This window comes from Treponema denticola (assembly GCF_024400535.1).
Lineage (GTDB): Bacteria > Spirochaetota > Spirochaetia > Treponematales > Treponemataceae > Treponema_B > Treponema_B denticola_C.
In genome coordinates this window covers 1,038,085-1,268,770 of record NZ_CP038800.1, presented here as the reverse complement: position 1 = coordinate 1,268,770, position 230,686 = coordinate 1,038,085, and the positions used below count along the sequence as shown (strand labels likewise).

At 36.7% G+C, this 230,686-nt stretch carries 222 protein-coding genes, 5 tRNA genes, 3 rRNA genes and 7 pseudogenes (1 of these 237 cut by a window edge); 52 read left to right on the top strand and 185 right to left on the bottom strand.

The features are described 5' to 3' along the window. Positions 1 to 842 precede the first annotated feature (842 nt). From E4N78_RS05915 to E4N78_RS05605, 64 genes and pseudogenes are all read right to left on the bottom strand, one after another. Positions 843 to 1,712 carry a hypothetical protein gene (locus tag E4N78_RS05915; RefSeq protein WP_255812104.1) on the bottom strand — a complete coding sequence of 290 codons (870 nt, stop codon included), beginning with the start codon at positions 1,710 to 1,712 and terminating at the stop codon, positions 843 to 845. Between the two features lie 109 nt (positions 1,713 to 1,821). Then, the gene (locus E4N78_RS05910; protein ID WP_255812103.1) at positions 1,822 to 3,015 is read right to left on the bottom strand and encodes a hypothetical protein; all 1,194 of its coding nucleotides are present in this window, start codon (positions 3,013 to 3,015) and stop codon (positions 1,822 to 1,824) included. Positions 3,016 to 3,317: 302 nt separating this feature from the next. Further along, the gene (locus E4N78_RS13815) at positions 3,318 to 3,500 is read right to left on the bottom strand and encodes a BrnT family toxin (RefSeq protein ID WP_370645012.1); all 183 of its coding nucleotides are present in this window, start codon (positions 3,498 to 3,500) and stop codon (positions 3,318 to 3,320) included. 227 nt (positions 3,501 to 3,727) lie between these two features. Beyond that, positions 3,728 to 4,288, bottom strand: coding sequence for a histidine phosphatase family protein (locus E4N78_RS05900; protein ID WP_255812102.1), 561 nt, complete (start codon positions 4,286 to 4,288; stop codon positions 3,728 to 3,730). Between the two features lie 364 nt (positions 4,289 to 4,652). Further along, positions 4,653 to 5,840: a hypothetical protein gene (locus E4N78_RS05895; RefSeq protein ID WP_255812101.1), complete on the bottom strand. Its 1,188-nt coding sequence runs from the start codon at positions 5,838 to 5,840 to the stop codon at positions 4,653 to 4,655. A 220-nt stretch (positions 5,841 to 6,060) separates the two neighbouring features. Beyond that, positions 6,061 to 6,996 (bottom strand): vWA domain-containing protein, encoded by a 936-nt coding sequence (locus E4N78_RS05890; RefSeq protein WP_255812100.1) that lies wholly within the window; start codon positions 6,994 to 6,996, stop codon positions 6,061 to 6,063. Between the two features lie 3 nt (positions 6,997 to 6,999). Continuing rightward, on the bottom strand, positions 7,000 to 8,499 hold the full coding sequence (locus tag E4N78_RS05885; protein ID WP_255812099.1) for a DnaJ domain-containing protein: 1,500 nt from the start codon (positions 8,497 to 8,499) through the stop codon (positions 7,000 to 7,002). Between the two features lie 114 nt (positions 8,500 to 8,613). Then, positions 8,614 to 10,347: an AIPR family protein gene (locus E4N78_RS05880; protein WP_255812098.1), complete on the bottom strand. Its 1,734-nt coding sequence runs from the start codon at positions 10,345 to 10,347 to the stop codon at positions 8,614 to 8,616. Positions 10,348 to 10,461: 114 nt separating this feature from the next. Next, positions 10,462 to 10,881 carry a type II toxin-antitoxin system VapC family toxin gene (locus E4N78_RS05875; protein ID WP_255812097.1) on the bottom strand — a complete coding sequence of 140 codons (420 nt, stop codon included), beginning with the start codon at positions 10,879 to 10,881 and terminating at the stop codon, positions 10,462 to 10,464. Then, positions 10,865 to 11,101 carry a hypothetical protein gene (locus E4N78_RS05870; RefSeq protein WP_255812096.1) on the bottom strand — a complete coding sequence of 79 codons (237 nt, stop codon included), beginning with the start codon at positions 11,099 to 11,101 and terminating at the stop codon, positions 10,865 to 10,867. Before E4N78_RS05870 ends, E4N78_RS05875 begins: the two co-directional genes overlap by 17 nt. 186 nt (positions 11,102 to 11,287) lie before the next feature. Further along, a complete protein-coding gene (locus tag E4N78_RS05865; protein ID WP_255804498.1) occupies positions 11,288 to 11,605 on the bottom strand; it encodes a hypothetical protein in 318 nt (105 codons plus the stop codon). A gap of 368 nt (positions 11,606 to 11,973) precedes the next feature. Further along, positions 11,974 to 12,276 (bottom strand): hypothetical protein, encoded by a 303-nt coding sequence (locus E4N78_RS05860; RefSeq protein WP_255812094.1) that lies wholly within the window; start codon positions 12,274 to 12,276, stop codon positions 11,974 to 11,976. A gap of 160 nt (positions 12,277 to 12,436) precedes the next feature. Further along, positions 12,437 to 13,297 carry a hypothetical protein gene (locus E4N78_RS05855; RefSeq protein WP_255812093.1) on the bottom strand — a complete coding sequence of 287 codons (861 nt, stop codon included), beginning with the start codon at positions 13,295 to 13,297 and terminating at the stop codon, positions 12,437 to 12,439. Continuing rightward, positions 13,267 to 13,728 carry a hypothetical protein gene (locus E4N78_RS05850; protein WP_255812092.1) on the bottom strand — a complete coding sequence of 154 codons (462 nt, stop codon included), beginning with the start codon at positions 13,726 to 13,728 and terminating at the stop codon, positions 13,267 to 13,269. The genes E4N78_RS05855 and E4N78_RS05850 overlap by 31 nt, the downstream gene beginning before the upstream one ends. A 106-nt stretch (positions 13,729 to 13,834) precedes the next feature. Next, positions 13,835 to 14,092 (bottom strand): hypothetical protein, encoded by a 258-nt coding sequence (locus tag E4N78_RS05845; RefSeq protein ID WP_002672992.1) that lies wholly within the window; start codon positions 14,090 to 14,092, stop codon positions 13,835 to 13,837. Continuing rightward, positions 14,089 to 14,367, bottom strand: a complete 279-nt coding sequence (locus tag E4N78_RS05840) for a hypothetical protein (RefSeq protein WP_002694401.1) — start codon at positions 14,365 to 14,367, stop codon at positions 14,089 to 14,091. The genes E4N78_RS05845 and E4N78_RS05840 overlap by 4 nt, the downstream gene beginning before the upstream one ends. Positions 14,368 to 15,494: 1,127 nt before the next feature. Continuing rightward, a complete protein-coding gene (locus E4N78_RS05835) occupies positions 15,495 to 15,884 on the bottom strand; it encodes a hypothetical protein (protein WP_255812091.1) in 390 nt (129 codons plus the stop codon). Positions 15,885 to 16,078: 194 nt separating this feature from the next. Beyond that, on the bottom strand, positions 16,079 to 16,246 hold the full coding sequence (locus tag E4N78_RS05830) for a hypothetical protein (protein WP_010957040.1): 168 nt from the start codon (positions 16,244 to 16,246) through the stop codon (positions 16,079 to 16,081). Continuing rightward, on the bottom strand, positions 16,222 to 17,064 hold the full coding sequence (locus tag E4N78_RS05825; protein ID WP_255812090.1) for an AraC family transcriptional regulator: 843 nt from the start codon (positions 17,062 to 17,064) through the stop codon (positions 16,222 to 16,224). Before E4N78_RS05825 ends, E4N78_RS05830 begins: the two co-directional genes overlap by 25 nt. A 496-nt stretch (positions 17,065 to 17,560) precedes the next feature. Next, positions 17,561 to 18,133: an SAP domain-containing protein gene (locus tag E4N78_RS05820; RefSeq protein ID WP_255812089.1), complete on the bottom strand. Its 573-nt coding sequence runs from the start codon at positions 18,131 to 18,133 to the stop codon at positions 17,561 to 17,563. Positions 18,134 to 18,224: 91 nt separating this feature from the next. Next, entirely contained in the window at positions 18,225 to 18,668 is a 444-nt protein-coding gene (locus tag E4N78_RS05815) for a plasmid fertility inhibition factor family protein (RefSeq protein WP_255812088.1), read from the bottom strand. A 323-nt stretch (positions 18,669 to 18,991) separates the two neighbouring features. Further along, the gene (locus tag E4N78_RS05810) at positions 18,992 to 19,795 is read right to left on the bottom strand and encodes a hypothetical protein (RefSeq protein WP_255812087.1); all 804 of its coding nucleotides are present in this window, start codon (positions 19,793 to 19,795) and stop codon (positions 18,992 to 18,994) included. 85 nt (positions 19,796 to 19,880) lie between these two features. Beyond that, the gene (locus tag E4N78_RS05805) at positions 19,881 to 20,333 is read right to left on the bottom strand and encodes a DUF488 domain-containing protein (RefSeq protein WP_255812082.1); all 453 of its coding nucleotides are present in this window, start codon (positions 20,331 to 20,333) and stop codon (positions 19,881 to 19,883) included. Beyond that, on the bottom strand, positions 20,311 to 20,913 hold the full coding sequence (locus tag E4N78_RS05800) for a DUF488 domain-containing protein (protein ID WP_255812085.1): 603 nt from the start codon (positions 20,911 to 20,913) through the stop codon (positions 20,311 to 20,313). Before E4N78_RS05800 ends, E4N78_RS05805 begins: the two co-directional genes overlap by 23 nt. Beyond that, positions 20,910 to 21,575 carry a dual OB domain-containing protein gene (locus E4N78_RS05795; protein WP_255812084.1) on the bottom strand — a complete coding sequence of 222 codons (666 nt, stop codon included), beginning with the start codon at positions 21,573 to 21,575 and terminating at the stop codon, positions 20,910 to 20,912. Before E4N78_RS05795 ends, E4N78_RS05800 begins: the two co-directional genes overlap by 4 nt. Before the next feature lie 100 nt (positions 21,576 to 21,675). After that, complete coding sequence (locus E4N78_RS05790) at positions 21,676 to 22,080, bottom strand: type II toxin-antitoxin system HicB family antitoxin (protein ID WP_002669522.1); 405 nt, start codon at positions 22,078 to 22,080, stop codon at positions 21,676 to 21,678. 21 nt (positions 22,081 to 22,101) lie between these two features. Further along, a complete protein-coding gene (locus E4N78_RS05785; RefSeq protein ID WP_002669524.1) occupies positions 22,102 to 22,284 on the bottom strand; it encodes a type II toxin-antitoxin system HicA family toxin in 183 nt (60 codons plus the stop codon). Between the two features lie 984 nt (positions 22,285 to 23,268). Next, a complete protein-coding gene (locus E4N78_RS05780; RefSeq protein ID WP_255812082.1) occupies positions 23,269 to 23,721 on the bottom strand; it encodes a DUF488 domain-containing protein in 453 nt (150 codons plus the stop codon). Beyond that, entirely contained in the window at positions 23,699 to 24,301 is a 603-nt protein-coding gene (locus E4N78_RS05775) for a DUF488 domain-containing protein (RefSeq protein ID WP_255812081.1), read from the bottom strand. Before E4N78_RS05775 ends, E4N78_RS05780 begins: the two co-directional genes overlap by 23 nt. After that, positions 24,298 to 24,578: pseudogene (locus tag E4N78_RS13915) on the bottom strand (dual OB domain-containing protein). The gene E4N78_RS05775 and the pseudogene E4N78_RS13915 overlap by 4 nt, the downstream one beginning before the upstream one ends. 20 nt (positions 24,579 to 24,598) lie before the next feature. Next, positions 24,599 to 24,961, bottom strand: coding sequence for a dual OB domain-containing protein (locus E4N78_RS05770; RefSeq protein WP_255812079.1), 363 nt, complete (start codon positions 24,959 to 24,961; stop codon positions 24,599 to 24,601). An 88-nt stretch (positions 24,962 to 25,049) separates the two neighbouring features. After that, positions 25,050 to 25,409: a hypothetical protein gene (locus E4N78_RS05765; protein WP_255812078.1), complete on the bottom strand. Its 360-nt coding sequence runs from the start codon at positions 25,407 to 25,409 to the stop codon at positions 25,050 to 25,052. Beyond that, positions 25,409 to 25,840, bottom strand: a complete 432-nt coding sequence (locus tag E4N78_RS05760; RefSeq protein ID WP_255812077.1) for a hypothetical protein — start codon at positions 25,838 to 25,840, stop codon at positions 25,409 to 25,411. Before E4N78_RS05760 ends, E4N78_RS05765 begins: the two co-directional genes overlap by 1 nt. A gap of 187 nt (positions 25,841 to 26,027) precedes the next feature. After that, on the bottom strand, positions 26,028 to 26,369 hold the full coding sequence (locus E4N78_RS05755; protein ID WP_255812076.1) for a type II toxin-antitoxin system RelE family toxin: 342 nt from the start codon (positions 26,367 to 26,369) through the stop codon (positions 26,028 to 26,030). Continuing rightward, positions 26,369 to 26,575, bottom strand: a complete 207-nt coding sequence (gene relB, locus E4N78_RS05750; protein ID WP_255812075.1) for a type II toxin-antitoxin system RelB family antitoxin — start codon at positions 26,573 to 26,575, stop codon at positions 26,369 to 26,371. Before relB ends, E4N78_RS05755 begins: the two co-directional genes overlap by 1 nt. 266 nt (positions 26,576 to 26,841) lie before the next feature. Beyond that, positions 26,842 to 27,231, bottom strand: a complete 390-nt coding sequence (locus tag E4N78_RS05745) for a hypothetical protein (RefSeq protein WP_255812074.1) — start codon at positions 27,229 to 27,231, stop codon at positions 26,842 to 26,844. A gap of 209 nt (positions 27,232 to 27,440) precedes the next feature. Next, a complete protein-coding gene (locus E4N78_RS05740; RefSeq protein ID WP_002672992.1) occupies positions 27,441 to 27,698 on the bottom strand; it encodes a hypothetical protein in 258 nt (85 codons plus the stop codon). Beyond that, positions 27,691 to 27,978: a hypothetical protein gene (locus tag E4N78_RS05735; protein ID WP_010957044.1), complete on the bottom strand. Its 288-nt coding sequence runs from the start codon at positions 27,976 to 27,978 to the stop codon at positions 27,691 to 27,693. The genes E4N78_RS05740 and E4N78_RS05735 overlap by 8 nt, the downstream gene beginning before the upstream one ends. 439 nt (positions 27,979 to 28,417) lie before the next feature. Next, on the bottom strand, positions 28,418 to 29,134 hold the full coding sequence (locus tag E4N78_RS05730) for an HNH endonuclease (RefSeq protein WP_255812073.1): 717 nt from the start codon (positions 29,132 to 29,134) through the stop codon (positions 28,418 to 28,420). A gap of 567 nt (positions 29,135 to 29,701) precedes the next feature. Beyond that, positions 29,702 to 29,824, bottom strand: coding sequence for a hypothetical protein (locus E4N78_RS05725; RefSeq protein ID WP_255812072.1), 123 nt, complete (start codon positions 29,822 to 29,824; stop codon positions 29,702 to 29,704). Positions 29,825 to 29,987: 163 nt separating this feature from the next. Next, positions 29,988 to 31,520, bottom strand: a complete 1,533-nt coding sequence (locus E4N78_RS05720) for a protein kinase domain-containing protein (protein ID WP_255812071.1) — start codon at positions 31,518 to 31,520, stop codon at positions 29,988 to 29,990. Between the two features lie 109 nt (positions 31,521 to 31,629). Continuing rightward, positions 31,630 to 31,950 (bottom strand): type II toxin-antitoxin system RelE/ParE family toxin, encoded by a 321-nt coding sequence (locus E4N78_RS05715; protein WP_255812069.1) that lies wholly within the window; start codon positions 31,948 to 31,950, stop codon positions 31,630 to 31,632. Then, entirely contained in the window at positions 31,950 to 32,195 is a 246-nt protein-coding gene (locus E4N78_RS05710) for a type II toxin-antitoxin system prevent-host-death family antitoxin (RefSeq protein WP_255804468.1), read from the bottom strand. The genes E4N78_RS05715 and E4N78_RS05710 overlap by 1 nt, the downstream gene beginning before the upstream one ends. Positions 32,196 to 32,595: 400 nt before the next feature. Beyond that, a complete protein-coding gene (locus E4N78_RS05705) occupies positions 32,596 to 33,333 on the bottom strand; it encodes a PmeII family type II restriction endonuclease (protein WP_255812068.1) in 738 nt (245 codons plus the stop codon). After that, on the bottom strand, positions 33,326 to 34,168 hold the full coding sequence (locus E4N78_RS05700) for a DNA-methyltransferase (protein ID WP_255812067.1): 843 nt from the start codon (positions 34,166 to 34,168) through the stop codon (positions 33,326 to 33,328). The genes E4N78_RS05705 and E4N78_RS05700 overlap by 8 nt, the downstream gene beginning before the upstream one ends. A 396-nt stretch (positions 34,169 to 34,564) precedes the next feature. Continuing rightward, positions 34,565 to 34,993 carry a HEPN domain-containing protein gene (locus E4N78_RS05695; RefSeq protein ID WP_255812066.1) on the bottom strand — a complete coding sequence of 143 codons (429 nt, stop codon included), beginning with the start codon at positions 34,991 to 34,993 and terminating at the stop codon, positions 34,565 to 34,567. Beyond that, positions 34,986 to 35,309 (bottom strand): nucleotidyltransferase domain-containing protein, encoded by a 324-nt coding sequence (locus tag E4N78_RS05690; RefSeq protein WP_255812065.1) that lies wholly within the window; start codon positions 35,307 to 35,309, stop codon positions 34,986 to 34,988. Before E4N78_RS05690 ends, E4N78_RS05695 begins: the two co-directional genes overlap by 8 nt. 436 nt (positions 35,310 to 35,745) lie before the next feature. Beyond that, on the bottom strand, positions 35,746 to 35,895 hold the full coding sequence (locus E4N78_RS05685) for a hypothetical protein (RefSeq protein ID WP_203232444.1): 150 nt from the start codon (positions 35,893 to 35,895) through the stop codon (positions 35,746 to 35,748). Positions 35,896 to 35,909: 14 nt separating this feature from the next. Next, positions 35,910 to 36,479, bottom strand: a complete 570-nt coding sequence (locus tag E4N78_RS05680) for a hypothetical protein (RefSeq protein ID WP_255812064.1) — start codon at positions 36,477 to 36,479, stop codon at positions 35,910 to 35,912. Positions 36,480 to 36,641: 162 nt separating this feature from the next. Beyond that, a complete protein-coding gene (locus E4N78_RS05675) occupies positions 36,642 to 37,448 on the bottom strand; it encodes a hypothetical protein (RefSeq protein ID WP_002681206.1) in 807 nt (268 codons plus the stop codon). 206 nt (positions 37,449 to 37,654) lie between these two features. Next, positions 37,655 to 38,920, bottom strand: a complete 1,266-nt coding sequence (locus tag E4N78_RS05670; RefSeq protein ID WP_255812063.1) for an integron integrase — start codon at positions 38,918 to 38,920, stop codon at positions 37,655 to 37,657. A 563-nt stretch (positions 38,921 to 39,483) separates the two neighbouring features. After that, on the bottom strand, positions 39,484 to 40,941 hold the full coding sequence (locus E4N78_RS05665; protein WP_255812062.1) for a hypothetical protein: 1,458 nt from the start codon (positions 40,939 to 40,941) through the stop codon (positions 39,484 to 39,486). Position 40,942: 1 nt separating this feature from the next. Next, positions 40,943 to 41,710 carry an outer membrane lipoprotein-sorting protein gene (locus tag E4N78_RS05660; protein ID WP_253703476.1) on the bottom strand — a complete coding sequence of 256 codons (768 nt, stop codon included), beginning with the start codon at positions 41,708 to 41,710 and terminating at the stop codon, positions 40,943 to 40,945. 103 nt (positions 41,711 to 41,813) lie between these two features. Beyond that, positions 41,814 to 43,148: an ABC transporter permease gene (locus tag E4N78_RS05655; protein WP_002669609.1), complete on the bottom strand. Its 1,335-nt coding sequence runs from the start codon at positions 43,146 to 43,148 to the stop codon at positions 41,814 to 41,816. Between the two features lie 15 nt (positions 43,149 to 43,163). After that, a complete protein-coding gene (locus E4N78_RS05650) occupies positions 43,164 to 44,684 on the bottom strand; it encodes an ABC transporter permease (protein ID WP_255812061.1) in 1,521 nt (506 codons plus the stop codon). Positions 44,685 to 44,700: 16 nt separating this feature from the next. Further along, entirely contained in the window at positions 44,701 to 45,453 is a 753-nt protein-coding gene (locus E4N78_RS05645; RefSeq protein ID WP_255812058.1) for an ABC transporter ATP-binding protein, read from the bottom strand. Positions 45,454 to 45,901: 448 nt separating this feature from the next. After that, the gene (locus E4N78_RS05640) at positions 45,902 to 46,198 is read right to left on the bottom strand and encodes a type II toxin-antitoxin system RelB/DinJ family antitoxin (RefSeq protein ID WP_255812057.1); all 297 of its coding nucleotides are present in this window, start codon (positions 46,196 to 46,198) and stop codon (positions 45,902 to 45,904) included. 355 nt (positions 46,199 to 46,553) lie between these two features. Then, positions 46,554 to 46,760, bottom strand: coding sequence for a type II toxin-antitoxin system antitoxin (locus E4N78_RS05635; RefSeq protein ID WP_010697560.1), 207 nt, complete (start codon positions 46,758 to 46,760; stop codon positions 46,554 to 46,556). Next, entirely contained in the window at positions 46,760 to 47,689 is a 930-nt protein-coding gene (locus tag E4N78_RS05630; protein ID WP_255812056.1) for an SPFH domain-containing protein, read from the bottom strand. The genes E4N78_RS05635 and E4N78_RS05630 overlap by 1 nt, the downstream gene beginning before the upstream one ends. A 108-nt stretch (positions 47,690 to 47,797) precedes the next feature. After that, the gene (locus tag E4N78_RS05625; protein ID WP_255812055.1) at positions 47,798 to 48,025 is read right to left on the bottom strand and encodes a Txe/YoeB family addiction module toxin; all 228 of its coding nucleotides are present in this window, start codon (positions 48,023 to 48,025) and stop codon (positions 47,798 to 47,800) included. A gap of 126 nt (positions 48,026 to 48,151) precedes the next feature. Continuing rightward, positions 48,152 to 48,493, bottom strand: a complete 342-nt coding sequence (locus E4N78_RS05620) for a HepT-like ribonuclease domain-containing protein (RefSeq protein WP_255812054.1) — start codon at positions 48,491 to 48,493, stop codon at positions 48,152 to 48,154. After that, positions 48,483 to 48,807: pseudogene (locus E4N78_RS05615) on the bottom strand (nucleotidyltransferase family protein). Before E4N78_RS05615 ends, E4N78_RS05620 begins: the two are co-directional and overlap by 11 nt. A gap of 86 nt (positions 48,808 to 48,893) precedes the next feature. Next, positions 48,894 to 49,240 (bottom strand): annotated as a pseudogene (locus E4N78_RS05610) (HepT-like ribonuclease domain-containing protein). Beyond that, on the bottom strand, positions 49,224 to 49,532 hold the full coding sequence (locus tag E4N78_RS05605; protein WP_255812052.1) for a nucleotidyltransferase family protein: 309 nt from the start codon (positions 49,530 to 49,532) through the stop codon (positions 49,224 to 49,226). Before E4N78_RS05605 ends, E4N78_RS05610 begins: the two are co-directional and overlap by 17 nt. 165 nt (positions 49,533 to 49,697) lie before the next feature. Between E4N78_RS05605 and nrdD the strand changes: the two genes are divergently transcribed. Beyond that, on the top strand, positions 49,698 to 49,985 hold the full coding sequence (gene nrdD, locus E4N78_RS05600) for an anaerobic ribonucleoside-triphosphate reductase (RefSeq protein ID WP_147625270.1): 288 nt from the start codon (positions 49,698 to 49,700) through the stop codon (positions 49,983 to 49,985). Next, positions 49,985 to 50,728, top strand: coding sequence for an anaerobic ribonucleoside-triphosphate reductase activating protein (locus tag E4N78_RS05595; protein WP_255812051.1), 744 nt, complete (start codon positions 49,985 to 49,987; stop codon positions 50,726 to 50,728). The genes nrdD and E4N78_RS05595 overlap by 1 nt, the downstream gene beginning before the upstream one ends. Before the next feature lie 2 nt (positions 50,729 to 50,730). On the opposite strand, the gene E4N78_RS05590 is transcribed toward E4N78_RS05595, so the two are convergent. From E4N78_RS05590 to E4N78_RS05580, 3 genes are read right to left on the bottom strand one after another with little or no spacing between them, the layout of a single operon-like run. Then, the gene (locus E4N78_RS05590; protein WP_255812050.1) at positions 50,731 to 51,252 is read right to left on the bottom strand and encodes a DUF2147 domain-containing protein; all 522 of its coding nucleotides are present in this window, start codon (positions 51,250 to 51,252) and stop codon (positions 50,731 to 50,733) included. Positions 51,253 to 51,278: 26 nt separating this feature from the next. Beyond that, complete coding sequence (locus E4N78_RS05585; RefSeq protein WP_255812049.1) at positions 51,279 to 52,118, bottom strand: Na+/H+ antiporter NhaC family protein; 840 nt, start codon at positions 52,116 to 52,118, stop codon at positions 51,279 to 51,281. A gap of 28 nt (positions 52,119 to 52,146) precedes the next feature. Then, positions 52,147 to 52,584 carry a transporter permease gene (locus E4N78_RS05580; protein ID WP_255812048.1) on the bottom strand — a complete coding sequence of 146 codons (438 nt, stop codon included), beginning with the start codon at positions 52,582 to 52,584 and terminating at the stop codon, positions 52,147 to 52,149. Between the two features lie 184 nt (positions 52,585 to 52,768). On the opposite strand from E4N78_RS05580, the pseudogene E4N78_RS05575 reads away from it, so the two are divergent. From E4N78_RS05575 to E4N78_RS05555, 5 genes and pseudogenes are all read left to right on the top strand, one after another. Then, positions 52,769 to 53,084, top strand: a pseudogene (locus tag E4N78_RS05575) (PadR family transcriptional regulator). 10 nt (positions 53,085 to 53,094) lie between these two features. After that, positions 53,095 to 54,288 carry a DUF4097 family beta strand repeat-containing protein gene (locus tag E4N78_RS05570; RefSeq protein WP_255812047.1) on the top strand — a complete coding sequence of 398 codons (1,194 nt, stop codon included), beginning with the start codon at positions 53,095 to 53,097 and terminating at the stop codon, positions 54,286 to 54,288. A gap of 1 nt (position 54,289) precedes the next feature. Then, entirely contained in the window at positions 54,290 to 54,820 is a 531-nt protein-coding gene (locus E4N78_RS05565; protein WP_010690371.1) for a DUF1700 domain-containing protein, read from the top strand. A gap of 97 nt (positions 54,821 to 54,917) precedes the next feature. After that, positions 54,918 to 55,106, top strand: a complete 189-nt coding sequence (locus E4N78_RS05560; protein WP_002675061.1) for a hypothetical protein — start codon at positions 54,918 to 54,920, stop codon at positions 55,104 to 55,106. A gap of 41 nt (positions 55,107 to 55,147) precedes the next feature. Continuing rightward, complete coding sequence (locus E4N78_RS05555) at positions 55,148 to 56,119, top strand: DUF4097 family beta strand repeat-containing protein (protein WP_255812046.1); 972 nt, start codon at positions 55,148 to 55,150, stop codon at positions 56,117 to 56,119. 238 nt (positions 56,120 to 56,357) lie between these two features. On the opposite strand, the gene E4N78_RS05550 is transcribed toward E4N78_RS05555, so the two are convergent. The 9 genes and pseudogenes from E4N78_RS05550 to E4N78_RS05505 all read right to left on the bottom strand — a co-directional run bounded on the left by E4N78_RS05550 (position 56,358) and on the right by E4N78_RS05505 (position 66,147). Beyond that, positions 56,358 to 57,266, bottom strand: coding sequence for an Rpn family recombination-promoting nuclease/putative transposase (locus E4N78_RS05550; protein ID WP_255812045.1), 909 nt, complete (start codon positions 57,264 to 57,266; stop codon positions 56,358 to 56,360). Positions 57,267 to 57,348: 82 nt separating this feature from the next. Next, positions 57,349 to 57,954, bottom strand: coding sequence for a Holliday junction branch migration protein RuvA (gene ruvA, locus E4N78_RS05545; protein WP_255812044.1), 606 nt, complete (start codon positions 57,952 to 57,954; stop codon positions 57,349 to 57,351). Further along, positions 57,947 to 58,483 (bottom strand): crossover junction endodeoxyribonuclease RuvC, encoded by a 537-nt coding sequence (gene ruvC, locus E4N78_RS05540; protein WP_255812042.1) that lies wholly within the window; start codon positions 58,481 to 58,483, stop codon positions 57,947 to 57,949. The genes ruvA and ruvC overlap by 8 nt, the downstream gene beginning before the upstream one ends. Before the next feature lie 32 nt (positions 58,484 to 58,515). Continuing rightward, positions 58,516 to 61,569, bottom strand: coding sequence for an insulinase family protein (locus E4N78_RS05535; RefSeq protein ID WP_255812041.1), 3,054 nt, complete (start codon positions 61,567 to 61,569; stop codon positions 58,516 to 58,518). 75 nt (positions 61,570 to 61,644) lie between these two features. After that, complete coding sequence (locus tag E4N78_RS05530; protein ID WP_255812039.1) at positions 61,645 to 61,917, bottom strand: BrnT family toxin; 273 nt, start codon at positions 61,915 to 61,917, stop codon at positions 61,645 to 61,647. Positions 61,918 to 62,015: 98 nt separating this feature from the next. After that, positions 62,016 to 63,143, bottom strand: a pseudogene (locus E4N78_RS05520) (hypothetical protein). A gap of 13 nt (positions 63,144 to 63,156) precedes the next feature. Then, positions 63,157 to 63,897, bottom strand: a complete 741-nt coding sequence (locus E4N78_RS05515; protein WP_255812036.1) for a WecB/TagA/CpsF family glycosyltransferase — start codon at positions 63,895 to 63,897, stop codon at positions 63,157 to 63,159. Next, the gene (locus E4N78_RS05510) at positions 63,878 to 64,651 is read right to left on the bottom strand and encodes a 16S rRNA (uracil(1498)-N(3))-methyltransferase (RefSeq protein ID WP_255812035.1); all 774 of its coding nucleotides are present in this window, start codon (positions 64,649 to 64,651) and stop codon (positions 63,878 to 63,880) included. Before E4N78_RS05510 ends, E4N78_RS05515 begins: the two co-directional genes overlap by 20 nt. After that, the gene (locus tag E4N78_RS05505) at positions 64,651 to 66,147 is read right to left on the bottom strand and encodes a S41 family peptidase (protein ID WP_255812034.1); all 1,497 of its coding nucleotides are present in this window, start codon (positions 66,145 to 66,147) and stop codon (positions 64,651 to 64,653) included. The genes E4N78_RS05510 and E4N78_RS05505 overlap by 1 nt, the downstream gene beginning before the upstream one ends. A 132-nt stretch (positions 66,148 to 66,279) precedes the next feature. Here E4N78_RS05505 and pheT point away from each other — a divergent pair, with 132 nt between their 5' ends. Together pheT and E4N78_RS05495 are read left to right on the top strand one after the other, a co-directional pair. After that, positions 66,280 to 68,034: a phenylalanine--tRNA ligase subunit beta gene (gene pheT, locus E4N78_RS05500; protein WP_255812033.1), complete on the top strand. Its 1,755-nt coding sequence runs from the start codon at positions 66,280 to 66,282 to the stop codon at positions 68,032 to 68,034. A gap of 9 nt (positions 68,035 to 68,043) precedes the next feature. After that, positions 68,044 to 68,799: a sugar phosphate isomerase/epimerase family protein gene (locus tag E4N78_RS05495; protein WP_255812032.1), complete on the top strand. Its 756-nt coding sequence runs from the start codon at positions 68,044 to 68,046 to the stop codon at positions 68,797 to 68,799. Between the two features lie 36 nt (positions 68,800 to 68,835). Here the strand turns inward: E4N78_RS05495 and E4N78_RS05490 are convergent, their stop codons facing one another. Then, the gene (locus E4N78_RS05490; protein ID WP_255812031.1) at positions 68,836 to 69,699 is read right to left on the bottom strand and encodes a M23 family metallopeptidase; all 864 of its coding nucleotides are present in this window, start codon (positions 69,697 to 69,699) and stop codon (positions 68,836 to 68,838) included. Next, positions 69,700 to 70,824: a hypothetical protein gene (locus tag E4N78_RS05485; RefSeq protein ID WP_255812030.1), complete on the bottom strand. Its 1,125-nt coding sequence runs from the start codon at positions 70,822 to 70,824 to the stop codon at positions 69,700 to 69,702. A 23-nt stretch (positions 70,825 to 70,847) separates the two neighbouring features. Here E4N78_RS05485 and E4N78_RS05480 point away from each other — a divergent pair, with 23 nt between their 5' ends. After that, the gene (locus E4N78_RS05480; RefSeq protein ID WP_255812029.1) at positions 70,848 to 71,264 is read left to right on the top strand and encodes a cytidine deaminase; all 417 of its coding nucleotides are present in this window, start codon (positions 70,848 to 70,850) and stop codon (positions 71,262 to 71,264) included. Here the strand turns inward: E4N78_RS05480 and E4N78_RS05475 are convergent. The 12 genes from E4N78_RS05475 to E4N78_RS05420 form a co-directional block, all read right to left on the bottom strand. Then, a tRNA-Arg gene (locus tag E4N78_RS05475) sits at positions 71,255 to 71,328 on the bottom strand. The two genes, E4N78_RS05480 and E4N78_RS05475, sit on opposite strands and share 10 nt — an antisense overlap. Positions 71,329 to 71,589: 261 nt before the next feature. Beyond that, entirely contained in the window at positions 71,590 to 71,814 is a 225-nt protein-coding gene (locus tag E4N78_RS05470; protein WP_255812028.1) for a hypothetical protein, read from the bottom strand. Next, positions 71,807 to 72,283: a PIN domain-containing protein gene (locus E4N78_RS05465; protein WP_255812027.1), complete on the bottom strand. Its 477-nt coding sequence runs from the start codon at positions 72,281 to 72,283 to the stop codon at positions 71,807 to 71,809. Before E4N78_RS05465 ends, E4N78_RS05470 begins: the two co-directional genes overlap by 8 nt. Positions 72,284 to 72,395: 112 nt before the next feature. Next, entirely contained in the window at positions 72,396 to 72,530 is a 135-nt protein-coding gene (locus E4N78_RS05460; RefSeq protein ID WP_255812026.1) for a hypothetical protein, read from the bottom strand. Between the two features lie 171 nt (positions 72,531 to 72,701). Further along, the gene (locus E4N78_RS05455) at positions 72,702 to 72,968 is read right to left on the bottom strand and encodes a Txe/YoeB family addiction module toxin (protein WP_255812025.1); all 267 of its coding nucleotides are present in this window, start codon (positions 72,966 to 72,968) and stop codon (positions 72,702 to 72,704) included. Then, entirely contained in the window at positions 72,968 to 73,228 is a 261-nt protein-coding gene (locus tag E4N78_RS05450; RefSeq protein ID WP_255812024.1) for a type II toxin-antitoxin system RelB/DinJ family antitoxin, read from the bottom strand. The genes E4N78_RS05455 and E4N78_RS05450 overlap by 1 nt, the downstream gene beginning before the upstream one ends. Positions 73,229 to 73,486: 258 nt before the next feature. Beyond that, a complete protein-coding gene (locus E4N78_RS05445; RefSeq protein ID WP_255812023.1) occupies positions 73,487 to 73,867 on the bottom strand; it encodes a leucine-rich repeat domain-containing protein in 381 nt (126 codons plus the stop codon). Positions 73,868 to 74,039: 172 nt separating this feature from the next. Then, positions 74,040 to 74,297, bottom strand: coding sequence for a type II toxin-antitoxin system RelE family toxin (locus E4N78_RS05440; protein WP_002688831.1), 258 nt, complete (start codon positions 74,295 to 74,297; stop codon positions 74,040 to 74,042). Between the two features lie 6 nt (positions 74,298 to 74,303). Continuing rightward, a complete protein-coding gene (locus E4N78_RS05435) occupies positions 74,304 to 74,534 on the bottom strand; it encodes a hypothetical protein (RefSeq protein ID WP_002688827.1) in 231 nt (76 codons plus the stop codon). A gap of 42 nt (positions 74,535 to 74,576) precedes the next feature. After that, positions 74,577 to 74,798, bottom strand: a complete 222-nt coding sequence (locus tag E4N78_RS05430) for a hypothetical protein (RefSeq protein WP_255812022.1) — start codon at positions 74,796 to 74,798, stop codon at positions 74,577 to 74,579. Between the two features lie 248 nt (positions 74,799 to 75,046). Next, complete coding sequence (locus E4N78_RS05425; RefSeq protein WP_255812325.1) at positions 75,047 to 75,769, bottom strand: DNA-binding domain-containing protein; 723 nt, start codon at positions 75,767 to 75,769, stop codon at positions 75,047 to 75,049. A 56-nt stretch (positions 75,770 to 75,825) separates the two neighbouring features. After that, the gene (locus E4N78_RS05420; protein ID WP_255812021.1) at positions 75,826 to 79,116 is read right to left on the bottom strand and encodes an InlB B-repeat-containing protein; all 3,291 of its coding nucleotides are present in this window, start codon (positions 79,114 to 79,116) and stop codon (positions 75,826 to 75,828) included. A 493-nt stretch (positions 79,117 to 79,609) separates the two neighbouring features. Here E4N78_RS05420 and E4N78_RS13810 point away from each other — a divergent pair. Together E4N78_RS13810 and E4N78_RS05405 are read left to right on the top strand one after the other, a co-directional pair. Beyond that, a pseudogene (locus E4N78_RS13810) lies at positions 79,610 to 80,311 on the top strand (hypothetical protein). Positions 80,312 to 80,415: 104 nt separating this feature from the next. Next, a complete protein-coding gene (locus tag E4N78_RS05405) occupies positions 80,416 to 81,174 on the top strand; it encodes a hypothetical protein (RefSeq protein ID WP_255812020.1) in 759 nt (252 codons plus the stop codon). 68 nt (positions 81,175 to 81,242) lie between these two features. Here the strand turns inward: E4N78_RS05405 and E4N78_RS05400 are convergent, their stop codons facing one another. The 5 genes from E4N78_RS05400 to E4N78_RS05380 all read right to left on the bottom strand — a co-directional run bounded on the left by E4N78_RS05400 (position 81,243) and on the right by E4N78_RS05380 (position 86,116). After that, positions 81,243 to 82,307, bottom strand: coding sequence for a tetratricopeptide repeat protein (locus E4N78_RS05400; RefSeq protein WP_255812019.1), 1,065 nt, complete (start codon positions 82,305 to 82,307; stop codon positions 81,243 to 81,245). After that, positions 82,304 to 85,069 (bottom strand): FG-GAP repeat domain-containing protein, encoded by a 2,766-nt coding sequence (locus E4N78_RS05395; protein ID WP_255812018.1) that lies wholly within the window; start codon positions 85,067 to 85,069, stop codon positions 82,304 to 82,306. The genes E4N78_RS05400 and E4N78_RS05395 overlap by 4 nt, the downstream gene beginning before the upstream one ends. Before the next feature lie 142 nt (positions 85,070 to 85,211). Beyond that, positions 85,212 to 85,832 carry a 30S ribosomal protein S4 gene (gene rpsD / locus E4N78_RS05390; RefSeq protein WP_255812017.1) on the bottom strand — a complete coding sequence of 207 codons (621 nt, stop codon included), beginning with the start codon at positions 85,830 to 85,832 and terminating at the stop codon, positions 85,212 to 85,214. Between the two features lie 106 nt (positions 85,833 to 85,938). After that, positions 85,939 to 86,012, bottom strand: a tRNA-Arg gene (locus E4N78_RS05385). Positions 86,013 to 86,044: 32 nt separating this feature from the next. Further along, positions 86,045 to 86,116 (bottom strand) — tRNA-His (locus E4N78_RS05380). 144 nt (positions 86,117 to 86,260) lie between these two features. Between E4N78_RS05380 and E4N78_RS05375 the strand changes: the two genes are divergently transcribed. Further along, the gene (locus E4N78_RS05375; protein ID WP_255812016.1) at positions 86,261 to 86,818 is read left to right on the top strand and encodes a hypothetical protein; all 558 of its coding nucleotides are present in this window, start codon (positions 86,261 to 86,263) and stop codon (positions 86,816 to 86,818) included. Between the two features lie 79 nt (positions 86,819 to 86,897). Here E4N78_RS05375 and E4N78_RS05370 read toward each other — a convergent pair whose 3' ends face one another. From E4N78_RS05370 to E4N78_RS05320, 11 genes are all read right to left on the bottom strand, one after another. After that, positions 86,898 to 87,224 (bottom strand): DsrE family protein, encoded by a 327-nt coding sequence (locus E4N78_RS05370; RefSeq protein ID WP_255812015.1) that lies wholly within the window; start codon positions 87,222 to 87,224, stop codon positions 86,898 to 86,900. A 14-nt stretch (positions 87,225 to 87,238) separates the two neighbouring features. Continuing rightward, entirely contained in the window at positions 87,239 to 88,315 is a 1,077-nt protein-coding gene (locus tag E4N78_RS05365) for a hypothetical protein (RefSeq protein WP_255812014.1), read from the bottom strand. Between the two features lie 21 nt (positions 88,316 to 88,336). Beyond that, positions 88,337 to 89,269, bottom strand: coding sequence for an ABC transporter permease (locus E4N78_RS05360; RefSeq protein WP_255812013.1), 933 nt, complete (start codon positions 89,267 to 89,269; stop codon positions 88,337 to 88,339). Between the two features lie 2 nt (positions 89,270 to 89,271). After that, positions 89,272 to 90,369 carry an ABC transporter permease gene (locus tag E4N78_RS05355; RefSeq protein WP_255812012.1) on the bottom strand — a complete coding sequence of 366 codons (1,098 nt, stop codon included), beginning with the start codon at positions 90,367 to 90,369 and terminating at the stop codon, positions 89,272 to 89,274. Continuing rightward, the gene (locus E4N78_RS05350) at positions 90,362 to 91,885 is read right to left on the bottom strand and encodes an ABC transporter ATP-binding protein (RefSeq protein WP_304665935.1); all 1,524 of its coding nucleotides are present in this window, start codon (positions 91,883 to 91,885) and stop codon (positions 90,362 to 90,364) included. Before E4N78_RS05350 ends, E4N78_RS05355 begins: the two co-directional genes overlap by 8 nt. Before the next feature lie 87 nt (positions 91,886 to 91,972). After that, positions 91,973 to 93,046 carry a BMP family lipoprotein gene (locus E4N78_RS05345; protein ID WP_255812011.1) on the bottom strand — a complete coding sequence of 358 codons (1,074 nt, stop codon included), beginning with the start codon at positions 93,044 to 93,046 and terminating at the stop codon, positions 91,973 to 91,975. A 201-nt stretch (positions 93,047 to 93,247) separates the two neighbouring features. Beyond that, complete coding sequence (locus E4N78_RS05340) at positions 93,248 to 94,648, bottom strand: aspartate ammonia-lyase (RefSeq protein WP_255812010.1); 1,401 nt, start codon at positions 94,646 to 94,648, stop codon at positions 93,248 to 93,250. A 73-nt stretch (positions 94,649 to 94,721) separates the two neighbouring features. Then, positions 94,722 to 96,290, bottom strand: a complete 1,569-nt coding sequence (locus E4N78_RS05335; protein ID WP_255812009.1) for a BCCT family transporter — start codon at positions 96,288 to 96,290, stop codon at positions 94,722 to 94,724. A 163-nt stretch (positions 96,291 to 96,453) separates the two neighbouring features. Further along, entirely contained in the window at positions 96,454 to 96,852 is a 399-nt protein-coding gene (locus tag E4N78_RS05330) for a phosphotransferase family protein (RefSeq protein ID WP_255812008.1), read from the bottom strand. A 22-nt stretch (positions 96,853 to 96,874) separates the two neighbouring features. Then, positions 96,875 to 97,576, bottom strand: a complete 702-nt coding sequence (locus E4N78_RS05325) for a hypothetical protein (RefSeq protein ID WP_255812007.1) — start codon at positions 97,574 to 97,576, stop codon at positions 96,875 to 96,877. A gap of 196 nt (positions 97,577 to 97,772) precedes the next feature. Then, entirely contained in the window at positions 97,773 to 98,231 is a 459-nt protein-coding gene (locus E4N78_RS05320) for an NTP transferase domain-containing protein (RefSeq protein ID WP_255812006.1), read from the bottom strand. Positions 98,232 to 98,420: 189 nt separating this feature from the next. On the opposite strand from E4N78_RS05320, the gene E4N78_RS05315 reads away from it, so the two are divergent. Next, positions 98,421 to 99,845, top strand: coding sequence for an alanine/glycine:cation symporter family protein (locus tag E4N78_RS05315; protein WP_255812004.1), 1,425 nt, complete (start codon positions 98,421 to 98,423; stop codon positions 99,843 to 99,845). A 61-nt stretch (positions 99,846 to 99,906) separates the two neighbouring features. Continuing rightward, positions 99,907 to 100,302: a GrdX family protein gene (locus E4N78_RS05310; protein ID WP_002668535.1), complete on the top strand. Its 396-nt coding sequence runs from the start codon at positions 99,907 to 99,909 to the stop codon at positions 100,300 to 100,302. A 41-nt stretch (positions 100,303 to 100,343) separates the two neighbouring features. Here E4N78_RS05310 and E4N78_RS05305 read toward each other — a convergent pair whose 3' ends face one another. Beyond that, positions 100,344 to 101,156 (bottom strand): hypothetical protein, encoded by an 813-nt coding sequence (locus E4N78_RS05305; RefSeq protein WP_255812001.1) that lies wholly within the window; start codon positions 101,154 to 101,156, stop codon positions 100,344 to 100,346. 52 nt (positions 101,157 to 101,208) lie between these two features. Here E4N78_RS05305 and E4N78_RS05300 point away from each other — a divergent pair, with 52 nt between their 5' ends. Next, positions 101,209 to 102,393: an HD-GYP domain-containing protein gene (locus tag E4N78_RS05300; protein ID WP_255811999.1), complete on the top strand. Its 1,185-nt coding sequence runs from the start codon at positions 101,209 to 101,211 to the stop codon at positions 102,391 to 102,393. A gap of 2 nt (positions 102,394 to 102,395) precedes the next feature. On the opposite strand, the gene E4N78_RS05295 is transcribed toward E4N78_RS05300, so the two are convergent. The 7 genes from E4N78_RS05295 to E4N78_RS05265 are packed head-to-tail and all read right to left on the bottom strand — an operon-like array spanning position 102,396 to position 108,766. Beyond that, positions 102,396 to 102,908, bottom strand: coding sequence for a Smr/MutS family protein (locus E4N78_RS05295; RefSeq protein ID WP_255811997.1), 513 nt, complete (start codon positions 102,906 to 102,908; stop codon positions 102,396 to 102,398). Positions 102,909 to 102,917: 9 nt separating this feature from the next. Continuing rightward, a complete protein-coding gene (locus E4N78_RS05290) occupies positions 102,918 to 104,351 on the bottom strand; it encodes a hypothetical protein (RefSeq protein WP_255811995.1) in 1,434 nt (477 codons plus the stop codon). Then, entirely contained in the window at positions 104,300 to 104,914 is a 615-nt protein-coding gene (locus tag E4N78_RS05285; RefSeq protein ID WP_255811994.1) for a tetratricopeptide repeat protein, read from the bottom strand. Before E4N78_RS05285 ends, E4N78_RS05290 begins: the two co-directional genes overlap by 52 nt. Further along, positions 104,898 to 105,860 (bottom strand): vWA domain-containing protein, encoded by a 963-nt coding sequence (locus E4N78_RS05280; protein WP_255811993.1) that lies wholly within the window; start codon positions 105,858 to 105,860, stop codon positions 104,898 to 104,900. Before E4N78_RS05280 ends, E4N78_RS05285 begins: the two co-directional genes overlap by 17 nt. Further along, complete coding sequence (locus tag E4N78_RS05275) at positions 105,857 to 106,855, bottom strand: VWA domain-containing protein (RefSeq protein ID WP_255811992.1); 999 nt, start codon at positions 106,853 to 106,855, stop codon at positions 105,857 to 105,859. The genes E4N78_RS05280 and E4N78_RS05275 overlap by 4 nt, the downstream gene beginning before the upstream one ends. Next, positions 106,842 to 107,837 (bottom strand): hypothetical protein, encoded by a 996-nt coding sequence (locus E4N78_RS05270; RefSeq protein ID WP_255811991.1) that lies wholly within the window; start codon positions 107,835 to 107,837, stop codon positions 106,842 to 106,844. Before E4N78_RS05270 ends, E4N78_RS05275 begins: the two co-directional genes overlap by 14 nt. Next, complete coding sequence (locus E4N78_RS05265) at positions 107,822 to 108,766, bottom strand: DUF58 domain-containing protein (RefSeq protein WP_255811990.1); 945 nt, start codon at positions 108,764 to 108,766, stop codon at positions 107,822 to 107,824. The genes E4N78_RS05270 and E4N78_RS05265 overlap by 16 nt, the downstream gene beginning before the upstream one ends. A gap of 122 nt (positions 108,767 to 108,888) precedes the next feature. On the opposite strand from E4N78_RS05265, the gene E4N78_RS05260 reads away from it, so the two are divergent. Beyond that, positions 108,889 to 109,845: a tetratricopeptide repeat protein gene (locus E4N78_RS05260; RefSeq protein ID WP_255811989.1), complete on the top strand. Its 957-nt coding sequence runs from the start codon at positions 108,889 to 108,891 to the stop codon at positions 109,843 to 109,845. Here the strand turns inward: E4N78_RS05260 and E4N78_RS05255 are convergent. The 8 genes from E4N78_RS05255 to tpiA form a co-directional block, all read right to left on the bottom strand. Then, complete coding sequence (locus E4N78_RS05255; protein ID WP_255811988.1) at positions 109,822 to 111,798, bottom strand: tetratricopeptide repeat protein; 1,977 nt, start codon at positions 111,796 to 111,798, stop codon at positions 109,822 to 109,824. The two genes, E4N78_RS05260 and E4N78_RS05255, sit on opposite strands and share 24 nt — an antisense overlap. A gap of 99 nt (positions 111,799 to 111,897) precedes the next feature. Next, positions 111,898 to 112,674 carry a hemolysin family protein gene (locus tag E4N78_RS05250; RefSeq protein ID WP_255811987.1) on the bottom strand — a complete coding sequence of 259 codons (777 nt, stop codon included), beginning with the start codon at positions 112,672 to 112,674 and terminating at the stop codon, positions 111,898 to 111,900. A 1-nt stretch (position 112,675) separates the two neighbouring features. Beyond that, positions 112,676 to 113,143: an rRNA maturation RNase YbeY gene (gene ybeY, locus E4N78_RS05245; RefSeq protein ID WP_255811986.1), complete on the bottom strand. Its 468-nt coding sequence runs from the start codon at positions 113,141 to 113,143 to the stop codon at positions 112,676 to 112,678. Beyond that, positions 113,136 to 115,388: an HD family phosphohydrolase gene (locus E4N78_RS05240; protein WP_255811985.1), complete on the bottom strand. Its 2,253-nt coding sequence runs from the start codon at positions 115,386 to 115,388 to the stop codon at positions 113,136 to 113,138. The genes ybeY and E4N78_RS05240 overlap by 8 nt, the downstream gene beginning before the upstream one ends. Then, entirely contained in the window at positions 115,375 to 116,316 is a 942-nt protein-coding gene (locus E4N78_RS05235; protein ID WP_255811984.1) for a PhoH family protein, read from the bottom strand. The genes E4N78_RS05240 and E4N78_RS05235 overlap by 14 nt, the downstream gene beginning before the upstream one ends. A 201-nt stretch (positions 116,317 to 116,517) precedes the next feature. Then, positions 116,518 to 116,868: a preprotein translocase subunit SecG gene (gene secG, locus E4N78_RS05230; RefSeq protein ID WP_255811983.1), complete on the bottom strand. Its 351-nt coding sequence runs from the start codon at positions 116,866 to 116,868 to the stop codon at positions 116,518 to 116,520. Between the two features lie 78 nt (positions 116,869 to 116,946). Next, on the bottom strand, positions 116,947 to 117,315 hold the full coding sequence (locus E4N78_RS05225) for a hypothetical protein (RefSeq protein ID WP_255811982.1): 369 nt from the start codon (positions 117,313 to 117,315) through the stop codon (positions 116,947 to 116,949). A 136-nt stretch (positions 117,316 to 117,451) separates the two neighbouring features. Further along, entirely contained in the window at positions 117,452 to 118,201 is a 750-nt protein-coding gene (gene tpiA / locus E4N78_RS05220) for a triose-phosphate isomerase (RefSeq protein WP_255811981.1), read from the bottom strand. Positions 118,202 to 118,389: 188 nt separating this feature from the next. Between tpiA and E4N78_RS05215 the strand changes: the two genes are divergently transcribed. The 6 genes from E4N78_RS05215 to E4N78_RS05190 all read left to right on the top strand — a co-directional run bounded on the left by E4N78_RS05215 (position 118,390) and on the right by E4N78_RS05190 (position 126,051). Continuing rightward, entirely contained in the window at positions 118,390 to 118,884 is a 495-nt protein-coding gene (locus E4N78_RS05215; RefSeq protein ID WP_255811980.1) for a hypothetical protein, read from the top strand. Between the two features lie 87 nt (positions 118,885 to 118,971). After that, positions 118,972 to 120,075, top strand: a complete 1,104-nt coding sequence (locus E4N78_RS05210; RefSeq protein WP_255811979.1) for a hypothetical protein — start codon at positions 118,972 to 118,974, stop codon at positions 120,073 to 120,075. A gap of 95 nt (positions 120,076 to 120,170) precedes the next feature. Next, positions 120,171 to 121,304, top strand: a complete 1,134-nt coding sequence (locus E4N78_RS05205) for a glycosyltransferase (RefSeq protein WP_255811978.1) — start codon at positions 120,171 to 120,173, stop codon at positions 121,302 to 121,304. 189 nt (positions 121,305 to 121,493) lie between these two features. Beyond that, positions 121,494 to 122,636, top strand: a complete 1,143-nt coding sequence (locus E4N78_RS05200) for a glycosyltransferase (RefSeq protein ID WP_255811977.1) — start codon at positions 121,494 to 121,496, stop codon at positions 122,634 to 122,636. A gap of 31 nt (positions 122,637 to 122,667) precedes the next feature. After that, positions 122,668 to 124,278 carry a hypothetical protein gene (locus tag E4N78_RS05195; protein ID WP_255811976.1) on the top strand — a complete coding sequence of 537 codons (1,611 nt, stop codon included), beginning with the start codon at positions 122,668 to 122,670 and terminating at the stop codon, positions 124,276 to 124,278. A gap of 36 nt (positions 124,279 to 124,314) precedes the next feature. After that, positions 124,315 to 126,051 carry a capsule assembly Wzi family protein gene (locus tag E4N78_RS05190; RefSeq protein ID WP_255811975.1) on the top strand — a complete coding sequence of 579 codons (1,737 nt, stop codon included), beginning with the start codon at positions 124,315 to 124,317 and terminating at the stop codon, positions 126,049 to 126,051. Between the two features lie 3 nt (positions 126,052 to 126,054). Here the strand turns inward: E4N78_RS05190 and E4N78_RS05185 are convergent, their stop codons facing one another. The 4 genes and pseudogenes from E4N78_RS05185 to E4N78_RS05170 all read right to left on the bottom strand — a co-directional run bounded on the left by E4N78_RS05185 (position 126,055) and on the right by E4N78_RS05170 (position 128,895). Next, the gene (locus E4N78_RS05185) at positions 126,055 to 126,477 is read right to left on the bottom strand and encodes a hypothetical protein (RefSeq protein WP_255811974.1); all 423 of its coding nucleotides are present in this window, start codon (positions 126,475 to 126,477) and stop codon (positions 126,055 to 126,057) included. A gap of 2 nt (positions 126,478 to 126,479) precedes the next feature. Then, positions 126,480 to 127,058 (bottom strand): MBL fold metallo-hydrolase, encoded by a 579-nt coding sequence (locus tag E4N78_RS05180; RefSeq protein ID WP_255811973.1) that lies wholly within the window; start codon positions 127,056 to 127,058, stop codon positions 126,480 to 126,482. Further along, on the bottom strand, positions 127,055 to 127,582 hold the full coding sequence (locus E4N78_RS05175) for a pentapeptide repeat-containing protein (protein ID WP_255811972.1): 528 nt from the start codon (positions 127,580 to 127,582) through the stop codon (positions 127,055 to 127,057). Before E4N78_RS05175 ends, E4N78_RS05180 begins: the two co-directional genes overlap by 4 nt. Positions 127,583 to 127,638: 56 nt before the next feature. Next, positions 127,639 to 128,895, bottom strand: a pseudogene (locus tag E4N78_RS05170) (beta-propeller fold lactonase family protein). 144 nt (positions 128,896 to 129,039) lie between these two features. On the opposite strand from E4N78_RS05170, the gene E4N78_RS05155 reads away from it, so the two are divergent. The 5 genes from E4N78_RS05155 to E4N78_RS05135 are packed head-to-tail and all read left to right on the top strand — an operon-like array spanning position 129,040 to position 133,474. After that, positions 129,040 to 129,987: a metal ABC transporter solute-binding protein, Zn/Mn family gene (locus tag E4N78_RS05155; RefSeq protein WP_255811968.1), complete on the top strand. Its 948-nt coding sequence runs from the start codon at positions 129,040 to 129,042 to the stop codon at positions 129,985 to 129,987. Positions 129,988 to 130,013: 26 nt separating this feature from the next. Then, positions 130,014 to 130,781, top strand: coding sequence for a metal ABC transporter ATP-binding protein (locus tag E4N78_RS05150; protein ID WP_255811967.1), 768 nt, complete (start codon positions 130,014 to 130,016; stop codon positions 130,779 to 130,781). Beyond that, positions 130,778 to 131,686: a transition metal ABC transporter permease subunit TroC gene (gene troC / locus E4N78_RS05145; protein ID WP_255811966.1), complete on the top strand. Its 909-nt coding sequence runs from the start codon at positions 130,778 to 130,780 to the stop codon at positions 131,684 to 131,686. The genes E4N78_RS05150 and troC overlap by 4 nt, the downstream gene beginning before the upstream one ends. Further along, complete coding sequence (locus tag E4N78_RS05140; protein ID WP_255811962.1) at positions 131,683 to 132,783, top strand: metal ABC transporter permease; 1,101 nt, start codon at positions 131,683 to 131,685, stop codon at positions 132,781 to 132,783. The genes troC and E4N78_RS05140 overlap by 4 nt, the downstream gene beginning before the upstream one ends. Before the next feature lie 22 nt (positions 132,784 to 132,805). After that, complete coding sequence (locus E4N78_RS05135) at positions 132,806 to 133,474, top strand: metal-dependent transcriptional regulator (RefSeq protein WP_255811961.1); 669 nt, start codon at positions 132,806 to 132,808, stop codon at positions 133,472 to 133,474. Here the strand turns inward: E4N78_RS05135 and E4N78_RS05130 are convergent. The 25 genes from E4N78_RS05130 to mraZ form a co-directional block, all read right to left on the bottom strand. Next, the gene (locus tag E4N78_RS05130) at positions 133,467 to 134,663 is read right to left on the bottom strand and encodes a glycoside hydrolase family 3 N-terminal domain-containing protein (RefSeq protein WP_255811959.1); all 1,197 of its coding nucleotides are present in this window, start codon (positions 134,661 to 134,663) and stop codon (positions 133,467 to 133,469) included. The two genes, E4N78_RS05135 and E4N78_RS05130, sit on opposite strands and share 8 nt — an antisense overlap. A 13-nt stretch (positions 134,664 to 134,676) precedes the next feature. Continuing rightward, positions 134,677 to 137,103, bottom strand: coding sequence for a tetratricopeptide repeat protein (locus tag E4N78_RS05125; RefSeq protein ID WP_255811958.1), 2,427 nt, complete (start codon positions 137,101 to 137,103; stop codon positions 134,677 to 134,679). Positions 137,104 to 137,113: 10 nt separating this feature from the next. Then, complete coding sequence (gene fliJ / locus E4N78_RS05120) at positions 137,114 to 137,581, bottom strand: flagellar export protein FliJ (RefSeq protein ID WP_255811957.1); 468 nt, start codon at positions 137,579 to 137,581, stop codon at positions 137,114 to 137,116. Then, positions 137,581 to 139,005, bottom strand: coding sequence for a flagellar protein export ATPase FliI (gene fliI / locus E4N78_RS05115; RefSeq protein WP_255811956.1), 1,425 nt, complete (start codon positions 139,003 to 139,005; stop codon positions 137,581 to 137,583). The genes fliJ and fliI overlap by 1 nt, the downstream gene beginning before the upstream one ends. Positions 139,006 to 139,016: 11 nt before the next feature. Further along, positions 139,017 to 139,943, bottom strand: a complete 927-nt coding sequence (gene fliH / locus E4N78_RS05110) for a flagellar assembly protein FliH (RefSeq protein WP_255811955.1) — start codon at positions 139,941 to 139,943, stop codon at positions 139,017 to 139,019. A 20-nt stretch (positions 139,944 to 139,963) separates the two neighbouring features. After that, positions 139,964 to 141,013 carry a flagellar motor switch protein FliG gene (gene fliG / locus E4N78_RS05105; RefSeq protein ID WP_255811954.1) on the bottom strand — a complete coding sequence of 350 codons (1,050 nt, stop codon included), beginning with the start codon at positions 141,011 to 141,013 and terminating at the stop codon, positions 139,964 to 139,966. 1 nt (position 141,014) lies between these two features. Next, on the bottom strand, positions 141,015 to 142,718 hold the full coding sequence (gene fliF / locus E4N78_RS05100) for a flagellar basal-body MS-ring/collar protein FliF (protein WP_255811953.1): 1,704 nt from the start codon (positions 142,716 to 142,718) through the stop codon (positions 141,015 to 141,017). A gap of 65 nt (positions 142,719 to 142,783) precedes the next feature. Then, the gene (gene fliE / locus E4N78_RS05095) at positions 142,784 to 143,149 is read right to left on the bottom strand and encodes a flagellar hook-basal body complex protein FliE (protein WP_010696781.1); all 366 of its coding nucleotides are present in this window, start codon (positions 143,147 to 143,149) and stop codon (positions 142,784 to 142,786) included. 34 nt (positions 143,150 to 143,183) lie between these two features. After that, the gene (gene flgC / locus E4N78_RS05090; protein ID WP_255811952.1) at positions 143,184 to 143,639 is read right to left on the bottom strand and encodes a flagellar basal body rod protein FlgC; all 456 of its coding nucleotides are present in this window, start codon (positions 143,637 to 143,639) and stop codon (positions 143,184 to 143,186) included. A gap of 23 nt (positions 143,640 to 143,662) precedes the next feature. After that, complete coding sequence (gene flgB, locus E4N78_RS05085; RefSeq protein ID WP_002668460.1) at positions 143,663 to 144,082, bottom strand: flagellar basal body rod protein FlgB; 420 nt, start codon at positions 144,080 to 144,082, stop codon at positions 143,663 to 143,665. A gap of 51 nt (positions 144,083 to 144,133) precedes the next feature. Then, the gene (gene hslU, locus E4N78_RS05080; RefSeq protein WP_255811951.1) at positions 144,134 to 145,591 is read right to left on the bottom strand and encodes an ATP-dependent protease ATPase subunit HslU; all 1,458 of its coding nucleotides are present in this window, start codon (positions 145,589 to 145,591) and stop codon (positions 144,134 to 144,136) included. Then, positions 145,591 to 146,127, bottom strand: coding sequence for an ATP-dependent protease subunit HslV (hslV, locus tag E4N78_RS05075; protein WP_253697546.1), 537 nt, complete (start codon positions 146,125 to 146,127; stop codon positions 145,591 to 145,593). Before hslV ends, hslU begins: the two co-directional genes overlap by 1 nt. A gap of 66 nt (positions 146,128 to 146,193) precedes the next feature. Next, positions 146,194 to 147,111 carry a tyrosine recombinase XerC gene (locus E4N78_RS05070; RefSeq protein WP_255811950.1) on the bottom strand — a complete coding sequence of 306 codons (918 nt, stop codon included), beginning with the start codon at positions 147,109 to 147,111 and terminating at the stop codon, positions 146,194 to 146,196. Further along, a complete protein-coding gene (gene topA, locus E4N78_RS05065; RefSeq protein WP_255811949.1) occupies positions 147,104 to 149,269 on the bottom strand; it encodes a type I DNA topoisomerase in 2,166 nt (721 codons plus the stop codon). Before topA ends, E4N78_RS05070 begins: the two co-directional genes overlap by 8 nt. Positions 149,270 to 149,287: 18 nt before the next feature. Next, positions 149,288 to 150,220: a DNA-processing protein DprA gene (dprA, locus tag E4N78_RS05060; RefSeq protein WP_255811948.1), complete on the bottom strand. Its 933-nt coding sequence runs from the start codon at positions 150,218 to 150,220 to the stop codon at positions 149,288 to 149,290. A gap of 3 nt (positions 150,221 to 150,223) precedes the next feature. Then, entirely contained in the window at positions 150,224 to 150,946 is a 723-nt protein-coding gene (locus E4N78_RS05055; protein WP_255811947.1) for a tetratricopeptide repeat protein, read from the bottom strand. Further along, positions 150,943 to 151,857, bottom strand: coding sequence for a site-specific tyrosine recombinase (locus tag E4N78_RS05050; RefSeq protein ID WP_255812323.1), 915 nt, complete (start codon positions 151,855 to 151,857; stop codon positions 150,943 to 150,945). Before E4N78_RS05050 ends, E4N78_RS05055 begins: the two co-directional genes overlap by 4 nt. 14 nt (positions 151,858 to 151,871) lie before the next feature. Next, positions 151,872 to 153,155: a cell division protein FtsZ gene (ftsZ, locus tag E4N78_RS05045; RefSeq protein WP_255812322.1), complete on the bottom strand. Its 1,284-nt coding sequence runs from the start codon at positions 153,153 to 153,155 to the stop codon at positions 151,872 to 151,874. A 26-nt stretch (positions 153,156 to 153,181) separates the two neighbouring features. Then, the gene (gene ftsA / locus E4N78_RS05040) at positions 153,182 to 154,426 is read right to left on the bottom strand and encodes a cell division protein FtsA (protein WP_255811946.1); all 1,245 of its coding nucleotides are present in this window, start codon (positions 154,424 to 154,426) and stop codon (positions 153,182 to 153,184) included. Next, complete coding sequence (locus E4N78_RS05035; protein ID WP_255811945.1) at positions 154,419 to 155,276, bottom strand: cell division protein FtsQ/DivIB; 858 nt, start codon at positions 155,274 to 155,276, stop codon at positions 154,419 to 154,421. The genes ftsA and E4N78_RS05035 overlap by 8 nt, the downstream gene beginning before the upstream one ends. Then, on the bottom strand, positions 155,269 to 156,411 hold the full coding sequence (gene ftsW / locus E4N78_RS05030) for a putative lipid II flippase FtsW (protein ID WP_255811944.1): 1,143 nt from the start codon (positions 156,409 to 156,411) through the stop codon (positions 155,269 to 155,271). Before ftsW ends, E4N78_RS05035 begins: the two co-directional genes overlap by 8 nt. Further along, positions 156,412 to 157,842 (bottom strand): UDP-N-acetylmuramoyl-tripeptide--D-alanyl-D-alanine ligase, encoded by a 1,431-nt coding sequence (locus E4N78_RS05025; protein WP_255811943.1) that lies wholly within the window; start codon positions 157,840 to 157,842, stop codon positions 156,412 to 156,414. Next, on the bottom strand, positions 157,835 to 158,119 hold the full coding sequence (locus tag E4N78_RS05020; RefSeq protein ID WP_255811942.1) for an FtsB/FtsL family cell division protein: 285 nt from the start codon (positions 158,117 to 158,119) through the stop codon (positions 157,835 to 157,837). The genes E4N78_RS05025 and E4N78_RS05020 overlap by 8 nt, the downstream gene beginning before the upstream one ends. Beyond that, a complete protein-coding gene (gene rsmH, locus E4N78_RS05015) occupies positions 158,116 to 159,069 on the bottom strand; it encodes a 16S rRNA (cytosine(1402)-N(4))-methyltransferase RsmH (RefSeq protein ID WP_255811941.1) in 954 nt (317 codons plus the stop codon). The genes E4N78_RS05020 and rsmH overlap by 4 nt, the downstream gene beginning before the upstream one ends. A gap of 5 nt (positions 159,070 to 159,074) precedes the next feature. Continuing rightward, positions 159,075 to 159,509 (bottom strand): division/cell wall cluster transcriptional repressor MraZ, encoded by a 435-nt coding sequence (gene mraZ, locus E4N78_RS05010; protein ID WP_255812321.1) that lies wholly within the window; start codon positions 159,507 to 159,509, stop codon positions 159,075 to 159,077. A gap of 182 nt (positions 159,510 to 159,691) precedes the next feature. On the opposite strand from mraZ, the gene E4N78_RS05005 reads away from it, so the two are divergent. Next, positions 159,692 to 161,749 (top strand): prolyl oligopeptidase family serine peptidase, encoded by a 2,058-nt coding sequence (locus E4N78_RS05005; protein WP_255811940.1) that lies wholly within the window; start codon positions 159,692 to 159,694, stop codon positions 161,747 to 161,749. Between the two features lie 42 nt (positions 161,750 to 161,791). Here the strand turns inward: E4N78_RS05005 and E4N78_RS05000 are convergent, their stop codons facing one another. The 7 genes from E4N78_RS05000 to E4N78_RS04970 form a co-directional block, all read right to left on the bottom strand. Beyond that, positions 161,792 to 164,371: a DUF2339 domain-containing protein gene (locus E4N78_RS05000; protein ID WP_255811939.1), complete on the bottom strand. Its 2,580-nt coding sequence runs from the start codon at positions 164,369 to 164,371 to the stop codon at positions 161,792 to 161,794. Between the two features lie 95 nt (positions 164,372 to 164,466). After that, positions 164,467 to 164,578: ribosomal RNA gene (gene rrf, locus E4N78_RS04995) — 5S ribosomal RNA — on the bottom strand. A 112-nt stretch (positions 164,579 to 164,690) separates the two neighbouring features. Next, a 23S ribosomal RNA gene (locus tag E4N78_RS04990) occupies positions 164,691 to 167,653 on the bottom strand. 186 nt (positions 167,654 to 167,839) lie between these two features. Further along, a tRNA-Ile gene (locus E4N78_RS04985) sits at positions 167,840 to 167,913 on the bottom strand. Between the two features lie 132 nt (positions 167,914 to 168,045). After that, positions 168,046 to 169,586: ribosomal RNA gene (locus E4N78_RS04980) — 16S ribosomal RNA — on the bottom strand. Together the 16S, 23S and 5S rRNA genes with 1 tRNA gene alongside form the textbook arrangement of a ribosomal RNA operon. A gap of 513 nt (positions 169,587 to 170,099) precedes the next feature. Continuing rightward, positions 170,100 to 170,525, bottom strand: coding sequence for a hypothetical protein (locus tag E4N78_RS04975; RefSeq protein WP_255811938.1), 426 nt, complete (start codon positions 170,523 to 170,525; stop codon positions 170,100 to 170,102). Positions 170,526 to 170,561: 36 nt separating this feature from the next. Next, a complete protein-coding gene (locus E4N78_RS04970) occupies positions 170,562 to 171,002 on the bottom strand; it encodes a Rossmann-fold NAD(P)-binding domain-containing protein (RefSeq protein WP_255811937.1) in 441 nt (146 codons plus the stop codon). Positions 171,003 to 171,194: 192 nt separating this feature from the next. On the opposite strand from E4N78_RS04970, the gene E4N78_RS04965 reads away from it, so the two are divergent. From E4N78_RS04965 to E4N78_RS04945, 5 genes are all read left to right on the top strand, one after another. Then, positions 171,195 to 172,352, top strand: a complete 1,158-nt coding sequence (locus tag E4N78_RS04965) for an NAD(P) transhydrogenase subunit alpha (RefSeq protein WP_255811936.1) — start codon at positions 171,195 to 171,197, stop codon at positions 172,350 to 172,352. Beyond that, positions 172,349 to 172,651, top strand: coding sequence for an NAD(P) transhydrogenase subunit alpha part 2 (locus E4N78_RS04960; RefSeq protein ID WP_044977251.1), 303 nt, complete (start codon positions 172,349 to 172,351; stop codon positions 172,649 to 172,651). The genes E4N78_RS04965 and E4N78_RS04960 overlap by 4 nt, the downstream gene beginning before the upstream one ends. Beyond that, a complete protein-coding gene (locus E4N78_RS04955) occupies positions 172,648 to 174,687 on the top strand; it encodes an NAD(P)(+) transhydrogenase (Re/Si-specific) subunit beta (protein WP_255811935.1) in 2,040 nt (679 codons plus the stop codon). The genes E4N78_RS04960 and E4N78_RS04955 overlap by 4 nt, the downstream gene beginning before the upstream one ends. Positions 174,688 to 174,773: 86 nt before the next feature. Further along, a complete protein-coding gene (locus E4N78_RS04950; protein ID WP_255811934.1) occupies positions 174,774 to 175,274 on the top strand; it encodes a hypothetical protein in 501 nt (166 codons plus the stop codon). An 11-nt stretch (positions 175,275 to 175,285) separates the two neighbouring features. Beyond that, the gene (locus tag E4N78_RS04945; RefSeq protein WP_255811933.1) at positions 175,286 to 176,737 is read left to right on the top strand and encodes an SPOR domain-containing protein; all 1,452 of its coding nucleotides are present in this window, start codon (positions 175,286 to 175,288) and stop codon (positions 176,735 to 176,737) included. Here the strand turns inward: E4N78_RS04945 and E4N78_RS04940 are convergent. Together E4N78_RS04940 and E4N78_RS04935 are read right to left on the bottom strand one after the other, a co-directional pair. Further along, positions 176,721 to 177,086 (bottom strand): ATP-binding cassette domain-containing protein, encoded by a 366-nt coding sequence (locus E4N78_RS04940; RefSeq protein ID WP_255812320.1) that lies wholly within the window; start codon positions 177,084 to 177,086, stop codon positions 176,721 to 176,723. The genes E4N78_RS04945 and E4N78_RS04940 overlap by 17 nt on opposite strands. A 208-nt stretch (positions 177,087 to 177,294) precedes the next feature. Next, entirely contained in the window at positions 177,295 to 178,017 is a 723-nt protein-coding gene (locus E4N78_RS04935; protein ID WP_255811932.1) for a methyltransferase, read from the bottom strand. 109 nt (positions 178,018 to 178,126) lie between these two features. On the opposite strand from E4N78_RS04935, the gene E4N78_RS04930 reads away from it, so the two are divergent. The 8 genes from E4N78_RS04930 (at position 178,127) to E4N78_RS04895 (ending at position 185,529) form a co-directional block, all read left to right on the top strand. Next, entirely contained in the window at positions 178,127 to 179,041 is a 915-nt protein-coding gene (locus tag E4N78_RS04930) for an ABC transporter substrate-binding protein (RefSeq protein ID WP_002671710.1), read from the top strand. Next, positions 179,042 to 180,031: a FecCD family ABC transporter permease gene (locus E4N78_RS04925; RefSeq protein WP_002670726.1), complete on the top strand. Its 990-nt coding sequence runs from the start codon at positions 179,042 to 179,044 to the stop codon at positions 180,029 to 180,031. 15 nt (positions 180,032 to 180,046) lie between these two features. Then, the gene (locus E4N78_RS04920; protein WP_255811931.1) at positions 180,047 to 180,835 is read left to right on the top strand and encodes an ABC transporter ATP-binding protein; all 789 of its coding nucleotides are present in this window, start codon (positions 180,047 to 180,049) and stop codon (positions 180,833 to 180,835) included. A gap of 27 nt (positions 180,836 to 180,862) precedes the next feature. Next, positions 180,863 to 181,366 carry a flavodoxin family protein gene (locus tag E4N78_RS04915; protein WP_002670723.1) on the top strand — a complete coding sequence of 168 codons (504 nt, stop codon included), beginning with the start codon at positions 180,863 to 180,865 and terminating at the stop codon, positions 181,364 to 181,366. A 43-nt stretch (positions 181,367 to 181,409) separates the two neighbouring features. Beyond that, positions 181,410 to 182,678 carry a coproporphyrinogen-III oxidase family protein gene (locus E4N78_RS04910; RefSeq protein ID WP_255811930.1) on the top strand — a complete coding sequence of 423 codons (1,269 nt, stop codon included), beginning with the start codon at positions 181,410 to 181,412 and terminating at the stop codon, positions 182,676 to 182,678. A gap of 130 nt (positions 182,679 to 182,808) precedes the next feature. Then, on the top strand, positions 182,809 to 184,443 hold the full coding sequence (groL, locus tag E4N78_RS04905; protein WP_255811929.1) for a chaperonin GroEL: 1,635 nt from the start codon (positions 182,809 to 182,811) through the stop codon (positions 184,441 to 184,443). A 214-nt stretch (positions 184,444 to 184,657) separates the two neighbouring features. After that, positions 184,658 to 185,407 (top strand): hypothetical protein, encoded by a 750-nt coding sequence (locus E4N78_RS04900; RefSeq protein ID WP_255811928.1) that lies wholly within the window; start codon positions 184,658 to 184,660, stop codon positions 185,405 to 185,407. Between the two features lie 49 nt (positions 185,408 to 185,456). Next, positions 185,457 to 185,529: transfer RNA gene (locus E4N78_RS04895), tRNA-Met, on the top strand. Positions 185,530 to 185,594: 65 nt separating this feature from the next. Here the strand turns inward: E4N78_RS04895 and aroC are convergent. From aroC to E4N78_RS04865, 6 genes are all read right to left on the bottom strand, one after another. Next, positions 185,595 to 186,680 carry a chorismate synthase gene (gene aroC, locus E4N78_RS04890; RefSeq protein WP_255811927.1) on the bottom strand — a complete coding sequence of 362 codons (1,086 nt, stop codon included), beginning with the start codon at positions 186,678 to 186,680 and terminating at the stop codon, positions 185,595 to 185,597. A gap of 26 nt (positions 186,681 to 186,706) precedes the next feature. After that, the gene (trmB, locus tag E4N78_RS04885; protein WP_255812319.1) at positions 186,707 to 187,330 is read right to left on the bottom strand and encodes a tRNA (guanosine(46)-N7)-methyltransferase TrmB; all 624 of its coding nucleotides are present in this window, start codon (positions 187,328 to 187,330) and stop codon (positions 186,707 to 186,709) included. A gap of 126 nt (positions 187,331 to 187,456) precedes the next feature. Further along, positions 187,457 to 188,170 (bottom strand): hypothetical protein, encoded by a 714-nt coding sequence (locus tag E4N78_RS04880; RefSeq protein ID WP_255811926.1) that lies wholly within the window; start codon positions 188,168 to 188,170, stop codon positions 187,457 to 187,459. A 35-nt stretch (positions 188,171 to 188,205) separates the two neighbouring features. Next, positions 188,206 to 189,375 carry a DUF8084 family protein gene (locus tag E4N78_RS04875; protein ID WP_255811925.1) on the bottom strand — a complete coding sequence of 390 codons (1,170 nt, stop codon included), beginning with the start codon at positions 189,373 to 189,375 and terminating at the stop codon, positions 188,206 to 188,208. 181 nt (positions 189,376 to 189,556) lie between these two features. Then, positions 189,557 to 191,692 (bottom strand): tetratricopeptide repeat protein, encoded by a 2,136-nt coding sequence (locus tag E4N78_RS04870; RefSeq protein ID WP_255811924.1) that lies wholly within the window; start codon positions 191,690 to 191,692, stop codon positions 189,557 to 189,559. After that, positions 191,685 to 192,425, bottom strand: a complete 741-nt coding sequence (locus E4N78_RS04865; RefSeq protein WP_255811923.1) for a tetratricopeptide repeat protein — start codon at positions 192,423 to 192,425, stop codon at positions 191,685 to 191,687. The genes E4N78_RS04870 and E4N78_RS04865 overlap by 8 nt, the downstream gene beginning before the upstream one ends. 37 nt (positions 192,426 to 192,462) lie before the next feature. Between E4N78_RS04865 and E4N78_RS04860 the strand changes: the two genes are divergently transcribed. The 5 genes from E4N78_RS04860 to E4N78_RS04840 all read left to right on the top strand — a co-directional run bounded on the left by E4N78_RS04860 (position 192,463) and on the right by E4N78_RS04840 (position 197,210). Next, on the top strand, positions 192,463 to 193,836 hold the full coding sequence (locus E4N78_RS04860; RefSeq protein WP_255811922.1) for a tetratricopeptide repeat protein: 1,374 nt from the start codon (positions 192,463 to 192,465) through the stop codon (positions 193,834 to 193,836). 7 nt (positions 193,837 to 193,843) lie between these two features. Next, positions 193,844 to 194,527: a metallophosphoesterase gene (locus E4N78_RS04855; RefSeq protein WP_255811921.1), complete on the top strand. Its 684-nt coding sequence runs from the start codon at positions 193,844 to 193,846 to the stop codon at positions 194,525 to 194,527. 77 nt (positions 194,528 to 194,604) lie between these two features. Next, a complete protein-coding gene (locus E4N78_RS04850) occupies positions 194,605 to 196,284 on the top strand; it encodes a GAF domain-containing SpoIIE family protein phosphatase (protein WP_255811920.1) in 1,680 nt (559 codons plus the stop codon). 28 nt (positions 196,285 to 196,312) lie between these two features. Next, entirely contained in the window at positions 196,313 to 196,651 is a 339-nt protein-coding gene (locus E4N78_RS04845) for an anti-sigma factor antagonist (protein WP_255811919.1), read from the top strand. A 16-nt stretch (positions 196,652 to 196,667) separates the two neighbouring features. After that, on the top strand, positions 196,668 to 197,210 hold the full coding sequence (locus tag E4N78_RS04840) for an ATP-binding protein (protein WP_255811918.1): 543 nt from the start codon (positions 196,668 to 196,670) through the stop codon (positions 197,208 to 197,210). A gap of 8 nt (positions 197,211 to 197,218) precedes the next feature. Here the strand turns inward: E4N78_RS04840 and E4N78_RS04835 are convergent, their stop codons facing one another. After that, entirely contained in the window at positions 197,219 to 198,043 is an 825-nt protein-coding gene (locus tag E4N78_RS04835) for a hypothetical protein (RefSeq protein WP_255811917.1), read from the bottom strand. Further along, complete coding sequence (locus E4N78_RS04830) at positions 198,036 to 198,656, bottom strand: hypothetical protein (protein WP_255811916.1); 621 nt, start codon at positions 198,654 to 198,656, stop codon at positions 198,036 to 198,038. The genes E4N78_RS04835 and E4N78_RS04830 overlap by 8 nt, the downstream gene beginning before the upstream one ends. Before the next feature lie 117 nt (positions 198,657 to 198,773). Here E4N78_RS04830 and E4N78_RS04825 point away from each other — a divergent pair, with 117 nt between their 5' ends. Then, positions 198,774 to 200,153: a tyrosine phenol-lyase gene (locus E4N78_RS04825; RefSeq protein ID WP_255811915.1), complete on the top strand. Its 1,380-nt coding sequence runs from the start codon at positions 198,774 to 198,776 to the stop codon at positions 200,151 to 200,153. 50 nt (positions 200,154 to 200,203) lie between these two features. Here the strand turns inward: E4N78_RS04825 and E4N78_RS04820 are convergent, their stop codons facing one another. The 5 genes from E4N78_RS04820 to E4N78_RS04800 all read right to left on the bottom strand — a co-directional run bounded on the left by E4N78_RS04820 (position 200,204) and on the right by E4N78_RS04800 (position 204,523). Further along, entirely contained in the window at positions 200,204 to 201,622 is a 1,419-nt protein-coding gene (locus E4N78_RS04820; RefSeq protein ID WP_255811914.1) for a PALP domain-containing protein, read from the bottom strand. 231 nt (positions 201,623 to 201,853) lie between these two features. After that, positions 201,854 to 202,339: a hypothetical protein gene (locus tag E4N78_RS04815; protein ID WP_255811913.1), complete on the bottom strand. Its 486-nt coding sequence runs from the start codon at positions 202,337 to 202,339 to the stop codon at positions 201,854 to 201,856. Between the two features lie 31 nt (positions 202,340 to 202,370). Continuing rightward, positions 202,371 to 202,964, bottom strand: coding sequence for a CbiM family transporter (locus tag E4N78_RS04810; RefSeq protein ID WP_255811912.1), 594 nt, complete (start codon positions 202,962 to 202,964; stop codon positions 202,371 to 202,373). A gap of 72 nt (positions 202,965 to 203,036) precedes the next feature. Then, positions 203,037 to 203,822 (bottom strand): energy-coupling factor ABC transporter ATP-binding protein, encoded by a 786-nt coding sequence (locus tag E4N78_RS04805; protein ID WP_002675584.1) that lies wholly within the window; start codon positions 203,820 to 203,822, stop codon positions 203,037 to 203,039. Then, entirely contained in the window at positions 203,810 to 204,523 is a 714-nt protein-coding gene (locus tag E4N78_RS04800) for an energy-coupling factor transporter transmembrane component T family protein (protein ID WP_255811911.1), read from the bottom strand. Before E4N78_RS04800 ends, E4N78_RS04805 begins: the two co-directional genes overlap by 13 nt. Positions 204,524 to 204,692: 169 nt before the next feature. Between E4N78_RS04800 and E4N78_RS04795 the strand changes: the two genes are divergently transcribed. From E4N78_RS04795 to E4N78_RS04780, 4 genes are read left to right on the top strand one after another with little or no spacing between them, the layout of a single operon-like run. Then, entirely contained in the window at positions 204,693 to 206,579 is a 1,887-nt protein-coding gene (locus E4N78_RS04795) for an adenylate/guanylate cyclase domain-containing protein (protein ID WP_255811910.1), read from the top strand. After that, positions 206,545 to 209,334, top strand: coding sequence for a FecR domain-containing protein (locus tag E4N78_RS04790; RefSeq protein ID WP_255811909.1), 2,790 nt, complete (start codon positions 206,545 to 206,547; stop codon positions 209,332 to 209,334). The genes E4N78_RS04795 and E4N78_RS04790 overlap by 35 nt, the downstream gene beginning before the upstream one ends. Beyond that, complete coding sequence (locus E4N78_RS04785) at positions 209,306 to 210,511, top strand: hypothetical protein (RefSeq protein ID WP_255811908.1); 1,206 nt, start codon at positions 209,306 to 209,308, stop codon at positions 210,509 to 210,511. The genes E4N78_RS04790 and E4N78_RS04785 overlap by 29 nt, the downstream gene beginning before the upstream one ends. Before the next feature lie 21 nt (positions 210,512 to 210,532). Beyond that, the gene (locus E4N78_RS04780; RefSeq protein WP_255811907.1) at positions 210,533 to 214,858 is read left to right on the top strand and encodes a hypothetical protein; all 4,326 of its coding nucleotides are present in this window, start codon (positions 210,533 to 210,535) and stop codon (positions 214,856 to 214,858) included. A gap of 437 nt (positions 214,859 to 215,295) precedes the next feature. Here the strand turns inward: E4N78_RS04780 and E4N78_RS04775 are convergent, their stop codons facing one another. From E4N78_RS04775 to rpoB, 12 genes are all read right to left on the bottom strand, one after another. Continuing rightward, positions 215,296 to 216,084, bottom strand: coding sequence for an Rpn family recombination-promoting nuclease/putative transposase (locus E4N78_RS04775; protein WP_255811906.1), 789 nt, complete (start codon positions 216,082 to 216,084; stop codon positions 215,296 to 215,298). A 117-nt stretch (positions 216,085 to 216,201) separates the two neighbouring features. Next, the gene (locus E4N78_RS04770; RefSeq protein WP_255811905.1) at positions 216,202 to 217,047 is read right to left on the bottom strand and encodes a cobyric acid synthase; all 846 of its coding nucleotides are present in this window, start codon (positions 217,045 to 217,047) and stop codon (positions 216,202 to 216,204) included. Between the two features lie 4 nt (positions 217,048 to 217,051). Next, positions 217,052 to 218,197, bottom strand: a complete 1,146-nt coding sequence (locus E4N78_RS04765; protein WP_255811904.1) for a CD0519/CD1768 family membrane protein — start codon at positions 218,195 to 218,197, stop codon at positions 217,052 to 217,054. Positions 218,198 to 218,302: 105 nt separating this feature from the next. Beyond that, positions 218,303 to 220,402 (bottom strand): methyl-accepting chemotaxis protein, encoded by a 2,100-nt coding sequence (locus tag E4N78_RS04760; RefSeq protein WP_255811903.1) that lies wholly within the window; start codon positions 220,400 to 220,402, stop codon positions 218,303 to 218,305. A 195-nt stretch (positions 220,403 to 220,597) separates the two neighbouring features. Next, positions 220,598 to 221,065 (bottom strand): GNAT family N-acetyltransferase, encoded by a 468-nt coding sequence (locus tag E4N78_RS04755; RefSeq protein WP_255811902.1) that lies wholly within the window; start codon positions 221,063 to 221,065, stop codon positions 220,598 to 220,600. A gap of 59 nt (positions 221,066 to 221,124) precedes the next feature. Then, positions 221,125 to 221,790: a hypothetical protein gene (locus tag E4N78_RS04750; protein ID WP_255811901.1), complete on the bottom strand. Its 666-nt coding sequence runs from the start codon at positions 221,788 to 221,790 to the stop codon at positions 221,125 to 221,127. Positions 221,791 to 221,849: 59 nt separating this feature from the next. Next, positions 221,850 to 222,293 carry a hypothetical protein gene (locus tag E4N78_RS04745; RefSeq protein WP_255811900.1) on the bottom strand — a complete coding sequence of 148 codons (444 nt, stop codon included), beginning with the start codon at positions 222,291 to 222,293 and terminating at the stop codon, positions 221,850 to 221,852. 12 nt (positions 222,294 to 222,305) lie between these two features. After that, the gene (locus E4N78_RS04740) at positions 222,306 to 222,782 is read right to left on the bottom strand and encodes a pyridoxamine 5'-phosphate oxidase family protein (protein ID WP_255811899.1); all 477 of its coding nucleotides are present in this window, start codon (positions 222,780 to 222,782) and stop codon (positions 222,306 to 222,308) included. 112 nt (positions 222,783 to 222,894) lie between these two features. Further along, positions 222,895 to 223,395, bottom strand: a complete 501-nt coding sequence (locus E4N78_RS04735; RefSeq protein ID WP_255811898.1) for a methyltransferase family protein — start codon at positions 223,393 to 223,395, stop codon at positions 222,895 to 222,897. 188 nt (positions 223,396 to 223,583) lie between these two features. Next, positions 223,584 to 224,336 (bottom strand): head GIN domain-containing protein, encoded by a 753-nt coding sequence (locus tag E4N78_RS04730; RefSeq protein WP_255811897.1) that lies wholly within the window; start codon positions 224,334 to 224,336, stop codon positions 223,584 to 223,586. A 283-nt stretch (positions 224,337 to 224,619) separates the two neighbouring features. After that, positions 224,620 to 228,894: a DNA-directed RNA polymerase subunit beta' gene (rpoC, locus tag E4N78_RS04725; protein ID WP_255811896.1), complete on the bottom strand. Its 4,275-nt coding sequence runs from the start codon at positions 228,892 to 228,894 to the stop codon at positions 224,620 to 224,622. A gap of 24 nt (positions 228,895 to 228,918) precedes the next feature. Further along, positions 228,919 to 230,686, bottom strand: the 3' portion of a protein-coding gene (rpoB, locus tag E4N78_RS04720) for a DNA-directed RNA polymerase subunit beta (protein ID WP_255811895.1). It continues 1,736 nt past the right edge of the window; the window shows 1,768 of its 3,504 coding nt (coding positions 1,737–3,504); the start codon falls outside the window, past its right edge — the gene reads right to left on this strand; the stop codon is at positions 228,919 to 228,921.

Here is a 230,686-nt window from a genome sequence, read left to right as displayed (position 1 = left end):
ATAGAAGTTTTGCACTAAAAATGTCCATCTAACATGCAGTTAAGCTGCAAAACGTACCGGCGTTTAGCCGGCCGCTCTTCAGAGCGGGTTTTGTCAGTCTTGAACTGCGTGTTAGACACTTTTATTTTATTTATATAACTTAATATTAACAATTACGCTTTTAATTTTACACTATTTAGCTTTTTATTACAATATTTAATAAATAAAAAACTTAAAATTTTAATACAAAGCTTTATTATTTGCATATCCAACTTTCATATTATTTAATGCATATATTAAAAACTATTAATTTAACTATAATTCTATATTATTTATAAAACAAACCTTTTATAAATAATATCATCTTAAAATTATAAACTTATTCTTAACAATAAAACTTTATTTTTTAACTATACAGCTTTTTAATTACTAAATCATTAAAATCAAAACTAAAACTTTATTTTCTTTAACAAGTTAATTATTATAATCACCATGACCGTCCGCAGGACTTTTATTTTGTTGATTTCCTTAGCTAGTTTAAAATACTTAGATAAAACTTTAGTTTTCCTTAACAAGTTAATTATTATAATCACCATGACCGTCCGAAGGACTTTTAACTCGTTGACTTCCTTAACAAGTTTTAAAATTCAAAGATTAAAGTTTTATTTTCCTTATACAAGTAGATATTATAATAAAACATAACTTTATCCAAAGAACATAAGCTATTAATTTTGGTTTTATGTTTTAATTTATAAAAAATACACCCTATTTTTCAAAGTTACAGTTTATCGTGCCGAAGGCATCGGTCTAACTTCCGCTTAACCTGCATTGCCGCAAAGGCAATGTCAGCGTTGAAGCGGGTGTTAGATAAATTTTTCATGAGCTATACAACAAAAAAAATTATACTTATTAATTGTAATTACTTCCAATCTTTCACTGTCATATTGATTACCAATAAAAAACGCATAAACATTCTTCGTGGTTTCTTCGTTATGTTCGTTGATAGCACTTTCAATCTGTCGTGTAATATACTCAATTTTATTTACTGACCATTTCTTTATATCTATTACTAGTTTATATAATTTTACAGATTTATTATTTTCCCATTTTCCTTGCAATAAATTAATTTCTAAAATATCGTCTGTTAATTTATATGGCTTTGGTAAATATATTTTTGAATATCTAATTTTTTTCGCCAAAAACTTAATTTCATTTGGCAAAGACCAAATAACCTCAGAATAATTTTCTCCAACAATTTCTGGTATACTTAATTGTAGAATTGAATGATATTCTTTTCGTGTACGCAAATACGTTTTTATAATTGGAAATAATGTATTTACACTATAGTTATGAGATGATGGTTTATGTTCTTTTTCATTTAAATTATTTCCAATTTTAGGTAAACCTTTTCCTGATATTGATGATAGTTTTTTTATCGTTTCATTTTTAATTACCATTTTATTTGGATATGAATTAGGATATCCCTCAATGTTTCTTCCTTCTGACTTGAAATGTTGATATTTATCTTCAACAATAAAACAGTCAGCGTCATGTACAATATTTTCATCAAATCTAAAGTAAGGTCTTTTTTTATTATGTTTTGCATATGAACATGGAGTTGCTTTTACAGAACATCCAATACAAGAATATCCTTGATTATCAACGTTCTGTAACAATAAAAGTTCATCAGAGGATACTATTTCACCTGTTTTTCTATCTCTAGCAACATCCATAACTACTAAATCCCCCCTCTTCGGCTCCGCAAAAGCGGAGTCAATCTAACATTCGCTTAACCTGCATTTGCGGCTTGCCCGCAATGTCAGGTTGAAGTGGGTGTTAGGTTTATTTCTCTATCGAAAAAAAATCCAGAGGTAACATCTTCCAATAGTTTTCACAAATTTTTAGTATTGTATTAAAATAATATTGCGAAACTATCGATTGTGGACACTCCTTATCTGGTCGATTATATTCCCAACGTTGAAACTGCCCTGCAATTATTTTATCTCTTTTTGATCGCATATTTTGAAGGATCGAATTATAAGCAATATATTTAGGGCATTGATTCGTTCTTGAATAAGCTGCAATATTTTTGCCTGATTGATAAATTATGCTATAAACAACTGCAAGAGGAAGTTGTTTTGTAACTGTCCAGAAAAACACCTCTGTTTCTTTGCCGATTTCATAACTTATATTAAAATAGTCAAGAATATAATTAAATAAAGACAATGCTTCCCAATATACAATTTCCTCCCATATAGTGGGATCATTTTTAGGGTAACTAAGCATCCAATCTTGGGGATTTAGAAACTCCCGAGTAATGGTAGGATTTTCATCAATTTCTTTTATATTTATTTGAAACTGCACATTTTTCCAATAGTATTGAAAGTTGTTATTTTCATAATCTGGTTCAAACCAGTTCAATTGTGATCTTGGTGAGAATTCTAATAAATGCTTTAATTTTAACTCATTCAAAACTGAATTCAATTCTTCATCGGATGGGAAAATTTGCATTGAACAGGCAGAAAAAGGCTTTAGAGTTTTGAAATCATCTTCTATACCAGCTTGAATAAGTGTTCCTAATAGAAATTTTTCTCTATATGTTAATTTTTTAAGTGAGATTGGAACAAAATTATCAAAATCTATTCGTTCATAAATGAATTTTCTTTTACGTTCTAACTCTATTTTTTTCAAATCTTTTCGAATTTCTGTACAAAAATTGCAATCACAAGATGAAGTTTCTTCATGATCACAAGCTTCACAAAATAATACATTATCATTAGAACTTCTTAAATCATCGCGTGGATTTTCTAACAAGAAAAGTTTTTCCCCACAATTAGGACAAATTTCTTTTGTTTCTTTTAATGGGAAAACATAATGACATTTTCCCAATGAAAACTTATATGAAGTAATTTTATATTTTTTTTTGAGTTCAGTACTTTTCATCGCTGAAAAATAATCTGTTCGCATAGATTGTATTTCATTATTTGAGAGGTGTGAGACTGTTTGTAATAATTCATCTCTAATTTTCTTAATCATTTTAATCTCCTCTTAAGTGCCGCATTGCGGCATCAACCTAACTGCCGCTTAACCTGCATTTGCGGCTCGTCCGCAATGTCAGGTTGAAGCGGGTGTTAGGTAATTTTATTTTGCAAAAGAAACCTGCAAATACTTTTTTTATTTACACAATTGAGTAAATAGTAATTTATAATATTTTGATATAGCATCCCTGTTTCTATGGACATATTCTTAAAATATTCAATTACGATATTATCAAGATTAATTGTTATCTGCTGTTTTGATAGACTTCCAATATATGGATTTTTATTGCATTTGAAAAATCATATTCTTCTTTCACTTTTCTTTTCTTCATATTGTTTCTTTTCATTAGTTATTGTTTCTCTCGCAGAAATTATTCTTATAACTTCATCACTCTCTCGATAACAATGACATACAACGAGCATTTTTGATTTATTACTTAATCTTAAAATAATAAACCTATCCTTTTCAGTCGAATGTTCCATATCTGATACTAAAAATGAATTTGGAGTGTAAAAAAACCTGAGCTTCTTCGAAAGAAACTTTATGCTTTTTTAGATTTGTTTCTACTTTTTTAGGAATCTCATTCAAATTTAAGTTCCATAATTATATTATAATTATTTTAAGCCATTTGTCAAACATAACTATTATTGATATAAAAAGATCTGATACCTTTTCTTATATTTTTACTTTATTAAATTTGATTGTATGTTTATATTTCGCTTATTTCTATTGCTTTATTATTCTCAAATGTTATTTTTACAATATGAGGCATTTTTCCAGCAATTTCTAAAAAATATTCATACCCATATTTTTTATCAAAATAATTCAAAATTGTACATAATGCTGTTCCATGCGTTCCGATCAAAACTGTCTTTCCAGTTTTTGTGTTTAATATATTAAATAATACATTTATATTTCTACGCTGTACTTCATTCAATGTTTCATTTTGATTCATACTATAATTAAAATCACTCCATTGCTTTTTTACATATTCTTGAAATTCTTCAATTCTATCAAACCAAACACTAGATTTTTTTTCTCGTAAATCCTCATATAATTCAATTTGAATATTTTTCATTTCTGATAGAGGCATTATCGTCTGAATACTTCTTACATACGGGCTTGAAATAATACTATTAATATTAATTTCTCTAAAAATATTTTTTAATTTATCAGCATCTTTTTTCCCTTTATTTGTTAAAGGTCGATTTCTATTCTCTTTTATACTGATATCAGACTGAGCATGACGAATAAAGTAAATAACTGTCAATTTTAACTCCTGGCGCGAAGCGTCCACCTAACATTCGCTTGACCTGCATTTGCGGCTTGTCCGCAATGTCAGGTTGAAGCGAGTGTTAGACTTTTGAGAATCAATAACTATTTTTCTAGGAATAGTTGTCTGCTTCCTTTTTATTTTGTAATAAGCATGAATAATACTATGAATATCTGTTCATATTTGATTTTTATCTTTAAATCAAAAATTTTGTGAGTTCTCTAATTATTGTCTTATAAGTTACTTATAATTTTAAATTTTTTCAAAATACTCAGTAATTAGTTCTTCAAATTCAAAATATGTATATAATATGTGTATCAAAAAATCAGTATCCTTATCTTTTAATAATGGTATACGGGAATTATCTATATTTGAATATTTTGTTTCTTTTCTTTATAGTTCCTTTTTGCTTTACATCATCCAACCTAGCGATATACTCATCTATAGAATAATATATCAGCTCATAATCTATGTGCTTTATAAAACAGCAATTCTCATTTTGAAAAAATACAAGATGGACCATCCTTGTAAAAACAATACTATCATCATGATAATACCGTTCTTTATTTGGCAACTCTTCAAAAATAATTTCATTATTTTCCTTTTTGACCCACAGCGTATCAAATTCCGTAGAATATAACTTTGACACGATATTTTCATTTAAATTAGATAATTCGATTTTCTTTCCAAATTCAAGTTCTTCCATAGAATAAGCACCATCTTCTTGATTTTCGCCTACTGAAAAGTAATTTGGTCTAAATGAAAAGTCAACAATTTCTTTAGTAGCAATACTGTTTTTTATTAATTTTAAAGACTCTAAATTCATATTTTTAGGATATATCAATGAATTAATTCGTTTATCATATATTCTAGGTGGATTAAGCTCCTTTATTGTCATATATTTCGGATTGAATGTTAACAAATTCCATTGGGAATACATTTTGTCGTTTTCAAATAAAGATATACCGTTATTTGAATAAATATTTTCTAGTTTATTGGGAGAAGTGTAATCAAGTTCAGGCTCTTTTTCCAATTTGTAGAGTCTATATAAGTTCTCAAAAATTCTATAATACGCATAGATATCAGCATCCTCATCACAGTATCCATTATTTTTAATTTTTTCAAAATAATTAGTATAGTATGTAATTATTTCAGTAACAGTATTAATTTTTTTAAGTTCGTTGAATATATCGATTTCCTCTTGATAAGGTTTAATTAATATGCCTAATCTTAAGTTATTATCTTTAAATTCAGATAAATTACTTTTGTAGTTTTCTTTCGTTTCTTTTATTTTTCGATTATTTTCATATATGCACTCATCTAAATATTTAAAAAAAGAATTTTTAATATCTTTCTCATATTCGGTCGTGTTTTCTCTAATATTAGGAATAATTTCCTGAATAAGAATGCTGTTTTTATCTGAAAAAAGCTTATATGAAAAACCAGGCAATTCACATGAACTAAAATCACCAGCTTCAATCCTATCTATATATTTTCTTTCTTCTATAAAATATTTATGAAAGTATTCCATTAGCTTTTTATTTAACATTCAATCTACCTTCTGCTTCTATATATTCAATATACATATCTTTTAGTACTTGCTTTATATTGCCATATATATTTTAACCCAAAAAGTCTAACATTCGCTTAACCTGCATTGCCGTAAAGGCAATGTCAGTGTTGAAGCGGGTGTTAGATATTTTTTCAATAACTATCTGATTTTTAATGAAAATTACTATAAAATACTTCTCATCTACTATAAACAGTATCTATTCCAATAGTTTTCTATTTTTGGTGTAAGATATTTTTCGGCTTTCAGCCTCTTTGGCGATTTTTATAAGATTGAGTTTTCTGGGTTCTGCTTTTACTTTTGCTTCCAAGTCAGCGAGTTTGCCTGCATCTTTAGCTGCCGAAGTAATAATGATATCAATTAAATCATCAACATTTTCAATATTTATTGCCATACCTCCAGTAACATTTGCAATCCATGAAAAAAATTGATTAGCAACTAAATATTCAATAGGCGTGTCAAAATCGCCAATCTCTATTGGATAGTTTTGCATTTTTCTACCATGACCACAAAACACACTGTTTATTGTTGTATTTGCATGATACAAGCTTTTTGTTAATTCCCAAAAATCGCGTTTTTTAGGGCAATTATACTGTTCATGAGGGCTCGCGTCACCAAACAAAACAACAGAACGATTATGCAATTCTTTCCAACGTATGTTTTGCAATAGATCATGTAAGGCTTCTTCAACTGCTTCATCATCAGTACTATTTCCACTGCGCAAAACAGGTGTTGTCTCTATAAAGTTAGCTAGTTTTTCAATATCTGAACAAGGTTGACATACTGATGTGATATAAGGTAACCCTTCGTCATAGTCCAAATAAAAAATTATTCCAATTCGCAAATTTTCTATCAGTTTAAACATTTCAATACACAACTCTTTAAATTTTCTTTTCAATAATTCGTGATAATTTGTCATTGATGTAGTTAAATCGCCAACTAAAATTAAATCTAAGCCTCTATTTTTATCTATCAACTCCTCTTGTAGTGTTGAGCCTTCTTCTTTCAAAATATTATCTACCGCCACTTTTTTCGATAGATTGAGCGAACTAATTTTTTTTACCCCACCACCTGATTGTTTTGCTATTCCCTTTTTACCAGTAAGTGCTGGTAAGTTTAATTTTTCTTTTGACATGTTTTACTCCTTATTTTTATGTTTTTTTCTTTCTTCATCAAATTTTTGTCGTTTATTTTTGTCCAATAAAACCTCTTGAGCTTCATTCAGTTCTTTCATCTTTTGTTCAGCCTCGGCTTTCTCTTCTTCAGTTTTACCATGCTGCTTATCGGGATGGTATTTTTTTGAAAGCTTATGATATGCCTTTTTTATTTCTTTTTCTGTTGCATTTTCATCCACTTCTAAAACCTCATAATAGTCTACAAAAGGCTTTTTACTTTCTTCACTTTCGGAATTTTCTTCGGCTCCACCGCTCCAACTATTTAAAATTGTTAAAAGTTGTTCATAATTTTTACATGATGCTAAACCAAAGAGAATATTTCTGTAGCCTTCCGAAAATTCCCACTTTTTTATTTCTTCATCTGCTTTAAGAATGCACTCTGCAATAAAATCAATCCAATCAGAAAGATCATCAATAAGTTCATTTTCTTCAGCATGTGCTTTTATTTGTTCAAATTGAGCTTTCAGTTCTTTAAACGAATTATCTATTTCTTCTATTGGAGTTGCAAATCCCTTGAAAGTACCTTCACAATATTTTTCGTTAAGTTCGGTAAATCGTTTTTCTATATCTTCCACAGATTTTAACGCTTGTCGAATTGCTTCTTTAACAACTATTTTGGCGGTTTTACCTTCTTCTGTTGAATCAAAATTTATGTCTTTAACTGCCTCACGAGCTATATCTAATTCAGCAATTTTTCGGTCGTATTCTGCAATTTTTTCGTTTAGGCTATCTTCTATTTCTTTTCGTTTACGTTCAAAATCTTCTTCTTTTTGTTTTATTTCATCATCAATTACTTTTGCTTTTTCATAAATTGCAGACGCTTCTGCTTCATATTCTTTAGCTTGCTTATTTAGCCTTTCGGTTTCTTCCTTTTCTCGTTTTATTTCTTCTTTATCTTTTTCTAATTCTTCTTTTAAATTTTCATATTTTTCTTTTGCTTTATCCGACTCTTTTTCTCGTTCTTTAATATCCTTGCGCTCTTGTTTTATATCTTCACGTTCTTGGTCTAAGTCTCTGTCTTTTTTATTTACTCTATCTTCATTTCTGCTTAAATCGCTTTTTCTACCTTCAATGAAAATTTCCTCTTTTCTTATTTGCGAAAAGCGTTCATCTGCTTCTTTGTGTTTACTCTCTAAATCTCTTTCACGATTATGTAATAAATTTTCTTTTTCTTTTAATAGAGCTTCACGCTTTTCGTATTCATCAATCATCATTTTCATTTGCTGATTAAGCTCATAATTTTTTGTGGCAAGATCGTGATTTTCTTTTGTTAATTCCACCAGATCTTTTTGAACATCAAGATTTTTCTTTTGAGTTCCAACCGACAATTCAATACTTTTATCTATTGTTTGTTCGCGAATTTTTTGCTCAAGCTTTTCTTGTTCTTTTTTTACTTTTTCTTCTTGAGCTAAGCGTTCTTTTTTTGTTGGTTTACCTTGTAATTTATTTATAAAATCAAACATCCTCAACCTCATAATTTTTAGTAATAACTATTATCATAAAAAATACATCTAACTACGCACTTAAACGGTGGCGGGCGTAGACCCGACATCCGATTTGAAGTGCATGTTATACGATTACCTTTTTAAGAATATTGCATTCTCATTAATTTCTCTCTGAGTAGTTTTTTTTCTGTCAAAGTCCTTTATAAAGTTAAGTAATATATTTTCTTGATATTTTTTATCTGTTTTAAAGAAATTGCTTACACTTGAACATTCATTTCTATTAGCACATTCAATATAATTTTCTGTTAAACATTGAACTATTATAGTAATTAAGTTTATAAATTTTTCATCTAAATCGTCTGCACAATAATTTGAAATAAATGAGTCATAAACAAAAGTTTGACTTCTTATAATAGAAATATCATTAATCAAATTTTGTGGAGTTAAATCGCTATTAATTATTCTATATAAAGCACCTAAAATTCCAAAGAGCATTTGCTTGGCATTTTTAAAAACTTCCTTTTCTCCTGGGTCAAGTCCTTCAATAATTTTATTTGAAAGTTGAATATATCTATAATTCATTTTTATGAGATCAATAATAAATTGTTTTCTATCTGGATCTTTGTCATAATTTTGCATAAAAATTTGATTATAATAAGCAGGATTTTCAAAAATTTCTTTTTTTCCAGATCTAGCTGTTCCAGGTTTTTGATAAACAAATGACATTATCAATTGAGCTAATTCATCATTTTTTATTTTATATTCATATTTCTTTTTTGAAGTGATTTTTCCACGTTTTATTTCTAAATATATATTATTATCATCAAGCATTGTTTGTAATCGTTTCATTTCATTTGAATTTGATTTAATATCTCGTTGAAAAATTGGTTTTTGGGAATTAGTTGCTTCTGCAATTTTGGAATAGAACTGAAGTGTATATTTTGGATCCTTTGAACAAACGATTTTACAAGGGATAAAAAACTCATTTGAATTTGCTCCTTTGTAGTTTCCTATTAAATATGTAGTTTGACCACCATTAACTATTGAAAATTTTTCAAGATTTATTGTATTACCATCAATGTCAAAAGAGTCACACGCAATAATAATACCATTATTTAAAAACCAAAATTCAGGACGATCTTTATCTAAAGTATTATTTATATATTTACGAATATTGAGATCAAACAAACCTTTTGCTGCATATTTGTTATATAAGCTAATTAGTGAAATAGATGACAAATTTACTAAAACACCTTTTGTTTTTTCTGTTTCATATCTAAGACAATTATTTGCATTATCAATCTTCATTTTCTCATAATTAACAGTTTGAATTTCAGTAATATTTTCTTCAATTTTTCTTTCAATTGATTCAACAGAAACAAGATTAATTCTATCATATATTCTTTCGTCAATATTATTTTTAATTTTTTTATAGATATTCTGTTCATTTATAGTTGAAGAAGTATATATGTAATAGTCAATATTTTCTGTAGAGTCATCAGGAAGTCTATCTAATGCATTTTGTAAAATTGTTTTCACTTTAGAATTATAATTACCAGTATGTCCTTTTTTGAAATTTTCGATAGTTGATGACATTTTATTGATTTCAGCAAGAACAGTATTTGCTTCTAATGAAGAAGTATACTTTGATTGACCGATTATTACTCTCTGATTTTCATCGTCAAAATAAACAAAATCAATACCTCCATCATCTTTTGAATCTGTTACAAAATCTTCAAAGTCAGATACTTGATCTTGTTCAAACCAAAAATTCTTTAATATTACATACGAAAAAATTCTATCATCAGGAAGAGTGTTAGTAATACTTTTTTTAATTTTTTCAATTTCATTTGTTAATAAACTCATTATTTTTTTCCTCTATAAGTGTATGATTCATCTAGCGCCACAGTGCGGGCGTCCGTATAACATTCGCTTAACCTGCATTTGCGGCTCGTCCGCAATGGCAGGTTGAAGCGGGTGTTAGGTCTTATATAATTTTAAAAATTCTTCAGGCGTTATTATTTTTACAGGAGAATCATTGAAGCCATTTTCTTTATCACGACTTATAATAAAATCTAATTTTTCTTTTTCTGCACATTTCATTTGCAAACCATCTTCTAAATCTTTCCAGTTCGGGTTGTTACATATTGAAATAAAATCATCTTTACCTTCTTGTATAACCGTAAAAAACATACACAAATTTAATATCAAAGATTTTCGTTCTTCAACAGATTTATACTTTCTTAAAATAAAAAATAAATCTGATAATGAATGTGCTGAAATAAAACCAGCAATTTTCTTTGTTACACAAGAATTAATAATTATCGAGGCATTGTATGTATGAGGTTCTCTATTCTGTATTAAATCAAGGATAATATTTGTATCAATTAATATTTTCATATTTTTCTTCCAATGCTCCAAATAATTCTTGATCAGCATTTATTTCGCTTTTTACAGAACCCTTTATTCCATTAAAAAATTTCAATCCTTCTTTTGATTGTTCTTCGCTTTTCGTTTTTTTTATATATATTAACGATTTTATTTTATCAGAAAGAATTTCTAAGTCTGATAAATCTAATGTTTCCAATTCATTATAATACATATAGGCAAGATTAGACATATTTTCCTCCTAATCTGATTATAAAGTATTTCTTATAAAGTTTATAGTACCCCCTAAAAATTCCAATTTTTAGAGGGCATCATTAGGTTTAATTTACGATACATTTTATAAATCATTAATAAATATTGATTTACAAATATCGACCAGTCATCTGAAAAAATATTACTTGTGTTTTTACAGATAACCTTATTTCTTGGAAAGTTCTTCTTTTAGCTTTCTATTCTCCTCTTCCAATTTCTTTCTATTTTTTACGGATTTCGCAATTCCGTATCCTGCTGCTCCTAGTCCAACAGCCGCCGCTACCGGAGCAGCAGCAACAATGGCAATTCCACCCAACATTGAACCACCAATAGCAGCTAATCCAGATGTTATTGCAGCAGCTCCAGCCCCAGTTCCTGCTGCTGTGATTGCAGCACCAGCTCCTGCTATCGCACCACCAGCACCTAATGCTGCACCAGTACCTGCTGCAACTTTTTCAGCAAGTTTATTGTCTTCATTCTCCATAAAATTTCTCCTATAAATTTATTTTAGATCGAATAAATGTTATAGGTCGGTTCCGCACCTGCCTGCCGTAGGCAGGTCAACCTAACTACCGCTTAACCTGCATTTATGCCTTTGCCGACGCGTATAGCGTAAGGCAAAGTTGGCGCGAAAGTTGCGTAAAAAAGGGAATTGCGCTAGCAATGACCGCCCTAAGCAACTTTCGTGACAAAACAAATGTCAGGTTGAAGCGGGTGTTAGATTTTATTTTTAATAGAATAACCTATTCGCTTTTTCTTTGTCTTCGCATTATTTTACAGAATAGTTTATTATAGTTCCACCATTAATATTTCAAAAATATATGAATCAATCTCCTTAATAAATATTAATTTTTAGCCAAACTCTTTTAATGCAAGTAATATATTCTCTATTTTCCCTATACTTGCATCCTTATTAACCATATCAAGTAATGTTAATAAAATATTTTTTGTCGTAAAATCAGGCTCTATAAACCATAACGGATTTCCCCCCTGATTAGGATAACCAACATGAGGATCATCACCATTCCATCTAACGCCAAGACATCGTGATGATTCTCCATCATAATATCCCCAAATCGCTGCGTACTTACCGTCATCGTAGAGGTCAATTACATCTGACCACTTATGTGGTCTTACATCTTTTCCAGCTGGCATGATCTTCTCCTATTAATCTTTCATTTATGCTAAACACAAATTAATTGAATACTATATTTATTATTATCCTCCGCCCCAAGGATCAATCTTGCGGATTACTTTAGCAGCGACCGCCCTAAGCAACTTTCGTGCCAAAACAAATGTAAGGTTGAAGCGGGTGTTAGGCTTTTTTTCTTAGTAATTTAAACAACTCTTCTTCTTTTTCTTCATTTGTTAAGATCTCTAAAAAATCCTTTTCAGTAAATGCTGAAGAAATCCTATTAGCAACAATAATCGCTAAATTTCGTAATCTTCGTAATTTGGTAGGTCTAGATATTTTATGTAGTAGTGCTTCATTAGTTTTAACGAATTCTACAAATAATAGGGACATTCTGTCATCAAATTGTTCAAACATAGATGGTATCATTGTTGCAGCAACATCTGCATACCAATCAGTCCTATTATACCTTGAAGAAGTACCAACAGTACCAATGTAGGTTAATGATATAGAGGATATATAAATCTCGAGAAGATCTTCTGGAATAAAGGAAGCATAAGGTTGTAACTCACGTATACAGTTGTTTTCGGCTGAAAAATTATATAGATTATCACTCAATTGTTGAATAATTGGCTGAACTTTATATCGTCTCGCTGTTATTGATAAATAACGATCTGAATCAACAAGTCTAATAAACTCAAAAGCTGCATCTGTTATCTGTTTATCTCCACGACCAATTTCTTGATCCACTCTTCGTGTTATTTGTATTTTATTTTCTTTAAGTAGATTCTTCCATAAAATAGGAACGACAAAAGCTATATTTGATTTTAGTGTGGAAGAGGTATCATTACGGATGTATATAGTATAGAGGCGATTTGCTAATTCTTTTTTATATACTTCTGGCAAATCTCCAAGGGCTATTTCAATAGAAACAAGGTTTCTATCAAAACCAGCTTCACCCATTGTTCCGATATATTCATCAATGTTTATTATTTGTGGTGGATACTCTACACTTAGGACATAACGAGTACAATCATCCAGCATTGCGAGTACTTTAATAATTGATGGATCGCTACTTTTAGGATGTCCATCAAAAATATGTCGAGTTTCCTTTGCATGTCGTAAAACTTTATTTGCTTCCCAGCTAATAACACCAATTTTATAAGCACTTCTATTAATTCGTCATCATTAACATAATCTTGAAAATCCTCATATGTTTTTACTTGACGTCTTAATGTTATTGATTTATTGAATAGATCAATACTTCTAAATATAATTTTATTTCGTAGATCATCAACAACAGCATTCCAAACACATCCAATTGCACTACGATATCCTTTTACTTGAAGCACACGTAATGCTTCAGTTATATATGGATTATCGCGCATTTCTTCACGAACATTAGAAATTGCACGGTCAAATAAAGAGACTATCTCTGATGTGGTGACCTTAAGACTTTTCTCATATTCTGACATTTATTTTCCTTTCGCGCCGTAGGCGTCCATCTAACATTCGCTTAACCTGCATTTGCGGCTTATCCGCAATGTCAGGTTGAAGCGGGTGTTAGACGCATTGAATTATTTATCTTTCTATCAGCTTTCCAGTTAAATATTTATGTAAAATACTTCCTGCAAAAACTTCATATTCCATACCTTCTTCAAAAGCTTTAGCCTTTAGGTTATTCATATCTTGCTTGACAAGCATTATATCTATCTTCTCGCTTTTCATAAGCATACTTTCGGCTGCTTTTTTAAAATCATTACTAAGATCATAAAAATTTTTTACCGATTTCCATTCATCATTTTCTATAGATTCATACAGCTCTTTTTCACTATTCATTTTCTTCTCCAATCAAGATATTTCGATGTATATTTTCTACTTGGAAAAATAGTTTTCAAAAAACAAACATCGTTTTCAAGTACACAAGGAACTACATATACATATCTATCAATTTCTACAAGAAGCAAAAGTTGATTTGGATATTTTTCTTTATTTGGATGCTCTAAAATATCCAATAAATTATCTTGCTCAATTGCCACAATAATCCGCTCAAACGATATATTTCTATCTCGTTTAAGCATCATATTTTTTTCATTATTCCAATCGAATATCATACTATAAATAATATATCACTTTTTCAATTTTTTAACAATAAACCTAATACTACAAATAAACTTTATTTTTATACTATTACATAACAATATTAAAACACAAAAACTAAAGTTTTGTTTTCCTTAACAAGTTAATTATTATAATCACCATGACCGTCCGAAGGACTTTTAACTCGTTGACTTCCTTAACAAGTTTTAAAATTCAAAGATTAAAGTTTTATTTTCCTTATACAAGTAGATATTATAATAAAACATAACTTTATCCAAAGAACATAAGCTATTAATTTTGGTTTTATGTTTTAATTTATAAAAAATACACCCTATTTTTCAAAGTTACAGTTTATCGTGCCGAAGGCATCGGTCTAACTGCCGCTTAACCTGCATTTGCGGCTTGTCCGCAATGTCAGGTTGAAGCGGGTGTTAGACACTTTTATTTATATCGCTTATATTAACAATTATACTTTTATTATTGCCTTATTTTGCTTTTTCTTACTATAATATTCATAAATAAAAAGCTTTAAATTTTACATAAAGCTTTATCATTTGCCATTACATTTCTTTTATAATAATTCATATATTTTAACTATAATTCTATATTATTTACAAGATCAATCTTTTATCAAAAATATTTATCTTAAAATCATAAAGGGGATGTCTCAAAAGTTGGTTACTTTTTCGGCATCCCCTCGAGTTTAAAATTAAGTCTTTATACAGTAATGACTTAATTTTAAACATCGCATCTAAATCTAAGGAAACTGTCCAAAAACTGAAGTTTTTGGACAGCCCCTTTATTTTTAAAACCTATACAGCTTTTGATTATTAAATCTAAAAATTAAAAACTTTACTATAAAACTAAAATTTTATGTAAATTAACTACGTTATATTATAAATACCAGACCATCTGAAGGGCTTATATTTCGTCGATTCCCTTAATAAATTTAAAATCCTTAGATAAAACTTTTGCATTCTCTCACTCAAATACTCATTATAGTAAAATATAAGTTTAGTAAAAACTAAGCTATTTATTTAGATTTTATAATTTAATTTATAAAATAAATGCTGTTGCTTAATAGTTATAATTCATTATTACAAAGATATTGTCAGTTTTTGAGATCTTGCTAGTTAATTTTTTATAACAATGACCTATCTATTACACCATGCTTTATCAAGTTTTTTTTATTCCTTGACTTTAAATTTGAAATTAAAATAATTACTTGACCGTCTTCACAATTAAATGGGAGCAATTCATTCTCTTTTATATAACTAAATTTCCATTTTTCACACCATATTTTTAAGTCTTTTTCTATTTTATTATCAAAATCATATAATTCCATCTCTATAACAAGAAAACCATCTTTATTTCTCCATACAGCTCCATGATCGAAACATTTTGGTAAATATTCCATTTTCATAAATACTATAGAGGAAAAAGCTTTTTCTTCATTAGTTATTTTTTGTTTGATTTTATATTTTTCTTTAAACTTTAACAATCTATCACTTTTATTTTGTCTAGTTAGCATAATAACCCTCTTTGATTTTTCTTTTCCTCATGCACCGAAGGTGTCGGTCTAACGCCCCGCTTAACCTGCATTTGCGGCTTTGCCGATGCGCATAGCAGCGGCAAAGTTGGCGCGAAAGTTGCATAAAAAAGGGAGCCGCAGGCGACCGTCCAAGCAACTTTCGTGACAAAACAAATGTCAGGTTGAAGCGGGTGTTAGACGCTTTTATCTATTTTATTAGCTTTTAAGATTGAAGGTATTATATCATTATTTTGATGCTGCACTCCCAATTCTTTTATATCCTCTGTAAACTTTTTATTATCTTCAATATTTTTATTAAAAGAATATACCTCCAGTTTCACTCTTTTGTAATCGGCACCCACAATTCCATATTGTAATTTTTATCGTACATATCTCCCTCTTTGTAAACTTCAACATCAGGAGTGCCGGCGTGCCGATAACCCTGTTCCGGGAAGAAAGTATCCATAACATATTTCCAGCCTTGATGAATACAGTCGGGCACTGGACCTTTTAATTGTACGACAGCGTACTCGGCTTCGGGAATGTGCATGACGGATAAACCGAATGTTTCGGCTTTTTGCTCGTCGGTACAATCATATCCTGCCATGTAATTAAAGGAATTGCAATCTTTTACCTCATAGCATGAACCGTAGCTTTGCCCGTTTCCCATAGTAATAAGTTCCTCATGAGAAGCCTTATTAAATAAATCATTCCACACTTTCGGGAAATCGGTTGTTTGATTAGACTGAATGCATAAGCCTGCAATCGAAAACGCTTTTTCCTTTTCAATTCTAATTTCCATAGTTTGTCCTCCATTAACGGTTAAAGATAATTTTACAGAAGAAAATAATTTAAAGCTTTTTCCGTTCCTCACTTCGCTCGGACTTACGCCGTGGAATTTTTTAAAAGCGGCAGCAAAAGAATCGGGCGATTCATAGCCATACCTAAATGCTATATCTATCACTTTCTCATTGCCGTTTCTTAAATCGGCGGCAGCGCGGCTCAGCTTTCGCAAACGGATATACTCATTTAAAGGATAACCGACCAGTATCGAAAATATCCTGCTGAACAAAGGATATGAATATCGGGATAGATTCATAATTTCTTTTTCATCCGGTTCAGCATCGAGAGTACTTTCGATGTAGTCTATTGTCCTGTTAAATGATTGAATACTGTTCATCTTTCCTCCTGTAATGTTATGGAAATTATATAAAAAAAATATCTTACCGTCCCAATATTTTTTGTACAAATTTTATAGGATTAAACAAGTTTTATAAGTTAATAATTCCAATAAAATTATTAGAACTTCTCTCAAAATCTGTTTTTCAGCCCCCATAATCATTTCAGTGGTTTTTTATAAATTGTCTTAGCAAGTAATTATTATAATCACCACGACCGTCCGAAGGACTTTTATTTTGTTGATTTACTTAGCAAATTTAAAATACTTAGATAAAAGTTTTATTTTCCTCATACAAGTAGATATTATAATAAAACATAACTTTATTCAAAGAATCTAAGCTATTAATTTGGGTTTTATGCTTTAATTTATAAAAAATACATTCTATTTTTCAAAGTTACTGTTTATCGTGCCGTAAGGCATCGGTCTAACTACCGCTTGACCTGCATTTGCGGCTTGTCCGCAATGTCAGGTTGAAGCGGGTGTTAGATGATTTTTTTTATGTATTTTTATTCTTTTTCCATGTTATATAATCTTTTTTTATCTTCATATCTTTTAGTTTTTTCCACGCTTCCAAAGCATCTTCTCTTGTTGCATTTTTTTCATTTGCCAGATAATCACTTATAAAGTTATTAAATTTACAGGACGGGATTTGCGGAAGTTTTCCTTCAGTTTTATTTAAACGAATATATTCACAAATGACATCATTATACGTTATTTTTTCGCCATGAGAAAGTTTATTTTCTATCCAGCGATTAAGCCAATATTTTGCTCCTGATTTTATTTTCAGACCAGGTGCTCGTTTATCCATTTCAGTATTTATAAATTTCCATGTTTCTTTTGTGTTTCTAAAATTGTCAACAAAACTATTTAAATCCAATATATCTACATTACAACTTTTAATCTTACTGCTATTTTTTTTACTCACAATTCCTGTTTGCAAAAATTGAGAAATCATTTCTTCAAGCTGATCCTTTCGAGTTTTTGAATCAAATGGAATTTTTAGCGATTTTGCCAACTCTTTAAGCTCACTCATATACCAATATTTATTCTCAAATTCTTTTATTGTCATAATCTGAAGCCCCTGATTATTTTTAGCACTGTTAGACAATGTTTTTTCATTACTTCAAAACATCTATCATATTTCCTAGCTAATTTTCATTTTATATTTCATCGTTTTTTATAAAAAAATATGAATCAGCATCATCTAATAATAATTTTTTAGATATACTGAAAACTAAATATTTTACATTATTAGCTAATAAGAAATTTGTTCTTGTTAAACCATTGCACAGTGTAGGTATGATATCGTTATTATTTTCTATTTTAATATCAATATTTACAACAGGAACAGGGTTATTCTCTCCATGAGCAAATCCTTCCTTCGCATCTTGATATTTACAATCATCTTTCTTATCTTTAATATTTGCTACTATTTTTTGTATTTTAAAATTAGTTTTTTTCCACTGTCTGTCGAAATAAGTAGCTTCAATAATTATAAATAATTTTTCACATGAACTCATATAATATTTTTTATTTCCAATAAGTTCAAAAATAATACGGCCATTTGTATTTCTATAAATATTTAAACCATCTATTTTTTTCATATTTTATTCGCACCGATAGGTGTCCATCTAACATTCGCTTAACCTGCATTGCCGTGCCCGTGCAGGGCTTGGCGTGGAAATTGCATAAAAGAAGCAGAGACACGTAAGTGGCGAAGCGATATAAGCAATTTCCATGACAAAGGCAATGTCAGGTTGAAGCGGGTGTTAGATTTTATTTCCTATGTATTTATATTCTTTTCCACATTATATATATTTTTTTTACTTTCGTATGTTTTATCTTATTTCATGATTTTAAAGTTTCTTCTCTTATGTATTACACAATCACTTATAAAGTTATTAGATTTGCATGATCGAATTGACTATCAGTTTAAATCATTATATTGCATTCTATCAAGAAGTTGATGAATTTTATTATCTAAAATTTTTTTTGCTTGTCTTCTCATTTCCTTTTGCAATTTTTTTGTTGATAATTCTTTATTTTCCATTATTATTTTATCCAATTCTGTTTCAATATTGATATAAATATTTTTCTTTGCAAATTTCTGTTTGACTTTTTTTATACCTAATTTCGATATATCATATATCGTAGAAGCAACAAGACTACTTATTATTGGTATAACTATCGTATTAATAAATTCTTCAGTACCTCCGGCTCCGAATTCTCTTCTTGGTGCAGAAACATACAGATCATTATAAAATACAATATCTTCCTTATCATATTCAGATATAATGGGAAGTAATACATCAACTACATCAAATATTGCCTCTCTATTGTTCCCTGCATTAATTATTGAAGATATTGTTTTGTAATCTAAATAACCTGCGGAATACTTTCCTATTAAAAGATTTACCTTAGAAAACAACAAATCTTGTGTTATATCGTAAATTATACCTCCAATGTAAATCTCTTTAAAAAACTCACGCTCTTCTTTGCAAATTAAGCAAATTTTTTTGTATTTTACAAAAATAGAATCAGTCCAATTAACAACTTTCTGTTTTTTTGTATATAAGTCATATATATATTCTTCTATATATTTTTTTAAATTTAATGTAAACGAGTCATCCAAAATGGATTCAAAATCTGTAATATATTTTTGATTTAATAAATCAAATGATATTTGCGTATCGAAGCAATATTTATTATGTTTACAAAAGCCACTTTTCATTTTCCCTCCTTTGCGCGAAGCGTCAATCTAACATTCGCTTAACCTGCATTTGCGGCTCGTCCGCAATGTCAGGTTGAAGCGGGTGTTAGATGTGTATTATTTCTATATTTGGATATAGTTTTTTAAAATATTCTGCTACAAGTCTACGATGACATTTATCTGCTGTTGGTTCACTGCACAATAAACAAGAATCCATGAGTATATCCAAGCCCATGCTATTTTCAGGTTTTCTTTTTTGCAAAAGTGCATTAAATTGTTGTTCATATTCTACCCAGCCAATAGCTCCTCTCTTATACCTTCTTAAGATATCCTCTGTAGGAGCTAATTCGCTTAAATGCAGGTATTCAATGTTACATATCTTCTTTAAAAAATATTGCAAATCACTCTTTTTTGTAAATCCAGCAAGTTGTGAAAAATTATTCAATCTAATATCAATCAGCCTAACTATTTTATTCTTGCTAAGAAGTGAGAAGAAAGTTTTAGCATCTTTTTTTGTAAAACCTATGGTATATATTTTAGCCTTCATATTCGTTATCATTATTACTCCTCTTATAAGCTATCTCTAAGCTTCTTCTGTCATAAGCACTCTCAATAACTTCTTCTTCCGTCATAAACATATCATTCTTATTCATCGAATATTCACTTACCAAACGTGTTTCCGCGGAGTCATTAGTCTCAATTCTTCCATTGTCTAAAATATGAGAAATATTGACATTGTATTTCCTAATTGAGCGACATACCAATATATTCCTATGGCATCGAAGCGGATCAATTTCAGCACACATTAATGCAATCGTATATTTCTCAAGTCCATTAATCAGTCTGTTAACTCCCTTCTTAAAATTATCTGTTTTAGAGATTCGTGAATAATCTGCCCTATCTCCAATGTAGCACGTATCGTCTTCCGATCTGGCACCCAATTCACTGCCTAAGAAAACATAGTAAATATTATTATCTAAAAGTTTTTGCTTAAGAGTCTCCTTATTATATTCAGGCTTATAGCGACTGTATGGTGAAGAACGAACGTCAACAATAGCATCTATGTGCATAGATTTTAAAATGTTTATAAAGACCTCAATATTATATGATGAATACCCAATGGAATAGAGAGTTTTCATAGTATTATTGCTGCTGCAAATAAGTAACAAAATCCATCTGCATGTGGTAATCCTAGGCTAATTGTAACATAGTGCTCTCTTGAAATGGTATACTCACCATTCTTACCACTCAAATATTGCCTTTCAATCTCTGGATGCGTAATTGGAAGTATATATTTCTTATTATCAAGCTCGAATTGTAATCTAACTTTCCTTTTAGCATTATTGAATTCAGCACCTTCAACACGTACAAGTATCTTGCTTTCATGAAGCTTTAATAAAACAAGCGAATGCGAAATATGCTTTGTATTTTCTGAACTTATTCTATCGTTAATTCCTTGATAAGACGAATTAAGATTTTTCCAGATATTACATGGATCATCACAAATTGTACTTAATTTATTAGCTACAAAACTACCAGTCTTTACCCAATAGGAAGCAGTATCTATGAGATTATTTTCACTTTGAAACTGATTTGGTTTTTGGGCTTTTATTTCTAAAGCTATTATATCTAGCAGTTTTGGCAATTCTCCATTTTCAAAACGCATCTCAATTTCTGATATTTCTTCTGTAGATCGATTGCTAATTGGCCTAATCCAATTGAAATTGTCAATTAATTTACCTGCAACACAATAACCAGAATTTTTTCGGCTATTAGCTAGACAAATAAACGTTTTTTTCATTACATTCTCCTTTTTTTGCCCGAAGGGTCAATCTAACTTCCGCTTAACCTGCATTTGCGGCTCGTCCGCAATGTCAGGTTGAAGCGGGTGTTAGACGCTTTTACATAACACCTACATATTTTTCTACTATCGTGTTCTGTAATAATTGTGAAAAATTTACATTATTTTTTTCTGCAAGCGTATTCACCCATTTTGGAAGCGTTATATTCTTTCTTACACATTTGCTTGAGTATTTTTCACTATACGAATCCATATCTAAAATAAGCATATTTATAAAACTTTTATTATCAGGTAGTTTTATTTTTGTAGGTTCACTTGCTTTTGGAACAGCATTTCCTTCCTCGATTTCTGTTAATATCCACCCTGATGCCGCATCTATTCCCATCTCTATCGCTTCTATAAGAGAAAATCCTCCGGAAACACAGCCTTGCAAATCGGGAAATTCTATACTATAACTATTATCTTCTTCACAATATGTTATTATTGCCGGATATGCTAATTTCATTTTATATTCCTCCATATATCCTTATTTCAATCCTGCCTGCTTTAGAATTGCTTTCACGGTTCCTATCGGTATATCTCCTTTATGATTTGGGACCGTAACTTTTCCGGATTTTACAGTATGTTTATATTGATTATGAGAACCTTTTGCTGTTACAAAATACCAACCATCCGCCTTTAGTATTTTTTCTATTTCTTTTGCTGTCATTTTATATCCAATCATATTATACGCATTATGCGTATAATTATCAAGCTGTTATTACAATAAAATACGGCATTTTTAGTAAAAATAAGCAATTAATTTGAGTTTTAAGCTTTAGTTTACAAAAACCATATCCTGTTTTTCAAAGTTACGGTTTATCGTGCCGAAGGCATCCGTCTAACATGCAGTTAAGCTGCAAAACGTACCGGCGTCTAGCCGGCCGCTCTTCAGAGCGGGTTTTGTCAGTCTTGAACTGCGTGTTAGACACTTTTATTTTATTTATATAACTTAATATTAACAATTACGCTTTTAATTTTACAATATTTTGCTTTTTACTACAATATTTAATAAATAAAAAACTTAAAATTTTAATACAAAGCTTTATTATTTGCATATCCAACTTTCATATTACTTAATGCATATATTAAAAACTATTAATTTAACTATAATTCTATATTATTTATAAAACAAACCTTTTATAAATAATATCATCTTAAAATTATAAACTTATTCTTAACAATAAAACTTTATTTTTAACTATACAGCTTTTAATTACTAAATCATTAAAATCAAAACTAAAACTTTATTTTCTTTAACAAGTTAATTATTATAATCACCATGACCGTCCGCAGGACTTTATTTTGTTGATTTCCTTAGCTAGTTTAAAATACTTAGATAAAACTTTAGTTTTCCTTAACAAGTTAATTATTATAATCACCATGACCGTCCGAAGGACTTTTAACTCGTTGACTTCCTTAACAAGTTTTAAAATTCAAAGATTAAAGTTTTATTTTCCTTATACAAGTAGATATTATAATAAAACATAACTTTATCCAAAGAACATAAGCTATTAATTTTGGTTTTATGTTTTAATTTATAAAAAATACACCCTATTTTTCAAAGTTACAGTTTATCGTGCCGAAGGCATCGGTCTAACTACCGCTTAACCTGCATTTGCGGCTCGTCCGCAATGTCAGGTTGAAGCGGGTGTTAGATGTGTATTATTTCTATATTTGGATATAGTTTTTTAAAATATTCTGCTACAAGTCTACGATGACATTTATCTGCTGTTGGTTCACTGCACAATAAACAAGAATCCATGAGTATATCCAAGCCCATGCTATTTTCAGGTTTTCTTTTTTGCAAAAGTGCATTAAATTGTTGTTCATATTCTACCCAGCCAATAGCTCCTCTCTTATACCTTCTTAAGATATCCTCTGTAGGAGCTAATTCGCTTAAATGCAGGTATTCAATGTTACATATCTTCTTTAAAAAATATTGCAAATCACTCTTTTTTGTAAATCCAGCAAGTTGTGAAAAATTATTCAATCTAATATCAATCAGCCTAACTATTTTATTCTTGCTAAGAAGTGAGAAGAAAGTTTTAGCATCTTTTTTTGTAAAACCTATGGTATATATTTTAGCCTTCATATTCGTTATCATTATTACTCCTCTTATAAGCTATCTCTAAGCTTCTTCTGTCATAAGCACTCTCAATAACTTCTTCTTCCGTCATAAACATATCATTCTTATTCATCGAATATTCACTTACCAAACGTGTTTCCATGGAGTCATTAGTCTCAATTCTTCCATTGTCTAAAATATGAGAAATATTGACATTGTATTTCCTAATTGAGCGACATACCAATATATTCCTATGGCATCGAAGCGGATCAATTTCAGCACACATTAATGCAATCGTATATTTCTCAAGTCCATTAATCAGTCTGTTAACTCCCTTCTTAAAATTATCTGTTTTAGAGATTCGTGAATAATCTGCCCTATCTCCAATGTAGCACGTATCGTCTTCCGATCTGGCACCCAATTCACTGCCTAAGAAAACATAGTAAATATTATTATCTAAAAGTTTTTGCTTAAGAGTCTCCTTATTATATTCAGGCTTATAGCGACTGTATGGTGAAGAACGAACGTCAACAATAGCATCTATGTGCATAGATTTTAAAATGTTTATAAAGACCTCAATATTATATGATGAATACCCAATGGAATAGAGAGTTTTCATAGTATTATTGCTGCTGCAAATAAGTAACAAAATCCATCTGCATGTGGTAATCCTAGGCTAATTGTAACATAGTGCTCTCTTGAAATGGTATACTCACCATTCTTACCACTCAAATATTGCCTTTCAATCTCTGGATGCGTAATTGAAGTATATATTTCTTATTATCAAGCTCGAATTGTAATCTAACTTTCCTTTTAGCATTATTGAATTCAGCACCTTCAACACGTACAAGTATCTTGCTTTCATGAAGCTTTAATAAAACAAGCGAATGCGAAATATGCTTTGTATTTTCTGAACTTATTCTATCGTTAATTCCTTGATAAGACGAATTAAGATTTTCCAGATATTACATGGATCATCACAAATTGTACTTAATTTATTAGCTACAAAACTACCAGTCTTTACCCAATAGGAAGCAGTATCTATGAGATTATTTTCACTTTGAAACTGATTTGGTTTTTGGGCTTTTATTTCTAAAGCTATTATATCTAGCAGTTTTGGCAATTCTCCATTTTCAAAACGCATCTCAATTTCTGATATTTCTTCTGTAGATCGATTGCTAATTGGCCTAATCCAATTGAAATTGTCAATTAATTTACCTGCAACACAATAACCAGAATTTTTTCGGCTATTAGCTAGACAAATAAACGTTTTTTTCATTACATTCTCCTTTTTTTGCCCGAAGGGTCAATCTAACTTCCGCTTAACCTGCATTGCCGCAAAGGCAATGTCAGCGTTGAAGCGGGTGTTAGATGTCTATTTTTTTTACCAAATAATCCTCAATGTTTACTAGAAGAGCACAATCCTTACTTTTATTCCAAACTGCAATGTCTAAATCCCAATAAAAAAAGTGACTTGTATTTCCACTTATATTTTTTTTAGAACGTTCAATACCTTGTTTTGAGTATAAGATGATCTTATCTCCTGCCTTGATTTTTTTATCAGGAAACCAGTAATTATGTCTCAATTTATTTGATATATAATTACCATCATAAGTTGTATCAAAAAGAATATAATCACCAATATCACAGTCATTATTTGCTTCTAGAACAATTCGTTCCGCTGACTTATTACCAGCATCTTTAACATAAAGAATTCTTATATCCATTATTTCTTACTCCATTTAGAGATAGTCGCACCTAAAATTAATATCAAACCAATTACAATAAATAGCCAGTTTTGTATTTCAAAAGGCTTTGAAAAATCAAAACTAGAAATTGCGATAATTATACCACCAATTGTATAAACAAAATCGGAAAGAATTTCTGAAGATTTTTTTTGCTTTAGTTTTTCAAGTGCTACAGATAATGATTTATCACATTCGTGAAACTTTTCTTCTATGTTTCGTAAAACCGAAAGCTCTTTAGTATATTTTTCATTATCGGATATCAACATTTTTACAACCGCAGGACTTTTTAAATCCTCTTCATTCAAACTACGAGCAATATTGGGATAAAAATCTATTGCTTTTTTAGATTCGACAGGAGTTTTTTTAGCACCCGTTTCTTCTTCCATGTCATCAATGTGTGCATCAGTCATTTAAACCACCTATATTATTCATCCAGCGCCGATAGGCGTCCATCTAACTGCCGCTTAACCTGCGTTTGTGTCTTTGCCGACGCACAAAGCGGCGGCAAAGTTGGCGCGAAAGTTGCATAAAAAAGGGAGCCGCAGGCGACCGTCAAGCAACTTTCGTGACAAAACAAATGTCAGGTTGAAGCGGGTGTTAGATTTTATTTTTCTTAAAAGCCCCTTTTCTTGCTTTCTTTGCTAACTCGTCTTTATTTTTATAAGAATCAGTTCTACCTTCCACTGCTAAAACTGTAATTATAAATTTGCTATCTTCTAAATACCCGATAATTCTATATTTTCTAAATTCCGGACTTTTAAATCTCCAAAGCCCTTTTAAATTTCCAACTAATTCTGTTCCGCCAACTTCATATAGCCCTTTTTTATCTTTTGCAGAAACAAGTTTATTCTTGAGATATGTTTTTATATTCTCTCTTTCAGTTGCTTCTAATTTTAAAATTTGCCGTTGAGCTTTTGGAGCAATCTCTACAACAAACATTATTTGAAGACCTCATCAAGAGCATAAGTCTTTTTACCATCTGCAATCCACTCATTATAAGACTGCTCTGCAAGATAATAATCTTCAATATCGTCAAGTTGCTGTTCAATAGCCTTTGTTGCATAAAAGGTTTTTGTCCTACCTGTTTTCAGAGCAAGTGCTGTAAGTCTGTCTTCTAATTCCGGTTTTAATCGTAATGCAAGCATAGTACTTCTCCTTATTTGCTATATATGTATAGCAAATAAAATAAAATTTGTCAATAAAGACGGACTATCTTTCTGTAAAAAATATATTTTCTTGAATTTCACGAATATAGAATTTTTGAACTGTTTTATTACTCGTTTGTCTTTGGTCAGTTAAGCTGTTTTAATTCATATAAAAAGTCCATATATCATAAGTACATATTTATGTTACTATTGTCTATATCATTAATATACAAAATAATATACGGACTTTCTGCTTCCAGTAATACTTACACAATAGGTGCTTTTTTAACTTTTTCAAGTGTATTTGGGTCTGTCACTCGTAGAAATTCTCTATTATTTATTTTTAGAATATTTCCTGATACACTAAATGATATTACCGTACCATCATATGATGTATAGTTATTACCTGAATAAGTACCAGCAAAAGATTTTTCCCACTTATTGGAATCTACGGCATAAACTTTTCCATCAAGAAAATAATAGCCGATATGATATCCGCTTTCAAACCATGCACTACCATTAAGGTTGTTGCTATTATCATTATCGCCGGAATTGACCTTATTACTATTCGGTTGCGGACAACCAGTAATTAATACCACTGCACCAATTATTAAAACTAATGCTCCAATCATTGAAACTACTTTTCTCTGTTTCATTTCGACCTTCCTTTCGCAATGCCCTTTTTCATTGCAATTATTTTATTTTTTTTGGTCGAAGGACTGTTTCGATTGGTTCCGCACCCGCCTGCCTTCAGGCAGGTCAATCTAACATGCAGTTAAGCTGCAAAACATACCGGCGTTTAGCCGGCCGCTCTTCAGAGCGGGTTTTGTCAGTCTTGAACTGCGTGTTAGACGCATTAAATTATTTATCTTTCTATCAGCTTTCCAGTTAAATATTTATGTAAAATACTTCCTGCAAAAACTTCATATTCCATACCTTCTTCAAAAGCTTTAGCCTTTAGGTTATTCATATCTTGCTTGACAAGCATTATATCTATCTTCTCGCTTTTCATAAGCATACTTTCAGCTGCTTTTTTAAAATCATTACTAAGATCATAAAAATTTTTTACCGATTTCCATTCATCATTTTCTATAGATTCATACAACTCTTTTTCACTATTCATTTTCTTCTCCTTTCCAATCAAGATATTTCGACGTATATTTTCTACTTGGAAAAATAGTTTTCAAAAAACAAACATCGTTTTCAAGTACACAAGGAACTACATATACATATCTATCAATTTCTACAAGAAGCAAAAGTTGATTTGGATATTTTTCTTTATTTGGATGCTCTAAAATATCCAATAAATTATCTTGCTCAATTGCCACAATAATCCGCTCAAACGATATATTTCTATCTCGTTTAAGCATCATATTTTTTTCATTATTCCAATCGAATATCATACTATAAATAATATATCACTTTTTCAATTTTTTAACAATAAACCTAATACTACAAATAAACTTTATTTTTATACTATTACATAACAATATTAAAACACAAAAACTAAAGTTTTGTTTTCCTTAACAAGTTAATTATTATAATCACCATGACCGTCCGAAGGACTTTTAACTCGTTGACTTCCTTAACAAGTTTTAAAATCCAAAGATTAAAGTTTTATTTTTCTTATACAAATAGATATTATAATAAAACATAACTTTATCCAAAGAACATAAGCTATTAATTCGGGTTTTAAGCTTTAATTTATAAAAATATACCCTATTTTTCAAAGTTACAGTTTATCGTGCCGAAGGCATCGGTCTAACTTCCGCTTAACCTGCATTGCCGTAAAGGCAATGTCAGGTTGAAGCGGGTGTTAGAAGAATTTTTCTTAAAGTCACACTACTTAATTATTTCTTTTAATTCTTCAATTGAATATGGCGGTACTCTTCTATGAATCATCGCATGGCAATTAGGACATACAGGTCTTAAATCAGTAATCGGATCAACAGTATATTCCTTTTTTATTGAGGACAATGCTTTAATATGATGAATATGTATAAAATCTCGACCTATTGCCCCATATTTATCTGAAAGTAACATTCCACAAACACAACATTTGTAACCGTAATATTCAATACATTTTTTTCGAGCATTTTGATCACGTTCATATATATTTACATAAACTTGTTTTGCTTTTCCCTCTTTATAAATATTTTCTTCTTCTTCTGGATAGAGTGTCAAATCAGCATCGCTAATTAATTTACTATATTGCTCATATATTCGCCTTATTCCATTTAATTTTCCATGTCCAAGTGATTCATAATAATCCAAATGACCGAATACTGATATTAATGCTTTCTTCAGTTCTGATTGACCATCTTCTTGATAAATACTATCCAAGAAATATTTTGTTGCTGCTTCATTCATTGTACGTGCGTACTTATGAGCAAGTCTCATATATTTATAATTATTTATATAATCTTTTGCAGACGTTTCCTTCATTGAGTATTTTGTTGATAATACTTTAACAGCATCATTGATTGAGATTTTTCCATTATAAACATCTTTCGCAAACTCATACGAGTACTTAATCATTTTATCCGTTATTTTAGACATAAATATTACTCCCAGTTTTCTGTCGCCCGCAGGGTCGTTCTAACTACCGCTTAACCTGCATTTGCGGCTCGTCCGCAATGTCAGGTTGAAGCGGGTGTTAGGTTTTACTTCTTTTCCCAAATTTTAACTTATCTTCTCAATGATCATCACCATTTTTTAATGCCTGTAATATATCTTGTGTACTTACAACTTTATTTTAAGTTCATTTTTATCGTTTCATAGAATTTATACAGTTCAAACATTTTTCCAAAGCATCCATTGCTTTATCACTATATGAGTAAAAAAATCATTATAATCAGATTGACTTAATAGTACGTTATTATCTTTTGAATTCACTTGAAATAAACATACATTATTTCTTATCTACATATCAAGTCGATTATGCCAATAGCATCACATATTATTTTTCCAATTAATATATTTCAATTCTAGACTTATTTTCAGTTAAATATCACTGTAATACTTCAAACAACCACTCAAAAATAGCTCCAGCTATAGAAACAAGCGACAAAGACTGTATGATTACACCCTACAATAGTATAATCATACAGTGATAAATAGACTCATCTATTCATTATCATCGTCATCTTTCTCTTTATCGTTATCGTTATCATCATAATGGATATGAAGTTTTCCAAATGGAGTGTCAAAATCGACATCTACGATAGCGTTATTTGCAATATCAGACATAAAACACCTCCTATAAATTTATTTTTAGATCGAATAAATGTTATAGGTCGGTTCCACACAAGTCTTTCCGCAAGCGGTTAGCTTGTCAACCTAACATTGTTTTAAACCGCAAACGGGATCAGTCCCGTTTGTCGGCTTTGAAAACAGTGTTATGTATTTTCTTCTAATTATACATCTTTAGAATTTCTGTTCGTTTCGCTTTTTTTAAAATCTCAAAAAAATATTGTTCATCAAGAGTATTGTCTTTTAGAAAATCTTTATGTATTTTTTCAAAAATTTCCATATTTTCTTGATATAAACCGCTTTGTGGTGAAATAAAGTACACAGTTTTTTTAAGAGTACGTATTTTTATACTAGTATCTCCATTGCTGATTTGTATTCGTTTTCCGTCAATCATAGCCCAACCATTATCATATTCGGATCTTGTTATAATTTTATTTTTATAGTAGCAAACTTCTTCATCCTCATATGTACTACCATTTTGTTCTAATACAGATTGTTGAGGTTTTGTAATAACCATAATAAGTGAACCTCCTGGATAAATACCTAGTCTAAAGATAATTAACTTTTCAATTTTCATTTCTTGCCATTCAAATGAATAAGTTTCATTTTGAGAATCAATATTAATTTCCTTTATATCTATATCTGAATATCCTTGTGAAATCCAAAGAGATAATTTATCACAATTTTTTTGAAGGAAAAGAATAATATCATCAATTTCATCTTTTCTTGCAATTGTTTTTATACAAGGTATTGACGAGCTAACTTCAAATGTATATTTAAAAATTATTTCATCAAACAAATTTGTTGTTCTAATAGCATGATAATGCCTTTCCTCCAGTTCCTTTTTTTCTAATTGTCTATTTTGATATGAAGAAATATGACTTTGAATTTCTTCAAAATTTTGAAATCTATCAATAGGATTTTGAGACAATAATTTTTCAATTATACTGTTGTAAATTGTTTGCTTAAAATGTAGGTCTATTGTTTGAAAGCCTCTAATGGTTTTCTGACAAACCAACCAATACATTATCTGTCCAAATGCATACCAATCTGCAGCAGGTGTAATTTCATCAATATTTTTATCAGCTTGTTCAGGTGCAGAGAAAGAATAATTACCAAGTCTATCAGAAGGTTTTGTATCCACTAATTTTATATAATAGTTTTTATCAAATGAAGCTATATCACAATCACCAATTAATAGTTTTTTATTTAACATAAATAAATTTTGAGGTTTTAAATCTCTATGAATAATATTTAATTGATGCATTATTTCTATCTTTTGACCTAACTCATTAAATAATTTTATCCATAATTCAAAATCAATTTCTTTTTCTCTTATAAATGAAGCAAGCGTATTTTCTGCTAAAGGCATAATTGTAAATGGTATGATTAATTCTTCCGTAATACGAAGTGAATGAAAATAAATTTGCGGTAAAAATATATTTGAATTCTGGACTAACTGAAGGTTAATATATGCTTGTTTAAATCTTTTATATGCTGAAGACTCCTTTTCCTTTATATTTTCTAAAAATAGTTTAATAGCAAATTTACAAGTTGAATTTTCAAGTACCGCTTCATGCACAATAGATGTACCACCTGAATTAATTCTTTTTCCAACATTTATTTTTGCAAGTGGTGTTACGATTTCTGGATGCCTTTTTATATAATCATTTACAATTGTATCGATATTCATTTTTTCCCTTTTTGTTTAATTTTGCTGCTCGAAGGGCAGTCCACATAACATTCGCTTAACCTGCATTTGCGGCTCGCCCGCAATGTCAGGTTGAAGCGGGTGTTAGACGTTATTTGCTATTCTCTCCAAACAAAATACGAACAAAATCTCTTCTTGAATACAAAATCCTTACAATTCTTATAACTTCGTCTTCAATTCTATAAAATATTGAATAATTATTTGAAAGCACGAACTTATAATCTGTAGGAAATGAAACATATTTTCCCACAGGAATCCCTACATTTGGAAAAACTGTCAAATTTTCATAAGTTTCTATAATTTTTGAAATGGTATTATGTGCAGCAATGGGATTTTGAAGTTCATTCTCTATATAATCTTTGATTTCAAGTAAATCTGCTGCCGCTTGCGGAGCAACCTTTATCTCAAACATCAAAGTCCCGCCATTTTTCTGACTTCAGTTGTATCCAGCCATCCATTTTGCAAAGCAGATTCTTCGCCCTTCTTCAATTCAGAAAAAAGAGTTTGCGTAGCCGTCAATTTTTCGTAATCTCTTATGGAAATCACAGCATAACACCCCCTACCATTTTTAGTAAGAAAAACCGGCGATTCATCAGCAACATCCTGCAAAACTTCATTATAATTACGCAAATCCGAAACAGGTTTTATAGCAATCATATACACCTCTAATATTCGTAATATTTTACTAAATAATTATCTTAAAATACTTATAAGATGTCAAGTGGATTAAACTCTCATATTTTTTACTAATTGTGAATAAAGAGCTCTCTATGACCATCCAAGGGACTTTTAGTTCGTTGATTTCCTTAATAAGTTAAAAAACACTTGGATAAAAGTTTACTTTTTCTTACTCAATTAGTCATTATGATAAAACATAACTTTAATCAAAAAACGAAGTTATTAATTTTGGTTTTAAGCCTTAATTTATAAAAATATATCACATTTTTCTAAGTTACAGTTTATCGTGCCGTTAGGCATCCGTCTAACATTCGCTTAACCTGCATTTGCGGCTCGTCCGCAATGTCAGGTTGAAGCGGGTGTTAGTTGATAACCATTTTTATGTTTCTTTTGCAGAATTAAATTTTATTATTTTATTCCAGTCGATTTCACCGGAAGATAAACAATAGTTTTGAATAAATTCTCCAGTGAATTTATTTATCATCTGTGTATATGACTGCATAAACTCATCACTCTTTTCTTTTGCTTTAAATCCTAACGGTTCAATGATATCAATATATAAATTTTCATCTCCTGAAATAAATTCCCAAAATTGTTGACCACAGTATTTAAAATAGTCACCCTTATCCCAGTTCTTTTCTTTACCGTAACAGCAACCATTCACGGCTACAATATGCAATTGAGAATTGCTTGTCCGTAATGTCTTTTTAGCTGTTTTAAAATCACCAATCATTTTCTTAATTTGGGAACTGTTCCCCCAATTTGGCCCTGATTTTATGCTGACAATATAACGCGTATTGTTATCATCAAACTCAAGATCAATACCTTGTATGCCTGATTTATAACCGCCATACACTTTGGAGTTAATAAAAAGTGCAAGACCTTCAAGCCAATCACCAAAGATTGTTTCTTCATTTGAAGAAATATGAGCATTTAAAAATCCGGATACAATCTGTTCAGCAGTTAAAATATTTTTTGCTTTAAAAAGATACGGGTTCTTTCTTTTTAATATTGTCGATAGTTTTAGATTATCCAAACTGCTGATTCTCTTTTTATGAAAGTTACCAATATTCTTTTCAACATACATTTTTACATCATCTATGCTTAAACTACCCATAGTTAACCTCACCTTCAAACAACATCATTTCTTGTTCATTAATTTTCTTTTGTACTTTTTTACAATATTCATCTACAATATCAATTCCTATCGCATGACGGTTCATACGGTTTGCAACAAAGACTGTCGTACCCGATCCCATAAAAGGATCTAAAACCGTGTCATATTCTTGAGTAAATAATTTAATAAACCATTCAGGCAAACTTTCAGGAAATGCAGCACTATGGTTTTTGTTACTGCATTCAGTGGCTAAATGAAGAACATTGGTTGGATATGCCATATCCCTTTCAAGCCAATTTGAAATATTTTTTCCAAAACCGCTTCCGACTTTTGAATTGTCCCGTATTTTATCGATTTCCGATAAATTTTTAAGCCTGTTTTTTGCCCAATCTCCCATAGGAACCATCACAGCTTCTTGATACATATTAAATTTTTTTATTTTATTGAATTGTAACAAACGCTCCCACGCATCCCTAAACCTATTCGGCCATTTTCCAGGATAACAGTTTTTTTTATGCCAAATAAATTCTTCTGTCCATAACCAACCTTGTTTTTTCATTTCCAAGATTAATTCAAGAACATACGTATTGCGTTCCCCGTTTTGTACCTTTTCTTTTATATTGAGAATAAAGGTGCCGTCATTTTTCAAAACTCTAAAAAGCTCCGCAGCAATCGGAAGAAACCATGATACATATTTCTCAGGTTTTATACCGCCATAAGTATTTTTCCGCTGATCGGCATAAGGAGGTGAGGTAACAATAAGGTCTACGGAAGAGTTAGGTAATTCTTTCAGTTTTTCCAGACAATCTCCCGATAATATATTTGTTGTTATCATAGTGTCTTATGAATAAATCCTTTTTGTAATTTTACACAAAAAACGATAATTAGTACAGTAATCCAAAAAATGCATTGTGTAAGCAATGTCCAACTAACTACCGCTTGACCTGCATTTGCGGCTTGTCCGCAATGTCAGGTTGAAGCGGGTGTTAGACACTTTTATTTTCACTATATTACTTGTATTAACAATTATATTTTTAATCTCACACTATTTTACTTTTTATTACTATACATTTTATTACTATACATTCGTAAATAAAAAGCTAAAATTTTATATACATTAACAGCTTTATATTATAAATACCAAACCATCCAGAGAACTTATATCCCGTTGATTTCCTTAGCAACTTTAAAATACTTAGATAACTTTCAAACTGAGTTAGATGCTGTCTTTTTATGAGATATTCTCTTCAGATATTTGATTATTTTCATCCGATTTGTAAATATTGTTTACAAATGCTTTGATCTTATTAGCATCATTTAATGCTTTTTTCATGTCTTCTTCTTCAATTTCCATTGCAAACGGATATCTTGAGTAAACTCCATAAGGTGTCAGTCGAGCACATTCCTGTTCAATAGTCTTAAACTCCTCTTTTGTCTGCATACATTCGTTTACAAGCAATTTTAAATCATGAGTTTTCGGAATGACTTTATTTTGATCTGCAATATATCCTTTTAAAAATTTTTCTGATGACTGTTGACAATGATAACAAACAATTTCAAGTGGAACAGGATAAAGAGTCTTGACAAGATGATTTGCACTAATTAAGTCCCGTTCTGCATAGGCATACCACTCTTTTGAAATTTCCGATGGATTATTCATATAGTTTTACTCCTTTTTTTGCAACTTCGCTTTCTATACAGGAAACAATGTTTTTCCTTTTATTAAAGGAACTACTGTTTGAAACAAGTAAATCCACCGGACGCTTTTGGTAGGATGAAATTGCAAATCCAAGCTGTTGCATAGCTATCAATGGGCGGACAGAATTATCAGGAATTACAACATAAATGTCAAAATCACTATATTTTGTCGGTTTCCCATATGCGTAAGATCCGAAGAGGTAAATTTCATTAACTTTCATATTGTTACATATCGCATTAACAAGAATATCCAATTCTTTCTTTATCTCTGCTTTCATAGCATCTCTCTCCCTCCATTATACCATATTTTGAATTTTTTGTCAGGAAATGAGGATAATAAAATCCTTAGATAAAAATATTATTTTTACTTATCCAAGTAGCTATTATAATAAAACATAGCTTTACTCAAAGAACCTAAGCTATTAATTTGCTCTTTAAGCTTTAATTTACAAAAAATACACCTTATTTTTCAAAGTTACAGTCCATCGTGCCGTAAGGCATCGGTCTAACATTCGCTTAACCTGCATTTGCGCCTTTGCCGTCGCGCAAAGCGGCGGCAAAGTTGGCGCGAAAGTTGCGGTGCCGTATAGGCACTTTAAGCAACTTTCGTGACAAAACAAATGTCAGCGTTGAAGCGGGTGTTAGATTCATTATTAACCAATAAATAAATAGTATATGTAATAATCCCGGAACTTATTACTACATATACTAAAATTACTTCCCTTTTTTATTTGGGTTAAGCTGTTCGCCACGATTACCTTGATTTTGGTCATACTGACGATTTGTACCGGCTGTACCCTTATTCGGATTTTGCATATTTGACGCATTATCCGAAGGTCTTATAGATTTATTTTCCGTACTCATAAACAGTAACATCTCTAATTGTATAAATCAATTTTAAAATAGTCTTTACCATAATACGTATCTTTCTCTACTTTTATATGAAATGTTCCTGTCGTATATTCTGCTTTTCTTACCTCGGGCTTGCTGAATAAACCTGATTTTACAGAACTGCTCTCGTTTCCACTGACAAATATAGTTTCACCTATATTCGAATCAAAGGACAGAAAAAATTCTCCTACCACTCCGTTCCTGTTACATGATGTTACTACATCTTTTATGACTATCTGTTTTTCTTCACCAGCCTTTAGTTCTGTTTTCGGACTAGCAGGCAAAGGAAACTCACTTGTAAAACTTCCATCTAAAGATGTTGCAGATATGCCTGTTTTCTCAACATCCCATTTTGTTTTTCCTTTTATTGTTACATAACAGGTTTCTGTAGAATCATTTTTGAATTTTAATGAAATGTCTCCTCTTATATATTCCGGCCCCTTGTTGTTTTCATTGGATTTTCCACTATTCGCCTGTGGACAACCGGTAATGAACGCTACTGCACTAATTATTAAAACCAATGCGCCAATCAGTGAAACTATCTTTTTTTGTTTCATTTCGACCTTCCTTTCGCAATGCCTTTTTTCATTGCAATTATTTTTTCGGTCGAAAGGATGTTTTCGATTGGTTCCGTTACCCGCCTGCCATAAGGCAGGTCAATCTAACATTCGCTTAACCTGCATTTGCGGCTTGTCCGCAATGTCAGGTTGAAGCGGGTGTTAGGTGTTTTCCTTTACATAATTCAAATAAAAATTTATAAAATCATCTTTATTATAAGTTTCAGTTTTATTCATAAACATTATATTAATAAATTCTAACTTTGCATTTCCTAGAATATATGTTTTTGTTTCAATGTGTTTATTATAATTTTTAATAAGCATATTCTTTTTAATTTTTTCAGCAAATGAATTTACACATCTACTTTTATCTCTTGTTAATTTTGATAAAATTTTGTATTTTAGTAATCCATCTCGACTAAAAAAAGGTACGACTAGACTATCTAAATATTCTAATAATGTAAGATTAGCAAATTCATTATTCAGATTTAAGATTTTTGAATAGAGATTTTTCCTAATTCTAATTTCATAAGCATATAACCACGTAAATTCCATTATATAATCATATAAAAGTAGCGGATCTTTTTCTATTACAAAAAGAAAATACTCTTCCAGTAGTTTTTTACATTTTATTCTATGAATATTTAAAGTATCACAGATTATAATCAATGCTTCTCTTCGTCTAGTATATGAAGAATCAAATAGCATTTTTTCACAAAATTTATAAATACAATCATTTTCATATTTTTTTAATATTAATTCTCGATATTTATGTGAATGAGTTACTGAATCACAAATAAATGAACAAGGACTTTTCCATTCATGAATAGCATCATTTTCATAACATTTTTCGAAGAAAAGATTTATATCTTTAATTTGTAACAAGTCCTTGCATACCTCTTCCAAATATTCATCTGTAAGATAATATGTATATTCTTTTACTTTTTGTATTAATTCATTCTCTTCCAATATTTTATCCTATTTTTACCATTATACACCTAACTTCTATACACCTAACTTCCCTTCGACCCTTCCTCACTATATCATAAAAACCAATAATTTGCAATCTAAACTGCTGTAAAACAAAAAAACACATCTTTCTACCATAAATACAAATCGGATAAATGAACCGCTGGCAGATTAGGCCTATCCTCACTAAACGGAGAAAAGAAAGATCACATCCTGTCGATAGGGCTTTGAATGCCTAGTCCGCCGCGGTTTAGGACATGGGTGTAAACCATAGTAGTTTTAACATCGCTGTGGCCGAGAAGCTCTTGGATGGTGCGGATATCGTAGCCGGCTTCAAGCAGGTGCGTTGCAAATGAGTGGCGGAAAGTGTGACAGCCGATTGGTTTAGGGATACCTGACCTTAAAACAGCTTCATGCAGAGTACGCTGAATAACCGAAGGATCGATATGGTGCCGCCCCTGCTCGCCAGTTTCTTTATTCCGCCATCGGCGTGCTTGGGGAAACACCCACTGCCATGCCCAAGTTTTGCCGGCATTGGGATACTTTTTTGCAAGAGCAAACGGAAGCGGCACCGAACCGAAACCGTCCTTGCAGTCTGCCTCATAAATACGCCGGACATTTTCCAAATGTTTTTGAAGCGGAAATTTAAGTGAAACAGGCAGAACGGTCTTACGGTCTTTCGCACCTTTTCCGCAGTGTACCGTAATTTCGTTTTTCCCAAAATCAATATCCTGAATTCTTAACCGCAAGGCTTCCATAAGCCGCATTCCGGTTCCGTAAAGCAAACGGATAAGAAGCCCGTAATCGTTTTCAGGCAAAAGAGAAAATATCTTTGCAGTTTCCTCACGAGTCATTACGGCAGGCAGCTTTTTGGGCTTTTTGGCACGGACTATATTTTCAGGAGTCTTTATAGTTAAGCCTAATATGTTTTTATATAGAAACAAAAGAGCCGCAAGAGCCTGATTTTGGCTTGAAGCGGCAGCCTTTTCCTTCACTGCAAGACGGCTCACAAAGGCATTTATTTCCGTATCGGAAAGAGTTTTAAGATTTTTATTCTTATTTTCACGAATGAAGCGGCTTATCCAATAGCTGTAAGCCTCCATTGTACGCTTACTGTAGTGTTTGGCAGTAATAACTTCTTCCAACTCATTTAAAATACACTGAATATCGGTTGCAGTATGATTATTCCTTTCTCCAATAATTTCGGTATTCAAAGACTCAGTATTATTAAGTTCAGAATTTTTAAAATCAAAGCAGGAATCAGCCCTGAAAATTCCTTCATTATAAAGGTTGTTTAATAAAATATCGCAAGAATTACGGTCGGCAGGTATAATCCAGAAACATCCGGCCGGAATCCAAGCTCTGTTAGATAGTTTTTTTATTGATTGCAGAATTTTAGAAAAATCTTCTCCCTCGGCTTTAAAACGCACCGATAAATGCTCTTTTTCATAAGGCCTAATTTCAATAAACATAAAAACCTCCTTAAAAAAGCACAATACACGTTTTTTATGGCATAGCTTACCCATGGTCTATTATGATGATTAATGTTTCCATCTTAATAAACCTGGATAAAACACCTATGCATGGCTGTTCAACTCCAACAGGATAAACAACCAAAACATAAAAAACATTGTAAGAAAAAGCCAGCCTTATATAGCCGCAACATATTATAAGCGGCAGTTTTCTTATGTATAAGCCAATTATCGCATATTTTTATGGAATATGCAAGTATTTAAGATTTTTTGGAGATTAGAGGAAGAGAAATATCTCTAACATACAGTATAAAATTTTACTGACTATTTTTCAATTGAAGAAAGCGATGAAACCACCCGCCATCCGTGGCGGGGGAGATTAATCCAATCCGGCAAGAGGCGAGCCAAGGACGCGAAGCGAATAAAAATTAACTACTGAAATCAAGCCGTAAATAGAGGGAGCAAATACAAGGCGCGAGGAAAAATGAAGCGGAGGCGTGCTTTGTGCACGTCGAGCATTCATTTTTTCGCAGCAACGCAGTAGATGCCCCTCTATTTACGGCTTAGAAGGTGCCGCCGCCTAGGCGGAACGAAAGACTATACCTCACCTCACCCTTCGTCTTTGAGCTGGAACTTAATGGATAGCTAAAAGAAGGGCCGGTGCTCATACTGGCAAATTTATATATTTTCCAGTTGAGGGTGAGCTTTGAAAAACCTTCAAGCTCCGATATAGCAAATTGCTGAAAAAGGTTTAGGCTCAACTTATCGGTACCTAGTTTATTTTGGCTTATATTAAGAGCTATATAGTGTTGGCCTATATTTCCCATAGCTAAAATATCACCTGAGGCAAGGACTGAACGATGAGTGTAATCCTTGTTTTTTATGTGCACAGCAGCCTCTGAAAGAATATCTTGAGCGGTATCAGTATTTGAGTATCCGAAGCCGTTATAAAAATATTGTAAAGCGATACTGGTATTGGTGTCGGCATTTGAATAAGAACCGCCGAGGGTTGCCTGAAAAAAGGGTTTACTTTTTTCGGTATAGGAACTCATATTGGCCTTATAATAGGTATAGTCGCTTCCCCAAGCAAAAACGCCCTCGCCGAAGACGGCAACCTTTCCTGCAATACTGCCCGAAACGGTAGTAATAAGACGGGGAGCTTTTTCGTATTTGTACCAGCCTCCAAATCCCAATTCCCAGTTGCCGACAACAAACTCGCCCTTTGCAGCTCCTGCCGTGTATTTGGGATCAAAGCCGTCTCTCTGTTCCGGAGGCAATAGGTAGAGCCAGATATTGTGCTGGGTTTTGGGAATTATTATATGGGTTCGTAACGAAATTCCCCCTTCCCTATCGGCCGTAGGATCTTGAGGATCGATTCTTGAAATATTTATAACATCGGCAGGACTATAAAAGTAACCGGTTCCCCATTTTACCGCATGTTTCCCAAAACGGAAAAAAGCAATATCCTTAGCGGAAAAATCCGTGTAAAGCTCTTGAATTTTAATATTTGGGACTCCGCTTACTTCTACAAAAGCAGGTAATTTTAAACCGTTTGGAGGAACAATCGACTTAGGCACAAAAGCAGCCCCTTGTCCGGATAAACTCTTCTCGAAAGGGAAGCCGAAAAGAAATTTTCCGTAAAGTTTTAAGTCGTCGCTGGGACGGGCATCAAAAAAAAGGCTTCCGTTTAAGGTTGTATTAAAGGTTCCCTTTCCGTCTTTAAAAGATTTCAGGTAATCATCCTTCTTTGAATAAGGGTCTACCCAAGCATAATTTATTCCCATTGAAGAACTTAAACTTCCGCCTATTCTCAATTTTTTTGACTCAAGGCTAAGGCTTGCCTTTTCAAGATCTGCCTTAAACTTTAAATTACTCTTACTGTCAGAACGGGCTTCTTCGGCAGATATAAGGGTATCTTCATCTCCGCCGAAAAGATCATTTTCCAAATCGGAAGAGTTTTCTTGTGCAAACACAAAAAAGGGAATAAATAAAACAAAAATAAAAATCGCAATTTTTTTCATATTAGTTTATCTTCTCCAAATAAGCCTTGGTAAAAACTACATCATCAATTTTTGCAGTGCTGAAGTCTTGAAATATCTGTGTTGTTTTTTCTCCCTTGATAAGCTCATTTATATATATTTGATGTACGGGAAGCGGCATACCTTCAACATTTGCGTATTTGGGTATAAGAGTAGTTCTCATGTGTTTTCCGCTCGCACCGTAACTTTCTATTTTTAAAAGGAGGTGTTCATCTTTTCGTACAAAGAATTTTTCTTGAGCATAAGCAGCATCCTTTTCCAAAGCCTTAGCAGTTACCGCATAAACCTCATATTTACCCAGTTTTGCTTCTTCAATTTTAAGAATTTCCCAAGCTTGCCTAAATTGCGACTTTTTATTTACATCGGATAATTTTGTATCGCTGTTTGCCAAATTCCTTTTAAGGGAAGAATGAGTAAACTGATGGGCAATAGGATCATAGAACCAAAGGTTCTCCTTTTCCTGTAAATAGCCGTTGCCCTTATCGGCTTCCGGAGCCAGCTGAATAAGACTTGTTTGGTCCTTAGTGTCGCGTCTAAAGAGTTTAAACTGAATGACTTCCTTAGGCTGATTAGGCTTTTCGACAATCAGTGTGAGCGTGCTTGTAAAATCTTTTTTAAAATTTCCTGTGTCGAAAACTTTATCCATAATCTTATACATTTCCTCCATTGAGGGAATCTCGGCGAATACCGCAATGCTTACAAAAAAAGCAATGAGTATAATCAATAATTTTTTGTTAATAAAATATTTCATACATTCTCCTATAACACGATATTTTGTGCAAAGCACAAAACTCGAAAGATAAACAGTAAGGCTGAATTTCTGCCGAACTGTTTATCGAATCTCCTATAAAAACTTATTTTCCTGACCTTAAGGCTTCGGCAGGAATCATATTAGCGGCTCTCGAAGCCGAGCCCCTTACAGTAAGCAGGGTTAAACCCAACATTATCACAAACTTTAAAAAAACTAAAAGCGCGGATAAGTTCCATGCAAAATATCCGTTTTTGGTAAAGACCGAAAAAGGTGAATCTACAGCTATCGGAATAAACGAGATAACCTGCATTACAAGAACAGCAAGGACAAAACCGCATACGGCTCCGAATAAGGATAAAAATGAAGCTTCTGCAAGAAAAAGACGCCTTATATGTTTTCTCATAACACCGCAAGAGCGCATGGTTCCGACCTCACCCCTTCTTTCATACACAATAATTTTAAAGGTATTTGAAATACCTATCATCGTAATAACCAAAAGCACAATCAAAATACCGAAACTTATACCGTTTAAGGTATTCATAAAGGTAATAACCTGCGGAGCAAAATCGTAAAAAGTAGCTATGCCGAATTTGGTTCCCTGCCACTTTCCTTCTTCAAGTTGCTTAAATACATTGCTTGCAGGCTGTGAAGGGCTTATAGTTCGGGCAAGATCCCTGCTTGTAATGGGATGAGTTTCTGCGATTTTTCTTTCAAGCTGTTGCGCATAAATTTCCTGCATATCGGGATTTTTTAAAAAAAGCGAATATACTTCTATACTGTCTTTTTCCAATTCCGTAATTTTTTGCAAATAATCAAAATTGATGTAATTTGTGATTCCGCCGAATGAAGAGCGATTTACTGCAATACCTTCTACTTGAAGTTCAATAACCGTAAGCTGACCTTGTGATGTCCTAGTTTCAAGTAAAACTATATCGTGCAAGTCTACATTTAAGGTTGCGGCTACCGATTCGGAAAGAAGAATTGCATTTTCTTTTTTCATGGCTTCCCAGCTTCCTTCCTTAAAAAGAATACTGTCATGTAAAATTTTTTCTTCATCGAATTTGCAGCCGTCAATTTGAGAGGTAACTTCTTTTCCTTCAAATATCAGCTTACCTGATGCACGACTTCTTTTTATGATGTACGTAGTTTCTATTCCTAATTCTTTTACGGTCTTTTCTATAAACTCAACATCGTTTTTGTCCATATAAATTTGAGCAGGATCATCCGCCGACTTATCGGGAGCCTTTTTTGAACCTATTATATAGACATGGCCTCCTACGATTTTTGAAATTTCTCCGGCCATACTGTTTACGGCACCGGAAGTCATGCCGTCCATAAAGATAACGACAAAGAAAGCAAAGGCTATCGCAAAAACCAAAAGAATACTTCGCCTTTTTTGTCTGTTTAAATTTCTAAATGCTATTTTTAATATATTCATAATCCATTTCCTTATTTAACGGTTAATTGCTTCAAGAGGACTTATCTTTAAAGCAAGCCTTACCGGATACCAGTTTGCTGCAAGACCGGCCAAAAGCATTGCAGCCATTGTCCAAATAGCAGAACCGATCGAAATACTTACCCTAATCTGTTTTCCGCCGAACATAGCTGCAAGTATATCTCCGACCCTGATGTCAAAAGCATTCACAACGGCTGCAGCGATAAGAGCAAGTACCAAGCCGATAAGAACACCTACGCAAGACATAAAAAAAGATTCCGCAAAAAATATCTTTCTTACAAAACCTTTTTTAGCTCCTATGGCCCTCATCGTTCCTATCTCGGAGCTTCTTTGCATAACGGCGACAACCAGTGTATTCATTATAACGATTAAAACTACTACGGAAAGAATAGCCAGCATTGTAATAAAAGGAATTCTTGTTCCTTCTATTGCACTGTAATACATTGCCATTCCGCGTTCCCAATTCACAGCTCGAGCATTTATTCCTTCTTCCTTAAACCAATCATTTAAGGTTCTTATTACGCTTTGAGTCTTTGAAGAGTCTTTCAGCTTTATTACGATATGATGCCAAGCTTCATTGTCGGCTAAGTTAAGCCGATCGCGCAGTTCGGTACTTCCTAAAATATTTTCATAATCAATCTTTGCATTTGAATTCTGTACGGTATCTATAATATCTGCACCCGAATCATCTGCAAAAAGTTCATCTTCTGATTTTTCGGAAAGACTTAAATCGACGGAATCGGGAATGGCTGCTGCAACTCTTGCGCCCATTGTCATATCGGCAAGTATACGGGTGGTATCTACATCAAAGTAGGCTATGCCGTCTATTGCCGTATCGGGATGAGCATAATCGAAAAAGCCCGTTATGATAACTTTTTGCTGTCTTGCCTTTCCTGCAAAGGCCGTTATCAAAATCTCGTCTCCCAAGTTTAAGGGCCTGTCATAATATTTTTCAAACTTTTCTTTTAAATCACGCGGAATCAGAGCAAACTTACCGTTTGATGTTTTAGGATATTCTCCTTCATAAATATTAATCGTATCAAAAAGATTTTTATAACTTTCAGGTTCAATTCCTAGAATCTGTGCATAAGGAAGAAAGGACCGGTTCTTGTCTTCGGCCTCCCATGAATCGGGTAAATCAAGAGCCTTGAGCATACCGCTTGCAAAAACGGAAGATGTAAAGCCTTTTACCTCAGGAAGGCTTTCAACCTTGGACTTAACTTTTCCAAAAGGAACCAGATAGGGCATCTTAGGTATATCCATGCTGACACTGACTGTCTGAAAAACTCCCAAGAGTTGTACCATTACAGTGTCTTTTTCAGGCTTGCCCGTAATTAAAACATCTCCCGAAAAATCGCTTATACACACTTCCTGAGTTTGCTGTAATGAAAAATTTAAGATACCGAAACCTAGGATAACCAAAAAAGTTCCTATTCCTATAAGTGATAAGGTAATAATCATTTTCGCTTTACTCGCAAAAAGATTTTTTACCGCCATTTTAAAAATTGTCTTATTCATAATATTTTTCCTAAGTTTAAGCTGAAGCCTTTATATCTTCGAGGATTTGCCCGTCCAAAATTTTAATGCGGTGGTTGGTCATATCTACGATCTTTGCATCATGTGTCGAAAAGATAAAGGTTGTTTTAAGTTCCCTGTTTACCTCTTTCATAAGTTCCAAAATTTGAATACCAGTCTTTGAGTCAAGGTTTGCAGTAGGCTCATCGGCTAAAACTATTTGAGGTTTAGTAGCTAAGGCTCTTGCGATGGCAACCCTCTGCCTTTGACCTCCTGAAAGCTCGTTAGACTTATGATGCTTCCATTCGTTCAAACCTACCTTATCGATTAAATAATTAATCCATTCGGTTTGTTTTGCTTTACTCTCTTTTGCTCTTCCAAACAAAAGAGGAAATTCTATATTTTCGTATACGTTTAAAACAGGAACAAGGTTAAAGGATTGAAAAATAAAGCCCAAATACTCGTGGCGGAGTACGGTCATTTTTTTATCCAGTCTGTTGGGAACCTTAACCTTTTTGTTTTGCTTTTTTAAAAGAGAAGCAAAATCCGATTCCTTATAAATACTCTCATTGTTTATGATTAGCTCCCCGCCCGAGGGCGTATCTATTAAACCTATCATATTAAGAATGGTCGATTTGCCGGAACCCGAAGGTCCAGAAATCGAAACGAATTCGCCTTGCTCGATGGCAAAATCGATGCCTTTTACGGCTTCAACTAAAACCTTTCCCAATGGATAGGTCTTCTTTAAGTTTTTAACCTGTACAATATTCATACAAAACCTCCAAAAAAAGTTGTACATATTAGGGAAAACATCGAAAAGCTGAAGTTTTTCGATGTTCATAATATCATAAAAAATTAAAACAAGCATTTACTATAGCTTACATTTTAACTTTTCGCCTTACATTTCTGTAAGTTTACATATTTTTTAACCGCTTTACCAGTGACAAAAGTCATATTTTAAGCGGTAAATAGTCATTTATTTGATTTAACCGCAAAGATCGCAAAGGGCACTAAGAATTTGTTAGGAATCTTTTTAAGATATTCATTAATTATCCTTGGCGCTCTTGGCGTACTTCGCGGTTTACTTTCGGTATTTGATTTAACCGCTGTTTAATTCTTTTTCAATATTTCTACCGCCATATATTACACGGATAATATAAACTTTTTTATCCGATTCGGACGGTATATAAAAAACCAAAAATTTATCAACCGGCATAATACTAATCCTCTTGAAGCTTATCAAAAACCTCGTTTGCCGTTTTTTTATTTCCCTCATTTATATCCGAATAGCCTTTCATCAGTTCCATATTCAGCTCTTCTTCAGTTAAATATCCTAGAACAAGAGGATGATTTACCGGAAGTTTTAAGTCGAAAGGAATACCTTTTTGCAAAATAATTTGTTTATAGAACATATTTATTGCATTAGATGCCGGAATACCAAGGGAATCTAAAATACTTTCAGCCTGTTCTTTTACATTAGGCTCAATTCTCGCATAAAGATTTGCTGTTTTTGCCATTTTTCCTCCAAAACATATGTATTATACACTAATGTACTTACAAAAGCAAGACATTTAACTGCTAAGACTGGCAAAAGTTGAGCTAGGCTCAATTCTGCAAATATTGCAAATGGTATAACGAGTTATCTAGCTAGATAGTTTACATAAATTCTAACTTTTGTCAATACACCTAGATAAAATTTTAATTTTTAAAAGCTATATTTATTTTAACCGCAAAGGCCGACAAGCGTTGAGCTTACGCTCAACTCCGCAAAGAATTTTAATGGAATCTTGATAAGCCAAATCCTCAATTAACCTTTGCGAAGCTCAAGCGCCGCTCGAGCGTTTTGCGTTCTCTGCGGTTCACTTTCTGTATTTATACAATCTCTCCCAAATCCGGCTCTTCATCTATTTCATCGCTTACATACTTACCCGTTTTTTTGCGCTGCTTAACACAGAGGCTTAAAAGATATTCTATCTGTCCGTTTATAGAACGGAAGTCGTCTTCAGCCCAAGAAGCAAGGTCCTGATATAGTTTTGCAGATACCCGTAAGGGTATCTGTTTTTTCTCATCCTTGTCCATCAATATAAGGAACCTGAATTTACTACGGGCTGAGCATCCTTATTTCCGCAAAGGACTACAAGGAGGTTTGATACCATGGCAGCCTTCCGCTCTTCATCGAGAATAACCTTTCCGCTTTCGTTTAACTTATCCAAGGCCATCTCGACCATACCTACGGCCCCGTCAACTATCATCTTTCGGGCTTCGATAATCTCTATACCGGCCTCATTAACCTTTGACTGAATTTCATTTTTGATTCTGTTTGCAACAATTTCGGAAGAACCTCTGAGCGAGCCCTCATCGGGAGTACCGTCCCCCGTTGTATCTACATTTTCTGCAATATCATAAGGATAGATTTTAACTATATTTCTTAAAGCAACATCGCATTGCAAAGATAAAAATTCTTTGTAGTTATCCACTGCAAAAACAGCCTTTGCCGTATCTACAACCCTCCAAATTACGGCAATGCCTATTTCGATGGGATTTCCAAGCCTATCGTTTATCTTTTGCTGGTTATTGTTTAATGTCATCTGCTTTAAAGAAATCTTTTTGTTTAATGCAAAATTAACACCTGCATTTTGAGCGTAAACCTTTTTGTTTACATCTCCGCTTTGACGCAAAACAGTTTCTGCAGCAGGATTAACAGCGATAGAAAAAGGATTGACAAAATACATCCCGCTCTTTTTTAAGGTACCTGTGTACTTTCCGAAAAGGGTTAGAACGAGAGCCTCCTGCGGTTTTAAGATTTTAATACCGAAAAAACAGGTAGAAACCGTTATTATTATTAAAACAAGAACCGCAATACAGGGAAAGCCTATATAAGGCGGAATTAAATCCTCACCTGTAAAATAGATACTGCAAACCAAGGCCGGCAAGGCAGCAAGTTCGATAAGTATAAAAAGACATAGCATCACAAACCCGTTTTTTGCTTTTAATTCTACTTCATTCATAAAATTCTCCTTATAGAAATTTATTTTGATATCATTATGATATCAAAAAGAAGAAAATTTGTCAAGAGGAAGTTAAAAAAAAATTATTTTTAAACATTTATATAAATTTCAACTGCAAAGACAATTGCAGACTTGATAAACAAATCGATTATGAATATTTATTCTACGGGAATATAAACCGGAAAGATTTCCAAGCAGGGCTTCAAATGGAGGATTTTTTTGAAAAGGGTCATTGCGTACAATTTCTATCAATTTTTTTGCTTTTATATCCAAGCCTGATGATTTTAAATTCTGAATATCCTTTACTGCTTGTTTTTCATAAACAATTCTGTACATTAGGCTGCCATATATAAATTAACTACCATTTAACTTCATTTTCGGATAGGCAGTCTTCCAAAGCTGCGTTTTTTCCCGAAATAAGCGATTCCGGCAAACCTGAAATAGAGTTAAGTTTTAAGAAACTCATATAAATTTTTTTGAATTTAGCAAATTAATTAGTTCCGGTATAGCTTTGGAAGCAATTAGCCATATTCTATCAGTCAAAATCTCTCCATAATCATGCACAATTTTATTTCTTAAACCAATAATTTTTGACCATGGAATATCATCATTTTTATTAATAACTTCTTCAGAAATATGATTTGCTGCTTCACCGATAATTTCTATAAGTCTTTCTACAGCTAAACGTTTCACTCTATTTGATAGAAATGAGGCATGATTTTCATCTTTTATAATATCAATAATCTCATTTGAATATGTCAACATATCGTATATATAGCTTTTATCTCTTTCATTAAGCTGCATATAGTATTTCCTTTGTTTTTAAAATATTCTCCCTACGATATGGATTACGCAATCCTTCCGGTTCAACAATATCAACAGGACGTTGTGTAATTTTTTCAAAATACTCTTGAATATCAATTATATCGTATAAAGAAATAGTTTCCGAATTATAAAATTCGATAAGTAAATCTATATCACTATCAGTGTCAAAGTCATCACGAATAGAAGAACCGAAAAACCGATATTTCTTTAATGGAATATTTAGCCGCAATAATTTTTATATCTTTTTCCGAAATATTTATTCCGTTTTTTCTAAGTTTTTCAAAAGCAGACATACTTCCTCCAAGGTACATCTAAAATATACCATACATTTTTATATACATCAATAGAAAAAAATTGTAAAAAGGTTTTACAACTTTGCTTATTTTTTTTCTGCATTCATAATTTTTATCAGCTGATCCTTAAATTCAGGAATGATATTTTTTGCAACATCCCACACAATTTCATAATCAACTGAAAAATAACCATGAATGAGTTTATCTCTCATACCGGCAATATTTCTCCATGGAACTTCTTTATATTTAATTATTACATCAGTTGAAATATTTTTAACGGCTTCTCCGATAATTTCAATACTTCGTGCAAAAGCTCGTTGCGTTTTTTCATCTTTTAAAAATACTTCTTTTGATATGGCCCTTGTTTCAGATTCTAAAAAAAAACAATTTCATCAAAAATATGCTTGAATAACTCTTCATTTGATCGATACATATTCAACCTCATTGAGTATTCTATTACCAATATAAGGACTTAAACTTTCTATGGTTAATAAATCTATTTTTGTATTCAAATTATCTTCCAAGTAATAAACTAAATTTATAAAGTTATTATAATTTTTTTTATCAGCATGGAATTCTACTAATATATCAATATCGCTATTTTTATTTTGTTGATCATGTACATAAGAACCAAAAAGACCTATTTTTTTTACGCCATAGGACTGGAGAATGTTTTTATTATATTCTAAGAAATTAAAAATCTCTTTTTTTTCTTTGGGTTTCATATTGATATTATAATACACATTTTTATATACATCAAGAGAAAAAATTCGCAAAAATTATCATTTTTTTAACTTTTTACTTGACAAACACTATATATAGTGTTAGAATGGCCGATATAAGGAATAGAACGCTAAATAACGCTTTATTCCGAAAGCTGGGAGGAAAAAATGAGAGACATTGAAAAAGTCAATGCAGAAATTGAAGAGGTAAAAAAAGAACTTGAAAATGTTCATGGTACGGGAACTGAGGTTTATGCCAGAATCGTAGGCTACTACCGGTCGGTCCGCAACTGGAACAAAGGAAAACGGGAAGAATATAACCATAGGCTTATGTTCTCTTCCGAAAACGAAAGGATTGGAAAAACTCTGTCCGGCTGTGATTGCCCGCCCATCAGCGGCTCCTTAAATTTTTCAAGTTCGGAAAACCTTTCAGAAAAAAAAGAACAAATAGCCTAATGCTTGCAGGTTTACAAAAAACCACCTTAGTTAATTTTCCCCGCCGCGTCGCAGCGGCGGTTTTTTTGCCCGGCTGCAATATGCGATGCCCCTACTGCCACAATGCAGAGCTCGCCCTAGCCTCGCCTTCTTCCTTTAATGCAAATCCTGAAAGCTCCAACGATTATTATGAGCTTAGCGAAATCTATACATTTTTAGAAAGAAGGAAAAACCTTATTTCAGGCCTTGTAATATCAGGGGGGGAGCCCTTCATGTCCCCGGCCTTGTTCGAGCTAATCGAAAGAGCAAAGTCCTTAAACCTTGCAGTCAAAATAGACACAAACGGCCTTTTTCCGGAACGCATAGAAGAGATTTTAAGCTCTCCCAATCTTAAACCTGACATGATAGCCATCGACCTAAAGACTTCACCTGAAAGGTACGGGGAACTTTTAGCCTCAAAAACCGCTTCAGCCGCAGAAAAAGCAAAAACAGCACTTCTAAAAACCCTAGATATTCTAAAATCAAATACCGAAAAAACGGAAGTAGAATATAGAACCGTTTTGGCTCCATCCCTCGTATCTGAAGATGAAATAAAAAAAATAGCCTCCATCCTGCCCAAAACTGCAAGATGGAGACTAGCCCAATTTGTACCGGGAGCCTGTCTAGCCCCTGAATGGAACTCGGTAGAGCCCTACCCTCTCTCCCAAGCTCAAGCCTTTACAGCCACTGCAAAAAGCCTTATCCCCGATACGGAATTACGCTAACACTAATTCTTAACTACATTGTTTTTGATCAATCCATCGGTTTCTGCCTTGTCGGTTCTAAGCCAATATTGGCTGCGTCCTATGCCGAGACCGATTTCTCCGCGCATTTCAAGGGTATCGGTTTTAAATTTTTTACCGTCAGCCTTGTGAAATTTTATTTTGCAATAGTAATACTTGCCATCACCCGGATCAATGATATAGCCCTTATGCCATGAACCGGCTTCTTTTTTTACAAGATTGTAAATAAAAGGCGTGCCTACGAGCGGCATTTCGTTTACCTTTCCGGCTTTAGGAAAACCTTTATAGGATTCTTTACAAGAAGACGCAAGCTCCTTAGGATCATGTCCTACTGTAACAAGCATTTCTCCAAACAATTTTCCGTCTTTTTCATAAATGTTCCAGACGCCGGTAACCTCATTGGTTTTTTCATCCACGCTTTTCCATAAACCGGTAGCCGGATCTTCGGAAAAGCCCATAGCCAAAATACACATAAAAAATAAAGTAATCAAAATTATTTTTTTCATATTTTACCTCCAAATATATTCAATTTTTATAGGATCAAAGCACCTATTAAGCCGCCAATCAATAATGGAATATTAAAGTGTAAAAATGTAGGAATACATGTATCCCAAATATGATTATGCTGACGGTCCGTAATCAGACCGCTTGTAGGGCCCAATGTAACATCAGAAGATGGAGAACCCGCATCGCCCAGAGCAGCGGCTGTTCCGACAAGACAGGCGATCGCAAGAGGACTGAAACCTAATTTTATGCCTAAAGGAACATATAAGGCGGCAATTATCGGAACACTGCCAAAACAGGTTCCTATTCCCATAGTAATGAGTAAGCCTATCAACAACATTAAAAGAGCCATAATAAATTTACCGGTTCCGAATACGGCAACAGTATCGGAAACAAGTGTTTCTATACTACCTGTTGCAATCATAATCTTTGAAAAACCTCCTGCAGCAAGCATTATAAAAGCAATACCGCCCATAATTCTCATACTATAGTGCATTCTTTCATTTGATCGGCGTACATCAGCTGTAGCGGTTCCAAGCAAAACCGTTATACTTGCTATGCAGCCCCATACCATTGAACCGGTAATTACCTGAACTACACATAAAATAATAATCGAAGCAAGAGATAACCATTCTTTTCTTCCAAATTTTACTTCAACTTCCATATCAAATTCAAAGCCTTGCTGATCATAGCTACGGGGTTTACGGTAAGAAATAAAAATAGAAACAAGCCAGCCTACTATAAGGAAGAATGCCGGTACGAGCATAGCCTTCCAAACATCGTTTACTTTAAAATTAAGGCCGTTTTGCACCATCGCATTAGCTATAATCGTATGAAAGACCAGACCGAAACCTATAGGAAAAATCAAATACGGCCATATTAAAGAAAAAGTCAAACTAAAAAGTCAAACTGCATGCCACGGCGCGTCTGTCAAGCCTCATACTGTTCATAATAACCAAAAGGAGAGGAAGGACTAGAGGTATCCAAGAAATATGTATCGGAATTAATGATTCAGACACAATACCGATTAGGGTTATCAAAAATAAAAGCAAAACCTTTTTACCTTTTAAATTCTTATAAAATTTTAAGGCAATAAAGTCAACAAGAAAGGTCTCATTAATTGCAGCAGCAATAATACCAAGTAAGGCGTAGGAAAGTACTATCTCGGCATTATCTCCCATTCCTAAAACCATAGCATTCATTATCTCGGAAGGGCTCAAACCGCCCACATATCCGCCCAATACGGCAGAAAGAATGATCGAGACTAAAATATTTACTTGGAATAAACATAAGACAATCATAGCAACAACAGAAAGGATCAAGGGATTTATCATTAATCAAACTCCATATAAGTAATTATGTGCACATACTATCATATATTTCAAAATTTGTCAAAATTTTTTATAAAAAAATTCATATTTATACTTGACATAATATTATATTTTATATAATATATAACCATAAATAATATACTAAACAGTATTATATAATATCGGATATAGCAAGGAGGTTAATGGGATGATTTTTTCGATAAATACGGGCTTGCTTGAAGCCTGCGTTCTAGCCCTTTTAAAAGACTCGGATTCTTACGGCTACAAATTAACGCAGGATGTCAAAAGCCTTCTTCCAATATCGGAATCTACCTTATACCCTGTTCTAAAAAAGACTGCAAACAAGCGGATATTTGGAAACCTACGATCAGCCTATCGACGGGCGGAACCGTAAGTACTATAAAATAACGCCTGCAGGATTAAGGCAGCATGAACTCTACATTGAAGAATGGAAGTCCTATAAGGAACTGATAGACAAAATTTTTAAGGGAACAGCCATTTAGGAGATTAAAGATGACAAAGGACCAATTTTTAACGGAACTTAATTCTTATCTTTCGGTTTTAAAACCTGAAGACAGAAAAAATACGATCGAGTTTTATGAAGAATACTTTGAAGATGCCGAAAACGAAGAAGCAGCAATTGAAGAACTTGGAGCACCTAAAAAACTTGCAGAGGAGATTATAGATTTTCATAAAACCTCATATAGGGGTGAAAACACTCAAGTCTCCCAGCAGTTTTCTCCCGATGAAAGCATTTCGGAAATTATTTTAAACATAACAGCCGCAAAAGTTTTAATAAATGCTTCTCAAGAAGAAAAAATTGAGTATACTACTCAAAATATTGCGGATGATGATTTTTCGGCAAAGATTGAAAACGGAAAACTTATAATAAAGGAAAAGCCCGTTTTCTTTTTCAGCAAAAAAGGCTTTGCTTCCTTTTTGGAAAATTTTAACATAAACACCTCTTTTAATGCAAGCAAAAGAGAAATCCTCATAAACATTCCCAAAGATACTCATATTGAAAAACTCGAATTTAATTCCCAGATGGGTTCTTTAAAAATAGAAGAAGTAAATGTAGAAGTTATTGAAGGCTACACAACATGCGGAAATTTTGTAGTAAAAAGCGGTCTACACAAAAAAATAGATTTCAATACTTCTGCAGGTGCTATAAATATAAGCGATATTGATATTGAAACTATGAAGCTTTCTTCTTCAGCAGGTGCTATAAAATTTGAAAACATAAAAGCCGGTAATATTTCCGCATCGACAGGGGCAGGAACAATTGACTTTATAAAAACCGAAAGCTCCTACATCAATGCAAATTCGGGAGCCGGAAATATAACGGGAAATGAATTAAAATCGGATAGAGGGAAATTCAATACGGGGGCGGGAACGAATAAATTCCAAAAATGTGATTTTAATGAAGTTATACTAAACACCGGAGCAGGAAGCATAATATTCCAAGGAAATCTGCATGACTATGCTAAAATTAATTCTGCCATAGGTTCAGTGGATCTTAATTTACCTGATAAAGTAGAAAATTACGATATAAATATTTTTTCCAAACAAGGCAGTGTAAAACTAAATGGGAAAAATATTGAAGGACGAGGAGATAGGCTTAACCTCGGAAGTACTGCTTCAGATACCAATATAAAGATCAGCACTGCTTTCGGAAAAATTAAAATAACCACTCGGGAAGGAGAATAAAATGAAAAGAAGAGAATTCATTGAAGAGCTTGAAGACAGGCTTCGGCATCTGCCCTATAAGGATAGAAAGGAAGCAATTAAATTCTATGAAGAATATTTTGATGAGGCTGGAAGTGAAAATGAGCAAACGGTAATAGACGAGCTTAGAAGCCCTGCCCACATTGCTTCAAAAATTCTTTCGGACTATGCAATAAAAGAAGCCGAAGGAGCAAGAAAATCTGCAAGGGGAGGTTTAAGAGCCTTATGGTTTACAATCCTCGGAATCTTTGCAGCTCCGATTGCAATACCCTTGGCCGTAATTCTTACCGTAGTAATAGTTCTTCTATGCGTAGGACTTTGCGTTGCCTCTATTGCCCTTGTTTTCGGCGGCGGTATATTGGCAGTATTCGCTTTCGGTATGCTTTTTGTAGACTTCGGTACGGGCATTCTTTTAATAGGAGCTATTTTAATAGCCATAGGTTTTACCAGACTTTTATACCTTTTTGTTACTGCGATTATAAGAAAAATATCGCAGCTGGTAAAAAAAATTTAATTTATGGAGGGGCGATAAATAGCTCGGCAGAAATTCTGCCTCACTATTTATCTTCGAGTTTTGTGCTTCGCACAAAACATACTTTATGGAGGGAAAAATGTTAATTGCTTTTTTAATTATTGTTTTTGTTTTCGGGATTATTGCTGCAGTCTTCGGGATTGTAGGGGGAATTTTAGCTCTTGCTTTTAAACTGGTCTTTTGGCTGATACCGGTTTTATTTGCAGGTGCAATCGTTCTGGGTATTCCGGCTTTAATAATACTTGCGATTATTAAATTATTAAGATAATCGATAAACGGTTCACACAAAACATCATTAAGGGGATTTATATGAATAAAATAGGAAAGACAATTTTAATTATTCTTTTGGGACTTATGCTTATCGGCATAGGTTATAGTTTAGGCGGAAGATTTTTTTATAAATCTAGACGTAAAATTCGTGAACGAAATTTTATTGACAGAACGTATAATAAAATTATGTCGGCGGCCGAGAGTATGGAAGACGGCATAGAAGATATGGAAAACGACCTGGAATCTTGGGGGGATGATATGAACGAGTATTTTGGAGATGAGTACGAAAAGGCTGAAACAATCAGCTTGGATGGAATTAAGAATTTTTTTCTTAAGGCAGAAGTCGGAGAGGTAAAAATAGAAATAAGCGATCGCGCTGATGAAGCCTCATATAAAATTCAACGGATTAATCCTAAGTATTTCGATGTAGAAAAAAAAGGAGACACAATCAGTTTTGAAGACAACACTCCTTCAAAGTTTTTTAAAAATCTTGGTTTTAATTTTAAAAATAATTCGCCTAAAATATATATCAGCCTGCCGCGGAATATTGTATTTAATAATTTTGAAATAAAGAGCGGAGTCGGAGAACTCGATATTCACGATATCAATGTAGAAAAATTTAATCTTTCAGCAGGAGTCGGTGAAGTAAATATTTATGATGCAAAGATTTCAAAGGATGCCGAAATCAAAGCCGGAGTCGGAGAAGTAAACTTTAAGGATTCGACAGTAACCAATATGGATATAAAATCCGGCGTCGGCTCATTTAGCTTTTCGGGTACGGCCCTGGGTAAGACCTCAGTCAAGGGTGGAATAGGCGAAGTTGATCTTAAAATAAATGGTTCCGAAAAAGATTATAATTTTGATGTAAGTGCAGGTTTAGGAGAGGTTATAATAAACGGTAAAAAATCAAAAACATTTTTAGCCGATAGGCAAAAAAGCGGTTCAATCGCCCAAAATTCAATTACCGTCAAAGGCGGAATAGGTTCGGTAAGAATCAGGTTTAAGGATTAAATCGTATATTGCTTTTCGTTCGAAGCTGTGCTGCGGTTACACTTCGCTGCAAAAGCATTTGTTTAAAACTTTATTCGTATTAAAGAACCTCTAAAAAGCTGAATTTTTTAGAGGTTCTCAATTCCTTCAGCAAAGACTATTTCACGCTCTTCAGCACGCTGTACAGCTATATCTGTTTCATAATCATATTCGGCTAATAACATATTCAATACCTCCTCTTTTACAAATATACGGGTATCTACTGCGTCGCGCGGATGGCGGTAGTTTCACAAATACTTTCGATTTCTTCTTTGGCAAGGCCTGTAGCTTCTGCTATATTCTCAATTGACAGTCCTAAGCGGAATAAATTCCTTGCTGTTTCGATGGCTTTTTGGTACGCCCCATCGGAAAAACCTTGTTGTATTCCTTGTTGTATGCCAATCCTTAGACTTTCTTCTCTTTGTACTGCAATATCCGTATCATAATCGTATTCGGCTACTAACATATTGATTACCTCCCGTGATTTTCTCTGTAAATATTCTTTTAAGATGTCTTTTTCTATACATATCTTTACCGCATTGGTAAAGCCGTTTTCTGGGTCGAGTTGTGTTTGATTTCTTACCTCTTCAACAAAGAGGCTGTATTCTTCAAGCGGCTTGCAGGTTGTTAGGATTTTGTTTGCCTTACCAGTATTGATGTTTAAAACCTGCACTGTTAATTCCAGCAGCACTTGTTCAGGTTTTGTGATGAACGCATCAGATAGCTTTAATGTTGTATTTTCAGGATAGTCTTCCTTACCATTGTAAAAAACATAGAATTCCGGTGTAGGTATTTTAGATAATTTTTTTAAATATCTGTCAGTAGGTGCTTGCAACTTTTCATAGAGCCTTGCTATGTATTCTAAAAAACGCAAAGGCATATTCTCGTTTATAGTGGATTGGTGTTCGGCAAGAACAATAATCTTATTGTCTACAAGGCAGGAAACATCATTTATTATGTTCATGTACATAACATTGTCAAGCCTTATATTTTCTACAGGGCAAGACAGTTGTAGATTTGTGCCGTGCAAGGCATTATAAAGCGATAAAAAGTTTTCTTTTGCCTTTTCATCTTCACTGAAAAGGTCAACGAATACTGAATCTTTATATTTTCTATTTAAAGTACTCATAACGCCCCCTTAGATAATTTTATTATACCATATATTAAAGGATTTTAAAAGCCTTAGCAACACTATAAAACTATTGTCTTTTTCAACTCAAAGCTACGATTGAGCGTCTAAAAAGTTCTTCTTCGTTTTTAAGAGGATCGGAACCTGCGGCCTTCATTTCTTCGGCTATTTTTTCGACTTGGAAGATTACGGATTTTCGTTCAAAGCCCATTTCGGTTAAAGCCGTAACGATGTCTTCATATTCGCAAGAAACGGAAGCCTGCCCCTTTGAGGAAACCTCGTTTAGATTGGTAAGTTTTCCTTTTAAGGCAAGAATCATTTTTTGGGCAGTCTTTTTGCCAACTCCGGGAGCTTTTTGAAGGGTGTCAAGGTCGCCTTCCTCCAAGGCTTTTTCAAGGGATGAGGAATTAAGCCCCGACATTATCTTTAAGGCTTGACGGGGCCCTACCCCCTCAACCTTTGTAAGATCCAAAAACAAGGAGCGTTCTGCCTGATTGGGAAAACCGAAAAGCCTCATCTGGTCTTCCCTGTGATAGAGCCATGTATAAACCTTTACCTCTTTTCCGACAGAGCCTAAGGCATCGAGAGCCAAGGCCGAAACAAAGATTTCCCACTCAATACCTGAATTTTCAACATAGACGGAATCGGTTGTTTTTCCGCTTAAAATTCCTGAAATGCTGTTAAACATAAGCCCGTACCTCCCCTACATCTCCTAAATTTATTTTTGTAATGGCAGCAGCCAAGGCATCGGCCGCATGGTCAGGTCTAGGAATTTCCTTTAGACCTAAAATCAATTTTACGGCTTCCTGTACCTGCCTTTTTTCGGCATGAGCAATACCCGTTACGGCTTTTTTAATGGAATTGGGAGCATACTCTCCTACCCTCACCCCCCCTTGAGCCAGAGCCAAAAGAACCACGCCGCGGGCTTCCGAAACGGACATTGCACTCGTTGCATTTTTTGCAAAATATAAGGTTTCGATTCCGGCCTCCTTAGGCCTGTATTTTTCAATAAGAGCCGAAACCCTATCGAAAATTTTTAAAAGCCTCATCCCTTGGCATAAATTAGGTTCGGTACTTATTGAGCCGTATTCTATACACTCAAAGCGGTTATTTGAAAAACTTATAATTCCATAGCCCGTATTTGCCAAACCCGGATCAATCCCTATAACACAGGGGCGGAGATTTTTTTTGCCTGAAGCTGCTTTTAAAATACCCATTTAAAATTCCTTAAAGCCATGTTTAAACTTCCTCAAACCCTCTCCGAAAGAAGGGGCTCGGGATAAAGTTCTTTTATCGTTTCCTTTTGAGAAAGAGCCGAATCGGAAGCCAAGACTACGGAAGAAAGGGAATCCCTTTGAACCGATAATTTTTTTGCACAATTACGCAAATCCTCAGCCGTAGTTTCCAGCATCTTTTCAACGACTTCTTTTTTTTCGGAATATGAAATACCCGAAAGAAGATCCCTAAAAGCTGCCGCCCCTCGTCCTGCAGGAGTCATCGGGATAATCTCCTTGCTGTATCTTCCCGTAATAAGCTTTTCTATCATCTCTTCCGAAAAGTCTTGGGTAAATGTCTCGTCTATCGAGTTTAAAAATTCGGAAAGAGAATTTATCGGGTTCGGATCCCTGTAGGAAACAAAGACTAAAAGTTCTTCCAAGGACATAGGAACGGTAAAGGCACCGTAGGCTCCTCCTATGCTTCTTATCTTTTCCCACATCGGGCCGCTTGAAAGCCATTTACACAGGATTAACTGTGAGGCTTGCTCCTTTGAACCGAAAGCTGCCGCCTTAAAAACCGAAACTGCAAAACCTACTTGAAGAGAAGCCGGAATAAGCTCCAACCTCTTTTTTTCAGAAGGCTTAAATTTAAAGGGATTTTCAAAGACAATCTTATCGGTTTTATCGGGAGCCTTAAAGCCTTTTAAGTTTTTTTCAAAGGCTGTTTTTAAAGCAGCCAGATTTTCTTTTGTACCGGTAACTTCAATAATCAAACCTGATTTTATAATCGATTTATATACGGCACTTAATTTGTTTGATAATTTATTCAATTCTAAATCAGCGTTTTCGGAGTCGGCTTTTTTAGAATTATCTTCCCTAACTTTTAAATAAAGCTCCCTCAAAAATTTAAGCTGACTTAATCCCGAAAGCATCTCCCTCCGTGCATTTTTTTCGGACAGGGGTGCACTGGCCCTAAGAAGAGCGAGGCTGTTTCCGTCAAGAGCGAGGAGACTTTCAAAATCGTTTTTCCTCTGGGTTACCAAATCGTTTAAGCGTTTTTTATCGTCAAAAGAAATTTCGTTTAAAAACTGCAAGACAAAGCAGACAGCTTCAGGAATCAATTCGCCGAGTACCTTTCCCGAAATAAAAAGCCAATCCCTTCCGGCTATATCGGAGAGCCTTATCTTATCCGCATTTTTATATAAAGAAAGATTTTTGTTTGCCGTAAAAACGCCGGCACTTGCCGAAAAGCCTCCAAGTAAATTTGCAAGCCTGGAAGAAACCTCGCTCCATACAAGGTTTTCAGTTCCCATGCCTGTAAGACAACTTGAAAGAAGGGGCAGATATTTATAATCTTCTTCGCTTAAACCGTCTACAGGAAAGGCTAATTGAAAATAACCTATCCCGTTTGTAGGCTGCTCATGCATAACAAGGGGAACATTTCCGATAAAGGCGATTTCTTCATCTATCGGAGGAGGAAGAGGAGGCAGGTCTTTCTTTGAAAGATGAGGAATAAGAGCAAGCATTTCAGGGGAATCGCTTTTTTGTTTAAACTCGTTCATCTTCTCCTGCTCTTTGAGCATGGCCCTGCGAGCATCCTCAGTTAAACCTGCATTAAAATTTTCAGCCCTTTTTTCCAGACTTTCGTCCAAGCGTTTACAAAAATCCGCATCGGGGTAAACTCTTACAAGGGCATGATGTTTATTCTTTATTAAATACTTTTCAATCAGTTTTTCGATGTACCTCTTATCGGAGGCAAGGTCTTTTTTTACCTTTTCAAAAACGGGAGTGTATTGAAGAGTTTTTTCGGGACTTACCCCGTATGTCCAGCCTGCCATAGCACGCTCCATCAGGTTAATGCCGAAGGGCCCGTAGTTTCTTCTTATTTCTCTGTTGCTAAAATCTATGGAATGAACAGCCGTTTCAATCTCTTTAGGGTCGATTCCTTTTTTTACAAGCTCTTCAAGAGCACTAAGAATCAGCTTTTTAAAATCCTCATGCGTTTCCTTTTTAATTCCCTTCATTCCTATTGTGAGGGTGATATTTCTAAGGCTCTTTCCTATGCCGTTATAAGGATAAAGGTCTTCCCCTATTCCCGATTCCAATAAAACCTTATTTAAGCAGGCTCCGCTGTGCCCGATTAAAACCTCTCCTATAAGATAGGCCTGCATAAGTTTTTCGGTATCCGAAGTTTCGGGGAGGAGCCAGTTAAGCATTACGGAATCCTTAGTCATCTCCTCGGCGGAAGCAGTATCACCGGCCGGGGCTGGACCGCCGGCGGGGGCTGGTACCGAAAAGAAGCGGGGCTCGGCATAGGGCTCAATCGGCGGCACAAAGGGAGGCTTTTCGGCAGCTTCAAATTTAGAAAGAAATTTTTCTTCTAAAAATTTCATCTGCTTTTCGGTCGGAATATTTCCCATTAAAAAAATTCGGCAGTTTACGGGATGATAGTATTTTTTGTGAAAGGCCTTATATTCTTCATAAGTTAAATCGGGAATCTCCAAGGGAGAGCCGCCCGAATCCTTGGCATAGATGCTTCCCTGGCAAATAGAAGCTGCTGCCCAATCATACATTACCCCGTCAAAGTCGGAATAATTAGCTCTCATCTCGTTTAAGACAACTCCCTGAACGCTCATCTTTCCGTTTTCATCCAGTTCAAAGCGGTGTCCTTCCTGCTTAAAAGCCCATTCGTCAAGATTGGGAAAGAAGACAGCATCTCCGTAAACCGACATAAGGTTAAAATAATCGGCCTCAACCAAGGAGCTTGCAGGATAGACTGTCTTATCGGGATAGGTCATGGCATTTAAAAAGGTATTAACGCTCTGCTTTGCCAAAACCATAAAGGGGTCTTTAAGCGGATAGTTTTTAGAGCCGCATAAAACCGTGTGCTCGATAATATGAGCTACCCCCGTCGAAGTGGGAGAGCTCGTCATAAAATTATATGAAAAAAAATTTTCATCGTCATCGTTTAAAATGTGATAAAGTTCAAGTCCCGTCTTTTTATGCCTTGCATAAATGCCTACGGCATTAAATTCGGGTAAAGGATTTTTGCTTATAATTTCAAAGCCGTGAATAAGAGTGCTCATAAGGTCTTCCTAAGTTAGATTAAAATCAGCCTTATTTTAAGGAAAAGAGGAGAAATTGTAAAGTATACCCGAATTTCAACCTTGTACTGCAACCGGATAGCCGTTTTGTCTGGCCCATCTCAAAATTCTGTTTACCGTATATTCGTTTGCAGAGCTTCCTATTTTTTTTAACCATGAAGCATTATCAATATCTATTGAAACCGATAAAGCCGATTGATTTTTAAAATGACCTTTTTCCCATTGTTCTTTTGTGATTTCAGGTATATCCGATAAATCAATACCGTGCTTTTTTATATTTATATTGTTTTTTTCGTTATCCCATTCGAAACGGCCTGAAGATTCTGTCATGCTCTACCCTTGATTGTATTTTACCTCCTTAAAAAGCATATGTCAAGGCATAATCTAGCTGTTCTCAATAATTACAAAGTTTCGCCGATCCCTAGATTTCAGTCACCTATTTTCGATTTTAAATTTTCAAGTTCTTTTTCTTTTGTTTGAGTTTCGGCATCAAGGGTTTGATTGCTATCTTCAAGTTCTAAGCGTTTTGCTTGTATTTCTTTTAATTCGGTTTCTATATACTCTTCCAATGACATAGTATCTCCGCCAAGGCCGGAATCAAACCTGATTTCTTTTTTTAAAGGGCTTAAAATAAGTTTTATAAAATTTTAGGCCAATTTTAAAACGGCATCATTCATAAAATTCGTTTCAAGGCCCTGACTTAAACGGGTTTGGTATTCTTGTTCACATAGATCTGCATATTGATTTGCCTTTTTTACCTCGGATTGGCCGTTTAAGATATTATATGTTTTAATATTGTTTTTTATATCAACCCGCCTTATTTCGGCAACTTCTTTTACATGCTTGTTTTTACTTGCTCCTAAAAATTTAGGCTGAATATCCTTTATCCAAAGAATATTCGGAAAATCCTTTGATACGGTAATTTTAATTTTTTTTAAATCGACACCGAATTTTGCATCGATATCGTGGCTTAAAATGACAAGCCCTTCATCATAGTATTGATCGGCCTTTAAACCCATTCCGGTCGAAATACTGCTTAACTGTTTTCGATACAAGGTGGTCTGTTTTAAATTTGCTTCCAATAATCCAAGCTCCAATATTTCCTTAAAACTTTGCATGTTCAGTTGAGTATTTTGTAAAACTCTTAAACTGTTTTCTAAGCCGCTTATTTCGATTGATTGTTTTTGCATGTTTATTTTATTGTCAAGAATTTCTTTTTCCTTTTCTTTTAATTCTTGATTTGCTGCAAGAAGTTTTATCTGAGCTTTGCGTGCCTCAATTTCGGCAAGTTGACTGTCAGTTACCTCGTTAACTACCTTTTTATTTACAAAAGAATTAAATGCCGTCATCAGCGGAATCATTAGAATACAGGATAAGGCAGTTGACAATACTATTGCAAGCACAGCATTTATTTTTCTTAATTTTGTACTTGCAAAAAAGAGCACAAGAACAATGCCGATGATACATGCCGCCATGACAAAAAAAGACATAGTCATGCTGACCTTATCCTGCACCCTATAAAAAAACATCGATACACTCATTAAAAAGTTTTCCATAAAGGTTACCTATCTAATCTTTTCTAAACAGTCTATAAAATAAGAGCAGAATATTATACCAAATATAACCGAAAAAAGTAAATATTCTAAAAGGATTTTTAAGCACGGGAATTATAAAATCCCACCCGGAATTAAAAAGTTTTTCGGAGGGGCGTTTTTTAAATTTGGAAAAAATATCGATTAGGTTTGCATAGCGGATAAAGATTCCGGAATTAAAATGCTCCTTATTGCGGTAAATCCACTTTCTCCCGCCGGGGACACCCTTTCCTATAATGACTACGGAAGGAGCTGCCTTTGAAATAGCCGAAATAATATGGGGCTCCATCGATTTATGATAGTAACCGGCAAAGCGTCCAACCAAGCGCAGCCCGGGAAATGTGCTTCTAACGTTTTTTTCGGCGATAAGAAGACTTTCCTGCCGGCCTCCGAAAAGATAGAGACTTTTATAATGGGAATCTATTACGTTTAGAAAATCTATAACTACCGAAAACTGCTGTCTTCTTACCGGAATATCTTTTTTTAAAAAGCGGGCACCGCGTATCAAGCTTTTTGAAACCGGTAAACAAAGAGCCGCTTCTTCAACCATATTTCTAAACTCTCCGTTGCGGCGTGCTCTAAGAACATCCCACAGAGTCATAAAGATAATCTGCTGCGGCCCTTCTTTATTTAAAAGAGACATCACGGTTTCTTCTATATCTTCTTCATGTAAAACATCAAGCGGAACATTTAAAAAATTAATTCTTTTTACAGCCACCTTTTTCCTCCATTATAACCTGAGCGGCCGCAATCGAATAAATTGCAGCCGTTTCGGCACGGAGCACATTTGTATTAAAATGCACTTCTTCAAATTTATGTTCTTTTAAAAATTCAATTTCTTTAGAACCTATGCCGCCCTCGCAGCCTATAGCGAGCACTATCACCTCGGTCTCGGCCGATAAGCAGTCAAAAAAGCTAAATGAGCCTACCTTTTTTTCGCTCAGCATTATAAAAGCGGTTTTCCTGTTTAACGTATACTCCAAAACCGAATCCAAAGCCGCCTTCAATTCTTGGGCAGGAAGAATCTTGGTATTTACAACGGAACCTGACTGCTGTCTTGCCTCCCTGATAATACGCTCGCGCCTTTCGGTTTGATTTATGTTTCCTTTTTTTATAACAGAGAATTCTCCCAAAACAGGAACAATGAGCGAACAGCCGGCTTCTGCAGCCTGCCTCACTGCAATATCCATGTGATTTCCCTTTATAAGCCATTGCATTAAAATAATTTCTGCACGGGGTTTATAAGGTTCGGCATCTAAGTCAACTTCTTCCTTTAAAAGCTTAAGCTCTATATATTTTTTTTCGGTATTAATTTTAAAAACTTCAGCCGAGGCAGGCTTAACTCCATTTAAAGAAACTTTTAAGACCTGCCCTTCTTTAATTCTCCGCACGGAAACAAGATAGTTATAATCTTTTTTATCGAGCCGGATTATATCCTTATCCGGCCCTGCGGAAACAATCAGCTGCTTCATTATTTTTTATCTTCGGTTTTTGCCTTTTCTTCAGTTCGAGCTTTTTCTTCTTCCTGCATCTCAAAAAGAGTCTTCGTAGTTTTACAAAGAGCATTTACATCCTTTGTTCTTAAAAGATTTATTGCTGCCTGCAGCTGCTCATCATCTTCATCTATAACGGGACTTTCGTGAGAGCGGTAGTATTCAACTTTTACAAGACTTAAAATCAGCTCATGTCTTACATTGTATTCTTTACCAAGCTTTTTAGAAAAATCTACCATTTTATTTTTTGAAATAGAAGGCTTGCCCCTTGTAAAGTTTGCAATCTTAGAAGTCTTTAAAAGCTCAAGCACGCTCTTTTCTTCATCAGGTGTAAAACTAGGCCTTGTAACTTCCAAGTCGGGAAGGATTCCCTGCTTATTTATATTTGCCCCGCTAGGAGAATAGTATCTTGCTATTGTAAGCTTCACAAGCTCCTTTTCACTAAGCTGAACGACGCTTTGCACCAAGCCCTTGCCGTAAGAGCGGGTTCCTACAAGATAGGCTCTCTTATGATCCTTTAAGGCTCCTGCCACAATTTCGGAAGCGCTTGCAGAGCCTTCATTTATGAGAACAACTATGGGCATATCTTTAGGAAGTTTTTTTACAAATCGGCGGACATTATAAGTTTCGCTTGTGTTGCGGGCTCTTCCCTTTGTAGAAACCACTACGCCAGATTCTAAAAATATACTCGCTACATCAATAGAGCTTGTAATCAAACCTCCGGGATTATTCTTTAAATCAAAGATCAGCTTTGTACAGCCTTCTTCTTGTAATTTTTCTATAGCCTCGGTTATGCGTTTTGCCGAATTAGGGTTAAATTCTATCAAACGGATATAGGCAATATCTTTTCCGATTTTTGTATACTTTATGGTAGGAACTTCAATTATGGCTCGTGTCAGCGTAAGATCAAACTTTAGGTTTTTTCCTCTAAGAACTTTTATTGTAACCTGAGTACCTTCTTTTCCACGAAGCATATTTAAAACATCTTCTTGGGTAATATCTTCGGTTTTTACTCCGTCTATTTCGATAATATAGTCTCCCGGTTGAAGTCCTGCCCTCCAGCCAGGAGTTCCTTCTATAGGGCTTGCAACTTCGACATAGGCAGGACGCTCAGGGGTAGACACATTTGCTTTTGTAATATGAACACCTATACCTCCAAAAACACCGGTTGTAGTATCCTCCAAATCATGACCTACCGTTGTATCTCTAAAAATATAAGATGTATAAGGGTCTTGAAGAGAATTAAGCATCCCTTCCATAGCTCCCTTATATAAAAGAGACGGATCTATTTCATCTACATAATTTTCTTGAAGAAGCTTGTACACGGATTCAAGATATCTTAAATTTACATCGGCGTTATTTGTATCGGATTCCGAATTCGATGTTGCAGGAGCCCTTTGCGGCATAAAAAATATAGCAGCCAACAAAAGAGCTAAAAAGATAATAGTATTTATCCAAGTTATTCTTTTATTCATCTTTCTATTTTGAACTATATTGTAGATTTGTCAATAGGGTAACAAATTTTTAATTTTAATTAATGTGCCTGTAGCACAAAGCCATAATTTATGATATAATCTCTTTCAGTTTTTTTAACTGCGGAGGATAAAATGCCTAAGATTGAAGTAAATGAATCCCTTTTTTTTAATATGCTCGGAGCAGAACTTGAAGCAGAGCTCGGCGCAAAGCAGAATTACGACAAACTTGAAGAAATTTTAACATCAGCCAAGGCAGAACTTGACGAAAAACCGGATACCTCGCTTCCTGAAAAAGAGCGCATAATTAAGATAGAATTAAACGATACAAATCGTCCCGACCTTTGGTCTACGGCAGGCCTTGCAAGGCTTTTACGCATCCATGCAGGAGGAAAATCAAATACAAAAAGCTATCAAAGCTTCCTTTCATCAAAGGAAAAAACGCAAGACTCAGACGAGCGCAGGCTTAAGGTCTCGCCGGAGCTTAAAGAAATCCGCCCCTTTGCGGCAGGCTTTGTAATTTCGGGTAAGCCTATAGACGAGCTCATGCTTGCCGATATAATCCAAACACAGGAAAAACTTTGCCGCAACTTCGGAAGAAAAGGAAAAACCGTTTCTATGGGCGTTTACCGCTCAAAGCTTATAAAATGGCCAATCGAATATACGGCAGTAGATCCCGACAAAACCGAGTTTACTCCGCTCGATATGGAAAAGCCTCTTTTATGCCGCAAAATCCTAAAGGAACACCCCAAGGGAATCGAGTATGCCTCATTGCTTGAAGACAAAAAGCTTTTCCCTCTTTTGAAGGATGCAAACGGAGAAGTCCTTTCGATGCCTCCCGTTATAAACAGTGCTAAGATAGGGGCAGTCCAAGCAGGAGACACCGATCTTTTTGTAGAATTTACCGGCACGGATATGACGAGCATTTTGCTTTCAGCAAATATAGTCGCATGCGACTTTGCCGACTGCGGATATACGATTCTACCCGTTAAAATAGAGCATCCTTATGAAACAGGATACGGAAAAACCGTTACTACCCCGTTTTATTTTCAAGAAAATGCAGAAACTTCAGTGGAAGCCGTCAACAAGCTTCTAGGATCCTCTTTTAAGGCGGAAGAAATTGCCGAGGCCCTAAAACGCATGGACTCGGAAACCGAAATTTCGGGAAATAAGATTAGGCTGAAACCATCCCCCTACCGCAACGATTTTCTTCATGAAGTGGACATAATCGAAGACGTAATGATGGGGAAAACCGTTAATTTCTTTACGCCCGAAACACCCAACGAATTTACAATCGGACGACTTTTGCCTGCAACAATGCTAAGCCGAAAAATAAAAGGGCTTATGACAGGCATGGGCTATCAGGAAATGATTTTTAACTATTTGGGCTCCAAAAAAGACTATATTGAAAGAATGTGTATAGATGAAGCTTCGGTTATCGAGATTTCAAACCCGATGTCCGAAAACTATCAGTTTGTACGCAACTCCATTCTCCCCTCTCTTTTAAATGCCGAGATGGGTTCTGCAAATGCAGTCTATCCCCACAAAATATTCGAGACCGGAAAGATAGCCTTTTTTGACGGCACCGACTCCACAGGCACAAGGACGGCCCAAAGCCTAGGCTTTTTAACTGCAGAACAAAATGCCAACTTTAACACGGCAGCAAGCGAGGCGGCAAACCTCTTATACTACCTCGGAATAGAATACAAGGTTTGCGAAACCGACGACCCCCGCTTTATTCCGGGCAGGCAGGCAGGCCTTCTTTACAATGGAGAACAAATAGGCATATTCGGGGAAGTGCATCCTCAGGTTTTGGAAAACTGGGATATAAACATTCCCTGCTTTGCAGGAGAATTAAATATCGAAAAAATTTTGAAGAGGCAAAACTAAAACCTTTTTATGAAAAATAAGCTGATTAAGGCCATTCGAACAATCGCTGATTTTGATCTTAATCTTTTTAATGAGCTTAATTTAGGACTTGAACTTCAAGATTTTACCGAGCCATGTTTAACCGACTCGGAGATATACTCCCTTTTAAACGAATACGAAAAAAAACTGCCCTATTTAAAAGGAATGAAATCCATGCACGGCAGCTTTATCGATTTAAATATAGCTTCTTTTAATAGGGACATAGCCGCTTACAGCAGAAAAATGTACAAGAGGGATTTATTTTTTGCAAAGCTCTTGAACCTTGATTTTATAATTTTTCATACCCAGATTATGCCTTGGTTTAAAGAAGATTTTAAATTCGATTTGTTCTTAAAAAGCAATGCGGAATTTTTTAACGAGGCCGTAGAAAATTCGGGCTTTAAGGGCTGTGTGGTTTTAGAAAACGTCTGCGAAAAGGACAGCCGCCTCACTGCAAAACTTATAGAAGCCGTCGCCCTGCCTCAGGTAAAATTAAACCTCGATTGGGGACATGCCCTAGTTTCAGGCGAAAAAATCGAAAGCTGGTTTTCCAATAATCAAAAACACATAGCCTACATGCATCTCCATTCCAATGACGGAAAAAGCGATCTACACAACCCCGTTTCAAAGGAAGACTTTATAAAGCTGTCTAATCTGTTAGAAAAATACGGGCTCAACTGTCCTATCTGTTTGGAATATTGGGACATCGATATAAAAAAAGAGATGGAAAGGATGGCCTTATTTTAAAATCAATAAATTTTAAAATAAACCGATTTTACAAATCTACTCTACCTGAAAAATAAAAGAAGCACTTTTTTCGTTTCCGCTCTTATCAAAGGCGGTAATTATAAGCTCAATCTTTCCTGAAGGCAAATTTATTTTTCCTAAATGTATACCTCCGTCTTTTTGATATAAAAGGGATAGAGAGGTCTTTTTATCTTTTATATAAAGATATTTTCCGTCGGAACTTAAAACTTCAAATGGAAGATCGGCTATGTTCATTCCATTTATAGAAACCGTAATCCGAAAAGGTGCAAGGCTGGGACCGTCTTTTTCTATAAAATCATAAACCGAAGAATAAATATCATAGGAACCTTGTTTTATTTTTTTTATATTTTCCAAATTTATCTGCTGATTATCGGCACTTACTAAAACCGTATTTTGAATTTGAGGCAATATTTTTTCTTCGATCTCAGGCATAAACAAAAGGGGGTTTATTAAAACATTATTGCGGACATCCACAACCTGAAAAATTAAAGAGTTTTCTTCCGTCCATGCCGAATTTCCGGTATGCCCGATTATTGAGCCTGATTCGGTTGCTTCTCTTGAGGTAAAAACATTTGTATCTTTAAGATTTCCATAAATAGTTTGAAGTCCTTCATCATCTATAAAGATAAGGGCATTTCCCAAAGTACTGGGAAAAAATCCGGAACCGTTTTTTTCTTCAATACTTATTAAGTGTTTACCATGACCCGCCGCCCTAACAATATCCGCATCAGTAAATACTACAGACTGAGAAAATACTTTACCATTGCTGTCTCTTTGACCGAATAAGCGCGAAAGAGATGGAATTTCGACGGGCCACTCAAAAGCGTAAGAATTAAAAAGCAGCACAAAAAAGAAAAATTTATATATATTTTTTTTCATTTAAAGCCCCCTTATTTCAAATGCGGCAATCTTATCATCCGTACCTATGTAAATTTTATTTTCTTTTTGAATTAAAAAAGCATTTTTAGAATTAAACTTCGTTTTTCCCAGCATAAAATCAGGCGGATCGATTAAAAGGAGAGAACATTCTCTTTCTTTTTGAACCAAAACTGTAAGAAGATTTTTTTTACTTTGAATTCCCATACCTATTATAAAGCCGTCTTCTTTGATAAGAGAAAGCTTTAGATTTTTACAGTCTATTATCCCTATACCGCCTGCAGACTCAAAAACGGCAAAATCCCCCGATTCATCAAATGAAGCAAAGGCCTGTCTTCTCAAATCTTTTTCAAAGGAAGAATGAAATACTATTTTATGCTGATGTGCCAGCACATTTATAAGTAGAACCCTTTGCTTGTTAAGCCCGCACAAACACAAAACCTGTTTTCCGTCTTCCGAGATTGCAGCCCCCATTATTGCCTGATAGGTACTGCCCCCGGGATAAAAACTAAAAAGGCTCTTACCGGCAGAGTCAAGGCAGACTAAAAGTCCGTCCGAATAACCTATAACGCAGCCTGCCTTAGATGATTGAAATGCCGTGATAGGAGAGGTATGTGTATAAGTCCAAAGCTTTTTACCGGTGTTGTCATATTGAGAAAGGGAAGAACCTTCAGGCTCAAACAAAAAGATTCTATCTTTATCAATGTAAACATATCCCGGCTCATTAATGCGCAAAAAAGGCTTCTTTAAATCGAATTCATCAGGTTTATAAATATCTGTAAAAAGGGCTTTTTGGGGATATAGTGTCCAAGCATAAAAAGAAGAACTGAATCTTTCATCCGCAGTTTCGGCCCTCAAAATTTTACCGTCTTCGGTAAAATATCCGAACGAGTTACCCAAAGAAAAAGGAATAGGAGTTTTTCCTTCAAATTTTTGTTTAAGAGCATCGGCAGAAACACTCTTCTCCTCTAAATAAATTTGATCATTTTGAGCCCTCGGTATTGGAGATGCCCACTCAGGCATAAGATAAACATTTTCCCTCATGGGAACAGCCGCTGCAAAAATATATATAACAAGAAGAATTATTACACCAATAAAAATAAATTTATTTTTTCCTTTAAATAACATAGAAAACATGATATACTACTTTTATGGAAATTTCAAGTCAGTTAGAAAATTTATTCAAAACAGCCCTTGAAGCTGCAAAAAATGCCTATGCACCCTACTCCAATTTTCATGTAGGTGCGGCTCTTTTATTGGAAGACGGTTCGATTGTAACGGGCGTAAACATAGAAAACCGATCTTATGGCCTTACAAACTGTGCAGAGCGTACTGCAATATTTAAAGCGGTTTCTGAAGGAAAAACAGATTTTAAGGCAATCGCCATCGCAACGCCCGATGCGGACTATCCCGTAAGCCCCTGCGGAGCCTGCAGGCAGGTTATTTCGGAATTTATGGGCGGAGATACGCCGGTAATCTTCGGCTCCTCGCTTGATAATGTAGTGCTGACGGATGTTAAAGGAATCTATCCCTTTGATGCCCTGCACGAATTAAAAAATGACCCGTAGACGATTCGAACGTCCGACCTGCTGCTTAGGAGGCAGCCGCTCTATCCAACTGAGCTAACGGATCAACTAAAGCGGATTATACTCAAAAAGCCCTAAAAGTTCAATACGGCAATTTAAAAATAATTATATTTTTTTTGCAATTCGGCAAGATAGCGGCTTAGAGCATTTTCCAAGAACAGAAGCTCCCATAATCCACAAAAATACCGGCACAAAGAGTACTGTTTTTACATAATTTTTCTTCATACATCAATTCTCCCGATAAGTAATTTTTAATTGGTAATTTGTAATGTGTAATTTTCTTAAATTACCAATTATCCATTACCAATTAATTAATCGCTTCCACTTCTTCTTTACTGAGGCCGGTCGCTTGCATTATCTTTATAAAATCACGCAGTGGAACATATTTCGCTTTTGGAAATGACCGTATTATATTCGCTACGGCATTTGTATCGGTGAATCCTTTACCGGACTTCATCATCGCATAATTCCATTCTCTAATATTATGAATGTCTTCTGCGGTAAAATTACCGCTTACGGTCGGTTTATTCATCGGCTCCTCCTATAAGCATTGACGGGCAGTATATTTTTATTTCAGGCAGATTTTTTATGTTTGTTATCCGCTTTATACCGTCAATTGTTTTATCATTGACAATGTGTTTAAAATTCCATGATACGATTATATTGCATTGAGCCATTATCGCCGTTGCTATATGTCGGCAATCGTCAAAACTTTTTTCTTTCAAAATGCCCGCATCGATAAATTCTTTTGACAGCTCATCAACATCATTTTCTATTTGGACAACCGTCATTTCAATTTTCCGCAGCTCATTTAACATATAAGTTCGTTTCGGTTCGGGGCACTGTTCTATTTCTTTGATTGTTAAATCGGAAATGATAACATCATAAGTGTTATTTTTTATATCGTCCCACAACAGCACCGTGTCGTGCATTTTTTCAGGTGAGTCTTCAGCTTTGAGAAAGCTGATCACTGATGTATCAAGGTATATCCGCTGCTTCATAGTTTATTATACCACAGGTTAAAGGATTTTAAAAGAGCAGTTTTTTTAATTTAACCGCAAGGGGCACTAAGAGCGCAAAGGAATTTAAGGAGAGCTTTGTTTGAAGTATTGTTTACTTTCCTCTTTGCGAACTTTGCGGCCTTAGCGGTTTTTTTAATTTAACCGCTTTTACCTCTTGGGCAAAAAGAACGGAAGCTCCCATAATCCATAAAAACACCGGCACACAGAGTACATACTTTTTCCTCATACATCAATTATACATTATCAATTAATCGAATTCGTCTTTATTCCACCGCACTTTATGGAGCTATGCCTCCGTACTGTCGGGAGCTATGTAGATAGACGGTCTATCATTCACTTAACCTGCAAAAAGGCTTGTCCTTGTTGTCAGCGTTGAAGCGGGTGTTAGTTTATTTTCTTATTTATGATAATGTGTGCCGCACTGAACAATATATAATTTATTATCTTCAACTTTATATACAAGCCGGTTTGCCATATCTATTCTTCTGCTCCAATACCCCGATAACTCATACTTTAATGGTTCAGGTTGTCCTTTTCCCTTATCAACTCCATTTCTTTCAATATCTTTAATTAAATCATGGGTAGCTTTTATCAATTTTTGTTGATGTTTATTAAAAAATTCGCAGTAATCGTTCCATGCAATATCAGACCAAACTTTTACCATCAACAAGATTCCTTCAATTCATGGATTTGACCTTTTCCACTTTCAATCTGATCTATACTATTACGCAAATATTTCATATTTTCTTCTGAATAAACATACGGATCATTAGACGCTTTCAAAGCAAAGGGCAGTCCATTTTCCCGAATGGTAGCCTTTACAAAAGAGTTTATCGCCGAAGAAATGTTAATGCCCATAGAATCGCATATCCGCTCAAAAGTTATTTTATCATCATGTGTAATTTTTGCTGATATTGTAGTCATTTTTAACACCTCTTACTACATTATACTGTATGAGCTTATAAAAATCAATTATCGCCTGCCTATTAAAAATTTAATTTATTATTTTTAATATCGGTTTCACTCTAAAACTCGATTCTTATCATTTTTTTAGAACTATACATATAAATTTTAATTATTTAATAGGTCGAATATCAACTGTTTTTCTTTTAATAATTTTAGCAGCCGTTTGCGGTGTTACACCGCGATTACCCATTACCAATTATCCATTACCCACTAGAATTAAATCTCAACCCCGGGCCAGCTTCCATTCCACTTATACATCTTCCACTTCTTGTTATTTTTAGCATTATTAAAGGCAGTTTTCAGTGCCTCAGGTGTGTTAAAGTCCGTGTGATTGCCTTCGCTAACGCCGGATTCTTCGGTGTAAAGAATACACTCCCCATTATCACTATCCTGCCGAACCGGTAAATCGGTAAAGAGCTTTTTAAATGCGTCTGCATTAAGCTGATTGTTGCAGCAGTCTAGCGTTCGCAAAGCGGTTAAGCCCTGTACATTAAGTGCGGTAAGTTGATTGTTAGAGCAGATCAGCCTTTGCAAAGCACTTAAGTCTTGTATGTCAAGAGCGGTAAGCTGATTCTCCCAGCAGTGCAGCTCTTTCAAAGCGATTAAGCCCTGCACGTTAAGAGCGGTAAGCTGATTGTGACTTTTTCATACATCAATTCTCCCGATAAGTAATTTTTAATTGGTAATTTGTAATGTGTAATTTTCTTAAATTACCCATTATCCATTACCAATTAATTAATCGCTTCCACTTCTTCTTTACTGAGGCCGGTCATCGGTATACCGTTGAGCGATGAGCAATTTCGATGACGGTAATAATCAGCTTATCGTCACGGATGCGGCACAAAATGCGGTAGTCTCCGACGCGGTATCGCCATAGACCTGAAAGATTTGAAGTAAGTGCTTTACCGCGGGAACGAGGATTATCAAGTAAGGCAATTTCACTCATATATTTTTTGATTCGGCTTTGTATCGGCTTATTAAGCCGTGAAAATTGTTTGCTCGCTGCCGGAGCATATTCTACTTTCATTTTAAGTTATAGTCCAAGTTCTTTATACAGAACGTCGGCAGGTATTGCAGCTTCCCCACTTTTTTCAAAGTCATTCCATGCTTTTTCGGCAAGCAGAGCATCTTCGGCATCTTCCTGCAATTCGGCAAGATAGCGGCTTAGGGCATTTTCCAAGACGGTATCTTTAGCCGCTCCGGTAATTTTTGCCGCCCGTTCCAATGCTTGATACACTTTATTTGTCATAGTCATTGTATACATAACAAGCCTCCTTAACTCTATTATACCATATCTTCAGTAGTTTTAAAAGAGCGTTTCTTTTAATTTAACCGCAAAGGGCACTAAGAGCGCAAAGAATTTTGATGGCGATTTGATAACACATTCTTTAATTTTACCTTGGCGTTCCTGCGGCCTTAGCGGTTTTTTTAATTTAACCGCTTTTACCTCTTGGGCAAAAAGAACGGAAGCTCCCATAATCCACAAAAACACCGGCACACAGAGTGCTGTTTTTACACAATTTTTCATACATCATTCTCCATTAACAATTTATTAATTATACTTTATAAATTACACTTTACCAATTATACTTTATCAATTAATCGAATTCGTCTTTATTCCCCCGCAGTTTATGGAACTATGCCTCCCTGCTGTGCGGAGCACTCCCTCCATACTGTCGGGAGCTATGCCTCCGTGTTGTGTGGAGTTATCCTTCCATACTGTCGGGAGCTATGCCTCCCTGCTACAGGGAGGGTTAATTTCCGTTTTTTTAGCGTTTACGGTGTAACTGTAAGCGGTTTACCGAAGGTGCCTTTTTTTACGGTTTTTAGTTTGGTACCGCCGCCTGAAAGTTTTGTTCTCACTTCTATATAGTACGTTCCTGCCGCAAGGTCTGCGGGGATGACGGCCATAAGGCGGGCGGGTTTGTTTTCGGCGATGACGGAGGCACTGACGGCGGCGCTCTCAGGTGCTCCCGTTTCAGGTACAAAGAAGATGCCTTGCTTTGAGTCTTTTGCATCGAACTTTAAGCGGCTTCCGGTAAGCTGTACAACGCCGCCTTTGGTGAGCACTTCGTTCACCTTGCCCGATACGATGTCGGTAACTTCGGTGATGTAGGGGCCGGTGCTTGTGCTTTCGGTTTTTTCGCATTTGATTTTGCTTACAGCGTCGCGCAAGAGTGTGCCTGCGCTCATGTTCAAGTTGACCGTGTGCCGTTTTTTGTCGAAGGTGTCGGCAGCCCCATTGAATACGCCCGATATGCTTAAAGAGGTGTTCATAAGCGGGGTGTTGACGGCAGAGCCGTCGGCGATGAGCGCTGCGCACACTTCGCCGTAGACTTGCAGGGTAGCAGCCACGTCGGCCCGCGTGAGCGTGGAGCCTTTTTGCATCATAAGGCCGATAATCTCGTCAAGGGTGTACGAGCGCACGTCCGCCGCCTGCGCCATGTAGTCATCCGGCGCAGGAGTGAGTAAGTTTTCCCGTAAACAATATTTTAACATAAAAACCTCCTTGAGTTTTAATTGGTAATTACACATTATCCATTGGAATTATCCCATTAATTAGACAGTATATAAAATTTGGCATCGTCTAAAACCTTGAACCGCTTCTGACTGGTAGTATTTTCAAGATGAAAATCACTACCATTGACATTGACGTTTCCGGTATCTAAATCAAATTTCGCGTCTCCATTTACCACTTTATTGTTCTCTTGCAGAACATCGGTCTCATAAGCTCTAAAGGTTTTGTAATTAAACTTAATATATCCTCCACCTGAGTTATTTACGTTGGTAACGTGCATAATGCCGTAATTAAAGTGACCGTTCCTCTTCGTCCTATAAAGTACCAGTTTGCCATACAATTCCGTGCGGTCAATTGTAGCATTCTCACCATAAATCATTGAAGAAGCTGCGGCGATTGCGGCGTCGATTGCGGCTTTTATCTGATCCTTCGTGATATTGTCAAAAACGTCAGTTTTATCCTTTGTCAAGCGACCGTTGCTGCCCACTGTCCAATGCTCGCTGTTGTTCGGCGTTACGGCGAATTTGCCGTGTTCCGAGCTTAAAAGTGCAGCATTGCCGTCAAGCACTTTGGTACTCGGCAGGTATTGGTTGTTCGGTACCGTAATGCGGGCGACGGAATCCTCAGCGGTCAAGGGGGCGGTCACGGTTATCCTTGCATTACTTGGGGACATTCCGTCCAAATACACATCATTGTCTACCGCAATTCGTGTGTTGTCTTTCATAATTACGTCTGCGTTATTTGCATATACGCCGCCGCCGCGCTGTGCTGTGTTGCCCTTAATTGTGCAGCCGGTAGAGCCGTTATTTTGCAGTATTACCTTGCAAAGGTTGCCGACATAGATGCCGCCGCCGTTACCGTCGGAGCCGGTTCCTGTTGCTTTGTTTGCCTTATCCGTATCCGTGCCGCCGATAGTGCCGCCTGAGATTGTTACCACGGGATAGGAGCTTGCCCCTATTATATAGATGCCGCCGCCGTTCTTTGCGGTGTTTCCCGTAAAGGTGCAGTTTGTGATGGTAGTAGGTGTGCCCTCAACATTTAAGCCGCCGCCGTTTGTACCTGCTTCGTTGCCCGTAATGATACAGTTTTCTATTTTGATCTCGCTTGCATCTCGTGCGAAGATTGCGCCGCCGCAGCCTGCATCGCCTGTCCCGGTTGCCTTTCCGCCTGTAAGCGTCAGGTTTTCGAGCGTGAGCACTTTGCCGCTTGCCACTTTGAAAATGCGGCTCATCGTGTTTGCGTTAAGTATGTCTCTGCCGGCTCCGGTTTTACCCTTTATCGTAAGGGTTTTGTCTATTAAGATTTCGCCCGAATTGCCGCTTGACGCCTCTATTTTACCGTCTATGGTGATGGTGGAGTTCGGATCAGCTACTTTGACAGCATTTTGTAACAACGTCCACGCTAGATTATTGGTGCCTTCTACGACTGTCACCTTTTTAAACTCGACCGTTACGGTTGCGTTGTCAGTTACGGTCAGCGTTGCCGTAGTGCCGGTGCCGCCGCCCGAAAGCGTGCCGGCAGAAGCCGTCCAGCCTTCAATTTCCCACGCGCTGGGGACGGAGCCGAGAGGTACAGCGTTAAAGGTTACCGTACTTCCATTCGAAACGTTCGTAAACTCTTGTTCGGAGCCGTCATTGTTGTAATTGGCTATTTTGGTCAGACCGCCGTAAGAGCCCTGCAAGCTTCCCCCTTTGCCGTCTACTACTCTGAAGGTTACGGTGTAAACCTTTTTAAACCTGACCGTTACGGTTGTATCGGCGCTTACGTTAGAAAGCGTTGCCTTTTTGTTGTTGGATGTGTCTACCGTAGCACCCGTCCAGCTATCCACAGCATAGCCGGTATTGGGCATTGCAGTAAAGGTTATGCTGCCGCCGTACTTTACCGTAACGGGGCTTGTACTGCCAGTACCTCCTATAACGTTTGTTGCACTGATACTGCCGTTTGAGCCGTCCACGCTGAATGTTACGTTGTATGTTTTGCGATTATAGTACAGTTTGACAACCGTGTTGCCGTCTGCGGCGATTGTTGCGGGGTCAGGATCCATGCTCACGTAATCAAAGCCCTGATACTCTTTCTTGATATCATTAGCATTGATAGCGCCACCCGTTGTGCCGTATTTAGTTTCCGTGCCGGCAAGCGTATAACTATTATTTTCAACATTCTGCTGATAATGCTCTACCATGTACGGCGTGCCGTTTCCCGGTACCCACTTTGCATAGAGCGTCATATTACCTGTTACCGTGTCTGTTGCAAAGTTCCATTCTTGTCCGTCGGAGCAGTCAGCGTTTTTATACCAGCCGCCGAAGGTATAGCCCGCTTGAGCCGGATTTGGCGGCTCTGTTACCTTACCGCCGTTTTCTATATATTGAGTATCGGGTTCGGGCGTTCCGTCTTTTGCATTAAATTCAACTTTAAATTTTTCTTTTAGCTCTGCAGTAAGACTGTCCGAAACGACGCCTTCCTTGTCGCTCAAAGTTATGGTGTACGATGTTTGCGGGTTGGAGCTTTCTACCTTTATATCGGTTTTAAAATACAATACCCACGCTCCGGACGGTACGTTGGGAGAAGATGAGGTTAATTTTTCTACCTCGCCGGACCCGATAAATGAACCTATCTCAAACGCTTCAACAGGTTTTTGAAAGTCTAAATTGTTATTGTTGTATAATAGACTGTAAGAGGAGCCGTTTATTGTGATCTTTGCAATATCCTTGTGTACCGGTACGGTGCCGGAGCCTGTCGTTACCGTCTTTGCCATTTCAGCAGAATCGAATTTAAAGCATAGCACGTACTTCGAAGGAGAAGTGTTTGTTTTTGCAAGCACAACTGCCGGTTTTGGCGGCGGGGTGTTCGATTTTATGCCGAAGGTATAGGTTTTCTTGAATACCCTGCCGTCTGCAGCTTTAAGGGTGATGGTCGGATTTAAGCCGCCTGAACCTTGTTCATATTTTTGTAAAAGAGAAGATTTATAGGTGAGCTCAAGCGTGCCGGGACCGGTTTGTTTCAGTTCATAGTACGTTCCTGCCTTAGGCTGCTCGGAAAGTTCTTTAAATTCGATAATGCCCTCAGGTTCCGAAGATGTCGGCATAACAAACGGAAAATTTTTTGGGTTGTACACTGTGAGCGTAATAAGAACATCGGCTGAAGAGCTGACACAAGGCACACCTACTCCATCCGGTCTATATACTGAACCGATGCTATGGCTTTTGACAAAGGTCTCGCTCGCCCAATAGCTGAAGAACTCTTCCGGATCTTCCATAAATTGTTTACAGGTTGTAAAAAGTAAAATTACAGCAAACGCCGCCGTTAAAATTTTTAAAAGTCTTTTCATCGCAATAGTATAATACTACGGTTGGAGTATTTTATCTATTTAAAACGGACTCATATAGTTAAAAAGAACCAAAGTTACCGAAAAAGAACTTTGGTTACTCGCTCAAAATCGGACATCCGTGTCCGATTTTGAGCTTCGAGTTTTGCCTTACGGCAAAACATCGACGTTTACAGTCCGCACAGGATGTGCGGTGGTTTCAATCGTACGACGTTTTAGGCAGAAAGCCTAAAACTCGTGGTAAGTAAATGTACAAGGATGTACATTTACTTACCGGACATCCATGCCGCTGAAGGATTGGACATCCGTGTACATTTTTCAGCTTCGACGGTATGGAATGTACGTAAGTATAAGGACAGTCTGTGTGACTTTTCCACTAACCGTAAAGTTAATGGATAATTGATAATTTAATTACCCATTACCCATTAAAAATTGAAAAGCGGGCTCTTTTAAAACTGCGGTAAGTATGGTATAATACAATCAATGAGGAATGGCTATGAGTATGTCAAACAGAAAATATAAAGATTCGGTTTTTGTCGATTTGTTCAGTGAGGACGAAAAAGCAAAAGAAAATTTCTTATCTCTTTATAACGCCTTGCACGGTACAAACCTTCCGCTTTCGTCTCCTGTCGAAAACATAAGGCTTGAAAATGTCATGTACATGAACATAATCAATGACGTCTCCTGTCTTGTAGATGGTAAAATTATCGTATTGGCTGAACATCAATCCACTATAAATGAAAACATGCCCAGTCAAGGAATATACTTCCGTGTACATTCCTTGACTTCGAGTTTTGAGCACAGCTCAAAACATCGTAAAGCTAAAACCACCGCCATCCGTGGCGGTACTGAAATGACTTTTGCAAATAGACGAGGTAGATACAAGGCACAAACAAAAAACACCCGCAGGCGTGCTTTTTGCACGTCGAGGACTGTTTTTTGTGAAGTAACGCAGTAGATACTCGTATATTTGTAAAAGAGGAGGTAATCAATAGTGTTAGTAGCCGAATACGATTATGATACAGACATCGCAGTGCAGAGATCTGAAGAAAGACAAATAGCTTTTGCCCAAGGTGAAGAAAAAGGCACATACCAAACAAAGCTTGAAACGGCAAAACTAATGAAAGAGGAAAATTGTGAGATTTCCTTTATACAAAAGATGACCGGTCTTTCTAAAGAAGAAATCGAAAAACTTTAGAAAGTGCAGTAATCAATTGCCAATTACCCATTACACATTACCAATTAAAAATTGAAAAGCGTCTACTTGCATTTTATACCGTATTTTTTTATACTATTTCTGTTATGAGAGAGTTTTTTACCGTAAACCGTATTATGTATGCATCCGCTTTTTTTGTGTTATGTGTTGCACTCGTGATGAATATTACCACGCAAGTCCCGCTTGCAGGCTTTATTCCTGTTGTGCGGTGGATTGATGTTGCCGTTAATGCGGTTGCTGCCGGTTTGTGTGTCTTTTTGTTTATAAAACCGGGCTGCAAAATGATTTCGTATCTATTGTTTTTTATTGAAGGCGGGGTTACCGCTCATATGGGTTTTGTCGGTATAGGAACCCTCCTTTTTACTGCAGGCTGCGTTATAGTTTTTGTAAACGGAGATTTTAAAACCCGCTATAAAGAAAAGATCGCAGCACTCTGTTTGTACTGGATACTCATTACGATAGGTCTTTATTTTTCGTTTAATATAAAAATGGCGGTCTTCGAAATTGCACTTACTTTTTTTCACTTCGGACTTCTGGTCTGTCTTTATAAAAAACTGGAATCGAAGCTGTCCTTTCTTTTGCCTGTTGAAGAAATTATTAGTCCTGAAATTCCGCTCCCTGCCAAGGGTTCAGCCTTATGCTTGTCGGACTACGGCATTTCGGATCGGCAAAAGTTTTTTATTCAAGGCACAGTCAACGGCGGAAAAACATACGAAGAGCTTGCTGCCGAATATCATGTAAGCACTTCGGTTGTAAAAAAAGATATGGCAGCAGCATGCCGTCTTTTCGGTGTAACAAACAAAGAAGATTTAAGAATTTTGCTGCTGCAGTATAAAATTGAGTAAAAATAATAGATGAACACCATCGGCAATTCGCAAACCGGCACTTGGCGCTCGCTTCGGGCTTGTTGATTTTATCTTAAACCGTCGGCTTTTTTCAGCCATTCATAAAAATCAAGACCGGAAACATCTCCGTCAGGTACAAAGAGCCGTCCGTCAATCAGTGGAATTACGTCTTCTTCTACCATGCCTATGATTGCATCAAAGAAAACTCCGTCTATAGCTACATCCTGTATGGGGCTCGATTTTCCGCTATAGACATATTGGCGGCTGTATCGAGTGAGGGCATCATTGTCATTACCTATAAGGAGGTGCCACAAAAAAAGAGCAGCATCCTTCCTTGTTGCCGTTCCTTTTGAAAGATTGACCGAATCGTCATACCAGCCTGCAGCCTTTAGCCTATCTGCAAGCATTGCAGGCCGCCAAAAGGCCGTACCCGTAATTGAATCAAGGGCATGGGTATTATCCTGAGTGAGGGTTGTCATATCTATTAAGCTTATCTTAGTTTGAGTTAAAATTTGAGCCGTAGACTTTTTAACACCTGAATCAACCTTATAGAATTTGCGGCAGTACTCCCTCTTTTCACCGTAAAGAAGACCGTACTCTTCGTTTAAAAAATCCAAGGAAGCATCAAAGGCAACAAGTGCCCTAGTATAATCTTCCAAAAGGTAATAGACAAAGCCCAGCTCCGATTGCAGCCTATATGCCTTAGGATTTAATTTAATCATCGAAATCAAATAATCTCTTTTGTCTTCAAGCCTTTCGGTTAAGCGCGATTTAATCAAGTGCACATATTCTTCATGAGGATTATAGTTTTCCGCAGTTTTAAGCATTTTTTTAGCAGAAAGCTTGTCCCTGTTTAGCAAAAAGTAATCGGCATAAAGGGCATATACCAAGGCAAGATAAGCTCTATCCGATGAAGGAATAGCTAAAAGAGCATTTAAATCCTTTTTTATCTCTTCAATCTTTTCCTGATTGTTTTCTCTATACTGCTTAACTATGTTAATTTCAATATTTTCTACATTCCGAATATTATCTTGAGATAATGTAGTAGAATAAATCGAATCTTTTTGCATTGTTGAACAAGATACAAAAACCATCAACACACAAAGCAGCAAAAGCAGAAATTTATTTTTCATTTTGAAACTCCCGTATAAGAATGAATGCTGTTGTCTATACCGCAGGTTATCAATTCCAGCCTTCCGTTTCCGTCCACATCGATTAGATAAGGAATTCCCGTGCCTGCAACAGGAAAACCGTTTATGGGAGAAAGGTTAGCATTATAAGCATATATGGAATTTCCTCCGCCTGAAACAAGCACATCATCATAACCGTCCGAATCAAGATCGATGAGCGTAATAAGATAATCGGATGCATTTTTTTGTTTTAAAGGAATTTTATCTATTATATTACATTCGGTATCTATCTTATATAAAAAGCCGTTATCGGTAATTAAAAAGAACATTTTTAGCTTTTCGGAATAAACGGGTTGAGTTTTACAAGAACTGTTAAGGTCTATGGAATAAACCTCTCCCTCTTTTCCCTGCATAAGTGAAGGTCTAAGAGAGAATAAGCCCTGCTCCGTTAAGACGGCTTCGTAAGTATTATTTTTATATAGAATAGGCTGAACCGCCGAAATACCGTCAAGCTCTTTAGGATAACCTGAAACAATTTTTCCCTTATCATCAAAAACATACATATAGCTGTCAAAGGAACGCGGTATAGCCGTAATAAAATTACCGTACACTGAAGGAGCAGCCTTTAATCGCGTATTCATCTCGTCTGAATGATAAAAGGAAGCTGAGCTGTCTACATATAAAAGAACGGGCTTATTTGCAACCGGAACAACTATCTTGTCCTGTATAATCGCCGGAGAAGAGCTTAATTTTTCTCCGGTTAAAATAGGAAAGCCTGAGGACACTTCCAGATTATAATCCGTTTTGTAGACGGTTCCTCGGGCAGATACGGCCCAAACGGAATCCACAATACCTTTTTTAATATCGAGGTTTAAATAAGCCTTATCATCGAGTTTAATCGACTTTAATTGTTTATCGGCTAAATTTAAGGCATACAGGTTTGTTCCGCTTACCCAATAAGCAAAGGGCACATTGTTTGATCCCTTTCCGCAATAGATGTATGAGCTCAACTTTGAATTAAATTCAAATGGAAAGGCGGAAAGTTCTCCTAAGGAATGAGCTTCGGTTTTTTGGGCATAGACTTCAAATTTAAGTTTTTTTTCTTTTTCAAACCTGATTGAGATCAGGCCCCGTCCAAAACCTTTTAAGACTGATTGTAAAACCTGATTTGTCCTTAAAAACGAGGGAACTTGATTTTCCAAATTATAATAGACAAAGACGGAAGTTTCGGGAGAAATAGACCTAGTTATGTTTTTCCAGTTTTCGGTTTTTACAAGCAAGTCGCCTCTTTTTACATCATTTAATGTAGAGGCTAGAGCTTCCGCACTCTGCGAAAGATAAAGATAACCTCCTTCAATAACATAAAAAGGAGTGGGAAGCTCAACCTTAAAGGCCCGTAAAAGAGCCGTTAAAATATCGGGGAATTCTATACGCGGTATTCTTATGCCGTCAACAAGGGCCGAGATATTTCTGTTTACAAAAAATGAGGTATAGATTAATTCGAAGGCTTGCCTGCATAGTTTTTCGTCTTTTAAGGAAACAAAAAAGATAGGAACATCGGATTGTTTTACTTCAAAAACACCTATCTCTTCGCCCATCCATGAAAAAAGCAAATCATCGATGCTCTTATTAAAAATAAATTTGGATGCCTTATTTGCAGAATTATAGGATTGTAATATAGATGAACCTAAAATATCTTTTCCGTTTTGGAATAAAAATTGGGGATCTCCCATGTTTATTAAACTGATATAGTCGGCGGATTTCGGGAGCCTGTTCAATATTCCCGGAATAAAGGCTTGCCTTTGAAGAATAGTATTTAAGCCCTCGGATTCGGTTTCCCACTTACAAAGTCCTGAAAGACTTATATCTTTATAATCCAAACTAAGATCTATTTTTGCTTTTTCCGGAAATTTAAGGGCACGCACAACATTATTGCTTATAGAATCGTCTTTGGGCGTATCCCTGGTAAAATAATTTACATCGCTCAATATGCTTAAAGAGCCGCCCTTCTTTTCTTTAATAAATTTACGCAAGGTTTTAATATGCTCATCTTCATGCTTTTTAGACAGGGCCGAAAAAAATAAATTCTTTGATGTAGAAGCAATTACGGAGTCCTTATAGTTTAAGAAATATATAGCTTGACCGCCGCCCAAATCATACTGCCAAAAACTTATACCGTTTTCGTCAAGCGGCTTAAGCCCTTTTAAGTCAGCCAACAAGTCAGGTTTAAATTTTAATATTAAAGGTAAAAGCCTTGTTCCTGCCGAACGGAAGCCCAATTTAACAAAAATCAAAAAATTATTTTCAGGATAGGCGGCTATGTCTAAGCTGATATTTGAGGCAGAGCCGAACCACCATGAGGACAGCATTGGAGAGGCTCTAAAAGAACGGATAGTTCCCTGTAATTGAGCTGTTTCAGTCGAGCTTAAAACCGAATCAAGGGTCTGCATTGAAAGGGTTTTTTGTAAAAGATCCCCTGCAGAATCTATGTTTATATAGGCATAATGTCCATCAGGTATATATTCTATAGGATTTATACCGTCAATTGCTGAATAAATAAGAAAACCTGCAATGGGTAAAACCAATACAAGCAAAATAACTAAAAAAGTCATCCCTATTTTAAAGAAAATACCGTGCTTTTTTTTGATTTTTACTTCTTTCTTTTCCGGTCTTTTCTTTTCTTCCAAGGAGGATTTGTTATCATTTTCTAAAACAACTGCTTCATCATTTTTTTGATCTAATATTGATTCTGGATTATCGCTCATTTAAATTCTCCAAATTTAATAGTGCATACTATTATAGAACTAAAGAACTAAAAAATCAAGCATGGTGAGTATAATAAAAAACGGCTCATTCAAAGGATGAGCCGTTTTGTGCAAGAGCTTAAAGCCAAGCTAAAACTTAAGTTTAAGCTTTTCTTGAATAGTATTCAACAACATTCTGAATGTTTCCTACGGGCTGAATATCCGTAGTAACAGGTAAAATATTTACAGTAGCAGAAAGTTTTTCGTCATCAATTGTGAGCCATGAACCTCTCGCACCTTGAGAAGTACTCATATTATGGCGGATAAGGTTTTGAATACCTTTCTTATTTTTTGTTGTAATAACATCGTTTACGCTTACGCACATCGAGGGAATGTTTACGGGCTTTCCGTTAATAAAGAAATAAGCATGCGAGACCATTTGTCTGGCCTGTGCACGGCTGATAGCAAAGCCCATTCGATAAATCGTATTATCCAAACGCTGTTCCATCAAGGAAATCATATTATCACCGGTAACACCGGGCATTCTGCTTGCTTTTTTATATAAATTCGTAAACTGCCGTTCCGAAATTCCATAAGCAAATCTGAATTTTTGTTTTTCCTTTAATTGTTCTCCATAAACAGAAGTCTTGCCCCGTTTTCTAGCGCCGCGTTCTTTTCCGGGACCGTTCGGCTTACGATCCAAAAGTTTGTCGTATTTCGGATTACCGTAAATATTAACGCCGAGTCGTCTAACTGTTTTTCCTTTAGGCTGTCTAGTCGCCATTCGTCACCTCTTATAAGAATAAAATAGATTTTTAAGCCTATCAAAATAAGACTGTTTTGTCAAGTAATTAAAAATTATGGAAACAGTAAAATAGGCGGCAAATCTATGCGCCCGACACGATTCGAACGTGCGACCTGCGGATTCGAAGTCCGATGCTCTATCCAGCTGAGCTACAGGCGCAAAATAAACGGAGCTTTATAAGCTCCGCAAAGGGTGGGTAGTGGGATTTGAACCCACGACAACCAGAACCACAATCTGGCGCTCTACCCCTGAACTATACCCACCACGTAAGATAGACATTATGCTAAAAAACGGAAAAAATGTCAAGGTCTTTTTTTATAAAATTATTGACAAAGTTCGGTTTTTAAGCCTTGAAGACTTAAAAAAAATAGTGTATAATTTTATCTATAAATCAAAAGGAGATTTTTATGTCAAATTTAAAAGCTATTGATCTTTTTGAAGCTTATGCTCAAAACAAACTTCCAATGGATCAAGGATACATCGTTTCATCTTTTTTTAAGGAAGAGTCGGCCTACAGTGTTTATGAAATAATTTCATATTCAACCGTAAAAGACATTTATATGACCGGTGACGGCTTAACTTTCCAAACAAACGGAAAAAAGCTTTTCCTCTTGGTAGAGCCCGCAAACTTCCCCCACAAGGCAACCGAACCTGTATTTAGAGATAAGAACTTTCAAGTACCTTTGAGATTTAAAGAATCCAATATTTATACTGCAAAAAATCAGTCCACCATTGTTTACAGTAAAACTCCTCAGGAAGCCATTTCGGCTTTTACGGTAGTAAAACCGGTGGGCATCAACTTTGCTTTTCTTTTTTATCCTCTTCCCGATACATTTAAGTCCATAGAACTTTTCTTTGAAAAAACCTTAAATCAAGAAGCGGTTATCCCTGTAAGCGATGCAAAAAAGGTAGCTAAGGACTTTGCAGCCCTTTGCGAAAAAGTGCTGACGTGGCCTAAAGACTAAGAAGCTCAAAATAACAAAAATTAAAGAGGTACCTATGATTAAAAAACTCCGGGTACCTCTTTAATTTTATAGTGCATCTTTATTCTATCGTATATTCGATAAACCCTTCAGCTTTCCGGCTTATAATTTCGCCTATTCCGGCCCTGACAGTTCTAATATTTTTATAGTTTATATCGGGCATGTTTTGTCCTGTAAGGGCATTGTGGCATAGGGCTATGTCGAGCCCCGAATCCGTAAAATCGTTTTCAAGATTTTCAAAGTATTTTACAACATCCCCGGCAAAAACAACTTCAATTTCGGCAGTATCGCCCATTTCTTCACAATATCTTTTATAATTAGTTATCTTGTGCTTTAACTTGTCTATTAAGTTAAACTTTTCAATCCTAAACAAAACCTTATAATGCATAATCTTTTTCCTTTTTATAAATCTTCACTCGGTATAGACGGCTCAGGCGGAGATCTTCGGTTTGCATTGTGTTTTTCGATTTCTGCATCCAAATCTTTAATATCGGATCTGATCAAAAATGGAGAGCCCATGGCAAAGACATTTCCCTCATCCATTATATAAAGAGGTAAATTTTCTAAAACCGAAAATTGAGCCTTGGGATAGGTATCGGGAACGGCATAAGTGCCGGGGCCTGCACCAAGAGGCTTAAAACTTAAAAACAAGCCTTGGGTATTTTCAGCATTTGAATCCGAAGAAATTGTGTATTTTCCCGTTTCATAATTGCGTAAAATGCTTCCGGTATTGGTAAGGCATGAATAAACAAGGTTTCCTCTTTTTAAAAGGCGGGGGAATTCATAGCTGACTCTGTCATTTCCCTTAACAATTACCTTTTTGCCATTATACTCAAGGTCATCAAGCCAATAGCGGAACCGGATATAATCGTCTCCGGTAAAAAAATAAGCATCGATTGAAGCAGGAGCCTCGTTGGGATAAAGAAGGATGCCGTCAGGACTGCCCTGCTCTATCCAAAAACCGTCCAAGAGATTCTTTTTATCGTCAAGGGAGCTTTCAGAGTTTTCATCTTTTGTTTCTAAAAGATTATCCGAGCTTTCTTTTTTTACCTCATAAGGGATTTTTTTATAAAATGAAGTAAAAAAGAAGTTTTTTTCTATACATAAGGGAAAAACAACGGCTTTTTTAACATAGGGATAGTTTACTCTTAAATAAAATTGACTTTTAGAATTTTCAATAGCTTCTATAGAGGAAGAAAAATTCCCCATTTTTTCGTATACAAAGCGGTAATAAGGCTTTAAAACAACCCTCATATCGAGAGAATCTTTTTCAATGTCTCGTGAAAATTCTATAAATCGGCCTCCATTCTCCCAGATTCCCTCTATACCAAGAGTCTTTTCGGACAAGGCAGTTTCGGTATTTTCTTGCCCAAATAGATTAAGGGCAGGCCCAAAAAAACTAAAGGCCGGCCCAAAGAAATTAAAGGCTATAAAAAAAGTGAATATAAGGCTGAACGGCCGAAAAAAGCGTTTTTTCATAGGCTCTCCCTTATTAAAAGTTTAATAAGGTTCCCCGTCAGCCTTGGGAGCCGCCGAATGTTTACTAAAAAGAACAAGGGCTATCAATGTTACCACATAAGGGAAAATTTTAAGCCAAACCGGAGGAATAATACTCAAGGAAGGGATAACCTGAGAAACATTTGCAACCGTACGGGCAAAGCCGAAAAAGAAGGTTGCACCCAAGATGCCTAAAGGCTTCCACTGACCGAAGATTAAAGCTGCAAGAGCTAAAAAGCCAAGGCCGTCAACACTCCCGTTAAATTCGCCGGAATAGGTTACAAGAATAACGGCGCCGCCTAAACCGGCTAAGGCGCCGCTCGCACATACGGCAAAGTAACGCATCTTATGCACATTTATGCCCGCACTGGCTACGGCCGAAGGATGCTCCCCGCAGGCCCGAAGCCTGAGGCCGAATGAGGTCTTATAAAGTAAAAACCAAGAAAAAACCAAAATAGCTAAAACAAGCCATGTACTCCAATAGCTTTGAGAAAAGAATAATGGCCCTAAAACGGGAATATTCGCCAAGCCGGGAATGTCTTTTCTGATTATGCTGTTTACACGGACATTTCCAGAGCCTAAGATGGCTCTCGCGGTATAGACTGTCAAGGCTGCAGCCAACATATTTATGGCGGTACCGCTTATAATCTGATCGGCCTTTAATGTAATTGAAGCAAAGGCATGTAAAAGAGAATATAAGATTCCCATAATTACGGCAGCTAAAAGGCCTATGGGTATAAGAAGGCCGGAGGGTATCAAGCCTTCCAAAAGATGGATGGTAATAGCTGCGGCAAAACTGCCTACAAGCATGAGGCCTTCAAGCCCTAAATTTACTACTCCACTCCTCTCGCTATAAAGACCGCCTAAAGAAGTAACTAAAAGCGGAATCGTATATGCTATAACATAGGGAAATATTGAAGTTAAAGTATACCACATAATTAGTTCGCCTCCTTGACGGTTTTTTCCTTATTTTTTTGGATTTTAGACCAAAATTTCTTTAACAATAAACTTGTCGCCGTAAAATAAATGATAACTGCAATGATGGTATCGGCTATTTCGGGCGGAACATTTGTGTTGGCGCTCATAAAGCCCTTCCCCACATGGAGAATACCGAAAAAGATGGAGCTTAAAGCAACACCTATCGAATTTCCGGCGCCTAGAAGAGCAACGGCTATTCCGTCAAAACCTTGAGAGGGTAAAACACCGATCTGCATGTTAAGGGAATAACCGGCATAATAGGTTAAACCTGCAAGACCTGAAAGAGCTCCGGCAATCATCATAGAAAAGATAATATTTCTGTTTACCTTGATGCCTGCATATTCCGCTCCGCTCTTATTATATCCTGCAGCCTTTAGCTCAAAGCCAAGAGTCGTTTTATCCAATATTATTTTTACAAGGATAATTCCTAAAATACCTAAAAATATGCCGTAATTTATATACTCGCTTCCGAATAGATTACTCAGCCACCCAGCCCTCAAGGTGTGTTCTACAGCGATGGAGCGGCTTTCGGTCTCGATAAATTCGGCCTTTAGATAACCTTGAACCGAATAATAAACTATCCAATAGGCTATCCAGTTCATCATTATAGTAGAAACGACCTCATGTACATTGAATACGGCTTTTAAAAGGCCGGGCAAAGCAGCCCAAAGGGCTCCTCCAATCATGGCGGCTATTATTAAAACAAGCAACAAAACAGGGCGAGGCATTGAACTGTTTAAGGCTATAAAGGTTGCAAAAAGGCCTCCAATGAGCATCTGTCCTGAGGCACCGATATTAAAAGGCCCCGTTTTAAAAGCAAAGCTGACCGAAAGTCCTACAAACAAGAGAATCGTAGCCGTTGCAAGGGTGTTTCCTATACGCTCTATATTCATTAGGCCGCCCCGGAAAAGGTAGGAAAAGGCCGAAAACGGATTTGTTCCTAAAACGGCTATAAAAACGGCACCGGCAATAAGACCGAGTAAAACAGCGGAAAAACTGATAATAAAATTGTTTTCGGCTATATTAAAGTCTTTAAATCGTATTTTAAGCTTACTCATTTTTTCCTCCCATGCCGGCCATCATAAGCCCTACTTCTTCGGCGGTGGTTTCTTCAGGGCGTACAATTCCGCTTAAAGCCCCCCTGTGCATTACTGCTATCCTATCTGAAAGGTTAAATATTTCGTCAAGTTCAAAAGAAATTAAAAGAACAGCCCTTCCGTTATCCCTGTGTTTTACGAGTTCCTTGTGGATAGATTCTATAGCTCCTACATCAAGTCCTCTCGTAGGGTTTACCGCTATTAAAAGAGGCGGATCAAGGGTAATTTCCCTTCCTAAAATCGCCTTTTGCTGATTACCGCCGCTCAAATTTCCCGCTTTGGATTCTATACCTGAACCGGAGCGGACATCGAAGACTTCGCTGATTTTTTGAGCAAAGAAGTTTATTTTTTCCTTATTTAAAAATCCGTGTTTTTGGAAGTTTTTTGTGTAATAGGATTTTATGACCATGTTTTCGGCAATAGAATACTGTAACACAAGGCCGTGTTTTTGCCTGTCTTCAGGAACATGGCCTAAGCCCGATTCTGCTCTTTTTCTTACGGAAAAGTTTGTAATATCTTTTCCGTCTAAAATTATACTGCCGGACTCGACCGGCATGAGCTCCGAAAGCGCATAGACCAGCTCGCTTTGACCGTTTCCGTCTACGCCGGCTATACCTACGATTTCTCCTGCCCTGACCTCAAGAGAAAAATTGCTTACTGCAGGCAGTTTTTTTTCTTTTAATACGTTTAAGTTTTTAATTTCAAGAATCGGCTTTCCCGGATTTGAAGGCCCTTTCGGAACCTTAAAGTCTACAGGACGGCCCACCATCTTGGAGGCAAGTTCATTTTTGGTTGTAGAAGCCACATCGACAACATCTATGAGTTTTCCCCGCCTTATAATCGTACACTTGTCGGCTGCATCCAAAATTTCCTGTAATTTATGGGTAATAAGAATTATGGCCTTACCTTCTGCGGCAAGGTTCCGCATAATCTGCATAAGTTCGTTTATTTCTTGAGGGGTTAAAACTGCCGTCGGCTCATCGAAGATTAGGATGTCGGCATTCCTATAAAGCATTTTTAATATTTCAACCCTTTGCTGCATACCGACAGTGATATTGCTTATAAGAGCATCAGGTTCAATAAAAAGACCGTATTTATCGCTTAACTCTTTTATCCGTTTTTCGGCTTCTTTTTTGTTTAGGATAAAACCGCCTTCTTTACCCAAAATAATATTTTCGGTTACGGTAAAATTATGGATGAGCTTAAAATGCTGATGCACCATTCCTATCCCTAGATCATTTGCATCATTTGGGCTGTTTATTTTTACCTTGTTTCCCTTTACATAGATTTCTCCTCTATCGGCATGGTAAAGCCCGAAGAGGATGCTCATCAGAGTCGACTTCCCCGCTCCGTTTTCTCCCAAAATCGCATGTATTTCTCCCTGTTTAACGCACAGGCTTATATCATCGTTTGCTACGATTCCGGGAAATTCCTTGCGGATATTTCTCATTTCAATCACATAATCAGAATGGGACAATTTGAACTCCTCAAAAAATAAGAAACGGCCCCCTTCCTTGGAAAAGCACTTTCTTTAGAAAGAGGGCTTTGTAAACTTCTTTAAGTTTTATTTAAATAAATCGCCTTGAGCTGCACTTACTACAATCTCACCCTTCTTTATTTTTTGATAAATTTCATTTACCTTTTTTTGAACATCATCGGAAAGGTTAGGATTTTTAGCAGGAATTCCAACACCGTTTTCTTTTACAGAGAACAATAATGAGCGTCCGCCTGTAAATGTTCCGTTTAATTCTTCCTTAACCATATCGTATGAAGCCTTATCAAGATACTTCATAGCAGATGTAAGAATTATAGAAGAACCGTCTCCTATAACTCCTTCTGCATATTGATCAACGTCGACACCTACTACCCAAACTTTTTTTCCTGCCTGAGTTCTGGTTTTAGCTTCGTTGATAACGCCTACACCTACACCTCCGGCTGCAGCATGAATTACGGTAACGCCCCTATCATACATAGAAGCGGCAATCTGCTGACCTGCTGCAATGTCGGAAAATCCGCCCTGATATATAAAGTTTTCAGGATAGATTTCAATTTTGGTACCGAGGTTTTCGTTTGCATATTTAATACCTTGCTGCCATCCCCAGTTAAATTTTTGTACAGCAGGGATTTCCATACCGCCGATAAAGCCGAAATTTCCTGTTTTTTGCTGTAAAGCAGCGGCAACACCTGCCAAGAAACCGGCTTCATTTTCTAAAAAGCTGATTCCGATTGTATTAGGTCCGTTTTGGGCATCATATGAATCGGCAGGATGAGCATTTCCGTCGATTATGATAAACTTGGCATCCTTGTACTTGGACTGAGCTTTAAATACGGCCGTCTCAAATTTAAATCCGGGACAAATAATAAATTTATATCCTGAATCATAGAGGTTTGAAATTTCTTTGATGTAGTCGGCTTCGGTTGTTCCGACAGGTTTTAGATATTTAACCTTTACACCAAGATCTTTTTCAGCTTTTTTAATACCTTCCCATGTTCCTTGGTTAAAGGATTTATCGTCTATAGTTCCGGCATCTGTAACCATACCGACCATCAAAGCCTTTTTGCCTTCTTCTTTGCTGCAAGAAGTCAGCACACCAAGAATTAGAAGACAACCGATGAAAATTTTAACAATATTTTTCATAGAAACTCCTTTTTTGTATGTTAATTGACAAAAAGTTAAAAATAAGTTTTTTATAGACAATTAACTAACAAAGTTAGTAAATTATACACTCTTTTTAGATTTATGTCAAATTGTAATTACGGCTTTTATAAAATAAGAAATTACTTTATTGAAATAAAAAAAGTGCGTCTAAAATAGACGCACTGAAATTAAGATTACAGATTAAGCTTTTACCATGTTCTTAGGCTTTGTCATGTTTTCGGGTTTTAGAACCTCATCCAATTTTTCTTTTGAAAGAAGGCCTCTTTCCAAAACAAGGTCATAAACGCTGCGGTTATCACGCAAGGCTGTCTTTGCAATATCGGAGGATGCCTCATAACCGATGACTGGATTTAAGGCGGTAACCAAGCCGATGCTTCGGTGAACACTCTCCTTACAATGAGCGTAGTTTCCTACAATGCCCGTAACGCATCTTTCTCTCAATGTCTTCATTGCATTTATAAGAAGTTTAATAGACTCAAAGATAGAATAAATCATAACGGGTTCAAAAACATTGAGCTCAAGCTGGCCCGATTCTGCAGCTAAAACAACAGCCGTATCGTTTCCGATAACCCTATAGCAAACTTGATTGACAACCTCAGGGATAACGGGGTTTACCTTTCCGGGCATGATAGAAGAACCGGGCTGCATCGGAGGAAGACTTATATCGTAAAGTCCTGTTCTGGGGCCCGAAGAAAGAAGGCGTAAATCGCTGCATATCTTTGAAAGCTTTGCAGAAAGGCGCTTTAACTCGGAAGAATATGTTACAAAGTCGGAGGTATCGTTCGTGGCGGCTATCATGTTCTTTGCAGCCTTTAGATCAAGCCCCGAAATCTTTGCCAAATGAGAGGTTACTTTCGGTGTATAGTTAGGATCCGAGTTGATACCTGTTCCGATTGCGGTAGCTCCCATATTTATGGTGTGAAGATTTTCCCTTGCAAACTGAATCTGAGGAATTTCGCTTTCCAAAGAAGCGGCATAGGATTCAAATTCTTGGCCGAGAGTCATGGGTACGGCATCTTGAAGCTGGGTTCTTCCCATCTTGATATTGTCTCCAAGTTCTTGGGCTTTTTTTCTAAAAGAAGAAATGAGGGATTTAAGCTCATCTATAAGAGCCGGTGTATTTAACGAGATGCCGAGCTTTGCAGCTGTAGGATAGGCATCGTTTGTAGACTGGGCAAAGTTTACATGATTATTGGGATGGCATGGCGAATAAGTTCCCTTAGCCTTTCCTAAAATTTCGTTTGCGCGGTTGGCTATAACTTCGTTTGCATTCATATTGGTAGAAGTTCCCGCTCCGCCCTGAATCATATCGACTACAAATTCTTTGTCGAATTTGCCTTCGGCAACCTCTTTACAAGCTTGAATCATAGCCTTGTAAACTTCATCGCTTAAATAGCCGAGTTCATGGTTAGCTTCGGCTGCTGCCTGCTTTGTATAAGCAAGCCCCTTAATAAAATCGGGAAAATCACAGAGCCTTAATCCTGTAATTTGAAAATTTTCAACACTTCGGAAAGTTTGAATACCGTAATAAGCATCTTCCGGAATATCCAACTCTCCGAGTAAGTCATGTTCCCTTCGCATAAAAAACTCCTATTTTATTGATAATTGCAAGCATTATAGTACTAAAACAAAAAAGGAACAAGGGGCGTAGAGCTTACCTATATCCTCCGTTATGTTTTAGTTCCTTAAAAAGACTTATAACTATCAATATTATTATAATTCCTAAAGGAAAGGCGGCTATAATCGAAAGACTTTGAAGCTGGTTTAAATTAGTTCCCACAAGGATTAAGGCTGCAGGAAGCATTACAAAAACTACAGCCCAAAATGCCCTTAAGCCCTTTTTAGGCTCCGAGTGTTTTTCAAGGTTCTTTTGAGAATAGGAAGCTATTACCAAAGTAATTGCATCAAAGGTACTCGAATAAAAGGCTATCATCGTAATTATCAAAACACCTAAAACTATTTTTGCATAAGGAAGGTTGTTAAGAATTTGCAAGATAACTTGAGAAGGATCCGTTTCCTTTAAAGCAGAAGCCGCATCAAATATTCCATGAGCCTGTAAATGAAGCCCGTAATTTCCAAGGATTATAAAAGAGCAATAAGTCCCCGCTATACCGCAGATAAGACCGCCGATTATGGTATTTTTTATTGTACGGCCTTCCGAAATTTTTCCTATAAAGAAAGGAGTTGCAACAAACCATGCTATCCAATAAGCCCAATAAAATATTGTCCAGTTTTGAGGGAAGCCCGCCCCGCCTTCTCCGGAAATACGCAATGGGTCCATCCATGTGGACATACCGAAAAAGTTTTGAATAACCTTTCCGATTCCCGTTATGCTTGTCTCAATTACATAGATTTTGGGTGAGGCTATAAAGACAAGACCTAGAAGAACACAAAAAGAAACAACCGAAATCTTTGCAAGCTGAGAAATCCCCTTTAAGCCCAATAAAACGGCAGCCGTGTAGACGGCAGCTATTATAAGAAGAATGGCAAGTGTCAAAATCTTCCCTTGAGGGATCCCAAAAATAGTAGAAACAGCCAAAGACAAAAGAGGAGTTGCAAGCGAAAATGTTGTAGCAGTTCCGGCCAATAATCCTATTACGGAAAAAACATCTATCATCTTTCCTATAGGACCGTCAATCTTATTCCCAAAAATAGGGCGACAGCTTTCGGACAGCTTTTGCTTTGTTCTTCCCCTTACATGGAGCATGTAGGCAAAGGCTACGGCAGGCACTATATGAAAAGCCCATGGTGTTATTCCCCAATGGAATAGAGGATAGGCAGCGGCCCAATCCTGCCTTTCCGCCAATGAAAGAGAAGACAGTCCGAAGGGACTTTCCCCAAAATAATATGCCCACTCTATAAGCGACCAGTAAAGAATATCGGCTGCCATAGTCGAGGTAAAAATCATAGAACCCCATGTAAAATTCCCGTAACGCGGTTTTTCAAGGTTTCCCAGCTTTACAGTTCCGAATCTTGAAACGGCTAAACCTATGGCGGTAAAAACAAGACCCAAGCCGAGCAAAATATAGAAAAACCCCAGTTTGTTTACAAAAACAGACCAAAGAGCATCAACTACCTTCATCGATTCTACAGGAAAAAAAAGAACCAATCCCGTCAAGCAGATTATTACTGCAAGGGGTAATACGGTTATAAGCCAGTCAATCTCATTTTTATCCTTTAATTCAAGTTCCTTTACACCCAATTCATCTTCAGTGTTCATCATTAATTACCTCCTACATATAAAAAAAATTTTGCAGGAAGCCTCAGCTTCCGAAAAGAGTTTTTTCAAGCAGTTTGTTTACAAACTGCATAAAATATAACGATGTTTTGTGCGCAGCACAAAACTCGAAGATAAACATGGAGGCTTGTATTTCAAGCCGTAATGTTTATCGTATTTCCTTTACCCTTTTATAATAATCCTTTGCATACCGGTACATCTTTAAACCGTAATCTCCAAAGTTAACGCCTAGCGCCTCTTTATAACAAGTCCAAAGGGCCCATAAAAAACCCGAAAGAGCGACATAGCAATAGATACGAAGCCTTTCATCTTTTTCAGGCTTTCTTTGAAAATAAAGCTCCATCAAATTTTCAAGTTCGGTATTGTCATAGTAGGCATAAATAGCAAACATTGCTATATCTATGAGAGGGTCACACATAGCCGCATATTCCCAGTCAATTAAATGCACATCATCGTCGCTAATTATAAAATTATCAGGCACAAGATCTATATGACATAAAACGTGAGGTTTTTCCATATTTTCAATCAATTCTAAAAGCTCATTCATTAAATTTCTAATCTCATTATAATCATGATATAAAATACCGTTTTTTTTCGTTTGCAATTTTTTCGTAATAATTTATCCGTTCACGAAGATCAAAGGAATGGGCAACATTTAAGCCGGACTCATGCAGGCGGCGGGCTACCTTCATACATTTTTTTAAGTCTTCAGGATTACGGGCATCCGCAGTATGGGAATTGGGAATAAACTTGGTAATTTTTACCCCCTTTTCAGGATCAAAGTAAATAATAGAATCGCTTAAATTTAAAGGAGAAATAGCCTTGTAGACTTCATATTCTTCCTTTCTATTTATAAGAGCTTCGGTCCCCTCTCCCGGTATTCTAAAAATATATTCTTCACCTTCAAATTCAAACAAAAAAGATTTGTTTGTCATCCCAAATTTAAGAGGCTTTAGATTTGTAATACTGTGCTCAGGACGTTTAAATACATCCGATATAAGTTCAAGCCATTTATCATGGGAGGAAATAAGATAAGATGAATCAAAGAGGCGAATTTCGTCAAGAGATTCAAATTCATATACCTGATGTTCACCCTGCTTGTTTGCAAACATGGTTAGCTCTTTTATATTCCTCATATAGACATCTTCCCAATACCAATCGTCCGTATCATCTCTTTTATAGGCTTCTTCAATCAAGGGACGTATCTTATCCGAAAACTCCTTTGAAAAATAGACGGGGCCGTACATAACCCAGCCGCTTCGGCCTCCCACTTTTTACGCTCATAATTTTATCGTGCAGACCTAGCTTTAATATCCACTCCTTTGTTTTGCCGGTTACCTTAACGGAAGAATACCATGAATCATATTCATGGGAATGATACATGTTCTCCCTAAGCCAATTATCGCTTGAAAGAATATAGGTGCTTTTAAGCTCATCTCTTACATGGTAAAGGGTCGAAAGATTGTTTTAATTTTTAAAGTCAGGATTATATACGAATTTTACACCGTACTTATCTATAAGATATTCAAAGGTTTCCTTTAAATAGCCTACGACTATAGTTATATCGTTAATGCCGGCAGTTTTCAGCTGTTCAATTTGCCTTTCGATCATTCTTTCACCGAATACTTCCAACAAGCCCTTAGGCGTTGCATAGGTTAAGGGTACAAAACGCGAGCCGAAACCGGCAGCCATAATAATTGCATTATCCACCTTACATTCCTCAAAAGCTTTTAAGGCATTTTCCGTAAGCCGCTTTTTCCCAAAAGGCGGAACTCCTTCGGTATACAAAAAACCGTCATGCTCCATATCAAATAAAATCTTATTCACATAGGCCAAGGATATTTTTAAGGTCTTAGCAATATTTCTTTGCGAAATATCCTTATCTTTTTGCATCAGTTTTATAATTTGAAAGTATCTTCTTTTCATACATCTACATTATACAAAAACAACGTTCAAAGTCAAGTTATTTTATATAAAAAAGTGAACATAATTATAAAAGTATTTTATTTTTACGTATCAATATCTTGACAACTTGTAATTTTGATTGTATAGTTAGTGTCGCTTGTCTTTAACAAGTCTATATCGCTATATGCGTAAAAGGAGTTTAATCGCACTATGGAACAATTTTTACAAAATCTTACAAGCCTTGTTTCGTCGGCTAACGGATTTATCTGGGGTGTTTACTTCCTCATTCCGCTTCTATGCGGTACCGGTTTGTTCTTTACAATCCGGTTAGGAGGAGTACAGTTTACAAAATTCGGAGCAGGCTGGAAACGCCTTTTCGGTAACTTTTCATTAAGCGGAAAAGAAGCCGGAAAGCACGGAATGAGCTCTTTCCAAGCTGTAGCTACAGCTATTGCAGCACAGGTAGGAACAGGAAACCTAGTAGGAGCCATGACAGCCCTCATCATGGGCGGTCCCGGAGCTATCTTCTGGATGTGGCTTGCAGCTCTTGCAGGTATGGCAACGAACTTTGCTGAAGCTTCTATTGCTCAAATTTACAAAACAAAGGATGATTCGGGGCAAACAGTAGGAGGTCCTGCATACTATATTTCTGCAGGTCTAAAAAATAAGGTAGGAGAAGGCTTTGCAAAATTCCTTGCAGGTTTCTTTGCCATAGCCATCATTCTTGCTCTCGGATTCATGGGTAACATGGTTCAGGCTAACTCAATTTCGGATGCCTTCCAGAATGCTTTCCATATTCCTACATGGATTACAGGTGCAGTTCTTGCAGTAATTGCCGGTATTATTTTCATGGGCGGTGTTAAGCGAATTGCTTCGGTTACGGAAAAAGTAGTTCCCATCATGGCTATTGTTTACATTGTGGTCGGTCTTATAGTCATTATCATCAATGCAGCTCAGATCCCCGAAATGTTTGCTATGATCTTTAAAGGTGCATTTAATCCCAAGGCTGTTTGGGGCGGAGCTCTCGGTTTCGGAATGGGAAGAGCAGTACGTTACGGTGTTGCACGAGGTCTTTTCTCTAACGAAGCAGGTATGGGTTCTACACCTCATGCCCACGCTGTTGCCGACGTAAAACACCCCGTAGAACAGGGTGTACTTGGTATCGTTGCCGTATTTATAGACACTTTCATCGTTTTAAACATTACTGTATTTACCGTTTTAAGCTCAGGCGTTGTACAATTTGAAGGAGGCGAAGCCACAATGAAGGGAATTAAGCTCGTTCAAGAAGCTTTCGCACAGCACTTGTTCGGATCCACATTCGGCTATCTTTTCATTGCCGTATGTCTTTTCTTCTTTGCTTTCTCAACCATCATCGGTTGGTACTACTTCGGAGAAACAAACATCAGATACTTATTCGGAACAAAGGGACTTATTCCCTATCAGCTTCTGGTAGTTATCTTCATCTTTGTCGGAAGCTTGCTTAAGATTGACTTGGTTTGGGAATTGACCGACTTCTTTAACGGAATCATGGTTATACCGAACCTTATAGCCTTGCTATTCTTAAGCGGAACCGTTGCTAAAGTCTTACGAGACTATAACAAGGGCCTCCCCTACGACGCAAGTCAGTACAAATAAGCACTAAAAAGGGCAGCTTAAGCTGCCCTTTATCTTTACTTTTATTTCCAAAACACAAGATATGCAAAAAGATTCACAAACTAATCAAAGACTTATTATTACAAATAACCCTAAAGTTAAGGCCTTCTATGAAGAAGATAGAACGGGCTTAAAAAACCGTTATGCCCTTAAATTTTTGGATTCCCGAGATGAAGTTTTTAAGACGGTAAGGGATTTAATACATTCCAACTGGAAGCTCTTAAACCATGCCATGGCAGGAAATATTCCGCTTCATAAGCACCCTTATAGAAGCATGGCCTTGGAACAGCAGGAAAAGCTTGATACAAATTCTCTTATTCTTTGGGAATCGGCAATGGAAAGGGTAAAAAGAGGCAAAACGCCGCCCTACCCCGATGATGTCTTGGAAGATTTCCAAGAATTAGACTATAACTTGTTTTCAGGTTCGGTAAAATTTTAAAAAATCTTATAAATTTATAGGACGAAAACAACTTGGTGAATTTAGAAGAAGAGCCACGAAGTAACATCATCTATTATTTTTGTTAAAATCATTACATGTATTTCCTGTTTTTCCGATTCTATATATTCTTTCCAGTCTTCATTAGTATAAAGCTTATTTATCTTTGAGCACAAAAGGAGCTCTTTTTCTTTTATTTCCTCAGGTGTAAGTTCTGAATAATTCTTGAGGACATTAACCGCAAAATATGTACTTAAGCTTTTTATTAAAGGATCCTTTACAGTTTCGGATACCTTATTAAACAATACGGTACTTTTTGGATAGTCTTTAAGCATTTGAAGGGCCAGTGCCGAATAAAAGGCCATCCATTCACTTACCCTTGTCTTTTCAACAGGCAAAGATGAAGTAAATTCAAAAAGGTCCTGATAATCTCCGGAAATCATCTTTGAAGAGGCAAATTTGGGAGCAAGTTTTGACAAATATTTAGGTTTATGTTCCTGCAAAAAAGAGCATAGCTTGTTCATGGAAGAAAAATCTCCTAAAAGAAGCAGGGCCTCAGCTAAGAGTTTTGAATTTTTATATGTAATTTTCTTTTTAGTAAAAATTTGCAATTCAAGATAAGAAGCCAATGATGACCAGTCTTCATTCTCAATATAATGTATCATAGGTCTATTTTTTAAAAACATAATATTTACAAAGATTATGAGAACAAAAAATATCGGCCCGAAAAACCAGTTTGCCTTCCAAAACTCTCTCATAAAAGAGCCGTCAGCATAAAATAAGGGCAGGAAGAAAACGGTAAACAATAATAAAATTAAGACGATATTAAATATAACAAATACTACTTTTAATTTCATATAAAATCCTTTATAATTATATATGTATATTGTACTACAGGAGAGCAAATAAGTGAATACCTATAATGCCGAACAGACAAAAGATTTATCATTTTTTAATAAAAATGTTTATTTAGACAAGAAATTTTTGCTTTTAATCCCAGAAACACCTCTTACAGCCGAGTTAAAAGCTATTTTAAGTGAATGGGATTTTTCTCTCCTATATTCTGACGGCGAACCATCAAGTTTTATGACTGTCAAAACAAATAAATCCGAAGCTTCAGACAAAGATGTATTGGATTCGACCAAAGAAAACGAACTTATTTCCGAAAAACTAAAAAAGCAAAAAGAAATGATGGAAGAAATCGAAAATAAATTCTGGGATTTTTTAAGATTTACGGATAAAATCTTTACCGATTATACAATGAAAAAAATCTTAGATCCGCGCATTGTTTTTGATAAAGTAAAAGAACTATGCGATTTTGTAAAAAACGATAAAAAGTTAATCCTTCTTATAGAAATGCAAAAATACTGCTCTCCTACAAACTATTTGGTAATGCACTCGCTTAGATCTTCAATTTTTGCAATTATTATAGGAGTTCAACTTAAAATGCCTCCTCACAGGCTAATAGAACTTGGAGCAGCCTGTCTTCTACATGAAATAGGCATGTTCAGACTTCCGCCTCAATACTATATGTATGATGCCCCCTTAAGCGAAGAAGGTAAAAAAGCCTTATTTACACATCCGGTTCTGTCTTATAACATCCTAAAAACATCATCATTTTCCCTGCCGATATGCTTAGGGGCATTAGAGCATCACGAAAGAGAAAACGGATTAGGTTATCCTAGAGGGCTTACAAAGGAAAAAATATCAATGTATGGAAAAATAATAGCCGTAGCCTGTTCCTATGAAGCCGCTACCTCGCCCCGCCCATACAAAGAAGCCCAAGATGCTTCTTCAGGTATTGTGGAAATGATAAAAAACACTAATAACCAATATGATGAAACTATCTTAAAAGCTCTTCTGTTCTCCTTATCATTTTATCCTGTAGGAATGTATGTACATCTTTCCAATGGTAAAATCGGGAAAGTCATAGATGTAAATCCTGATGATCCCCGCTTTCCTATTATACAGCTTTATGGACAAAGAAAATCTTCCGGAGATCCAGTAATTATACAGACAAAGGCGGACAGTACAATGATAAAGAGGCCTTTATCTAAAGAAGAACTAAAAAATATTGATCGAAACAGCGTATAAGCTTATTTTAATATAACCCAAGTTGAACCGGTTCCGCCGTCCGCACTTTTAGGATGACCTGTTTCACCGGCCCTTTTATGCTTTTCAAGATAAGAGCGCACAAATGGAGCCAAAACAGCCCCTCCTCCGGAATGGTTTCCCTTACCGTGGATGATTAAAATTTTTTTTAAGCCTCGGCGTATTGAATTCTCAAAAAATATATTTAAGGCTGCTTCCGCCTCATCACGGGTCATACCGTGTAAGTCGATCGCATCTTCGTGCCGCATATCCCGCAGCATTTTTCGCTCCATTGCATAGTCCCGGCAAGCCGAAGCTTCTCGAGCATCTTTGTCGTCAACGCCGTACCGCCTTAGCCAAAGCTCCATAGGATTAACCTTTTTTTTATTCTCTTCTTTTATAAGCCTATCTTGTACATCTTTATTAGACCGTTTATCTTTTTTGATTTGCTTTCTGCCGTATGGTTTTCCAGTAATTCTATCCCATTCATTTAAAATGTCTCCAAAATTTTTACTCATACAAGTCTCCTAATCGCTTATAATAAATTCGCTCTTTTTTTGCCATCCGCCCGTACCGTCATTCTTTTCAACAAAAAACCAATCTTTTGTCCTTTGCTTTATAATAAGGGTTTCACCTATTTGTAAAGAACTTACGATAGTCCCGCTTTTTTCAGGAATATGATAAACAACCGAGGCTTCATAATGGTTAGTAGGTATATAAACGGCTCTTTTATACCTGCCTGAGTAAAAAAATAAAATCAAACTAAGGACAGAGACCGCAATAAGCCCCCCTGCAAAAAACATAATCAGTAATATATTTTTTCTTTTATAAAAAACTATAAAATATACAGTCCCCAAAACAAGTATAAAAAATAAAACATATAATATTTTTTTTAATATTGAAGAGTGAACAGGAAATGTCTTTGAAAGGCCTAAACTTTTTTCATATTCAAGCCTTAGGCGTTTTATCTCTCCCGGGAAAAGCCGATTAGCTTCCTTTGAACGAAGCTCTGCTATCTGTAAAGCTTTTTCAGTTCTTTTTTCAAAGTCAGCCAAAATGTCTATTGAAGATTTTTGCATGGTAAGGTCTTTTTGAGACTGTAAAGCCGGTATTAAACTTGCATACGCCTCTTTTTCTTCCGGAGTTTCTTCTAAGCCTATAGCTTTGCCCTTATATACAAATACTTTTTTTTCGCTCATGTAAATTTTATGTATGTTTTTTTCGGAAGAGGAAATACTTATTTGAGGAACAGGAAGACTTCTTTCTCCCGCTTCAAGAGGAGTCCAGAAAAAAGAAGCTACGGCTCTCCATCCTGTTTCTGCCGGCTCATAAGTCTTTAAATCAATATTTTTAGCCGTTTCTAATATAGAATGTTCAGGAGCTTGACAATTAATCTCCAAACCGGATGTTTTACCGGAAGGCTGAAAATAGTCATAAAAAAGACCGGTAAGCACAATCAAATATTTTTCGCCCTGTATAATTTTATCTACAGAAGAATAATTACCGGCATCCAATATTTTCCATTTAAACAGAGTCTCAGTAGAAAGAGCCGGCGGCTCAACATGAATAGAAAAAGATTTAAGTTTTGTCTGGTGGTTTCCTGAAGATAAATATGGAATAAGCTCAAAGTAACCGATTTTTTTTAGCTTATATTTATTTGTGATCAAAACGCCTCCGTATAAAGAGCTGATACTTGAATCTACGAACTCAAGAACTTCTTCATCATCAAGAATAATCAGCCGCGGTGTATCGGATGACCTATAAGAGTATAATGACGATTCATCGAGTTTTATTTTAACCTCAAAAAATGAATCTATAAACAGCGGTCCTGAAGAAAAAGACATTTCGATATCATCTTCAATTTTTGCATAAATAAAAAAGAAATTAAAAAATAACAAAAAATATAAAATCAATAATCGAATGCCGGCGAGATTTTGTTTTCTTGATTCTTGTTGCGCCATTGCTCCTTCTCCTTTTTCCGTATTAAATTTAAAATAGCCCGATCGGAGGGATCATCTTCTTCATGCTCTGAAACCCCTGAATTTTCAGTACTTTGAGGTTTATCTTTTGGTTTTTTTAAATAACGCATACTGAGCTCAAAATTGATTTTAGCATCTATACTGTCAGGTTCGAGCTCAAGAGATTTTTTAAAAAGCATTACGGCATTTAAATAATCTTGGTTTTTAAAAGCAATAATTCCTTTTTGATAATAAATATTCGAATCTAATTGTTTATCCGATCCAAGCCGTATTCCATCAAAACGAGAAAGAGCAGAAACATCTTCATTTTGCATAAGATAAACAGAACCTATTGCAAAGTCTGCATACATTTTTATCTCTTCATCTTTAGTTCCTTGAGTTAAATCAATACAAGTAAAAAATTTTGAAGAGGCCTTGTTCCAATCATTTTGTTTCCATGCAATATATCCTGAAAGAAAATTAAGTTTAACATTGTCATTTTTTGTACAAGAAGATACAAAAAAAATAAAAAGCATAACACCGATTATTTTAGTTATTTTTGCCATAAAATGATAAACCGCCTAAGCATAAAAAAATAAAAGCTATAAAAAGCATTTCAAAATTCCTTTTTACCGGCTCTTGAATATACACCATTTTTTCGATACCGTCTGTCCCTGAACCTATCAACTTTACAATTTTTTCTATCGAGCCTGCGCTCAGGGCCTGAACATACATACTTTCACCGCCTGCTATTTGAATTACTTTTTTTAAATAATCTTCTTCAAGCCTTGAATCTTGCAGGCTTGAATTTCCATTTTCATCCAGAACATTGACCTTGCCTCCTTCTGAAGTTCCAAATCCCGCAATTATAAAAACAGCATCCGTCTTTTTAATTATTTCTGCAGCATGCAAAAGAGAACCTGAGGTCTCTCCGCCGTCAGTACATAAAATAATTATCTTTGAATTTCCTCTGTTCTCCCCAAAAGAATCCAAAGCGCGTAAAACTCCGGCTTCAAGGTTTGTACCGGAAGAAGAAAGCATCAATGGTGATAAGGCATCTATAGCTGAATATAAAGCATGTTTTTCAAAGCTTAAAGGAACGGATAAAACACCAACCCCCTTTGTTAGGACAAGTCCATAGGACTGCCTATCATGTCCCAGTTTTTCAAGCAATATCCGTAAAAACTGCTTTTGAACTGCAAGGCGGCTCGGTTTTATATCTGAAACCTTCATGCTTTTTGAAACATCAGCCACAAACATAACCGAAACGCCTCTACGCCTAACCGAAATAGGCTTAGAGCCCCAAAGAGGGCAAGCTAAACCTAAAATCAAAAACAACCAAGCAAAGGAAAAAAGGAGAGCACGCCGTTTCGCTTTTTTGATGATGTTTTTTGTATTTTCTAAATATAAATATGTTTTTTTTATCTTTCGGATATTTAGAAAAAAAACAACCGTTACAGGTATTAACAATAAAATAAAAAATAAATAAACAGGGTGTTCAAAAGAAATCATAAAGAAACCCTCATAAAAATTCTCCGTATAATCCATGTAAGAACAAAACAAAATATTGAGGCCGCTAAAAAATAAATGTATAAGTTTTCTTCGCTTATTTGAGTAAAATTGGATTGGGCGGCAGGAACCTGTTTTGAGATAGTACTAAATACGCTTTCAAGTAATTCAGGGGAAGAAGCGGATGCGTACTTGCCGTTTCCATACTGAGCAATTTTCTTTAATTCAAATTCATTGAATTTTGAAATAACGGAACCCGAATAAGTTTTGCCCGTTTGTTTATCGGTATATTCCAATGTAGTGTACCCGGAACTTCCTATTCCGATAATGTAAAAAGCTATACCCTTTTTTATTAAGGACTCGGCCGCAGTTTTCGGATTTATTTCACCCGTATTGTTTTCTCCATCGGTAAGCAAAATAATGTAAGAAGAATTTGTCTTAGCCTTTGCCATATAAGCTGAAGAAATGGCCAGCCCCATTCCAATTGCAGTTCCATCCCCTAATTCTCCAACCGTTAAAGAGTTAAGACGGGATAAAAAAACTTTATGATCGATTGTAGGAGGAACAATTAAGGCAGCTGAACTTGCTAAGGCCGTTAAGCCGAAAGAATCTCCGGGATATTTTGAAACGAATTTTCTTATAATTTTTTTTGCGCTTTCGATTCTAGGCTCTCCATTCATATCCTTTGCAGCCATCGAGGGACTTATATCTATTAAAAACATAATAGAACTTCCGGAATCGGTATAAACCTGTTTTGTTTTAAAGCTGATTGGGTCTGCTAAAGCTATTATTAAAAGAATAATCCCGGAATACCAAGTAAAATAACATAAGAAGTTTCCAAACTCCATGAGAGTATTTTTTTTAGGTAATAATCCGTTAAAATTAATCAGATTTAATTCCAATCTTGGGATAGATATAAAACCGCTTTTTTTTAATATAAAGAAAGCGGGAAATAGTAAAAACAACAAAAATAAAAGGGGATGATTAAAGCTTATCATTCGGTACCTCTTCTTTTTCTGTTTGTATTTTTAATTCTTTTTTTTGTTTTGTGTCCAACTTTTTTTTAATTTCAGACTCGGCAATTTTTATAAGTTTAAAGGCTTCACTTAAAAAGCTCATTCCTTCCATCTCAAAATTTACTTTTTTTAGATCGGCATTACCGAAGCGGAATGTTTGAAGCCTAAAAAAAAGCTTTTCAAATTCAAAGTATGCACCATAAGTATTTTTGAATTCATTTTTAAGACCGTTTAATATTTCAGAATAAGTAAGACTTTCTCCTTCGTTAAATTTAAACCGGTTTGACCTATCGGAAAGCCGGTTCTGCGATAAGTCAGGACGGCTTTCAGATGAAATTAAACTAAAACAATATTTTCTAAATGCAAACTCAAAATTTTTTAGCCAATTTTTTTGTTTTACAATTACTTCTTCTCCTTCAAGGGATGAAATTGAATCTATCTGCTTTTTTAATTTCTTTAAAGATTTATTCAAAGCTCTGATTCTGATCCTTTGAGCCCTCGAAAAAGAATATGAAAAAAAATGTTTTTTAATTGCAGAAAAAACTATTACTGCTGAAAATATCATAACAGTACTTACCGAAGCTATGATATAAAGTAAGTAACTAGTCCCGGGAATTAAAATCGGAGGACGGGGAGGCTGTAACACTTCTACATTTGAGCTTTCCAATATCGAATAAATAAAAACTTGAGGCAATAAATCTTGAATTCCCGCTTCATTCAATGAGGGAAAAGAAATAGAACCGGTCTCCCAAGGTATAAAATTTATAGAAAGATATTCTTTTTTTTCCTGTTTTTTAATTTGAATAGAAGTTACTTCCATAAAAGAATTCTGCTTTATACTGTTTATCCTAAAAGAGCCGGACTCAAGGATATAAGGCTCAAAAGAATTGAGAGCAGAAAGAGGAAGTAAAAATTCGGCAGTATCTCCGACAAATACTTGCTGCGGAATTAAAATGCCTTCCATACATCAGCTCCCAACCGCCCTATGGTATTTTTTAAAATACGCCGGTTACTTTGTTTGGACAAAAAAAAGTTCCCCAATACTTTTACAGCATCATCAGTAACATTGAGTAAAACAGGATTTGCTAGAGAATGTGCACAAGTGTTCTCCCATCTCAGCACATCTTCAGTAAAATTTTTTTTATATTCCATCTGAAAAAGTTTTGAGCTTGTAGGCAAAATCATTTTAAAATTAGTCTCAGGGTCTTTAAACTGAATTGAGCCTGCGGCAGGTAAAAAAGAATCGATAGAACCGTTTATTTTTACACATACGACATCGTGTTTTGCAGCCAAAAGCCCCAAAGGTTTTTCATAGCCTTCAACCTTAAAATCCGAGATTATAATAACCAAGGAACGGGAGCGGAGAATCTTTGAAGCAGCCCTTATAGAAGATGCAAGACGGGTTCCCCTTACATGTTTTCGGTTTTTGCAAAAGGCAAAATCTTCCATAGATTTTAATATGGTCAAAATATGCTCTTCTCCCGTTCTAGGAATAAACAAGGGACCTTTTTCGCCGTCAAAAAACAAGGCTCCTACAGGAGAAAAAATATTCGCACCTGCAAAGGCCAATAGAGCTGCGGCTTCTACCGCCTTTTCCTTAGGCTTTATCCTATCAAGGCCCGGTTCCATCGAAAGGGAAAAATCTACGCAGATAAAAATACTTAAATCTCTTTCCTCATGGTACATCTTAACATAGGTCTTCCCGCTTCTGGCCGTTAAATTCCAGTCTATAGAGCGTACATCGTCTCCGGTTTCATATTCCCGTACCGAATCGAATTCAATTCCCTGCCCGCGAAAAGCTGAGCTGAAGCCGCCTGAGCGTAAGCCTTCGGAAATAGAAAGAGAAGAAATTTTAAGCTGCTTTGCCCTCTCGGCAATAAAACCGGTTTTCATAAAGCTTTATTTTATTACGAAAATCAGTTTTATTCAAGATATGCAAAACGGCAGACCAAATACTCAAATGAAAGAATATCAGGCTCTTGATTTTTTTTAAAAAAAGGCCGAAAATATAGGATATGAAGAAAGGGTTTATTATATTTTTATTTATTTTAGGTCTTAAATGTTTTACTGAAGAAGAACTAATTCAGGTAACTCCGGATAAAACCGGATCTGATAAGATAGAATCGCTAAATGAAGTCCCAATTCAAGAAATAGAAGACAATTTCTCTTTTATCTCCTTTTCGGTTCTTGTAAGGGAAAAATCGGTCATGCTGGACTGGAAGGCAAAACCTGAGGGGAAAAATTTAATACTATACCGCTCGACAAGCAGTTTTTCTTCACTAGCCTCTCTTGCAGAGGCTGTTCCAATTGCAAATATTACCGATGACGGTCTCCCTTTTTTTGACTACCCTATCCCCGGAATTCCTTATTACTACGCAATTGCAGAAGAAAATGAAATAGCCTCAGGAAAAATTAAATTCATAAATGGAGTAAATACTATTAATAGTCCGGTAGAAATTTTCGGTTCGACCGGTGAACCTCAAAAGATACACAGCTCGGCTCAAAACCGGCCCATACCTCTGCCCTTTTTAAATCTTGAAAAACAAGTAAAACGAAGAGAAGCATACTTTTCATCTCAAACAGAAACGATTATAAACGCTCTAACAGCCGAAAAAAGGGACTATAGAGAATTCGTTCTTTCATCTCAAAGAATAAGCCCATACATATTCCCTGATGACAAAAAAAATCCTGACGGCGGGGAAAGCATGGAACTGCAGCGAATCCTAAAAGATTTTTTTTATACAAAAAACTGGCAAAAATGCAAAAATGAATTGGATGCTTTTTTAAGAATACGAAGAACATCCCGTATTTCGGCCAGAACTCATTTTTATATAGGTCAAACTCTTTTTTTCCAAAACATGTATGATAAGGCCCTCTTGGAATTTCTTATTGCTCAAGATATGTATCCTACTCAAGCAAATGAATGGGCTCATCACTGTCTGTTGGAACTAGCGAATTCGTCTAAGAAGTAAAAGTAAAAGCGAATTTTTTTGGCGGTAATCTACATAATCATCGCTTTGTTTTCCTTCTTTATCTTCTCTTAAAAGAATAATGGAATCTCCGACATTCATTCTGTCATAGTAGCCGTTTCTCTTTAAAATTCCTTCAGATAAATTTTCTTCAGACTTTGAAGGCTCAAAATATCCCAATAAGTCTGAAGGGTCAAAGACCATGCCCAGCCCTTCTTTTTCGATAATCAAGCGGCCCTTGCGTATAACGGCAATTTTTAAATCCTTAAAATCAGAATCATGTTTCCCTATGTCGATAACGGCCTCATTTTGATAGCGGTTTATGAGCTTACCTACGATGGGCATCGCCTCATTGAGCATTGAAGAAAGCCGTCTTATACCGTTTGAAAATCTATCATTTCCTGAGCGGTAAACGGTAAATGTTTTTGCAGGCGAACCTGTGCGTGAAACATATAACTCCAATATAATTTGAATATCCCTTTGATTTTCCTTTAAGCGTATAATACCGAAATAGTCTTCATTTTCAGTCCGTGACTTTTTTGCAGCCTCTCGATAGGATACAGGCTTATCCGAATAGGAAGTTATTTTGATTCCGGGATTATATGAAAAAATATCCGAGGTAAGAATTTGAGTAATCCGCTCGGCTTCAGGATGCAAGACATTCGTACTTTCCATAGAATAAAATAAACCTATGGAGATATGCCCCTTATCTAAATAAAGAGGATCTATACGCCACTTAGCCTGAATTGAGCTTAAAAGGTGTTTTTCATAAGCTTCGACGGCATCATTTACCCTGTTATTGCTTTTAACGATAGATTGAATAAAGAGCATCTGTTCCAAATACCGTTCAGGATAGTTTAAGCGAAGTAAAATAGAAGCATAAGATTCCCGGCTTTCAACATCATAAGGATATATTTTTAAAGTCCGTCTATACTCATAAAGAGCTTGTTCCGTCATATTCCGTCTGGCAAAACCTAGAGCTTTTTCAGCATGATATTTTGAAAGCTCCATTCGGAATGAGTCTTCAAAATTAAGATTTTCAATAGCAATTTCTTCCAATAAGCAGCGCATTATTTCATCATCCGCATCCAAAGAAAGACCTACCTTGGCGGAAGTTATCGCTTCCATATATCTATTAAGCCGTCTCAAACTCAATGTTTTTAAATACCATGCGTCAGAGCGGTCTCTTTTTTTTGATATTCTCATATCGGAAATTTTTATTACTTCTTCATATCTTTTTTGAGCATAAAAAATTGAAGCTAATAGAGCATAAGCATCATCATAATCAGGTTTAAGTTTAACAGCGGAGTAGATACGGCCCTCAGCTTCTTCAAGATTACCTTTAAGAGCATATAAATAGGCGGCAAAATAATGAACTTGAGGATTATCTCCATGATATTTTAAGGCCCGCTTTATATATTCTTCTGCTTGAGAAATATTTCCTGCCTCGTAGCTTACCAGGGCTAAAGAAACAAGAGCTTTGCGGTTTTCCCCTTGACGCTGAAGATTTTGCTTGTAAATTTCCGAAGCCGTATAAAATCTTCCTTGAGCAATTTCTATTTCAGCCAAACCGAAACGGGCTTCGGAGTTATTGGGATATTTTTGTAAAACTTCAGTAAAAAGCTTTTTAGCTTCTTCAATCTTTCCAAGGCCGATTAGGATAAAACCATGAAGGTTTTTTAAATCGGGAGCATCCTTTTTATATTTTCTTGCGGTTTCTACAAAGGACAAAGCTTGGTCATACTCATCTAATGCATAAAAGCACTCGGCCAATCCCTGATATACCAGATTGTATGAAGGATTTTCTTTTAATGCTGATTGATACATCTCAATAGCAGCATACCAATCTTCATTAGCTTGATATTCGGAAGCTTTTTGATATAAATCGGCAGAATCTGAAAATAAAGCATATGATAATAAAGCAATAAATAAAAATCCGGAAAAAAGCTTTTTCATTTATTCCCCTCCCGTAAAAAGAATAAGCCTATCATATCATATTATCGGTATTGTTGCAATAAACTTATACCGGTGATATTGTTCAGTCCATTATTACTACTAGTTCTCAAAAGAGTTTTTATTTTTAACAATCTTAACAGTCTTAACCTTGTGTCCGTCCATATCCTGTACGATAAAATCAAAATCTTTCCATTCAATCTTTTCGTATTTTGCAGGTATTTTTCCGAACAAATCAAATACAAATCCGCCCAATGTTTCAAACTCGTCTACGGGGAGGTCATCTGTTTTAATAGTTTCGGCTAGGTCATCCAAATCGACACGGGCATCGCAAAGCCAGACACCCGAGGCTATTTCGGTAATATCCTCACCCTCATTGTCAAATTCATCCTGTATATCGCCTACAATTTCTTCAATAATGTCTTCCATACAAACAATACCTGAAACACCCCCATATTCATCAACTGCAACAGCTATATGAATATGCCTCCTTTTAAATTCAGCTAAAAGAGCATCGATGCGTTTGGATTCGGGAACGAAAAATGCACGCCGTACAATTTTGTCAAGTTCAATTTTTTGGTTCTTTGTTAAATTTTTAATGATATCTTTTACATATAGAATCCCGATAACATTGTCGATAGATTCATCATAAACCGGAAATCGGGAGTGGCCGCTTTCAGATATCCTATCCAAGATTTCATCGTTAGGCGTGTCAAGAGCTAAAAAATCTACATCAATACGCGGAATCATAACTTCTTTAACTGCCGTATCGGATAAGTCTACAACACCTCTTATCATATCCCGCTTTTCGTCATTTAAGCCTTCTTTTAAAATATTGTTTACATTTTGCTTCTTTTTAAATAAATCTATAATACTCATACTATCCTCGATAAATAACCGTATTTTTATATTTTGAAAGCAATTCTTCTTGAAATTTCAGCATTTTCTGCTCAGGAGAATTATCGGAATGATCCATTCCGCTCAAATGCAAGACGCCATGGACGATGAGTCTTTTTAACTCATCATTGATTTCTACATTAAATTCTTTTGCATTAAAGAGGAGGCTGTCAATACTTATGACTATATCTCCTGCCATAAAACGTTTTTCATCCGTCTCATCAAAATACTCATCTCCTTGTTCAAAAGAAAGCACATCTGTCGGAGAATCAATATCACGATACCGTTTATTTAGGCTTTGAATAAAATCATCGCCGCAAAAAAACAAAGAGACATCCCAGTTTTTGTGTTTTAGGTCTTTTAAAACCTCTGATACAAAATTTTCAACCTGTGCCGGGTCAATAGACCCGGGAGGTTCATCACTAAATGATACACTAATAGAATTAGACATTATTATTTTCCTTTTGAGGCTTTGCCCCTTCATCATCATCTATATTTTTTTGATTAGGATATTCAATTCTAGAATGATAATATCCTGCTAAAATTTTTACAAAGGCGGCTTTTATTATACTTACTTCTTTAAAAGTAAGTTCAGAGTTATCAAGCTGGCCTGACTTTATCTTCCCCGAAACAAGTTCATCTATAAATTTTTCCAAACGGGGAACCGAAGGTTTTTCGAGAGTACGGCAGGCAGCTTCAACTATATCAGCCAGCATTACAACAGCCGATTCCTTTGAGCGCGGAGGTATTCCGGGATAACAAAAATCTTCTATATCCACATTCGGATCAAGTTCTTTTGCTTTTGCATAAAAATAGGATATGCAGCTGTTCCCATGATGTTCGGCTATTATATCTATCACAGCCTGAGGCAAGTGTAATTGTTTTGCTTTTTCAATACCTATTTTCACATGGCTTCTTATTACCGTAGCTGAAAGGCGGGGATTTATGTCCATGTGTTTATTATAATTTGTTTGGTTTTCTACAAAATATTCGCCCTGCTCCATTTTTCCTATATCGTGATAATAAGCTCCTACACGGGCCAAAATTGAGTTAGCCCCTATTTCACGGCAAGCACTTTCAGCCAAGGAAGCAACCATCATCGAATGGTTATAGGTTCCCGCAACGGTTATAAGCATTTTTTTCATAATAGGAGAATTAAGGTCGGATAATTCCCTCAATCTAAAATTAGTCGGCACATTCATCAATGTTTCTAAAATAGGCAAAAAACCTAAAACAAGAATTCCGCTTATAAAACCGTTTGCCGCCGAGCCTAGCAAAAGAATTGATTTATCTCCTGCCGAATCCGGATAAATCAAAAGCATACAAAGAGAAATTAAAGGCTGAACCAATATTAAACTTGAAGCGGTTTTTATAAGGTCCATCCTTCTTCCCGTAATATTAACCAATCCTGCACCCGCTAAGCCTGAAAGAAAGGCAAAAAACGCAGGCTGAATTTTAAACCCATCAGCTCCAAAAATAGCCAAACTAAGCACAAAAACCGTAGAAACTGCAATTTTGGGGGATACTAAGGAGGCTATGAGCATAGTAAAGAAAGTTACCGGCAATATTGGAATAATATCCAATGGATATGAAAATATCGGAAGCCCTGACAAAAATAATATCAATACATAGACTATATCAAAAGAAGCTAAAATAAGCAAATTAAACTTACAGTCCAAAGATTGTCCGATAATTTTTTTTGAAAATAAAAAAAGACTGACCCCCAAAGATAAAGTTAAAAAAACTATAGCTGCGGCAAGTTGACTAAAATCTATATATCTCCCTTCGCCTGCATAAGCTGAGAGCCTTGTATAGGCATCCTCGGTAATTATAAAACCGCGTTTTAAAATTTTTTGGTTTTTACCTATATTTATTTTTACCGGCTGAACCTTTTTTAAGGCTTCATCCACTCTTTTTTCAGTTTCCTCGGCATCAAATAAAATATTAGCTTGCACAAATGGAGACATAAGAGTTAAAATATTCGTTTCAATATTCGACTTTTTTACATCGGCAAGTAAATTTTTAATTTGAGGTTTAATATTATCAATCATAACCAGATCGGCAAGTAATATATTTTTATATGACAGCTTTTGGCTTTGATTTGTCCCCAAAGTTATTTCAGCATCATTTAGGTATTCAAGGCCTGTAAGAGGAAGCTCTATAATACCCACATCTAAAAGCTGCTTTAATATATTCAATGCAAGTGAATTTATCTCATCAAAATCTTTTGAATTATAAATGATTTCTAAATCATATTCTGCAAACAATACAGGGTACTTTTCCATAACCAAAAATTTAAAAGCCGTAAAATTTTTTGCAGAATCCTTTACGCTTATTATATAACTTGCAAATTCCGAATATTCTCTTATAATCTTTTCTGAAATAGAATTATCCTTGTAAAATACAGCCCGCACCGAATGCTTGGCTGCCGTTTTTCGTATTTCGGTTGCCTTATCATCTATAACCTCAATATTCCGGTTTGCTATCACATCCCTGTCGGCTACCATTCCTACTTCAAAATCCGAAATACTTAATTTGGAAAAACCTGAATTTTCATAAAAATTAATGTAAATCAATACCGATAAAACAATAAAACTGACTAAAACCGAAATGACGAGAGTTTTATTCCGTTTAAAAATAAGAGATGTAGATAACCATAGTTCTTTTAATTTAGTTTCTTTTTTATTCTTTGTCATAGGCTGTAATTATTTTTTGAACAAGAGAATGACGGACAACATCTTCAGGAGAAAACCGTACAATACCGATTCCTCGAATTTTTGATAGAAGATTTGCCGCATGAACAAGCCCGGAATTCTTTGCCGAACTTATATCGGATTGGCTTGGATCTCCGGTAACAACCAGCTTTGAACCCTCCCCCATTCTTGTCAAAAACATTTTCATTTGCTCCCTGGTAGTATTTTGAGCTTCATCCAATATTACAACGGCATTATGAAGAGTCCTGCCCCTCATATAGGCCAAAGGAGCAACTTCTATCATATTAGATTCCTCCATCTGGCGTATCAGCTCAAAAGGCATTAAAATTTCTATAGAATCATAAAGAGGCCGTAAATAAGGCGTTATCTTTTGTACAAGGTCGCCGGGTAAAAAACCTAAACTTTCTCCGGCTTCTACTACGGGTCTTGTTAAAACAATCTTGCGTACCTGCCGCGACATCAGCATTTGCAAGGCACAAGCTACGGCCAGATAGGTTTTTCCCGTACCTGCCGCTCCAAGGCCGAAACTTATATCATTTGTCCTAATAGATCGGATAAATTCCAACTGGTGGGTATTTTGAGGATATACGGAGCGAATTCCCCTGGGAATATGGATACACCCTGAGGCGAAATCGGTTTCATCCGAAGCATTTATAGTAGAAATAAGAGACTCTATATATTCCGATGAATTCTTCGATTTGATTTCAGAAGAATTTAAAGCCCTGTCGACTACATGCTGAAATTTTTTACAAACCTCATCATCAGCGCTTAGAACACTCACCTCATTACCCCTGCAAACTACAGGAACACCGAGATAATGCTCAAGAAAAGTCAGATTCCTATCATTAGCACCGCAAAGAGCGGAAAGAACTTGGTCATCTTTTAATACAATAGTATACGCGTCTTCCAAATATCAACCTCTAATACGCCTATTTTAAATGTAAAAAAGCTGTTCCGTCAAGGGCTTTAGGGTGTATTTAAGTATTTTTTTATGCAATTTAGGCCTTAAATCAGTCAAATTCTTCAAGAAGATACAAGCACCTAGAATAAGTTTTTCATTTTAGGTCAAGAATATAAAAAAAGATACCGAATTAATCGGTATCTTTTTAAATTACTCACCGTCTTTTTTGTCTTCCCCGCCGGCAGTATCCGTACTATCGGTTTTCCACCATTCGGTTGAAGTTTCGGTTTGTTTTTTCATTGCCTCTTCGGATAAACCTGAATCCGATGGGGTTTTTGTAATCAGAGCCAATAAAAAGGTTGTTACAAAAAATAAGGCAACAACGACATACGTAGCCCTTGTTAATACATTACTTGATTTTGATCCGAAAGCCGAGTTGCTTCCGCCCGAAAAAAGGCCGCCTAAGCTGTCGCCTTCTTCATTTTGCAATAAAACCAAAAAGATGATAATCGCACAAATTATGACAAAAAGTATCAACAAAGCAATACCTAAACCACCCATAGTCTAACTCCAAATTATAAAAATACGCCTTATAGAATACAATAAAAACGGAAAAGTTTCAATAGCTCTATTAAATTTTTAGCGTACTTTTCTAAAAATAACTCGCTTTACTACGGTTGTCTTTGCTTTTCCTACAGAAGCGGCTTTTAAATCTTCAACCTCAAACTTAGAAAAAACATTAACTCTTTTGTATTCAGCGATAAATTCCATAATAATTTTTTCGCAGTCAGCCTCATTGTAGGTGTCGTTATTCTCTTCATATGTAAGATAAAACTCAACCTGATTTTCCAATCCGGGGACGTCCATTCTAGTCCAATAAATCACGGCTGTCGGCCTGTCTTTAATCTCAATTTTTTCGGTCTTTGGCTTTACAAGTGCCGGATTTTCGGCAAAAACAGCCAAAACCAATAAAGCCATAATACTCATTGCAAAAAATTTCTTTTTCATTTTAATAACCCTCCAATTTAAGTTATTTTATTATACTGTAAAGCTAAACAACTATCACAGTTCTTAAGATACTAGCATTTTATGCTCATTTTTTCAAGTAGAAATCAAACTGTTATACAATCATTTTAATTCTACATTATGAAAATAAGGCTATCGGTAAAAAAGTCTCCGTTTTAAGGCCGGCGCCTCCTATCAAGCCTCCGTCAATATTGGGCTTTTTTAAAAGGCCGGCAGCATTTTCAGGCTTCATGGAGCCTCCATACTGGATTATCATATCTTTAGCAGCCTTTTCACCGTAAATTCCTGCTAATGTCTTCCTTATTGAAGCATGGATCGCATCCGCATCTTCAGGACTTGCATTTTTTCCTGTACCTATTGCCCAAACCGGCTCATAAGCAATCGTTACCTTATCCAAATCTTTTGCAGGAACCTCTGCAAGGCCCTTTTTAATCTGTCTTTCGCATACGGCTTCGGCATGACCGGCCTCGCGTTCTTCCAAAAGCTCTCCTACACAGAGAATAACCTCCAACCCGTGTTTTAAAGCAAGCTTTACCTTTTTATTGATAAGATCATCGGTTTCCTTGTATATATGCCTTCTTTCGGAATGTCCCAAGATGACAGTTTGAACGCCTACATCTAAAAGTTGAAGAACAGAGACCTCCCCTGTATGAGCACCTTTTTCTTCCAAGCCCATATTTTGAGCACCCAGTAAAATATTGGAACCTTTAAGCACGGATGCAACATCCTGTAAAAGGGTAAATGAAGGAGCTATCATGTACTTATTTTTTCCGTCCTTTAGACCGGCCTTCATTTCTTCTGCAAGAGCTTTAGCCTCAGCCCTATTCATATTCATCTTCCAATTTGCCGCAATGTAAAACTTTTTCACTTTTCCTCCTATAAAAACTATGTTTTGTGCTTTGCACAAAACTCGAAGATAAACAGAGAGGCTGAATTCCTGCCGAACTGTTTATCATATCTTTAAAAACAGGTTATCCCTTTATACCGGAGTTGTCAACAGGGATAATTGAATTTTGGCTTTTATTGTGATAAAATACCTGAAATATTGAGGTACTTATGAAATCTAAAAAATATAGAGTAATTTTTTTTCTTGTTATATGTTTGATAATCGAAATAGGCCAAAATGTCTTCGCATCTGAAACCGAATCGGAATATGATATACCTTATGCAAAAATTTTTTATGAAAGAACTACGGATATTTATGATTCGATATATTTTTTAGCTATCGAAAACGGATTTTCCCCTCTTTCCTATAAAAAACCGCAATCGGCAGCAGAGCTTTATAAAACATTAAGTCTTATTGATAGTTCTAATTTAAGTACTCTAGGATTGAGGGTTTTTGAAAATACAAAAAAGACCTTAGTCCATCCTAGTTATCTTCTTAGGCAAGAAATACTTAAATTTAATATAAACGCTCTATTTGGACTTCAAGGGCGCTTTACATACAAAGTAAACGAGTATACACCCCGAATAGATAAATTTTTAGCTTACAATGAAATGCCGATACCGATAGCCGTTCCAATAGAATTTTTAATTTCAAATTACTTTTAGACTTATTGTCATCTAAGTCTTAATAAGAACTTTGCAGCAAGTAAATTTTCAAATACTTTTTTAAATATTCCGTTAAAAGAGAATGACATGGATTTTCATTTTCCTCAAAAGACCGGCATATCGATGGGAAACTCTTTTTTTAACATCAATATCGGCAGGGGATCGTTAAATTTAGGAAGAACATTGGGAGGCAGTATGCTTATAGCCGATACGGCTGACCGTTTTGATTATTTTTCGGGAACCGTATTTACGAATAACTTAAGGCTTGATTTAACTATCGTAGAGTTAAATCCTACCCGTTTTTTATTTACGCATGGAATAACATTTAGACCTATAAAACAAATTTCTGTAACATTTCATGAAGGAGTCTTAGTAAATTCTTTTTTTGATCCGTGCTTTTTAAACCCTGTTATGATTTTTCACAGCCATGCTGCATGGAAAGAAGATTACCTGCCGGGAACCAAACCGGCATCTGAAAACGGAACAGTAGGAAGTCAATTCGGGATTATGATAGATGCAGTTCCTATAAAAGGATTAAGGTTATATGGGCAATTCGGAATGAATCAGTTTCAAACTCCATCAGAGCTCAAGGGCTTAAACGGAAAAAATTATACTCCGAACTCTTTGGGAGGCCTTTTCGGTGTCGAATACCTTTACCCTACAAAAATAGGATACATCATATCTTCAGTTGAAGGCATTTATGCAAACCCATGGTATAATATTCTTTCAAATAAAAAAATAAGCTATTACCATGAACGAAAAGAAATGAATTCTTCAATTCTGAACTATGATAATTCCCAAATATATACATGGATTTCAAATCCCTATGGTCCTGATACAATTACGGCCATAGCCCAGATTTCTCTCGTAAATCCAAAAAAATACTCGGCATCCCTTACCTATAGACTTGTATGCAAAGGCGAAAATGAAGATAACTTTTTTGATAAAAATAAAGAAACGGCAGCAGATATCTATTATCCCGAAACTAAAGGAAATAACCACCAGGAATGGCTCCTTTGGCGAAGCCCAAGCGGTAATCCTATCTTTTTTAATAGTATCAAAATCTCAGGATCATACCAAATATTGCATAATTTACTTTCACGGGGAAGCTTTGCTTGGACAAATGCATCGGGAAAAATTAACGGAAATGCAATTGACTTTTCATTATCTTTAGAATATAGCATACGCTGATTTTTGAATTTTATAATATTTGCAGTTTTACTTACAATGACCGTCATTGTTAATGACTTGTACTTTTATTGATTTTAGCTTATTATACTATAACTATGAAACAGAAAATCGGATTTATATATTTAAAAACAGGAGCAGGACACATAGCCGGTGCAAAAGCTTTATCAAGCAAATTAACGGATTTATACCCCGATGAAGTTGAATGCTGCCTCAAGGACGGCTTTGATAAGGGCGCATGGTTTTTAAAATTCTTTTTTGAAAAAGGACTTTCAGTTTCTACAAATTATTTTGAGTTAGGATTTGTTGCATTTTATCAATTATATACTTTAAAACCAATGCTGGCGTTTTTAAAAAAAATAATAGCTCCATATGCCGTCCCAAATCTAGTAGAATTTTTAAGATCAAACCAAATTACAAAACTTGTATGTTTACATCATACCCTTATTCCTATTTGCAGAGAAGCGATAAACAGGGTAAATCCAAATATTCTTCTCATCAGTATAGTAACAGATCCTTTTACGGTTCATCCTATATGGTTTTTGGAAAAAAACACCGAATTCATTGTTTTTCCAAAAAAAGCACTCCAAGAAGGCTTAAGCAAACACAATGTTCCTGCAAGTCGACTGCATCAATTTCCTTTGCTTCTTTCGGAAAAGTTTGATACCCCATACCCGCAAGAACAAATAATTTCAATAAAAGAAAAACTGGAGATTCCGAAAGATAAAAAAATAGTATTAATAGTCGGAGGCGGAGAAGGATTAAAAAATGCACTGTCAATAGTTAAAGCTTTTATCAAAAAAAAATCCGGCAGCTTTTTAATTGTTGTATGCGGAAAAAATCGGGCTCTTAGACACAGCCTTGAATATTTAATTCAATTTTCAAATTTTAAAAATATTAAAATATTCGGTTTTGTTTCATTTATCCCTGATCTAATGAATATTGCAGACTGTGTTATAACAAAATGTGGAGCCTCCACCCCTATGGAAGCTCTTTCCCTGAGAAAGCCTGTTATAATTTCTACATATATAAGAGGTCAAGAACTTGGAAATATGTTGTATATTAAACAAAATAAGCTTGGATGGTATATACCAAAACCTAATGCCATTGTAGAAAAAATAGAGGAAATATTTTCTGACGATAAATACCTTGAAGAAATACGCGGACATATAAAAAAAATGAATATAAGAAACGGTCTAAATGATATAGCAGATTTTATATGGAATCTTTAATACGGTATAAAATATAAAAGCTTGGCGAAATTAACGGAAATGCAATTGACTTTTCGTTATCTTTAGAATATAGCATACGCTGATTTTTGAATTTTATAATATTTGCAGCTTTACTTACAATGACCGTCATTAATGACGGTCATTGTTAATGACTTGTACTTTTATTGATTTTAGCTTATACTACTAACTATGAAACAGAAAATCGGATTTATATATTTAAAAACAGGAGCAGGACACATAGCCGGTGCAAAGGCTCTGTCAAGCAAATTAACGGATTTACACCCCGATGAAGTTGAATGCTACCTCAAGGACGGCTTTGATAAGGGCGCATGGTTTTTAAAATTCTTTTGTGAAAAAGGATATTTATCTTCTACAAATTATTTTGAACTTGGCTATGTTTCATTTTATCAATTATGTTCTTTAAAACCGGTGCTGACATTTTTAAAAAAAATAATAGTTCCATATGCCGTTCCAAATTTAGTAGAATTTTTAAGATCAAACCAAATTACAAAACTTGTATGTTTACATCATACCCTTATTCCTATTTGCAGAGAAGCGATAAACAGGATAAATCCCAATATTCCGCTCATCAGTATAGTAATGGATCCTTTTACGGTTCATCCTGTATGGTTTTTGGAAAAAAACACCGAATTCATTGTTTTTCCAAAAAAAGCATTCCAAGAAGGCTTAAACAAACACAATATTCCTGCAAGTAGACTACATCAATTTCCATTACTTATTTCAGAAAAATTTGATGTTCCCTACCCGCAAGAACAAATAATTTCAATAAAAGAAAAATTGGGAATTCCGAAAAATAAAAAAATAGTATTAATAGCCGGAGGCGGAGAAGGATTAAAAAATGCAATAAAAATAGTTAAAGCTTTTATCAAAAAAAAGTCCGACAGCTTTTTAATTGTTGTATGCGGAAAAAATAAAGCTCTTAAATACAGCCTCGAATATTTGGTTCAATTTTCAAAATTTAAAAATATTAAAATATTCGGTTTTGTTGCATTTATGCCGGATTTGATAAATATATCAGATTGCATCGTTACAAAAGGAGGGCCTGCGATGCTAATGGAATCTCTGGCTGTAGGGAAACCTGTTATAGTTTCTACATATATAAGAGGTCAAGAACTTGGAAATATGCTGTATATTACGCAGAATAAGCTTGGATGGTATATACCAAAACCTAATGCCATTGTAGAAAAAATAGAGGAAATATTTTCTGACGATAAATACCTTGAAGAAATACAAAGCCGAATAAAAAAGATGAATATAAAAAACGGTCTAAAAGACATAACAAGCTTTATATATAATTTTGGCATCTATTGACAAAAAAGAGTTAAAATATATACTTGGAACAATGATACGTTTTAGATTTCTTTTTTACTTTTTAATATGTTTGAATCTTTTTAATCTTCAAGCACAGGATATAGATTCGTATGCAAAAATAGTTTATGATCATGATTCACCTTATTATGATGATCTATACCTTATGTCGCTTGAAAACGGTTCAGTACTGCTTTCATATAAGAAGCCGTTATCTCTTGCAGAGATTGCAATATTCCATAAAGAAATAGAACCGGTTCATTTATCTAAAAACGGCGAAACATTATACGGGAAACTAGATACCCTCCTTTTAAAAAATAATATGCTTTTTTCCCATAACAACTTTAGATTTAACGCAAACCTAATCTTAGCTCTGCAGGGGCAGTACTTTTATAATCCTGATAAAGCACCGGAGGTAGACACATTTATAAAATATAACAAAATGCCTGCGCCCATCACTGTTCCTCTAGAATTTGAGTTTTCTAAATACGTTTATTCTTACACTGACCTAATAATCGGGAAAAATTTCAGCGGATTCCGCTTATCCCATCCTTATACCAATCTGCCGTTATGCGAACCAGCCTTAGAGTACCACTTCCCAAAAAAAGTAGGTTTTTCTGTGGGAAACAGTTTTTTTAATGTGCACATAGGAAGAGGTCAGCTGAATGTAGGAAAAACCTTAAGTGGAAGTATGCTTATTTCAGATATACCGGACAGACATGACTATATAACAGCCTCTCTTTTTTCAAAACATGTAAAGATTGATACTACCATTGCAGAATTAAAACCTATGCGTTTTTTTATAACACATGCTCTAAGTTTTAAACCTGTAAAGCAATTTTCAATAACCTTACATGAAGGAATACTTCTTGCTTCTCTCTTTGATCCCAAGTTTTTAAATCCTCTGATGATTTTCCATAGTTACGCGGCATGGAAAGAGCCTTATATAAATCATGCTGATGAAAATTCTATGGGCTGCCAATTAGGAATAGATATAAATATTGTGCCTATTAAGGGTTTAAGGCTTTACGGACAATTCGGTATGAATCAATTCCAAACGCCCTATGAACTAAAGAGAGGATATGATTATATTCCTAACAGTATGGGAGGTATAGCCGGAGCAGAATATGCATTTTCCCTGCCTATAGGTTATCTTGTCCTTGCAGGAGAACTTATGTATGCAAATCCATGGCTATATATAGGCTGGACAAAAGAAATAAGTTTTTACACCTACCGTAAGGAAATTGTATATGCTTCTAAAACTTATGATACTTCTTTAATGGAATATTGGCTTGCAAACCCTTATGGACCTGACAGTATTACGGCATTTTTAAAAACCTCTTTAATTTTTCCTCACAAATACAAGGCAGAGCTTACATATAGATTTGTATCCAAAGGAGAAAATGAAGAAAAATTTTTTAAGGCAAAAGAAATCTACTATCCTTCTGAAACTAATACTGCTCCTGCTAAGTATAAAACTCCATCAGGGAATCCTACATATTTTCACACCTTACAATTGACAGGCGAATACAGTGTTTTACAAAATCTTCATATAAATGGAGGGCTATCATGGACCATAGCACACGGAAAAATAAAAGGGCATTCGGTTGACTTTTTATGTGCTATAATATATTCTATACGCTAATTAGACAATCTATTTTAAGAACTAAGGAAATAAATTATGAAAAATAAAATTTTTATTATACTATTTATCCCTTTCGGATTATCGGTTTTTTCTCAGGCTGCAGTAGATCTATTTGATCCATTTTATGATGATTTAAATATTTGGGAGAATATCGGTCTTATTAACAATATCCCCTCTATTCGCCCATATCCCTTACAAGAAATAAAAAGAATACTAGACATTGTTATGGAAAAAGGTGACGAAGGCCAGAGAAAAAAAGCAACTGAACATCAATCCCGTCTTTTGGGAAGACCTTTTCATTTTGGAGGTAGCACGAATTATAAATTTGTTACACAAAATAACAAAAAACAAAATCAATTTTTTCTATCACCAATTGCTGAATTGAATTACCAAATATCTAGTTTTTTGACTGTTTCAGGTTATATGGATTTCTCATTATTTAATAAATTAGATGATGAAACATTACTTCCTATGTATAAACAGTCAGATAAAGATATTGCCGATGATAACGGTACACATATAGGTAAATTTAGAATACTACCTATGTTTAACACTTCCATAACGATAGGAACTCCTGAATATTACCTTACTGGAGGTCTATCGAGATCTTCATATGGGCCTTTTCACGACAATAGTATTTTCATTTCAAAAGATGCATTTCATTCAGGTCAATTCATTTTTACTGTCAATAAAGAAAAATGGACATACAATCAGATTTTATTGTTATTGGCAGCAACTACTGATAAAAATACAGGTATTTTTCCTAATAAATTTCTTGCCTCTCATTCACTTGATATTAGACCAGTTCCATGGCTAACTTTTTCACTTATTGATACAATGATATATGGAGGAAGATTTGAACCTATCTATTTAATTCCGTTTTCAGTATTTTATTTAGGACAAAGCATTTACGGATTTCCAGACAACACGGTGATAGGAGCAAGTTTTACTGTTAAACCAATAAAAGGTTTGCGTTTTGATTCTGCACTATATGTTGATGATATTGGCCTGACACAAATCATTAAATTCGAGAGTGCGTTATGGCGCATGTCTGGACAATTCGGCATTTCATACACTATGCCGAAATCACATTGGTTTTCTTTTGTTGATTTAGGTTACACTTTCGTTATGCCGTATATGTATACACATGTTGATCATCATAGCGCTGATATGCCTAATTACCAGAATTATACTCATCACGGAGAACCTCTCGGCAGTAATTTACCGCCAAACTCTGACCGTATTCAGCTTAAAGTAAAATTTAGGCCTATACATGGTTTGGATATAAACCTTTCTAATGCTTTCATCCGCCATGCTAATACGACTGAAAGTATTACCGATATCAATATTTTAAAAGACTATCTTACAAAAAATTATGCAACAGACGGTTCCGTATTTAATCATCCTACGATAACGGGATCGGATTCTACCGGAGCAACTACATGGAAAGATCATGCTTTCCTTTACTCCACTCCCTTCCTAACCCAGCAGACAATTCAATATGTTAATCAGCTTGGATTAGAAGGAGTTATTAACCTCCCGATTTTAAAATCAGGCGGTTTAATGCAGTTTAAACTGGGTTATACATTTGAAGCAAATATAAATCCGGGAGTGAATAACCATATTTATAATGAAAAAATTCCTGCTGCAAATTTAGCCACTGATGCACAAGTACTTAATGCGGCCAATACGCAGTTAAAAAAATGGAGAGAACAAGCCGTCGGAAAAGAGTTTAATCATTACTTTAACATCGGTGTAAAAATCTCTTATTAAGAATCATTTAGCGGTCTTTTGCCAGAGTTTATTTTTAATTTTCCATGTGCATAGGCCGCTTTTTTTTTCTTCAAATTCAACATCCGCATAGTACCAGCTGCGGCAGCTCAAAATTGAAAAAACAGGCAGGCTTGTTTTTTGTTTTAAGCTCTCAAGTTGTAAAAATATTGTTTTTGCCTCTTCATGTGCATCACCTAAGATAAAGCCTCCATTAACCTCAAAAGAATCGTGAGAATTACAAGGCCTTACAATTAGAGAGCCTGACAAAATTGGCGGATAAATTTTAATATAATCAAATTTACGCTTTGAATTAAAAACAGGGATTCTATTTCTAAATGGAAAAGGTAAAAGACTTTGAATAAGCTTTTGTTCTTCATAGAGTATAGTCATTAAATTATCAGGTAAAAAAATACAAGTTTCAATCATATTTAAACGGAGGCTGCTTCAAATTTATCAAAAATAGAAATATTATATTTACGCTCCAGTTTCACTGAACTAGGGGGGCCGTAAAATGGCATAACAACAAGATTATCATCCATAGTTGTCAATTTTATTTTTAAAATATTTTGTAATGTTTTTGATACATATGTTTGACCAATCATACCGGCAGATATAGATGCTCCTGTAAATAAAATATTTTCAATTTGAAACATATAAGAGTATGATGAGTGTGCAGGAATTGCAAAATATCTTACAGGATAACCGGCTAAATCTATACAGCCGTCTCCTCTCAATATATTTATTGTTATATCTTCCGAAAAGCAGCTTCCAGCATAAACTTTCGGATTATAAATTTTTAAAATCGTCTTGAGCCCCCTTTCATAAGTGTTTTCAAGATTATGAGTCAATAAAACCGCTTTAAGAGCAAATTCATTTTTCTCAATTTGATTGATTATCTTTTCGGTAATTTTTGCAGGGTCAATTATAACAGCCTCTTTTGTAATTTCATTTCCGATAAGATAAGTATTTGCAAAAACTTGCGGCGAAAAATGAAGATAAACTTTCATACAAATTCATCTCCTTCTGTAAATATAGCTTCACGCGTATTGGATGACTTATAAGAAACCCCATCTTCTTCCGAATATAGAAACAAGGTCTTTTTAAGGTTGCAATTTTGAAAATATACATTTTTTAAAAACGAAAACATAAAACGCGAACTGTATAAATCCGAATCATTAAAGGAAACATCTTCGGCTCTTATTCCGTTAAAATTATTTTGTAGAAGCTCGGAATTCTTAAAATCCGTGCGGATTATTTTGGCCCCTCCGAATGAAGAAAACTGAATATCGGAATTTTGGAAATTACAAGACTCTATTTTACAAAAATCAAAAAAACACATTCTAAGGTGTAGGTTGCTGCAATTACAGTTTTTAAATTTGCTGTTTGAAAAAGTACATCCGGTAAAAGATTTTTTTGAAAAATCCAAACCTTCAAATTCCAAATCGGATAAATTTAAACTGTTCAAAGAATCCGATTTTTTTAAAAGTTCGAGAAAATCTTCATATTCAGTTTTTTTATTAAAATTAAACATCAGCTCCTTCTTAATTATCGTATTCTAAACTTAAACAACGTCCTAATTCAAGTAGTTTAGGGCTTAAGTTCATACACCCTTATTCTATTATCCAAAAAATCGGATAGAACTATTTTTTTACCGTCAGGTGAAAGATCCAAGCCTGTAGGCTGATTACCGGCTTCAATGCTTTCAATACGGGTAAATGTTTTTGTGTCAATTATATCGAGACGGCCGAAGACATAACCCTTGTACAAATATCCCTTATCCGGATTATTCGGCCCCCTGCATGAAACATAGAGAAGGCTTTTATCGGGCGAAAGCTGAATAGTATTCGGATTAAAAAATACATTGATACTTGCAACAAGCTCATCCTTATCCGTAGAATAAACTTCAACAATATCGTTTTTCATATCCGAAACATAGATGAGCTTACGCTCATAGTCGGTAACGATGTGCCGCTTTGCTCCCTTCACCCCGCCCTCGTAAACGGTTTTATAATCGGCTAAAGATTTTTTTATAAGTTTACATTGAGAATTACCTGCCGAGTCTTCAAATTGTGCACAGTAGATAAATTTTCCGTCTTGGGAAAATGCCATACCTCTCGGAACAGCCTTAGTTTTTATTTTTTTTTCTTCTTTATAAGAAGAAGGATCGATAATGCTTATATCCTGTGATGTCCAATTACTCAAATAGACCTTATCAAGGCCGGCATTATAAGCCATCACCTTGCTCCATGTACCTGTAGATTTTATAGTTCTTTTATATTCAAAAGATGTAAGATCAAAAATATGAATTGAGGCTGAGGGCATTTGGCTGACCCATAATTCGTTTTTGTGTTTTAGTACAAGAGATTCTACAAAACCGAATTTTTCGGCATATTCTTTTGGAGGAGAAATTCGCTTTATGCTTCCGGTTTCTATATCTATCAAATCAAATCCTGAGCCGTCAAGAAGAGCTACAGCAACGGCTTTACCGTTTACGAAGGTAACGCTCTTAGGTTTTTTTCCTGTGGGAAAAACTTTAATAACATCGTATTTTGAATCTATGGGAGATAGAACAACAAAGGCTTTTTAATTTTTTATCGATGTTAAATCCAAAATATGAGTACGGAAGCCTTCTTTTTTTATCACAAGGGAAGTTGCCGTATCATTTAGAGTAAAACTCAAATGCCCCAAAGTCTTATCGGAAGATATAAGTTTAGGTTCAACCTTAAGTCCGTCAGTAAAAAATTCCGCATTTTTATAAGGCTGGAGATTAAGATCAAAAGCAAAATCTGCAAAAAGAGATAGAGCAGAAATAAAAAACAAAAATACAAGTAATTTCTTTTTTATAAAACATGAAAAATAAATCGGTAATTTCATGAATCCATTTTGCTTGTTTTATAAAGCTTTGTCAATGGGATTCGGCTTGACATTTTTTTTGTATTTTGATATATTATAATTGTAATTTTGATACATCAAAATCGGAGTTTTATAATGAATACAAAAAAAATATTTAATCTAAAAATAAGCGGCCTTATTTTACTATTCGGCTTAGCATTTTTTTCCTGCGCAAAACAAGAACAAAAAGCAGGCACATCCACGGCGGAAGGAAAAATAAAACTTACTGCAACAATAGGCATGGTTGCCGACATTGCAAAGGTTGTCGGCGGCAATGAGGTAGATGTGCAAGCTCTTATGGGAGCGGGAGTAGATCCCCACCTTTACAGGGCGAGTGCAGGAGATATGGAAAAACTTCAAAAAGCCGATATTATTTTTTACAGCGGGCTTCATCTTGAAGCAAAGATGGGAGAAGTTTTGCAAAAAATATCTTCTACACGCAAAACTGTAGCAGTTGCTGAAAGCATTCCTAAAGAATATTTATTACCCTTTGAGGAGTCCGAATTCGATCCCCATGTTTGGTTTGATGTAAAGCTATGGAAATATGCAACGGAATCGGTATATAAAACATTAGCGGAATTTGCTCCTCAAAAAAAAGAAATCTTTAAAGAAAATTATGAAGCCTATCTTAAAAGCCTTAACGAGCTTGATGAGTTTATTAAAAAGAGGGCTTCCGAAATTCCGCAAGAAAAAAGGGTCTTAGTTACAGCCCATGATGCTTTTAATTATTTTAGCAAGGCCTACGGCTTTGAAGTCAGAGGATTACAAGGCATAAGCACTGTAAGCGAAGCAGGAGCAAAGGATGTGCAGGAGCTTGCAGATTTTATTACAAAAAGAAAACTTCCGGCCATCTTCGTTGAAAGCTCGGTTCCCGAAAAAAATGTAAAGGCCTTGCAGGAGGCCGTAAAAGCCAGAGGCTATGATGTTTCAATCGGCGGAGAACTTTTTTCGGATGCTATGGGTGATGAGGGCAGTTTTGAAGGAACATATATAGGAATGCTCACTCATAATATAAACACGATAATAGATGCCTTAAAAAAATAAAATGTTTATTCTAAAAGGATGATTTTATGAATACAGGTTCAGAACATTCAAAAGAAAACTTAATTCCGGCTTTTTGTGTTGAAGACCTTACATTGGCTTACCGCGAAAAGCCTGTACTATGGGACATAGATGTATGCGTACCCCAAGGCGCAATGGAGGCTGTAGTCAGTCCCAATGGAGCCGGAAAATCCACCCTCCTTAAAGCAATGATGGGTATCCTTCCTATAGCATCGGGAGAAATAAAAATATTCGGAAAATCCTATAGGTCTCAAAGAAAAAGAATAGCCTATGTACCGCAGAGGAACTCGGTAGATTGGGATTTTCCGACAAGGGTTTTAGATGTTGTTTTAATGGGATCATACGGAAACTTAGGATGGATAAAAAGACCTGGGCAAAAGGAAAAAACGGAAGCTATGTCAGCATTGGAAAAAGTAGGAATGCTTGAATTTGCAAAGCGTCAAATAAGCGAACTTTCAGGCGGACAACAGCAAAGAGTTTTTTTGGCAAGAGCTCTTGTTCAAAATGCAGACCTTTATTTTATGGATGAACCATTTCAAGGAGTTGATGCAGCTACCGAACAGGCTATAGTAAAACTTTTAAAAGAACTAAAGGAAAATGGAAAAACTCTTTTGGTAGTACATCATGATCTTCAAACCGTGAAGGATTACTTTGACAGAGTACTCTTATTAAATGTAAGATTAATAGCTGAAGGAAGTGTTGAAGATGTTTTTACCGAAGAAAATTTACGAAAAACCTATGGAGGAAGAATAGCTTATAATTCTGAAAAAAGATGAACGGAATAATAAATTTTTTTGCCGACTATACTTTAAGAAATGTTTTTTTGGGAACTATGCTTTTAGGAATCGGGTCAGGTATGGTAGGAAGCTTTGCTGTTTTACGCAAACAAAGTTTACTTGGAGATGCGGTCGCACACGCAGCTCTCCCCGGAGTTGTAATAGCTTTTTTGATTACAGGTTCAAAACTAAGCCTGCCGCTTTTAGCCGGAGCAGGACTTACCGGCCTTATAGGTACGCTTTTTATAAACCTTATTGTAAACACTTCAAAGATAGATACGGATGCGGCTCAAGGCATTGTATTGGGTGTATTTTTAGGCCTAGGTTTTTTACTCTTAACCTATGTTCAAAAACTGCCGGGAGCAGGAAAAAGCGGTCTCGACAAATTTATCTTCGGACAAGCAGCTACTATTACTCAACAAGATGTTATAAGTATCTTTATAGTTGAAACAATTATCCTTATTTTTATTATCCTTTTTTGGAAAGAACTTAAAATTTCAACATTTGATCCCGTCTTTTCTAAATCAATAGGCTTTTCACCCAAAGTAATAGAATTGATTTTAACTTTTTTAGTTGTAATAACTATAGTTATAGGAATACAATCTGTAGGAGTAATTCTTATGAGTGCTCTTTTAATGGCTCCGGCAGCAGCTGCAAGACAATGGACGGATAGACTGAGCATAATGTGTCTCCTATCTGCTTTTTTTGGAGCTGCATCGGGAATGGGCGGAGCTGTGATTTCTTCTCAGGTTTCAAAAATGCCTACAGGCCCTGTAATAGTTTGTTTTTTAACAGGTTTTACATTAATTTCAATTTTATTCAGCCCGCATAGAGGAATTATTCAATCAAAGATAAAAAAGTTTTATACAAAAAGAAATAAATATAAAAAGGAGATAGTTCTATGAATATGGAAATAATACTGATTGCAATTATAGTATCCGCTTCATGTGCTATCTGCGGGACATTTTTGGTTTTGCGTAAAATGTCTTTGATGGGCGATGCTATAAGCCATTCAATTTTAGTAGGAATAGTATTAGGCTTTTTTATAAGCAAAAGTTTATCTTCAAGCATACCTTTAATAGGAGCCGTTATAGCGGGAATGATCTCGGTTATATTTACCGAGGTATTACAAAAAACAAAACTTATAAAAAATGATACAGCCATAGGATTGGTTTTTCCGTTTCTATTCAGCCTTGGCGTTATCTTGGTTTCAGTATATGCAGGAAATGTGCATTTAGACACGGATTCGGTTTTATTGGGAGAATTAGCCTTCGCACCCTTTGATAGAGTAAATATTTTTAATTTTTCTCTTCCAAAAAGTTTAGTTCAAATGAGCGGAATACTACTCGTCAACTTAATTTTTGTAATACTCTTTTTTAAAGAATTAAAGTTAACGACCTTTGATCCGAGTCTGGCAAAAACTTTAGGTTTTACGCCTGCAATCATGCACTATAGCTTAATGTTTGCAGTAAGCCTTACCTGTGTAGGGGCATTCGATTCCGTAGGAGCTGTTTTAGTTACGGCCCTTATGATTACACCTGCAGCTGCAGCGCTCTTATTGACAAACAGCCTCTTTTTTATGATAATTATTTCGGTTTTAATCGCTGCAGCATCATCCGTGAGCGGATTCTATCTTGCAATAAAAATAGACGGAAGTATTTCAGGCTCAATGGCAGCTATGAGCGGTTTATTTTTTGCCGTAGTTTATTTATTTTCGCCCAAGGACGGTTTTATAAAACGCAAAATTGAACAAAGGAACTTAAAAAAAGATTTTGCAATAAAAATGCTGATTGTTCATTTATCACATCATCAAGGAAAAGAAAACATGTCCCTTGAATGTAGAGAAGAACATTTATGTGAACATATTAACTGGACACAAAAAAAAGCGCACAATACTGTTCAGTCGGCAGAACGCTTGGGTTATATAAAAAAAGAAGAAGGCCTTCTTATATTATCTCAACTGGGAATGGAAGAGGCTGCAAAATCAATTACAAATACATAACAATTTTATTTAAGGAGAGAGAGTGCAAATATCACAAATAACAACAGAAAACTATCTAAAATCCATTGTGAAATTCTTATCGACAAGCGATAAAAATATAATTACAAATGGAGAGCTTGCAAAACTATTACATGTTACGCCCGGTACGGTAACCTCTATGGCAAAAAAACTTGAAAAAGAAGGATACATAGAATATCAAAATCGGATAGGATGCAGCCTGACCCAAAAAGGTAAAAAATACGGACTTAATATTTTAAGACGGCATAGGTTAATTGAAACTTTTTTATTTAAAACATTAAAGATGGATTGGCAAGATATTCATAATGAGGCAGAAAATTTAGAACATGCCGCTTCGGATATTTTAATAGACAAAATAGATGAGTATTTGGAAAACCCTAAAAGATGTCCGCATGGATCAATGATCCCTAAGAAAAATCAAATAGATTATTCATGTACCGATCTTGAACTTTATAAAGCAAAAGCCGGAGTAGAATACACTGTAACGAGATTAACGGGTTCAGAAAGTCAATTTCAATACTATAAAAAATTAAATTTAAAATTAAATTCTAAAATAAAAATAGAAAATAAAAATGAAGATACCGGTCTAGCAGAAATTGCCATTGACGGAAAAAAAACATCATGTTCTACTATGATTTTGAAAAATATATTTATAGAAAAACATTCTAATTAGTATTTTTTTTCAATATTTTTTCTGCCGCTTCTTTTGCACTATAAAATTTTTTTTCATTAAATTTATTTTTCTCTATGGGCATACATGACTCGTCAATAATGCCCATCTTCATTTTCATTTTTAAAATATTAAAAACAGCTTCATCAATTCTTTTCTCAAAAGAATTATCCGTTTTCATTTTATTTGAAATTATTGTTATAAGTTCCCTGAATCTAGGTTCAGAACACATTACCATATCACAACCGGCAGAGATAGCCGAAATTACATTATCGGAAGTAGAACGCCCGCCTTCTTTTAGAGCTTTCATTGCCATATCATCCGTAATAATCAGCCCTCTAAACTTTAGCTTATCACGCAAAATATTTTCTATTCCTTTTTTCGAAAAACAAAAAGGCGTTTTCTCTATAAAGGGGACCTCTACATGTGAAATTAATACAACTCCATCAGAATCATAAATAATTTCTTTAAAGAGGTCTACAAACTCTTTATAAAATGTCTCTTCGTCAACATCAATTACACTTTTTGAAAGATGAGGATCCGTATTTACATTTCCGGGGAAATGCTTAACAGCAGAAATAATACCTCCGTTTTTCATTCCTTCAATAAATATTTTTGAATATTTTAAAATAATATCTTTATCATGCGAAAATAAACGATCGCCCAAAAAGCCTATCCCCATAGTTTTTCCTTTTTCGACAATCGGCGCAAGATTTAAATGAATACCCAGTAAAGCAATTTGTTCGGCAGTATGAGTATATAGAGCTAAAGCATCATCTTCCGATAAATTTTCCGCAACATATTTCGGTGCCGGAAGATATGAAGCTATTTTTCTTATTCGATATACACGGCCGCCTTCAAAATCAGAAGCAAAAAAAGGGGGTATAAATTTTTCCGCTTTAGATAATTTTTGAATAGACTGCTTTACCGACTTTATATAAGCGGCAGAAGCTTGAGGTGTGTCGGAAAAATTATAGCCGAATAAAATAAAAGCACCGGGAGCATAAGGACCGAAATAATCGCCTAAATATGAAGGGAAAATCTTTTTCCCTTCAATTCCCATCATTAAAACTTGAGCAGCTTTTTCTTCAGGGCTCATTGCTGAAATAGTTGACTTAACAATATTTTCTTCAGCAAAACAGTTTATTAAAATATAAAAAAAACTAAAAAGCGGTAAAAAAACATTTTTCATATAAAACCTAAAATTAAATAAGCTTTTGATTTTTAGCAACTTTAAAAAGTCTGGAATTCCATAAATTATGCTGCATGTATTTATCCCGTATATCGTTTTCACCTATGGCCAAGACATTTTTTTGCATAGCTTTAAAAGCCTTACTCAAATAAGCTATAGTTTGAGAAGCGGTTTCGCCATAAATAAGAACCGATAAATCATAACATAAATATAAATAAAGAGAAGAAAAGGGATCATTTTGATATAAAGATTCTATAGCAGATGTTTCTAATTCAGATAAAAATATCTTACATTTTTCAGAATCATACATTTTTGAAAAATTCATTTTACAACAATAGTAGCTATAAAAAGCATTAAATATCTTTTTACCGATAGGCATATTATATATTTTATACCAGATTAAGTCCTCTACAAAACTGAAACCGGACTTTAAGGATTCAAAGTCACTATGAGAAGAATTTACATACTCATCATAAAGAGACTGCATATCGATATTCATTTTTTCAAAATCATCTTTTAAGATAGGATAAAATAAAAAAGATTCAAGTAAAAATAATGCAGCATCATCGGTACTATCAAGATATTTTATAAAAACATCCTGAGAATTCTTGATTTGACCATTATGCAGCAAAGCTCTTCCATACCATACATTACATAGAGGTTCCAGTTTTTCAAAATAAATTCTTGCAAACTCAGAGGCAGTCTTAAAACTTTCTACTGCTTGATCAAATTCTCCTGTTCTCAAATATACACGCCCCTTCATAAATAAATAAGGGATTTTCCATTTTTGTTCAAAATATTCATCAATAGCTTTGGACAATTTATCTAAGAATGTAATACTTTGCTTTAGGTTATTTTGTAAAAAATATACTACACTTATATTAAATAATGAATCACAAATAAAAGATGTATCATGAGCATGCTCCGCATTATCAAGAGCATAAGAAAAATATGTCAATGCATCAGAAATTTTATTTTCAGCTAAATTAAAAAACGCAAGCAAAGAAAAAGCCCTAAACTCCCCTGCATCAAATTTATTTTCCTGAAAAAAAACTATAGCAGTTTTTAAAAGAGCATAAGACTTTGAAACGCTGTCATCAATATTTGCATGAATTGCATTTTGATAATACTTTAGACCATCATAAAAAGCTTCATTTTTATATTTTTTTAAATCCAAACCTTCAATAATATCATCCGAGCAACTGTGTAAGAGTGAAGCAATCAGAAAATCAGGTTTACGTTTAAAATTCAAACAATCAAATATTTTTTCAGTTTCAGAATTTGCATCTAGAACACCGTATTTATATTTTTTCCATAAAAATTCCGCTATATATCTATCAATAGTATTTTTATTAGCAGCAATCCGTCTTTCAATTATTTCAAGCAAACCGTATGGAACCGAATAAATATTATTTTCCATTAAAATAATACCCTCAGAATACATCCATGAGTAAATATCATTAAAAAATTCCATGCTTTTATTAAGTGAAAGCAAAAACTCATTTATCTCATCATAAAAAAAATATTTACTTGAAGATAAGATAATATATATAAGCTCCAATAGATCATCGGGGATATGATATATAGAAGGCAAAACGCTATCCAAAGAACGGATGCTTATAGATTTATTAAGAGCATATATTTTTTCAACTTCATCCGAATTTTTTTTATCTTTAATATTATCAATTAAAACCTCTATAGGATTATTGTTATTTTGATACTTAATATAATTTTCTAAATAAATACCTGAATTTATTAAAAAAGCATCTATGAAATATTGAGGCATATCTTTTAAAAATCTATATTTTTTTAAATAAACATATATGTTTTTTGTCGCCATTAAAGCATCTTTATCTTCATTTGACATTTTTTCAAGGGATTTATCCGATAGAGGATTAGCTAAAATAAAATTATATAGAGCCCAAAAATAGCTATCATTTCTATGCAGTATAATTGTTTTTTTACTCGCATTTCCGTTAGCACTGACATTTACATTTTCAAAAAATTTAAACTTAGTACACATAAAAATAGAAGTATCTATAGCTTCAAAGTCAATATATTTTGAAAGCTTAGCCGAAGCTTCTTTTTTAGCAAATATTCCGAACTCAGGGATTAAAGATTTTTTATAGGAAGCTAATGAATCAGCCAAGAATTCAATAGATTCTTCTTCATAATAATCGGTTATACATCGAACCTCAGAAATTTCATTTTTATGCTTAATCAAAATCTTATTTAAATTAAATAAAAAACGCGCAACTGAAAACGCATAGGCTGCAGATTCTTTTTTAAAGTAAAAACATAAACCGGTTTGAACTTGAAAAAAAGAAGAACCATTTAATAAAGCTTCTTTTTTTATCAAATCTATGAAATTTATAACTCTATTGAAATCAATCTTACGCAATTGCCTTTCATATATTATTTCTAAAAAAACAGTAAACATACAAACCTCCTTATTTTATTATCGTATTATTCAATTGGGTTTTATTGTTTCCGAATTTATAAGTAATAATATCATCAATATATTTTTCTTCCGATTTTATATTTTCTTTTTCCCAGGCATATTGTTTTTTTTCTCTTAGCTTTGAAATAACTTTTCTTTTAGCGGCAGCCTCAATATAAACTTTTCTCTTTTTTTCAATCATTTCATCGGCAAGAACTAATCTTTCTAATAATTCATCCTTTTTTTTATCTAAAAGAATAATATAGTTTTGTGCATTATGCATATCATTTATATTTATTTCAGCAGTTGAAGGATTAAATTCAACTCCCGTTTTTAATTTTAGTTTAGCTATATTCTTTAATTCAAGCTCAAGATAGTTTTTATGTGCAACAGCATGGGCTAAATCAATTTCAGCTTGATGTTCATAAAATTTGCGTAAACTTAAAAGTTTTTCAAGTCTAAATTCAAACCGTTTCATTAAAATACCCCATTCTCTGTTTTATACAATGCAGAGGCTTCAGAGCTTTGAGCATATTTCTTTATAGCACCCAGTCCCAGGCCGGCTTCATCACATTCTTCAGATGGTATATCAATCCCGCTTATATCCGAAAGCTTTTGCAATGTATCCTTTAGTTTAGCAGGATCATCAACATCTTGAGTTAAAAAATCATAAATACGAGGATAGTGATCAATGGCATCATCAATGTTTGAACTACTGCCTTTTTGATAAGCTCCCAGATTAATCATATCTTCCGATTCGATATAGTCTTTTAACAAAGTACGCATTCTTGTCGCAGCAAGTTTTGTTTTTTGACCTGATACTCTGTTTGCCAAACGAGAAATACTTTTTAAAATATTTACAGCAGGGTACTGTCCTCTTTCAGCGAGATTCCGATCCAAAACAATATGCCCGTCTAAAATACCGCGCACAGCATCCGAAATCGGCTCATTCATATCATCGCCTTCTACCAAAACGGTATAAAACCCCGTAATGGAACCTTTTTCGGAAGTACCGCTTCTTTCAAGAAGTTTAGGCAAGGAACTAAAGACACTGGGAGTATAACCGCGGGTTGCAGGAGGCTCTCCTACCGCAAGACCTATTTCTCTTTGGGCCATTGCAAAACGTGTAACCGAATCAAAAAGAAGCATAACATCTTTTCCTTGATCTCTAAAATATTCTGCAATTGCCGTAGCGGTATATGCCCCTCTTATTCTTGCAAGAGCACTTTGATCCGAAGTTGCACTTACAATAACAGAATGCTTTAAACCTTCAGGCCCTAGATCGTGTTCGATAAAATCTAAAACTTCTCTACCCCGCTCTCCTATAAGAGCTATAACATTTACATCTGCATTTGTGTTTCGGGCTATCATACCAAGCAAGGTAGACTTTCCTATTCCCGTACCGGCGAATATACCCAAGCGCTGGCCTCTTCCTACGGCTAAAAGACCGTCAATGGCACGAATACCCGTAACAATTCTTTGTCTTATGGGTTTACGGGTCATAGCATCAGGCGGAGGAGCTACAACCGGATATCTTTTAGCAGAATAGGGCTCAGGTTTACCGTCAGCCGATTTACATAAAGCATCTACAACACGGCCTAATAAAATATCTCCTACAGGTACGGATAATACCTCTCCGCTTGCTATGACATGATCTCCGATCTTCACCCCTTGTACATCGGTATAACTCATCAACTGAACGATTGTTCCGTTTAAGCCTATAACTTCAGCCTTTAAACCTTCAGGATTATCATCGGTAATAATTTGACAAAGCTCACCTACGGATGCTACAGGACCCTCACTTTCAATAAGTTTATCATGAACACGAATTACGCATCCTGTAAATTTAATCGGGTCTGTTTCTGAAATTGCATCAGTATATTTATCAAACAGATCTATCATAATAAATTACCTTAAATATTTCCGGTCTTTATCTTTGTTTTAATAGGCGATATTTCCAAAATCTTTTGTTCAAGTTCATTAAGCTGACTTGTGATACGCGCATCCACCGCTCCAAAATCGGTTTCAATAATACATCCGCCTTGATCAACTGTAGAATCCTCAACAACGGTAATATTTTTAATATTTTCTGCAGCCGATATAAAATTCTTAGTATGCTCTGTAGTCATCTTGACATCAGCTAAATTAACCCTGATAACTACATCACCCCTTCCTTTAACTTTACGCAAAGCATGAACAACATTGGAAACTACAACATTTCGCTGATTTTCGGAAATAACCTTTACGACTTTTCTTGTCATCAAAAGAACAAGATCAACTATTTGCTGCTCTGTTTCTGAAAGAATTTCTTGACGCCTATCCATTGTCTTATTTATTATCGTATGAAGACGATCGGTTAGGCGCTGCACTTCAAGATTTCCTTCCTTGAAACCTTCTTCTCGGCCTCGGTTAAACCCCTCTTTATATGCATCTTGATTTACAGCATCTTTATTTTTTTCGGAATCGGTAATTATATCACGGGCTTTTTGTTCGGCTTCGGCTATAATGTCTTCGGCGTCTTTTTTAGCATTTTGCGCTATAACTTGAGCTTCATCCGTCTGTCTTTTTACCTCATCAAAGGCAGCATTTTGTGCATTTTGAATAATCTTATCGGCTTCAACTTTAGCATCCGAAATCATTTTTTCTTTTTGCTTTTCCCATTCAACTTTAAAATTGTCGGCTTCTTTTTGTAAATCTTCGACAGTAGGTCCCTCATAGACTTGAACCTTTTCTTCAATAACTTCTTCAGGCTCTTCTTGAAAAGTTTTATTAAGATGTAAAAATACTACATCATTATTGTTTTTGTTTACCTCAAAACCTCTAAAAATAGTCTTAGCCATAAGCAATTCTCCGTTTTATTTTATACCAATTCATCCTCTTCGGATCTGGCGATAACAATTTCACCCTTATCCTCCAAGTGTCTGATAATCGAAACAATCTTTTGCTGAGCTTCTTCAACATCTTTAACGCGTATCGGTCCCATGTATTCCATTTCATCTCTTAACATAGCACCTGCGCGTTTAGACATATTTCTAAATATCTTATCTTGAACCTCAGCATCAACTTGTTTAAGGGCCTTAGCCATTTCATCATTATTAACTTCACGCAAAACCTTACTGATGGATCTATCGTCAAGCATAACAATGTCTTCGAATACGAACATCTTCTTCTTGATTTCTTCTGCCAAGTCGGGATCTTCATCTTCAAGAGATTCGATAATGGATTTTTCAGAAGAACGATCAACAAGGTTAAGAATCTCAACGATACTGTCTACACCGCCAGCAGCCGTGTAATCTTCACTTGAAACCGTAGAAAGCTTCTTTTCCAAGACACGCTCAACTTCACGGAGAACATCGGGGGAAGTTGTATCCATGGTTGCAACGCGTCTTGCTACATCGCTTTGAATTTCATCGGGAAGATTTTGCAAAATTACCGATGCCTTTTGCGGTTCAAGGTAAGCAAGAATCAAAGCAATTGTCTGCGGATGTTCTTGCTGAATAAAGTTAAGCAGGTGCGCAGGATCGGTTCTCCGAATAAAATCGAATGGACGAACTTGTAAAGAGCTCGTGAGCCTATTTATTATTTCGATAGCTTTTTGACTTCCGAAAGTTTTCTCCAGAACATCCCTTGCGTAATCTATACCGCCTGTCGTTATAAAGTTTTGAGCCGCCATTAAATCTTGAAATTCTTGGAGAACAGCATCTTTTAACTCGGCATCAACACTCTCAGTTCTTGCAATTTCAAAAACTATTTTTTCGACTTCATCTTCACGAAGCCTTTCCATTATTTTAGCGGAGATTTCACCTCCGAGAGATACTAAAAATATTGCAGCTTTTTGCCTTCCGGTAAGAGAATTAATATCTTTACCTTTTTTTGCACTGCCTCGTTCTTTTGCAGGTGTTACAGCCATACTATTCCTCCATGAGCCAAGTTCTAATTAAGAGAGCAACATCTTCAGGATGTTCACGAGCCATATTGATAGCATTCTCCTGAAGTTCAAGACGGTGACGCTCTTCAACAGTCATAGAAACATCGGCATTCGCCATCTGCTGTTCATATAATATTCTCTCCCGCTCAAGCTGAGCTTGGCGTATAGCTTCTTCTTCTCGAAGCCTTTTTCTTCTTTCAATTTCTCGGCTTATTATTCTATACAGGATAAACAGTAACAATACTAAAGCTATACCGGCTAAAGAAATTAAAAAGATCGTTTGCCTTTGAAGAGCTTTAAAGTATTCTTTATCCTCCAGTTCAAATTGAGAAGTTCTGTCAACCTTAACATTTACAACACTTACGGAATCTTTCCGACTTGAATCAAATCCTATAGCATCTTTAATTATTTTTTCGGCCTGCTTTATTTCTTCAGCTGAAAGAGGTTTATATTCTCTTTCAATCATACCGTTTTTAATAATATATTTTCCGTTAACATCTTTTTTCTTTTCCCAAACACCGTCGATGTTTACAGATACGGTTCTTCTTCCCATTTTTGGAAGAAAAACTTCCTTTATCTGGCTTGAACTTACAAGATGGTTTTCCTTTGTGATGGTTTGAGTCGAGCGTCCTACTAAATTTCTTGTATCCTGATAAGAAGGCGGCGTTTGTCCCTCGGTTCCCGTAGGCCCTTGAGGATTTATTCCGCTTCCTTCCCAAATCGTAGTTGCATTTTCAGAACTTACCGTAACCGATTGAACTACTTGAGAATCATCATAAGAGGTATCGGGATTATCCTCTTTGATAACTGTGGGGCGTATTTCGGTTGTATCTGCAGACCGCTCAGACATATCCATATCAATTTTAACGTTTATATCTCTAACTCTATCTTCACCGTATATTTTTTGCAAAGGTGTCAATATATTTACCCCGTATTGCCTTTCAAGTTTAGCAATAAACTTTTGCTGCTTTTCAATTAGAGTTAAACGGTCGGCATCTTTCATAATCTCAAAATCATTTAAAGGAATTCCGGACGCATCGCTTATCGTAATATCTTCATTCTTTAACCCCGGAACCGCAAGCCTGAGCATCTTTTGGATACCTTCTATTTTTTTTCGGTTATTGGAAATATCGCTTCCCGGTGCAGGATAAATAACTACGGTCGCAGTTGCAGGAAGCTGTTCCGATTCAAATAAGGCTTTTTCCGGTATCCGGACTATAACATTGGCATCATCAATATCGTCCAAGGCTTTTAAATGTCTCCTGACTTCCTCGGTAATTGCACGGCGTACATCAACCTCTCGCTCAAAGTCGGTACGAGAATACCGTTCAACATCAAAGAATGCCCAAGGGCTTGTATTGTTAGGTATTAAATCTTCACGGATTAAAATAGCCCTCATCCTTCTGGCCGTCGCTTCATCGGCAACGGAGATTATCCCATCGGAAGAGATTGTAGTTTTTACATTTTCTTCATTAATGCGCAAGATAATTCTATCCCGCAGATCAACATCGGTTATTGCCATGTCTATCACTGGTACCGATGTCGGTTTTGAAGACCATCTACTAAGAACGACAACCAACACCAGAGCAAGTACAATTACACCGATGATGATTCCTTTTTGGAGCTTTGTCCATTTTCCCCAAAGCGTCCCAAACTTTGTTTTTAGATTGTTAAACTTTTCGTTCATGTTTCCCCCCATGTACTGAACGAGCTTAGCAAGACCTTAAACTTAAAGTCTTGCGAGGCTATCTTTTATCTCGTTGTGGTAATATCATTCCAACTTTTTACCAAACGGTCGATTATGGTTTGCGCTAATTTAAGCGACAAACTTGCTTCGGCCATTCCCATAGTTATATCATGAACATCGACCGATTCAGGATCGACAATCATTTGTTCTCCCAGCTTGTCCATGTTTGTTTGCTTTGCATTCATGCTGTCGAATGCTTTTAAAATTGTCTGCTCAAAACTTGCAGCTTCTTTATTTGCAGCAAGCTCAATCATGTCGGTATTTGAAACCATTTTAGCTCTAAAATTATCGGTAACAACAGCATTAATTTTCGGAACATCTAAAAGTCCCGGTACCGAATTTACATTTGCAACATTTACAGCGTTTACCATTTTTTCCTCCCACTAAAATATTTTATCGTTCATTTTATCTTGCAATATCCAAGGCTCTTTGGAACATATCCTTTGCACCGTTTACAACGGCAAGGTTTGCCTCATAAGCCCTTGAAGCCGAAATTAAATCTACCATTTCCGTAACTATGTTTACATTCGGGTACTCTACATATCCTTCATTAGGGCCGTACTTTAAGGCCTTAGGATGGGCCGGATTATAAACCCAACGGCTATCGGAAGTATCTTTTTCTATCGAAAGAACTTTAACGCCCTCACCTACTCCCCTTTCTACATTTTGAGGAGTAAAAGGAGTTTGCCAGTCGATACCGCTTTTCTTTTGTCCGACTATTACACGGCTTCTTTTAAAAGGGCCGCCTTCTTGGGTTTCCAAGCTCGAAGCGTTTGCAATATTGTTTGATATTACATCGGTTCTAAGACGCTCTACACCCATTCCCGTAGCTGCAATATTTATACTTGTAAACAATCCCATATTATTTCCTCCGCTTCCTTATTCTACTTTAAAACCGATTGTACCTGATTGTACTGAAAACCTGCCATCATACTTAAAAGCTGATACTGCATTTGAATCTTCAATACCTTCATGGCTTCATCTTCAGGGTTTACATTATTTCCGTTTGCTTTTTCGGCAGTCAAATAATCCAAAACACGCACAGGCTCAACCGTTTTATAATCTATAGGCTCATTTGATTTTATGTGCAAAGGATGAGTCGTTGCAAGCTGAAAAGCTCCTTTTGCATTTTTTTCAGAATCAAAGGCTCTTTTTAACTCCGATTCAAAATTTACCTCAGTCCTCTTAAAATTAGGAACATCCGAATTTGCAAGGTTATTTGATGTAACGGTATAGCGTAAAGAGTTTACATCCAAGGCTCTGTGCAGTATATCCGTTGTTCTTAAAAAACTATTAAAACCCATAATTCACTCCTAAGGATATTTTCGGCAAATTTTAAATACCCCTTAACCATATTATAGAATATATCGGGATAAATCCTGATCCTGTACGATATCTTTTAACCTTTCATCCACATAGGCTACATCGATTTTTACCGTTTCGCCTCCCATTTCGCTTGCATTAAACGAAATATCTTCTAAAAGCATTTCCATAATCGTATGGAGCCTTCTGGCCCCAATGTTTTCGTTTTTGCTGTTTACATCGGCAGCCAAAAAACTCATCCTATCAATGGCTTCATCCAAAAATTCTATTTTTACACCTTCGGTTTCCAAAAGCTCTGCATACTGTTTGGTCAAAGCATTTTTAGGTTCAAGAAGAATACGTTTAAAATCTTCTGCATGCAAGGCTTCAAGCTCTACGCGCAAGGGAAAGCGTCCTTGAAATTCAGGGATTAAATCGCTCGGCTTTGATACGCTAAAAGCTCCTGCTGCTATAAAAAGAATGTGACGGGTATCGACAACGCCGTACTTAGTGGAAACCTTAGAGCCTTCAACTATGGGAAGAATATCGCGCTGAACACCCTCTCTTGAAACATCGGGCCCGCCTCCTCGATCCGAACGGGAAGCGACCTTATCGATTTCGTCAATAAATATAATTCCCATCTGCTCGACCCTTTGCTTTGCCTCGTCCGTTACCTTATCATGATCTACCATTCGGTCAAGCTGTTCGGCCATTATAATTTCGCGGGCTTCTTTTACGCTTACATTTTTGCGTTTCGATTTTGCTCCGCCCATGAGCATACTGGAAATATTAGACATTGCAGATTCAATATCTTCCATATTTGAACCGCCTGCAAAAAATTCGAATGTGGGAGTTCCCATGGAAGGAGAAATAGTAACCTCAACCATCTTATCTTCGAGTTTCTTTTCGCGGAGCATTACGCGGAATTTTTCCCGTGTGCCGCTCATATCGTTTTCATTTTGAACCTTATGCTCTTCAACAGGAGCCGTAGAACTCATGTTTGGGAGGATTATCGTTGTTCCGGTAGAAACTTGAGAAACATCTTGCGACTGAGCAGAAGTTGCGGCAGTTTTCTTTTTATTTGAACCGGGCAAAAGCAAATCCAATAAAGATTCTTCGGTATTTTTTTCTGCCTGTTCTTTTAGTTTTTCCTGCATTTCACTTTTTACCATTGTGTAACCCACAGCCATTAAATCCCTGATCATAGATTCGACATCGCGGCCTACATAGCCCACTTCAGTATACTTTGTAGCTTCTACCTTTAAAAAAGGAGCTCCCGACAACTTTGCAAGCCGTCTTGCAATTTCTGTTTTACCTACACCCGTAGGGCCTATCATCAAAATATTTTTAGGCGCTATTTCGTCTCTGATTTCTTCGGGAAGTTTGAGCCGGCGCATTCTATTGCGAAGAGCAATAGCAACGGCTCTTTTCGCCTTGTTTTGTCCTATGATATATTTATCCAATTCTGCAACTGTTTGTTTAGGCGTCAAATCTTTTAATTCTTCATTCATTATATTTCCTCCATAACTATCTTTCCGTTTGTGTAAATACATATTTTTCCCGCAATCTGTAAACTCTTTTCTGCAATTTCACGGGCGGAAAGGTTTGTGTTTTGCATCAAAGCCAAAGCAGAAGCATAAGCGTAATTTCCTCCGGAGCCTATTGCAAGTACATCTTCTTCAGGCTCGATAACATCTCCGTTTCCTGAAATTAAAAGTGTGGTTTTTGCGTCAGCCACAAGTAAGAGGGCCTGCAAGTTTTTGAGCATCTTATCGGTGCGCCAATCTTTTGCAAGCTCTACCGCAGCTCTGGTAAGGTCTCCTGAAAATTCTTTTACCCTGATTTCAAACTTTTCCAAAAGAGTAAAGGCATCGGCCGTTGCTCCGGCAAAGCCCGTTATAATTTTTCCGTCATAAATTTTTCTTACCTTTCGGGCATTTCCCTTCATAACTGTTTCGCCCATGGTTACCTGTCCGTCTCCGGCCATAACAATTTTTCCGTCTTTTCTTACGGCAATCACCGTAGTGCTTCTTATTTTTTGACTCATCTAAAACTCCTATTTCGATAGACAGTGAGGCTGAATTTCTGCCGAACTGTTTATCATAACTCCTATTTATGAATGAGGATGGGCAGCCTTGTATAAATTATGAAGCTGCTCAGCCGTAATATGCGTATATCTTTGCGTGGTCGAAACGCTTTCGTGACCAAGCAATTCCTGTACAACCCTTATATCCGCACCGCGTGTAATCAATGTCGATGCAAAGCTATGCCTAAAAGCATGGGGTGATAGATGTTTTAATTCCGGAGATAACTCAACATATCTGTTTATTATATACCGAATTCCCCTGCTTGTTAAGGCTTGAGCCTTTTGATTTATAAAAAGAGCATCCCTAATTTTTCCTTTACCGTCTTTTTGAACTTGGCCTTTACACTTTTCAAGCACCTCAGCCCTTTCTTTTAAATACCCCCTCAAATATTCTTTTGCAAATTCTGCAAAAAACACCTTTCTTTCTTTTTTACCTTTCCCAAAAACGATGGCATAAGAAAGAGTTTTATCCAAATCTTTTATATCGAGTCCGGCTAATTCCGAAACACGGCAGCCTGTAGAATAAAGAGAAGCAAATAAGGCGGAGTCCCTTGTTTCCCAAAGGATACCGGCATTTGAAGGCAGCCGACAAAACTCTTGCGCCTGTTTAGGAAACATAAACACAGGAAGTTTTTGAGCAAGTTTTAAATTCCTTACAGACGATATAGGATTTATTTTTGTCAAATTGAACCTTAAAGCATATTTATAAAAGCCTCTTAAAGTCGACATCATTCTATTGATAGAAGACGGAGCAAATTTTCTATCGGCAAGCTCTGCAATAAAGATTCTAATATCTGAAGCTTTTAATTCAAAAATATTTAACTCAAGCTCATTTAACCATTGTTCAAAGATAAATAAATCATTTCTATAAGAATCAACTGTTGCTTTTGTAAATTGCCTTACTCCCCCACTATAGGTGAGATAGCTTTCAAATACTTCATTCATTACTTCTATCCACCTCCACATCTTCTACACCTTCTACAATACTGTGTAAATAATCGCAATTAGGATTGATACAGGCCTTGTAGCTGCCATGCTTTTTATCATATTTTTCTACCATAAACCAACCGCATTTAGGACAAGATGCATTTATAGGTTTAAAGTGTGAAATAAAATCACATTCGGGAAAATGAGTACATCCGTAAAATTCTTTTCCTCTCTTTTTAGATTTACGGGCGATGATATCTCCGCCGCAGCCTTCACGCGGACATTTGGCTAAAGGAATGGATTTTGTGTTTTTACATTCAGGGAAAGCACTGCAAGCTAAGAATAGTCCGAAACGGCCAAGTTTTTTTACCATTTTGTTTCCGCATTTTTCGCAGACTATGTCCGTAACTTCATCCAAGGAGCCTTTAATGCTTTCTACATTTTCCAAGGCTGTATCTACTTTTTCTTTAAACGAGCCGTAAAAACTTTCCATCAGTTTAGGCCATTCTATTTTATTTTCGGCGACTTCGTCCAAGCGGTTTTCCATTCCGGCAGTAAAGTTCACATCTATTATTTCGGAAAAGTTTTTAACCAAAAGGTTGTTGATAATTCTTCCCAGCTGAGTCGGAACAAGCTGTTTATTCGATCTTGTTACATAATAGCGTTCAAGCAAAACGGAAATAATAGGAGCGTAGGTTGAAGGCCTTCCTATTCCTTTTTCCTCAAGCATCTTTACGATACTTGCATCAGTGTAACGGGCAGGGCCTTGAGTAAAATGCTGTTCCGGTCTTAAATTCTCAACACTAATTGCTTCTCCATTTTTCATAGAAGGCAAAGAAGTTCCTTTTTCATCTTTTGAAATTAATGTTTTTGTAACGGTATAAAAACCTTTTTCGGTTATCTTTGTAGAAGCTGCACGGAAAATTGCATTGCCTACTTTTATTTCATAACTTGCCGTTTCCGTTTTTGCATTTTTCATTTGACTTGAAACAAACCTCTCCCAAATCAAAGAATAAAGTCTTAGCTGATCACGGGTTAAAAATTCTTTTAAATAAGCAGGAGTATATTCAACATAAGTGGGGCGTATTGCTTCATGAGCATCCTGAGCTTTTTTTCCTGCCGCATACATATTCTGCTTTTCAGGCAAGTCCTTGGGATGATTTTCCTTTATCCACTTACGGACAGCCTCTATTGCAGTATCCGAAATTCTCACAGAATCGGTACGCATATAGGTAATTAAACCGACTCTGGTAGAACCGACTGCAATACCTTCATAAAGCTGCTGGGCTACCTGCATTGTCTTTTTTGATGTAAAGCCTATCCTGTTTGCAGCAACCTGCTGTAATGTAGAAGTCGTAAACGGAGGTCTAGGTTTAATACTTTTCTCTGTTGTTTTAATATCCGAAACCGAGGCCGGCAAAGAACTCAATTCTTTTATAATAGCATCAACCTCTTTTTGATTTTTTAATTCAGGCTTATTATCATTATATTTTACAAGCTGAGCTTCAAAGGATGTCTTTCCATATTTAAAATCTCCGTCAAGAGTCCAGTATTCATCAGGAATAAAATTTTCAACTTCTTCTTCCCGCTCGCAGATTAAACGCAATGCAACGGATTGAACACGGCCTGCCGATAATCCGTTTTTTACTTTTTGCCAAAGAAGAGGAGATAGGTTATAACCGACCAGTCTATCCAAAACTCTTCTGGATTTTTGAGCATTAACTTTTCCCATATCTATATCCATGGGATTTTTTACGGCTTCTTGAATTGCATTGGGAGTAATTTCGTTAAAAACTATTCTTTTTATCGGAGAAGAACATTCAGGGAGCAAGGCTTCGTGTAAATGAAAGGCGATGGCCTCCCCTTCTCTATCATTATCACTTGCAAGAAATACGCCTGAAGATTTTTTTGCTTCCTTTTTTAATTCTTTTAAGATTTTAGCACGGCCCCGAACCGTTATATATTCGGGAGTAAAATTATGTTCTATATCGATTGCCAATCTTGATTTAGGCAAATCTATCAGATGTCCCATCGAAGCTCTTACGATATAATCGCTTCCTAAATATTTTTCAATCGTCTTAGCCTTTGCAGGAGACTCGACTATAACCAAGCAATGCTGTTTTGTTTTTTTTGCAGTACGTTTAGTTTTTTTTGTTTCATTCATCGTGTTTTCCATAAATCAATACCTCATAATCTATAAATTAGTAAACAGCATATTTTGCTGATTATTTCTTAAATTATTTTCCGTAGGATATTTCCAGTCATGTAAAATATCATCTATGGATTTTATCGCAAATGCACCTTGTTCGTAAAGAGCTTTACCGCCTTCATTTTGTAAAGAATCAAGAAGAAGGCTGCATACATAAACATCCCTGCCTTGCTCCAATGCAAAATCCGCAGTAATAAGAGCTCCCGATTTTTTTGGAGCTTCTACAATTATAACCGAACGCGAAAGTCCCGAAATAATTCTATTCCGTTCAGGGAAGCGGTAGGACAATGGTTCCGTTCCCGGAGCATATTCACTTAAAATACAGCCGCCCGATTCTAAAATATTCGCAGCAAGTTTTTTATTTGAACGGGGATAAATCATTTCAGGCCCGCAGGCCAATACTGCCAAGGTCTTACCTTCTCCTTCAAGACAGCCCTTATGAGAAAAACAATCTATACCGAAAGCCAATCCAGACACGACAGGGATATTTTTTTCGGCAGATTCTTTTCCCAAATTCAATGCTTGCTCAATTCCATCCCCTGTAGGGCGCCTTGTTCCTACCATTGCAAGCATGGGCTGCTCAGTTGATGGGAGTCTTCCGCGATAAAAAACGGTAAATGGATGATCTGGAATCTCTCTAAGCTGCGGAGGAAAATTCGAATCATAAAAATAAAGCATCTTTATATCATATGAGCTCATAAGTTTTATACTTAAATCCGTAAGGGATTTCAGTAAATCTTTATCCCATTTTTTGGGTCTTACCTGCCGGCCGATAATTTCAGAAATATCCTTTATAGAAAGCGATACAAGAGAAGATAAGGACTCAAGCTTTTCCGAAAGAACAAGCTTTTCCCTTCCTTTGAGAAAATAACAATGAGATAATCCTATATACAAACTTTCTTTTTCGGATATCTTCATTTTTTATCTTCCTCCCGAACTCCTAATCTCCCTAATATTATTTTCAGCTTGCGCTTTTTTTTCTGCGCTGCTTGAAATTTCGATAATGTGCTCATAAACGGCAATAGCTTTTTCATTTTCACCCGTCATATAATAAGCAGCCCCAAGTAAAAATAAATGATCTATAGGCTTCTTTTCCCACTCGGCAATTTTTTCTAAAATAGGAATTGCTTCAGCTGGTCTATTTAATTCGAATATATACAATACCGATAGAGCATAAACAGCCTTTGAATGTTTAGGATCTATTTCAAGTGCACGGGTATAAGCGGAAACGGCAAGAGAAAAATATCTTTTTTTCTCAATATCGGTTCCCGTTAATTCAAAATCTAAAGAGTTTTTTGCAGTTAGGCTTGCAGCAAGTCCTGCTTGATAAAATAAATTTTGGTTTTCAGGATAATACTCCAATGCAGATTGAAAAGCCTCTAATGCTTTTTTATACATCTTTTGATCCATATATCTTGAACCGAGTATTTTATACCAAATACCTATGCGTCCTTCTGCAATCATTATATCATCAACTCTTTTTTCATATTTTCTTATAGCCTCCTTTAATTCAGCTTCAGTATTAGGATTACTGACTCCCTCTTCCAGTTCTTGAAGCCGGCGAATACTTGTAACCTTATTACAGCTTCCTAATATAAGAGCTGACAAAACAATAATTATTACGGAACAAAATCTTTTTTTCATTTTATACCTCGTTCTAATTTTTTAGTATCAAAAAATTTATTATGATACATTTGCAAAGACTTATCCTCGATATGCGTATAAACTTGAGTTGTAGAAATATCGGAATGCCCCAAAAGACATTGAACGGATCTTAAATCCGCTCCTCCGGCAAGCAAATGCGTGGCATAAGAATGTCTTAAAGTATGAACCTTTGTTTCAATACCGGAAAAATTTGAAAGAGCATTTATTCTTTTCCAAATTCCTTTTCTGGTTAAGGCAGCTCCGCGGTTATTTAAAAATACGGAACCCGAAGTTAAACTATTTTCAGGATGTTTAGGTTTTAATAACTCGGTACGGGCTTCAAGTATATATTTTTTAAGCCAGTACTTTGCAGCGCTTCCAAAAGGCACAATTCTTTCTTTATTTCCTTTTCCGGTAACCTTAATTAAGTCTTCATCATAAAAAATATCTTTTAAATTTAAATTAACTATCTCGCTGACCCTGAGTCCTGCCGAATAAATAAGCTCAAACAAAGCTCTATCCCTTATATTATTAGGCGAATCCAAAGGAATTGCAGCAAAAAGGTTATCTACTTCATCCGGAGATAAAACTCTGGGCAAAGTCTTTTCCCTTTTAGGTCTTTCAATACTCTCGCTTGGATTATCTTTTCTAACTCCTTCGATAATTAAAAACCTAAAAAAGGAATTAAGAGCTGCAATATCCTTGGCAATAGTTTTAGCCATAATTCCTGATTTAGATCTTTGTAAAATAAAATCAATACAGTCGGCTTCTGTAGCATTTTCAATTGAAATTTTAGGAAACTGCTCTTGAAATAACTGCAAAGTATTCACATAGGTCTGTGCAGTTGACCGCGAATGAGATTCTGCAGAAATTAAAAATCCATAAAATGCCCGAAGCTGTATAGTTGACAGTGTCTTACCCTCCTTTACCTTAGCCTGTTTTGATTTCTGTAATATGTCGGTGTTTCCAAATCGGATTCTACCGGAGGAACCATTGCACTAAAAGAAGGAGCTTTTTTTTCATTATAAATATTGACATACTCTTTTGAAGAAGAAGGCTCTGCTCTATTTCTTGAACCAAGCCCAGAAAGTACGGGAGGTTTTGTCTTATTTATAGTAGCCCACTCAGTAGATGTCATAAAAGAACTGTCATTTAAGCCTTTTTTTTCTTCCTCTTCACGCATAGATTTTAAATTGGCATTTATTTCATCAATAGAAAAAGTGTCATTGGATCTAAATCCGGTTGCGATCAATGTAACAACAACCTTATTTTCTACAGCCTGATCAATAGTTGCTCCAAAAAATATAGCTGCATCCGGATCGGCGCTTGCCGTTATAATTTCCATTATTTCTTGTATTTCATGCATGCTTAACTTCTCATCACCGCAAATATTTACCAAAATATTTTGAGCACCTTCAACTCTAGCTTCTTCCAAAAGGGGATTATTTATTGCATTCGTTGCAGCATCCACGGCCCTATTCTGTCCTTCACCGACACCGACACCCATATGAGCATTTCCTTGAGCCTTCATTACTGATTTAACATCAGCTAAATCAACATTTACTTCTCCATGTTGATAAATCAAATCGGAAATACCTTGAACGGCCTGACGCAAGACATCATCAGCTTTTTTAAAAGCTTCTACAACAGGTGTAGACGGATCTACCATTTTTAAAAGATGCTGATTGGGAATAGTAATTACCGTATCAACCGATTCCTTTAATTTTTTTATACCTTCTTCAGCAAGAGCCATTCTTTTACGCCCTTCAAAAGTAAAAGGTTTTGTAACTACGGCAACAGTTAAGATCCCCTGCTCTTTTGCAATTTCTGCAATAATCGGCGCCGAACCTGTTCCCGTACCTCCGCCCATTCCTGCAGTGATAAAAAGCATATCTGCATCCTTTATAGCATTTGCTATAGCCTCACGGTCTTCGATAGCAGCTTGCTCGCCTATTTCAGGATCACCTCCTGAACCTAAACCCTTGGTAATCTTAGTTCCTATAGGTAATTTTAAAGGAGCATTTGAATGATTTAAGGCTTGGAGATCAGTATTTGCAACTATAAAATCTACATACCTCATACTGCTCGACATCATTCTGTTTACGGCATTAGACCCGCCTCCGCCTGCACCTATAACTTTTATTATAGCCGGCGTTTCAGCTCCAACCAAGTCTTTTTTTTCATTAGCTTCTATAACTTCATATAACATACCCATTTTCCCTCCCGTATGCAATTTTAAAATAATTCTTTTAGAAGATTTTTAATTTTTGAAACAACAAATCCAGATTTTTCATTTCTAAGATTTGAAACTTCTCCGTTTTTGCTCTGATCATCAAATGCATGCAATATCAATCCTACCACTGAAGCAAATTCCGGACTTCGATATTCTCCTCCAACCCCTCCGATAGTTGGCGGGATTCCCAATCTTGCCGACTGCATTCCGAATATTTCGTCAGCCAACTCTGTTGTACCGTTCAGGAGGGCGCCGCCTCCGCATATTACGACAGAACCGCCAAGATGAATACCTTGAGTAAGTGTATCCACCTTATTTTTTACCATTACGAAAATTTCAGCCATTCTAGCTTGTAGTATTTCGCATATTTCCATTCGATATATTTCTTCAGGGCCTCGGCCCCCGAAGGCAGGCAGCAGCACCTGTTCATCATGTTCTACAAAAGGACTCCAACAGCAGCCGCTTGATATTTTTATTTTTTCAGCAGTATCAAATGGGATATTTTTTACAACGGCCAAGTCATTTGTAACTTGCATACCGCCGACAGGCAAAGATGCCGTCATAATAGGTCCTCCATTTTGCATAACAACTATATCTGTTGTTCCTGCACCAATATCAATCAAAATAGAACCTAAGTCTTGCTCATCCTTTGTCATTACAGATCTAACATCAGCCAAGCCGTTATGCATTAATCCGTCTATATTTAAATTAGCTCTTGTAACACAATTAGGTATATTCTTTATGGATGTTACAGCTCCTGTAATTACATGAACCTCAGCTTCAAGTCTTACACCGATCATATTAATAGGATCTTTAATCCCCCGCTGTTTATCTACAGTATAAGATTGAGGTATCACATGAATTATTTGTCTATCCATCGGAATAACCACCGCTTTCGCTGAATTGATAACAGCCTCAATATCGGAACGGTCTATCTCTCTGTTATTTTTTCCCTTATCTCTTATAGGAAAGACTCCGCGAGAATTCAAACCTTCTATATGAACACCGCCTAAACCTATAACACAATGACTTATATCTATTCCCGACATAACCTCAGCTGCTTCAACAGCTTTATTTATACCTTGAACAGTACTTTCAATATTTGTTACAACACCCTTTCTCATTCCTGTTGAAGCACTTATTCCTATACCGACAACCTGTAAATGACTCTCTTCATTTTTTTCGGCAACAACAACTCTAATATTCTTTGTTCCTATATCCAATCCGACAATTATATCATTATTCATCTTTAGCCTCTCTTTTTATATAAACGGCATTAGCACCACGTAAATCGATTCCAATAATACCCTTATCCAAACTGATATCTTTAACTACATCAATGATAAGCATCATATACCGTAAAGATTCTTCTGTTAAAGACTTATTAGTTATTATCGAAAGCCTGCTTCTTAAAGGATAAATAACCAAATCATAACCGCCGTATTTTTTAGGCTGGATTTTTATCTCAGAAATCTCGTTTAATAAAACAGGGTGTTTTTTTTGTAAAACATCCAACTGAATAAATAATTGAGACAGCTTTTCATTAATTTGCATACCTTCACGAGGATTTTTAAAAGTAAGCCCTGTGATAATGGGTAAGTTTGATTTAATTATAGGAGAGCCTATTCGAAAAATTACTCCATAACTATCAATCTCCATAGGAATCATTCTACCGTCAAGCTCTATAAAAGAAACTGCAACAGCCTTTCTTTCAAGTATCTTTATTAAAACTTTATCCGGAAATATTTTTTCAACTGTAGCTGAAGCAATAGCCGGATAGGATACTAATCTTTTAGAAATTTCTCCGGAATTTATATTAAACCATCTTGTATTACCATCTATACCTGCAAGCTTTTTTACTTCCACCGAAGTTAAATCATAACAACCGGAAATCTTAACTGATGCTATCGAATTATACGGTAAAATAATTGCATAAAAAACGGCTTCACCTATTAAAAACAAAATAAAAGTTATAATAAAAAATTTAATTATAATTGATTTTATATTTGCCGCCTTATATGTGCGAGTTCTTTTTTCTTCGGTAATATTAGAACCTGAGTATTCTTCTTTTTTCCATGTATATAAAATATCAGCCATTTATTTCTCCTTTTTTATTTACATACCCGGATGCATTTAAAACTAAACCGCATAAGCAAAAAGTAACAAGTAAAGATGAACCTCCGGATGAGAAAAAAGGTAAAGGTATTCCGGTAGCGGGAAGAAGCTTTGAAACGACAGCGCAGTTTACAAGCGATTGTACTAAAATACATGTTACAGCCCCAAATGATGCATAGGCACCGAAACGGCTTTTACATCTAAAAGAAATGCGGTATCCGAAAATCGCAAAAATTGCAAGCAGCGCAATATAAAAAACAACACCTATAAAACCCATTTCTTCCGCCCAAACTACAAAGATAAAATCCGAATATATTTCAGGAACACTGGCTATCTTACGGACACCATTTCCCAAACCTTGCCCCCAAAGTCCTCCGCTTGTTAATGCACTAAGAGAAGCCTGAATTTGAAATCCTGAACTCAATGGACTTCTGGAAGGGTCAAAAAATGAAAGAAGACGCTCCATACGGTATTCTTTTGTTATAACCATTAAAATTAAAATAGGTAAAAAACAAAATAAACCTTTTAAAAACCATAAAAGCGGAACGCCTGCTATAAAAAACATCACAATCGAAATAATCAAAATAAAGAAGGAAGAAGAAAAATCATTTCCCAAATACACCAGAAATACAAATAGAGAGGTGATAATAAAAGGAGCTATTATAGAAATCAAAGGCTCATCATATTTACCGTTCTTCTTGTCAAAAAAATTAGCTAAAAACAATATCAAAGAAAGTTTAACCATCTCTGAAGGTTGAAATGTAAAACCTGCAATATTAATCCACCTTAAAGCTCCATTCCTTTCTTCGCCTACCCCCGGAACAAAAGGTAAAATACAAAGGATAAAAGTTCCAAGCATTATAAACGGAAGAGCTTTCCTTAATACAGAAAAATCTATAAGGATAAAGAACATCATAAAAATGAATCCGGCAATAAAATGTTTTATTTGCTTCGCTACAAAATAAAGGTGATCGTCAAAAAGACGCTGAGCATAATAAATGGAACCGGAATACAATGTTGCAAAGCCCACACCAAAAAGAAGAAGGATAGACATAGCAAAAACAAAATCATATTTTTCGGAATTTATATTTTTTTTCGCAATAATATGTTTTACCATTTAACTATCCCCTTCCTTTAAAATAGACTCCAACCTTTCAAGCTCCATTGACCTTGAACCTTTTAATAAAACAAAATCACCCTGAGATAAATTTTCTTTAAGCCGTTCTTTTAATACATCGAATTCATTTGTTTTAAACTTATATATTTTTTTAGGACCATCAAATTTTATACCTTCACAAGCGAAGCAAATATCATCTCCAAAAAGATATAAATTATCTGCATTGGATTTTAATGCTTCTTCAATTATTTTTTTATGCTCATAGTCAGACTCTTTTCCAAGCTCAAGCATAGATGCCAAAACATAATGTTTTTTAGATCCTGTGTCTAAAGAATTACAAAACCTGATTGCGCTTTCCATCGAGTCGGGATTTGCATTATAACAATCCAAAAAATAGGTTACAAAGCCGTGCAAAACCTGCGATCTACCAAACAGAGGCTGCACGGCTTCTAAACCTGATTTAATTTCCTTAGCCGAAAAACCTTTCTTCTCCGCCAAGGCTATACATAAAAGAGCATTTTTTACATTATATACTCCCGGTAATGGAAATAAAATTTTTTCTCCTTTATAAAAAATTTTAGAACCTGATACACCGGCATCTTCAACATTTTGCACCAATGAAGAATCATTATCTGAAACCGTAAAAACAGAACCATGAGGAATATCTTTTAAGAAATCCGTAAACTCACAGTCAGGAATAAAGCCTAAAGAATCATCTTTAAAAAAAGAAAAAATTTCTTTTTTTTCCTCAGCAATTGCCTGCTTTGTGCCGAGAATTCCGATATGGGCAGTTCCTATATTTGTAATTATAGCGGCGTTTGGTAAAAGAACGCTTGCTATTTCGGCTATTTCCCCCTTACGGTTCATGCCGAGCTCAAATATTCCGGCTTCATGTTCGGGCCGTACTTCAAAAACGGAAAGAGGCAAACCCGTTTCGGAATTTAAATTCCCCTTTGTCGATACGGTATTATATTTTTGAGAATATATTGAAGCTAAAATTTCTTTTGTAGTTGTTTTCCCGCTTGACCCCGTAATACCTATTTTATAAAGATTGGGAAATTTCGACAAATAATATCTTGCAGCATCCTGCAAAGCCTTTAAGTTATTTTTTACGGCAACGCATGAAGCAGCATAGTTTTTACACAATGACAATAATGTAGTTTCATTTTCATTAAGATGATCAAAGTCAACAACAAAAAATTTAGCTCCCTTCTTTAAAGCAGATTCTATATAGCTATGACCATCCTGCTTTTCACCGCGCAGAGGAATAAAAAGAGAATTATTTTTTCCATTACGGCTGTCTATAGCTACTGATGAAAAAGCCTTAGAGGTATCGGATTTATAAACAAGCCTTGCACCGATACTTGTAAGCAATTCCTCAAGAGTCATAAGAGAATATTCTAAATTTGTCTTGCAGTTTTCTTTATCCATCTTTATTCTCCTTTGAAATTGAAACCCGCAAAATCTCACTCGACAAAGCCTTTCTCATTTTTAGCTCTTCAACAGCGATTTTTTCGATACGCTCCGGTTTTGACAAAATTGAAATACCGGAAATTTTCTTTTTATTTTCTTCTACAATTCTAGCCTGTTCCTTATTATAATCCGCCAATTCCCTTTCCACAGCCGCGTATCTTGAAGACTGTAATACTACGGCAAACAAAAAAAGAGGTATAAGTAAGGTTAAAACAATAGCACATAGTTTTTTCATTTTTGTAACTCCCGATAATCAATTTTGCGTACAACCCTAAGATGGGCACTTCTTGAAGGCGGATTAAGCCTTATTTCCTCATCAGAAGCCTTAACGGCTTTTTTTGTTAAAACTTCAGCTTTAGGTCTGCCCCCGCACTTACATATCGGCATATTTTCGGGACAGGTACAGCTTTTCCCTAATTCTTTAAAATAGAACTTTACAATTCTATCTTCAAGAGAATGAAAGGTAATAACTCCAAGCCGTCCGTTAGGAGCCAAAACCGAAAAAGCAGCCTCCAAAAGACGGGGGAGCCTATCTAACTCTCCATTGACGGCAATTCTAAGAGCTTGGAAAGTTTTTGTAGCAGGATGAATTTTTCCATGCCTATAATTTTGAGGAACAGCCTTGTAAATACAATCGGCCAATTCTTTTGCATTACTAAAAGCGGCCGCAGCTCTTTGCTCAACTATACGGGAAGCTATCTTTCTTGAATAACGCTCTTCACCATAATTAAAAATTAAATCCGCCAAATCTTTTTCATTATAAGAATTGATAATATCTGCGGCACTCAGCCTAAGCTCAGGATTCAACCTCATATCCAATGGTTCGTCAGAAGAAAAAGAAAACCCCCTTCCCGATTTTTCATAGTGAAACATGGATATACCTAAATCCAAAAGAATTAAATTCGGAGGAGCAGAATCTTTAGGATAGTTTTTAAAAAACTCATCGGACCAGCCTAAGTGAAATCGGATGCGTTCACCGAAGGGTTTTAGCCTTTCTTTTGCCCGTTCTTGAATAGAAACATCGGCATCAAGGCCTATCGCATTCAGTTGAGGATATCTTTTTAAAAAAGCTTCAGTATGTCCGCCTTCTCCCAATGTTCCGTCTACAAAAAGATTATCGGAAGCATCGGGTTTTAAGAATTCGAGACATTCTTCAAGCAAGACCGATGTATGGACTGGCTGCATAAGACCTAAAAACCTATTTCGCCCAAAGCTTCGGCAGCTTCAGAAAAATCCGGCTCACTCTCCTTTAAATATTTTTCATATTGTTTTAGGTCCCACAATTCAAAACATTTACCGAGACCTAAAATAATGCAGTCTTTTTCGAGCCCTGCACACTCGCGGAGGCTCTGGGGAATAGATATACGGCCGTTTTTATCAACCTCAATTTCTTGTGCCGGGGCAATTAAGCGCCTCACAACCAACAAAGATTGAGCTTTAAATAGGGAAGTTTTCTTCATGATCTCATCAGAAAACTTTTTCCATTTATCCGCAGTAAAAATCCAAAGACAGTTACCTACACCTCTTGTAATAACCAAATTTGAGTCGGGTAATTCTGCACGAATTTTAGCCGGAAACATAATTCTTCCTTTTTCATCAAGAGTATTCTTATATTCTCCGGTCATTGCAAAATTACCCACTTTTTACTACTTTCTCCCACTTAAACCCATTTTACCACAAAAATTTAGAATGTCAAGCGGTTTATATCGAAAAAGTGCATTTTTTTTGTTTTTTTTAAACTACTTGAACAAAAACAAACTTTCTTCTATTATTTATCAAGATTTTATAGTTTTTATAGGAGAAGATTATGCAATATAAAAAATCGGAAGTTTCCGACAATTATTTTGGAACCGTCGTTTCTGACCCGTACCGATGGCTTGAAGACGATAATGCACCCGAAGTCATAGCTTGGGTTAAAGAAGAGAATAAAAAAACCGAAAGTTTTTTGTCAAAGATTCCTTTTAGAGCGGAATTAAAAAAACGGCTTGAAGAAATTTGGGATTATGAAAAACGATCAGGTCTTTTTAAGGCAGGAAATTTCTATTATTTTTTTAGAACGGAAGGCTTACAAAATCAAAGCATTATGTACCGCCAAAGCGGAAACATAAAGGCGGAAAGCTCTCCTGAAGTTTTTTTCGATCCGAATAAGCTAAGCGCGGACGGAACTACGGCCTTAAAAAATATTGCCTTTTCCAAGGATGGAAAATACATGGCCTACTCCGTATCGGGAAGCGGCTCCGACTGGGAAGAAATCTTTGTCTTTGATGCCGAAAAAAAAACCGATACGGGAGAACACATCCACTGGGTAAAATTTTCCAATATTGCATGGTATAAGGACGGCTTTTTTTACAGCTCATACGATGCTCCCGATAAAGGAAAATCTTTAACCGAAAAAAATGAGTTCCAAAAGTTAAAATACCATAAACTTGGAACAAAAGAAAGCGATGACCTTCTTATTTTTGAGGACAAGGAGCATCCCTTGCGCTCTTTTTCCGCAAGTACAACTGAAGACGAGAAAACCCTCCTTCTTACCGCTTTTGAAGTAGGAAGTGAGGGCAATATGCTCTTTGTTGCAGATCTGAGCGAAGGCCTTCCTAAATGTTCAAACTGCTTTAAACAATACAACACTCATTTTAATGACAGTGTCTGGCCCCTTGAAACGGAAAACGGCTTTTTATATTTATTAACAAATAAACAAGCTCCATTTTACCGAGTTGTAAAGACATCTTTAAACAATATAAGTGAAAAGTCCATCGATGAAGTGATTCCCCAAAAAGACTGCCTTTTATCAAGCGCGGCCCTTTGCGGAGGAAAACTTCTTACGGTTTACTTGAGGGATGTTCAGGATGAGGCCTTTATCTGCGGCCTTGATGGAAAAAACGGCACAAAAATAAATCTGCCTGCAAATGGAAGTATTTCTTTTTCAGGAACACGAAAAAATGAAGACTCTTTATTTTTCAATTTTACCTCTTATACAACTCCCAACAAAATCATACGCTATGATATAAAAACAAACAGTTTAACAGACTTTTTTGCTCCTGCCATTCCAATCAACACTGAAGACTTTAAATGCGAACAGGTCTTTTTTAAGAGCAAGGACGGAACAAAGATTCCTATGCACATTGTTTCAAAAAAAGATATTAAACTCGACGGAAATAACCCGACGATTATGTATGGGTACGGAGGCTTTGCTATTTCTCTTCCGCCCGCCTTTTCTGCAGCCAGAATGGCCTTTTTGGAAAAAGGCGGCATTTTTGTCTGCGTAAATTTACGCGGCGGTCTTGAATACGGAGAAGCATGGCACTCAGCCGGAAAAAAGATGAAAAAACAAAATGTCTTCGACGATTTTATTGCAGCAGGAGAATATTTGATAGAACACAAATATACTTCAACCAAAAAACTTGCAATTCAAGGAGGCTCAAACGGAGGCCTTTTAATAGGAGCCGTAACAAACCAACGCCCTGATCTTTTTGCCGTTGCAATCCCTCAGGTTGGAGTTATGGATATGCTCCGCTACCAGCATTTTACCATAGGCTGGGCTTGGGTCGATGAATACGGAAGCAGCGAGGACAGTAAGGAGATGTTTGAATATCTTTATGCTTACTCTCCCCTCCATAATGTAAAAGAAGGTATCAATTATCCTTCCATTATGGTATGCACGGGAGACCATGATGACAGGGTTGTTCCTGCACACTCATTTAAGTATGCTCAAGCCTTGCACGATACTTACAAGGGAGAAAACCCTATCCTCATCCGTATAACCGAAAAAACGGGCCACGGAGCCGGCAAACCCACTGCAAAGATAATAGAAGAAACGGCGGATATCTTCGCCTTTATCTTTAAGCAAACCGGTCATAAAATTTAAACCGATCAAGAGAGCCTTAAAAAGAGTTTTTTTTAAGGCTCTCTAACTTTCTTCAGTTTTTTCAATTTCAGGTTTCCCAAACTTTTTTAACATGGGTTGAATCGCATAACTCAATAAAAGAAGGGCGGCGCCAAACACCAAGGAAGTGATAACCTTCGATAAAATATTCAAAGTATTTAAGTCAATAATAATCAGCTTTGCCGCAACAAAGATTATCAGCCCAAGCGAAATATAAACCATCCTAGCCCTTCCCTTCCGCAAATAATAAACAAAAGAAGCTATAGAATAAAAAGCCCAAAGAAGGGTTAAAATACCTCCGTTTTTTATGGGGAGATAAATATCCACAAAGCTCAAAAAAACAAAGATAAGACTGATAACTGCAAAGTAAAGAATTTGAGGCATGTTTAGTATCTTAAAAAAAGCTATCACTATAAGGGCATTTAAAATATTTATTACAACCGAAAGAACATCTATATTCCAAATTTTAATGAGGATTGCATCCTGATACGGCATATGGCTGTAAATAAATATGTAATAAAAAAATGCAACGGTAATCAAAAATATACGGCCGACATTTAAACTTGCCTTATCTTTATTAAGCTTATTTTTATAAAATTTATCCAAGGCTAAAATAAAAAGTCCCGAAAGTAAAATTCCATATCTAAATTGATCTGCTGCAATAGAAAAATCGAAGAGGAGAATTTTCATCATTAAAATAAAAAAGCAAAGCCTGTAAAAAAATCTGGCATTTTCAGTTTTTTCTTTTATTAGAGAAAGACTGTAAACTGCAAAACTTAGAGCCGCTTCAATCCCAAGAAAAAGATATACATAAGAGCGGTTCCATTTAAAAAAACAATTTAAAGTGTCTGCAAACGAAAATAAAAATAAAATAAAAATTCCCGCATCTACAGCCCGCTCATAGAACCATTCTTTTTTAAGTTTATGATGCATAAGGTTATAAACAACTATGAGGACGAGCACAAGGCCTTGAGCAAAAATTTCCGTCCTCTTTATATCAAGTTTATACAAACTGAAGATCAAAAATATAAAAATATAGGCTTGAAAAACAAATCCTTGATAAGCCTTTTTAAATTTTTCTTTTTGTACAAAAACCGATAAGCCCATCAGAACAAGGTAAAAAGCTCCTTGAAGGAAAAAGAACAGCGGCGTAAGATTGTCAAAATCCCGCCCAAGTGAAATTATCGCCATTATATAAGCTGCAGCAAAAAGAAGGTGAAGCAAAACAAAAACTTTTAATTCTTCTTTTTTGCGGAAAAGCCAAAATCCTAAAAAGGCCATACTTAATATAAGGACGGGCTGAATATCGTATGTAAACCTGTCCACTACCGTTACATAAATAGAAAGCAAAGCCCCCGCAAGGTAGATAAAACCCAAATTATCCATTCTTTTTTTTCGGAAAGCAAGATAGGCCAAAACTATGTAAAAAAATGAAAAAATAAGATAGACACTGCTTTGAGGTGCAAATTTATAAACAGAAAGTTTATAAGTTAAAAATAAGGAAAAGCCCAAATTTAAAACGGCAAAAGCAGGAGAGAGAATTTTATCCTTTTTCTTTTCATCATCTTTTAAATAAAAATAAAGATCCGGAATGGTATGAACGGTCATCAATAAAAGAACAAGACCGAAAAACAGAACCGCATCATCTACATTCAAAGCCGTGGTAAGTAAGAGACGGGTTAAAATTCCTAAAAATGAAATCAGGGAGATAAACTGCAAAAGTCTCCATCGCTTAAAAAAATAAACCGCCGATGAAAGGGCAGAAACAGCGAATACATAGAGCCCGAAGCCTGTCAAACCTAAAAAGCCTAAATCTACAGCAAAGGGGATTATAAGGGAACCAAGCAAGCCGATTATTGATATTGATGAAGACACGGTCATAATTGAAAGGGTGTAAGAAAAAGCCGTAATCAAGCTTAAAAATATAAAGGCGGAAAAATCTCCTAAAATACCGTACCTTAAATAGGCTGCATAGGCAGTAATATAAAAAACGGCTATACCTCCCCCAAATAGAACCTGACTTAACACAAGCCTCGATTTTGCCGAGCTCCTAAATCCGAAAAAGCAAAGAGCAGCACCAATCAAACCGCCTATAATCAAGGCAACCTCTTGCGTTATATATCCCTTGTCATAGCTTAGCTTGAAGATAAAGCCCACACCTATCAAAAGAAGGATAATCCCTAGCTTACTGATAATGGATTCTATTGAAAATAATTTTTTAAAATACGGAGAAAGAGCAGCATGTTTTTCTTTAATTCCTTTTTGTTTTAAGTCTTCTTTTACCTCATCTTTTGAAAGAGCCTCATCATTAACAGATTCCTTAACAAACGAAATTGTTGTATTATCTTCATTTTTAGAACCTTCGCCGGCCTTAATCCATACTTCAGCTTCAGGTTCTGCATTTACAGCCCCAGCCTCTTCATTGACAGGGTTTGGTATCTCAGTCTCAGAAGAAACATTAGAAAATTTAAATTCCAAATCCGAAAGCTTAGTTTTTAAACGAATAATTTCTTCTTCCTGTTTTTTTATTTTAAAAGCATTTTTGATAGGAAATATAAGAATATATAATATAAGAGCAATTACAATTACAAGAACTAATACCATAACCTAACTCCTGTCTTAAAGACATAAGAGCTAGATACTATCATTTTTTAAAAAATAATGCAAGAAATCAACAACACTCCGCATGAATAAAAAAAGCCAGGCAGCATCCTACTTTCCCACTTGATCAGCAGTATCATCGGCGTAAGAGAGCTTGACTTCCGTGTTCGGGATGGGAACGGGTATTACCTCTCCACTATGGCCACCTGGCAATAAAAAACAAATTAAGGACTTAAAACTTAAAATAAGTTTTAAGTGTACTAAAAAAGAGAATGAAGAAAAAAGTTATCTTTATTTATGTATAGAAAAAAGAAACAATAATATGGTCAAGCCTCACGACTTATTAGTATTGGTCGGCTGAACACATTACTGTGCTTAGACCTCCAACCTATCAACCTTGTAGTGTGCAAGGAGTCTTTAGGAGGGTTAAACCCTCAGGGATACGTAGTCTTGAGGCGGGCTTCCCACTTAGATGCCTTCAGCGGTTATCCCTTCCGAACTTAGCTACCCGGCAATTACCCTTGGCAGGATAACCGGTACACCAGAGGTTCGTCCATTTCGGTCCTCTCGTACTAAAAACAGCTCCTCTCACGTATCCAACGCCCATAGCAGATAGGGACCGAACTGTCTCGCGACGTTCTGAACCCAGCTCACGTACCGCTTTAATTGGCGAACAGCCAAACCCTTGGGACCTGCTTCAGCCCCAGGATGCGATGAGCCGACATCGAGGTGCCAAACATTCCCGTCGATGTGAACTCTTGGGGAATATCAGCCTGTTATCCCCGGAGTACCTTTTATCCGTTAAGTGACGGCGCTTCCACTCGCTACCGCCAGATCATTAAGACCTACTTTCGTATCTGCTTGAGCTGTCACTCTCGCAGTTAAGCCTCCTTGTGCCTTTACACTCGCTGCGCCGATTTCCAACCGGCGTGAGGAGACCTTCGCGCACCTCCGTTACTCTTTAGGAGGCGACCGCCCCAGTCAAACCGCCTGCCTATCACTGTCCCGCTTCCGGTTTCACGGACAGCGGTTAGAAACCTGATTTATCAAGGGTGGTATTTCACTTTTCGGCTCCACCCAACCTAACGGTCAAGCTTCATAGCCTCCCACCTATTCTACACATGATAAACCAAGTCCCAATAATAAGTTGCGGTGAAGGTTCACGGGGTCTTTCCGTCTAACTATGGGTAACCGGCTTCTTTACCGGTATATAAATTTCACCGAGTCTCGCGTTGAGACAGTGCCCAGAATCGTTACACCATTCGTGCGGGTCGGAACTTACCCGACAAGGAATTTCGCTACCTTAGGACCGTTATAGTTACGGCCGCCGTTTACCGGGGCTTCAATTCAAAGCTTCACATTGCTGTTAACCTCTCCTCTTAACCTTCCGGCACCGGGCAGGTGTCACCACCTATACGTCCCATTGCTGGTTCGCAGATGGCTGTGTTTTTGATAAACAGTCGCCTGGGCCTGCTTTCTGCCACCCCCTCATCTTTAAAAAAAAGGAGGTCACACTTTTTCCGAAGTTACGTGTGCATTTTGCCGAATTCCTTAACGCGAGTTCTCTCGAGCGCCTTAGATTTCTCATCCCATCTACCTGTGTCGGTTTACGGTACGGTCTTTTATAACCTAACCTTAGACAGTATTTCCCGGCACCTTGATTACGCCCGCTTCGATCCACCTTAGTTTCACTCGCTGTCGCAGCTTACCTTGGACGACGGATTTGCCTATCATCCTTTATAACGGCTCGCTTACTTTGACCGGCATCCGTTAGCCGGCCGGGTTTCACCTCATGCGTCCTGCCATCGAAATTATAAAAGGTATCGGAATATGAACCGATTTCCCATCGACTACGACCTTCGTCCTCGCCTTAGGGGCCGACTTACCCTGGGAAGATTACCTTTACCCAGGAAACCTTAGATTTTCGGCGGGGAGGGATCTCACCTCCCTTTTCGTTACTTATACCTGCATTCTCTCTTCCATCTCCTCCAGAAACCCTCGCGGGTTTTCCTTCATCAGTTAATGGAATGCTCCCCTACCGCCTTACACATAAAATCGTGTAAGACCCGTAGCTTCGGTATACTGCTTAGCCCCGTTACATTATCTGCGCATGGACACTCGACCAGTGAGCTGTTACGCACTCTTTAAAGGAATTGCTGCTTCTAAGCCAACCTCCTGGCTGTCTTTGTATCCACACTTCATTTCACACTCAAGCAGTATTTGGGGACCTTAGCTGACGGTCTGGGCTGTTTCCCTTTTGACTTGCGAACCTTAGCGCACGCAGTCTCACTCCCATACGTTGATTATCGGCATTCAGAGTTTAACTGGGTTTGGTAGGCTTTGACGCCCCCTAGTCCAACTAGTGCTTTACCTCCGATAATTTTATATGAGGCTGTCCCTAAAGGCATTTCGGGGAGAACCAGCTATTTCCGGGTTTGATTAGCCTTTCACTCCTAGTCACAAGTCATCCATACCTTTTTTAACAGATTATAGTTCGGTCCTCCACAAGGTTTTACCCTTGCTTCAACCTGCTCATGACTAGATCACTCCGGCTTCGGGTCTACGACATGCAACTATTCGCCCTATTAAGACTCGGTTTCCCTTAGGCTCCGGAACTTCTATTCCTTAACCTCGCTGCATATCGTAACTCGCAGGCTCATTCTACAAAAGGCACGCTACCACCCTTTAAAAGGGCTGTAACATCTTGTTGGTTTACGGTTTCAGGTTCTATTTCACTCCCCTTACTGGGGTTCTTTTCACCTTTCCCTCACGGTACTTGTTCACTATCGGTAGCTAAGTAGTATTTAGCCTTGGATCGTGGTCGACCCGGTTTCCGACAGGGTTTCTCGTGCCCCGCCGTACTCAGGTACTGCATCAACAAGTCCGATTTATTTCGCTTACGGGGGTTTCACCCTCTGCGCCAGGCTTTCCCAAAACCTTTCTGCTATAAATCGAATTTGTAACTTGTCGGTCCTACGCCGATGCAGCCCTTCAACTCCCTTTAAAGGGTTTAGGCTCCTCCAATTTCGCTCGCCGCTACTTTCGGAATCTCACTTGATTTCTTTTCCTTGAGTTACTTAGATGGTTCAGTTCACTCAGTATCGCTTTACCTCTCTATTTTATTCAAGAGCGTAATGTTAGTATCACTACTAACGGGTTACCCCATTCGGCTATTTCCGTATCACAGGATGTGTGCTCCTACACGGAACTTTTCGCAGCTTACCACGGCCTTCTTCGCCTCTTAGCTCCATAGGCATTCGCCATAAACCTATTATTCGCTTGACCATATTATTGTCCCTTCTTTCTTTTATCTTTCGCTAAAAAAGAAGTTTTTGTATTTTTTAAGTTTTCTTTTACACTGCAATGTTTTAACCACTACAGCGTCTTCATTCCCTTCCCTAGTTATGTCAAATATCTGTTCACTCAGCTCTTTAAAAAAGCCAAGTTATCGAGCCGATTTTTCAATCGGTATGGGCCTGATTAGAGTTGAACTAATGACCCCTTCCTTATCAGAGAAGTGCTCTAACCGACTGAGCTACAGGCCCTATAAAAAAAAGAGTTTCAGGAAAGAACAGCAGGAAGTATCGATTTGTCTTGTGTACTTCAAGACTAATATACAAGTATTATTTGTATATTTGTAGAAGGTTAAACAACCTTCAAATTACCCTTTCTCTTAGAAAGGAGGTGATCCAGCCGCACCTTCCGGTACGGCTACCTTGTTACGACTTCACCCTCCTTACCAAACGTACCTTCGGCACCGTCCTCCCTTACGGGTTAGACTAGCGACTTCGGGTACCCTCGACTCGGATGGTGTGACGGGCGGTGTGTACAAGGCCCAGGAACGTATTCACCGCACCGTGCTGATGTGCGATTACTAGCGATTCCAACTTCATGAAGTCGAGTTTCAGACTTCAATCCGGACTACGATTGCTTTTTTGCGTTTTGCTTGACCTCGCGGTGTCGCTTCGATTTGTAGCAACCATTGTAGCACGTGTGTAGCCCTGGACGTAAGGGCCATGATGACTTGACGTCATCCCCACCTTCCTCCGATTTGTCATCGGCAGTTCCGCCAGAGTCCTCAGCTTTACCTGTTAGTAACTGGCAGTAGGGGTTGCGCTCGTTGCGGGACTTAACCAACACCTCACGGCACGAGCTGACGACAGCCATGCAGCACCTGTCAAGAGCCGTATTGCTACGCTGCCATATCTCTATGTCATTGCTCTTGATGTCAAACCCAGGTAAGGTTTCTCGCGTATCATCGAATTAAACCACATGCTCCACCGCTTGTGTGGGCCCCCGTCAATTCCTTTGAGTTTCACCCTTGCGGGCATACTTCCCAGGCGGTACACTTAATGCGTTTGCGTCGGCACCGAAGCTCTTGCCCCGACACCTAGTGTACATCGTTTACTGTGCGGACTACCAGGGTATCTAATCCTGTTTGCTCCCCGCACCTTCGTATATCAGCGTCAATCATCGGCCAGAAACCCGCCTTCGCCACCGGTGTTCTTCCAAATATCTACAGATTCCACCCCTACACTTGGAATTCCGGTTTCCCCTCCGTGATTCAAGTCAAGCAGTACCCAATGCAGTTTACGAGTTGAGCTCGTAGATTTCACACCAGGCTTACCTAACCGCCTACATACCCTTTACGCCCAATAATTCCGAACAACGCTCGCCCCTTACGTGTTACCGCGGCTGCTGGCACGTAATTAGCCGGGGCTTATTCGCATGATTACCGTCATCAAAGAAGCATTCCCTCTTCTTCTTATTCTTCATCTGCAAAAGAATTTTACAACCTTTCGGCCTTCTTCATTCACACGGCGTCGCTCCGTCAGACTTTCGTCCATTGCGGAAGATTCTTAGCTGCTGCCTCCCGTAGGAGTTTGGGCCGTATCTCAGTCCCAATGTGTCCGTTCACCCTCTCAGGCCGGATACCCATCGTTGCCTTGGTGAGCCTTTACCTCACCAACTAGCTAATGGGACGCGGGCCCATCCTAAAGCGGAGCCGTAGCTCCTTTCCTCATCTACCTTTATGTAAATGAGCTTATTCGGTATTATCTAATATTTCTACTAGCTATCCCCATCTTCAGGGCAGGTCACCCACGCGTTACTCACCAGTCCGCCACTCTAGGGAGAGCAAGCTCTCCTACCGTTCGACTTGCATGCTTAAGACGCGCCGTCAGCGTTCGTTCTGAGCCAGGATCAAACTCTCCATCATTATTATTTCAATCCGCCCTTAAAGAGCGGTTGATTTCTAATTTTAGTTTGTCCCTTATATTTTAAGGAATTTGGTAAAGGCTAATCAGCTTAACCCTTACCGGTTTTGATACTTTCCTTACCAAAAGCTTTACGCTTTGGCTATTTTGTTCTTTCCCTTCCCTCTTAGTTTCAAATATCATCCGCTAAAAACTTGTAAAAGTTATGTAGCGAGCAAAAAGGAGTATACAGTATTTTCTCTCTTTTTGTCAAGAGCTTTTTAAAAGTTTTTTAATTTTTTTTAAACTTTTTGCAGCTTTTAAACTGCCAAACTTAAGAAGCCTTGCCTTCATTAAAAATACAAGACCTTCAAAACTTTTCCAGTGTTTTCTTAGCTTTTCTAAGCTCACCGCCTTATCCGACGGTGAGAGCGAATATATACCTTTCTCAAACTTTTGTCAAGCCCTTTTTGTAAAGTTTTTGCTAAAAAAATATTTTTTTAGATTGTTATATAAAAAACAGTTTAACTCTATTTTTAGTACTCCCCGCTATTTAGCACAACAGTAAAAAGTGCTTCTTTATTTTTGTCCTTGTAAACAAAGCTCATATTAAGCTTATCCTTTCTAAATTGTTCAATATCAGTTTTGGACTTAAATTCCGTGATAAGAGCATCTCTTGTAGCCGCTTCAATTATGTTCCATACTTCAGGCGTATTATTTTCTTTAACCATTTCGGTAAAAGAATACACATATTGAAGGGTATGCGAGCTTTCAATATATTCAACTGCATCAAGTTGAATATTCTCATCTATCTTTGTCGGGCACTGTTTGTTTAAAGCATCGGCTATAGTTTTGTAGTTAGTTTTATATCCGCCTTTATCGCTATCTTTAGAACAAGCAAAACAGAATACAAAACAGATCATTATTGCCGTTAAAAAACTTAATTTTTTGATTATTTTCATCTTAAATCTCCTAAATTTTAAGTTAATTGTTTTTTATTAGTATTCCGTATGCTTAAAATCAAATGCAAAAAGATCTTTACCTTCCATATCTTTAAAAACATAAACAAGTTTCACCTTGTCTTTTCTAAACATGTCCAGCGCAGCCTGACCTTTTAACTTGGATAACATAGTATCCCTCATCATTCCGGCTGCAAGATCAGTAGCATTAGCGGGAAGATCGGATTTTTTTACGTTTATTATGCTGTAATTATAAATTAGAGCATTTTCTTTCCCTTTATATTGAACGGAATCAAGCCTTGTTATTTCATCAAGCATTACAGGACACTGTTTTGTTGCGGCCTCTGCTACCAGCTCATATTTACTTAAATCGCCATTTGCTTGTGCTGCACTGTTTTTTTTCTCATTTGTTTTACATGAAAAAACAAACAAAACAGAGATGGTTAAAACCAAAAGAATAATCTTTCTACATATTTTCATTTTTTTCTCCTATGAATGTCATTTTATCACAATTAAAAAAAATATATAAGAGCTTAAAATAAATTAGATGTAAACAAATTTCAGGAAACCACAACACTAAAACCGAACCTTGACGGCAATGTCTTACTATGATATAATCGATTGAAATTAAGAGTTCAGTGATATAAAAACTGTACTCGATAGGAGGATTTTATGATTATTGGTATTCCTAAGGAAATCATGCATGGAGAAGACCGTGTTGCCGCTACTCCGGAAACATGCGAGCTTTTGGTTAAGGACGGACACAAGGTTTTAGTGGAAAAAGGGGCCGGAGAGGGTGCCTATTTCCATGATCCGGAATATGAAAAGGCCGGAGCGGAAATAGTTTCCAATGTTAAAAACCTTTTTTCCGATTCGGAAATCATTTTAAAGGTAAAAGAACCCCTTTATAATGATGCAATGGGCTGCCACGAAATCGATATGATGCACAAGGGTCAGTATCTTATCACATTTATTCACCCTGCAGCTCCGGTTAACCATGAAATGGTTAAAAACATGGCAAAAAAAGGCGTTATTTCTTTAACCCTCGACGGAGTTCCTCGAATTTCAAGAGCACAAAACATGGATGCTCTTACTTCGATGAGTACCTGTGCAGGTTATAAAGGAATTTTAATTGCTGCAAATCTCTTGCCGCGATTTATTCCTCAAATTTTCTGTGCTGTCGGTATGATTAAACCTATGAATGTTTTAGTAGTCGGAACAGGTGTAGGAGGCTTACAGGCCCTTGCGACTGCCAAAAGACTTGGAGCCGTAACCTATGCAGCCGATATCCGGCCTGCAGCCCGTGAACAGGCTCAGTCCCTCGGTGCAAAGATTATCGACTTAGGCGTTCCCGAAAATGAAGCCATCGGAGAAGGCGGCTATGCCCTTCATCTTAAAAAAGAAACCCTCGAAAACGAAAGAAAGCTGCTCGCTCCTCATATTAAGGATATGGACATAATCTTCCTTTCGGCCCTTGTTCCGGGAAAACTAGCTCCGGTTATAATCACGGAAGAAATGGTAAAGACTATGAAACCCGGCTCGGTAATCGTTGATATTTCAATCGACCAAGGCGGAAACTGTGAGTTAACACCTCCGGGCGAAGTCGTAAAAAAACACAATGTTCACCTTGTAGGTATTAAAAACATCCCCGGACTTCTTCCTTCAAGCTCTACATGGATGTTTGCTCAAAATATTTGCAACCTCACCCGCTATCTTATCAAGGACGGAAAAATCGAGCTTGATAGAAACGATGACATCGTCAAAGGTATCCTTACCACTATTGACGGCGAAATCGTTCATAAGGGAGCCAGGGAGGCAATGGGCATATGAGTTTGGAATTGATACTGGTTCTTGTCTTTGTTGTAACGACCCTTATAGGCTACAAGCTGATCAAGAACGTACCAAGTCTTTTGCATACCCCTCTTATGTCGGGTATGAATGCCTTATCCGGCATTACCATTTTGGCTACAATGACCGCTACGGCCGCTGCAATTACAACAGGCAGCAAGATTTTCGGCTGTATAGGCATCATTTGTGCAACAATAAACGTAGTTGCAGGCTTCGGTCTTACGGACAGAATGCTTAAAATGTTTAAAACGGGCAATGAATCTAAAGAGGATACAAAATGACGGATACGGTTTATTATATTATTTGCGGAGTACTCAGCATTGGGGTTCTTTTAGGAATCAATATGATGAGTAAGGTTAAATCGGCAGTTAAGGGAAACCGTTTAAGTGCCCTTTGTATGCTTGCAGCCGTATGCGTAACCCTGTATAAATATCAAATTTTTTCTGCAGGAATGATGTGGGCAGGGCTTGCAATAGGAGCGGCAATCGGTATTTACCTCACAATAAAGGTAGAAATGATTACCATGCCCCAAACGGTTGCCTTACTTAACGGTTTAGGCGGAGCAGCTTCGGCTGTTGCAGCCCTCTTAACTCTCGCAGCGGTTAATACTCAAGCAGGAATATTTGCTATTGTTACGGGAGGAATAGCCTTAGCAGTAGGAGCTTTAACCTTTTCAGGCAGCTTAATAGCCGCAGGAAAGCTTCACAAGCTTCTTCCTCAAAAACCAACGGTTCTGCCTGCTCATCAGGCTTTGACCACTGTCAGCTTTTTAGGAATGATAGCATTCATCGTTCTTCTTCCTATTAAACCGGAACTAATGATAATCATTTCGGTTGCAGGGCTTGTAATAAGCCTTCTTTTCGGCATCTTCTTTGCGATACGCGTAGGCGGAGCGGACATGCCGATTACGATTTCTCTTTTAAACTCAACATCGGGTGTTGCAGCCTCAATTGCAGGTATGGCGATAGGAGATATTCTCTTGGTATCGGTCGGAGGCATAGTCGGAGCTTCAGGGCTCCTTCTTACCCAGATTATGTGCAGAGCAATGAATAGAAGCCTCGCTTCAATTCTTTTCAGCAAGGCGGCTAAATCGGCACAGCCGGCAAAGCCTGCGAGTCCTTCAGCATCTTCATCAAAAGAAGCATCAGAGGCAAAAGCTCAGCAAATGGGAGAAGCAAAATCTGCTCAACAAGAGCTTACGGCAACAGGACATGCCGATAAATCGCAGCTTCCCTCATGGTTTAGAGATGCTAAGGAAATAATTATTATACCCGGCTATGGCATGGCCCTTTCACAGGCACAAGGCTTGGTAAAACAGCTGGCAGATAAACTTGAATCTATGGGAAAAAATGTGCGTTTTGCCATTCACCCCGTTGCAGGAAGAATGCCCGGCCACATGAATGTACTCTTGTGCGAAGTTGATATTCCTTATGACAAGCTCTACGAAATGGAAGCGATAAATCCCGACTTTGATAAGACGGATTTGGCTATCATAATCGGAGCAAGCGATGTTGTAAACCCTGCCGCAAACACGGCAGAAGGCACTCCCATCTACGGAATGCCTGTCTTAGATGCAGAAAAAGCTAAAAAGCTAATTATCTGTAACTATGACCTTCAGCCCGGCTATGCGGGAGTTCCAAATCCATTGTACGAGCCTAATCCAAACACCATGATGCTCTTAGGCGATGCAAAGGAAAGCATAAACACCATGCTCGACTCCCTTAGAACTAAGGGAAGCACCGCAGGAAGCTCTTCAGGCGGAATATCCGGCAGCGCAGGAGCGGAAGCAAGCCAAAAACAAGCCGGAACGGAAACTCAAATAGGCCCTTGGTTTAAGGAAGCAAAGGAAATCATCGTTATCCCCGGCTACGGCATGGCTCTTTCACAGGCTCAAGGCTTGGTAAAACAGCTGGCAGATAAACTTGAATCTATGGGAAAGAATGTGCGTTTTGCCATTCACCCCGTCGCAGGAAGAATGCCCGGCCACATGAACGTACTCTTGTGCGAAGTTGACATTCCCTATGATAAGCTCTACGAAATGGAAGCTATAAATCCCGACTTTGATAAGACGGATTTGGCGATCATAATCGGAGCGAGCGATGTTGTAAACCCCGCTGCAAACACGGCAGAAGGCACACCCATCTACGGAATGCCTGTCTTGGCTGCAGAAAAAGCTAAAAAGCTAATTATCTGTAACTATGACCTCCAACCCGGCTATGCGGGAGTTCCAAATCCATTGTATGAACCTAATCCCAACACTATGATGCTCTTAGGTGATGCAAAGGATAGTTTAAACAAGATATTGGAAAATCTATAACGAATTTTAAGGGGCTTTTAAAAGCCCCTTTTTAAATTCTCTTAATCTTTTTTTTGGAATACCGATAATCTATCACGAGGACTATTATGTTAAAAAAACACATAAGCTGTATATTATTTTTCGTTTTTCTCGGGTTAGCCTTTGCGGATACGGCGGCCTTTGCCTGTTTCCAAAACAAAGATGCTCACGAAAAATGCAAAAATATTACCGAAATTTTTGAAGACAACCTTTTTGACAAGTTTTTTGATCAAGGTTTTATTGCTACCAGCATTCCTATAAGCGAAGTAAAATCGGAAAAAGATATTTCGCTTCCAGAAATAAAGTCGTTTTTTGAAGAAGAACCTAATTATCTGATTATTTTTTACATGGAATATGGAAAAGAACTCCTGTTTAATAAAAAAATCGAGTCAAAGGAACCTGACTGGCAGGTAATGAATATAAGAGTAATAAATTTTAAAAAAGAAAAAGAAATATATAAAAAAACTATAGATATAACTAAACTAAAAGAAAGAGATATAGAAAAAAAAGCCGTAAAACTGGCGGATCAAATATCAAAAGAAATATTCGAGGCAATTAACAAGAGATAAGGAGAGGGATTATGAGCAAAAAAGTCTTATTTGTATTGATATTCATTATATCGTTTTCATGTATATGGGCGGTTTGGGAAGGAAATGGAGGCATCGGATCTTCTACAGACTTTCCGGCTGAGGGCTTATTTGTCAGAAGCGATATGTTTCCAAAGCATACCCTTTTGGAAATAACAAATCTTGAAAAAAACATAAAGGCAAGAGCCGTTGTTATAGGCCCATCGGGAATTCCCGGCCTTCTTGTAAGTCTCTCACCCGAATTAGGAGAAAAACTTAAGGTTCCTAAGGGAAAGGTTGTTAGAATAAGAGTCTTTACACCTAGTCCGGTAAATGAAGATGGAGATGACGGTAAAAGCATTTCGGCAATCGGCCCTGAATCTCAAGACTTAGATACCAATCCGGCCCTCTTTGTAGCCTCTCATTCGGATTTACCTAATGCAAATCTCAAAAAAGAAGAAACTAAACCAGTATCCGAAAATACAGGCTCAGATACAATTCTCTATGATGAGATTAAAAGCTCTATTGATGAAGCCGAAACTCCTGAAACGGTTGAAGAGGTTTCTCCTGCCGAACCTCCCATAGAAGAAGTTCCTAATGTAGAGGCTATACTTGAACCTGAAGCTGAAGAACCGGTAGAACCCGTTAAAGAGGTGAAAGAACCTGAAGCAGAACCGGTTAAAGAAGTCATAGAAGCACCGGAAGTAAAAACAAATGAGACTATTGAAGATTCATCTTTGACATCTACACCTGAAACTATTGCTCCCATAACCGAAACTTACATGGAGCCGGCAAAAGAAAATCCGCCGGCAACTGTAGATCCTATAAAAGAGCCTAAGGCTGAAAAAGAGGCTCCCCCTGCTCCGGTCTCCGAAATATCAGAACCTCACAAACCTGAACAGGTTAAAAAAGAAGAAATAAAAGATGTTGAAGTTTTAGATCCTGTGGTAGAACCTGTTGATAAAGCTCCGGTTGAGGAAAAAAAGGTTGACATAGTTGCTGCCATTTCTCCAAAAAATGAGCCTATTGCAGATAAAAGAGAAATCAATCCTGCTCCTCTTGAAAAGGCTCCTGCTCCTGTTCAAGCGGTTGAAGAGATACCGGCCGAAGAAACCGAAGATTTAGGCACATACGAAGAAACCGATTCGGATATATATACTACAACCGAAGAAAAACCCGAAGAAGAATCCGCAGTTCCGGTAAATGAGATTAAGCCTGTTTCAAGTAATCTGGAAAAGGGCAAAACCTATGTTCAAGTTGTTGTTTACAACGATAAATACAATCGGGATGAGGTCTTAAAAAAATACGGAAAAAAATATCCTATGGTAGTAGAAGAAAGCTTTGTAAAAAACAACACAAGATATACCATATTTGTAGGCCCCTTAAAACCGCAAGAAACAGGAGCTGTTCTTGAGCGTTTTAAGCAGCTTGGCTTTAAGGATGCCTTTCTCAAGAAAGGAAAATAAAATCCGGTAATTGATAAATCCATATCATTAGAGTGTGTAGTCGGTAATTAAACCGGTTACACATTTTTTTTGCACAGCCCTTATCGGCAATGATCAGCATATTTTGTATGTGATGAGAATTTATGATTATTGTAGTTTTATTTTGGCGTGAAAGTTTTTTTAACGTTTTTAATACCCGGCCTTGATTATAAAAATCCAAATTGGATTCCGGCTCATCAAGAATCAAAATACGGGGCTTACAAACAAGAGCCTTTGCAATGTAGGCAAGCTGTAATTCTCCTCCGCTTATTTCGTTACAAAAACGATTTTTTAAGAAGGCTATATCGAGTTCTTCCATAACGGCAAGGATTTCACCCTCCTTTAAATAAAATATGCCGTTTCAAATCGATGGTTTCAATACGTTTATCTCCTATACAAATTGCATATATATCCTTGAAATCTATATTAAAACGTCCAATTAAACACGAAAAAAAGGCAGCAGTTATTATCATTAAAATACGGTATAGAAAACCGCCAACATAATTTTTTTATTCATATATACCTCCATGTATATGCAATTAAAAATGATGCTCAATCATTTCATTTGCCCTTATCAAAAATTGTTCTATTATGTGTCGTTTATCGGCATTAAGTGAAGATAAAAAATCGAAAAATACTTTGTCGTGTTCATCATGATACTGTTCATGAGCCTTAGCTGCTGCAAGACCTTTTTCGGTTAAAAAGAGTTTTTTAATTTTTTTATCCTTTTCGCAATCTTCTTTTTTTATAAGATTCCGAATAAGATTCCGAAAAGGAAAGATGCCGGAAGCGATTATTAAATCGTAATCATTCCGTATGTCGTCTTTTAGAAAATCGCCTTCTATTATTTTAACCGTATTTTTTAAGGAAATCTGTTTTATGTAATCATAGGCAATTTTTGCAACAACGGGCCTTTCAAATAAGGTATAGGAAGCACAGGGGTATTGCTTCGCAATTGCACCGAGCATGGCACCGGCTCCTCCGCCAAGGTCAAGTACGTTTTTAGGACCCCTTTTACATGATGAGTTTACGGCGGCCAGCAAGGTTTGTTTTCTAAAAGTTAGAATTTCTTGGATATTAATTTGTGCCATTTCCGCAAAATCAAAAAACTTATTTTGAGAGAGCTTTTCAGTATTTTTTTCTTGATTAGAATCTATAAGTTCTTTTATGTTTACAAGGGCGGATAGTTTTTTCCTAAAAAGTAAAACTTCTCCTATGTATTCGGAACTTTTTTTAGATAAAAACCGAACACTTTTTTTCATTTCCTATTGACAGAAAAAATAAATAATGTTATCCTCTGCAAACTTAGCTATGGCTAACATCTTTCTTTTATAAGAAATATGGTTAAAACTTTTGTTTTGGAGGTTTTTTATGAAAAACAAATTATTTATTATTTTGGGTTTCCTTTGTATGAGTACCCTGCTGTTTGCAGGAGGAAGCAAGGAAGGCAGTACGAAACAGGAAAAAGGCCGTGAAATGTACGGCTATATGGTTCCTGCATCCGTTCCTCAAAGGACTGCTGTAGGACAGGTTGTTCTATTACAGATGCTTGACATGCTTGATGTCGATATAGTTGCAAGACCTTCGACAAAACGGGAAATAAGTGCAAGGTATAAGGATAAAACGGAAATCGGTATGCCGATGCGTGTTGATCTTGAAAAGCTTAAGGAAGTAAACCCCGACTTTTATTTGGCAACCGGTGATAGGGGTGCACCTATTGCAGAACAATTAAAGGCTTTAAATATCCCTGCGGAGTTTTTGCAGACTACAACCTACACCGATATTTTAAATTCGATGAAGTACTTAGGTGAGGTTTACAACAAGCAAAAAGAAGCCGCAGCTTATGTAAAAGAAGTCGAAGATGTGGTTGCAAAGGTTAAAGCTGCCAATAAAAATAAAAAACCTCTTAAAGTTTTAATTATTGCAGGTTTTCCCAACAGTATGAGTATACATACGGAAGGTTCTTTTGTCGGCAGTTTAATAAAGGTCTTAGGTGCGGAAAATATCTGGAAGGACAATACGGTAAAAAATACTACGGTTCCTATGAATCTGGAGCTGGTAAAGGCTTCCAATCCCGATATTATTTTGCTTACCAGCCACGGTGATGCAAAAGATACTGCAAAAATGTACGAAAAGGAATTTCAAAGTGATTTTTGGCAAAAAATTGATGCCGTTAAAAATAAGAGATATTATAGTTTGGATACCCGAATATTCTTTATTGCAGGGTCCCCTTATATACCGGAAGCTCTGGAAACTTTAGGCAACTACTTTTATGGAAGTAAGTAGATGGTAATACAGGTGAAAAAAGCAGGTGTTTTTATTGTTTTATCTCTATTACTTATAGTTTTGTTTTTTTCATCTGTTGCATCGGGTTCGCTCAAATTTTCATTTGCACAAATTTGGGCGGCCCTGTGCGGCAGAGGGGAGCAGCTCGTTACCGATGTAATCTTTGATTTAAGGCTTCCGCGTGTCCTTGTTGCCCTTGTCGTCGGAATGAATCTTGCATCTGCCGGAGCTTTGATGCAGGCGGTTATGCAAAATCCCTTGGCGGATCCCGGTATTATCGGCGTTTCTGCAGGAGCCAGTGTCGCCGGGGTTATATTGATGCTCGCTCTTCCTCAGTATGCATACTTGGTACCGCCTGCGGCTTTTGTCGGGGCGATATTTGCAGCCTTTTTAATATATCTTTTAGCATGGAAAGACGGGTTTACTCCCGTACGAATTATTCTATCGGGAGTTGCAATCAATGCTCTTTTGGGAAGCCTTACCGGTTTGGTTACCATTTTATTTAGCGACAGGCTTCAGGGTGCGTTGATGTGGCTTAACGGAAGTTTGTCAGGAAAAACGTGGCGGCATTTTCAAGTGCTTATTGTATACAGTATTCCGGCCCTGATACTTGCTCTTCTTTGTATTAGGGCAGCGAATGTCTTATTGCTGGGAGATGAAAAAGCAAAAAGTCTTGGGGTAAGTGTCAACCGCTGCCGTGTATTTCTTTCGATTATCGGGGCTTTTTTGGCAGGGATATCGACCTCGACTGTCGGAATCATCGGTTTTATAGGTTTGGTTATCCCCCATATCATGAGGATGCTGGTCGGCTCGGATTATAAGAGTCTATTACCGTTTTCAATGTTCAGCGGAGCAGTTTTGCTGCTCGGAGCGGATACTTTTGCCCGTACTATTGCTTCACCGATTGAATTGCCTGTAGGAATTGTAATGTCGATATTCGGAGCACCGTTTTTTCTGTACCTTTTGAGAAGTTCCGGTAAAAGGAAATAAGGAGGAACTTTTGTTATGACAGCTGTTTCTGCAAAAGACATTTCGTTAAGATACGATAAAAAAGATGTAGTAAAAGGTTTTTCTGCGGATTTTACGCAAGGAAAAATTATTTCGATAATAGGGCCTAACGGCTCCGGAAAATCAACCATTTTACGCAGTTTTGCCCGCCTTTTAAATACTGCATGCGGTCAAATATCCCTTTTCGATACCGATATCGCAACAGTATCAAAAAAGGAATTTGCAAAACGATTGGCAATTTTATTGCAGCACAATATCTCGCCCGAAGATATTACGGTAAAAAATCTGATATACTTCGGCAGATGTCCGCATAAAAAATGGTACCAGCAATTTGAAAAAAGAGATGAAGACATTTTACAACAAGTCCTTATCCAAACGGACTTAGTCGACTTTGCCGAAAAAAAAGTTTGCATGCTTTCAGGCGGCGAAAGACAGCGTGTCTGGCTTGCAATGGCATTGGCACAGCAGCCTCAGGTGCTACTGCTGGATGAGCCTACCACCTATTTGGATATAGGTTATCAGCTGGAACTTTTGGATCTTGTTTACGATTTAAATCGAAACACTAATCTTTCGATTATTATGGTATTGCACGATTTAAATCAGGCAGCACAATATAGCGATGAAATTATCGTATTAAAAGACGGCAAACTCTACAAAAAAGGGACACCGCAAGAAATTTTTACTTCAGAACTTATAAAACAAATTTACGGTATAGACTGTAAAGTTATTTATGACGAAGAGGAACATTTTCCGATCGTATTGCCTAAAAGAAAAGGCAAAATCTAAATCAAAAATCAATTAGGAGAATTATTTATGAAAATTTTATTGACTTATTCAAGTAAAACTGGGAACACCAAGGCTGTAGCAGAAGCCGTATTGAAAACTCTTCCTCAGGGAACCGATTTTTTTGCAGTGAGCGAAGTTAAAGACGTAAACAATTATGATGCGGTCATTGTAGGTTTTTGGATCGATAAAGGCCTTCCAAATGAAGAAGCATTAAATTTTATGGAAACGATTAAAAACAAAAAAACGGGCTATTTCTTTACATTGGGAGCCTATCCCGATTCTCCCCATGCGGAAGATTGTCATAAAAGCGCAAAAGATCTTTTAACAAAAAACGGAAATGAAGTGCTTGCAGGATTCGGCTGTCAAGGAAAAATAGATCCGGCTCTTACCGAAATGTTTAAATCCTTACCTAAAGATCATCCGCACTACATGAATGAAGAAAGAAGAAAACGCCATGAAGAGGCGGCAAAACATCCTGATAAAAAAGATTTTGAAAATGCAAAAAAAGCATTTGAAAATTTCGGAAGATAATTAAAATCTGCCGGTTAAAATTAACATAAGGAGCATTCTATAAATGACTGCAGAAGATATTTTAAATTGTTCATTTAAAGACCGCAAAAAATCTCATCACGATACAGGAATGGGTTCCATGAAATATTCAAAAGGAATGAGGTCTTTGGAAAAAGCCCTTTCAGAACCCAATACACAAAACGGGAAAAAATCCATTTACATCCACGTACCCTATTGTAAAAAAATTTGCAACTTTTGCAGCATGAGGCGGACAATAAACCCGGTACCGGATGACTACGCCGCCCTTGTGATAAGGCAGATTGAAAATTACGGTAAGACGGAATATGTAAAAACCTCAAACATAAATTCGGTTTATTTCGGAGGCGGAACACCTACGACCCTGCCTGCAAAACAGCTTGCCGAAATACTTAAAGCTCTTCAAAAAAATTTTAACATAGCAAAAGATGCCGAAATTTCGATGGAGACTACCGTTTCGGAATTGGATGACGAAAAGCTTAAAATCCTTTTTGAAAACGGTTTAAACAGAATAAGTGCCGGTATTCAAACCTTTAATGATGAAGGGCGAAAAACATTGGGCAGAATCGGAAACGGCGAAAATGCGGAAAATTTTTTGAGACGAGCTTTTAAAACCGGCTTTAAAAATGTCAACATCGATATTATTTATAATTATCCCGGTGAAACAAAGGAAATATTAAAGGAGGACTTACATAAGGCCTTTGCCTTAGATATTGCAGGTTTTTCTTTTTACTCTCTCATCGTAATGGATACTTCCAAGATAGGCCGCAGTGTCGATAAAGAAGAATATGCCGAAAAAACGCTTCATCAGGATGCAGAGTTCTTTTTGACCATTTTGGAAGAGAGCCGAAAAGCAGGTTACGATTTTTTAGAGATAACAAAACTTGTAAAACCCGGCAGAGACAACTACGAATATATCAGAAGCGGGCACCTAGGCGGCGATATTTTTCCTGTAGGAGCCGGAGCCGGAGGCTTCGTAAATAATACGGCCGTAATGAATCCCCTCGACAAAGAAAAATTTGCGGATCAAATTAACGGCCTTGATAAAACTTCGGGTATGTGGATAAGCGAAGATTACCGCAGAATAAAAAGATTTTCAGGACAGCTTCAAGAAGGATTTTTGGATTTAAGTTTTTTGACAAAAGAAGAGTCGGATAAAATCTATGATATGCTTACCGGATTGGAAAAAGAGACTTTGATCAAAAAAGATGAAGGCTCCAAAAATTATAAATTTACCGACAAGGGCTTTTTTTGGGGCAACAGTCTTGCAGCCGAACTTGGAAAAAGCATTTTTTAATAACAAAAAGAATTAAAGAAGAAAACGGCATAAAGGCAATTCCCCCACCCTCTTGCCGTTTTGCCGTTTTTTTTGTATCTTATATCCACGATAATTACTAAATTAATATAGATTCTTAAGGAGAGCTAAAATGGCTAAACAATTATTGTTTAATGAAGAGGCTAGAAAAAGCCTGCTTGCCGGTGTTGAACAAATTTCAAATGCAGTAAAGGTTACACTCGGACCCAAGGGACGGAATGTTCTTATAGATAAGAGTTTCGGTGCCCCTACAGTTACAAAGGACGGCGTATCCGTAGCACGAGAAGTCGAACTTGAAAACAAATTTGAAAATATGGGTGCCCAGCTTTTAAAAGAAGTTGCAACAAAGACAAATGATGTTGCAGGTGACGGAACCACAACAGCTACCGTTCTTGCATACTCCATGGTAAAAGAAGGCTTAAAGGCTGTAGCTGCCGGAATGACTCCGCTTGAATTAAAACGCGGTATCGACAAGGCTGTAGCTATTGCCGTTGAAGATATTCAAAAAAATTCAAAAGAAATTAAGGGCTCGGAAGAAGTTGCCCACGTTGCCTCCGTTTCTGCAAACAATGATGCGGAAATCGGTAAAATCATCGCCGATGCTATCGCCAAGGTAGGAAAGGACGGCGTTATCGATGTAGGTGAAGCCCAGACAATGGAAACCGTTACGGACTATGTAGAAGGTATGCAGTTCGACAGGGGATATATTTCTTCTTACTTTGTAACCGACAGAGACAGAATGGAAACTGTTTTTGAAAATCCCTACATCCTCATCTACGATAAATCAATCTCTACAATGAAGGATCTTCTCCCCCTCTTGGAGCAGGTAGCCCAGTCAGGCCGCCCTCTTTTAATTATCGCAGAAGATGTAGAAGGCGAAGCCCTCGCAACATTGGTTGTAAACAGCCTCAGAGGTGCATTAAAGACCTGTGCAGTTAAGGCCCCCGGTTTCGGTGACAGAAGAAAGGAAATGCTTGAAGACATAGCCGTTTTAACGGGCGGACAGGTTGTTTCGGAAGAATTAGGCTTTAAACTTGAAGCAGCTCAAATTTCAATGTTGGGTCAGGCAAAAAGTATAAAAATCGATAAAGACAACACTATGATTATCGATGGAGCCGGCAAATCCAAGGATATTAAAGACAGAGTTTCCCAGATCAAGGCCCAGCTTGATGCTACCGATTCGGAATATGACAGCGAAAAACTAAGAGAAAGATTGGCTAAGCTTTCAGGAGGTGTTGCCGTTATCAAGATCGGTGCCGTAACCGAAGTTGAAATGAAAGAGAAAAAGCACAGAGTTGAAGACGCTCTTTCGGCAACAAGAGCCGCTATCGAAGAAGGTATTGTTGCAGGAGGCGGTCTTGCAATGATTCAGGCCATTGCAGCCTTAGAAAAGGCCGATATGAGCTCTCTTACAGAGGATGAAAAAGTAGGCTTTAAGATTGTAAAACGAGCCCTCGAAGAACCTATCCGCCAAATTGCAGAAAATGCCGGTTTGGATGGAGCCGTTATTGCGGAAAAGGCTAAGGAAAAGAAAGGCATAGGCTTCGATGCCGCTAAGATGGAATGGACGGATATGGTAAAAGCCGGTATCATCGACCCTGCCAAGGTTACCCGTTCCGCCTTGCAGAACGCAGCCTCAATTGCAAGCCTGTTGCTGACAACCGAATGTGCAATTACCGATATCCCTGAAAAAGCAGCCGGACCTGCAATGCCTTCACCCGATATGGGCGGCATGGGCATGTATTAAAAAACTTAAGCCTACTGTATGCGGGCATGTATTAAACTTTTAGCTTACCCTATGCGGGAATGTACTAAAAAATTTTAGTAAACTGTATGCGGGAATAGAGACCGTTATGATGTTTAACATAACGGTCTTTTTTTATTTTCTTTTAAAATTTTTATTCTTCTAAAATCATAAAAATTACCTTGCTATTTTTTTAAATATATATTACAATGCTTTCATGAGTGATGATATAATTTCAGAATTAGGGATAAATGCATCAGGCAAGGACACGGTTGAACTTGATTCGCTTACATTGGAAGCCTTAAAAAAAGGTCCCATAGATATATTTGATAATGTATACCTCGGTGAAACAAGACCGCATTCTCTTATCCTTTGTATAGATGTACGCGGCTTTAGCGATTTTATGTGTAATAATGACGAAACAGTTGTTTTCGGTCTAATTAAATCTTTTACATCTAACTTCCTTTCCTGCCTTAATCAATTCGGCTATAATTGTTCGTATTATAAACTGCTTGGAGATGGAGCCTTAGTTATATGGGATAAATTGGATGGGGTTGCAATAAAAGAAGCCGTCACGGTTTTTACTACATATGCCGAATTTACAAGAGAGGAATTATTTAAACCCTACGGAAATCTGGCAATCGGAGGTGCTTTAGTACTCGATAAAGTATACAAATATGAAATTTCGGCAGAAGCATCTCAATTAAAATATAGAGATTATGTAGGTTACGGCATAAATCTTGCCTGCCGTCTTCAAAACCTTGCAGCGGGCGGAGAACTTATCGTAAGTAAAAAACTGGTTGATATCGGCGCGATATATGCGACAAAAAACACGGACCCAGACCTAATGAAAAAACTCAGAGCCCTTAAAGGGGTTAAACCTGAAGACAGGGAAGCTATCTTTTTGTATAAAGATATAAATCCTAAAATTATTTCGATATTTAAAGTTTTAAGCTTAGATTTCTAAATTAGGGCTTGACATAAATGTATATTTTTTATATACTCAAGACTCTTATGGCGGTATAGCTCAGTTGGCAGAGCAAACGGCTCATATCCGTTAGGTCATAGGTTCAAGCCCTATTGCCGCTAGCTAAATTTAAAGGCACTCAAATGAGTGCCTTTTTTTATTGGTTTTTCCTAATTTCTTGATAACGCTAAAATCTTTCTATTTTTGAGACCAGAAAAGCATCTGCAAGAACTAAATAACACATTGCTTCAACAACAGGCACAATGCGAGGAAAAAGACAGATGTCGTGATTTCCTCTGACAGAAAGCATACATTTCTCCCCTCTTTTGTTAAAGGAGGTTTGGTTCATTTTTATTGACGGAACAGGCTTTACGGCAAGCCTCATATCTATACGGCATAAGTTCTCATCTTTTCGTTTTCCTTTATAATTGGAATTTAAAGGATAGTCCATATTGCAGGAAATACCGCCCAAAATCCCCCCTGAATAATTTTTTGAAATATCATTATTCTCGCTGCCTGTAATGGAAGCCGAGTAAAAGCCTCCCCCGATTTCTATGCCTTTGACAGCACCTATCGACATTAAGGCTTGGGACAAAACCGCATCAAGCTTGCCGAAAACAGGGGAGCCGAGCCCATCGGGAACATTTAAAACAGAACAGGATAAGACACAGCCGGCCGAATCCCCATTAGAAGCCAAATTGCTTAACCTTTTAAAAATCGGCTCAGGCAGAGCATCATCTTCTTTAAGAGGAAGGCCTGTTTTAAGACCTGCAATTTCTTCGGCTCTTACCTGCACCGCAATGGGCTTTTTACCGGCCTTTATAGCAAAGGCTTCGAGCATGTTTTTTGCAACAGCTCCGCCAATAAGCCGGCCTATCGTCTCCCGTCCGGAAGATCGGCCGCCGCCTCGGTAATCCCGATGCCCGTATTTTACATCATAAGCATAATCGGCATGCCCCGGACGGTAAACATCTTTTAAGTTTTCATAATCCTTAGAGGAGGTTTCTTTGTTTCTAACCAGAACGGCGATAGGGCTTCCCAGAGTCTTGCCTTCAAAAACGCCGGATAGAATTTCGCAAATATCGTCTTCATTCCGTTTTGTAGAAAAATGACCTGAGGAACCGGGTCTTCTACGGTTAAGCTCTTTTTGAATATCCTCGGCACAAAGGGGAATACCGGCAGGGCAGCCGTCAATTACAGCCCCCAGCCCTGCACTCCTGCTTTCTCCAAAAGTTGTCAAGGTAAAAAAACGCCCAAAAGAATTTGCCCCCATATCACACCTCCAAGTTTCAAAACTGCTTAATCTTTTTCGAATATAAGCTCATTTATGATGTGTTCTTTTTTTAAGCCCTTTTTTTCAAACTTTGTTGTAGGGCGCCAGCTTTGACTTGGAGCAAATTTTTCGTATTTGGATTTTAGATTGGGAGTTTTGCTCAATTGCTCAAAGGCATCCTCTGCATAATTTTCCCAATCGGTTACCATGTAAATATAGCCGCCCTTTTTTAATTTTCTTGAAAGTAAATCGGTTCGGGGCCTTCTTACAAGCCGCCTTTTATGATTCCGCTTTTTTTGCCACGGATCGGGGAAAAAAATATGAAAGCCGTCAATACATTCATCATTTATCATATTTTCTAAAACTTCAATTGCATCATGTTCGATAATCCGTAAATTATTTAATTTTTTTTCTTCTATTTCCCCTAAAAGTTTTCCTACTCCGGCCTTAAAAACTTCTATGCCGAGATAGTTTTTATCGGGATTATCCTCAGCAATTTGAGCGGTAGCAGTCCCCATTCCGAAACCTATTTCTATAATTACGGGACTATTATTTTGAAAAAGAACCGTAAAATCAATTTTTTTTTCAGAATATGGAATACACCATTTTTTAGAAAAATTTTCATAGTTGCGTCTTTGCCCATCAGTCATACGGCCTGTTCTAAGAACAAAGGTTTTTATAGATCGAAAATGAGGATTAAGATTAGAGCACTCGAGAACTTCCTGATTTTTATCGGAATCCGTGCCGTAGATTATATCTTCATTCATTTTTTGATATTAGTACAAACTATGGTACTTTGTCAAATAGGCTATATCGCCTTTTGAGGTTTTAGCTATACATTGAATATAACGGGTGTCGGGATATTTTTCAAGCAAGGGTTCGATAGAATCTTCATATTGAGAGTCCTGAGGCAATACTTGTACAAAGAGAGGCTGCTTATCTGCACCAAGCAAAATAAGAGAAAACTTCTTAAACTCTGAAAGCTGATCCGGTTCAATTTTCCATCTCTTATTTTCAATTTTAAAAGAAAAAGGAAGAGAAGAAAGGTCTTCAAAGTCTTTGACTGAAATTTTTTTGATGCTTCTATTTCCGGATAAATCTTCAGCAATAATAGAATATTCACCTAGAGGAATCTTGCCTAAAGGATGAGATATTTTATTTGATCCTGCCCAAAGAACTTTACCGGCATCTGAAGCACCTAAATTAGAAGAAGAAAAAAATGAAGAATTTTCCCTATGTAAAACCCATGTAAGGCTTGATTCCGTATGGACAATCGTTATAGAAGAATAATCATTCCTTCCGTTTTCATCTTTATACAGTAAAAAAACCGAAAGGCGTTCTTCTATCGACGAGTTTTGAGTCTCAATTTTTAGAATTTTAAATGAAAGATCCGGAATGTCGGGACTATTAAACTCACATGAAAATAAAAAAACACCTATAAACAAAATAAGAGTTTTCGTTAAACTTTGTTTTTTTTTTGCCTTCTTCATTACACTACCAGCTTTATGATAAAAGAATTTTAATTTTAAAACATAAAGGACATATTCATTACAGTTAAATCCGTATCTTCAAAGCGGTTTGCACTAGACTCAAAACGGACATTGACTTTTTCACAAGCATCATTTAAATATGAAATATAATACATTCCTAAATTCAAATCTTCCGAGCCTTCCGGAAGAGCTCTGTAAAAATCAATCAAAGAATTTTTATCGACATCTGCCATCTTTAAATCATTTAAGTTTGCCCTAACCGCATCCGACTGTTCATTTTTACTGTAAAGAGTAATCTGGAGTTTACCTTGAGTACCTATAGAAGCTATTCCGCCGCTTCCAATTTTCCATGAAAGAAATACAAGCTCTTGTTTTTTTTCAAGCTCCGCAACAAGACGGCGGCGTATTTCGGGATCAAACAAAGCTTCTTGAGGATCCTCCAGTTCAGGAAAAAGAATCAAGGCCTCCTTGCGCAAATTCATATTTTCAGCACTTATAATAAGCTCCATCAGCATCAAGGCTATGTATTCGGCTATTTTTGTTTTATCCATATACTCGGTTAAAGATGTTCTTATTGTTTTTAAGATTAGATCAAAATCTTTGTGCATTCTGAATTTCGTTATAATAAACCAAGTAAAGGGACGCATCATATTTAAAAATTTTTCAGCCAAAAAGAACTGAATATTTTTTTCTTCAGGAGAAAGGGCATTATTCTTTGTTATAAAAGCAAAAAGAGGTTTGACAATCTCCTGCTTTGCTTCATAAATCATACTTTCATTTTGCTGCAATACATTTGCCAAATACTTTTCGTTTATATGGGTTTTTTCGTCAATTATACTTGCAGGTTTTTGCCGATTCCATTTTTTTATAACCGGAGAGTTTAGGATTTGCTTAAATATATAATCATCATATTGTTTATACAAAACAGAATAGACTATGAGCTTTGAAAGGTCCATTACCTCCTGGCGGGAAGAAACAAATTCAGGCTTCGATATTTCAATTTTTGAGATATAATCTGCCAAAAGAAGGCGTTGAATAGTTTCCGGAATAAATGTTTCAAGAGAAATACCGTATTCTTCAATATTTCCTGCAAGCTTAAATTTAAGGAGTTTTTTATTCCTTTTTATAAAAAATGTAGAGCCTTCTTGGGTTAAAATAAGCTTCAATGGGAGATCTAAAATTCGCTTCTTTTCACTTGCAGCCATAAATGCTCCTTTTTATATAATATAATAAAAAATACCGATAATATTTTTCAGTCTATCATAATTTTATGAAAAATTCTATAGCCTAATTTATATATCGGCATTTTACTAAAAGAAAAAAATATTTGAAAACTAAAAAGCCGCTTGCTTTAAACAGCTTTTTAGTTTACTGATTATTATTTTATTAAATGGAAGAAAGCATAGATCTAATTTCTCCGGCCTTTGGATAGTTAGGATTTTTATTCAATAAACTTTCTAAAATAAGTTTTGCATCGGCCTTTTTGTCTAAGCTTATATAGAGTTTACCTAGTTCATGATAAGCAGCCCAATTTTTAGCATCTACTTTTATGATTTGCTCATAAACACCTACAGCTTTTTCTTTTAAATCTGCTGAAATATAAGCAGCTGCAAGGTTTTGTTTTGCAGTAATATTTAAAGGCTGGCTTTTAACTGAATTCAAATAGTGATTTACAGACTTATTATATTCCCCCTGCAAACCATATAGTTTGCCTAAATTTGTGTTTACTTCAAAATTATTCGGTTCCATCCGGTAAGCAGCTAAAAGGCTTTCTTCAGCTTCATTTAATTTCCCATCATCCAAATACATTCGTCCCAAATTTATTCTAGGCTTTGCATAATTCTTATTTAAAGAAACAGCCTGTCTATAATAATCATAGGCTTCGGATTTTTTTCCATTTTTTTCAAATGCCAGACCGTAAGTATATAATACACGAGCATCTGAAGGTTTTAAATTATAAGCTTTTTCGGCATTATTCAAAGCTTCCCCATTCTTTCCTAAATCAACTTGTACTGTTGCTAAATTATAATAGGTGATAGCATCTTCTTCTCCAAGGGTAATAGCTTCCTTAAAATAACGCTCTGCCAAGCTGTTTTCCCCAAGCTCTGCATAAACTTGAGCCATCTCACGCAAAGCAGGAAGGTTTGCAGGTTCATAGGAAACGGCCTTTTTATAATTTTCAATTGCTTGGTCAAATTTACGCTGAGATTTTTTTATTCTGGCCATTTCCAAAAAGGCTTTTACATAATCCGGTTTGATTTTTACTGCTGAAGAAAAAGCTTTAAAGGCATCGTTATCCAAACCAAGCTTTCTATATGTCATTCCAAGGTTAAAAAAAGCGTTATCAAATTGAGGATTTGATTTTATACTTCGCTCAAAACAATTACGTGCTTTTTGATAATGCCCGCCTGCATAATATTTTTTACCCAGCTCATAATTATATACATAATTATCCGGATCCAGACTTTGGGCTTTTTCCAATTCTACAAGAGCTACTTGAGATTTCTTTTGTGCATCTGCAATCTGAGAGTAAACATAATGAGATTTCGCATTTTGACCGTCAAGATTTACCGATTTTCTTATATATTCATCAGCAGCCGAAATGGCTTTTTCAGCATCTGCCGAATCAGCTTTCTTTAAACTAAAATCATTTAAAGATGATGCCATATCAAGAAAGCTTTTTGCATTATGTGCAACTTCAGAATCAGGCAATATTGCTGAAGCTTTTGAAAAAGAAGTAAGAGCCGAATTAAGATTTCCGTTTTGTAAAAAGGTAATTCCATCTGAAATCAAACGGACTGCCTCTTCCAACTGAGCTCTCAGCCTTGCATCTGTATTTTCTTTTGCAGCTTTTTGGGCTTCGGCCGCTTTTTGGGCATCAATAGCAGCTTTTTTTCTTTCTTCCTCCAGTCTTTGCTTCTCAGCCTCTGCAGCTTTTTGAGCATCAAGGGCGGCCTTTTTGCGGGCTTCTTCAAGCTTCTTAGCATCATCTTTTGCCTTTTGTTCAGCAGCCAGCTTTGCCTTACGATCAGCCTCAAGCTTTTCCTTCTCAATTTTTTCTATATCTTCTTTTTTCTTAGCCTCGGCTTCTTTTAAAGATTTTTGCTGTTTAATCAATTCTTCCTGTCGTTTCTTTGCCTCTTCTGCTCTTTTTAAGGCTTCCTCGGCCTTCTTTTCCTTTTCAGCTTCAGCCGCTTGTTTTTCTTTTTCTGCTGCACTGGAATTAGCTGTAAGATTTTTATTAAGCTCTTCGGCTTGTTTAAGCGGCTCTGTTTCCAAAATAGCGAGTTCTTTTTCGCCTTCTTTTTTGGCTTTTTCTATCTCGGCTTCTATCTTAGCCCGTTTTTCTTCAAGCCTAGCAAGTTCAGCTCTTTCAGCCTCAATTTTTGCAGCCGTTTCCGTTTCTAATGTGTTAGAATTTGCGGGATTAGTCTTTGTAAAGAATAAAATACCTACAATAACCAAAACAGCCAACAAAATGCCCGATAAAATACCTATAAAAAATTTTTGAAAATCAGTCAAGTTCGTTTTCCTCCGAATAATCTATTGTATCGTCAGCACCTGCCGATACGGAGTCTGCATTATCAACCGAAGATAAATTTGAATTTACTTCATCCATAAGTTTTTTATACCTTTCTTCGGCTGCTAGACGTTCTGCTTCTTCCGCAGCTTTTTTTGCTTCAGCCAAAGCCTTGGCTTTTTCAGCTTCTTCGGTAATGCCTTCCAAAAGACCTATCATTTTTTCTATCGACGGTCTCTGGATTGTTTCAGGGTTTAAGTTTAAATAAATTTTATAATCTTGTAAAGCACCCTCATGGTTCTCCAGCTTCACCCTTGCATTAGCCCTATTTAAAAAAGCAGGTGCATATATACCGTTTTTTAAAACAGCTTCGTTATACGCCGATTCGGAAGCATCAAATCTATTTTGTAAAAAATAAACATTACCTATATTGTAATAGTATAGGTAATCATTAAGCATATCCTGATCTTTTCCCTGTAAAAAATAGTTTAAGGCCTCGTTATATTTCCTTATTCTAAAATATGCCACTCCAAGATAAAGATAAACGGAACTAGGACGTCCTTCCTCCTGAGAGGCCTTAAAAAGAGCTGAAACCGCTTTTTCGGGCTTATCTTCAGTTAAAAATCTTTTCCCTTCTTCAAAATAATCAACAGCAAAAAGAGATGAAAAAAAAGACAAAAAAATTACAAAAAAAACGTTTTTGTTGAATTTTAATCGGTAAAAATGCATTTTCATATTTGACATTCCCCCCCAAAAGCTATACCATATAGTTATGTCATCATTAACTATTACCTTGATTGTTATACTCGGCCTAAGTGTCATCTTTCTCGTTTTATTTGTGTTAAAATCGGTTATTTCACCTAAGAAAATCTCAAAAGTTGAAAAAAACATAAAATCCGGAAAATACGCAGCCGCCATTAAAGATGCAAAAGCAATTCTTTCAAAGAACCCAAGAGATTCGGAAGCCAGATACTTATTGGGTAAAGCTTACCTTGCAGACAAAAAAAGCGACCTTGCATTCATCGAATTCAAAACCTTAAATAAAACGGCCGTATTTAATAATATTGCAACCGAAATCGAATTCAGGTCTATTATAGCAGATTTATATTTAAAATTCCAGCAGCCGGACGAAGCTTTAAAAGAATTTATTCTTCTAAATAAAAAAGACCCAAAAAATCCTAAATATTATTTTCAGGCAGGACAAATTTATGAAAACAAAAATATGTCCGATCAAGCAATTGCTTACTTTCAAAAAACTATAGAAATAGACTCACGCTTTGCCGAAGCCTACGCTTCATTAGGGCTTTTGCTCTTTAAGGCAAACCAGATTCCTGAAGCGGAAAAGGCGATTGCCACGGCCTTAAAACTGGCACCGGATAATAGTGAAACCCTCTATTACCATGGCAGAATCTTAAAAAGCAAAAAAAACTATGCTCAAGCTCTGGCAGCCCTAGAAAAGGCAGCAAGAAAACAGGAAATTAGAACAAAATGCTTTTTTGAAAGAGGCTGCTGTTATTTAGAGACCAACAGCCTTGAAAAAGCCGAATTTGAATTTTCAAGAGCCATTAAATCTTCAAAACAAGCATCGGCTCCAGAAGTGCTCTATTCCAGATATCTTTTAGCCGATTGTTATGAAAAACAAAGAAATATTGATAAAGCTATAGAAGAATGGGAAGCAATAAGTGCCGTAAACTCTAAATTCCGCGATACAGCCAAAAAACTTGCAGAATATTCCGATTTGAGAACAAACGATCACATGAAAGAATATTTAACTTTAGTTAAAGAAGAATTCTTCCAAATGTGCCGCAATATCACGGAGCAATATTTCGATTACCCCGTTCAAGCTGTAAAAGAGATTAAGATAGGATGCAGCATACTTGCGGTAGAAAAAGGCTCTGAACAATGGTTAAACACAAGGAAAAAACCTCAGCTTCTTATTTTCGCGAGGGATGGAAGTACTATAACCGAAGCTTTTTTACGATCAGTTCATGAGGAAATGAAAAAACAAGCCGTAGTTACATCGCATATAATTACTTCAGGAAATTTTTCACCGGATGCTATAAAATTTGCAGAAAACAGACCTTTTAACCTCATTGATAGACAAAAACTTGAAAGGATTGTAGAAAAGGTAAAATTTACGTTTTAGGAAAAGGATGATGAAAAAAATACTATGCATTTCAGATCAAATTGATCCGGTTATTTACAGCAAAAATGTAAAAGAAAAATACGGAGATGTAGATTTTATAATATCGGCTGGAGATCTACCTATTGAATACTTGGATTTTGTACAAAATGCCTTAAACAAGCCCCTTTTCTTTGTTTTTGGAAGCCACAATCTAAAAGCCCTCACTCATTATCATCCTGAAATGGCTGAAAAATCAAATGGGGACGAAATTAATATTTTTAAAAAAGTCAATGAAATAAAAAGCAATAAGGGCACTTATATAGGTTTTAAAAGCTGCAAATATGAAAATATAATCCTTGCCGGCATTTCAGGTGCAAAAAAACGCAATGACGGAAAAAATCAGTTTACCGAAAGACAAATGAAGCGTAAACTTTCACGCATGATACCGGCGTTGCTGTTAAATAAAATAAAATACGGCCGCTATCTTGATATTTTAGTAACCCACAGTCCTCCCATATTGGGTGAAGAAAAAGAAGAAAATAAACAGCTGCGTTTTGAATGTTTTACTAAATTCATAAACTTTTTTAAACCTAAATATATAATACACGGTCAGGTGCATATCTATGACTCTCAGCAGACTCGAAGTACAAAATACAAAAACGCCGAGATAATTAATGCGTACAGCCGGCATATTTTAGAACTTAACAGCTAGCTTAAAAATTCAAATTGTTTTCATTGTTTTGAAAATAAATCTTGACGATATTGTATATAAATGATAGAATTAGCCTAATGAAAGAAATTGACTCTCTTGATTTTTATGGCTTAATTACTCTTTCGGTCTTAACTATTTTGGTGCTCTTTATAGCTATAAGGATGACATTTATAAATAAAAAAAAGGCTGGGATGAGGGCTTTTGCACTTTTAATAAATTCAATCCTAATGTCAGCCTGCATAATAAGTATCTCGGCAGCTGTGTCAGCTTTTTTTAAAACATATATAATATTTTATGCAGGATCAGCAGCAGCTTCAATTATTCTTATGATCTACTTATTTCTATCGGAAAAAGCCTTTTTAGAAGACCAAACCGAAAAGCTGAAAAAAGAAAGAGCTAATGCAGCATATATTAAAGAATTACAAAACCTCCCTTCGGAGGACTCATTAAGAGCCCGTAAACTTTTGTCAACGGCACGGAATCTCTTGCAAAAGACAAACGGTTTGGTCCTAGGGAAAAAAGATATATCAACTGAAATGTTTTCATATATTGCAGAGTCTTTTTTGACGGAAATGACGGCAGACGGAGCCGTAGTCCTTGCAGTACAAAGCTTTGAAGACGTTTTAGCTGTAAAAGCCATATCAGGAAATTTTCCCCCGCCGTATAAATTGCCCGATGATCTTGTAAGAAAAGAGGATTATGTAGTTTCCAACTTTAAGCATGCACGGTTTGAGATGGGAGAATCTATATTTACCGAAGTGGCCTCAAGCGGAAAAACTTTACTTATAAAAAACGGAAAAGAAAGCTCCTTATTGCCTCAAAACGGAAATGAAAAGTTTTTACAGCACGGCAGTCTTATATTTTTCCCTCTTATAGTTAATACTGTTGTATTCGGTGTTGCAGCCGTATCACGCAATGCCGACAGAAAACCTTTTTCTGAAAAAGAAGCGGAAATTGGAGAAAACTTGGCAGGATTTGCAGCTGAAATAATAAATTTGACTTTAAATATATCTGAAGCATCCGAACATGCCGAAATTGAAAATATAACCGATACTGTAGCTAAAATACAGGAAATTCTTTTACCTAAAAATTTAAAAAAGATTCCGGGCTTAGAAATCGGAGAGTATTTTTTACAGGAAAGAGGTATATGCAGCGATTATTATGATGTAATCGTACAGCAAAACAGGATATTTATTGTTCTTGCTGACGTTGCAGGAAAAAGTATTCAGTCTGCTATTATCATGATTATGATAAGGGCTATCCTATACCTTATAACAAATACCGACCAAAATACTGAGGCTATTTTAGACTGGCTTAATAAAGGTATAACAGGGAAAATAGATATTGACCACTTTGCAAGCATTTCTCTTGTATCATACGAAACAAAAACCAAACAAATAGAATTTATAGGGGCAGGTCATCAGGCAATGATGATCTGGAGGAAACAAAAAAATAAGATAGAATTATTTCAGCAAAAAACCGACCCAATAGGCATTGATATAAGGTCAATTTATAAAAGCATAAAAATTCCTTTTGATAGCGGAGATGTAGCGGCACTATATACCGACGGAATTATAGAAAGTCTTAACACATCCGGTGAACAGTATGGAGAGACAAGACTTGCCCAGTTGATAGCAGATAATCATACCGCTCCTTCAAAAGATATAGCAAATAAGATAAAACGCGATATGATTTCGTTTATAGGAAAAGCCCCAACTCATGATGATCGCACATTGCTGATTATCAAGGCTAGATGATAATAAAGAGGTTGTTAAGGAGATTGTTATGGAACTGAAAATCCGAAAAAACAAAGAAGTTTACATTATTGATGTGAGCGGTGAAATGGATTTATACAATTCATACAGATTAAAGGAGCTTGTCATGAAAATGATAGAGCGCCAAATAAAATGTATGATAATTAATCTCGAAGATGTCGACTATATAGACTCTTCAGGAATAGGCGCTTTGATTTATATATGCTCTACCGTAAAAAAGATGAATTTAAGGCTCTTTATAACCAACATTCACGGATCCGTGAAAAAAGTTATAGAGCTGACTAAACTGATGGGCTATTTTCCCATAACCAATAGTTTAGAAGAAGCTTTACAAAAAATGGAAAACTAAAACGGAGGATTAAAATATGAATATTATAAAAGAACTTAAAGTTGACGAAAAGAGTCCATTATTTGATAAAACCGGAATGTTATACAAAGAATTTCCGTCAGATTTTAGGCAAATAAGATATTTTACACTTTTAATCGTACAATCAGCTCCCTTAGAAATAAAAGGAATAAACCTCTTAGAACAGCAAATAAGTGAAATTATTAAAAATGCCGTAAAACACGGAAACAGATGTAACCCCTCAAAAAAGGTAAAAGTTTGGTATGACTTCAGCTCTACCCATGCCCACCTAATAGTTGAGGATGAGGGAGAAGGATTTAAAGAAATAGATAAATGGAATGAATTCAATAGAAAACGCTTAGAGTGTCTGCATAATCAGGACTTTGCAAACCTTGGAGCCTATGTTTCTTTTAGAACGGACAAAAGCGATGAATATGATGGAGGAAACGCCCTCTTTGCAGCCCTCGAATATTGGGACGGAGGCTTTATTTTTAACAAGAAGAAAAACGGCGTTGCAATGTTAAAAAAATACCCTCAAAAAAAGCACGGCATTTCGATATAAACTCAAGTTTATTCGGGATATCCGTATCGGCTTGAATGCGCTTTTTCATGTAAAAAGCGCTTATCTTCTTCTTGAATATTTTTAATCAAAAGGCATAAGAGCCCCTGCCTTTCGTCTGTTGACTTAGGACTGGATATAGGCAAAAAGAAAGAATATACGGACAAAAGATTTATTCTTCTGTGCCCGAAATTGATTTCGGTTTGAGCCGATACTTGGACGGAAATGGGTTCTATTTTTTTTTCAGAGCAAAAAATAAGAATAAACTCGGAATCTATATATAGAAGACAAGGCTCAAGCTCCGGTATACCGCTTTTACAGGCAGAAATATAAAGCCGATAAAAAAAGGCCGTGGGGATTTTATCAGGATTGAGCTTCATTGAGGACGAAATTTTTGAGCGGAATAGAAAAAAACTTTCGGCCTCCTCATCCTCTACAATAGGAGGAAATGGAAAACTAAGCGGAAAATTTTCTGAAATATCAGCCGATAGTTTAAAACCTTTGGAATTCCATAAAAGAATATGAGGTTTATTCCTTGCAAAATTATCATCATATTTATAAAACTTATCGGAAATTTTAAAGGCTAAAGCCCCTTCTTTTTTTTCGGCTCGGCTAAAAAAATACAATGGCCTATTTCTATGATTAAAAAAGACCTTTAACTCATCCTTAGTTTTTACCCCATCGGCTTTAAAAAAAACGAATTCGCCTATGACTTTATAGAAAAAAGAATCCACTTCTATAAACTTATTATTGCATAATAAAGTTAAAGGCGGTTTTTCTCTTAAAAAAGTGTCAAAAATATATTCATATTCGATTCTATTGAGAGCTTTATTCATATTCGTCTCCAATAATATCAAAGGAATCGACATACCACTTTTCATCCATATAGATTAAAACTATTTCGATAATGCGGTAAAAGACTTTTTCTTCACCTTTAATATTGCACCTAAACAAGGCTTTTGGTTTTTGATCGCCTTGATTTTCGGGACGGGAAAAAAAAACGGAAATTACAGGTTTAAGGGAGTCCAGCCTGTAGTTGATAAGATAGGGTAAAAAAGGTTTTTCTTTTGAACATAGAAGAGGGTCAAGCTTGCTTTCTTTTAATTGTGAAGATAAAGTATTTAAAAATGTTAAAACGGATCTTTCAATACCGGTATAGTCCAAAATTCCAAGACCTTCCAAATAAGGATATAAACTATCATGCAAATCCGTATCGGAATATGAAGTCAAATTATCGGGAATAATTTCATCGATCATAAAAGGTTCAGCCATCGACGGGACAAAAATACTTTCAGACTCAGTCCAAACAATATCGGAAAAATAATTATTTGCTTCTTCCAATATCGTTTGAGGTTCGGAATTTATCCTTTCTTTTTCCCCATCATCATCAGAAAAAAGTTCAAGAGAAAATAAAAAAAATAGAAGGATCCGGTATTTTTTTAACCTCATACAATCTTTATATCATATCTATGATAACTAGACAATACCCAGTCTTTGTGTTATATTGGCTGAGGGAAAACTTTCCCTAATATCATTTTCTGTAGAACTAACAGATGGAGGACTTTTATGGATATTAAAAATTATCCTGCGGAACCTTTTAGAATAAAGGTTGTAGAGACTGTTAAGATGATCGATAAGGATCAAAGAGCAAAGGTTGCCAAGGAAGCCGGTTATAACACCTTCCTTATTAATTCGGAAGATGTTTATATCGACCTTCTTACCGACTCCGGAACAAACGCAATGAGCGATAAACAATGGGCCGGAATGATGATAGGAGATGAAGCCTATGCCGGAAGCCGCAACTTTCATCACTTGGAAGAAACGGTTCAAGAGATTTTCGGCTTTAAGCATCTTGTACCGACCCATCAAGGCCGCGGTGCCGAAAACCTTCTTTCAAGGATAGCCATTAAGCCCGGTCAGTATGTACCCGGAAATATGTATTTTACCACTACCAGATACCATCAAGAAGCAAACGGCGGTATTTTCGTGGATATAATAAACGATGATGCCCATGATGCAGGCAAAAATGTTCCTTTTAAAGGCGACATCGACTTGAACAAGCTTGAAAAACTTATAAACGAAAAGGGAGCAGAAAACATCGCATACGTTTGTTTGGCTGTTACGGTAAACCTTGCAGGCGGTCAGCCCGTTTCTATGAAGAACATGAAGGCTGTCCGTGAGCTTACAAAAAAACACGGCATCAAAGTATTCTACGATGCAACCCGCTGCGTAGAAAACGCCTACTTTATCAAAGAACAAGAAGCCGGTTATGCCGACAAGTCTATCAAAGAAATCGTAAGAGAAATGTTCAGCTATGCAGACGGATGTACTATGAGCGGTAAAAAAGACTGTATCGTAAACATCGGAGGCTTCCTCTGTATGAACGATGAAGAGCTTTTCCAAGCTGCAAAGGAATTCGTTGTTGTATTTGAAGGTATGCCTTCATACGGCGGTATGGCAGGACGCGATATGGAAGCTATGGCTATCGGTCTAAAAGAAGCCCTCCAGTTTGAATATATCGAACACCGAATCAAGCAGGTCCGCTATTTAGGCGACAAGCTCTTGGAAGCAGGAGTCCCTATTATCGAACCCGTAGGAGGACACGCAGTATTCCTTGATGCAAGACGCTTCTGTCCTCATCTTAAACAAACCGAATTCCCTGCACAGGCCCTCGCAGCAGAGCTTTATATCGAATCGGGAGTTAGAAGTATGGAACGAGGTATCGTTTCTGCAGGACGAGATCCTAAGACAAGGGAAAACCACGTACCAAAACTTGAAACAGTCCGCTTAACTATCCCTCGCCGTGTTTATACCTATAAACACATGGACATTGTAGCAGATGCAGTTATTAAGTTATACAAACACAAGGAAGTTATAAAAGGATTAAAGTTCGTTTACGAACCTAAACAGCTCCGCTTCTTTACGGCACGCTTTGAGCATATCTAAGATAAGATAAAATAAAGAGCAGATTAAACTTTTATGTTTAATCTGCTTTTTTAATGTGATAAGGCCCAGTCTTTGAACTCGGAATAGGAAGCAGAAATATTTACGGTTTTTCCTGAGCGGTATTGTAAACTTTCAAGTTTATCCGGCAAAGAAGGCAGTCTTCCTATTGCAGGTTTCATAATTTCAGGAAATTTTGCAGGATGAGATGTCTGAAGAATAATGCCTACCATCTTGCTTCTATGAATTGAAGATGCCCAAGTATCGATATCAGCATATTTTAAGGGAATGCCGGGATATTCATCAACCTGCAGTCCTTTCCTCTTTAAAGCATTTAAAGCGCCCTGATAAATATCCTGCCAAGCAGTCCATGCCATCCCTCCATAAGGATCTATTATATAACCGGTCCTATCATTACAGGCCCGAACAGATGATATAGTACCCGTACTATCAAGCCAATAAGGGATTATGTATTTTTTAAGATCTTCAAAACTATATATCTGGAGCATCCTCTTAAAGTTGATCATACTTGGAATGTCCAAGGCCGGAGTACTTGTTTTTACAGCTTCTCTTATTTGAAAATTGCCGAGAGTGAGCCAATCTGAAATAGCATGGTTTTCATTTTCGGCAGAAATAAAACCGCTTATAGGGGTACCCATCTTCTTAGCTATGAGCCCCGCAGTTAGGCCTGAAAAGCTTCCTGAAGGAACTGAGGCTATAATTGCGGGATCGTCAATTTTATTATCATAACCGCTGCGGTATAAAACCGTAAGCGCTGCATACACAAAAAAGGCAATCTGAGGTAAAATAGGGGCTATGTTTAAGGCTCCGCCTGAAACGAGTTTTAACTTTTTGAGTAAATCCTCATCTCTGATAGCTTTATCCACAAGATTTTCACAATCTTCAAACGAGCCGTCCACAGAAAGCGTGAAAATATTTTTCGGCATTGAAGAAAGAAGATTTTCCTGTATTTCCGTTAAGGAGTCTTTAGGATACAAAATGATTGCATTAACACCGCTTACTCTGGAAACCGCAGCCCCAATCGAACAGGCCCGTTCACCTGAAGCAGCGACAATAAGATTAAGAGCTTCATCTTGATCCCGATTAAAATACTCTAAAAGATAGGCCAAAAAACCGGAACCTATATCTTTATAATTATAAGTAGGCCCGTGAAAGAGCTCTAACACATAGGTTGTAGGCGAAATTGGGTTTATAGGAAGTCTATGCGGATAAAATTGAGCAATTATAGACATTAAGTCGGCATCAGGAATTTCATCTGCACAAAAATTTTTGATAATTTCAAAGCTGATATCCCTAAAAGAAGAAGGCGGGTTTTTGTAAATCATAGCAGAACTTATCTTTCCTAATTCCGCAGGCATGAAGACGCCCCCCGTCTCTGAATTAAAACCCCTTAATACAGCCTCCTTAAAGGATATCTGAATATTTTTATCTGTTATATCGTAAAATTTCATTTTTAGTTATCCGCATTTATCCACAAGTTTTACATAGATTTTGCACATGGCTCATTCTACAATATAAATCATCGGTTGTCAATTATCAATATAAATTTATCAATATACATTATAAATTCTGCCGTTTCGTAATCAACACCCCCGACGCGAGCGTCGGGGTATTAAATCCTCCGCACGAATAAAATCAGAAACGGCAGTAAATATTGAGCAGCAATATTTTAGACACTTGTTTTAAGCTTTTTTATCTAAGACCTTTTTTTTAAATGTTCTAAATTCAAAAAAGAGAAAAATAATGGCACAGGTATTTAAAACGGTTAAAATTGCGGGGAGCTTACTGGGCCTCTTTGTTTTTCCGATTTTTTTAGATTTTGCGGAAGAATCGCCGGAAGCGGATTCGGTAGAGCCGCCTTCATTTGAGCTTTCTTCTTCGCTTGCTTCCCAATAGGCGACATGGCCTGCCCCATCCGAAGCTTCGGCCGACATTACTTTAAGAGAAGGATCAAAGCGGTAAAAGCCCTTATCGTCTACAACACCTTCTTGAATTACATCAAAGCCTCCATCGGAATAAAGAATTACCTTTGTTCCGGGGGTAAAGCCTCCGCCATCGTACTCAACCTGAAAAACTCCCGGTTCTACGAGGTCCAAAAACATTGCATGAGAAAAAGCTGCAAAGCTTACAACAAATAAAAACAATAATGTTAAAGCATATTTTTTCATAATTTTACCTTCTAAAAAATAATTGATTTTCCTATAAATTCCGTTTAAACCAATCGGGTCTCGCCTTCATCATAAGCTTGACAGCAAAGCCGGTAATTACAGCCTCGACCGCCATAACTACGGAGTGAGAAACAAAGATAGCTATAAATGTTTCTTTTGCAAAACTTCCACCCGTCATAAGAAGAACCGATAAAACCAAAACTACAAAGATAACAGACAAGGCTCCGACAACCATTCCCTTTAAAAGCACATTATCGCTTTTCCAATTATAAAAAATAATTGCCGATAATATTGAAGAAATAGAAAGCATCAGGGTGTTAGCTCCGAGGGTTGTAATCCCGCCGTGCTGAAATAAAAGAGCTTGCAGCAGCAGGGCGGGAAAAAATGCAAGGGGCGCCTTACGCCCGACAATAATTCCTATCAGTCCGCACATGAGCGGATGAACCGAGCTCGGCGGTATCGGAATCATAATCAACGAAATAGCAAAAAAAGTTCCCGCCATAAGACTTATTTTCGGGATATCCTCTTCTTTTGTTCCTTTGACGGCAAAGGCAATTCCTACAGCGCTTGCCGCATAACCTACGGCACAAACCGCCGTCGATAATCCTCCATCGGATATATGCATAAATTCCTCCTAAATCAAAGATAAACAGTGAGGCGGAATTTCTGCCGAACTGTTTATCAAGACTTCTTTTATTTATAATAAATTTAGGGCATCTTCAACAGAACGAGGTGCGGGATTTTTATGACCGAAAAGCCTTGCAAGTTTAGGCATAACTATACCTGCCCTTTGCAGCACTTCCGCATTATTAAAAATGCTTACGGCATCTCCTCCTGCAATCAACTCTCCCTCGTTCATCACATAAACATTATCGGCCCACTCATAACAAAAATCCTGATCATGGGTCGAAAAAATAATCGTCTTTCCTTCTTTGGAAAAATCGTCCAAGATAGCTTTAAAGGCAGCCTTTACCTTGCTATCAAGGCCCGAAAAAGGCTCATCGCATACGATGATTTCAGGCTCCATAACAAGGACACCGGCTATGGCACAAATCTTCTTTTGCCCCAAACTAAGCTGATAGGGCGAATAATCCTTTAGGTGCTCGATATTCAGTTTTTTTAAGATACGGTCAACGGCAGCTTCTATTTCTCCCCTGCCCATACCCAAATTCTTTAGCCCGAAGCCGATGTCCTCGTAAACGCTTGTCAAAAAAAGCTGATGGTCGGGATAATCGAAGAGGAAGCCCGATTTTTTTCTTACGGAATTTAAGGTCTTTTTAGAAACCTCTTCACCCAAAATATTCACCCTTCCCGTTTGAGGCAAAATTGTTCCGTTAAGATGATAAAGGAGGGTCGACTTTCCGGAACCGTTTAGACCGACTACGGCCGTCTTCTTTCCTTTTTCAAAATGAGCATTTATATTCTTGATTGCATTCCTTCCATCGGGATAAGTGTAGGATAAATTTTCTATTAAAACAGCCATGGAATCTCCATAAATCTTTCTATTATTGTGAGGCCTATAAAAAGCAAAGCAAAGAAGACAAGAAGGCCTATGTAAAAGGGCGAGGCAATTTTTTCGGGTTTAAATTTGGTTTCGGAGGTAAAACCCCGTGCTCTCATCGCATTATAAACCTTGTCGCCGTGATCCGCCGCCTTCAAAAAAAAGCCGCCTATCATTTCGCCGTAGGTTGAAACCTTTGAAAAGGTGCGGGCATTGTCAAAACAGCGGGCACTCATAGCCTTTGCAGTCTTGTCCAGATCCGTTCTTACCATAAAAAAGTATCTAAAGGTAAGAGAAATAATTTGATTTAAAAAATTGGGAAGGCCGAGCTTCATAACGCCTTCGACCAAGTAAAGGTAAGAATATTTTGAAGAAATAAAGGAAATCGTCATCATCGCACACATTAGCCGCAGGATGAGCTTTGCAGAAAAATATCTTTGTTCTATCGGAACATTGTAAAGGCCCCTTATTACGAAGGGAAGCAAAATCATTATCACAAAGGGCAAAACGCCCAGAACCGATTTGAGGTTTTTAATCCTTTCAGGCGAAAAAATCAAAATCACGGAAATAACTATAAAAACCCAGACTATCAAAATTTCTATGTGCTTAACGCTCGAAAGATAGAACAAAAAAAAGAAAAGAATATATAAAGTTATGTGAGGTGCTTTTTTTAAGCTTTCCATAATCGTATAACCTGACTTGAGTCCTTATTTTATAGCACTTTTAGAGGAGAAAGACAAGGGGGGGGATTAAAAACAAAAATTTGTAGTCTTGAAAGAACCTTTAAATTATGATAATATTACCGGATGATGCAAGAAAATTCACGGTTTTGATTGAGGGGTTATTTTATAGATGAGCAGACAAACTAAGGTAAGATTTTCGATAGGAGTAAAACTGGTTACCATTATATCTATTTTGATAATTTTATCATTGGGAGGTATTACAGCCCTTGTTACATGGTTTGGAAGACAAGATGTAGAGCTTACTTCTGAAGAAAATAACCGTACTGTAAATAAACAGGCGGCTTTTTCAGCAGAAAAAGACTTAACTGAAATAAGATCTAATGCCTTTTTACTTTTGGATCTGCTGAACAATAATGAAAGTTCAAGCTCGTTTCAAAATCAAGCCTCTGCCCTTTATTTTGAACGCAATCCGTATACTGCTGCCATATTGCTTACCGACTCCAAAAAGCAAGGAGGAATTGAAACTAAACTTTTAAGTTCAAACTTTTTTACGGTAAACGGTATTGATCCGGCTTTGATTGAAACATTCTTATCAGAGTCAAAAGATTTCATGATCCAAACGGAAAATGGAATAATCCAAATATTAAACGCCGCTCCCTTATTTGATATGCCCATGCTGGTTTTATTTTACCCCTATACCGAAAAAGGTTTAAATCAAGGCTTGATAGTCTTTTTTTCGGCAGAAAAACTTTCCGAAACTTTCGGTACAGGCACTATACAAACTACCTATCTTGTAAACAATAGAGGAGATATTCTCATTCATCCCGATTTTAATCTTGTAAAAAACGGGGTAAATGTAAGCAACTTTTCCTTATTTTCCCAAATGAGAGAAAATGGGGATATCAACAGACAGGTTCTTGTAAAAGATGAAGACGGAAAAGCATACTTCGGTTCCTATAACAGGCTCTCATTGGGAGATCTTGCAGTTCTTACAAGTGCACCGGCAGATATACTTTTGGAACCTGTAGAAAATACCACAAAAAGGAACATTTATTTAACTATAATTGTTTTATCCTTATCGGTCATCTTTGTCTGGTTTTTTTCAAAATCTATAAGTACTCCTGTAAAAAAATTAGCCATTGCTGCAACCGAAATAAAACAGGGAAACTATGAAATAGATTTACAAGCAAAAACAAAGGATGAGTTGGGACTTTTAACTACGAGTTTTGTCGAAATGGGTAAAGGTCTCGCAGAAAGAGAACGGCTTAAAGATTCTTTCGGCCGCTTTATAAACAAAGAAATAGCGGAGCTTGCAATGCGGGGCGAATTGGTTCTAGGAGGAGAGACAAAGGAAACAACTATTTTCTTTTCCGATATACGCTCATTTACGGCTATTTCCGAAAAGATGAAACCGTCAGAGGTTGTAGAATTCTTAAATGAGTACATGACCTTAATGGTCGATTGTGTAAATAAGACAAATGGAACCGTAGATAAATTTATAGGGGATGCAATTATGGCTGTTTGGGGAGCACCGGCATCTACAGGTAATTCTAAAGAAGATGCATTAAACTGTTTGCGCGCAGCCCTTAAGATGAGAGCCGCTCTGATATTTTTTAACCGCGGCAGAGGCGGAGAAAAAAAGCCTATCATAAGAATAGGATGCGGAATAAATTCCGGAGCAGTAGTTGCAGGACAAATCGGCTCACATGAAAGAATGGAATACACGGTCATAGGAGATGCGGTAAACATTGCCTCCCGTGTTGAGGCTTTAAATAAACCCATGGGAACCGATATTCTTATTACCGAATATACTTACAATTTGGTAAAAGAATATGTAGTTGTTGAAGAGATGCCGCCGGTTACAGTTAAGGGTAAATCAAAACCCCTACGTGTTTTCGCCTTAATAAATATGCCTAACGAAAAAGATATTCCCGGAGCAGGAATAAAAGGCCCTAAAAATTTAAGCCAAATCAGAAAGGTACTGGGAATCCCTACTCCTGATTTTTCAAAGGTGGATGTAAATGAAGACGAAAAAAAATACAAGATCCAATCCTAAATTAGATAATAGGATTGCAGACATACTGGTTGTTCTGTTTGCATTTTCCATAGCAGGAACGTCCCTATTTTTCTTTTTAAAAAATTTAAATAAAACTATTTCAAGAGATAATCCTTCTATAGCTATTGTAAGCTATAAATATAATAGAGTTCAAAGAAAATTTATTGACAGAGCAGTTTGGGATCGGCCTTCTCAATATGCTAATGTTTATAATGGAGATACAATACGGACGGCAGCGGATTCGGAAGCTGTAATTTATTTTACGGATAAAAGCATAATAAATGTGGGTGAAAACACAATGATTCAGATCTTTAAACCCAAAACAGAAGAAGCTGTTTCTTTGGAGATAAACAGCGGTAATGTTTCCGTTAAAACAGCAGATACTAAAATGGTTTTAAAGTCAGGACAGACTGCCGTTTCTATTGAAAAAGAATCCATTCTTCACAGTTCAAAATCTGAAGAAGCCTCTATAAAGCTGGCAGTAGAAAAAGGTGAAGCTTCTGTTTACAAGTCTGAAGATGTAAAAACGGAAAATGCCTCCGGCGAAACAAAAGAAGCTGTTTTGTCGTCAGGAGAAATATTTGCGGATCAGGCTGAGGCTTCAATTACAATGATAAGCCCTTCTCTTTTAAATAAAATTTTTAATTTTAATAAAGAAGGAGAACCTATTGAAGTAGGATTTAAGTGGCATAGCTCTTTCCCTGAATCGGAAGAAATTATTTTTGAGATGTCTCAGGGACAAAATTTTAATACCTTAACGGAAAAAATTCCGATACAAGGCATCAATGAACTAAGAAAAAAGATTTCAGCCGGCACCGTATATTGGAGGCTTTATGCCTCTTCAATGGGACCAAAAGACTCTTCAGCCGTAACCGGAAAACTAATAGTCATTGAAGCTCCGCCTCCCCTACTTATAGAGCCGGCTTTAGACGAGAAGTTTTTATATAACGATGATACACCTATAAGGTTTTCATGGAAGGGGAATCCTGCAGCGGCATCCTATCGTATAGAAATAGCGGACAACGCCGAACTAAAAAATCCTAAAATCAACCGGACAGTAAATACAAGCTCAATAAACATTTCCGGCCTTGAAGAAGGAAAATGGTATTGGAGGGTTATACCCGATTACTTTATCGATAAACCTGACTTTTTGCAAAGCTCCAATATAGGCAGCTTTGATATGGAAAAGAGAAAAAGCCGAGATATTATTGAGCTAAAAGTATCCCAATCTATCATCAAAATGGGCGAAGATAAAAAAGCCTCTTTTTCATGGAGCAGCATACCCGAAGCAAAAAAATACAGTCTTCGCGTATCTTCGGATGAAAACATGGATAATGTCGTCTTACAAAAGATATTAATCTCAAACTACTTTGAAATCAAAGATTTGGAAAAGGAACTAGCCTCTTCGGACTATTATTGGGATATAAGTGCGTTAGATAAAAATGATGAAACCTTGGCATTCAGCAAACCTCAAAAAATTAAAATTGGGGGTGATGATCTATTTGTCCGATCGGTTTTTCCGCCTGATGATTATATTATTACAGATACATACTGCATTGATACACACTTTACATGGAAAACCAATTCGGCAGGCGAACAATATTTTCAAGTTTCTTCATCTCCTGATTTTAAAAATATCAATCTAAATACAAAGGCTCTTAATTCAGGCATAGGAGGTATAGCCTTAGACAGAGGAGAGTGGTTCTGGAGGGTCTTAATCAATACGGGAAAAGAAGAATTAAAAACCGAAATTAAAAAACTAAATATAGTACCCCCTCTTCCTAAACCTGAGTTTGTAGGCTTACAAGATAAGATAATTATTCTACCCTCAGAAAAAAATAAATTCAGATGGAAAAAGGTTCCTGAGGCGGATTTTTATCAAGTCAGAATTACACCTAAAGGATTAAATCAAAAACCTATATATGAAAATTTATATGTTACAGATACTGAAATCGAATTAGACATGAAATCGATTTTAGACGGAACATACATAATCAGTGTTCAAGGGTTTGCTGCCTTGACTGAAAAATCAGGCCGCAGATACGGTTATACGGCTGATCATGAAACGGCTTTAATGCATTTAAAACCGATTGAACTTATATATCCTAAAAATAATTCAAATATCAAAGGAATAGATGCGGTTTTACAAACTACTGTTTTAAAGTGGGATTCTGTTGAAGATCCCGAAGAATCGGAGCTGACTCTTATTAAAGCAGGGCAAAAACAAACTATACTTTCAATAAAAAATCCTGATAAAGAGATTCAACTGCCGCCTCTAGGTGCCGGCAAATATAGCTGGAGGATAAAAGCAAAAACCTCAAAAGGGTTCGATATTTCAAGCAAAAACGGATCATCATTTACCGTATTACCCATTCCTAAATTGCCGGCGCCCGATATTATTTCGCCTGCGAAAAATCAAAATTTAGATGTCTCTTTCTTTAAAAATAATAGAAGCATTAAATTTATTTGGAAAAGAGTACCTGATGCAGCTTATTATATCGTGCGCATATACAATTCCTCAAAAACCGTTTACAGAGACACTATAACTCAAACCAATTCAGGAAATATTATATTTGATTTTGATAAATTGAATTTATTATCAAGAGATATGTTTTATATTGAAGTAAAAGCACAACGAAAATTTAAGGATGGCATAATTCAAGACGGAAATAAATCTACTTTAAAATTTAAAATAGATTTACCCCAAGCTCAAAAACTTGAAACAGATGAAACAGGTATTATGTATGGAAAATAAAAAATATTTTATCGTAATTATATTATTTTATGCAGTTTTATTTTTATATGCACAAGAAAATATAAATAGTGAAGATAAGGGCAAAAAAAGTTATTTTATAGAAGAAGGCAATCAGGGAGCATCTTTATATCAGCATTTATCATGGGAAGCAATAGACGACATATTAGGCTTTGAATTTATACTCGAAAAGCAAGATAAATCAGGCAACTGGGCACAAATCGATAAAAAAATTTTAAAAAAGAATTCAATCAATGTTTCTTTAAAGCCGGGAAAATACCGCTATAAGGTAGCTGTAATTAATCTTCTTAATCAGACGGAATTCGCAAGTAAATATAGAAATTTTGATGTACGAGTCGCCTATCAGCCTGAAGTTTTATCATTATCCGTCAATAAAATATACTTCGATGAGACGAATTCGGACTCGGTCATCGTCTTAGGTAATAATCTTTTTTCGGAAACAATATTTACTTTGAACAAAGATAAAGGATATTCAGTCCCATGTACCGTAATCGAAACGGATAACGACGGAAAAAAAATAAAACTTAAACTGGATTTTTCAAAGCTCACTCCCGGAACTTATACTTTTACAGCAACAGATCCGAGCGGTTTACACGATAGCTCCCAAAATATAAATTTTGCATTCCAAAAACCTCTCGACATATTTTTATCTTTAGGCTATACTTTTAGCGCCTTTATACAAAATAAAATATTATATCAATATTTTAAATCAAATATTTATCCTGCCGGAGGCTCTTTACGGTTTAGCATTGTACCTATAAAAAAAATTTACGGTCACATAGGTTTTAATCTTTCAGCTTCAAGCTTATTTTTAAAAAATCCTAAAGATGAAATTTATACATTAAAAGCCGGTTTTGTGCTGCCTCAATTTAACTTGGTATACATGTTTCCAATAATCAAGCATAGACTTAATTTTGATCTGCATTTGGGAGGAGGCGCAGCATTTTTAATACAAGCACAATTTAAGTACGCTGAATCCGGTATACAAAGTCCGGCATATTGGTTTTGGTGTCCATCCGTAAACGGAGGAACAGCTTTTCAAGTTTATCTTTATAAAAAATTATACCTTGAAATAAATTTAGATCACATAATTCTATTTAGAAAAGATTTTCCTAAATATATAATTCAGCCTTCCCTTTCTCTAGGCTGGGAATTTTAACCTATAGGAGAAATATAAATTATGAAAAAAATTTTACGCAAATTTTTGCCCTTATTGTTTTTAGTCAGTTTAACATCATGCAAGCAGCTTGTTGACAGCGTTGAAGAAACCTTTTCATATTGGACAGATAGTGCAAAGATAATCGGAATTGAAATTCCCTCCGGAGTTCCGGTTGACGGGGACGGCTTTTCCTCCTTGCCATCGGGTAAAGATACCCACATTTATTTTAATCTGCATAACTCTCAAAAATTTGAATTTTTAATGCCCAATGATCCGGACGCTCCGGCTGATATTATCATCTTTGATGAAAACGTAAAGGGTAAAAGCGGAGGAAGGCCTGAATTCGGGGAAGATTATTCTTTAGCTCAAAAAGCTTTCGATAAACTCGAGCTAACTTATACAAAAGAATTTTTACTTAAAAACGAACAGGGAAAAGCGGATCTAAATCCTAAAATAAACCTATATAATAAAAACGATAAAAGAAAATTCGATCAAAACTACTCTTATAAGCTAAGAGCCAATACGCCTCCCCCTCAGCCTCAGTGGTTTACTACAGGAAAAATACAACAGGGGACTGATTGGTATTATGTTTTAATCTTTAAATTTGAAGGGCTTGACCATTTAATTGATACTGAAAATTTACTTCATGGGGACATATCTGAGATTTACTTAACTGAAGAAGAAAGTCAAAAAGCCTCTATCCCGGTAAAATTAACAAAAGACGGCTTCGATGTGAGTGAGTCCATGGGACAAATCCTTTCTCCAACTGAAACAATTGCACCTCTTCAATCCCATGATGTATCAGGAGTAGACTTAAGCCTTTTTAAGGCTATTCCCGGTGCGGATGAGCGAAAATGGATGCTTTGTATCAAAACAAGGGTAAAAACCGGACAAGGTTCAAGGTACATACTTAAACTAAAGGACTCAAAATCTCTTTACTCCCCTGAAACTAAAGGTAAAACAGATTCGGCAAAACTTCCTGTTCCGCAAATTTCTTACGATTCCGGAATGAATACATTAACAAGCTCCGGAGTCTATACGGATAATGAAACTGCATTGAGCACCGGTACATCTACGAATCCGATTCACATATCTTCATGTTTGGGAAACACTGTTGTACTAAAAGCTCATAATACTGCTTATCCTTCTTCCGGTGTAACTATAGAGGCCGAGGTAAAACTGTCAGACTCTACTCCAGCTCCCTCAGGTTTTACAGGACCTAAAGGCAGCAGCCAACAAAGCGGAGGTATTACAAAGATATTACTGGACCCGATTCCGGGAGTGGATGAAATATACGAGGTTAAATTAAAGGCAAGCGGGCCGAATTATACCGACAGTGATGAAAAGACTTATTACTATAGAATAAAAAAGGAAGTACGCACCGGTGATAGTTCATGGCATATTCTTAAAAAGGCTGTAAACCTTGCTTCTTTCGGGGATACTATTTATATAAAAGGGCATATAATTTCAACGAGTGCAGCAAATAACTCGGGAGAAATTGAGGTAAAAGAAGACATAAATATCCAAGGCTTAAACGGAAAAGCCGGCGACATCATCGATGCTAATAAGGACGGTTCTAATAAACCCGGTACCCTTCATCGGATCTTCACGATAAAAATCGGAAAATCTTTGAACTTGACAGGCCTTACACTTCAAAACGGAAAAGTTGAAGGAAGTCCTCATGAGGCTACAGGCGGGGCTATAAAAGCCGGAAATGGCTCGGTTTTAACTCTTGACAATACGGATATAGCCGATTCTGAAGCCGGTATGGCAGGAGGAGCTATATCTTCAACCGGTAATATTGATATTAAGGGTAATTCTGTAATAAGAAACAATAGAACCATTTCTTCGAACGGTTTAGGCGGAGCTATCTATAACGGCGGAATTCTCAAAATATCCGGTTCTGCAAAAATCACTATTGACCCAACCAAAAACGATGTTTATCTTCCTGCAGAAAAGGTAATCACTGTTACAGGTGCACTAACTGAAACCTATGTCGCCAGAATAACGCCTGCAAACAATACATATACTCCCGGTAGACAGGTAGTAAAAGGCGAAAGCTATACCTTAACTGATGAGGATATATCTAAATTTAGTTTAACTCAGAAACCCGGGCAAACTTGGTCGCTTCAAAGGGTTTCCTCACTAAATGCTCTTGTACTAAAAAAAGAAATTACTGAAATTACGAGCTGGCAAGGACTTCAAGATGCCGTAAATGCAGCAAATTCCGGCGATACTATAACCGTAAAAAATACTCTTATAGCAGATACTACCACTTCAGAAATTTCAATAACTAAAAACCTTACAATCAAGGGTGAAAGTACTTCGGCTGTACTAAATGCAGATGAAAAGCATAGGATATTTAAGGTTTATAACGGAGCAAGTCTTAAGTTAAAAGATATAACTCTTAAAAAAGGAAAAGACTCTCCCGGGGCAGGAGTACATGTAACAGGAGCATCATTAGAACTTGAAAATGTAACTATAACTGAATGTAAAAATAATGCAAGTTTAGGAGAAGGCGGTGCAATTTATATAAGCAGCTCTTCTGATGGAAGATTATGGATAAAGGGTTCATCAAAGATTTTATCCAATACAGCAGAAAAAGGAGCCGGAATTTACATTCATACCAATTTAGGTGAAAACATAATTGAAGACTCTGCCGAAATAAGCGGTAATATTTGTCAAAGTAACGGTAAAGGAGGGGGTATATATCTTTATAAAGGAAGTCTTGTTTTACAGGGTAGTGCAAAAATATTAAATAATGAATCAAGTGTCGGTGCTGACGGAGGAGGAGGTGTTTATATTTCGGAACACGGAACTCTTACTGTAAAAAACTCTTGTATTATACAGGGAAATAAGGCAAAAAACTCTAACGGAAGCATTATTACAGGCAATGGCGGCGGTATATATAATTCAGGTAAACTCATAATGGAAGGCGGGGAAATAAAAGAGAATGAAGCAAAACTTGAAGGGGCAGTCTACAATAACGGAACTTTCAAAATATCCGGCGATGCAAAAATAGTTCCTTCTGCGGACCCCGATGAAAACAAACTAGGAAAAAACGATATTTATCTTCCTGCAGATAAGGTAATCACTGTTACAGGTTCACTAACTGAAACCTCTGTCGCCAGAATAAGCCCTGAAAACTATCCTTCGGTAGGTAATCCTACAATCACTGTCTTAACAGCCGCTCCCGGCGTTATACTTGCAGATCAAGTATCCAAATTCAAGGTTACCGATGATACTGATGGTAAAAAGTGGAAAATCAATGCTGCCGGAAAATTGGAGCTTGCAAACAAGACTATAACTGTTACATCTTGGAAAGAATTAAAAAAAGCCGTTAAAGAAGGCAAGTATAATACTATTCTTGTTAATAGTAATCTTACGGCCGCATACGGTACTGATGAAGAAAATTACGGCACAATAGAAATAACGAAGAATATGACTATTAAGGGAAATAATCCTTCCTCACGAAATATTATGGAGCTTAATCTTGATACCTTTACATTCAGCGGCATTAGTAAAAAACATAAAATATTTAAGATTAAAAACGATGCTGTAGTTAGATTAGAGAACCTTGAACTAAAAAACGGTTATTCAACAGATTCAGGCGGAGGCATAGAGATTCTAAGTGGAGGTGTTACCTTATCAGGAATAACTATAGACAATTGTACTGCTAAATCAAATGGAGGCGGTATTGTCGTTCTAGGAGGCTCTTTAAAGATTGAAAACGGCTCATTGATCCAAAATTGTAAAGCACTTAAAGACACAGGCAGCTCGACCACTGCTCATGGAGGCGGGATATTTGTAGGTAGCAGTGGCACTCTTGAACTTAGCGGGGTTAAAATATATAAAAATGAGGCAAAAAATTATGGAGGAGGAATTTATACTAAAGGAAATACAAAAATAGTTTCAGCTATAATAGATGAAAATTCTTCGACATTAAGAGGAGGCGGGATATATTTAGCAGGGGGAACATTAAATATGTCAGGCGGAGAAATTAAAAAAAATACAGCCGGACAAGGAGGCGGCTGTTATTTTGAAAACGGAACATTTAATATATCCGAAGTTGCCAAAATAACACCTTCAACCGACGGAGATGAGCATACACACGGTAGAAATGATGTTTATCTGTTCAATAATAAGACAATTAAAATTACAGGTACCTTAACTGCCGGTCAAAACCAAGCTGCAAGAATTACCGTGCCAGATGGTAATTATCTTAACACAACCACAGTTTTAACCGGTTCTACTGCTGAAAATGCAAATAAATTTAAAGTTACAAAGAAGGGGGCTCAAAACTGGTATGTGGATAATGATGGGAAATTAACAACTACTGCCCCCTAGCCCATAGAAACGAGGCAGTGTTCCATTAAAAATTCTATAATTTAACCGCAAAGATACAAAGGACGCAAAGAATTTTTCAATGGTGTTTTAATATGATCCTTAAATTTACCCTTTGCGTCCCTTGCGGCCTTGGCGGTGTATTTTCTTTTATTTAACCGCAAAGATTCAAAGAGCGCAAAGAAATTTTAACAGTGTTTGGGCTCTCCTGCATTATAGCGCAGCTGTGTCCTGCATTATAGTGCAGAGGTGTGCTGCATTATCCTGCGGGACTGTCCCGCATTACGCTGCGGGATGTACCCGCACTATGCTGGGGCACTGTACCCCATTACCGTGGTAGACTGCCTACCATTATGCTGGGGGAGTGCGCCCCATTATGTTGCGCCTGAATCAATTCTCCATTAACAATTCCGCACAGGACGTGCGGGGAATAAACCGAATTACAGTTTTTCAATTTCTTCGCGGGAAAGACCCGATATTGTGCAAATTTCGGCAAGCGGATAATTATGTGCACGCATCAGTCTTGCCGTTTCAAGGGCTTTTTGATGCGAGCCGTCGGAAAAGCCTTCGCTTCTGCCTTCTTCCCGGGCATCCATCTCGAATCCCGACATAAAGCGGTATTCTTGCCGTGCTTGTTCATTTTGTTTTACTGCTTGTATCATCGTTTCTATCCTCCCTGTGTATTCAGTGTTTGCCGTTCCTGTCTTGAGGTATTCTAAAAAGCCTTTTAGTTCTGCGTCTTCGGCTTTATTAAAGGCTTCCGCATTTATTATAATCTTTTTTGTGCCGTCTTGTAAGGGCGTTTCCTTGTCCTCAAGACAGATGTTTTCAAACGTGTAGAGGGGCTTGCCTTTTCCGACCGCGTCGAAGAGACACACAAAGATAATGTAGCAGTCGTTTAAGGCTTTGTAGTGAGCACCTTTGTCCAAGAATGCGATGTCGATTGCCGCCTGATAGTAGCGCATACGTTTTGGGATATTGTGCTCATTGCTTACCTGCATTTCAATGTCGTAGAATTTGCCCGTTTCGTCTTTTATGAGCAGATCGAGACGCACCGACTTTGCTTCAACGCCGGCCGCTACGGTGTTTTGCGGTGACAGGCAGGCAATTTTCCCGATTTTGCCGGCTAAGACCATTTCAAGGAATTCTTTGCAGATTGCTTCGTCCTGCATGACCTTGCAGAACATAAAATCGTCGGCTATGGTCAGGTCTTCAAAACGTTTTGTCATACTCCCTCCTTGACATACATTATACCACACTTAACGCAGTTTTGTAAGGGGAATTTAATTCAATTATAGTTATACTATTATTCCTGCATTATGAAAAAAGGAAAAATAAATTGAAAGCTATCTTTTAATACCTACGGTTTTACAGATAAAATCCATATCGCTGTTCTCTTCGATGAGGGCAGCGAGTTTATCCAGTTCTTTTTCGAGCTCGGCATCGCTTTGGGCTTGGGTATTGCATTTTTTATCGTCGTCTATGAGGCTGTCCTCATCGGCGAGTTCTAAGTGCATGTAGGGAATAGTTGCTATCACGGGAATCTTTACAAGGTCTTCAATCATCTTGATGCCGGGATCTAAGAGGCTCTTATCTCCGCGGAATTTATTTATAATCATGCCCTTAATTCTTTTCCTGTCTTTTCCGGGGAGGAGCATTACGGTTCCGTAGAGCTGGGCAAAGACGCCGCCCCTGTCGATGTCGGCAATCAATAGAACGGGAGCATCGGCCATCTCGGCCATGCCCATGTTGACAATGTCGTTTTGGTTTAGGTTTATTTCGGCAGGACTTCCTGCCCCCTCTATGACAACAATATCGTTTTCCTTTTCAAGTTTTTGAAAAGTTTCCAAAATCATAGGTTTACAGGTCTTTTTATATTCAAAATATTCCCTTGCCTTCATCTCCTTTTGTTCTTCCCCTAAGATTATAACCTTAGAGCCTACATCCGTTTTGGGTATGAGGAGAATCGGATTCATTTCGGGACGGGGTTCAATACCGGCAGCCCTCGCTTGAAGGGCTTGGGCACTGCTTATTTTTTTCCCGTCAGCTGTGGTAAAAAAAATCGAGGACATGTTTTGAGATTTAAAAGGAATAACTTTTAAGCCCTTCTTTTTAAAGATTCTGCAAAGGCCTGTACAAAAAAGGGACTTGCCCGCAGAGGAGGTAGTCCCTTGAATCATTATGCTTGCCATCAGTTTAGAGCACAAAGGCTATAAGGTGGGCAACAAAGCCTGCAAAGAGACCGCCTATTGTGTGACTTAAAATAGCCTTGCCCGTCATCTCCTTTGTGTCGAGAGCATCCATCATTGCGATATGGGTAGAAATATAACCGCTCCAGCACATACAGATAGCTGTAAAGACTGCTATATCGTTTGCATTTATTTTTCCGGCGAAAGACATTTCTTTTACAATGCCGAGGGCTGCTCCTGTAGAACCTAGTGCCGTAATCGGAACGGAGATAGCTTCAGGGCTGCTGAAGCCATACATAGGATTCAATATAAAACTTAGCTTTTGACCTATCCATGGAAGAACGGCGATTCCTTCTCGGGCTCCTCCCGTATATGTACCGTCGGCACTTGGGCCGTTTGTAAGCATTATGACTATTGTGCATATAATTACTACACCCGGAATAATAGCCAAGCCCATGCTGACTCCGGATTTTCCGCCGTAAAGCATGGCCTGAATAAACCGTCCTCCCGGTCCGCCTTCTATAACGGGGCGCATTTTTCCGGGGATGGGCTCAACCCTTTTTGTGGAAACAAAGGCTTCAGTTCCGTATCGTTTTTTTGAAAAGTAAATCATCAAGCGGACCGAAACTATACTTCCGGCTATGGCTCCGACATTTCCGATTAAAGCAGCCGGAACTGCCGATTTTACATTTAAGCCCATCATAGCCGTTGTGGTAATCAAGCCCATACCGAAGGCTGTACCTAAGTTTGTAAGGGCAGGAAGCTGGTACTGTTTAAAATAGCGTCTAAAATTATCGTCATCGGCAAGGGTTAAAATTGCGGGATTATCCGATAAAAAACAGTTTAAGATACCGAGGGAGGAAGCTCCCGGTAAATCGTACAAGGGTTTCATCAGTTTGGACAAGATTTTGTTAATCAAAGCAATGGTTCCGAATTCCGAAAAAAGACCCGAAATAGCTCCGGCCAATACCGCTACAGCCATTAGATACAAACAGATATTGATAAGTAAATCAAAGCCTGTTTCCATCATGGTCTTAATCATATTTACGCCGCCCATAACCGAGCCGACGCCGAAAAAGAAAGCAGAAAACAAAGCTAAAAATATAAAGTTTTCTGCCCCAATTTCTTTCTTAAATAAAGATTTAGTTTCCATTCTAAATGCTCCAAGAGTAAATTATTTCTGGATTATATTCAAACTAAAGTTTTTTTTCAAGCGGTTTAGGCTCGATAAATTTCTTATATACAAAACTAAACCTGATTAGACCTTAAACTTCCCAACCTCTTCAGCAAGGTTTTTAATACTAGCCTTATTCTTTTGGCTTATATCATTTACTTCCTGCACGGCATTGTTTATATGAACGGCGCCTGCCGCCATCTCGTTCATACTGTCGGTAATCATGCGCGTAAGATCATCAAGCTTTTGCATTTCTCTAGCTACATTCTCACCGCCTATGAGCATCTCGTTAGAACCGTCATTTACTTGATTGGTTACCATGTTTATGTCACGAATCGCAGTCAATACCTCTTTGCTGCCGTTCTCCTGTTCACGCATAGCATTCATCAGGTTTTGACTCATAGTTTTTACATGCTCAGAAAGATCAAAAATAGACTTGAATTTTTCTTCTACTGTTCTTGAAGAAGCTGAAAGAGTTTCTATCTCGCCTGACAATACCTTTAGGGTAGAAGTAATGGTTTTTCCTTGAGTACTGGACTCTTCTGCTAGCTTACGGATTTCATCGGCAACAACCGCAAATCCTTTACCGGCCTCTCCTGCATGGGCAGCTTCTATTGCGGCGTTCATAGCAAGCAAGTTTGTCTGCGATGCTATGTGTTGAATAACACTTGAGGCTTCCAAAAGGCTGCCCGACTCTTCAGCTATTTTTTGGGTAACGGAATTTGAATTGGCTATTGTCTCTTGACCGTCGGCAGTAGCATCTGCAAGAGTTTTTATAACATCATCGGTTTTACCTAGAGTCTGCGTGATTGAAGCTATGTTGCCCACCATCTGCTCAATAGCGGACGAAGATTCTGCAACACTCGCTGCCTGATTTTCGATACTTCCATTAAGCTGCTTTATTGTACGGATAATCTCTTCAATGGTAGCGGCCGTTTCTGTAACGCTTGCAGCTTGGGTAAGGGTCTGCTGTTTTACGCCTTCTATGTTTGCACTTATTTGGTGTACGGCACTAGCTGTTTCTGTCATATTAGATGCAAGCTCATTGCCTATATTTTCCATATCTATGCTGCTTAGACTTACTTGCTTAACTGCTGAACCTATTTTTGAAATAGTTTGATTAAAGTACTCCGATAAATCGGTAACTTCATCATTGCCATGGATAGGAAGCCGGACAGTTAGGTCTCCTTCACCCTGTGCAATATTCCGTAATGCATTGACAACTTTTTGAACAGGTCTTACCATGTAGCGGGCAGCCAAATAAATGAGGACAAGGGCTCCGCCTAAAATAATCAGAGAGATAACTATCAACGAAAGGCGCAAAGAATTGACAGTTTCCATAAATTCATTTACCGGAGCGGTAATAATAACCGTCCATCCGGAAGTTTTAATTTTTGCATGGGAAGCGATTTTGCTTATGCCTTCGTATTCATAAAAGCCGACCGACGGCTTGTCATGTTCGAGTGCAGTCTTTTCAAACGCTGCAAGGGATGCAAGTTTTTTATCTGTTTCCGACATTTTCAATATATTTGTCATATTTGTTACTTGATCAAAATCTTTTATTGCAATCATAGTTCCAGTTAAACCGATAATAAAGCAATAACCGGTTTTACCGACAACTATATCGGAAATAATATTTGAAAGATGCTTCGCATCAACAACACAATTTAATACACCGAGCATATTACGATTGTTGTCATATAATGGTAATGCAAATATAATTGTAAATTTATTCAGAGATCTGGAAAGAAGCGGTTCCGAAATAAATTTATTACCTGAAGAAGCCGCTTTAAACCACTCGCGATCATGCACATCTACAATCTTTCCATCGCTCGCCGTGCGCACACCGGAAAGCCCATATAGATTAAGCTGTTCTATTTTTTCATTAGAAGAAACCGCTTTTTGTAAATAATCTACCTTATCCTGATACGGCACTGCCGGATCCTTTAAAACCGGTTCCCTAGCGATATCCTCAAGAATTTGAAAAAAAATCGAAATACGCCCGTCTATGATTTCTGCCGTAGCGGATGCCTTATCGATAAGATGAGTATCAACTTTTTCGACTACTGCTTTGCGTGCAATACGTATCGATAAAAAACTTAATATAAAACTGACTATCAAAATAAGCAGACCGAATATAACCATAAACTTGCTGCACAATGAAAAACGCTTTCCTCTTGCCATTTTTATAACTCCTTAGCACTAGAGTATATTTCATCTTGAAATCACCTCTTGCCGTGCCTATTTAAAGGCTAATTGTATACCTTTTCATCGGAAAATGCAAGATAAAGAAATGCTTCTAAAAAACAACAATATATAAATATTACAGTTTAGCATTCTTATTCCATATTAACAGTTAAGCTTGCTTAATTTATTTCTTTACATCTTTTTAACAACAAATCTGATATATGTATCAAAACCAAGACTCTTATAGAAACACTTTGCATCTTCGTTCAGTTCCCAATGGCTCAGCTCAATTTGTGAGGCTTTTTCTTTAACGGCAATTTTTTCAATTTCTTTTATAAGGGCCTTGCCGATTCCCTTTCGCCTATATTCAGGAGCTATGCCGATTTGATCGATATGTATTCCTCTATAGGCTTTTCTAAAAGGATTTTCTTGATAATCCCGAATATAAAATAAAGCATAACCGGCATCTTTTCCGTCACAAGAGACAATATAGCAAAACCAATTTTTTTCTTGTAATTGCTTTTTAAAAAAGTTTAATGTTTCATCATATGAAAAAGGTTTAAAATACTCAGGATACAATCTATAATGAAGCTCTTGTACATCTTTATTCATTAATGCGATGTACTCGGCATCTTTTGATAACCTAAAACTTAAATCCATAATTTTTCCCTCCTTATATTTTATGATATTCGAGGTAATAATGGAGCTATTACCTCAAGTCATCCGCTTAAGCGTTTTTCCATTCTTTCTATCGCCCTGATATGAATGCGGTCATGCCAAATCGTTCTACGAATTACTTTTTTAACCGTCCAATCCTCACTCTCATTACGATACAGCTTATTGCCCTCTTTTAGATATTTTTCCTTTAGTTTTTCTATAAATTTCATACGATTGAGCCGGAACTCATCGGCTATATTCATTTCAGTACCGATTTGATTTAAATAGTAATTTTGAACATTAACAATGTGACGATATTGATCATTAATTGTACAATATACATCACCGTAAAAAGTTTTCCGCTTCATCGTAATGTCAACTAGCGATTTATTCTTCATTTTTTTATATATTTCTTCAGTTTTTGTTCCGGAAAGTAAAACTTTATTACACCAAAAAAGAAAATCGTCTTGCTTATCAAAATCGATTAGCTCCGAATCAAATATAATATCCGAATCGGCATCCTCAATGTGTAAACCGGATTCTTTTATTTCTTCATTTATTTGAATATCGACAGCTCTTTCAAAATTAAGCCATTCAGTATATAAAGCTATTTCTTTATTGACTTTACCCCTAGCCTCTTCCGGTGTCTTCCCCCGAATATAAGCGCCGGGTAAATCTTTTATCCAACCAAGAAAACCTAAGCCGTTAGTTTCGTAGATTATCTGCATTAAAGCCTCTTTATGAAAAAATATTGTTGATGCATTTTTTATGCTTCATTCCGATTTCTTCAGTTTTCACGCTCACTCATGTATTTTTTTACTTCGGCAGGAGTCAACATACGTATCTGTGTATGCGGATATTCTTTATATTTCCCAACAGTAAAAAGAGGTTCGGTTTGTTTGCATTGTTTGTCTTTATTCTTTTCCAAAAATAAAAGCAGATCGTCATAGGACGGGAAAATTTTATATGATTTTTTACCCTTGCTGTTTTCTATTTCGTAGATACCGCAGGCCTTCTTTTCGGTATAATCCGCAGTCCGCAAATAGAGTTTTGCAATTTCCAATGATTTAAACGGGAAATTCCATCTTTGCAAACCCCGTTGCGGATCATGTTCAATACAAATACATCGGCCGCAGGTTCCGCAGATATATTGCGTATGATTTTCCAAGCAATCTACGGGATTCAGTAATGGGGTAATTCTGTTTTCACTTACATAGCATTCTTTACACATAGTATCCTCCTATTAAACCTTAGCTCTGCTTTTTGCTGTTACACATGGAACATCAATACGTAAAACAGTAACCTGTTTTGTCATCTGTTCGGTTATTTCAAAATCTCTGCCTGTCTGTGTTTTCATCAGCAGCTGCAAGCCTAAAATTTTTTCTTTTACATCTTCAACAAAAACAGCTGTGCCGTCTCCCATAACGCTTGCATATTCCGATCCGTACGCACACGGAATTTCTCCTCCGGAAATAATCACAGCTTCCGTTTCAAGCTCGATAAAAACATGCGGGTTCTTGTTGATAATATCCAGCTTCCGCCCTTTTTTTGCACAATGCACATATAAAGTCAATTTGCCTTCGTTAAATATAAAACCGTACTGCATCGGCTCTACATACGGCCTGTCATTATCGATCATACCGATATGTACAACCTTTGCTTTTTCGATAATTGATTGTATTTGCCGATTATCCGTTACTGCCCTGTCTACTCTTCTCATAAATAAACCTCCCTTATATCAATTGATAATTTGTAATGTTTAATGTGTAATTACCGCATACCGTACGTAGGCTACTTTAATTACCAATTACAAATTATCCATTACCAATTGATTATGTATTCTTTCTCCACGGAATAAAGCGGTTGACCCGTTTACTATAAGCTTTATATTCCTCGCCGAAGCGTTCTGAAAGCCATCTTTCTTCCGTGAGCTTCATAAACACGGTAAGGTATACCCAAAAGAGCGGCGGCAAAATCAATACATACCAATTCCGGCAGAATAGCAGAGCACCGATACAGATAAACAAAAAAGCGGAATAAATGGGATTACGCACGATGGCATACACGCCGCCGGTTTCAAGCCGGTTCGATTTTATCGTGATGTCGATCTTGGCACTGAATACCGCAGCGTACCACAAGATAATACCGCCTGCAATACACAAGATTCCGGCAATTACAAAAAGAACCGTAATGACCCCGCCGCCAACATAGCCGCTTGTAAGCATATTGAATTTGACAAGCGCAATCCCTGCAGCGGTGAACGCAATCATAATTGCAATACACACCGGCCCTACCCCCATAACAGGGAGATGTTCTTGGTTTTCTTTTTTCATCCTATATAAAATCCTTCCTTAAAATTGAACAGCTGAACAAAATATCAATTTTGGAAGCTGTTCAATTCGCCGTTTCGTAACGTCAGTGAGAAACGGCATACAATAAAGCGATGTTTGTCGAAAGGCAAACTCGACAGCGTTTTTTGACAATGCCATCTGCATTGTCAAAAATAAGCCTTCATAACTTTTTAAAGAGAAGATATGCGGCCGCTGCCTGAACTTTTAGTCTCAACAACAGGATTACCCTTATAACGGATGGAACCGGAGCCGCCTATATCGGCTTTTAAATGCCGTATAACCCATACTTTTGCAGAACCGGAGCCTGAAACTGAAATATCCGCCTTTTCGGTCTCAAAATCGGTTGTTTTTATGTCTCCGGAACCGGAAATAACAGCGTTTATATTTTGAGCTTTCCCTGTTGCGGAAAAATCGCCTGAGCCGGATACGTCCACTTTTAGAGTGTTTACCGTAATATCGCGTGCGGTAATATTACCGCTGCCTGAGATATCTATCGACATTGAATCTTCAGGCATATTGAATGATGAAATGACAGCTGTAAGTGAACCGAACGTCTGCAACTTTATTAAAGCAGGCATTGTGATAGAAACTTTACACTGAGTCGGTGATATGCTGTATCTGTATCCAGACTTAAAACCGATGTTAAGAGTGGTACCTGTAAGAGATATATCCAAATAGGGGAAAATATTTTCATCCGTTTCAATTTGAATGGAAAAGGTTTCGCTATACCGTATATCGGCAGTCCAACCGCCCTTGATGCAAACAGTATTAAAACCGCTTTCAGGGAATGATTTAGTTTCCATCTTTCCGTTTCCTTTAATGACTTCGTCCGAACCGGAAAAAGATCGGCAGCCGATACAAATAATAAAAAGGGCTGTTATTGCGTAAGCTTTTACAACACCGATTACTTTGACTTTATTCATAAAAACTCCTTAAGATAAGTTTCTTTTATAATAATACTTTAAAACCTCAAATATGTCAATGCTGAAAAAAAAATTACTTCCCAATCTTTGAATTTACTTTAATCCTTTTGTTTCAATCTCAACCAAAGAGTAACCTAAATCCTATGATAATTTGCGGGATTCCAAAGGGCAGCAAGCCCTTTGGCAGACGGAAAAGGAAGGAGGGGTTTTAGGGGAGGAAAGGTACAGCCAGCGCAGCTTCAAGGCAAACCTGTTCTGTCGGGGTGTCCTTCCTCCCCTAATCCTAGAGATCATCCAAAAAGCTTTCTTCTTCGATAAGTTCTTTTTCTTCAAGGGCTTGAGCAGCTTCCGCTTCAAGTCTTCGGCGTTCAAGGATTTCGTTCATCTGAATATCCAAGTCGCTCTTGTTTTTATCGAAAAGTTTAATATCTCGGTACTGCTTCATCCCTGTTCCGGCAGGAATAAGGTGGCCGATAATTACGTTCTCTTTTAGACCGCGAAGCTCATCCGAAGAGCCTGCAATAGCGGCATTTGTAAGAACCTTCGTGGTTTCTTGGAAAGAAGCGGCAGAAATAAAGGAGTCGATGTTTAAGGCTGCCTTTGTAATTCCTTGGAACATAGGACGGGCAACTGCAGGCTGACCTCCTTCTTCCTTAACCCTCTTATTTTCCTCATGGAAGCGGTATTTATCTATCTGCTGGTCAAAGATAAACTTGGTATCTCCAACCGAAACAATCTTTACCTTTCGGAGCATCTGACGGACGATTATACCCACATGTTTATCGTTGATGGTAACACCCTGAGCATCGTAAACTTCCTTGATTTCCTTCATCAAGTAGTTTTGAAGAGCATTTTCACCGAGGATATTTAAAATATCATGCGGATCAAAGCTGCCGTCACACAAGGGCTCTCCAGCTTTTACAGTATCTCCGTCACGGACAAGCATTCTCTTTCCGATAGGGACCAAGTGCTTTACATCATGACCGTATTCGTCTTTAACCACAATAGTTCTCTTGCCTTTGAGTAAGCCTTTCTTTATGGTAACAACACCTGCTATAGCGGCAAGAACGGCTGGGGACTTTGGTCTGCGGGCTTCAAGGAGTTCCGAAACTCTAGGAAGACCTCCTGTAATATCCTTTGTCTTTACCGACTCTTTTGCTATCTTTGCAAGGATTGCACCGGCCTTAATTTCCTGACCTTCTTCAACCAAAAGCTGAGCACCTCCGGGGAGGAAGTAAGAGTCCTCACCTACGGGGTTACCCGATTCATCTGAGATAAAGATACGGGGCTGCATTTTATCAAAGTGAGCGTCGCTTATTCGCTTTTCGACAACGCCTGTCTCTTCATCTGCTTCTTCTTTTAGGGTTGTACCGGGAAGAATATCTTCAAAGCGGACAAAGCCGTCATATTCAGCTAAAATAGGATCGGCGAAGGGGTCGAAGGTACCGACCGTTTCTCCGGCCTTTATAACATCATTTTCTTTTACTATAACCTCTGAACCGTTTCTTATCTCTATTGTCTGCTCTTGACCTGTCAAATAGATAATATTATCTCTGACCTCGGCAATGGCTATATTTTCTGAAAGCACTTCCTTTCCGTTCTTTAATGTATAAAGAGGATTACCCTTTACTACCCTTGTGCCTGTACTTACAAGAGCTGTTTCACCTTTTTTAAGAGCATATTCGTTCAATACCCTGCTGAAGGTAAACTCGCCCTTTCTTGTAAAGAGGAAGTGGCCGTTTTTAAGGGTTACATAAGACCCCTTTATACCGCGAACGATGATAGAATAATCGTTAAATACGATTCTGTTCTCTTCAACATTTTTAGAAGCCGTACCGCCTTCATGGAATGTACGCATCGTAAGCTGAGTACCGGGCTGACCGATGGACTGGGCTGCGATAATACCTACAGCCTCCCCTATTCGGACAATCCTGTTTCGGGCAAGATCCCGTCCGTAACATTTTACGCAAACACCGTGCTTGGATTCGCAGGTTAAAACGGTGCGGAGCTTAACGGTTTCAACACCGGCTTCTTCTATCTTCTTAGCTGTTTCATCGGTAATATATTCGTTTACATCGATAAGAAGCTCTCCCGTAATGGGGTGAATAACCCTTTCCAGAGTGTATTTTCCGGCAATACGCTCGCTCAAGGATTCGCGGATTTCGTCTCCGCGTTTAATTGCGGCATATTCGATACCGTTAATGGTACCGCAGTCTTCTTCGTTTACAACTACGTTTTGGGCAATATCAACCAGACGGCGGGTCAGGTAACCTGCGTCAGATGTTTTAAGAGCCGTATCGGTCAAACCTTTTCGGGCACCGTTAGTCGAAATAAAGAATTCCATAACATTTAAGCCTTCTTTAAAGTTCGATCTAATCGGAAGTTCGATGATGTCTCCCGTAGGCTTGGACATAAGTCCTCGCATTCCGGCAAGCTGATTTATCTGATCCTTATTACCGCGGGCACCCGATGTAGCCATCATGTGGATGGTGTTAAATCCGCCCTTATCTTCTTGCAGACGGTTCATAAGAATCTCTTTAAGATTGGAGTTTGTCTTCTGCCAAACGTCAACCACACGGTTATAGCGCTCTTCTTGGGTAATGTGGCCGCCCTTATACTGGTTATAGATTTCCAAAACCTCTTTGTTGGCTTTTTCGAGCATTCCGGCCTTCTCAGGAGGAATAATCATGTCTTCCATACTCAAAGTCGCCCCGAAATATGTGGCATACTTATAACCGACAGCCTTGAGCTTGTCCAAAAGCTGAACAGCCAGCCATGGCCCCTTATCCTTAAAGACCTCTTCTATAAGTTTTCGTATTTTTTTATCGTTTAAAGCATCATTTGTAAAGGGAACGCCTTCGGGCATTTCTTCATTAAATAAAATCCTTCCCGGTGTAGTCCTTACGGTTTCAATCTTGCCGGGTTCCGTTTCATAGTCGATTAAAACGGGTTCCTGCCAGCCGACAGCATGACATTCTGCGGCCATCAAAACTTCTGCAACGGAAGAATAAAGGCGCTCTTTTTTACCCTCAGGCAGAGCTCTTTCCTTTGTAAGATAGTAAAGGCCCAGAACCATATCCTGTGTCGGGAAAACTATTGTTTTTCCGTTTGCAGGGTCAAGAAGGTTTCGGGCTGAAAGCATCAGTGTCCAGCACTCCATTTGAGCCGCCTGAGTAAGCGGAACGTGGATAGCCATCTGGTCGCCGTCAAAGTCGGCATTAAAGGCCTTACATACAAGAGGATGGAGGCGGATAGCCTTTCCTTCTACCAAAACGGGTTCAAAGGCCTGAATGCCAAGCCTGTGAAGGGTCGGAGCACGGTTTAAAAGAACCGGATGCTCGCTTACAACCTCGTCAAGAACTGCAAAAACTTCAGCAGCTTCCTGTTCTACAAGGAGTTTTGCCTTTTTAATATTGGAAACAACTTCCTTTTGAACAAGTTTTTTCATTATAAAGGGCTTAAACAGCTCCAAGGCCATCTTAGTGGGCAGACCGCACTGCCAAAGTTTAAGCTCAGGGCCTACAACGATAACGGATCGGCCTGAATAGTCGACACGCTTACCTAATAGGTTTTGGCGGAACCTTCCCTGCTTTCCCTTTAAAAGATCCGAAATAGATTTTAGAGGTCTGTTTGAAGCTCCCTTAATAGCCTTTTTGCGCTTTGAGTTATCGAATAAGGCATCAACCGCTTCTTGGAGCATTCTCTTTTCGTTTCTGATAATAATATCTGGGGCCTTTAATTCCATGAGCTTACTCAAACGGCTGTTTCTGTGAATAACCCTTCGATACAAGTCATTGAGGTCGGAGGTTGCAAAGCGGCCTCCGTCAAGCTGAACCATGGGGCGTAAATCCGGAGGAATAACCGGAATAACATCAAGAATCATCCATTCGGGTTTGTTGCCCGATGCTCTAAAATTTTCGACTATTTCGATTCTACGCAAAAGGCGTTGATCGCTTTTTGCACCTTTTTCAATCATCTTAGCACGAAGCTGGGCAGCAAGCTCATCTAAATTTATGTTTTGAAGAAGGGTTTTAATAGCCCCTGCTCCCATGCCGGCAGTAAAGGCGGCTCCATAGCGTTCGTGGGCATCCCTGTACTCATCTTCGGTTAAAAGCTGCATGGGTTCCAAGTCGGTATCGTTTGCATCTATAACGATGTATTTTTCATAGTACAAAACAGACCTGAGGGCTGCAACCTGTAGGTTAAGCAAAAGTCCCATTCGGCTAGGTACCGAGCGGTAATACCAAATATGAGAAACGGGAGCTGCAAGTTCTATATGTCCCATGCGTTCACGGCGGACCTTAAAGTGAGTAACCTCAACACCGCAGCGGTCGCAGATAACGCCCTTATAACGGATTGATTTAAACTTTCCGCAAAAACATTCCCATTCCTTTGTGGTTCCGAATATTCTTTCGCAAAATAAACCGTCCCTCTCCGGACGCAAGGTTCGGTAATTGATTGTTTCAGGCTTTTTGACTTCCCCATAGGACCAAGCCCTTATAGTGTCGGGTGAAGCAAGCCTTATCATCAAGCTGTCAAAATCCTGTATATCTCTCATAATCTTTCCCTCTCCTTACTTCCGTTAAAAGTTAGTACTTGTTTTTTCGCGTTTAATTAGCTCTTCATCTCTTTCGGTTAAAGGAATCTGCTGACCCTTTGCATCATAGATTGTAAAGTCGAGAGCTAAACCTCTTAATTCCTGTACCAATACGTTAAAGGATTCGGGAATACCGGCAGAGCTTGAAGGCTCGCCCTTAACGATGGATTCATATATTTTAGATCGTCCGTGCATATCGTCGGACTTGATTGTAATAAGTTCCTGCAAGGTGTTAGCTGCACCGTAAGCTTCAAGTGCCCAAACTTCCATTTCTCCCAAGCGCTGACCGCCGAATTGAGCCTTACCGCCCAAGGGCTGCTGGGTAACAAGAGAATAGGGGCCTGTTGATCGGGCATGCATTTTGTCGTCTACCAAGTGAGCCAGCTTTAAGAAGTAGATAACCCCGACAAATACCTCGTTTTCAAAGAGGCGGCCGGTTAAGCCGTCTCGGAGTTTTACCTTAGAGCTGGTAGGATAGCCGGCTTCTTTAAGTTTTGCTTCAATCTGTTCCATACTGGGAGACTCAAAAACCGGAGACTCGTACCACTCATTCAACTTTAATCCTGCAAGGCCCAGCTCCGATTCCAAAATCTGGCCGATGTTCATTCGAGAAGGAACACCGAGCGGGTTTAGACAAATATCAAGAGGCGTTCCGTCTTCCATGTAGGGCATATCTTCTTCGGGGAGAATTCTGGCTACAAGACCCTTGTTTCCGTGGCGGCCTGCCATTTTATCTCCCTCGCGGAGTTTTCGTTTTGTTGCGATCAAGACCTTTACAACTTCATCTACACCGGGGCTCAAGTCATCTCCCTGATCCCTCTTTAAGCGCTGAACATCGATAACCGTTCCCTCGGTTCCATGGGGAACACGCAGGGAGGTATCCCGAACTTCCTTAGCCTTTTCACCGAAGATAGAATTAAGGAGCTTAAATTCGGGGGTTGTATCGCTTTCGCTCTTAGGAGTAACCTTTCCGACAAGGATATCGCCGGGCTTTACCTTAGAGCCTATGCGGATAATACCTTCGCTGTCGAGGTCATCCAAGCTCTTTTCGGACTTATTCGGAATATCGCAGGTCATCTTTTCGGCACCCAGCTTTGTTTCCCGAACATCGGTTGAAAGCTCTTTTATATGGATAGAAGTGAACATATCTTCTTTTACGACCCTGCGTGAAATTAAGATAGCGTCTTCGTAGTTATAACCGTTCCAAGGAACGAATCCTACGAGGATATTTCGGCCTAGGGCCAATTCTCCGTTATAGGTTGCAGGACCGTCAGCTATGGGCTGTCCTTCCTTAACCGTATCGCCTACATTGACGATGGGGCGCTGATGGTAACAGGTTTCTTGGTTCGTCCTTTGATATTTTAAGAGAGTGTATTCGTCCTTATCTTCTTTATTTTTTCCCTTTCCGGGGGCTATGATAATCGTATCGGAAGAAACAAACTCAACCTTTCCCGATCTTTTTGCCTTAATCAAAACACCCGAATCATAGGCGCACTTTTTTTCCATACCGGTTCCGACTCGCGGAGGTTCGGGGAAAACAAGAGGTACGGCCTGACGCTGCATGTTAGAACCCATGAGGGCACGGTTAGCGTCGTCATGTTCAAGGAAGGGAATTAGAGAAGCCGAAACGGATATAATCTGTTTTGGCGAAACATCCATATACTGGATATCTTTCGGGCTTCTTGAAGTATAGTCTCCAAGCCTTCGGCACGAAACTTGATCCGTATTAATCTTTCCGTCCTTTCCGATAGCG

Excerpts from the sequence above, each read along its gene's own strand:
- E4N78_RS05915 (WP_255812104.1), bottom strand. The coding sequence starts at position 1,712 with ATGGATGTTGCTAGAGATAGAAAAACAGGTGAAATAGTATCCTCTGAT.
- E4N78_RS05910 (WP_255812103.1), bottom strand. The coding sequence starts at position 3,015 with ATGATTAAGAAAATTAGAGATGAATTATTACAAACAGTCTCACACCTC.
- E4N78_RS13815 (WP_370645012.1), bottom strand. The coding sequence starts at position 3,500 with ATGGAACATTCGACTGAAAAGGATAGGTTTATTATTTTAAGATTAAGT.
- E4N78_RS05895 (WP_255812101.1), bottom strand. The coding sequence starts at position 5,840 with ATGTTAAATAAAAAGCTAATGGAATACTTTCATAAATATTTTATAGAA.
- E4N78_RS05890 (WP_255812100.1), bottom strand. The coding sequence starts at position 6,996 with ATGTCAAAAGAAAAATTAAACTTACCAGCACTTACTGGTAAAAAGGGA.
- E4N78_RS05885 (WP_255812099.1), bottom strand. The coding sequence starts at position 8,499 with ATGTTTGATTTTATAAATAAATTACAAGGTAAACCAACAAAAAAAGAA.
- E4N78_RS05880 (WP_255812098.1), bottom strand. The coding sequence starts at position 10,347 with ATGAGTTTATTAACAAATGAAATTGAAAAAATTAAAAAAAGTATTACT.
- E4N78_RS05875 (WP_255812097.1), bottom strand. The coding sequence starts at position 10,881 with ATGAAAATATTAATTGATACAAATATTATCCTTGATTTAATACAGAAT.
- E4N78_RS05870 (WP_255812096.1), bottom strand. The coding sequence starts at position 11,101 with ATGTCTAATCTTGCCTATATGTATTATAATGAATTGGAAACATTAGAT.
- E4N78_RS05865 (WP_255804498.1), bottom strand. The coding sequence starts at position 11,605 with ATGGAGAATGAAGACAATAAACTTGCTGAAAAAGTTGCAGCAGGTACT.
- E4N78_RS05860 (WP_255812094.1), bottom strand. The coding sequence starts at position 12,276 with ATGCCAGCTGGAAAAGATGTAAGACCACATAAGTGGTCAGATGTAATT.
- E4N78_RS05855 (WP_255812093.1), bottom strand. The coding sequence starts at position 13,297 with ATGCTGGATGATTGTACTCGTTATGTCCTAAGTGTAGAGTATCCACCA.
- E4N78_RS05850 (WP_255812092.1), bottom strand. The coding sequence starts at position 13,728 with ATGTCAGAATATGAGAAAAGTCTTAAGGTCACCACATCAGAGATAGTC.
- E4N78_RS05845 (WP_002672992.1), bottom strand. The coding sequence starts at position 14,092 with ATGAATAGTGAAAAAGAGCTGTATGAATCTATAGAAAATGATGAATGG.
- E4N78_RS05840 (WP_002694401.1), bottom strand. The coding sequence starts at position 14,367 with ATGATATTCGATTGGAATAATGAAAAAAATATGATGCTTAAACGAGAT.
- E4N78_RS05835 (WP_255812091.1), bottom strand. The coding sequence starts at position 15,884 with ATGCTAACTAGACAAAATAAAAGTGATAGATTGTTAAAGTTTAAAGAA.
- E4N78_RS05825 (WP_255812090.1), bottom strand. The coding sequence starts at position 17,064 with ATGAACAGTATTCAATCATTTAACAGGACAATAGACTACATCGAAAGT.
- E4N78_RS05820 (WP_255812089.1), bottom strand. The coding sequence starts at position 18,133 with ATGACAATAAAAGAATTTGAGAATAAATATTGGTATATGAGTGAGCTT.
- E4N78_RS05815 (WP_255812088.1), bottom strand. The coding sequence starts at position 18,668 with ATGAAAAAAATAGATGGTTTAAATATTTATAGAAATACAAATGGCCGT.
- E4N78_RS05810 (WP_255812087.1), bottom strand. The coding sequence starts at position 19,795 with ATGAAAAGTGGCTTTTGTAAACATAATAAATATTGCTTCGATACGCAA.
- E4N78_RS05805 (WP_255812082.1), bottom strand. The coding sequence starts at position 20,333 with ATGATAACGAATATGAAGGCTAAAATATATACCATAGGTTTTACAAAA.
- E4N78_RS05800 (WP_255812085.1), bottom strand. The coding sequence starts at position 20,913 with ATGAAAACTCTCTATTCCATTGGGTATTCATCATATAATATTGAGGTC.
- E4N78_RS05795 (WP_255812084.1), bottom strand. The coding sequence starts at position 21,575 with ATGAAAAAAACGTTTATTTGTCTAGCTAATAGCCGAAAAAATTCTGGT.
- E4N78_RS05790 (WP_002669522.1), bottom strand. The coding sequence starts at position 22,080 with ATGAAATTAGCATATCCGGCAATAATAACATATTGTGAAGAAGATAAT.
- E4N78_RS05785 (WP_002669524.1), bottom strand. The coding sequence starts at position 22,284 with ATGACAGCAAAAGAAATAGAAAAAATACTAAAGGCGGATGGTTGGTAT.
- E4N78_RS05780 (WP_255812082.1), bottom strand. The coding sequence starts at position 23,721 with ATGATAACGAATATGAAGGCTAAAATATATACCATAGGTTTTACAAAA.
- E4N78_RS05775 (WP_255812081.1), bottom strand. The coding sequence starts at position 24,301 with ATGAAAACTCTCTATTCCATTGGGTATTCATCATATAATATTGAGGTC.
- E4N78_RS05770 (WP_255812079.1), bottom strand. The coding sequence starts at position 24,961 with ATGAAAAAAACGTTTATTTGTCTAGCTAATAGCCGAAAAAATTCTGGT.
- E4N78_RS05765 (WP_255812078.1), bottom strand. The coding sequence starts at position 25,409 with ATGGATATAAGAATTCTTTATGTTAAAGATGCTGGTAATAAGTCAGCG.
- E4N78_RS05760 (WP_255812077.1), bottom strand. The coding sequence starts at position 25,840 with ATGACTGATGCACACATTGATGACATGGAAGAAGAAACGGGTGCTAAA.
- E4N78_RS05755 (WP_255812076.1), bottom strand. The coding sequence starts at position 26,369 with ATGTTTGTTGTAGAGATTGCTCCAAAAGCTCAACGGCAAATTTTAAAA.
- relB (WP_255812075.1), bottom strand. The coding sequence starts at position 26,575 with ATGCTTGCATTACGATTAAAACCGGAATTAGAAGACAGACTTACAGCA.
- E4N78_RS05745 (WP_255812074.1), bottom strand. The coding sequence starts at position 27,231 with ATGAAACAGAGAAAAGTAGTTTCAATGATTGGAGCATTAGTTTTAATA.
- E4N78_RS05740 (WP_002672992.1), bottom strand. The coding sequence starts at position 27,698 with ATGAATAGTGAAAAAGAGTTGTATGAATCTATAGAAAATGATGAATGG.
- E4N78_RS05735 (WP_010957044.1), bottom strand. The coding sequence starts at position 27,978 with ATGATATTCGATTGGAATAATGAAAAAAATATGATGCTTAAACGAGAT.
- E4N78_RS05730 (WP_255812073.1), bottom strand. The coding sequence starts at position 29,134 with ATGTCTAAAATAACGGATAAAATGATTAAGTACTCGTATGAGTTTGCG.
- E4N78_RS05725 (WP_255812072.1), bottom strand. The coding sequence starts at position 29,824 with ATGTCTGATATTGCAAATAACGCTATCGTAGATGTCGATTTTGACACT.
- E4N78_RS05720 (WP_255812071.1), bottom strand. The coding sequence starts at position 31,520 with ATGAATATCGATACAATTGTAAATGATTATATAAAAAGGCATCCAGAA.
- E4N78_RS05715 (WP_255812069.1), bottom strand. The coding sequence starts at position 31,950 with ATGTTTGAGATAAAGGTTGCTCCGCAAGCGGCAGCAGATTTACTTGAA.
- E4N78_RS05710 (WP_255804468.1), bottom strand. The coding sequence starts at position 32,195 with ATGATTGCTATAAAACCTGTTTCGGATTTGCGTAATTATAATGAAGTT.
- E4N78_RS05705 (WP_255812068.1), bottom strand. The coding sequence starts at position 33,333 with ATGGGTAGTTTAAGCATAGATGATGTAAAAATGTATGTTGAAAAGAAT.
- E4N78_RS05700 (WP_255812067.1), bottom strand. The coding sequence starts at position 34,168 with ATGATAACAACAAATATATTATCGGGAGATTGTCTGGAAAAACTGAAA.
- E4N78_RS05695 (WP_255812066.1), bottom strand. The coding sequence starts at position 34,993 with ATGAATAATCCATCGGAAATTTCAAAAGAGTGGTATGCCTATGCAGAA.
- E4N78_RS05690 (WP_255812065.1), bottom strand. The coding sequence starts at position 35,309 with ATGAAAGCAGAGATAAAGAAAGAATTGGATATTCTTGTTAATGCGATA.
- E4N78_RS05685 (WP_203232444.1), bottom strand. The coding sequence starts at position 35,895 with ATGAGTACGGAAAATAAATCTATAAGACCTTCGGATAATGCGTCAAAT.
- E4N78_RS05680 (WP_255812064.1), bottom strand. The coding sequence starts at position 36,479 with ATGAAACAAAAAAAGATAGTTTCACTGATTGGCGCATTGGTTTTAATA.
- E4N78_RS05670 (WP_255812063.1), bottom strand. The coding sequence starts at position 38,920 with ATGTTTATTGAAATTAGGCCTTATGAAAAAGAGCATTTATCGGTGCGT.
- E4N78_RS05665 (WP_255812062.1), bottom strand. The coding sequence starts at position 40,941 with ATGAAAAAAATTGCGATTTTTATTTTTGTTTTATTTATTCCCTTTTTT.
- E4N78_RS05660 (WP_253703476.1), bottom strand. The coding sequence starts at position 41,710 with ATGAAATATTTTATTAACAAAAAATTATTGATTATACTCATTGCTTTT.
- E4N78_RS05655 (WP_002669609.1), bottom strand. The coding sequence starts at position 43,148 with ATGAATATATTAAAAATAGCATTTAGAAATTTAAACAGACAAAAAAGG.
- E4N78_RS05650 (WP_255812061.1), bottom strand. The coding sequence starts at position 44,684 with ATGAATAAGACAATTTTTAAAATGGCGGTAAAAAATCTTTTTGCGAGT.
- E4N78_RS05645 (WP_255812058.1), bottom strand. The coding sequence starts at position 45,453 with ATGAATATTGTACAGGTTAAAAACTTAAAGAAGACCTATCCATTGGGA.
- E4N78_RS05640 (WP_255812057.1), bottom strand. The coding sequence starts at position 46,198 with ATGGCAAAAACAGCAAATCTTTATGCGAGAATTGAGCCTAATGTAAAA.
- E4N78_RS05635 (WP_010697560.1), bottom strand. The coding sequence starts at position 46,760 with ATGGACAAGGATGAGAAAAAACAGATACCCTTACGGGTATCTGCAAAA.
- E4N78_RS05630 (WP_255812056.1), bottom strand. The coding sequence starts at position 47,689 with ATGAATGAAGTAGAATTAAAAGCAAAAAACGGGTTTGTGATGCTATGT.
- E4N78_RS05625 (WP_255812055.1), bottom strand. The coding sequence starts at position 48,025 with ATGTACAGAATTGTTTATGAAAAACAAGCAGTAAAGGATATTCAGAAT.
- E4N78_RS05620 (WP_255812054.1), bottom strand. The coding sequence starts at position 48,493 with ATGCAGCTTAATGAAAGAGATAAAAGCTATATATACGATATGTTGACA.
- E4N78_RS05605 (WP_255812052.1), bottom strand. The coding sequence starts at position 49,532 with ATGAAACCCAAAGAAAAAAAAGAGATTTTTAATTTCTTAGAATATAAT.
- nrdD (WP_147625270.1), top strand. The coding sequence starts at position 49,698 with ATGAGAGACATTGAAAAAGTCAATGCAGAAATTGAAGAGGTAAAAAAA.
- E4N78_RS05595 (WP_255812051.1), top strand. The coding sequence starts at position 49,985 with ATGCTTGCAGGTTTACAAAAAACCACCTTAGTTAATTTTCCCCGCCGC.
- E4N78_RS05590 (WP_255812050.1), bottom strand. The coding sequence starts at position 51,252 with ATGAAAAAAATAATTTTGATTACTTTATTTTTTATGTGTATTTTGGCT.
- E4N78_RS05580 (WP_255812048.1), bottom strand. The coding sequence starts at position 52,584 with ATGATAAATCCCTTGATCCTTTCTGTTGTTGCTATGATTGTCTTATGT.
- E4N78_RS05570 (WP_255812047.1), top strand. The coding sequence starts at position 53,095 with ATGACAAAGGACCAATTTTTAACGGAACTTAATTCTTATCTTTCGGTT.
- E4N78_RS05565 (WP_010690371.1), top strand. The coding sequence starts at position 54,290 with ATGAAAAGAAGAGAATTCATTGAAGAGCTTGAAGACAGGCTTCGGCAT.
- E4N78_RS05560 (WP_002675061.1), top strand. The coding sequence starts at position 54,918 with ATGTTAATTGCTTTTTTAATTATTGTTTTTGTTTTCGGGATTATTGCT.
- E4N78_RS05555 (WP_255812046.1), top strand. The coding sequence starts at position 55,148 with ATGAATAAAATAGGAAAGACAATTTTAATTATTCTTTTGGGACTTATG.
- E4N78_RS05550 (WP_255812045.1), bottom strand. The coding sequence starts at position 57,266 with ATGAGTACTTTAAATAGAAAATATAAAGATTCAGTATTCGTTGACCTT.
- ruvA (WP_255812044.1), bottom strand. The coding sequence starts at position 57,954 with ATGTTTAACAGCATTTCAGGAATTTTAAGCGGAAAAACAACCGATTCC.
- ruvC (WP_255812042.1), bottom strand. The coding sequence starts at position 58,483 with ATGGGTATTTTAAAAGCAGCTTCAGGCAAAAAAAATCTCCGCCCCTGT.
- E4N78_RS05535 (WP_255812041.1), bottom strand. The coding sequence starts at position 61,569 with ATGAGCACTCTTATTCACGGCTTTGAAATTATAAGCAAAAATCCTTTA.
- E4N78_RS05530 (WP_255812039.1), bottom strand. The coding sequence starts at position 61,917 with ATGACAGAATCTTCAGGCCGTTTCGAATGGGATAACGAAAAAAACAAT.
- E4N78_RS05510 (WP_255812035.1), bottom strand. The coding sequence starts at position 64,651 with ATGAAGCAGCTGATTGTTTCCGCAGGGCCGGATAAGGATATAATCCGG.
- E4N78_RS05505 (WP_255812034.1), bottom strand. The coding sequence starts at position 66,147 with ATGAATAAAAGAATAACTTGGATAAATACTATTATCTTTTTAGCTCTT.
- pheT (WP_255812033.1), top strand. The coding sequence starts at position 66,280 with ATGCCTAAGATTGAAGTAAATGAATCCCTTTTTTTTAATATGCTCGGA.
- E4N78_RS05495 (WP_255812032.1), top strand. The coding sequence starts at position 68,044 with ATGAAAAATAAGCTGATTAAGGCCATTCGAACAATCGCTGATTTTGAT.
- E4N78_RS05490 (WP_255812031.1), bottom strand. The coding sequence starts at position 69,699 with ATGAAAAAAAATATATATAAATTTTTCTTTTTTGTGCTGCTTTTTAAT.
- E4N78_RS05485 (WP_255812030.1), bottom strand. The coding sequence starts at position 70,824 with ATGTTATTTAAAGGAAAAAATAAATTTATTTTTATTGGTGTAATAATT.
- E4N78_RS05480 (WP_255812029.1), top strand. The coding sequence starts at position 70,848 with ATGGAAATTTCAAGTCAGTTAGAAAATTTATTCAAAACAGCCCTTGAA.
- E4N78_RS05470 (WP_255812028.1), bottom strand. The coding sequence starts at position 71,814 with ATGAATAAACCGACCGTAAGCGGTAATTTTACCGCAGAAGACATTCAT.
- E4N78_RS05465 (WP_255812027.1), bottom strand. The coding sequence starts at position 72,283 with ATGAAGCAGCGGATATACCTTGATACATCAGTGATCAGCTTTCTCAAA.
- E4N78_RS05460 (WP_255812026.1), bottom strand. The coding sequence starts at position 72,530 with ATGAGGAAAAAGTATGTACTCTGTGTGCCGGTGTTTTTATGGATTATG.
- E4N78_RS05455 (WP_255812025.1), bottom strand. The coding sequence starts at position 72,968 with ATGGTAAAAGTTTGGTCTGATATTGCATGGAACGATTACTGCGAATTT.
- E4N78_RS05450 (WP_255812024.1), bottom strand. The coding sequence starts at position 73,228 with ATGACTACAATATCAGCAAAAATTACACATGATGATAAAATAACTTTT.
- E4N78_RS05440 (WP_002688831.1), bottom strand. The coding sequence starts at position 74,297 with ATGAAAGTAGAATATGCTCCGGCAGCGAGCAAACAATTTTCACGGCTT.
- E4N78_RS05435 (WP_002688827.1), bottom strand. The coding sequence starts at position 74,534 with ATGTATACAATGACTATGACAAATAAAGTGTATCAAGCATTGGAACGG.
- E4N78_RS05430 (WP_255812022.1), bottom strand. The coding sequence starts at position 74,798 with ATGAAAAATTGTGTAAAAACAGCACTCTGTGTGCCGGTGTTTTTGTGG.
- E4N78_RS05425 (WP_255812325.1), bottom strand. The coding sequence starts at position 75,769 with ATGTTAAAATATTGTTTACGGGAAAACTTACTCACTCCTGCGCCGGAT.
- E4N78_RS05420 (WP_255812021.1), bottom strand. The coding sequence starts at position 79,116 with ATGAAAAGACTTTTAAAAATTTTAACGGCGGCGTTTGCTGTAATTTTA.
- E4N78_RS05405 (WP_255812020.1), top strand. The coding sequence starts at position 80,416 with ATGAGAGAGTTTTTTACCGTAAACCGTATTATGTATGCATCCGCTTTT.
- E4N78_RS05400 (WP_255812019.1), bottom strand. The coding sequence starts at position 82,307 with ATGAAAAATAAATTTCTGCTTTTGCTGCTTTGTGTGTTGATGGTTTTT.
- E4N78_RS05395 (WP_255812018.1), bottom strand. The coding sequence starts at position 85,069 with ATGAGCGATAATCCAGAATCAATATTAGATCAAAAAAATGATGAAGCA.
- rpsD (WP_255812017.1), bottom strand. The coding sequence starts at position 85,832 with ATGGCGACTAGACAGCCTAAAGGAAAAACAGTTAGACGACTCGGCGTT.
- E4N78_RS05375 (WP_255812016.1), top strand. The coding sequence starts at position 86,261 with ATGTCAAATTTAAAAGCTATTGATCTTTTTGAAGCTTATGCTCAAAAC.
- E4N78_RS05370 (WP_255812015.1), bottom strand. The coding sequence starts at position 87,224 with ATGCATTATAAGGTTTTGTTTAGGATTGAAAAGTTTAACTTAATAGAC.
- E4N78_RS05365 (WP_255812014.1), bottom strand. The coding sequence starts at position 88,315 with ATGAAAAAACGCTTTTTTCGGCCGTTCAGCCTTATATTCACTTTTTTT.
- E4N78_RS05360 (WP_255812013.1), bottom strand. The coding sequence starts at position 89,269 with ATGTGGTATACTTTAACTTCAATATTTCCCTATGTTATAGCATATACG.
- E4N78_RS05355 (WP_255812012.1), bottom strand. The coding sequence starts at position 90,369 with ATGAGTAAGCTTAAAATACGATTTAAAGACTTTAATATAGCCGAAAAC.
- E4N78_RS05345 (WP_255812011.1), bottom strand. The coding sequence starts at position 93,046 with ATGAAAAATATTGTTAAAATTTTCATCGGTTGTCTTCTAATTCTTGGT.
- E4N78_RS05340 (WP_255812010.1), bottom strand. The coding sequence starts at position 94,648 with ATGCGAAGGGAACATGACTTACTCGGAGAGTTGGATATTCCGGAAGAT.
- E4N78_RS05335 (WP_255812009.1), bottom strand. The coding sequence starts at position 96,290 with ATGATGAACACTGAAGATGAATTGGGTGTAAAGGAACTTGAATTAAAG.
- E4N78_RS05330 (WP_255812008.1), bottom strand. The coding sequence starts at position 96,852 with ATGAATGAGCTTTTAGAATTGATTGAAAATATGGAAAAACCTCACGTT.
- E4N78_RS05320 (WP_255812006.1), bottom strand. The coding sequence starts at position 98,231 with ATGAAAAGAAGATACTTTCAAATTATAAAACTGATGCAAAAAGATAAG.
- E4N78_RS05315 (WP_255812004.1), top strand. The coding sequence starts at position 98,421 with ATGGAACAATTTTTACAAAATCTTACAAGCCTTGTTTCGTCGGCTAAC.
- E4N78_RS05310 (WP_002668535.1), top strand. The coding sequence starts at position 99,907 with ATGCAAAAAGATTCACAAACTAATCAAAGACTTATTATTACAAATAAC.
- E4N78_RS05305 (WP_255812001.1), bottom strand. The coding sequence starts at position 101,156 with ATGAAATTAAAAGTAGTATTTGTTATATTTAATATCGTCTTAATTTTA.
- E4N78_RS05295 (WP_255811997.1), bottom strand. The coding sequence starts at position 102,908 with ATGAGTAAAAATTTTGGAGACATTTTAAATGAATGGGATAGAATTACT.
- E4N78_RS05290 (WP_255811995.1), bottom strand. The coding sequence starts at position 104,351 with ATGGCGCAACAAGAATCAAGAAAACAAAATCTCGCCGGCATTCGATTA.
- E4N78_RS05285 (WP_255811994.1), bottom strand. The coding sequence starts at position 104,914 with ATGGCAAAAATAACTAAAATAATCGGTGTTATGCTTTTTATTTTTTTT.
- E4N78_RS05280 (WP_255811993.1), bottom strand. The coding sequence starts at position 105,860 with ATGATTTCTTTTGAACACCCTGTTTATTTATTTTTTATTTTATTGTTA.
- E4N78_RS05275 (WP_255811992.1), bottom strand. The coding sequence starts at position 106,855 with ATGATAAGCTTTAATCATCCCCTTTTATTTTTGTTGTTTTTACTATTT.
- E4N78_RS05270 (WP_255811991.1), bottom strand. The coding sequence starts at position 107,837 with ATGGAAGGCATTTTAATTCCGCAGCAAGTATTTGTCGGAGATACTGCC.
- E4N78_RS05265 (WP_255811990.1), bottom strand. The coding sequence starts at position 108,766 with ATGAAAACCGGTTTTATTGCCGAGAGGGCAAAGCAGCTTAAAATTTCT.
- E4N78_RS05260 (WP_255811989.1), top strand. The coding sequence starts at position 108,889 with ATGAAGAAAGGGTTTATTATATTTTTATTTATTTTAGGTCTTAAATGT.
- E4N78_RS05255 (WP_255811988.1), bottom strand. The coding sequence starts at position 111,798 with ATGAAAAAGCTTTTTTCCGGATTTTTATTTATTGCTTTATTATCATAT.
- E4N78_RS05250 (WP_255811987.1), bottom strand. The coding sequence starts at position 112,674 with ATGAGTATTATAGATTTATTTAAAAAGAAGCAAAATGTAAACAATATT.
- ybeY (WP_255811986.1), bottom strand. The coding sequence starts at position 113,143 with ATGTCTAATTCTATTAGTGTATCATTTAGTGATGAACCTCCCGGGTCT.
- E4N78_RS05240 (WP_255811985.1), bottom strand. The coding sequence starts at position 115,388 with ATGACAAAGAATAAAAAAGAAACTAAATTAAAAGAACTATGGTTATCT.
- secG (WP_255811983.1), bottom strand. The coding sequence starts at position 116,868 with ATGGGTGGTTTAGGTATTGCTTTGTTGATACTTTTTGTCATAATTTGT.
- E4N78_RS05225 (WP_255811982.1), bottom strand. The coding sequence starts at position 117,315 with ATGAAAAAGAAATTTTTTGCAATGAGTATTATGGCTTTATTGGTTTTG.
- E4N78_RS05215 (WP_255811980.1), top strand. The coding sequence starts at position 118,390 with ATGAAATCTAAAAAATATAGAGTAATTTTTTTTCTTGTTATATGTTTG.
- E4N78_RS05210 (WP_255811979.1), top strand. The coding sequence starts at position 118,972 with ATGGATTTTCATTTTCCTCAAAAGACCGGCATATCGATGGGAAACTCT.
- E4N78_RS05205 (WP_255811978.1), top strand. The coding sequence starts at position 120,171 with ATGAAACAGAAAATCGGATTTATATATTTAAAAACAGGAGCAGGACAC.
- E4N78_RS05200 (WP_255811977.1), top strand. The coding sequence starts at position 121,494 with ATGAAACAGAAAATCGGATTTATATATTTAAAAACAGGAGCAGGACAC.
- E4N78_RS05195 (WP_255811976.1), top strand. The coding sequence starts at position 122,668 with ATGATACGTTTTAGATTTCTTTTTTACTTTTTAATATGTTTGAATCTT.
- E4N78_RS05190 (WP_255811975.1), top strand. The coding sequence starts at position 124,315 with ATGAAAAATAAAATTTTTATTATACTATTTATCCCTTTCGGATTATCG.
- E4N78_RS05185 (WP_255811974.1), bottom strand. The coding sequence starts at position 126,477 with ATGATTGAAACTTGTATTTTTTTACCTGATAATTTAATGACTATACTC.
- E4N78_RS05180 (WP_255811973.1), bottom strand. The coding sequence starts at position 127,058 with ATGAAAGTTTATCTTCATTTTTCGCCGCAAGTTTTTGCAAATACTTAT.
- E4N78_RS05175 (WP_255811972.1), bottom strand. The coding sequence starts at position 127,582 with ATGTTTAATTTTAATAAAAAAACTGAATATGAAGATTTTCTCGAACTT.
- E4N78_RS05155 (WP_255811968.1), top strand. The coding sequence starts at position 129,040 with ATGAATACAAAAAAAATATTTAATCTAAAAATAAGCGGCCTTATTTTA.
- E4N78_RS05150 (WP_255811967.1), top strand. The coding sequence starts at position 130,014 with ATGAATACAGGTTCAGAACATTCAAAAGAAAACTTAATTCCGGCTTTT.
- troC (WP_255811966.1), top strand. The coding sequence starts at position 130,778 with ATGAACGGAATAATAAATTTTTTTGCCGACTATACTTTAAGAAATGTT.
- E4N78_RS05140 (WP_255811962.1), top strand. The coding sequence starts at position 131,683 with ATGAATATGGAAATAATACTGATTGCAATTATAGTATCCGCTTCATGT.
- E4N78_RS05130 (WP_255811959.1), bottom strand. The coding sequence starts at position 134,663 with ATGAAAAATGTTTTTTTACCGCTTTTTAGTTTTTTTTATATTTTAATA.
- E4N78_RS05125 (WP_255811958.1), bottom strand. The coding sequence starts at position 137,103 with ATGTTTACTGTTTTTTTAGAAATAATATATGAAAGGCAATTGCGTAAG.
- fliJ (WP_255811957.1), bottom strand. The coding sequence starts at position 137,581 with ATGAAACGGTTTGAATTTAGACTTGAAAAACTTTTAAGTTTACGCAAA.
- fliI (WP_255811956.1), bottom strand. The coding sequence starts at position 139,005 with ATGATAGATCTGTTTGATAAATATACTGATGCAATTTCAGAAACAGAC.
- fliH (WP_255811955.1), bottom strand. The coding sequence starts at position 139,943 with ATGGCTAAGACTATTTTTAGAGGTTTTGAGGTAAACAAAAACAATAAT.
- fliG (WP_255811954.1), bottom strand. The coding sequence starts at position 141,013 with ATGGCTGTAACACCTGCAAAAGAACGAGGCAGTGCAAAAAAAGGTAAA.
- fliF (WP_255811953.1), bottom strand. The coding sequence starts at position 142,718 with ATGAACGAAAAGTTTAACAATCTAAAAACAAAGTTTGGGACGCTTTGG.
- fliE (WP_010696781.1), bottom strand. The coding sequence starts at position 143,149 with ATGGTAAACGCTGTAAATGTTGCAAATGTAAATTCGGTACCGGGACTT.
- flgC (WP_255811952.1), bottom strand. The coding sequence starts at position 143,639 with ATGGGATTGTTTACAAGTATAAATATTGCAGCTACGGGAATGGGTGTA.
- flgB (WP_002668460.1), bottom strand. The coding sequence starts at position 144,082 with ATGGGTTTTAATAGTTTTTTAAGAACAACGGATATACTGCACAGAGCC.
- hslU (WP_255811951.1), bottom strand. The coding sequence starts at position 145,591 with ATGAATGAAGAATTAAAAGATTTGACGCCTAAACAAACAGTTGCAGAA.
- hslV (WP_253697546.1), bottom strand. The coding sequence starts at position 146,127 with ATGAGTCAAAAAATAAGAAGCACTACGGTGATTGCCGTAAGAAAAGAC.
- E4N78_RS05070 (WP_255811950.1), bottom strand. The coding sequence starts at position 147,111 with ATGAATGAAGTATTTGAAAGCTATCTCACCTATAGTGGGGGAGTAAGG.
- topA (WP_255811949.1), bottom strand. The coding sequence starts at position 149,269 with ATGGAAAACACGATGAATGAAACAAAAAAAACTAAACGTACTGCAAAA.
- dprA (WP_255811948.1), bottom strand. The coding sequence starts at position 150,220 with ATGAAGATATCCGAAAAAGAAAGTTTGTATATAGGATTATCTCATTGT.
- E4N78_RS05055 (WP_255811947.1), bottom strand. The coding sequence starts at position 150,946 with ATGAAAAAAAGATTTTGTTCCGTAATAATTATTGTTTTGTCAGCTCTT.
- ftsZ (WP_255812322.1), bottom strand. The coding sequence starts at position 153,155 with ATGTTATATGAAGTTATAGAAGCTAATGAAAAAAAAGACTTGGTTGGA.
- ftsA (WP_255811946.1), bottom strand. The coding sequence starts at position 154,426 with ATGAATAATGATATAATTGTCGGATTGGATATAGGAACAAAGAATATT.
- E4N78_RS05035 (WP_255811945.1), bottom strand. The coding sequence starts at position 155,276 with ATGGCTGATATTTTATATACATGGAAAAAAGAAGAATACTCAGGTTCT.
- ftsW (WP_255811944.1), bottom strand. The coding sequence starts at position 156,411 with ATGGTAAAACATATTATTGCGAAAAAAAATATAAATTCCGAAAAATAT.
- E4N78_RS05025 (WP_255811943.1), bottom strand. The coding sequence starts at position 157,842 with ATGGATAAAGAAAACTGCAAGACAAATTTAGAATATTCTCTTATGACT.
- E4N78_RS05020 (WP_255811942.1), bottom strand. The coding sequence starts at position 158,119 with ATGAAAAAACTATGTGCTATTGTTTTAACCTTACTTATACCTCTTTTT.
- rsmH (WP_255811941.1), bottom strand. The coding sequence starts at position 159,069 with ATGCAGCCAGTCCATACATCGGTCTTGCTTGAAGAATGTCTCGAATTC.
- mraZ (WP_255812321.1), bottom strand. The coding sequence starts at position 159,509 with ATGACCGGAGAATATAAGAATACTCTTGATGAAAAAGGAAGAATTATG.
- E4N78_RS05005 (WP_255811940.1), top strand. The coding sequence starts at position 159,692 with ATGCAATATAAAAAATCGGAAGTTTCCGACAATTATTTTGGAACCGTC.
- E4N78_RS05000 (WP_255811939.1), bottom strand. The coding sequence starts at position 164,371 with ATGGTATTAGTTCTTGTAATTGTAATTGCTCTTATATTATATATTCTT.
- E4N78_RS04975 (WP_255811938.1), bottom strand. The coding sequence starts at position 170,525 with ATGAAAATAATCAAAAAATTAAGTTTTTTAACGGCAATAATGATCTGT.
- E4N78_RS04970 (WP_255811937.1), bottom strand. The coding sequence starts at position 171,002 with ATGAAAATATGTAGAAAGATTATTCTTTTGGTTTTAACCATCTCTGTT.
- E4N78_RS04965 (WP_255811936.1), top strand. The coding sequence starts at position 171,195 with ATGATTATTGGTATTCCTAAGGAAATCATGCATGGAGAAGACCGTGTT.
- E4N78_RS04960 (WP_044977251.1), top strand. The coding sequence starts at position 172,349 with ATGAGTTTGGAATTGATACTGGTTCTTGTCTTTGTTGTAACGACCCTT.
- E4N78_RS04955 (WP_255811935.1), top strand. The coding sequence starts at position 172,648 with ATGACGGATACGGTTTATTATATTATTTGCGGAGTACTCAGCATTGGG.
- E4N78_RS04950 (WP_255811934.1), top strand. The coding sequence starts at position 174,774 with ATGTTAAAAAAACACATAAGCTGTATATTATTTTTCGTTTTTCTCGGG.
- E4N78_RS04945 (WP_255811933.1), top strand. The coding sequence starts at position 175,286 with ATGAGCAAAAAAGTCTTATTTGTATTGATATTCATTATATCGTTTTCA.
- E4N78_RS04935 (WP_255811932.1), bottom strand. The coding sequence starts at position 178,017 with ATGAAAAAAAGTGTTCGGTTTTTATCTAAAAAAAGTTCCGAATACATA.
- E4N78_RS04930 (WP_002671710.1), top strand. The coding sequence starts at position 178,127 with ATGAAAAACAAATTATTTATTATTTTGGGTTTCCTTTGTATGAGTACC.
- E4N78_RS04925 (WP_002670726.1), top strand. The coding sequence starts at position 179,042 with ATGGTAATACAGGTGAAAAAAGCAGGTGTTTTTATTGTTTTATCTCTA.
- E4N78_RS04920 (WP_255811931.1), top strand. The coding sequence starts at position 180,047 with ATGACAGCTGTTTCTGCAAAAGACATTTCGTTAAGATACGATAAAAAA.
- E4N78_RS04915 (WP_002670723.1), top strand. The coding sequence starts at position 180,863 with ATGAAAATTTTATTGACTTATTCAAGTAAAACTGGGAACACCAAGGCT.
- E4N78_RS04910 (WP_255811930.1), top strand. The coding sequence starts at position 181,410 with ATGACTGCAGAAGATATTTTAAATTGTTCATTTAAAGACCGCAAAAAA.
- groL (WP_255811929.1), top strand. The coding sequence starts at position 182,809 with ATGGCTAAACAATTATTGTTTAATGAAGAGGCTAGAAAAAGCCTGCTT.
- E4N78_RS04900 (WP_255811928.1), top strand. The coding sequence starts at position 184,658 with ATGAGTGATGATATAATTTCAGAATTAGGGATAAATGCATCAGGCAAG.
- aroC (WP_255811927.1), bottom strand. The coding sequence starts at position 186,680 with ATGGGGGCAAATTCTTTTGGGCGTTTTTTTACCTTGACAACTTTTGGA.
- trmB (WP_255812319.1), bottom strand. The coding sequence starts at position 187,330 with ATGACTGATGGGCAAAGACGCAACTATGAAAATTTTTCTAAAAAATGG.
- E4N78_RS04880 (WP_255811926.1), bottom strand. The coding sequence starts at position 188,170 with ATGAAGAAGGCAAAAAAAAAACAAAGTTTAACGAAAACTCTTATTTTG.
- E4N78_RS04875 (WP_255811925.1), bottom strand. The coding sequence starts at position 189,375 with ATGGCTGCAAGTGAAAAGAAGCGAATTTTAGATCTCCCATTGAAGCTT.
- E4N78_RS04865 (WP_255811923.1), bottom strand. The coding sequence starts at position 192,425 with ATGAAAATGCATTTTTACCGATTAAAATTCAACAAAAACGTTTTTTTT.
- E4N78_RS04860 (WP_255811922.1), top strand. The coding sequence starts at position 192,463 with ATGTCATCATTAACTATTACCTTGATTGTTATACTCGGCCTAAGTGTC.
- E4N78_RS04855 (WP_255811921.1), top strand. The coding sequence starts at position 193,844 with ATGATGAAAAAAATACTATGCATTTCAGATCAAATTGATCCGGTTATT.
- E4N78_RS04850 (WP_255811920.1), top strand. The coding sequence starts at position 194,605 with ATGAAAGAAATTGACTCTCTTGATTTTTATGGCTTAATTACTCTTTCG.
- E4N78_RS04845 (WP_255811919.1), top strand. The coding sequence starts at position 196,313 with ATGGAACTGAAAATCCGAAAAAACAAAGAAGTTTACATTATTGATGTG.
- E4N78_RS04840 (WP_255811918.1), top strand. The coding sequence starts at position 196,668 with ATGAATATTATAAAAGAACTTAAAGTTGACGAAAAGAGTCCATTATTT.
- E4N78_RS04835 (WP_255811917.1), bottom strand. The coding sequence starts at position 198,043 with ATGAATAAAGCTCTCAATAGAATCGAATATGAATATATTTTTGACACT.
- E4N78_RS04830 (WP_255811916.1), bottom strand. The coding sequence starts at position 198,656 with ATGAGGTTAAAAAAATACCGGATCCTTCTATTTTTTTTATTTTCTCTT.
- E4N78_RS04825 (WP_255811915.1), top strand. The coding sequence starts at position 198,774 with ATGGATATTAAAAATTATCCTGCGGAACCTTTTAGAATAAAGGTTGTA.
- E4N78_RS04820 (WP_255811914.1), bottom strand. The coding sequence starts at position 201,622 with ATGAAATTTTACGATATAACAGATAAAAATATTCAGATATCCTTTAAG.
- E4N78_RS04815 (WP_255811913.1), bottom strand. The coding sequence starts at position 202,339 with ATGAAAAAATATGCTTTAACATTATTGTTTTTATTTGTTGTAAGCTTT.
- E4N78_RS04810 (WP_255811912.1), bottom strand. The coding sequence starts at position 202,964 with ATGCATATATCCGATGGAGGATTATCGACGGCGGTTTGTGCCGTAGGT.
- E4N78_RS04805 (WP_002675584.1), bottom strand. The coding sequence starts at position 203,822 with ATGGCTGTTTTAATAGAAAATTTATCCTACACTTATCCCGATGGAAGG.
- E4N78_RS04800 (WP_255811911.1), bottom strand. The coding sequence starts at position 204,523 with ATGGAAAGCTTAAAAAAAGCACCTCACATAACTTTATATATTCTTTTC.
- E4N78_RS04795 (WP_255811910.1), top strand. The coding sequence starts at position 204,693 with ATGAGCAGACAAACTAAGGTAAGATTTTCGATAGGAGTAAAACTGGTT.
- E4N78_RS04790 (WP_255811909.1), top strand. The coding sequence starts at position 206,545 with ATGAAGACGAAAAAAAATACAAGATCCAATCCTAAATTAGATAATAGG.
- E4N78_RS04785 (WP_255811908.1), top strand. The coding sequence starts at position 209,306 with ATGAAACAGGTATTATGTATGGAAAATAAAAAATATTTTATCGTAATT.
- E4N78_RS04780 (WP_255811907.1), top strand. The coding sequence starts at position 210,533 with ATGAAAAAAATTTTACGCAAATTTTTGCCCTTATTGTTTTTAGTCAGT.
- E4N78_RS04775 (WP_255811906.1), bottom strand. The coding sequence starts at position 216,084 with ATGACAAAACGTTTTGAAGACCTGACCATAGCCGACGATTTTATGTTC.
- E4N78_RS04770 (WP_255811905.1), bottom strand. The coding sequence starts at position 217,047 with ATGGCAAGCATAATGATTCAAGGGACTACCTCCTCTGCGGGCAAGTCC.
- E4N78_RS04765 (WP_255811904.1), bottom strand. The coding sequence starts at position 218,197 with ATGGAAACTAAATCTTTATTTAAGAAAGAAATTGGGGCAGAAAACTTT.
- E4N78_RS04760 (WP_255811903.1), bottom strand. The coding sequence starts at position 220,402 with ATGGCAAGAGGAAAGCGTTTTTCATTGTGCAGCAAGTTTATGGTTATA.
- E4N78_RS04755 (WP_255811902.1), bottom strand. The coding sequence starts at position 221,065 with ATGGATTTAAGTTTTAGGTTATCAAAAGATGCCGAGTACATCGCATTA.
- E4N78_RS04750 (WP_255811901.1), bottom strand. The coding sequence starts at position 221,790 with ATGCAGATAATCTACGAAACTAACGGCTTAGGTTTTCTTGGTTGGATA.
- E4N78_RS04745 (WP_255811900.1), bottom strand. The coding sequence starts at position 222,293 with ATGTGTAAAGAATGCTATGTAAGTGAAAACAGAATTACCCCATTACTG.
- E4N78_RS04740 (WP_255811899.1), bottom strand. The coding sequence starts at position 222,782 with ATGAGAAGAGTAGACAGGGCAGTAACGGATAATCGGCAAATACAATCA.
- E4N78_RS04735 (WP_255811898.1), bottom strand. The coding sequence starts at position 223,395 with ATGAAAAAAGAAAACCAAGAACATCTCCCTGTTATGGGGGTAGGGCCG.
- E4N78_RS04730 (WP_255811897.1), bottom strand. The coding sequence starts at position 224,336 with ATGAATAAAGTCAAAGTAATCGGTGTTGTAAAAGCTTACGCAATAACA.
- rpoC (WP_255811896.1), bottom strand. The coding sequence starts at position 228,894 with ATGAGAGATATACAGGATTTTGACAGCTTGATGATAAGGCTTGCTTCA.